Source organism: Pseudovibrio sp. SCP20, assembly GCF_057774105.1.
In genome coordinates this window covers 227,249-457,934 of the sequence record NZ_JBYMDH010000002.1, presented here as the reverse complement: position 1 = coordinate 457,934, position 230,686 = coordinate 227,249, and the positions used below count along the sequence as shown (strand labels likewise).

209 protein-coding genes, 1 tRNA gene, 1 other RNA gene and 1 riboswitch (1 of these 212 only partly in view) are annotated in these 230,686 nt (G+C 52.5%); of the genes, 127 read left to right on the top strand and 84 right to left on the bottom strand.

Features of this window, described 5'->3' with window-relative positions:
• A protein-coding gene (locus tag AC3CB2_RS10595; protein ID WP_008550481.1) for a type I secretion system permease/ATPase crosses the window boundary here: on the top strand, window positions 1-1,703 show its 3' portion. It extends 52 nt beyond the left edge of the window; the window shows 1,703 of its 1,755 coding nt (coding positions 53-1,755); its start codon lies beyond the left edge, outside the window; it ends in the stop codon at window positions 1,701-1,703.
• Window positions 1,703-3,016: an HlyD family type I secretion periplasmic adaptor subunit gene (locus tag AC3CB2_RS10590; RefSeq protein WP_008550662.1), complete on the top strand. Its 1,314-nt coding sequence runs from the start codon at window positions 1,703-1,705 to the stop codon at window positions 3,014-3,016. Before AC3CB2_RS10595 ends, AC3CB2_RS10590 begins: the two co-directional genes overlap by 1 nt.
• A 47-nt stretch (window positions 3,017-3,063) precedes the next feature.
• Here the strand turns inward: AC3CB2_RS10590 and betB are convergent, their stop codons facing one another.
• The 3 genes from betB to betI are packed head-to-tail and all read right to left on the bottom strand — an operon-like array spanning window position 3,064 to window position 6,866.
• A complete protein-coding gene (betB, locus tag AC3CB2_RS10585) occupies window positions 3,064-4,527 on the bottom strand; it encodes a betaine-aldehyde dehydrogenase (RefSeq protein WP_208982363.1) in 1,464 nt (487 codons plus the stop codon).
• A gap of 48 nt (window positions 4,528-4,575) precedes the next feature.
• Complete coding sequence (gene betA, locus AC3CB2_RS10580) at window positions 4,576-6,228, bottom strand: choline dehydrogenase (RefSeq protein WP_352932359.1); 1,653 nt, start codon at window positions 6,226-6,228, stop codon at window positions 4,576-4,578.
• A gap of 35 nt (window positions 6,229-6,263) precedes the next feature.
• Entirely contained in the window at window positions 6,264-6,866 is a 603-nt protein-coding gene (betI, locus tag AC3CB2_RS10575; protein WP_352932361.1) for a transcriptional regulator BetI, read from the bottom strand.
• A gap of 272 nt (window positions 6,867-7,138) precedes the next feature.
• Between betI and AC3CB2_RS10570 the strand changes: the two genes are divergently transcribed.
• The 5 genes from AC3CB2_RS10570 to AC3CB2_RS10550 all read left to right on the top strand — a co-directional run bounded on the left by AC3CB2_RS10570 (window position 7,139) and on the right by AC3CB2_RS10550 (window position 12,676).
• Window positions 7,139-8,095, top strand: coding sequence for a choline ABC transporter substrate-binding protein (locus tag AC3CB2_RS10570; RefSeq protein WP_041767832.1), 957 nt, complete (start codon window positions 7,139-7,141; stop codon window positions 8,093-8,095).
• 208 nt (window positions 8,096-8,303) lie between these two features.
• The gene (gene choW / locus AC3CB2_RS10565; protein WP_008550561.1) at window positions 8,304-9,149 is read left to right on the top strand and encodes a choline ABC transporter permease subunit; all 846 of its coding nucleotides are present in this window, start codon (window positions 8,304-8,306) and stop codon (window positions 9,147-9,149) included.
• Window positions 9,149-10,192, top strand: a complete 1,044-nt coding sequence (gene choV / locus AC3CB2_RS10560) for a choline ABC transporter ATP-binding protein (protein WP_008550615.1) — start codon at window positions 9,149-9,151, stop codon at window positions 10,190-10,192. Before choW ends, choV begins: the two co-directional genes overlap by 1 nt.
• Window positions 10,193-10,388: 196 nt before the next feature.
• The gene (locus tag AC3CB2_RS10555; protein ID WP_352932365.1) at window positions 10,389-11,555 is read left to right on the top strand and encodes a DUF898 family protein; all 1,167 of its coding nucleotides are present in this window, start codon (window positions 10,389-10,391) and stop codon (window positions 11,553-11,555) included.
• 2 nt (window positions 11,556-11,557) lie between these two features.
• A complete protein-coding gene (locus tag AC3CB2_RS10550) occupies window positions 11,558-12,676 on the top strand; it encodes a M48 family metallopeptidase (protein ID WP_352932367.1) in 1,119 nt (372 codons plus the stop codon).
• Window positions 12,677-12,715: 39 nt separating this feature from the next.
• Here AC3CB2_RS10550 and AC3CB2_RS10545 read toward each other — a convergent pair whose 3' ends face one another.
• Both AC3CB2_RS10545 and AC3CB2_RS10540 read right to left on the bottom strand, forming a co-directional pair.
• Window positions 12,716-13,678 carry a M14 family metallopeptidase gene (locus AC3CB2_RS10545; protein ID WP_352932369.1) on the bottom strand — a complete coding sequence of 321 codons (963 nt, stop codon included), beginning with the start codon at window positions 13,676-13,678 and terminating at the stop codon, window positions 12,716-12,718.
• Window positions 13,679-13,725: 47 nt separating this feature from the next.
• Window positions 13,726-14,652, bottom strand: a complete 927-nt coding sequence (locus AC3CB2_RS10540; protein ID WP_008550144.1) for a LysR family transcriptional regulator — start codon at window positions 14,650-14,652, stop codon at window positions 13,726-13,728.
• Between the two features lie 196 nt (window positions 14,653-14,848).
• Between AC3CB2_RS10540 and AC3CB2_RS10535 the strand changes: the two genes are divergently transcribed.
• The 18 genes from AC3CB2_RS10535 (at window position 14,849) to AC3CB2_RS10450 (ending at window position 38,854) form a co-directional block, all read left to right on the top strand.
• On the top strand, window positions 14,849-16,432 hold the full coding sequence (locus AC3CB2_RS10535) for an ABC transporter substrate-binding protein (RefSeq protein WP_352932371.1): 1,584 nt from the start codon (window positions 14,849-14,851) through the stop codon (window positions 16,430-16,432).
• 116 nt (window positions 16,433-16,548) lie between these two features.
• A complete protein-coding gene (locus tag AC3CB2_RS10530) occupies window positions 16,549-17,526 on the top strand; it encodes an ABC transporter permease (RefSeq protein WP_014283365.1) in 978 nt (325 codons plus the stop codon).
• 9 nt (window positions 17,527-17,535) lie between these two features.
• On the top strand, window positions 17,536-18,456 hold the full coding sequence (locus AC3CB2_RS10525) for an ABC transporter permease (protein WP_352932373.1): 921 nt from the start codon (window positions 17,536-17,538) through the stop codon (window positions 18,454-18,456).
• 8 nt (window positions 18,457-18,464) lie between these two features.
• Window positions 18,465-19,451 (top strand): ABC transporter ATP-binding protein, encoded by a 987-nt coding sequence (locus AC3CB2_RS10520; RefSeq protein WP_054784521.1) that lies wholly within the window; start codon window positions 18,465-18,467, stop codon window positions 19,449-19,451.
• Window positions 19,448-20,452 carry an ABC transporter ATP-binding protein gene (locus AC3CB2_RS10515; protein WP_352932375.1) on the top strand — a complete coding sequence of 335 codons (1,005 nt, stop codon included), beginning with the start codon at window positions 19,448-19,450 and terminating at the stop codon, window positions 20,450-20,452. The genes AC3CB2_RS10520 and AC3CB2_RS10515 overlap by 4 nt, the downstream gene beginning before the upstream one ends.
• A 32-nt stretch (window positions 20,453-20,484) precedes the next feature.
• Entirely contained in the window at window positions 20,485-21,354 is an 870-nt protein-coding gene (locus AC3CB2_RS10510) for an N-formylglutamate amidohydrolase (protein WP_352932377.1), read from the top strand.
• A 455-nt stretch (window positions 21,355-21,809) separates the two neighbouring features.
• On the top strand, window positions 21,810-22,832 hold the full coding sequence (locus AC3CB2_RS10505; RefSeq protein ID WP_014283370.1) for a substrate-binding domain-containing protein: 1,023 nt from the start codon (window positions 21,810-21,812) through the stop codon (window positions 22,830-22,832).
• 89 nt (window positions 22,833-22,921) lie between these two features.
• A complete protein-coding gene (locus tag AC3CB2_RS10500) occupies window positions 22,922-24,442 on the top strand; it encodes a sugar ABC transporter ATP-binding protein (RefSeq protein ID WP_352932379.1) in 1,521 nt (506 codons plus the stop codon).
• A 33-nt stretch (window positions 24,443-24,475) separates the two neighbouring features.
• Window positions 24,476-25,477, top strand: coding sequence for an ABC transporter permease (locus AC3CB2_RS10495; RefSeq protein ID WP_425328940.1), 1,002 nt, complete (start codon window positions 24,476-24,478; stop codon window positions 25,475-25,477).
• A gap of 7 nt (window positions 25,478-25,484) precedes the next feature.
• Window positions 25,485-26,465: a sugar-binding transcriptional regulator gene (locus AC3CB2_RS10490; RefSeq protein ID WP_352932381.1), complete on the top strand. Its 981-nt coding sequence runs from the start codon at window positions 25,485-25,487 to the stop codon at window positions 26,463-26,465.
• On the top strand, window positions 26,462-27,475 hold the full coding sequence (locus AC3CB2_RS10485; RefSeq protein ID WP_352932383.1) for an aldo/keto reductase: 1,014 nt from the start codon (window positions 26,462-26,464) through the stop codon (window positions 27,473-27,475). The genes AC3CB2_RS10490 and AC3CB2_RS10485 overlap by 4 nt, the downstream gene beginning before the upstream one ends.
• Before the next feature lie 96 nt (window positions 27,476-27,571).
• Window positions 27,572-29,338, top strand: a complete 1,767-nt coding sequence (locus AC3CB2_RS10480) for a glycerol-3-phosphate dehydrogenase/oxidase (protein WP_352932385.1) — start codon at window positions 27,572-27,574, stop codon at window positions 29,336-29,338.
• Entirely contained in the window at window positions 29,328-30,182 is an 855-nt protein-coding gene (locus AC3CB2_RS10475; RefSeq protein WP_352932387.1) for a class I fructose-bisphosphate aldolase, read from the top strand. Before AC3CB2_RS10480 ends, AC3CB2_RS10475 begins: the two co-directional genes overlap by 11 nt.
• Before the next feature lie 19 nt (window positions 30,183-30,201).
• Entirely contained in the window at window positions 30,202-31,710 is a 1,509-nt protein-coding gene (locus tag AC3CB2_RS10470; protein ID WP_352932390.1) for an FGGY-family carbohydrate kinase, read from the top strand.
• Window positions 31,710-33,317, top strand: coding sequence for a GMC family oxidoreductase (locus tag AC3CB2_RS10465; RefSeq protein ID WP_352932392.1), 1,608 nt, complete (start codon window positions 31,710-31,712; stop codon window positions 33,315-33,317). The genes AC3CB2_RS10470 and AC3CB2_RS10465 overlap by 1 nt, the downstream gene beginning before the upstream one ends.
• Before the next feature lie 213 nt (window positions 33,318-33,530).
• Window positions 33,531-36,317, top strand: coding sequence for a bifunctional aconitate hydratase 2/2-methylisocitrate dehydratase (locus AC3CB2_RS10460; RefSeq protein WP_352932395.1), 2,787 nt, complete (start codon window positions 33,531-33,533; stop codon window positions 36,315-36,317).
• A gap of 338 nt (window positions 36,318-36,655) precedes the next feature.
• Window positions 36,656-37,612, top strand: a complete 957-nt coding sequence (locus AC3CB2_RS10455) for a polysaccharide pyruvyl transferase family protein (RefSeq protein ID WP_352932398.1) — start codon at window positions 36,656-36,658, stop codon at window positions 37,610-37,612.
• Window positions 37,613-37,684: 72 nt separating this feature from the next.
• A complete protein-coding gene (locus tag AC3CB2_RS10450) occupies window positions 37,685-38,854 on the top strand; it encodes a capsular polysaccharide export protein, LipB/KpsS family (RefSeq protein WP_352932400.1) in 1,170 nt (389 codons plus the stop codon).
• Between the two features lie 50 nt (window positions 38,855-38,904).
• On the opposite strand, the gene AC3CB2_RS10445 is transcribed toward AC3CB2_RS10450, so the two are convergent.
• The 7 genes from AC3CB2_RS10445 to AC3CB2_RS10415 form a co-directional block, all read right to left on the bottom strand.
• Window positions 38,905-39,723, bottom strand: a complete 819-nt coding sequence (locus tag AC3CB2_RS10445; RefSeq protein ID WP_352932402.1) for a 6-hydroxymethylpterin diphosphokinase MptE-like protein — start codon at window positions 39,721-39,723, stop codon at window positions 38,905-38,907.
• 21 nt (window positions 39,724-39,744) lie between these two features.
• Window positions 39,745-40,893, bottom strand: coding sequence for a glycosyltransferase (locus AC3CB2_RS10440; protein WP_352932405.1), 1,149 nt, complete (start codon window positions 40,891-40,893; stop codon window positions 39,745-39,747).
• Window positions 40,894-41,205: 312 nt separating this feature from the next.
• Window positions 41,206-41,282, bottom strand: a tRNA-Arg gene (locus tag AC3CB2_RS10435).
• A 112-nt stretch (window positions 41,283-41,394) separates the two neighbouring features.
• Entirely contained in the window at window positions 41,395-42,558 is a 1,164-nt protein-coding gene (locus AC3CB2_RS10430) for a DUF1513 domain-containing protein (RefSeq protein ID WP_352932407.1), read from the bottom strand.
• Window positions 42,548-43,645: an imelysin family protein gene (locus tag AC3CB2_RS10425; protein ID WP_352932409.1), complete on the bottom strand. Its 1,098-nt coding sequence runs from the start codon at window positions 43,643-43,645 to the stop codon at window positions 42,548-42,550. The genes AC3CB2_RS10430 and AC3CB2_RS10425 overlap by 11 nt, the downstream gene beginning before the upstream one ends.
• Window positions 43,645-45,192, bottom strand: coding sequence for a di-heme oxidoreductase family protein (locus tag AC3CB2_RS10420; protein WP_352932411.1), 1,548 nt, complete (start codon window positions 45,190-45,192; stop codon window positions 43,645-43,647). The genes AC3CB2_RS10425 and AC3CB2_RS10420 overlap by 1 nt, the downstream gene beginning before the upstream one ends.
• Window positions 45,193-45,321: 129 nt before the next feature.
• On the bottom strand, window positions 45,322-46,590 hold the full coding sequence (locus tag AC3CB2_RS10415; RefSeq protein WP_008548212.1) for an imelysin family protein: 1,269 nt from the start codon (window positions 46,588-46,590) through the stop codon (window positions 45,322-45,324).
• 433 nt (window positions 46,591-47,023) lie between these two features.
• Here AC3CB2_RS10415 and AC3CB2_RS10410 point away from each other — a divergent pair, with 433 nt between their 5' ends.
• A complete protein-coding gene (locus tag AC3CB2_RS10410) occupies window positions 47,024-48,874 on the top strand; it encodes a glycerophosphodiester phosphodiesterase (protein ID WP_352932413.1) in 1,851 nt (616 codons plus the stop codon).
• Window positions 48,875-48,899: 25 nt separating this feature from the next.
• The gene (locus AC3CB2_RS10405) at window positions 48,900-49,298 is read left to right on the top strand and encodes a hypothetical protein (protein WP_352932415.1); all 399 of its coding nucleotides are present in this window, start codon (window positions 48,900-48,902) and stop codon (window positions 49,296-49,298) included.
• 317 nt (window positions 49,299-49,615) lie between these two features.
• Here the strand turns inward: AC3CB2_RS10405 and AC3CB2_RS10400 are convergent, their stop codons facing one another.
• The 9 genes from AC3CB2_RS10400 to mutM all read right to left on the bottom strand — a co-directional run bounded on the left by AC3CB2_RS10400 (window position 49,616) and on the right by mutM (window position 59,237).
• The gene (locus AC3CB2_RS10400) at window positions 49,616-50,473 is read right to left on the bottom strand and encodes a carbohydrate ABC transporter permease (protein ID WP_352932417.1); all 858 of its coding nucleotides are present in this window, start codon (window positions 50,471-50,473) and stop codon (window positions 49,616-49,618) included.
• Window positions 50,470-51,348: a carbohydrate ABC transporter permease gene (locus AC3CB2_RS10395; RefSeq protein WP_352932420.1), complete on the bottom strand. Its 879-nt coding sequence runs from the start codon at window positions 51,346-51,348 to the stop codon at window positions 50,470-50,472. The genes AC3CB2_RS10400 and AC3CB2_RS10395 overlap by 4 nt, the downstream gene beginning before the upstream one ends.
• A gap of 77 nt (window positions 51,349-51,425) precedes the next feature.
• On the bottom strand, window positions 51,426-52,715 hold the full coding sequence (locus AC3CB2_RS10390; protein ID WP_352932422.1) for an ABC transporter substrate-binding protein: 1,290 nt from the start codon (window positions 52,713-52,715) through the stop codon (window positions 51,426-51,428).
• Between the two features lie 61 nt (window positions 52,716-52,776).
• A complete protein-coding gene (locus AC3CB2_RS10385; protein WP_352932424.1) occupies window positions 52,777-53,868 on the bottom strand; it encodes an ABC transporter ATP-binding protein in 1,092 nt (363 codons plus the stop codon).
• On the bottom strand, window positions 53,865-54,647 hold the full coding sequence (locus AC3CB2_RS10380) for a DeoR/GlpR family DNA-binding transcription regulator (protein WP_208608902.1): 783 nt from the start codon (window positions 54,645-54,647) through the stop codon (window positions 53,865-53,867). The genes AC3CB2_RS10385 and AC3CB2_RS10380 overlap by 4 nt, the downstream gene beginning before the upstream one ends.
• A 198-nt stretch (window positions 54,648-54,845) precedes the next feature.
• Entirely contained in the window at window positions 54,846-55,490 is a 645-nt protein-coding gene (locus tag AC3CB2_RS10375) for a GntR family transcriptional regulator (RefSeq protein ID WP_008548547.1), read from the bottom strand.
• A gap of 164 nt (window positions 55,491-55,654) precedes the next feature.
• Window positions 55,655-57,082: an NADP-dependent phosphogluconate dehydrogenase gene (gene gndA / locus AC3CB2_RS10370; RefSeq protein WP_008548725.1), complete on the bottom strand. Its 1,428-nt coding sequence runs from the start codon at window positions 57,080-57,082 to the stop codon at window positions 55,655-55,657.
• A 200-nt stretch (window positions 57,083-57,282) separates the two neighbouring features.
• A complete protein-coding gene (locus AC3CB2_RS10365) occupies window positions 57,283-58,227 on the bottom strand; it encodes an L-lactate dehydrogenase (protein WP_008548488.1) in 945 nt (314 codons plus the stop codon).
• Window positions 58,228-58,334: 107 nt separating this feature from the next.
• The gene (mutM, locus tag AC3CB2_RS10360) at window positions 58,335-59,237 is read right to left on the bottom strand and encodes a bifunctional DNA-formamidopyrimidine glycosylase/DNA-(apurinic or apyrimidinic site) lyase (protein WP_352932427.1); all 903 of its coding nucleotides are present in this window, start codon (window positions 59,235-59,237) and stop codon (window positions 58,335-58,337) included.
• 108 nt (window positions 59,238-59,345) lie between these two features.
• Here mutM and ubiE point away from each other — a divergent pair, with 108 nt between their 5' ends.
• The 3 genes from ubiE (at window position 59,346) to AC3CB2_RS10345 (ending at window position 62,703) form a co-directional block, all read left to right on the top strand.
• Window positions 59,346-60,149: a bifunctional demethylmenaquinone methyltransferase/2-methoxy-6-polyprenyl-1,4-benzoquinol methylase UbiE gene (ubiE, locus tag AC3CB2_RS10355; protein ID WP_008548603.1), complete on the top strand. Its 804-nt coding sequence runs from the start codon at window positions 59,346-59,348 to the stop codon at window positions 60,147-60,149.
• Between the two features lie 6 nt (window positions 60,150-60,155).
• On the top strand, window positions 60,156-61,739 hold the full coding sequence (gene ubiB / locus AC3CB2_RS10350) for a 2-polyprenylphenol 6-hydroxylase (protein ID WP_008548250.1): 1,584 nt from the start codon (window positions 60,156-60,158) through the stop codon (window positions 61,737-61,739).
• Window positions 61,740-62,040: 301 nt separating this feature from the next.
• Complete coding sequence (locus AC3CB2_RS10345; RefSeq protein WP_054784506.1) at window positions 62,041-62,703, top strand: TetR/AcrR family transcriptional regulator; 663 nt, start codon at window positions 62,041-62,043, stop codon at window positions 62,701-62,703.
• An 8-nt stretch (window positions 62,704-62,711) separates the two neighbouring features.
• On the opposite strand, the gene AC3CB2_RS10340 is transcribed toward AC3CB2_RS10345, so the two are convergent.
• Window positions 62,712-63,332 (bottom strand): alpha-ketoglutarate-dependent dioxygenase AlkB family protein, encoded by a 621-nt coding sequence (locus AC3CB2_RS10340; protein ID WP_352932430.1) that lies wholly within the window; start codon window positions 63,330-63,332, stop codon window positions 62,712-62,714.
• A 136-nt stretch (window positions 63,333-63,468) separates the two neighbouring features.
• Here AC3CB2_RS10340 and AC3CB2_RS10335 point away from each other — a divergent pair, with 136 nt between their 5' ends.
• The 30 genes from AC3CB2_RS10335 (at window position 63,469) to pnp (ending at window position 97,272) form a co-directional block, all read left to right on the top strand.
• Complete coding sequence (locus tag AC3CB2_RS10335; protein ID WP_352932432.1) at window positions 63,469-64,962, top strand: FMN-binding glutamate synthase family protein; 1,494 nt, start codon at window positions 63,469-63,471, stop codon at window positions 64,960-64,962.
• 243 nt (window positions 64,963-65,205) lie between these two features.
• On the top strand, window positions 65,206-67,176 hold the full coding sequence (gene dnaK / locus AC3CB2_RS10330) for a molecular chaperone DnaK (protein WP_256377904.1): 1,971 nt from the start codon (window positions 65,206-65,208) through the stop codon (window positions 67,174-67,176).
• Between the two features lie 352 nt (window positions 67,177-67,528).
• Entirely contained in the window at window positions 67,529-68,656 is a 1,128-nt protein-coding gene (gene dnaJ / locus AC3CB2_RS10325; protein WP_008548319.1) for a molecular chaperone DnaJ, read from the top strand.
• Window positions 68,657-68,722: 66 nt separating this feature from the next.
• Complete coding sequence (locus AC3CB2_RS10320) at window positions 68,723-69,328, top strand: class I SAM-dependent methyltransferase (protein WP_352932434.1); 606 nt, start codon at window positions 68,723-68,725, stop codon at window positions 69,326-69,328.
• Between the two features lie 159 nt (window positions 69,329-69,487).
• Complete coding sequence (locus AC3CB2_RS10315) at window positions 69,488-70,078, top strand: NADPH-dependent FMN reductase (protein WP_008548356.1); 591 nt, start codon at window positions 69,488-69,490, stop codon at window positions 70,076-70,078.
• 124 nt (window positions 70,079-70,202) lie between these two features.
• Window positions 70,203-70,751, top strand: a complete 549-nt coding sequence (gene hslV, locus AC3CB2_RS10310) for an ATP-dependent protease subunit HslV (protein WP_014283409.1) — start codon at window positions 70,203-70,205, stop codon at window positions 70,749-70,751.
• A 138-nt stretch (window positions 70,752-70,889) separates the two neighbouring features.
• The gene (locus AC3CB2_RS10305; RefSeq protein WP_014283410.1) at window positions 70,890-71,951 is read left to right on the top strand and encodes a hypothetical protein; all 1,062 of its coding nucleotides are present in this window, start codon (window positions 70,890-70,892) and stop codon (window positions 71,949-71,951) included.
• An 11-nt stretch (window positions 71,952-71,962) separates the two neighbouring features.
• On the top strand, window positions 71,963-73,267 hold the full coding sequence (gene hslU, locus AC3CB2_RS10300) for an ATP-dependent protease ATPase subunit HslU (protein ID WP_008548289.1): 1,305 nt from the start codon (window positions 71,963-71,965) through the stop codon (window positions 73,265-73,267).
• A gap of 93 nt (window positions 73,268-73,360) precedes the next feature.
• Window positions 73,361-73,855, top strand: a complete 495-nt coding sequence (locus tag AC3CB2_RS10295) for a universal stress protein (protein WP_008548304.1) — start codon at window positions 73,361-73,363, stop codon at window positions 73,853-73,855.
• Between the two features lie 115 nt (window positions 73,856-73,970).
• On the top strand, window positions 73,971-74,531 hold the full coding sequence (locus AC3CB2_RS10290) for a NifU family protein (protein ID WP_008548596.1): 561 nt from the start codon (window positions 73,971-73,973) through the stop codon (window positions 74,529-74,531).
• Between the two features lie 131 nt (window positions 74,532-74,662).
• Window positions 74,663-75,343, top strand: coding sequence for a tRNA (adenosine(37)-N6)-threonylcarbamoyltransferase complex dimerization subunit type 1 TsaB (gene tsaB, locus AC3CB2_RS10285; RefSeq protein ID WP_054782891.1), 681 nt, complete (start codon window positions 74,663-74,665; stop codon window positions 75,341-75,343).
• Complete coding sequence (gene rimI / locus AC3CB2_RS10280; protein WP_014283414.1) at window positions 75,340-75,825, top strand: ribosomal protein S18-alanine N-acetyltransferase; 486 nt, start codon at window positions 75,340-75,342, stop codon at window positions 75,823-75,825. The genes tsaB and rimI overlap by 4 nt, the downstream gene beginning before the upstream one ends.
• Window positions 75,826-75,975: 150 nt before the next feature.
• Window positions 75,976-76,401, top strand: coding sequence for a Fur family transcriptional regulator (locus tag AC3CB2_RS10275; RefSeq protein WP_008548754.1), 426 nt, complete (start codon window positions 75,976-75,978; stop codon window positions 76,399-76,401).
• 9 nt (window positions 76,402-76,410) lie between these two features.
• The gene (olsA, locus tag AC3CB2_RS10270; protein ID WP_352932439.1) at window positions 76,411-77,226 is read left to right on the top strand and encodes a lyso-ornithine lipid O-acyltransferase; all 816 of its coding nucleotides are present in this window, start codon (window positions 76,411-76,413) and stop codon (window positions 77,224-77,226) included.
• Between the two features lie 157 nt (window positions 77,227-77,383).
• The gene (miaB, locus tag AC3CB2_RS10265; RefSeq protein WP_008548367.1) at window positions 77,384-78,796 is read left to right on the top strand and encodes a tRNA (N6-isopentenyl adenosine(37)-C2)-methylthiotransferase MiaB; all 1,413 of its coding nucleotides are present in this window, start codon (window positions 77,384-77,386) and stop codon (window positions 78,794-78,796) included.
• A 48-nt stretch (window positions 78,797-78,844) separates the two neighbouring features.
• Window positions 78,845-79,954: a PhoH family protein gene (locus AC3CB2_RS10260; RefSeq protein WP_425328941.1), complete on the top strand. Its 1,110-nt coding sequence runs from the start codon at window positions 78,845-78,847 to the stop codon at window positions 79,952-79,954.
• A complete protein-coding gene (gene ybeY, locus AC3CB2_RS10255; RefSeq protein WP_352932443.1) occupies window positions 79,951-80,457 on the top strand; it encodes an rRNA maturation RNase YbeY in 507 nt (168 codons plus the stop codon). The genes AC3CB2_RS10260 and ybeY overlap by 4 nt, the downstream gene beginning before the upstream one ends.
• 43 nt (window positions 80,458-80,500) lie before the next feature.
• Window positions 80,501-81,652 carry a hemolysin family protein gene (locus tag AC3CB2_RS10250; protein ID WP_143111096.1) on the top strand — a complete coding sequence of 384 codons (1,152 nt, stop codon included), beginning with the start codon at window positions 80,501-80,503 and terminating at the stop codon, window positions 81,650-81,652.
• A 45-nt stretch (window positions 81,653-81,697) separates the two neighbouring features.
• Window positions 81,698-83,308, top strand: a complete 1,611-nt coding sequence (gene lnt, locus AC3CB2_RS10245; protein ID WP_352932445.1) for an apolipoprotein N-acyltransferase — start codon at window positions 81,698-81,700, stop codon at window positions 83,306-83,308.
• A 237-nt stretch (window positions 83,309-83,545) separates the two neighbouring features.
• Window positions 83,546-83,956, top strand: a complete 411-nt coding sequence (locus AC3CB2_RS10240; RefSeq protein ID WP_037036478.1) for a helix-turn-helix domain-containing protein — start codon at window positions 83,546-83,548, stop codon at window positions 83,954-83,956.
• Between the two features lie 148 nt (window positions 83,957-84,104).
• Entirely contained in the window at window positions 84,105-85,289 is a 1,185-nt protein-coding gene (gene metK, locus AC3CB2_RS10235) for a methionine adenosyltransferase (protein ID WP_014283422.1), read from the top strand.
• 66 nt (window positions 85,290-85,355) lie between these two features.
• Entirely contained in the window at window positions 85,356-86,057 is a 702-nt protein-coding gene (trmB, locus tag AC3CB2_RS10230) for a tRNA (guanosine(46)-N7)-methyltransferase TrmB (protein ID WP_037036356.1), read from the top strand.
• A gap of 244 nt (window positions 86,058-86,301) precedes the next feature.
• A complete protein-coding gene (rimP, locus tag AC3CB2_RS10225) occupies window positions 86,302-86,892 on the top strand; it encodes a ribosome maturation factor RimP (protein ID WP_014283424.1) in 591 nt (196 codons plus the stop codon).
• Between the two features lie 118 nt (window positions 86,893-87,010).
• Window positions 87,011-88,729, top strand: a complete 1,719-nt coding sequence (gene nusA, locus AC3CB2_RS10220; RefSeq protein ID WP_008548691.1) for a transcription termination factor NusA — start codon at window positions 87,011-87,013, stop codon at window positions 88,727-88,729.
• A gap of 130 nt (window positions 88,730-88,859) precedes the next feature.
• Entirely contained in the window at window positions 88,860-89,507 is a 648-nt protein-coding gene (locus AC3CB2_RS10215) for an RNA-binding protein (protein ID WP_083416921.1), read from the top strand.
• Between the two features lie 7 nt (window positions 89,508-89,514).
• Window positions 89,515-92,547, top strand: coding sequence for a translation initiation factor IF-2 (infB, locus tag AC3CB2_RS10210; protein WP_352932449.1), 3,033 nt, complete (start codon window positions 89,515-89,517; stop codon window positions 92,545-92,547).
• Window positions 92,548-92,694: 147 nt separating this feature from the next.
• Window positions 92,695-93,135: a 30S ribosome-binding factor RbfA gene (gene rbfA / locus AC3CB2_RS10205; protein ID WP_352932451.1), complete on the top strand. Its 441-nt coding sequence runs from the start codon at window positions 92,695-92,697 to the stop codon at window positions 93,133-93,135.
• 45 nt (window positions 93,136-93,180) lie between these two features.
• Window positions 93,181-94,158 carry a tRNA pseudouridine(55) synthase TruB gene (truB, locus tag AC3CB2_RS10200; RefSeq protein ID WP_352932453.1) on the top strand — a complete coding sequence of 326 codons (978 nt, stop codon included), beginning with the start codon at window positions 93,181-93,183 and terminating at the stop codon, window positions 94,156-94,158.
• 320 nt (window positions 94,159-94,478) lie between these two features.
• Window positions 94,479-94,748, top strand: a complete 270-nt coding sequence (rpsO, locus tag AC3CB2_RS10195; RefSeq protein ID WP_008548711.1) for a 30S ribosomal protein S15 — start codon at window positions 94,479-94,481, stop codon at window positions 94,746-94,748.
• 373 nt (window positions 94,749-95,121) lie between these two features.
• Window positions 95,122-97,272, top strand: coding sequence for a polyribonucleotide nucleotidyltransferase (gene pnp, locus AC3CB2_RS10190; protein ID WP_014283428.1), 2,151 nt, complete (start codon window positions 95,122-95,124; stop codon window positions 97,270-97,272).
• A 165-nt stretch (window positions 97,273-97,437) separates the two neighbouring features.
• On the opposite strand, the gene AC3CB2_RS10185 is transcribed toward pnp, so the two are convergent.
• On the bottom strand, window positions 97,438-98,148 hold the full coding sequence (locus AC3CB2_RS10185; protein WP_352932456.1) for an AraC family transcriptional regulator: 711 nt from the start codon (window positions 98,146-98,148) through the stop codon (window positions 97,438-97,440).
• 170 nt (window positions 98,149-98,318) lie between these two features.
• Between AC3CB2_RS10185 and AC3CB2_RS10180 the strand changes: the two genes are divergently transcribed.
• Window positions 98,319-99,284, top strand: coding sequence for a DMT family transporter (locus tag AC3CB2_RS10180; protein WP_352932458.1), 966 nt, complete (start codon window positions 98,319-98,321; stop codon window positions 99,282-99,284).
• A 76-nt stretch (window positions 99,285-99,360) separates the two neighbouring features.
• On the opposite strand, the gene AC3CB2_RS10175 is transcribed toward AC3CB2_RS10180, so the two are convergent.
• The 3 genes from AC3CB2_RS10175 to AC3CB2_RS10165 form a co-directional block, all read right to left on the bottom strand.
• Window positions 99,361-99,807, bottom strand: a complete 447-nt coding sequence (locus AC3CB2_RS10175; RefSeq protein ID WP_352932461.1) for a MarR family winged helix-turn-helix transcriptional regulator — start codon at window positions 99,805-99,807, stop codon at window positions 99,361-99,363.
• Between the two features lie 17 nt (window positions 99,808-99,824).
• Window positions 99,825-100,685 carry an alpha/beta fold hydrolase gene (locus AC3CB2_RS10170; RefSeq protein WP_352932463.1) on the bottom strand — a complete coding sequence of 287 codons (861 nt, stop codon included), beginning with the start codon at window positions 100,683-100,685 and terminating at the stop codon, window positions 99,825-99,827.
• 588 nt (window positions 100,686-101,273) lie between these two features.
• Entirely contained in the window at window positions 101,274-102,164 is an 891-nt protein-coding gene (locus AC3CB2_RS10165) for a DMT family transporter (protein ID WP_352932465.1), read from the bottom strand.
• Window positions 102,165-102,456: 292 nt separating this feature from the next.
• Between AC3CB2_RS10165 and dapB the strand changes: the two genes are divergently transcribed.
• The 5 genes from dapB (at window position 102,457) to AC3CB2_RS10140 (ending at window position 106,494) form a co-directional block, all read left to right on the top strand.
• A complete protein-coding gene (dapB, locus tag AC3CB2_RS10160; RefSeq protein WP_352932467.1) occupies window positions 102,457-103,272 on the top strand; it encodes a 4-hydroxy-tetrahydrodipicolinate reductase in 816 nt (271 codons plus the stop codon).
• Between the two features lie 111 nt (window positions 103,273-103,383).
• Window positions 103,384-104,010 (top strand): 2,3-bisphosphoglycerate-dependent phosphoglycerate mutase, encoded by a 627-nt coding sequence (locus AC3CB2_RS10155; protein ID WP_037036366.1) that lies wholly within the window; start codon window positions 103,384-103,386, stop codon window positions 104,008-104,010.
• Between the two features lie 473 nt (window positions 104,011-104,483).
• On the top strand, window positions 104,484-105,212 hold the full coding sequence (locus AC3CB2_RS10150; RefSeq protein WP_352932469.1) for a DUF6065 family protein: 729 nt from the start codon (window positions 104,484-104,486) through the stop codon (window positions 105,210-105,212).
• A 27-nt stretch (window positions 105,213-105,239) separates the two neighbouring features.
• Complete coding sequence (locus tag AC3CB2_RS10145; protein WP_075700984.1) at window positions 105,240-105,791, top strand: pyridoxamine 5'-phosphate oxidase family protein; 552 nt, start codon at window positions 105,240-105,242, stop codon at window positions 105,789-105,791.
• A gap of 94 nt (window positions 105,792-105,885) precedes the next feature.
• Window positions 105,886-106,494 (top strand): 2,3-bisphosphoglycerate-dependent phosphoglycerate mutase, encoded by a 609-nt coding sequence (locus AC3CB2_RS10140; protein ID WP_352932472.1) that lies wholly within the window; start codon window positions 105,886-105,888, stop codon window positions 106,492-106,494.
• A gap of 42 nt (window positions 106,495-106,536) precedes the next feature.
• On the opposite strand, the gene AC3CB2_RS10135 is transcribed toward AC3CB2_RS10140, so the two are convergent.
• On the bottom strand, window positions 106,537-107,547 hold the full coding sequence (locus AC3CB2_RS10135; RefSeq protein ID WP_352932474.1) for an adenosine kinase: 1,011 nt from the start codon (window positions 107,545-107,547) through the stop codon (window positions 106,537-106,539).
• Between the two features lie 82 nt (window positions 107,548-107,629).
• The gene (locus tag AC3CB2_RS10130; protein WP_008548526.1) at window positions 107,630-108,520 is read right to left on the bottom strand and encodes a prephenate dehydratase; all 891 of its coding nucleotides are present in this window, start codon (window positions 108,518-108,520) and stop codon (window positions 107,630-107,632) included.
• A gap of 557 nt (window positions 108,521-109,077) precedes the next feature.
• On the opposite strand from AC3CB2_RS10130, the gene AC3CB2_RS10125 reads away from it, so the two are divergent.
• The 6 genes from AC3CB2_RS10125 to AC3CB2_RS10100 all read left to right on the top strand — a co-directional run bounded on the left by AC3CB2_RS10125 (window position 109,078) and on the right by AC3CB2_RS10100 (window position 117,610).
• Window positions 109,078-109,626, top strand: a complete 549-nt coding sequence (locus AC3CB2_RS10125; RefSeq protein WP_352932476.1) for a c-type cytochrome — start codon at window positions 109,078-109,080, stop codon at window positions 109,624-109,626.
• 279 nt (window positions 109,627-109,905) lie between these two features.
• On the top strand, window positions 109,906-111,771 hold the full coding sequence (locus AC3CB2_RS10120) for an extracellular solute-binding protein (protein ID WP_352932478.1): 1,866 nt from the start codon (window positions 109,906-109,908) through the stop codon (window positions 111,769-111,771).
• Window positions 111,771-113,642, top strand: coding sequence for an ABC transporter substrate-binding protein (locus AC3CB2_RS10115; RefSeq protein WP_041767855.1), 1,872 nt, complete (start codon window positions 111,771-111,773; stop codon window positions 113,640-113,642). The genes AC3CB2_RS10120 and AC3CB2_RS10115 overlap by 1 nt, the downstream gene beginning before the upstream one ends.
• Window positions 113,643-113,657: 15 nt before the next feature.
• Window positions 113,658-114,767 (top strand): microcin C ABC transporter permease YejB, encoded by a 1,110-nt coding sequence (locus AC3CB2_RS10110; RefSeq protein WP_014283441.1) that lies wholly within the window; start codon window positions 113,658-113,660, stop codon window positions 114,765-114,767.
• 6 nt (window positions 114,768-114,773) lie between these two features.
• Entirely contained in the window at window positions 114,774-115,958 is a 1,185-nt protein-coding gene (locus AC3CB2_RS10105; protein WP_352932480.1) for an ABC transporter permease, read from the top strand.
• 17 nt (window positions 115,959-115,975) lie between these two features.
• A complete protein-coding gene (locus AC3CB2_RS10100; RefSeq protein ID WP_352932482.1) occupies window positions 115,976-117,610 on the top strand; it encodes an ABC transporter ATP-binding protein in 1,635 nt (544 codons plus the stop codon).
• 182 nt (window positions 117,611-117,792) lie between these two features.
• On the opposite strand, the gene AC3CB2_RS10095 is transcribed toward AC3CB2_RS10100, so the two are convergent.
• The 3 genes from AC3CB2_RS10095 to AC3CB2_RS10085 form a co-directional block, all read right to left on the bottom strand.
• Window positions 117,793-118,125: a hypothetical protein gene (locus tag AC3CB2_RS10095; RefSeq protein ID WP_008548597.1), complete on the bottom strand. Its 333-nt coding sequence runs from the start codon at window positions 118,123-118,125 to the stop codon at window positions 117,793-117,795.
• 128 nt (window positions 118,126-118,253) lie between these two features.
• Window positions 118,254-118,715 (bottom strand): methyltransferase family protein, encoded by a 462-nt coding sequence (locus AC3CB2_RS10090; RefSeq protein WP_352932484.1) that lies wholly within the window; start codon window positions 118,713-118,715, stop codon window positions 118,254-118,256.
• A gap of 43 nt (window positions 118,716-118,758) precedes the next feature.
• Entirely contained in the window at window positions 118,759-119,370 is a 612-nt protein-coding gene (locus AC3CB2_RS10085; protein ID WP_352932486.1) for a LysE family translocator, read from the bottom strand.
• A gap of 178 nt (window positions 119,371-119,548) precedes the next feature.
• On the opposite strand from AC3CB2_RS10085, the gene AC3CB2_RS10080 reads away from it, so the two are divergent.
• Window positions 119,549-121,036: an SEL1-like repeat protein gene (locus AC3CB2_RS10080; RefSeq protein ID WP_352932488.1), complete on the top strand. Its 1,488-nt coding sequence runs from the start codon at window positions 119,549-119,551 to the stop codon at window positions 121,034-121,036.
• A gap of 102 nt (window positions 121,037-121,138) precedes the next feature.
• Here the strand turns inward: AC3CB2_RS10080 and ftsY are convergent, their stop codons facing one another.
• From ftsY to AC3CB2_RS10060, 4 genes are all read right to left on the bottom strand, one after another.
• A complete protein-coding gene (ftsY, locus tag AC3CB2_RS10075) occupies window positions 121,139-122,692 on the bottom strand; it encodes a signal recognition particle-docking protein FtsY (RefSeq protein ID WP_352932490.1) in 1,554 nt (517 codons plus the stop codon).
• Between the two features lie 30 nt (window positions 122,693-122,722).
• On the bottom strand, window positions 122,723-123,991 hold the full coding sequence (gene mtaB / locus AC3CB2_RS10070; RefSeq protein WP_352932492.1) for a tRNA (N(6)-L-threonylcarbamoyladenosine(37)-C(2))-methylthiotransferase MtaB: 1,269 nt from the start codon (window positions 123,989-123,991) through the stop codon (window positions 122,723-122,725).
• A complete protein-coding gene (gene dapF, locus AC3CB2_RS10065) occupies window positions 123,988-124,911 on the bottom strand; it encodes a diaminopimelate epimerase (RefSeq protein ID WP_352932494.1) in 924 nt (307 codons plus the stop codon). The genes mtaB and dapF overlap by 4 nt, the downstream gene beginning before the upstream one ends.
• Window positions 124,912-125,045: 134 nt before the next feature.
• Window positions 125,046-125,618 (bottom strand): L,D-transpeptidase family protein, encoded by a 573-nt coding sequence (locus tag AC3CB2_RS10060; protein ID WP_425328942.1) that lies wholly within the window; start codon window positions 125,616-125,618, stop codon window positions 125,046-125,048.
• A gap of 199 nt (window positions 125,619-125,817) precedes the next feature.
• Here AC3CB2_RS10060 and AC3CB2_RS10055 point away from each other — a divergent pair, with 199 nt between their 5' ends.
• The gene (locus AC3CB2_RS10055) at window positions 125,818-126,501 is read left to right on the top strand and encodes a response regulator transcription factor (RefSeq protein ID WP_041767864.1); all 684 of its coding nucleotides are present in this window, start codon (window positions 125,818-125,820) and stop codon (window positions 126,499-126,501) included.
• Between the two features lie 25 nt (window positions 126,502-126,526).
• A complete protein-coding gene (locus tag AC3CB2_RS10050; protein WP_037036375.1) occupies window positions 126,527-127,033 on the top strand; it encodes a cyclic nucleotide-binding domain-containing protein in 507 nt (168 codons plus the stop codon).
• A gap of 12 nt (window positions 127,034-127,045) precedes the next feature.
• Here AC3CB2_RS10050 and AC3CB2_RS10045 read toward each other — a convergent pair whose 3' ends face one another.
• Window positions 127,046-127,516, bottom strand: coding sequence for an Lrp/AsnC family transcriptional regulator (locus AC3CB2_RS10045; RefSeq protein WP_083841539.1), 471 nt, complete (start codon window positions 127,514-127,516; stop codon window positions 127,046-127,048).
• A gap of 90 nt (window positions 127,517-127,606) precedes the next feature.
• Between AC3CB2_RS10045 and AC3CB2_RS10040 the strand changes: the two genes are divergently transcribed.
• Complete coding sequence (locus AC3CB2_RS10040; protein WP_083416851.1) at window positions 127,607-128,230, top strand: LysE family translocator; 624 nt, start codon at window positions 127,607-127,609, stop codon at window positions 128,228-128,230.
• Window positions 128,231-128,369: 139 nt separating this feature from the next.
• Window positions 128,370-129,047: an ankyrin repeat domain-containing protein gene (locus AC3CB2_RS10035; protein ID WP_352932500.1), complete on the top strand. Its 678-nt coding sequence runs from the start codon at window positions 128,370-128,372 to the stop codon at window positions 129,045-129,047.
• A gap of 58 nt (window positions 129,048-129,105) precedes the next feature.
• Here AC3CB2_RS10035 and leuD read toward each other — a convergent pair whose 3' ends face one another.
• Both leuD and argC read right to left on the bottom strand, forming a co-directional pair.
• Window positions 129,106-129,711 (bottom strand): 3-isopropylmalate dehydratase small subunit, encoded by a 606-nt coding sequence (leuD, locus tag AC3CB2_RS10030; protein ID WP_014283457.1) that lies wholly within the window; start codon window positions 129,709-129,711, stop codon window positions 129,106-129,108.
• 40 nt (window positions 129,712-129,751) lie between these two features.
• Window positions 129,752-130,699, bottom strand: coding sequence for an N-acetyl-gamma-glutamyl-phosphate reductase (argC, locus tag AC3CB2_RS10025; RefSeq protein ID WP_352932502.1), 948 nt, complete (start codon window positions 130,697-130,699; stop codon window positions 129,752-129,754).
• 356 nt (window positions 130,700-131,055) lie between these two features.
• Here argC and AC3CB2_RS10020 point away from each other — a divergent pair, with 356 nt between their 5' ends.
• Window positions 131,056-135,864 carry an NAD-glutamate dehydrogenase gene (locus AC3CB2_RS10020; RefSeq protein ID WP_352932505.1) on the top strand — a complete coding sequence of 1,603 codons (4,809 nt, stop codon included), beginning with the start codon at window positions 131,056-131,058 and terminating at the stop codon, window positions 135,862-135,864.
• 77 nt (window positions 135,865-135,941) lie between these two features.
• Here the strand turns inward: AC3CB2_RS10020 and AC3CB2_RS10015 are convergent, their stop codons facing one another.
• The 11 genes from AC3CB2_RS10015 to hisB all read right to left on the bottom strand — a co-directional run bounded on the left by AC3CB2_RS10015 (window position 135,942) and on the right by hisB (window position 143,716).
• Window positions 135,942-136,244, bottom strand: coding sequence for a hypothetical protein (locus AC3CB2_RS10015; protein ID WP_008548432.1), 303 nt, complete (start codon window positions 136,242-136,244; stop codon window positions 135,942-135,944).
• A 152-nt stretch (window positions 136,245-136,396) separates the two neighbouring features.
• A complete protein-coding gene (locus AC3CB2_RS10010; RefSeq protein ID WP_008548548.1) occupies window positions 136,397-136,654 on the bottom strand; it encodes a SemiSWEET family sugar transporter in 258 nt (85 codons plus the stop codon).
• Between the two features lie 167 nt (window positions 136,655-136,821).
• A complete protein-coding gene (locus AC3CB2_RS10005) occupies window positions 136,822-137,601 on the bottom strand; it encodes a GNAT family N-acetyltransferase (protein WP_008548709.1) in 780 nt (259 codons plus the stop codon).
• Between the two features lie 94 nt (window positions 137,602-137,695).
• Window positions 137,696-138,658 carry a hypothetical protein gene (locus AC3CB2_RS10000; RefSeq protein ID WP_352932510.1) on the bottom strand — a complete coding sequence of 321 codons (963 nt, stop codon included), beginning with the start codon at window positions 138,656-138,658 and terminating at the stop codon, window positions 137,696-137,698.
• Between the two features lie 325 nt (window positions 138,659-138,983).
• Entirely contained in the window at window positions 138,984-139,949 is a 966-nt protein-coding gene (gene coaA / locus AC3CB2_RS09995) for a type I pantothenate kinase (protein ID WP_008548706.1), read from the bottom strand.
• 54 nt (window positions 139,950-140,003) lie between these two features.
• Window positions 140,004-140,327: a phosphoribosyl-ATP diphosphatase gene (locus AC3CB2_RS09990; protein WP_008548771.1), complete on the bottom strand. Its 324-nt coding sequence runs from the start codon at window positions 140,325-140,327 to the stop codon at window positions 140,004-140,006.
• A gap of 54 nt (window positions 140,328-140,381) precedes the next feature.
• Entirely contained in the window at window positions 140,382-141,161 is a 780-nt protein-coding gene (hisF, locus tag AC3CB2_RS09985) for an imidazole glycerol phosphate synthase subunit HisF (RefSeq protein WP_008548610.1), read from the bottom strand.
• Complete coding sequence (gene hisA, locus AC3CB2_RS09980) at window positions 141,158-141,901, bottom strand: 1-(5-phosphoribosyl)-5-[(5-phosphoribosylamino)methylideneamino]imidazole-4-carboxamide isomerase (protein WP_008548661.1); 744 nt, start codon at window positions 141,899-141,901, stop codon at window positions 141,158-141,160. The genes hisF and hisA overlap by 4 nt, the downstream gene beginning before the upstream one ends.
• 45 nt (window positions 141,902-141,946) lie before the next feature.
• A complete protein-coding gene (gene hisH, locus AC3CB2_RS09975) occupies window positions 141,947-142,600 on the bottom strand; it encodes an imidazole glycerol phosphate synthase subunit HisH (protein WP_352932515.1) in 654 nt (217 codons plus the stop codon).
• A gap of 13 nt (window positions 142,601-142,613) precedes the next feature.
• Window positions 142,614-143,087: a DUF2628 domain-containing protein gene (locus tag AC3CB2_RS09970; RefSeq protein ID WP_054782914.1), complete on the bottom strand. Its 474-nt coding sequence runs from the start codon at window positions 143,085-143,087 to the stop codon at window positions 142,614-142,616.
• 35 nt (window positions 143,088-143,122) lie between these two features.
• Complete coding sequence (gene hisB / locus AC3CB2_RS09965; RefSeq protein ID WP_008548769.1) at window positions 143,123-143,716, bottom strand: imidazoleglycerol-phosphate dehydratase HisB; 594 nt, start codon at window positions 143,714-143,716, stop codon at window positions 143,123-143,125.
• A gap of 204 nt (window positions 143,717-143,920) precedes the next feature.
• Between hisB and pyrF the strand changes: the two genes are divergently transcribed.
• The 3 genes from pyrF (at window position 143,921) to AC3CB2_RS09950 (ending at window position 146,267) form a co-directional block, all read left to right on the top strand.
• Window positions 143,921-144,637, top strand: coding sequence for an orotidine-5'-phosphate decarboxylase (pyrF, locus tag AC3CB2_RS09960; protein WP_054782915.1), 717 nt, complete (start codon window positions 143,921-143,923; stop codon window positions 144,635-144,637).
• A gap of 127 nt (window positions 144,638-144,764) precedes the next feature.
• Window positions 144,765-145,433: a pyroglutamyl-peptidase I gene (gene pcp / locus AC3CB2_RS09955; RefSeq protein WP_352932520.1), complete on the top strand. Its 669-nt coding sequence runs from the start codon at window positions 144,765-144,767 to the stop codon at window positions 145,431-145,433.
• Between the two features lie 396 nt (window positions 145,434-145,829).
• Window positions 145,830-146,267, top strand: a complete 438-nt coding sequence (locus tag AC3CB2_RS09950; RefSeq protein WP_352932523.1) for a type III secretion system chaperone — start codon at window positions 145,830-145,832, stop codon at window positions 146,265-146,267.
• A 68-nt stretch (window positions 146,268-146,335) separates the two neighbouring features.
• On the opposite strand, the gene AC3CB2_RS09945 is transcribed toward AC3CB2_RS09950, so the two are convergent.
• Window positions 146,336-147,265 (bottom strand): alpha/beta hydrolase family protein, encoded by a 930-nt coding sequence (locus tag AC3CB2_RS09945; protein WP_352932526.1) that lies wholly within the window; start codon window positions 147,263-147,265, stop codon window positions 146,336-146,338.
• Between the two features lie 306 nt (window positions 147,266-147,571).
• Between AC3CB2_RS09945 and AC3CB2_RS09940 the strand changes: the two genes are divergently transcribed.
• The 5 genes from AC3CB2_RS09940 (at window position 147,572) to AC3CB2_RS09920 (ending at window position 154,607) form a co-directional block, all read left to right on the top strand.
• Window positions 147,572-148,081 carry a DUF2867 domain-containing protein gene (locus AC3CB2_RS09940; RefSeq protein ID WP_352932529.1) on the top strand — a complete coding sequence of 170 codons (510 nt, stop codon included), beginning with the start codon at window positions 147,572-147,574 and terminating at the stop codon, window positions 148,079-148,081.
• 345 nt (window positions 148,082-148,426) lie between these two features.
• The gene (locus tag AC3CB2_RS09935) at window positions 148,427-150,484 is read left to right on the top strand and encodes a methyl-accepting chemotaxis protein (RefSeq protein WP_352932531.1); all 2,058 of its coding nucleotides are present in this window, start codon (window positions 148,427-148,429) and stop codon (window positions 150,482-150,484) included.
• Window positions 150,485-150,676: 192 nt separating this feature from the next.
• Complete coding sequence (locus tag AC3CB2_RS09930) at window positions 150,677-152,314, top strand: DUF4153 domain-containing protein (protein ID WP_352932534.1); 1,638 nt, start codon at window positions 150,677-150,679, stop codon at window positions 152,312-152,314.
• Between the two features lie 2 nt (window positions 152,315-152,316).
• On the top strand, window positions 152,317-153,018 hold the full coding sequence (locus AC3CB2_RS09925; protein WP_352932537.1) for a response regulator transcription factor: 702 nt from the start codon (window positions 152,317-152,319) through the stop codon (window positions 153,016-153,018).
• Window positions 153,015-154,607, top strand: coding sequence for a sensor histidine kinase (locus tag AC3CB2_RS09920; protein ID WP_352932539.1), 1,593 nt, complete (start codon window positions 153,015-153,017; stop codon window positions 154,605-154,607). The genes AC3CB2_RS09925 and AC3CB2_RS09920 overlap by 4 nt, the downstream gene beginning before the upstream one ends.
• A 421-nt stretch (window positions 154,608-155,028) precedes the next feature.
• Here the strand turns inward: AC3CB2_RS09920 and rsgA are convergent, their stop codons facing one another.
• The 7 genes from rsgA to secB all read right to left on the bottom strand — a co-directional run bounded on the left by rsgA (window position 155,029) and on the right by secB (window position 160,103).
• Window positions 155,029-156,069 carry a ribosome small subunit-dependent GTPase A gene (rsgA, locus tag AC3CB2_RS09915; protein ID WP_352932541.1) on the bottom strand — a complete coding sequence of 347 codons (1,041 nt, stop codon included), beginning with the start codon at window positions 156,067-156,069 and terminating at the stop codon, window positions 155,029-155,031.
• 343 nt (window positions 156,070-156,412) lie between these two features.
• Window positions 156,413-157,213 (bottom strand): protein-L-isoaspartate O-methyltransferase, encoded by an 801-nt coding sequence (locus tag AC3CB2_RS09910; protein ID WP_352932543.1) that lies wholly within the window; start codon window positions 157,211-157,213, stop codon window positions 156,413-156,415.
• 182 nt (window positions 157,214-157,395) lie between these two features.
• Window positions 157,396-157,908, bottom strand: a complete 513-nt coding sequence (locus AC3CB2_RS09905) for a hypothetical protein (protein ID WP_352932545.1) — start codon at window positions 157,906-157,908, stop codon at window positions 157,396-157,398.
• A gap of 61 nt (window positions 157,909-157,969) precedes the next feature.
• A complete protein-coding gene (locus tag AC3CB2_RS09900) occupies window positions 157,970-158,458 on the bottom strand; it encodes a hypothetical protein (protein WP_352932547.1) in 489 nt (162 codons plus the stop codon).
• Between the two features lie 74 nt (window positions 158,459-158,532).
• A complete protein-coding gene (locus AC3CB2_RS09895; protein WP_352932549.1) occupies window positions 158,533-158,967 on the bottom strand; it encodes a hypothetical protein in 435 nt (144 codons plus the stop codon).
• Between the two features lie 11 nt (window positions 158,968-158,978).
• Entirely contained in the window at window positions 158,979-159,431 is a 453-nt protein-coding gene (locus tag AC3CB2_RS09890; protein ID WP_352932551.1) for a hypothetical protein, read from the bottom strand.
• Between the two features lie 165 nt (window positions 159,432-159,596).
• On the bottom strand, window positions 159,597-160,103 hold the full coding sequence (gene secB, locus AC3CB2_RS09885; protein ID WP_008548640.1) for a protein-export chaperone SecB: 507 nt from the start codon (window positions 160,101-160,103) through the stop codon (window positions 159,597-159,599).
• 232 nt (window positions 160,104-160,335) lie between these two features.
• Between secB and AC3CB2_RS09880 the strand changes: the two genes are divergently transcribed.
• Complete coding sequence (locus tag AC3CB2_RS09880; RefSeq protein WP_352932553.1) at window positions 160,336-161,691, top strand: ActS/PrrB/RegB family redox-sensitive histidine kinase; 1,356 nt, start codon at window positions 160,336-160,338, stop codon at window positions 161,689-161,691.
• A 131-nt stretch (window positions 161,692-161,822) separates the two neighbouring features.
• Window positions 161,823-162,368, top strand: coding sequence for an ActR/PrrA/RegA family redox response regulator transcription factor (locus AC3CB2_RS09875; RefSeq protein WP_008548588.1), 546 nt, complete (start codon window positions 161,823-161,825; stop codon window positions 162,366-162,368).
• Window positions 162,369-162,450: 82 nt separating this feature from the next.
• On the opposite strand, the gene AC3CB2_RS09870 is transcribed toward AC3CB2_RS09875, so the two are convergent.
• The gene (locus AC3CB2_RS09870) at window positions 162,451-163,089 is read right to left on the bottom strand and encodes a septation protein A (protein ID WP_037036385.1); all 639 of its coding nucleotides are present in this window, start codon (window positions 163,087-163,089) and stop codon (window positions 162,451-162,453) included.
• A 454-nt stretch (window positions 163,090-163,543) separates the two neighbouring features.
• On the opposite strand from AC3CB2_RS09870, the gene AC3CB2_RS09865 reads away from it, so the two are divergent.
• Both AC3CB2_RS09865 and AC3CB2_RS09860 read left to right on the top strand, forming a co-directional pair.
• Complete coding sequence (locus AC3CB2_RS09865) at window positions 163,544-163,879, top strand: hypothetical protein (protein WP_352932556.1); 336 nt, start codon at window positions 163,544-163,546, stop codon at window positions 163,877-163,879.
• Between the two features lie 248 nt (window positions 163,880-164,127).
• Window positions 164,128-164,616 carry a DUF1499 domain-containing protein gene (locus AC3CB2_RS09860; RefSeq protein WP_352932558.1) on the top strand — a complete coding sequence of 163 codons (489 nt, stop codon included), beginning with the start codon at window positions 164,128-164,130 and terminating at the stop codon, window positions 164,614-164,616.
• A 177-nt stretch (window positions 164,617-164,793) separates the two neighbouring features.
• Here AC3CB2_RS09860 and AC3CB2_RS09855 read toward each other — a convergent pair whose 3' ends face one another.
• The 4 genes from AC3CB2_RS09855 to AC3CB2_RS09840 all read right to left on the bottom strand — a co-directional run bounded on the left by AC3CB2_RS09855 (window position 164,794) and on the right by AC3CB2_RS09840 (window position 168,545).
• Entirely contained in the window at window positions 164,794-165,501 is a 708-nt protein-coding gene (locus AC3CB2_RS09855; protein ID WP_352932559.1) for a class I SAM-dependent DNA methyltransferase, read from the bottom strand.
• 254 nt (window positions 165,502-165,755) lie between these two features.
• Window positions 165,756-166,757: a FecCD family ABC transporter permease gene (locus tag AC3CB2_RS09850; RefSeq protein ID WP_352933027.1), complete on the bottom strand. Its 1,002-nt coding sequence runs from the start codon at window positions 166,755-166,757 to the stop codon at window positions 165,756-165,758.
• Window positions 166,758-166,812: 55 nt separating this feature from the next.
• Window positions 166,813-167,751 (bottom strand): ABC transporter substrate-binding protein, encoded by a 939-nt coding sequence (locus AC3CB2_RS09845; RefSeq protein WP_352932561.1) that lies wholly within the window; start codon window positions 167,749-167,751, stop codon window positions 166,813-166,815.
• An 11-nt stretch (window positions 167,752-167,762) separates the two neighbouring features.
• Window positions 167,763-168,545, bottom strand: coding sequence for an ABC transporter ATP-binding protein (locus AC3CB2_RS09840; protein ID WP_352932563.1), 783 nt, complete (start codon window positions 168,543-168,545; stop codon window positions 167,763-167,765).
• A gap of 346 nt (window positions 168,546-168,891) precedes the next feature.
• Window positions 168,892-169,101: riboswitch (cobalamin riboswitch) on the bottom strand.
• A 225-nt stretch (window positions 169,102-169,326) separates the two neighbouring features.
• On the opposite strand from AC3CB2_RS09840, the gene AC3CB2_RS09835 reads away from it, so the two are divergent.
• Both AC3CB2_RS09835 and AC3CB2_RS09830 read left to right on the top strand, forming a co-directional pair.
• Window positions 169,327-169,842 (top strand): hypothetical protein, encoded by a 516-nt coding sequence (locus tag AC3CB2_RS09835; protein ID WP_352932565.1) that lies wholly within the window; start codon window positions 169,327-169,329, stop codon window positions 169,840-169,842.
• A gap of 442 nt (window positions 169,843-170,284) precedes the next feature.
• Window positions 170,285-170,557 (top strand): hypothetical protein, encoded by a 273-nt coding sequence (locus AC3CB2_RS09830; protein ID WP_352932567.1) that lies wholly within the window; start codon window positions 170,285-170,287, stop codon window positions 170,555-170,557.
• Between the two features lie 496 nt (window positions 170,558-171,053).
• On the opposite strand, the gene AC3CB2_RS09825 is transcribed toward AC3CB2_RS09830, so the two are convergent.
• From AC3CB2_RS09825 to ffs, 6 genes are all read right to left on the bottom strand, one after another.
• On the bottom strand, window positions 171,054-171,974 hold the full coding sequence (locus AC3CB2_RS09825) for a putative phage abortive infection protein (RefSeq protein ID WP_352932568.1): 921 nt from the start codon (window positions 171,972-171,974) through the stop codon (window positions 171,054-171,056).
• Window positions 171,975-172,271: 297 nt separating this feature from the next.
• Window positions 172,272-172,790 carry a GNAT family N-acetyltransferase gene (locus tag AC3CB2_RS09820; protein WP_352932570.1) on the bottom strand — a complete coding sequence of 173 codons (519 nt, stop codon included), beginning with the start codon at window positions 172,788-172,790 and terminating at the stop codon, window positions 172,272-172,274.
• A 116-nt stretch (window positions 172,791-172,906) separates the two neighbouring features.
• On the bottom strand, window positions 172,907-173,518 hold the full coding sequence (gene recR, locus AC3CB2_RS09815; RefSeq protein WP_014283491.1) for a recombination mediator RecR: 612 nt from the start codon (window positions 173,516-173,518) through the stop codon (window positions 172,907-172,909).
• A gap of 178 nt (window positions 173,519-173,696) precedes the next feature.
• The gene (locus AC3CB2_RS09810) at window positions 173,697-174,023 is read right to left on the bottom strand and encodes a YbaB/EbfC family nucleoid-associated protein (protein ID WP_008548682.1); all 327 of its coding nucleotides are present in this window, start codon (window positions 174,021-174,023) and stop codon (window positions 173,697-173,699) included.
• Between the two features lie 79 nt (window positions 174,024-174,102).
• Window positions 174,103-175,971 (bottom strand): DNA polymerase III subunit gamma/tau, encoded by a 1,869-nt coding sequence (locus AC3CB2_RS09805; protein ID WP_425328947.1) that lies wholly within the window; start codon window positions 175,969-175,971, stop codon window positions 174,103-174,105.
• A gap of 102 nt (window positions 175,972-176,073) precedes the next feature.
• Window positions 176,074-176,172, bottom strand: an RNA gene (gene ffs, locus AC3CB2_RS09800) — signal recognition particle sRNA small type.
• 192 nt (window positions 176,173-176,364) lie between these two features.
• On the opposite strand from ffs, the gene nudC reads away from it, so the two are divergent.
• From nudC to AC3CB2_RS09775, 5 genes are all read left to right on the top strand, one after another.
• Window positions 176,365-177,330 (top strand): NAD(+) diphosphatase, encoded by a 966-nt coding sequence (gene nudC / locus AC3CB2_RS09795; RefSeq protein ID WP_352932575.1) that lies wholly within the window; start codon window positions 176,365-176,367, stop codon window positions 177,328-177,330.
• A gap of 61 nt (window positions 177,331-177,391) precedes the next feature.
• Window positions 177,392-178,006, top strand: a complete 615-nt coding sequence (locus AC3CB2_RS09790; protein ID WP_352932577.1) for a histidine phosphatase family protein — start codon at window positions 177,392-177,394, stop codon at window positions 178,004-178,006.
• A gap of 235 nt (window positions 178,007-178,241) precedes the next feature.
• Complete coding sequence (locus tag AC3CB2_RS09785) at window positions 178,242-178,916, top strand: sulfate transporter family protein (RefSeq protein WP_014283496.1); 675 nt, start codon at window positions 178,242-178,244, stop codon at window positions 178,914-178,916.
• A 43-nt stretch (window positions 178,917-178,959) separates the two neighbouring features.
• Window positions 178,960-179,439 carry a GNAT family N-acetyltransferase gene (locus tag AC3CB2_RS09780; RefSeq protein WP_352932579.1) on the top strand — a complete coding sequence of 160 codons (480 nt, stop codon included), beginning with the start codon at window positions 178,960-178,962 and terminating at the stop codon, window positions 179,437-179,439.
• A 261-nt stretch (window positions 179,440-179,700) separates the two neighbouring features.
• Window positions 179,701-180,228 carry a dihydrofolate reductase family protein gene (locus AC3CB2_RS09775; protein WP_352932581.1) on the top strand — a complete coding sequence of 176 codons (528 nt, stop codon included), beginning with the start codon at window positions 179,701-179,703 and terminating at the stop codon, window positions 180,226-180,228.
• A gap of 55 nt (window positions 180,229-180,283) precedes the next feature.
• Here AC3CB2_RS09775 and AC3CB2_RS09770 read toward each other — a convergent pair whose 3' ends face one another.
• Window positions 180,284-180,763 (bottom strand): hypothetical protein, encoded by a 480-nt coding sequence (locus AC3CB2_RS09770; RefSeq protein ID WP_352932582.1) that lies wholly within the window; start codon window positions 180,761-180,763, stop codon window positions 180,284-180,286.
• 517 nt (window positions 180,764-181,280) lie between these two features.
• Between AC3CB2_RS09770 and sdhC the strand changes: the two genes are divergently transcribed.
• From sdhC to AC3CB2_RS09750, 4 genes are read left to right on the top strand one after another with little or no spacing between them, the layout of a single operon-like run.
• Window positions 181,281-181,679 carry a succinate dehydrogenase, cytochrome b556 subunit gene (sdhC, locus tag AC3CB2_RS09765; RefSeq protein WP_008548214.1) on the top strand — a complete coding sequence of 133 codons (399 nt, stop codon included), beginning with the start codon at window positions 181,281-181,283 and terminating at the stop codon, window positions 181,677-181,679.
• 11 nt (window positions 181,680-181,690) lie between these two features.
• On the top strand, window positions 181,691-182,074 hold the full coding sequence (gene sdhD / locus AC3CB2_RS09760) for a succinate dehydrogenase, hydrophobic membrane anchor protein (protein ID WP_008548683.1): 384 nt from the start codon (window positions 181,691-181,693) through the stop codon (window positions 182,072-182,074).
• Between the two features lie 5 nt (window positions 182,075-182,079).
• Window positions 182,080-183,945 (top strand): succinate dehydrogenase flavoprotein subunit, encoded by a 1,866-nt coding sequence (sdhA, locus tag AC3CB2_RS09755; RefSeq protein WP_008548323.1) that lies wholly within the window; start codon window positions 182,080-182,082, stop codon window positions 183,943-183,945.
• Window positions 183,946-183,970: 25 nt separating this feature from the next.
• Window positions 183,971-184,753, top strand: a complete 783-nt coding sequence (locus tag AC3CB2_RS09750; RefSeq protein ID WP_008548236.1) for a succinate dehydrogenase iron-sulfur subunit — start codon at window positions 183,971-183,973, stop codon at window positions 184,751-184,753.
• A gap of 82 nt (window positions 184,754-184,835) precedes the next feature.
• On the opposite strand, the gene AC3CB2_RS09745 is transcribed toward AC3CB2_RS09750, so the two are convergent.
• Both AC3CB2_RS09745 and AC3CB2_RS09740 read right to left on the bottom strand, forming a co-directional pair.
• Window positions 184,836-185,522, bottom strand: a complete 687-nt coding sequence (locus tag AC3CB2_RS09745; protein WP_008548630.1) for an outer membrane protein — start codon at window positions 185,520-185,522, stop codon at window positions 184,836-184,838.
• A gap of 249 nt (window positions 185,523-185,771) precedes the next feature.
• On the bottom strand, window positions 185,772-186,371 hold the full coding sequence (locus AC3CB2_RS09740; protein ID WP_008548272.1) for a TetR/AcrR family transcriptional regulator: 600 nt from the start codon (window positions 186,369-186,371) through the stop codon (window positions 185,772-185,774).
• Window positions 186,372-186,579: 208 nt separating this feature from the next.
• Here AC3CB2_RS09740 and AC3CB2_RS09735 point away from each other — a divergent pair, with 208 nt between their 5' ends.
• Both AC3CB2_RS09735 and AC3CB2_RS09730 read left to right on the top strand, forming a co-directional pair.
• Window positions 186,580-186,933: a carboxymuconolactone decarboxylase family protein gene (locus AC3CB2_RS09735; protein WP_008548520.1), complete on the top strand. Its 354-nt coding sequence runs from the start codon at window positions 186,580-186,582 to the stop codon at window positions 186,931-186,933.
• Between the two features lie 138 nt (window positions 186,934-187,071).
• Window positions 187,072-187,896: a DNA polymerase beta superfamily protein gene (locus AC3CB2_RS09730; protein ID WP_008548476.1), complete on the top strand. Its 825-nt coding sequence runs from the start codon at window positions 187,072-187,074 to the stop codon at window positions 187,894-187,896.
• 143 nt (window positions 187,897-188,039) lie between these two features.
• Here AC3CB2_RS09730 and AC3CB2_RS09725 read toward each other — a convergent pair whose 3' ends face one another.
• Window positions 188,040-188,417 carry an MAPEG family protein gene (locus AC3CB2_RS09725; protein ID WP_014283503.1) on the bottom strand — a complete coding sequence of 126 codons (378 nt, stop codon included), beginning with the start codon at window positions 188,415-188,417 and terminating at the stop codon, window positions 188,040-188,042.
• Window positions 188,418-188,679: 262 nt separating this feature from the next.
• Here AC3CB2_RS09725 and AC3CB2_RS09720 point away from each other — a divergent pair, with 262 nt between their 5' ends.
• The 9 genes from AC3CB2_RS09720 (at window position 188,680) to lpdA (ending at window position 200,867) form a co-directional block, all read left to right on the top strand.
• Window positions 188,680-189,138 (top strand): arsenate-mycothiol transferase ArsC, encoded by a 459-nt coding sequence (locus AC3CB2_RS09720; RefSeq protein WP_352932587.1) that lies wholly within the window; start codon window positions 188,680-188,682, stop codon window positions 189,136-189,138.
• A gap of 188 nt (window positions 189,139-189,326) precedes the next feature.
• A complete protein-coding gene (locus AC3CB2_RS09715) occupies window positions 189,327-189,866 on the top strand; it encodes an AprI/Inh family metalloprotease inhibitor (RefSeq protein WP_008548619.1) in 540 nt (179 codons plus the stop codon).
• A 233-nt stretch (window positions 189,867-190,099) separates the two neighbouring features.
• Window positions 190,100-191,251 carry a cell division protein ZapE gene (zapE, locus tag AC3CB2_RS09710; RefSeq protein WP_352932590.1) on the top strand — a complete coding sequence of 384 codons (1,152 nt, stop codon included), beginning with the start codon at window positions 190,100-190,102 and terminating at the stop codon, window positions 191,249-191,251.
• A 194-nt stretch (window positions 191,252-191,445) separates the two neighbouring features.
• The gene (gene mdh / locus AC3CB2_RS09705) at window positions 191,446-192,408 is read left to right on the top strand and encodes a malate dehydrogenase (RefSeq protein WP_008548788.1); all 963 of its coding nucleotides are present in this window, start codon (window positions 191,446-191,448) and stop codon (window positions 192,406-192,408) included.
• A 92-nt stretch (window positions 192,409-192,500) separates the two neighbouring features.
• Window positions 192,501-193,700, top strand: a complete 1,200-nt coding sequence (gene sucC, locus AC3CB2_RS09700) for an ADP-forming succinate--CoA ligase subunit beta (protein ID WP_041767882.1) — start codon at window positions 192,501-192,503, stop codon at window positions 193,698-193,700.
• Window positions 193,700-194,623 (top strand): succinate--CoA ligase subunit alpha, encoded by a 924-nt coding sequence (gene sucD / locus AC3CB2_RS09695; protein ID WP_014283507.1) that lies wholly within the window; start codon window positions 193,700-193,702, stop codon window positions 194,621-194,623. Before sucC ends, sucD begins: the two co-directional genes overlap by 1 nt.
• Before the next feature lie 184 nt (window positions 194,624-194,807).
• Window positions 194,808-197,777 carry a 2-oxoglutarate dehydrogenase E1 component gene (locus AC3CB2_RS09690; RefSeq protein ID WP_008548523.1) on the top strand — a complete coding sequence of 990 codons (2,970 nt, stop codon included), beginning with the start codon at window positions 194,808-194,810 and terminating at the stop codon, window positions 197,775-197,777.
• A gap of 67 nt (window positions 197,778-197,844) precedes the next feature.
• Window positions 197,845-199,362, top strand: coding sequence for a 2-oxoglutarate dehydrogenase complex dihydrolipoyllysine-residue succinyltransferase (gene odhB, locus AC3CB2_RS09685; RefSeq protein ID WP_352932593.1), 1,518 nt, complete (start codon window positions 197,845-197,847; stop codon window positions 199,360-199,362).
• 101 nt (window positions 199,363-199,463) lie between these two features.
• Window positions 199,464-200,867 (top strand): dihydrolipoyl dehydrogenase, encoded by a 1,404-nt coding sequence (gene lpdA / locus AC3CB2_RS09680; protein ID WP_008548440.1) that lies wholly within the window; start codon window positions 199,464-199,466, stop codon window positions 200,865-200,867.
• Between the two features lie 154 nt (window positions 200,868-201,021).
• Here the strand turns inward: lpdA and AC3CB2_RS09675 are convergent, their stop codons facing one another.
• The 6 genes from AC3CB2_RS09675 to AC3CB2_RS09650 all read right to left on the bottom strand — a co-directional run bounded on the left by AC3CB2_RS09675 (window position 201,022) and on the right by AC3CB2_RS09650 (window position 206,246).
• Window positions 201,022-201,453 carry a hypothetical protein gene (locus AC3CB2_RS09675; protein WP_008548639.1) on the bottom strand — a complete coding sequence of 144 codons (432 nt, stop codon included), beginning with the start codon at window positions 201,451-201,453 and terminating at the stop codon, window positions 201,022-201,024.
• 168 nt (window positions 201,454-201,621) lie between these two features.
• Window positions 201,622-202,263 carry a thiamine phosphate synthase gene (thiE, locus tag AC3CB2_RS09670; protein WP_352932596.1) on the bottom strand — a complete coding sequence of 214 codons (642 nt, stop codon included), beginning with the start codon at window positions 202,261-202,263 and terminating at the stop codon, window positions 201,622-201,624.
• Entirely contained in the window at window positions 202,247-203,203 is a 957-nt protein-coding gene (gene thiM / locus AC3CB2_RS09665; protein ID WP_425328943.1) for a hydroxyethylthiazole kinase, read from the bottom strand. Before thiM ends, thiE begins: the two co-directional genes overlap by 17 nt.
• Before the next feature lie 91 nt (window positions 203,204-203,294).
• Entirely contained in the window at window positions 203,295-204,254 is a 960-nt protein-coding gene (locus tag AC3CB2_RS09660; protein ID WP_008548504.1) for a tyrosine recombinase XerC, read from the bottom strand.
• 81 nt (window positions 204,255-204,335) lie between these two features.
• Window positions 204,336-205,421, bottom strand: a complete 1,086-nt coding sequence (locus tag AC3CB2_RS09655; protein WP_008548429.1) for a phospholipase D-like domain-containing protein — start codon at window positions 205,419-205,421, stop codon at window positions 204,336-204,338.
• Window positions 205,422-205,511: 90 nt separating this feature from the next.
• The gene (locus tag AC3CB2_RS09650; protein WP_352932600.1) at window positions 205,512-206,246 is read right to left on the bottom strand and encodes an endonuclease; all 735 of its coding nucleotides are present in this window, start codon (window positions 206,244-206,246) and stop codon (window positions 205,512-205,514) included.
• 288 nt (window positions 206,247-206,534) lie between these two features.
• On the opposite strand from AC3CB2_RS09650, the gene AC3CB2_RS09645 reads away from it, so the two are divergent.
• Window positions 206,535-206,870: a transglutaminase domain-containing protein gene (locus tag AC3CB2_RS09645; protein WP_352932602.1), complete on the top strand. Its 336-nt coding sequence runs from the start codon at window positions 206,535-206,537 to the stop codon at window positions 206,868-206,870.
• Window positions 206,871-207,137: 267 nt separating this feature from the next.
• Here the strand turns inward: AC3CB2_RS09645 and AC3CB2_RS09640 are convergent, their stop codons facing one another.
• Complete coding sequence (locus AC3CB2_RS09640; RefSeq protein WP_352932604.1) at window positions 207,138-207,626, bottom strand: 2-thiouracil desulfurase family protein; 489 nt, start codon at window positions 207,624-207,626, stop codon at window positions 207,138-207,140.
• A gap of 119 nt (window positions 207,627-207,745) precedes the next feature.
• Window positions 207,746-208,399 carry a fructose-6-phosphate aldolase gene (gene fsa / locus AC3CB2_RS09635; RefSeq protein ID WP_352932606.1) on the bottom strand — a complete coding sequence of 218 codons (654 nt, stop codon included), beginning with the start codon at window positions 208,397-208,399 and terminating at the stop codon, window positions 207,746-207,748.
• Window positions 208,400-208,657: 258 nt separating this feature from the next.
• On the opposite strand from fsa, the gene AC3CB2_RS09630 reads away from it, so the two are divergent.
• The 6 genes from AC3CB2_RS09630 (at window position 208,658) to AC3CB2_RS09605 (ending at window position 215,999) form a co-directional block, all read left to right on the top strand.
• Window positions 208,658-210,835: a primosomal protein N' gene (locus AC3CB2_RS09630; RefSeq protein WP_352933029.1), complete on the top strand. Its 2,178-nt coding sequence runs from the start codon at window positions 208,658-208,660 to the stop codon at window positions 210,833-210,835.
• Between the two features lie 214 nt (window positions 210,836-211,049).
• The gene (locus AC3CB2_RS09625) at window positions 211,050-211,610 is read left to right on the top strand and encodes a F0F1 ATP synthase subunit delta (RefSeq protein WP_008548376.1); all 561 of its coding nucleotides are present in this window, start codon (window positions 211,050-211,052) and stop codon (window positions 211,608-211,610) included.
• A complete protein-coding gene (gene atpA, locus AC3CB2_RS09620) occupies window positions 211,610-213,139 on the top strand; it encodes a F0F1 ATP synthase subunit alpha (RefSeq protein WP_008548515.1) in 1,530 nt (509 codons plus the stop codon). The genes AC3CB2_RS09625 and atpA overlap by 1 nt, the downstream gene beginning before the upstream one ends.
• Window positions 213,140-213,172: 33 nt before the next feature.
• Window positions 213,173-214,060, top strand: coding sequence for a F0F1 ATP synthase subunit gamma (locus tag AC3CB2_RS09615; RefSeq protein WP_008548310.1), 888 nt, complete (start codon window positions 213,173-213,175; stop codon window positions 214,058-214,060).
• Between the two features lie 25 nt (window positions 214,061-214,085).
• Window positions 214,086-215,510 carry a F0F1 ATP synthase subunit beta gene (gene atpD / locus AC3CB2_RS09610; RefSeq protein WP_014283519.1) on the top strand — a complete coding sequence of 475 codons (1,425 nt, stop codon included), beginning with the start codon at window positions 214,086-214,088 and terminating at the stop codon, window positions 215,508-215,510.
• Window positions 215,511-215,591: 81 nt separating this feature from the next.
• Entirely contained in the window at window positions 215,592-215,999 is a 408-nt protein-coding gene (locus AC3CB2_RS09605) for a F0F1 ATP synthase subunit epsilon (protein ID WP_008548358.1), read from the top strand.
• 137 nt (window positions 216,000-216,136) lie between these two features.
• On the opposite strand, the gene AC3CB2_RS09600 is transcribed toward AC3CB2_RS09605, so the two are convergent.
• The 4 genes from AC3CB2_RS09600 to AC3CB2_RS09585 all read right to left on the bottom strand — a co-directional run bounded on the left by AC3CB2_RS09600 (window position 216,137) and on the right by AC3CB2_RS09585 (window position 221,229).
• Window positions 216,137-216,352, bottom strand: a complete 216-nt coding sequence (locus tag AC3CB2_RS09600) for a hypothetical protein (protein WP_014283520.1) — start codon at window positions 216,350-216,352, stop codon at window positions 216,137-216,139.
• Between the two features lie 381 nt (window positions 216,353-216,733).
• Window positions 216,734-218,362 carry an NTP transferase domain-containing protein gene (locus AC3CB2_RS09595; RefSeq protein WP_352932609.1) on the bottom strand — a complete coding sequence of 543 codons (1,629 nt, stop codon included), beginning with the start codon at window positions 218,360-218,362 and terminating at the stop codon, window positions 216,734-216,736.
• 1 nt (window position 218,363) lies between these two features.
• Window positions 218,364-219,422 carry an XdhC family protein gene (locus AC3CB2_RS09590; RefSeq protein WP_352932611.1) on the bottom strand — a complete coding sequence of 353 codons (1,059 nt, stop codon included), beginning with the start codon at window positions 219,420-219,422 and terminating at the stop codon, window positions 218,364-218,366.
• Window positions 219,423-219,618: 196 nt separating this feature from the next.
• Window positions 219,619-221,229, bottom strand: a complete 1,611-nt coding sequence (locus AC3CB2_RS09585) for a phosphoenolpyruvate carboxykinase (protein WP_352932613.1) — start codon at window positions 221,227-221,229, stop codon at window positions 219,619-219,621.
• A 424-nt stretch (window positions 221,230-221,653) separates the two neighbouring features.
• On the opposite strand from AC3CB2_RS09585, the gene AC3CB2_RS09580 reads away from it, so the two are divergent.
• From AC3CB2_RS09580 to AC3CB2_RS09545, 8 genes are all read left to right on the top strand, one after another.
• The gene (locus AC3CB2_RS09580) at window positions 221,654-222,352 is read left to right on the top strand and encodes a response regulator transcription factor (protein ID WP_037036395.1); all 699 of its coding nucleotides are present in this window, start codon (window positions 221,654-221,656) and stop codon (window positions 222,350-222,352) included.
• 82 nt (window positions 222,353-222,434) lie between these two features.
• The gene (locus AC3CB2_RS09575; RefSeq protein ID WP_008548424.1) at window positions 222,435-224,264 is read left to right on the top strand and encodes a sensor histidine kinase; all 1,830 of its coding nucleotides are present in this window, start codon (window positions 222,435-222,437) and stop codon (window positions 224,262-224,264) included.
• On the top strand, window positions 224,261-224,755 hold the full coding sequence (locus AC3CB2_RS09570; protein ID WP_008548390.1) for an HPr kinase/phosphorylase: 495 nt from the start codon (window positions 224,261-224,263) through the stop codon (window positions 224,753-224,755). Before AC3CB2_RS09575 ends, AC3CB2_RS09570 begins: the two co-directional genes overlap by 4 nt.
• A gap of 108 nt (window positions 224,756-224,863) precedes the next feature.
• The gene (locus AC3CB2_RS09565; protein ID WP_008548522.1) at window positions 224,864-225,268 is read left to right on the top strand and encodes a PTS sugar transporter subunit IIA; all 405 of its coding nucleotides are present in this window, start codon (window positions 224,864-224,866) and stop codon (window positions 225,266-225,268) included.
• A gap of 6 nt (window positions 225,269-225,274) precedes the next feature.
• A complete protein-coding gene (locus tag AC3CB2_RS09560; protein WP_014283527.1) occupies window positions 225,275-225,559 on the top strand; it encodes an HPr family phosphocarrier protein in 285 nt (94 codons plus the stop codon).
• 25 nt (window positions 225,560-225,584) lie between these two features.
• A complete protein-coding gene (locus AC3CB2_RS09555; RefSeq protein WP_352932616.1) occupies window positions 225,585-226,037 on the top strand; it encodes an NUDIX hydrolase in 453 nt (150 codons plus the stop codon).
• 177 nt (window positions 226,038-226,214) lie between these two features.
• On the top strand, window positions 226,215-227,615 hold the full coding sequence (gene ahcY, locus AC3CB2_RS09550; RefSeq protein WP_167369206.1) for an adenosylhomocysteinase: 1,401 nt from the start codon (window positions 226,215-226,217) through the stop codon (window positions 227,613-227,615).
• A gap of 317 nt (window positions 227,616-227,932) precedes the next feature.
• A complete protein-coding gene (locus tag AC3CB2_RS09545; RefSeq protein WP_208982221.1) occupies window positions 227,933-230,449 on the top strand; it encodes a sensor histidine kinase in 2,517 nt (838 codons plus the stop codon).
• The last annotated feature ends 237 nt before the right edge of the window (window positions 230,450-230,686 follow it).

Genomic DNA, 230,686 nt, shown 5'->3' with positions numbered 1-230,686 from the left:
CTCTAAGGTCCGCACTGCTTGGAATCGGCGGCGTCAGCATGCTGTTGAATATTTTGATGCTGACTGGCCCCCTTTTTATGCTGCAGGTCTATGACCGCGTCCTCGCAAGTGGATCAGTGCCAACACTGCTCGTTCTGGCAACACTTGTAGGCGTCCTCTTTCTTTTCTATGGCATTTTGGAAACGCTCCGCAGTCGTGTTCTTTCACGCCTCGGACAGCGTGTTGACGCTCAGCTCTCTGGCGTCTCCTACGAAATCTCAACGAGCTTGCCACTTATCCTTGGTCCGAAAGGCTCCAAGATGCGCCCGGTTCAGGATCTGGATCAGGTGCGCAGCTTCCTCTCCGGCCCCGGTCCTTCTGCCATCTTCGATTTGCCCTGGATGCCGCTCTACTTCGCGATCGTGTATCTGTTCCACCCATATCTGGGCATGATGGCAATCGGTGGTGCGCTGGTGATCTGCGCGCTGGTAGGACTGAACGAGTTCTCCTCCCGCCGGCCATCCAGTGAAGCCGCTGCTGAAACCAACCGCCGCTCCGCAATCGTGGAAGCCAGCCGTGCCAACGCCGAAGTCATTCAGGCCATGGGCATGATGGAAACCATGAAGAACAGATGGCATCAGGGAAATGATGCCTATCTGATCAAGCAGCGCAAAGCAGGCGATAGAGCAGCTTTCTTTGCAACGGCAGTTAAAACCTTCCGCTTCGTGCTCCAGTCCGCCATGCTCGGCATGGGTGCCTGGCTGGTAATTCAGCAGGAAGTCACCTCCGGTGTGATGATTGCCTCTTCAATCATGTCATCCCGTGCGCTGGCTCCGGTGGAGCAGGCCGTTTCCCAATGGAAAGGCTTCCTCGCAGCCCGTCAGGGTCTGGCGCGTCTGCGCCGTGTGATTGAAAACAAGACTGACGCCAACAACGTGATGGAACTGCCCCTCCCTCACCAGAAGATCGATCTGGATGGCGTAGCATGCGGTCCTGTTGGTATCCGTCAACCAATCGTGCAAGGCATCTCATTCAGCCTTGCAGCAGGTGAAGGTCTGGGTGTGATCGGTAAATCCGGTTCTGGCAAATCCACCCTGTCCCGCTCAATCGTTGGCATCACCAACGCCCTCACCGGCTCCATTCGCTTTGACGGTTCTGAGCTGGACCAATGGTCGTCCGACCGTATCGGCCAGTTCATCGGCTTCCTACCTCAGGATATTCAGTTGTTTGATGGAACGGTTGCGGAAAACATCTCCCGCTTCAAGGAAGATGCGAACCCGGATGATGTTATCGAAGCAGCGAAAATCGCCAGCGTGCACGAGTTCATCACCGGCCTGCCTGATGGCTACAACACCGTCATCGGCACCGGCGGCTATGCCCTCTCCGGCGGACAACGCCAGCGTATCGCCCTTGCTCGTGCCATGTACGGCGAGCCATTCTTGATCGTGCTGGATGAGCCAAACTCTAACCTCGATTCCGAAGGTGAAGCGTGCCTAACCCATGCGATCAAGCTCATGCGCGGTCGCGGCAAGATCGTCATCGTGATCGCTCACCGCCCAAGCGCAATTGCAGCCGTCGATAAGGTACTCGTGCTCAACGAAGGCCGTCAGGCTGCGTTTGGGCCGCGCGATGAGGTGATGAAACAACTCGTCACTCCGGTACAGACCCCGCAGGTGAAACCGAAGCAACCAGCTAAGGCTCCGCAGAAACAGGGAGCAGCGTGATGCATAACCATTCTGAAAGCGACAAACAGCTGAAAGGCAGCATCCGGTTCCACCTGATCTGCGCTGGTCTTCTGGTCGTCATCCTCGTTGGAGGCGTCGGCCTCTGGGGAGGCCTGATGGAAATCCGTGGTGCGATCATCGCTCCCGGCACCATCGTTGTTGAAACCAACACCAAGAACGTTCAGCACATGGAAGGCGGCATTGTTCGCTCCATCATGGTGACGGACGGTGACACCGTAGATGCTGGCGACACTCTGCTTCGTCTTGATGATACGGTCACCAGAGCAAACCTTGCTGTCGTCACCAAACAGCTGGATAACCTCTACTCTCAGGAAGCTCGCTTGATTGCAGAGCGGGACGGCGAAGAGGAAATCCTGTTCCCGTCACGGGCTGCTGACGATGCGCATTCACAGGTTCTGAACACCATCCAGGAAGGTCAGCGCCGCATGATGGTCGCAAAGACCAAGAACCTGCGTGGCCGTCAGGACCAGATGCGGGCGCAGATTGAGCAGTACAAAAAGCAGATTGATGGCCTGTCTCAGCAGCGAGATGCCAAGGAAATCGAAATTGGCTTGATCGATGGTGAGTTGGAAGACTTGCACAAACTGCTCGCCAAGAAACTAGTCACCGAGTCTCGTGTGACAGCTCTGAAGCGTGAGAAAACCAAGCTTCAGGGTGAATACGGCGACTTCATTGCTCAGATTGCAAAGACCGAAGAAGCCATCGCAGAACGCAACATCCAGATCATGCAGATCGAAGAAGACGTCATGACCAAGACGTTGGAACAGCTTCAGCAGGTGCGGGCGGAAATCGCTCAGCTTGAAGAGAAAAAGATCGCAGCTCAGGACCAGCTGATGCGCATGGAAATCAAGTCTCCGCAATCTGGCACAGTGCACGACCTCACCATTCACACCATCGGTGGTGTTATCGCCCCCGGTGAAGTGGTGATGCAAATCGTGCCACGAGAAGATGTGCTCGTGATTGAAGCGCAGGTGCAGCCGATTGATGTGGACCAGCTAACTCCAAATCAGGAGGCAACTGTCCGCCTGCCAAGCTTTGACCAGCGCACAACGCCGGAGCTGACGGCAGCTGTGAAAACCATCTCACCTGACTTGCTGGAAGATCCGAAAACCGGTCTCAGCTTCTATATGGCCGAGCTGACCATCTCTGAGGATGAAATGGATAAGTTGGGCGGCAAGAACCTGGTGCCAGGTATGCCGGTTGAGGCATTCATTCAGACAGAGAACCGTACGGTGATCTCGTACATCATGAAGCCAATGGTCGATCAGATCGCCCACGCCATGAGAGAATAGGGGGAAGCTCCCCTATTCCTTCTTTATTGCGCAAATGTTGAGGCTGCTTACCAGCCAGCCTCAACATCACCCATCTCAACATAGATGCTCTTGACCTGAGAGTATTGATCCAGCGCCCACTGACCGTTCTCACGACCAATACCGGAATGCTTGAAGCCACCAAATGGCATCTCAACCGGGGTCAGATTGTAGTTGTTGATCCAGCAAGTACCTGCTTCCAACTGATCAATCACACGGTAAGCACGCTGAATGTCCTTGGTGAACACAGCGGCAGCCAGACCAAACTCGGTATTGTTAGCGCGGCGGATCACATCAGCTTCGTCGTCAAAGTCCAGCACGCACATCACAGGGCCAAAGATCTCTTCACACGCAATGCGCATGTCGTCTTTGACTTCGGTGAAGATGGTTGGCTCCACAAACAGGCCGCGGCCCAGACCATCCACCTGCGGACGGCCACCACCAGCGTACAGCACAGCACCTTCGCTCTGGCCGATAGCGATATAATCCATCACTTTTTCCAGCTGAGCTTTGGAAACAAGCGGACCAAGCTGCGTGTCTTCGTTGAGCGGATCACCGATCAGGATCTTCTCAGTACGCTCTTTCAGGCGCTTCAGGAACTCTTCCTTGATGGAAGAATGCACGAACACGCGTGTGCCGTTGGAGCAGATCTGGCCGGTGGAGTAGAAGTTAGCATTCATCGCCGCAGCAACTGCATTGTCGATGTCGCTATCTTCAAAAATCACGATCGGAGATTTGCCGCCAAGTTCAAGGCTCATATGCTTCAGCTGAGAAGCTGCTTTTTCAGCAACCTTCATACCTGTTGGCACGGAACCGGTCAGGGAAACCTTTGCGATTTCAGGATGCGCCACGAGAGCAGCCGCTGCGTCGCGGTCCGCCTGCACCACGTTAAACACACCATCTGGCAAACCAGCTTCACGGAAGATCTCAGCAAGCTTCAACGCAGATAGGCAGGTCACTTCAGATGGCTTGAAGATCATCGCGTTACCAGCAGCCAAAGCAGGTGCTGCTTTCCATGCTGCAATCTGGATTGGATAGTTCCACGCGCCAATGCCAAGGCAGATGCCCAGTGGCTCGCGCTTTGTCAGCGCATAGGAACCGCCTAGATCAATGTGCTCGCCGTTGGAAGTCGCAGCAACGCTCGCAAAGTATTCCAGAGCTTCAGCACCAGAAGCAGCGTCGGCCACCAGTGTTTCTTGCAGTGGCTTGCCGGTATCAAGGGTTTCCAGCTCGGAAAGCTCGCGGTTCCGCTCGCGCATCAAATCCGCAGCCTTGCGCAGAACACGGGAGCGCTCAGCTGGAGCCATAGAGCGCCAGATAGCAAAACCGGTGCGGGCAGAAGCGACCGCTTTGGTGATGATCGCCGGTGTTGCGGAATGAACGCGCGCAATCACCTCCTGCGTTGCCGGGTAAAGGCTCAGGATCTCTTCACCCATCGTATCTTCAACGTAAGTGCCGCCGATGAAGTGAGACCCACTAGGCTGCGCACGCAGGGATGCATTTGTCAGAGTATCTGTTTTCGTCATTTCTTAATCCAACACTTAACGTTGTTCGTTCTGCCAGTTCGGGTGTACCCACGCCTGCTTGTCACTGGCAGGAAGCATACCTTTTCCAAGAATATGGTCAGCTGCCTTCTCACCAACCATGATGGAAGGCGCGTTGAGGTTTCCGTTCGTAATCTGCGGGAAGATGGAGCTATCCGCAACGCGCAAACCGTCAACGCCAATCACACGACATTCGCTGTCAACCACAGCGGTTTCGTCATTTGCGTCACCCATTTTACAGGTGCCGCACGGATGGAACGCGCTTTCAACGTGTTCCTTGATGAACCCGTTCAGCTGTTCGTCTGTTTCAACGTCGCTGCCCGGCTGAATTTCTTTGCCGCGGAACGGATCAAACGCATGCTGCGCAAAGAGCTCACGGGTCAGGCGGATACAAGCGCGGAAGTCTTCCCAATCCTCTTCGTGGCTCATGTAGTTGAACAGCACGTTTGGCTTTTCCATCGGATCAGCAGACTGCAAAGTCACTGCACCGCGAGACTTGGAGCGCATTGGGCCAACATGAACCTGATAGCCATGCCCTTCAGCAGCTGCCTGTCCGTCATAGCGAACGGCAAACGGGAGGAAGTGGAACTGAATGTCAGGATACTTCACACCCGCCTTGGAGCGAATAAAGCCGCAGGTTTCAAAGTGGTTTGAAGTGCCCAGACCAGACTTGATCAGCTGCCACTGTGCACCGATGACTCCTTTGGAGAGCAGGTTCCAGTGCTTGTAAAGCGTGATCGGCTGCGTACAGGCCTGCTGGATGTAAAGCTCCAGATGGTCCTGCAAGTTCGCGCCAACACCCTTGCGGTCAGCAACCGCATCAATACCCAGCGCAGAGAGAGCCACCGCATCACCAATGCCGGAATGCATCAGCAACTTCGGAGAGTTGATGGAAGAGGCAGAAACAATCACTTCGCGGGTGCATTTCAGCTGATGCAGCTGTCCACCACGCATGTACTCAACACCAACAGCACGCTTACCTTCCATAAGGACACGGTTCACATGTGCGCCGGAGATGATCTCAAGGTTTTCACGCCCTTTGATCGGCCAGAGATAGGCGTTGGAAGCGGACCAGCGACGGCCATCATGCACCGTCATTTCCATCTCGCCAAAGCCTTCCTGGCGATAACCGTTGTAGTCCTCAGTACGCGCATAACCAGCTTCTTCACCAGCCTTCACAAAGGCTTCGTAAAGCGGGCTCCACAGCGATCCGCGAGAAACGTGCAACGGACCAGACCGGCCACGCCAGCCTTCATCTCCAGAGGTCGCATTTTCAAGGCGTTCGAAGTAAGGCAGGACATCTTGATAGCCCCATCCTTTCGCGCCCATCTCTTCCCAGGTATCAAAGTCGCAGGCATTGCCGCGCACATACACCATGCCGTTGATGGAGGAAGAGCCGCCAATCACCTTGCCACGTGGCAGCGCAAGCCGGCGTCCGTCCAGATGCGGCTCAGGCGCACTCTCATAGCCCCAGTCGTAACGGGACATGTTCATCGGATAGGACAAAGCAGCAGGCATCTGGATGAACGGACCGATGTCCGTGCCGCCAAACTCCAGCAAAACCACCTTGTTTTGGGGATTATCAGAAAGACGGTTTGCCAGGGCGCAACCAGCAGAGCCAGCGCCTACAATAATGAAATCTGCAGTCATTGTATTCTCTTGGGCTTTAAGCCGTATTCCAGTTTTTATTGTGGGGTATCTGTCGTTTCAAAGCTGTCGAAACATTTCTTCACGTAGTCCTGAACCAGCATCGTTGCTGGTGAACCGTCAGGTCGGCTAGTCGTCAACACGCATTGCAGCCAAAGCCCGTCAATCATCGCAGCAGTGCCCTCAGCCGCAGTAATTGCCGTCTGACGATCCGTAACGCGATGGTACTCGGCGGTGAGGTTCGAAATCAGCCGCCGATGATAAACTTGCAGCAAGCGACGCGTTGCAGGCTCGGTGCGCGCCACCACGTAAAACGCAAACCAGGCCGAGATGACTGAAGGCTGAAACTGCTCATCGCTGAAGTTGGTATGGATGATCGCATCGATCCGCTCCACAGGTGTCTTGGCTTTCAGCAGGCGGCTTCGTGATTGCTTGCTCAGATCCTTCAGCAGGAAGCTCATGGTCGCGTTGAACACAGCTGCTTTCGAGCCGAAATAGTGATGCGGCAGTCCTGTTGAGACACCAGCATTCTTGGCGATATCCGCCATTGTGGTCGCAGCATACCCCTTCTCATGGATCGCTTTGATCGTCCCCATGATGATCGAGGTTTTGCGTTCCTCTTCCATTCCGACTTTAGGCATGCGCGCCGCACTCACTCCAAGATTATTTTTATTGAACGTTCAATCAATAAAAATAGTTCTTAGAACATTTTGGAGCTTTTGAAAAGTATTGCACTCCGATTTATCGTAATTAATATCTGGTGGAGAGGTTGCCTTTAGTCCATCGGGTCTTTATTAGCTTAGGTGAACGAAGGAATTTGAAAATTTAATTATCGGCTGAAGAGTGTTTGGGACATGTTTTCTACACAATTCTACGGCTCTATTAAATAAATACCGAAATTGGGGAGATTTACATGAGTGTTGCTAGTAGCCTGGTAAAGAAACTTTCTACTTCTGCTTCAGTACTATTACTGATCACTGGGTCAGCTCTCGCCGCAGAAGCGGAAGCCTGTAAAACCGTACGCTTCTCCGACGTGGGCTGGACAGACATCACCGCAACCACCGCAACAGCAACTTCTGTTCTGGATGCAATCGGTTACGAAACAGACGTAAAAGTACTTTCCGTGCCAGTAACTTACGCGTCTCTCGCAAACAATGATATCGATGTATTCCTTGGCAACTGGATGCCAACAATGGAAGCTGATATCGCGAAATATCGTGAAGCTGGCACCGTTGATACTGTTCAAACCAACCTGACTGGCGCCAAGTATACTTTGGCTGTTCCTAAGTATACCTACGACAAGGGTCTGAAGGACTTTGCTGACATCGCAAAATTCTCTGGTGACCTTGATGGCGAGATTTACGGCATCGAAGCAGGCAACGACGGCAACCGTCTTATCCTTGATATGATCGAGAAAAACGCATTCGGCCTGAAGGGATTCGAACTCGTCGAATCATCTGAAGCTGGCATGCTGTCTCAGGTCGCTCGTAAGACCCGTAAGGATCAGGACATCGTCTTCCTAGGTTGGGCTCCGCACCCAATGAACTCCAACTTTGAACTGAAGTACCTCACCGGTGGTGATGAGTTCTTCGGTCCAAACTTCGGTGGTGCAGACGTTCTCACCAACACCCGCGCTGGCTACTCTGCAGAGTGCGCGAACATGGGCAAGTTCCTTCAGAACCTCACCTTCTCTCTTGAGATGGAAAATGAGATCATGAATGCGATCCTGAACGACGGTGAAGAGCCAACTGATGCTGCAAAGGCATGGATCAAGAAGAACCCAGAGTCTCTTGATAAATGGCTGAATGGCGTAACCACCTTCGACGGTAAAGACGGCTTGGCTGCTGCAAAGGCTGCGTTCGGCCTCTAAGCGTCATTACCGAGCATAATTTGAGAGGCGGATGCGATAAACTCGCACTCCGCCTCTTAGCGCGTTTTTCCGGAGCCTTCCGACAACCGGAATAGTCAATGCGCAACTGGGGCAAGCTGTGTGTCGGTATCAAGCTTTTTGCATCTCGCCCGATTGATTTGAATTACGTTAACGCGTTGATATACAATAACAAAATCTGAGGTTTCCCGTGGAGTGGCTAACAGAGCATAAACTACCCATTGGCAAATGGGCCAAGTGGTACGTTGACTGGCTCACTGACAACGCAAGTGGCTTTTTCGATGCAATTTCCGTTGCAATCGAATGGCTGATCGACAGTGTACTATGGCTTTTACAAGCCCCTCACCCGCTCGGCATTGTCGTTATTGCCACCGGTCTGGCCTTTGTGGTCAGAAGGTCTGTCATGTTCTCCGTGTTTGTTGCTCTGAGCCTGCTGCTCATCATCAATCAGGGCTACTGGGATGAAACCACAGAAACGCTGGCGCTGATCCTCAGCTCCACATTCATTTGTATGTTGATCGGCATTCCTGTCGGCGTTTACTCCGCACACCACCCAAAATTCTTCTCCTGGGTGCGTCCTGTGCTGGACTTGATGCAGACAATCCCGACATTCGTGTACCTGATCCCTGCCCTCATCTTGTTTGGTCTGGGTGTGGTCCCGGGTCTGATCTCAACAGTCGTTTTCGCTTTGCCAGCGTCAATCCGCCTGACCCAGATCGGCGTTGCTTCCACTCCAAAGCACCTGCTGGAAGCCGGTGAAGCCTTTGGTGCCACCTACTGGCAAAAGCTCTTCAAGATTGAACTGCCATACGCCCTGCCAAACATCATGGCAGGCCTGACACAAACCATCATGTTGTCCTTGTCCATGGTCGTGATCGCAGCTCTTGTTGGCGCGGATGGCCTCGGCGTACCAACACTGCGCGCACTGAATACAGTGAACATCGCAAAAGGGTTTGAAGTCGGCATTGCAATCGTTCTGGTCGCTATCGTGCTGGACCGCTTCTTCAAAAGCTCAGAAGATAAGGGCGGCAAGTAATGACCAATCCTGTTGTTTCCTTCAAAAACCTGTCCATCGTCTTCGGTGACAAACCAGACGCGGCCCTGCCCCTGATTGACGCTGGCAAAACCCGTGCAGAAATTCAGGAAGAAACTGGCCAGTTGGTGGGTGTTGCCAACGCGACCTTTGATATCCAGCAGGGCGAACTGCTCGTTCTGATGGGCCTGTCCGGTTCCGGCAAATCCACCCTGCTCCGCGCTATCAATGGCCTCAATAAGGTTTGCCGCGGTGAAATTTTGGTGGCGGATGATGGCGAACAGGTCAACCCAACCACCTGCTCTGCTGCACGTCTGCGCAAACTGCGCCGCGAGCGCGTTGCTATGGTGTTCCAGCAGTTCGGCTTGTTGCCATGGCGCACCGTGCGCGACAACGTTGGCTTTGGTCTGGAGCTCTCCGGTATCCCGAAATCTCAACGTCTCGAACGCGTTGAAGAGCAGTTGGAGCTCGTCGGTCTTGGCGGTTGGGGCGACAAATACGTGCATGAGCTTTCCGGCGGTATGCAGCAGCGTGTTGGTCTGGCCCGAGCCTTTGCCACCGATGCGCCAATCCTGCTGATGGACGAACCATTCTCCGCACTGGATCCCCTCATCCGCAGTCACTTGCAGGATGAGCTGCTGGACCTCCAGGAAAAGCTGCACAGAACCATCGTGTTCGTGAGCCACGACCTCGACGAAGCCGCCAAAATCGGCAATCGCATCGCCATCATGGAAGGCGGTCATGTGGTGCAGATCGGCACGCCGCAGGAGATCGTAAAGAACCCGGTTGATGAGTACGTTGAGTCATTTGTAGCGCACATGAACCCGCTCAACGTTCTGCACGCAGAAGACATCATGACCAATTTGTCAGATGCAAGCGCAGACATCATCGTAAGCGTTGACGATATGCCGAGGTGCACTGCCAAACAGATGATCCGTGATGTGATTGAAATGAAGCGCAAACACGCTGGCCCAATCGCAGTCTTCCGCGGCGACCGCCCCGTCGGCATCATCCGCGAACAAGAAATCATGGACTGCTTCGTCTAAACAAACCCAAATCATCGATTCCAAACAGGCGCACCCACAAAGGTGCGCCTGTTTTGTTAGATCAAAATTTCTCATGTATTTCAGGCCTTGTGCCCAATTAGAAAAATGCCGCTCACTCAACTTTCACGTGTTTGCATAATTTGACGAGTGGAACTACAGAGAAAGACGTTTTTCTTAATTCATTTTGGATCGCGTGATGACAATTGATATTGCAGCAGCAACTCCGCCTGAAACCAAGCGCAGTTATGTCCTTTTCTCTGGGGGCTCATTCTTTGGCCGTGTCATCAAATGGGTGGCTCTGACGGTCGTCACCTTGGGCATCTACCGTTTCTGGGCCATGACAGGCCTGCGTCGCTCTTTGTGGTCGGCAACCCATGTGGAAGGTGACCATCTTCGCTACCATGGCACAGGGAAAGAACTGTTTATCGGCTTCCTGATTGCATTGGCGATCCTGATTCCGTTCTATGCACTCGGCTTTGGCCTGCAATTCATGGGTCCAATCGCTACGCTTGTTGGTTTCGCCATCATGTTCGTCGTTGGCTTCCTTCTCACGCCATACGCCCTCTTCCGTCGCCGCAGATATCTTCTGACCCGCACCAGCTGGCGCGGCATCCGCTTCCACATGCAAGGCTCCGCATGGCGCTACGTGGGTGCCTGGCTGTTCTGGACGATCCTTTCTGTCATTACTCTGGGTATTGCTCTGCCATGGCGGATGGCGAAGCTGGATCGTATGCTCACTGAAGTAAGTTACTTTGGAAATCAACGCTTTAGCTACACGGCAACACCAAAGGAATACTTCACCGCTCTGCTGCCCGCGTATGCGATCGCATTTATCCTGTTCATTCCGATCGCGCTCGTTGGTCCTTCCGTCATTATAGCTGCCCTCGTCGCGCCGTTTCTGACATTTTTCACGTGGCCATACATTGCGGCAGATATCTTCCGACTTCAGGTCCGTTCAACAAAGATCGGCGATTCCAGTTTTGAGAGTAACATTGGCGCTTCCAAGTTTTACGGCGCTTACATCATCCACGGTGTGATCGTCGGTGTGGGTGTCTCAATTGTTGGTGCAATAGCAAGCGCACTGGCAATCGGCTTTGCGACAATGAATGCAGGACAAGGGCTGGAAAACATCCAGAGCTCCATGTTTAGCATCACGTTCCTGCCAGTTTTTGCTCTCTACTACGGTGTTCTCCTCTTCGCGAACATGATGGTGTTGCAGGTCATGATGTTTGAGTGGAAGATGAGCAGCATTGTTGTGTTTAATGCCCACAGCGTTAAAGATGCCATCGCCTCTGGTGATCTGGAGAACGCAGTTGGTATGGGGCTCGCTGATACGCTCGATGCTGGGTTTGAAGTGGTTTGACCATGAAGCAATTGCTTGGAACTGCAGAGTTTTTCGACGGTACATCCGCAGCTGTCCGCAGTTGCCAGATCTGGTTCGACTATGATGAAATGGTCCTCACAGATTTAGCTGGTGATCAGGAGTACGTGCGCTGGTCTGCAGCGAAACTGCTCTGCGACTGGACCTCTCCAAAGGTTATGCTGGTAGAGCAAAACTCTCCCCGTAGCACCGCTTACATCAAGATCACTGAAGACGAACTCGCTAAAACCGTTGAGCGCAAAATCCGCCTGGTGGCAGGTCTTCCAAAGCGAGAGAACACCAAGAAAATAGTCTTCGGCAGTCTGGCCTCTATAGCTTTGATTGCGGTGGCGTTGATCTACTTCTTGCCTGCCTTCTCCAAGTACGCCGTCCATAACGTCCCCAAATCCTGGGAAGAAAAGCTCGGCAAGAACGTGGAAGAGACACTGATCCCCGCGTTCAGTGAAGAGAAGATCTGTAAAGCTTCCTCAGGACAAGCCGCGCTGGAGCAAATGGCAAAGCGTCTCACAAACGGCATGGACCTGCCATTTGATCCGGTAATGACTGTTGTTGAGAGCAAGATACCCAACGCCTTCGCGCTGCCCGGAGGCCGGATCACCATCCTCTCCAAGACGCTTGAAGTGGTTGATAGTCCAGACGAACTTGCTGCAGTGCTGGCGCACGAGCTAGGCCACGTCAAATACCGTCATTCCATGCAGCAGCTCATCAACGTGGCTGGAACCGGTATTGTCTTCTCCATGTTCATCGGAGACTTCACCGGCGGCAGTATTGTCGCCAGTGTGGGTGAAGCGATGCTCGACAGTTCTTACTCCAGAGATATGGAACGTGAGGCAGACTTATTCGCGGTTCAGATGCTGGAAAATGCAGGCGTTGATCCGACAGGATTGGCGAGCTTCCTGGAAAAAATCTCGAAAGAGCATGAACACGACAATGCCCTGACAGAAGCTTTAGGTTTCCTCTCCAGCCACCCGCCAACGAAAGAGCGTGTCGACACGCTCAATCAGGCCGTCAATCCGGATGCCAAGAAAGACCCAGTGCTGCCTGAATGGCAATGGAAAAGCTTGAAGAACATTTGCTCAGAAACTGCAGAACTGAACGCTTAAGTCAAATAAGCTGGGGCGGTGCCCCAGTCCAAACCTGTTCTAATCCAAAAGCTTACCCAAACGTACCGCCGTTTTCCCAACTTGTAGGCGTCGGCTTGGCATAATCAGAACGCAGTTGTCGTGTGGTGTTACAACAGGTGTGTCTCCATCCATCGCAAGCACCGTGCCTTGCTTTGCGATGACTTCCATTCCGCGGTAATCTTCGTTGAAGCGGAAGTTTTCATTCTGAACCGTAACAGGCGCGACGATTTCTATGGTTTTTTGCGGCACCAATGGCGGCTGTCCTTCTAAAAATGCCTCACCAAAGTCAGTTGGTACGCACTCTGTTGCTCGCAGAAAACGGATGCTTGCTGCAATCGCGCGAGGGCCTGCTGCTGCTTCCCAATGTTGTCCAGCTTCCAGCAGCAATGCAGCTTTTGGGCTGGAGGCCTCAGAGAACCCGTTATAATCACGCAACCGCTTGCCTTCTGCATGACCGGAGTCGCAAATAATCCATTCAGGATCAGCAACTTGTTTGGCGAGCGATCGTCCTTTTTCCTGATCTCCCGCCAGCATCAAAGGTGGGTTTTTATGCTGCATGCTGTGCAGATCCAGCAGATAATCAACACTCTCAACAACAGGGCGAACCTCGCGCGCCCGTTCCAGTTCGCGTGTTACCTCCGGGCCATCCAGTGAGGCTGATTGCCAGACGCGGTTGAAATCCTGATCCAGATAGCGCGATGCGGTTGGGTTATTGCGGTCAAAGGCGTTATAGGCTGCCACGTTCATGAAAGCGAAGCTCAGTTTGCCGCGCACAGGGCGAACTTCCTGCTTAAACAGCCAGTCTAGAGCAACGGCGCCACATGGCTCGTTGCCATGCACCAGTGCAGAAATCATCACATGTGGCCCGGCGGCGCCGGAGTCGAATGTAGTGATCCAGTCCACGCCGGTATTACCGACTTTGTAGGGCAGGATATCGGGAAAATCGATTTCGATAGGGTAAGCTGTACTTTCAATAATCATGGCAATGGTCCTTGAAAAGTATAGGTCACACCAGCCCCAAAACGCATTTAGGCCGGTGTTGAATATGGGTCCTCAATCTCGAAGGCGCGCGTGAACTCAATGAATTTTCTGGCGATTGGAGTGCTGGGTGTCGTTGCAGGCAATATGAAGGCGTTGAGGTAGGAAATACGCGGCTTAAACGGTAGAAAAACCAGCGTTTCTGGATGGTTTCGCGCCACAGGAAACGGGTTGAGGACGCTGACACCAACACCTGCATGCACCAGCTCACTCACGGAGACGGCGGTAGAAGATTCGGCAACAATATTAGGCCGAATTCCCCGTTCCGCAAACATGCGCTCCAAAATAGCGCGCACCGGGAACCGGCGGGTGAGGGCGACGAAATCCTGTCCGTCGAAATCTTCGGGCTCAATGAACGCTTTGCTGGCAAGGGGATGGTCGCGATGCAAAACCGCATGCGCAATGGCTGATCGCAGTGGCTCCAACGTTAGTCCTGCATGCTTGGAAAGCCCATCCGTAATCCCTAGGTCTGCATGCCCTTCAGCCACATGATTGCGCACATCAGAGGATGTCCCAATTTCCAGCTCTACCTTCTGCCCCGGATAAGCCTTGATGAACTCCGCAATCACACCAAGCAGGAAGCGATGTGAGATTGTCGGGGGAGCTGCAAGACGCAGCGGCTTGCTGCTGTGTTGAGAAACAAAGGTCTCGTTCTCAATCCCTGCCAGCATCTCAAACACCGGCTCAAGCTTCTCATTCAGCGCCAGCGCATCAGAGGTCGGCACCAGTCGTCCGCTGTCACGATTAAACAGTGTTTTGCCCAGTCGCTCTTCCAGATGCTTGATCGCACGGCTTACGGCTGGCTGCGAAATACCAAGGCGGGCAGCGGCTGCAGTTGTTTTCCGAACACTGATAACAGCGCGTAAAACTTCAAACTCTCGAAGGCTCAAGCGTGGACGGGTAGGGGTATCGGACATAGTTCTATGCGTTTTGATTATAAATTTTTGAATGACAATGTTGAAAACACATACTACGGTTTAAGTCAACCGCGAAGCTCTACCGGTGATTTGCCCTTGTGGTGAAGACACATCCAATAAAGAAGCAGCGGCATTGTTACTGGGCGAATGAATTTTAATCGCCAGAGGGAACGATAATTTCGAGGGGAGAGCAGCAATGATTAAGCTGCAGAAATGGCTCGCTGGAACAGCAAGTGCCATGTTGCTTATGGGTGGAGTGGCTTCGGCTGAAGATCTGACCATCGGCTTGTCTTCAGAGCCAAGCGCGATTGACCCGCACTACCACAATCTGGGCCCGAACAATATGATCGCCTATCATATGTTTGACCGCCTTATTCACCAAAACGAGAAACAGCAGCTACAGCCCGGTTTGGCAACCAGCTGGAAGCCAATTAACGCCACCACATGGGAGTTGAAACTGCGTGAAGGCGTGGTGTTCCATGATGGCAATCCGTTCAATGCGGATGATGTGGTGTTCTCGTTTGAGCGCGCACCAAATGTGCCAAACTCACCATCCAGTTTCGCCACATACACCAAAGGCAAAACGGTCAAAAAGATTGATGATTACACAATCCATATCACGACCGAAAAGCCTTATCCGCTTGTTCCAAATGATATCTCTACGGTCAGCATCATCTCTGTAGAAGCAGGAACCGATGCAACAACCGAGATGTACAACGCGGGTACAGCGACAGTCGGTTCAGGCCCATATAAGTTTGCTGAGTATGTGCCGGGCGACCGCATTGTGCTGGAAGCAAATGCTGACTACTGGGGCGCAAAGCCGAAGTGGGACAAGGTAACCTTCAAGCCAATCAAGTCCGGCCCATCTCGCGTGGCCGCTTTGCTGGCGGGTGATGTTGACCTGATCAACGGTGTCCCAACAACAGACATTGAAGTGCTGAGCGGCAACGATAAGGTCTCCTTGTGGCAAGGTCCATCCAACCGCGTCATCTACCTGCATCTGGATCATGATCGTGATGACAGCCCATTCGTAAAAGGCATGGGCGGCGGAGCCATCAAAAATCCGCTGAAAGATCAGCGTGTTCGCGAAGCGATCTCTAAGGCCATCAGCCGTGATCTGATTGTTGAGCGTGTGATGGAAGGTGTTGCTGTCAAAGCAGGCCAGCTTCTGCCAGATGGCTTCTTTGGCGTCAGCGAAAACCTGAAGCCGGTTGAGTACGATGCAAAGGGTGCGAAGGAGCTTCTGGCCGCTGCAGGTGTTGGGGATGGCTTTGAGCTGCGCATTCATGGCCCGAATGACCGCTACATCAACGATGCCAAGATCGTGGAAGCCATCGCACAGATGCTCAACCGCGTCGGCATCAAAACCGATGTAGAAACCATGCCGCGTTCTGTTTACTTCAAACGCGCATCTCGTGGCGGTCCAAACAACACGCCAGAATTCTCAATGGTTCTCGTAGGATGGGGCGCTGGCTCCGGTGAAGCATCATCTCCGCTGCGCTCTCTCATCCATACCTACGACAAGGACAAGGGCTTCGGCTCTTCCAACCGTGGCCGCTATTCCAATGCTGAAGTAGACGCCATGATTGAGGAAGCTTTGGCAACCGTTGATGATGAAAAGCGTCAGGATCTGTTGGCCAAAGCAACCGAGATTGCCATCAACGATCAGGCGATCATTCCGCTGCACTATCAGGTGAACACTTGGGCGACCCGCAAGGGCCTCCAGTATCTGCCGCGCACGGATGAATACACCCTGTCCTGGGGCGTATCCGCTGAGTAATCGCACGCAATCAAAAGGCCGGCGTAGGTTCCATGCCGGCCTTTTTCTTATCTGAAGCCAGATCGACACCCCTGTAATTTCAATGGGTTGGCTTTACCTGCGAAAGATTTAGAGACATGTCTGTCTTCATTCTCAGACGCCTGATGCAAAGTGGCATAGTCATGATTGCTATGTCCGTCATTGTGTTCTTTGGCGTGAATGTGGTGGGTGATCCCATCGATATGCTGGTCGCACCGGATGCGGATCAAGCCGAGATTGAGCGCGTTATCCGCGACTTCGGCCTCGATAAGCCTGTGTGGCAGCAATACATGGTTTTTGTCAGCAACGCGTTTAAGGGAGACTTAGGCACCTCCTTTGTTTTTGGTGAGTCAGCCCTGAAACTCATCATAGAACGTATGCCTGCCACGCTGGAGCTCGCCTTCATGGCACTCCTCATGGCGATTGTCATCGGCATCCCGCTGGGCCTTTACGCAGGCCTACGCCCCAACGCCATTTCTTCACGCCTCATCATGAGCGGCTCAATTCTGGGCTTTTCGCTGCCTACATTCTGGGTCGGTATCATGATGATCATGCTCTTCGCTGTGATGCTCGACTGGGTGCCCGCCACAGGACGCGGAGAGACTATCTCAGTTCTCGGTTTGCAGGTGTCGTTCCTTACAGCCGATGGCTTCTCACACATCGTCCTTCCCGCAATAAACCTCGCGCTCCTGAAGATCTCTCTGGTCATCCGCCTGACGCGGGCAGGGGTGAGGGAAGTCATGCACATGGACTTCATCAAGTTCGCCCGTGCAAAAGGTCTGTCCGCCAACCGTATTGTCATGGTGCACCTGTTCAAGAACATCATGATCCCGGTGGTCACCGTCCTCGGCCTTGAGTTTGGTTCCCTCATCGCTTTCTCAGTGGTGACAGAAACCATCTTCGCGTGGCCCGGCATGGGCAAGCTGCTCATCGATGCCATTCAGCAGCTCGATCGGCCAATCATCGTGGCTTATCTGATGATCATCGTGGTGCTCTTCGTCGTCATCAACCTGATTGTTGACATCCTCTATTCCATTTTGGACCCGCGCGTGCGGCTTCAGGATGCGACAAGCTAAGGGGCGACCATGACCATAGAAACAAGCCTCAAACCACCGCGAAAGAAGCTTTTTTCAGGCGAAACGCCTATGGGCCGCTTTCTTTCAGAGTTTGTTGAAAGCAAAGTCGCTGTCGTCGCAGCGCTTCTCCTCTTCATAATCATCGCTGCAGCCCTCTTCGCGCCATGGATCACCCCGCAAAACCCATACGATCTGGCGCAAGTCAGTGTGCTGGATGCGCGCATGGAACCCGGTGCTGAAAGCTTTGACGGCTACACCTTCTGGCTGGGCACAGACGGGGCAGGGCGCGATCTCTTCTCCGCCATCCTCTACGGCCTGCGCATCTCGCTCTCTGTAGGTGTCACCAGCGGCATCATTGCACTCATCATCGGCATGTCCGTCGGCTTGATTGCAGCCTATGCCGGAGGTCGCACCGAAACCTTCATCATGCGCATTGTGGACCTGCAGCTTTCTTTTCCGGCCTCACTGGTTGCTCTGATGTTGCTGGCTTTGCTGGGCAAGGGCGTCGACAAAATCATCCTCGCTCTGGTCGTCGCGCAATGGGCCTATTACGCCCGAACGGTGAGGGGAACAGCTCTGGTCGAGCGCGGCAAGGAATACGTGGAGGCAGTCACCTGTCTTGGCCTCAGTCATGCCCGCGTGCTCTTCCTACACATCATGCCCAACTGCCTGCCACCACTCATCGTAGTGGGAACCGTACAGACCGCCCACGCCATTGCGCTGGAAGCCACTCTGTCATTCCTCGGCGTTGGCCTGCCGCAGACAGAACCATCCCTCGGCCTGCTCATCGCCAATGGATTTGAGTATGTGATCAGCGGCAAATACTGGATCTCATTCTTCCCCGGCATAGCCCTGCTCGTCACCGTGGTTTCCATCAATCTGGTGGGAGATCAGCTGCGCGATGTCCTCAACCCGCGACTGAGGAAGTGAGGACAACAATGAACACGCCAAACACACTCACAGTCAAAAACCTCAAAACCCACTTCTTCACCAAAGCAGGTGTGGTCAAAGCCGTTGATGACGTCAGCTTTTCAGTCAACTCCGGCGAAATCCTTGGCCTCGTCGGCGAAAGTGGCTCCGGCAAAACTGTCACCGGCTTCTCGTTGATCGGTCTGGTGGATGAACCGGGCAGGGTGGTCGGCGGCTCGATCCTCCTCAATGGGGATGATCTTGCCAGAAAAGACGAAAAGCAGTGGCGCGAGCTGCGGGGCAAGAAGATCGCGATGATCTTTCAGGACCCCATGATGACCCTCAACCCAGTCCTGCGCATCGACACGCAGATGATTGAAGCCATTCAGGCCCATGAGGACATCTCCAAACAAGCAGCCAGAGAACGCTGCCGCGAAGCGCTCGTCCGCGTCGGCATCGCCTCACCTGATGAACGCCTCACATCTTACCCGCACCAGTTCTCCGGTGGCATGCGCCAGCGCGTTGCTATCGCCATTGCACTGTTGCACGAGCCGGATTTGATCATCGCCGATGAACCGACAACCGCGCTCGATGTCACCATTCAGGCGCAAATCCTCTACGAAGTCCGCAAGCTGTGTTCCGAAACCGGCATGTCCCTCATCTGGGTCACGCATGATCTGGCGGTCATCAGTGGTTTGGCGGATAGGATCGCAGTTATGTACGCTGGGCGGATTGTAGAGCAGGGCAGCATTGATGAAGTGCTGGATGCCCCACTGCACCCTTACACCAAGGGCCTGATTGAATCCGTTCCGAGCCGCAATAAACGCGGAGCAAAGCTCTACCAGATCCCCGGTATGACGCCGTCTCTGCTCAATCTGCCCGCAGGCTGCGCCTTCGCCAGCCGCTGTCCGGCAAAGCAGAGCGATTGTCTGGTCGCAGCACCGGAGATCACGCAATTGGGAGAGGAAAGGCACGTGCGTTGCTTCCATCCTGTAAAGCAGGAGGAAATGGCATGACGCTTCTGGAAACACCAGTTATCGAGCTGCAAGGTGTCTCAAAACGCTTCACCAAAAAGCTGGACCTTGCCGAAAAAACACTCCGCTTCTTCGGCTCCAACCTCAAGGAGCAAGTGGTTCACGCAGTCGATGATGTCTCGCTCAGCATCGCACCGGGTGAAGTGGTTGGCCTTGTGGGCGAAAGCGGTTGCGGAAAATCCACGCTGGGCCGTGTCGTGGCAGGCATTCATGAAGCCAGTGATGGCACCGTTCATTTTCACGGAGACAACGTCAAACAACTCTCTGGAGCCGATGCCAAAAATGCTCAGCTCAAGGTGCAGATGATCTTTCAGGACCCCATGTCCTCCCTCAATCCACGCAAACGGGTGAGTGACATCATTGGCGAAGCGCCTCGTGTCCATGGCCTTGTCTCAAAAACAGAGCTGTCTGACTATGTAGACCAGATGCTCCTACGTGTAGGGCTCGATCCGGACTTCAAAACCCGCTACCCGCACCAGTTCTCCGGCGGACAGCGCCAACGCATCGGCATCGCCCGTGCCTTGGCGGTAAACCCGGAGTTCCTTGTATGTGACGAGTCCATCGCAGCGCTGGATGTATCCATTCAGGCGCAAGTCATCAATCTTTTCATGGACTTGCGCGCGCAGCTTGGCCTCACCTACCTGTTCATCAGTCATGATCTCGGCGTTGTGGAGCACCTCTCGGATCGTGTTGTGATCATGTATCTGGGCCGTGTGGTTGAGATCGCGAAAACAGATGAACTCTTCGCCAAACCCAACCACCCGTACACGCAGGCCCTGCTGCACGAAGTCCCGCGCATTGATGCCCGCAAGCAGGTGTATGAACCAATAAAAGGCGAGATCCCATCGCCCTTGGCACCACCAAGCGGATGTCATTTTCATCCACGCTGCCCATTTGCCACCAAACGCTGCGCTGAGAGACAACCGGCCCTGAGGGAAATTGCTCCCGGCCATGTCTCTGCCTGTCACCTGAACGACGGCTGACGCGCATCCCCAAGCTATTTGAGAGAGATACATTGCCCCAATCCATTGAAAATGTGCTGAAAATCCATCGCCCTACGGAGCTGACAAATCCTCTGGTGGTGGATTCTCCTCATTCCGGAGAGATCTATCCAGCTGACTTCCGCCCATGCGTCCCAGCCAGCCGCTACAAATGCGCAGAAGACAGATACGTCCACGAACTCTTCGAAAAAGCCGCTGAAACCGGCGGTGTTTACCTCGAGGCTCTGTTTCCACGCATCTACATCGACCCCAACCGTCGTGCGGACAACATTGATCCAGCCATCATCAAAGGCTGGACCCGGGAAGCAAAGCCGGATTTCCGCAGTGATCTGGGCAAAGGCCTCATCTGGACAGAAGCGCCTCCCAGCAGTGGCCCTCTTTACGACCGAGACCTAACGGCAGCAGAGATCGAAAACCGCATTGACGCCTATTACACGCCCTACTATGACGCCCTAACCCGCCTCATGGAACAAGCCCACGCTCGTTTCGGCGTGGCCTATCATCTGGATTGCCACAGCATGCAGGCAGTCTCTACGGTGATGCATGAAACCGGAGCAGGCGAGAAGCGACCCGATATCACCTTGAGCGATCGCGAAGGCGCAACATGTGATCCTGAGTACATCAACACGGCGAAAGATATTCTGCTCAGCCTCGGCTATGAAGTGAAGATCAACGATCCATACAAAGGTGCAGAGCTGGTCATTCACACAGGCCGCCCCCAACAGGGCTGGCACTCACTCCAGATCGAAGTCAGCCGCGGCCTCTACATGAGCGAAGTGACGCTTGAAAAATACCCAAACTTCGACAATCTCCAGCGCGATCTAGGCACCTTCGTGAATCACCTCTCCGACTACACAAAACAAAAAATCACCGAACCCGCCTAACCACTCCGAGGCTGATCAGCTCTGGTTTGGCTTTCAGTTAGACTCTCTGCACCTCCTCAGCTTGAGGTGCAGAGGCACAAACCTCACCTCAAAATTGTGCATCTGTACGGCGCTCTTTATCTCCGAGCTCTACGTGATATTACAGATAAAATTCCTTATTCATTTCAATAAGTAACGTGCACTACGCATCAAGATAAAATCATTCTCAATGCATAGTTGTCTCTAATAATAGATGAGCAGTATTCTTCTAATAAATTATCGACGATTAGATAAGAAATATATTTCACTGCTGGAAATATGTTGACCCTCTTGATTGTCTTCGCCATTTTTTCTTCACGAACTGATTTTTGTTCGCGTTCCGCTGGAGGAACTGGTCCTGATTATTCTGGTCTGGTGCGGAATACTAATCATTTAGACGGCTATGCATTTAGCTTTCTACCTTTTGGGAGGGGAATATGAAAAAGTTTATTGCCGGACTTGGTCTGGCTGCTGTTCTTGGGGCAACAGCACCAGCAACCGCAGGACAGGACAATCCATTCCAGTGTGAAGAAGGCGAAACCTACGTCATGAACGTGATGGTTTCCGGTGTTGAATACTGGTTCCCGGTTTATGAAATGTTCAAGCAGGCGGCACAGCAGATGGGCTGTAAAACCGTCTACACCGGCACACCGGAATATGACGTCAACAAACAGCTCGCCAGCTTTGAGCAGGCCTTGGCAAAGCAGCCAGCAGGCATTCTGCTGCACCCAATGAACTCTGACCCATTCATCGAGCCAATCAACCGCGCAACGGAAATGGGAATTCCGGTTGTGACGTTTGCTGCGGACTCTCCAAACTCAAAGCGTGTTTCCTACATCACCTCAAACAACGTCAGCGAAGGCAAGTACGCTGCTGATGCAGTTGCTGAGGCAATGGGCGGTAAAGGCAAATACGCTGTTTTGGAAAATCCGGGCCAGGACAATCATGACATCCGCGTAAAAAGCTTCATCGCTCGCATGGACGAAAAGTGGCCTGACATGAAGCTCGCCTCTCGCGCAGCTTCCAATCAGGACCCAACCAAGGCCTACAACGCCGTGCAGTCCATGGCGCAGGCCCACCCTGACCTTGGCGCGATCTTTATGCCAGAAGCAAACTCTGCTCTGGGTGCTGCTCAGGCGGCCAAAGAGCTCGGCGGCAAGATCAAGATCATGCATGCTGATGTGAACGCGAAGATGCTGGACCTGATCAAAGCAGGTGAAGTGTTTGGTGCAGTGAACCCGAACCAGGGCGTTCAGGGTTACATGGGCTTCATGATGCTGTGGCTCGCAAACCATAGTGACCTCATCGATCCGATGAATGATTACAAGTCCGCAGGCTTCAACCCAATGGGTGTGCCTTACCTCGACAACGGCTTCTCCATTGTGACAGCCGCTAATGCTGATGACTTCTACTGGGACAAGTACCTGAAGCGTCGCGGCACCAAAGGCATCAACGAGTAAGCCTGAATATGAAGCCTCACGCTCATTGCGATACCGGAGTGTGAGGCTTCACACCAGTTCAACAACAGAGCTGGATCGGGGAGGGGAATATGAGCGAGCAGCCAATTCTGGAACTGCGCAACATCAGCAAATCATTCGGAGCGGTCAAAGCGTTGCAAGGCGTCTCGTTTGAACTGCGTAAGGGTGAAATCCACGCCCTTGCAGGTGAAAACGGAGCAGGCAAGTCCACCATGATGAACATCATTGATGGCATCCTGCAGCCCAGCGACGGCGAGATCATCCTGCGCGGAGAAACTGTCACCATTGATGGTCCCGCTGATGCGCAAAAGCGCGGCATTGGGCTGGTCCATCAGGAAATTGCGTTGTGTCCAGATGTGTCCGTTGCCGAAAACATCTTCATGGCAGCCACAAACGCCCGCCGCTCGCTCTTTATGGATTACGCTGGTTTGAAGAAGAAAGCCGCTGAAATCCTCGCGCGCTTGTCCCCGATTGATCCAGCTGTAAACGTGGAGAAGATCTCCATTTCCAACCAGCAGATCGTGGAGATTGCCAAGGCGCTGACTTTGGACTGCGAAATTCTCATCCTCGACGAGCCGACTGCAGCGCTGACGGAAACGGAAGCCGTCGCTCTCTTCAAAATCATGCAGAAGCTGAAAGAAGATGGCATCAGCATCATCTACATCAGCCACCGCATGGCAGAAATCTTCGAGCAGTGCGATCGGGTAACCGTCCTGCGCGATGGCAAGTATATCTGCACCGACAATGTGGCTGATATCACCCCGGATGATCTGATCGGCAAACTGGTAGGCCGTGATCTGGGTGATCTTTACCCACCCAAGGCCGAAAATATCGATATCACCGCAACGCCTTTGCTACGAGTGAAAGACCTGACCGACCCAGAGCGCTTCCGAAACATCAGTTTTGACCTGCGCCCCGGCGAAATCCTCGGCATCGGCGGTCTGATTGGCTCCGGTAGAAGCGAAATCCTGCAAGGCATCTGCGGCCTTTATCATCACGACTCTGGAGTGGTGGAGCTGGGCGGTGAAACCTTCCGCATTAACTCCTATCAGGAGAGCATCAAAAAAGGCATTGTCTACCTCTCCGAAGACCGCAAAGGAGAGGGGGTCTTCCTCGATCTTTCGATCGCACAGAACGTTTCGGCTCTGGACGTAGATCAGGTCTCAACTGCAATAGGCGTTTTGGACCGCAAGGCAGAGCTGGAGCAGGCGAAGACACTGGGCGAACGCCTCAATCTCAAACATGGCGGATTAGACCTGCCGGTTTCCTCCCTCAGTGGCGGAAACCAGCAGAAAGTGGCCATTGCCAAGATGCTCTCGGTAAACCCGAAAATCATCCTCATGGATGAACCCACACGAGGCATTGATGTGGGCGCAAAAGTAGAGATCCACGCCCTGCTCCGCAGACTGGCAGTGGAAGGCATCGGCCTCGTGGTCGTCTCCTCCGAACTTCCCGAGCTGATTGGCCTGTGTGACCGCATTCTTGCGATCTGCGAAGGCGAGCTCAGCGGTGAAGTTGGCCCAGATGAAATGACCGAAGAACGCATCATGGAACTGGCGTCTGGCCTGCACGCTAGCAAAACCGCCGCCTGATCCCCATTCGCCAGTTAATTGAAAGATTTAAGTATGACAGAGACAGCAACAACAGCAGGTGAGCAGCAGGTACTCAAAAGCCCAGCGCTCCGGCTCGGACACTTCAAGAACATGCGTGAAGCGGGTCTTCTCGCTATCATCATCACACTTTGTATCGTGATGAGCTTCGCCTCGCCCTACTTCCTCACCTGGACCAACATCAAAGCCATGCTGCTCTCCTTCTCCGTAGAAGGCATTGTGGTTGTCGGTATGACAATCCTACTCATTGTCGGCGGCATTGACCTTTCTGTCGGTTCGGTCGTCTGCTTTGCAATGGTTGTTGGTGGCAAGCTGTTTCTGATGGGGATGGATCCATGGCTGGCAAGCGGTGTTGCCGTTGTCCTCTGCGCAGGCATCGGCATGCTCATGGGCCTGTGTGTGACCAAGATAGGCCTCCATCACTTCATAGCCTCACTGGCCTTCATGGTGATCGTGCGCGGTATCTGTCTGGTCATCACTCAGGGCACCCCGCTGTCACTTTACACACTCCCAGCGGAATTTAAGTTCCTCGGGCAGGGCACGGTTTCAGGCATCCCGGTGGTGATCCTCATCTTCTTCGCCATCGTGCTGGCCTTCGACATCCTGCTCCGTAAGGCCACTCTGTTCCGCAAGGTGTTCTACACCGGCTCCAATGAGAAAGCCGCCGCTTACTCCGGCATCTGTACGGACAAGGTGAAGTTCTGGGTCACCGTCCTGTGTGCCACTCTCGCAGGCGTTGCCGGTGTCATCTACATGGCGCGTTTTGGAGCCGCCACCCCAAACTTCGGCGTCGGCATGGAGCTCAACATCATCGCAGCAGCCGTCATTGGCGGTGCCAGCCTCAATGGTGGCTCCGGCACCATCCTCGGCGCAATCCTTGGCGTGGTCCTGCTCTCCGTGGTCTCAAGCTCCCTCATCTTGCTGGACGTATCTGTCTATTGGCAGGACTTGATCCGTGGCTGCATTCTGCTGGTGGCAGTCGCGCTTGATCATATCCTTCACAAGAAGCGCGCGTGAGGTAGCTATGCTGACAAAGATAGATCAGAGCGAACTGGACGCCACACGGCAAATCTACAAAGTCCTCGTCATGCACTTCATCGAGGGCAAGAGCCAGGCCGAGATTGCCAAGCTGATTGGTGTCTCGCACCCCAAGGTCAACCGTATGATCAAACAGGGCCGCACAATGGGCATGGTGGACATTCAGATCCGCTCTCCCTTTCGCTCCCTGTTCGATCTGGAGCACGAAATCGCAAGCCTCGGCGGGCTGGACAACGCCGTTGTCGCGGCAACAATCTCAGAGCAGGACGACGTCAACCTTGCATCCGTTGCCGAAGCCGCAGCCAAGCTGTTCCTTTCAAAACTCAAGGACGGCGATATCGTCACAGTCTCCGGCGGCAAGAGCATGTCTGCCTTTGTTGCCGCGCTGAAGCCAGAGAAAACCTACAATGTGGTCGTGGTTCCAGCCACCGGCTGCTTACAGGGCAATCACTTTATCGATGTGAACCACGTCACCGCCCAAATGGCAGAGGCGCTGGGCGGGCGTAGCTACCAGCTGCATGCTCCAATCTTCGCCGAAAGCACGCAGCAGCGCGATATGCTTAAGGAAATGCGTCAAAACGAGTTCGTTCTGGAAATGGCGCGTAGAGCAACAATCGCAGTCGTTGGCATCGGCTCAATTCTGACCAAAGACTCCAGCTACTACAGCCTGCACCCGACCAGTCAGGCAGATCGCAAAGCCATTTTGCAAAGCGGTGCCACTGGCGAGTTGCTCGCTCACCTTATTGAAGAAGGCGGTCAGGCCTGCGGTTATGCCCTGAATGACCAGCTGGTGAGCCTGACACTGGATGAACTCAGAAAAATACCTTTCACCATTGGCGTTGCAGCAGGAAAGCAAAAGGTGCTGCCGATCCGCACAATCCTGAAAGGCGACTACATCAACGCTCTGGTGACAGACGAAAACACCTGTCGCACAGTTTTGCAGACAATGAACGAGGCCGAGAAATGACCACTTTAGCAACAAAGAGCAAAATGGAACTGCGCGCGATGGGCAAGTCCGGCATCGATGCCTCCGTCATCGGCCTTGGCACCTGGGCCATGGGCGGCTGGATGTGGGGAGGTGGTGATGACAAAGCCTCCATCGATGCAGTGCGCGCCTCACTGGATGCAGGTGTCAGCCTGATCGATACTGCACCGGCTTACGGTCTGGGGCGTTCTGAAAAGCTCGTCGGCGAAGCCATCAAAGGCCGCCGGGATGAAGTGGTGCTGGCGACCAAATGCGGCCTCGTCTGGCATACAGACAAAGGCACTCATTTCTTTGATGAGGAAGGCAAGCCCGTTTACCGCTATCTGGGCAAGGATTCCATCATCTACGAAGCAGAACAAAGCCTGCGCCGCTTGCAGACAGACTATATCGACCTGTTCATCACCCACTGGCAGGACAGCACAACGCCAATTGCCGAGACAATGGACGCTCTGCTCACCCTTAAACAGCAAGGCAAGATCCGTGCAATCGGCATCTCCAACGCGTCGCCTGAGGATCTGCAGGAGTATGTTGCCGCTGGGCAGCTGGACGCCATTCAGGAATGCTATTCCATGCTCGACAGAGGTATAGAGCAAACCCTGCTGCCACTCTGCAAACAGCATGACGTGGCAACGCTCAGCTACTCCTCGCTCGCACTCGGCTTGCTCTCAGGCAAAGTCGGACCGGATCGTGTGTTCGAGGGGGATGACCAGCGCCTTAAGAACCCGCGCTTCAGTGTCGAGAACCGCATCAAAATCCAGAACTTCACCAAAGAGATCGAGCCAGTCGCTAAAGCCCATGACATCTCAATCGCACAGACAGTGATTGCATGGACACTCGCCCAACCGGGCATCACCTACGCTCTATGCGGCGCGCGCAATGTGAAGCAGGCAACCGAGAACGCCCATGCTGGGACTTTGCAGCTGGCAGGAGATGAAATTGCCATGATTTCTCAGGCAATCGATCGCCATCTCTCCGGGTTTGACGACAACTAAAACCCGCTCGGATTTCAAGGAATAACAGCGACCTCGGGGCAGTGAGGTCAGGCTGGACCGTCGACGAGATGGTCCGGCAACGGGAGTGCTTTGGCTATGGCCCATAATTTGCGGCATATGGAACGGGACGATATCTGGGGGCGTTTAAAACAAAACACCACGCCAGATGTGCTTGTAATTGGCGCAGGCATCAATGGCATTAGCGTGTTTCGCGAACTCGGGCTGGCTGGTGCAAACGTCATCCTCGTTGATGCGGCAGACTATTGCAGCGGCGCCAGTGCGGCCCTTTCCCGCATGGTTCATGGTGGCCTGCGATATCTGGAAAATGGAGAGTTCCGTCTGGTGCAGGAGTCCCTCATGGAGCGCAACGCGTTGCTCGCCAACGCTCCGCACTACGTGAAGCCTTTGCCGACATCGATCCCGATTTCCAGCTACTTCGACGGCATCATCGGCAGCACTCTGCGCTTTTTCCGCTTGAGCCAATCTCAACCACGCCGCGGTGCCCTGATGATCAAGGTTGGTTTGACGTTCTATGATCTTTTCACCCGCAAGAACAAAGTCATGCCCAGTCACCAGTTCTTCGGCAAAGTGGCCACTAGGCAGAAGTTCCCGCAATACCGTTCGGAAACCCTCTGCAGCGCAACCTATTACGATGCATCGGTCACCCAGCCAGAGCGACTTGGCTTTGAAATCATTGAACAAACCCTTGCTGAAAACCCAGCAACTCTGGCCCTCAACTACACCCGCGCAACAGGCAGAGGCGACGGTGAGGTCATCCTCAACGATGAACTGAGTGGCCAGCAAGTTATCGTGAAGCCCAAAACAATCATCAACGCCACAGGCGCCTGGATCGACTTTACCAATGATGCACTCACAGATGAGGCTTCGTCACCCAGGAAACGCCTGATTGGCGGCACCAAAGGCTCGCACCTTATGATCGACAATGAGGAACTGCGCAACGCCATTAGTGATCACATGGTCTACTTCGAAAATGAAGAGGGACGCGTCTGTATCCTCTTTACCTATCAGGGCCTTGTGCTTGTCGGATCGACAGACATCCGCGTCGAAAACCCAACCGGCATGATCTGCACGCAGGAAGAACAGGACTACATCCTCAAATCGCTGGAAGGCATCTTCCCAAACATCAAGATAGCCCCGGAGCAAATCCGCTTCACCTTCGCCGGTGTCCGCCCTCTGCCCCACAGCAATTCTGCTATCAACGGCCAGATCTCCCGGGATCACTCCTGCGTAGACCTCGGCCCACTGGCCGGAGGTTCAGCCCCGTTACGCTGCATGGTCGGCGGCAAATGGACCACCTTCCGCGCATTCGGTGAGCAAGTGGCAGATGCAGTGCTGGCAGACCTCGGCATGAAACGCACCCACTCTACACTAGAGGCACGCATCGGCGGAGGTGCCGCCTACCCGCAAACAGAAGCGCAAAGAGAGCGCTGGTATCAGGCTGTTATGTCCGAAACAGGCGCCTCACAGCAGCGTCTCGAAACCTTGCTGGAGAGATACGGCACCAAAGCCCGCGATGTTGCCCTCGCCTGCGCCAACCAGCCAGACCAGCCGCTGGCAGATGCTGAGACCTACACCCACGCGGAGATCGCGCATCTTATTAATGCCGAACATGTCGCCAACATGCTCGATCTGGTCCTGCGCAGAACCACCCTCGCCATCTCAGGCACGCTAACCACCAATACGTTGGAAGACATCTCCCGGATCTTCGCCAGTCAGCGTGGATGGGATGAGAATTTGCAGCAAGACCACACCACCGAAACCCGAAATTACCTCAGTGCCTATCATGGCATGAAGCAACTCATTGAAGATCATATTGAAATGGAGACTTCCAATGTATCTTAGCAAAAAAGTGCGAATGAACCGCCTGTTCTCCGGCGGCAAATGTCTGGACGTCGCCATTGACCATGGTGTTTGTAACGAACCAACTTTCATGGACGGCTTGGAAGACATGTGCGGGGTTGTAAAAGCGCTGGTGGATGCCGGCCCGGACGCCATTCAGATGAACTACGGACAGTCCGATCTGCTGCAAACAATCGACGGCAAGAACAAGCCAGCATTGGTGATGCGCGTCGACATGGGCAACCCTTACAATGCAGAACGCCACCGCCACATGTGGGCGCTGATGCAGAACGAGGAAGAACCAATCCTCACAGCCCTGCGCATGGATGCTGCCTGTGTGGTCGTGAACCTGTTCATGCTGCCGGATGAGCCGGACCTGTTTAAACAATGCGTCCAAAACATCTCCCGCCTCACCAACGCCTGCGAAAAGTATGGCATGCCGCTGATGATCGAACCGCTCGTCATGCAGCCAAACAGCGAGCGCGGCGGCTATCTGGTGGACGGCAACGCCGATAAGATCGTCACGCTGGTCCGTCTGGCGCGTGAGATGGGCGCAGATATCGTCAAAGCCGATCCAACCGATGATCCTGATGACTTCCACCGCGTGGTGGAAGCCGCCCGCTGCCCTGTTCTGGTGCGAGGTGGCGGCAAGGAAGACCTGCTGAAAGTCTTTGAAAAATCATCCCGTTTGATGCGTCAAGGGGCGCATGGCATGGTGTACGGTCGCAATATTTATCAGCATGACAATCCACGCGGCGTGGTTCAGGCTCTCATGGCGATGATCCATCAGGACGTCGATGCAGCAGAAGCCTGGGCGATCTATCAGTCAGCCTTCGAAGCTGCATAATCGGGAATTGGGGGAAACCATGGGCTCTTATCTACTCGGGCTTGATGCCGGTAACACGGTTATTAAGGCAGTCCTGTTTGATTTATCGGGCAGGATTGTATCCATGGCCGGGCGGGATGGCGTATCCTCTAGCCCAGCGCCCGGTCATGTTCTCCGAGATCTGGGAGAGCTCTGGTCCAACGCTGCCTCGGTCATCTCAAAGGTGATTGCTGAGGCAGGTATTTCTGCCAGTGAGATCATTGGTGTCGGTTGTGCAGGCCACGGCAATGGCCTCTATCTGCTGGATAAACAAGAACAGCCACTGCTGGCCGTCCAGTCTCTGGACACCCGCGCCATTGAAACGGTGGAGCGCTATACGGCAGAAGGCAAAGACGATCCGCTCTACAACATCTGCCTGCAAAAGCCATGGGTATCTCAAACCCCAACCCTGCTGCGCTGGGTGAAGGATCATAATCCTGAAACCTATGCCCAAATCGGCACGGTGTTTCTCTGCAAGGACTTCATCCTCCATCAACTCTCCGGCAAGCGTGTCAGCGATATCTCCGACATGAGCGGCTGCGGCCTGCTCAACATGCAAACCAATGCCTATGATGCCGAGCTAATGAGCCTCTACGGCCTTTCAGATGCCATGGAGCACTTGCCAGAACTGCTGGCACCTGAAGAATGCGCTGGCAAAGTCTCAGCCCAAGCCGCGAAAGCAACCGGACTTGCTGAAGGAACCCCCGTTGTCGCTGGCCTATTCGACGTCATCGCCAGCGCGTTGGGCTCTGGCGTGGTGAAGCAGGGGGAAGCCTCCATCGTCGCAGGCACCTGGAGCATCAACCAGATCATCACCGAAAAGCCGTTGCACGATCCGCGTGTCTTCATGGCCTCTAGCTTTGGGCAAAGCAAGGTTATGGAGATCGAAGCCAGTGCCACTTCCGCAGCTAATCTGGAATGGTATGTCCGCGAGTTCATTGAACACGTAAACCCAGCTCTGGAAGGCGCAGACGCGTTTGCGCTGTGCAACGAGATGGTCCAGAGCGTGACGCCATCTGAGGACCTGCCATTCGTCTTGCCGTTTCTTTATGGCTCTGGCCCGGAACCGAGAGCCCGCGCCAGCTTCATCGGCGTTGCTGGCTGGCATTCTCACGCTGATATGCTCTACGCGCTTTATGAAGGCGTTGCCTTCGAACATCGCCGCCATATCGAACAGCTTAAAGCCGCTGGCGCAAGCTTTGAAACCGCAGTGCTTTCCGGAGGCGGTTCCAGAAGCCAGATCTGGCCGCAGATTTTTGCCGATACGCTCAACATTCCTCTGTCGATCTCCGAATGTCAGGAAACCGGAGCGCTGGGCGCGGCCATCGCAGCAGGTGTTGGGGCAGGGGTGTTCTATGAGTTTGAGGCTGGTGTCGAGGCCATGACCCGCCAAACCCGCCATTACACGCCACGAGAAGAACTTCGCGACCTCATGGATCGTCGCTACGCTAAGTTCTGCAAGTTAAGCCAGCGCTTTAGCCTGCCATTGGAAGAAGAGGAGCTGGCGTGATGCCCATCCGTCCGTCTCTTGGAACCTACGATTACATCGTCATTGGTGCAGGTTCAGCTGGTTGCGTGCTGGCCAATCGCCTCAGTGCCAACCCGGTCAACAAGGTACTGCTGTTGGAAGCGGGAGGCTCGGACCTCTATCACTGGATCCACATACCCGTTGGCTACCTCTATTGCATCGGCAACCCAAGAACGGACTGGTGCTTCAGCACCGCCGCAGAAAAGGGCCTCAACGGCAGATCTCTCGCCTACCCACGTGGCAAAGTCCTAGGCGGCTGTTCATCCATCAATGGCATGATCTACATGCGCGGCCAGTCCGCTGATTATGACCACTGGGCCCAGCTCGGCAATGCCGGTTGGGGCTGGGATGATGTGCTGCCGTATTTCAAAAAGTCAGAGGACCACGCCTTCCGCAACAACGCTCTTCACCATCAGGGCGGTGAACTGCGCGTCGAAAAACAACGCCTCAACTGGGACATCCTCAACGCAGTGCAGGATGCGGCAGCAGAACTTGGAATTCCCGCTGCGGATGATCTCAATGACGGCAAAAATGAAGGAACGTCCTACTTCGAGGTCAACCAGAAAAGTGGCCTCCGCTGGAGCGCCGCCCGTGCCTTCCTCAGTCCAGTCAAAAACCGCAGCAATCTCACCATCGTCACCCACGCGCAGGCAGAAAATCTGCTGCTGGAGGGAACGCGTGTTACTGGGTTGAACCTGACCGTCAAAGGAAAACCGATGACTGTTCAGGCAGGCAAAGAGGTCATCCTCTCTGCGGGCGCCATTGGCTCTCCGCAACTGCTCCAGCTTTCAGGCATCGGCCCGGCTGACCTGCTCAAATCCCATGGCATAGAGGTGCTGCACGAGCTGCAAGGTGTCGGCGCAAACCTGCAAGACCATCTGCAACTGCGCACAATCTTCAAGATACAGGGAGCGAAAACCCTCAACGAGTTGCAACGCACGTTCTGGGGCAAGGCCAAAATCGCGGCCGAGTATGCGCTCACGCGCTCCGGTCCAATGGCCATGGCTCCAAGCCAGCTCGGCATCTTCACCAAGTCTTCAGAGCGCTACGCAACGCCAAACATCGAGTACCACGTCCAGCCACTCAGCCTTGAAAAGTTCGGTGATCCCCTGCATCCATTCCCGGCCATCACAGTATCAGTCTGCAATCTCCGCCCGGAAAGCCGCGGAACAGTCTCCATCCAATCCGCAGACTACCGCGATGCCCCCGTTATCGCACCAAACTACCTGAGCGCACAGGAAGACAAACAAGTCGCCATAGATTCAATCCGCCATGCCAGAAAACTCATGGCCACCAAAACTATGCAACATTATAAAGCCACCGAAATCAAACCCGGTCTGGCCTATGAAAGTGATGAAGAACTGATTGAAGCTGCAGGCGATGTCGGCACAACTATCTTCCACCCGGTCGGCACCGCCAAAATGGGCTCAGACGACAATGCGGTGGTTAGCTCAGATCTAAAAGTCCACGGCCTCCAAGGCCTCCGCATAGCCGACGCCTCCATCATGCCAACCCTCCCCTCCGGCAACACCCACGCCCCAGTCGTCATGATAGCCGAAAAAGCCACAGACATGATTTTGGCGGATTGAGGCTATACGTAGAAACAATCATTCCTAAGCCTAGCGAAACCGGTAGTCTTGCAATTAGCGCTGGCAGCTCTTCTCTCTTTCTTTACTCGGAAAAATCTTGCAAGTTTGTGTTGTTTGGTATACATCCGCATACAACAAACTTGCCCCGGTTTGACAGAAGATTCTGTGACCCGGCGTTCAAGCTACATCTAACACTAAATCGCCAGGATAATCATGAGCTTGTACACAGACTACCTGAATGAGATTGAAACGCGTAAAGGTGAGGGACTGAACCCGAAGCCGATTGAAGATGGTGCCCTTGTTGGTGAAATCATCGCGCAGATTAAAGATCTTGAGAACGAACACAGAGCAGAGTCGCTCAAGTTCTTCATTTACAACACGCTGCCAGGCACCACGAGCGCTGCTGGTGTGAAGGCTGCGTTCTTGAAAGAGATCATTCTCGGTGGCTCTGTTGTAGAAGAGATTACGCCTGCATTTGCTTTTGAGCTGCTCTCTCACATGAAGGGTGGTCCTTCTGTTGAGGTTCTGCTTGATCTGGCGCTGGGTGATGACGCTGCAATCGCCGCTCAGGCTGCAGACGTTCTGAAAACTCAGGTGTTCCTGTATGACGCTGACACGGATCGTCTTGCTGCTGCGTTTAAAGCAGGCAACGCTGTTGCAAAAGACATTCTGGAAAGCTACGCGAAGGCTGAGTTCTTCACCAAGCTTCCTGAAGTAGAAGAAGAGATCAAGGTTGTTACCTTCATCGCTGGTGAAGGCGATATCTCCACAGACCTTCTTTCTCCAGGCAACCAGGCGCACTCCCGTTCTGACCGTGAACTACACGGCAAGTGCATGATTTCACCTGAAGCACAGGCTGAAATTCAGGAATTGCAGAAAGCAAACCCTGATGCCCGCGTGATGCTGATTGCTGAAAAAGGCACCATGGGTGTTGGCTCTTCCCGTATGTCCGGCGTGAACAACGTTGCGCTTTGGGCGGGCAAGCAGGCGAGCCCATATGTTCCTTTCGTGAACATCGCACCAGTTGTTGCAGGCACCAACGGCATTTCTCCAATCTTCCTGACCACTGTTGGCGTGACCGGCGGTATCGGTCTTGATCTGAAAAACTGGGTCAAGAAGCTGGATGCAGACGGCAATGCTGTTCTGGATGAAAATGGCGATCCGGTTCTTGAGCAGGCTTACTCTGTTGAGACTGGTAAGGTTCTGACCATCAACACCAAGACCAAGAAGCTGTATGACGGTGACAAAGAGCTGGTCGATATTTCTTCTGCTTTCACACCTCAAAAAGTTGAGTTTATGAAAGCAGGCGGTTCCTACGCTGTTGTGTTCGGTAAAAAGTTGCAGACATTTGCATCTGAAACACTGGGCATTGAGCTGAAGTCCGCTTTCGCACCGTCCAAAGAGATCTCCGTTGAAGGTCAGGGCCTGACCGCTGTTGAGAAGATCTTCAACCGCAACGCAGTTGGCACCACTCCAGGCGCAACTCTGCACGCTGGTTCCGACGTTCGCGTGAAGGTGAACATCGTTGGTTCTCAGGATACCACTGGTCTGATGACCTCACAGGAACTGGAGTCCATGGCGGCAACCGTCATCTCTCCAACTGTTGATGGCGCGTACCAGTCTGGCTGTCACACTGCTTCTGTTTGGGATCTGAAGGCGCAGGCCAACATTCCTAAACTCATGAAGTTTATGAACAAGTTCGGCTTGATCACCGCGCGTGATCCTAAGGGCGTCTATCACTCCATGACAGACGTGATCCATAAGGTGCTCAACGACATCACCGTGGACGACTGGGACATCATCATCGGCGGCGACAGCCACACCCGTATGTCCAAAGGCGTGGCGTTCGGTGCGGACTCCGGTACTGTTGCTCTGGCACTGGCAACCGGTGAAGCAACCATGCCGATCCCAGAGAGCGTGAAAGTGACCTTCAAAGGCACCATGAAGGATCACATGGACTTCCGTGATGTTGTGCACGCAACACAGGCGCAGATGCTCAAGCAGCACGGCGACAACGTGTTCCAGGGCCGCATCATCGAAGTGCACATTGGCACTCTGCTGGCTGACCAGGCCTTCACATTTACCGACTGGACTGCAGAAATGAAGGCAAAAGCCTCCATCTGTATCTCCAACGATGAAACTCTGATCGGTTCTCTTGAGCTGGCCAAGCACCGCATCCAGATCATGATCGACAAAGGCATGGACAACGATGCGAAGGTTCTGGCTGGCCTGATCGCGAAAGCGGACAAGCGCATTGCTGAGATCAAGTCTGGTGAGAAATCTGCTCTGACCCCGGATGACAACGCGAAATACTTCGCTGAAGTTGTTGTTGATCTGGACCAGATCGATGAGCCGATGATCGCTGACCCGGACGTGAACAACGACGACGTTTCCAAGCGTTACACCCACGACACCATCCGTCCTGTTTCCTACTATGGCGGCGACAAGAAGGTTGATCTGGGCTTCGTTGGTTCCTGTATGGTTCACAAGGGCGACATGAAGATCGTTGCTCAGATGCTCAAGAACCTTGAGAAGAGCGGTGGTAAAGTCGAATTCAAGGCTCCACTCGTTGTTGCAGCTCCTACCTACAACATCATTGATGAGTTGAAGGAAGAGGGCGACTGGGAGATCCTGCAGAAGTACTCCGGTTTCGAGTTCGACGATCTGATGCCAAAAGCAAAAGCTCGTACCGAATACGAAAACATCATGTACCTGGAGCGCCCTGGCTGTAACCTTTGCATGGGTAACCAGGAAAAGGCTGCTAAGGGTGATACCGTTCTGGCAACCTCTACCCGCCTGTTCCAGGGCCGTGTGGTAGAAGATACGGCAGAGAAGAAGGGTGAATCCTTGCTGGCCTCCACGCCTGTTGTTGTTCTTTCCGCAATTCTGGGCAGAACACCAAGCATGGACGAGTACAAGGCAGCGGTAGAAGGTATCAACCTCACCAAGTTCGCCCCACCACTCCAGAAGCCACTGGACTCCAAATCAGTCCACTTCTAAGAGCTGATTTCAGCGACAAAGTTCATAAAGCGGGCGGTCCCCAACACCGTCCGTTTTTCTTTTGAGCAGCGTTTGTTCTATATTATTCATCGCAGATTTAAGTTGTTGAAGCAAAAACGCTTATCTTATCAATCTCATTCTAGGGATTGCGGGGCATCTACTTATCTGATTTTTGAAGACAAAACCGTGGTGTTTCTATTAGGTTGATAAACTCAGAGTAAAGTCGTAAAGCTCTCGTAACAGCATTGAAAAAAGAGCTAACGATAGGAGCTTTAGACGGGGCTCTCAGACCTGTCCGGCCTTTATCGTGAGATGCACACATAATTAGGAATGAAAGTTTGGTTCAACAAATAAAAAATTATTGGAAGCATTTGCGGATCAAAGCAGGACTTAGGAAAGAAAAAGAAGCTGGATTTGAGTACGAACGAGTACTTGTTCGGACAAAAAAGAACGGTTTACCTGTTGTACGCTTATTGGGTAGTCATTCCAACTTTCATTGCGGGTGTGCTGCAGTAATGAAGTCCTTGAGAAGGGCTGCAGAAGATAGAGGCTGGAGATTAGCAACTTTTATTGAGCCATATGATGCTGTAGTTGTGAACGGAGAAGGGTCTATGCACCATTCCCGAGAGCATTTTCATAAAAAGATGGGTATTTTGCAGAGAGCTGTCGAAGCTGGTGTTCCTGCATATCTAATTAACACCGTCTGGCAGGATAATAGTAGCGAGTATAACGCTGTGCTAAAACAGCTTGCTGGGATCCAGGTACGAGAAAAGTTAAGTCAACGAGAACTTCTTGAGAAGCACGGTGTTGACTCTAATGTTTGTATTGATGCCTCGTTTTTCTATGGCCCAACTGTTGGCCCACAGGATGAGTTTCAACGATCTGGAGTAGCATACACAGATTTTCGTTGTCCTGATACCGATGTGTTTCTTCGTAATGATGAATTACTACCCCATGCTGATTATGTGTCGCTAAAGGCGCAAAATTGGGAAGAGACTATTCGAAAACTGTCTGAATATGAATACGTGGTAACAGGCCAACACCACGCAGTTTATGCTGCTTGTAAAGCTAGAACGCCATTTATTGCGAGTGAAGGAAACTCCCACAAGATCAAAGGGCTGATTGAAAGTGCTGATGCTGAAATACCAACAGCAACGTCTTTCAGGGAGTTCAAGGATTTATTAGAGAATATTGAAAAGTATCGTAGCGAATATGAGAAATTATTTGATTGGATGGCAAGGCAATCTTCCGACAACCTCTTTCCCGAAGCGAAAAAAACTATGAGCTCAAATTAAGTATCCTGCTTAATATACATAATAATTATTGGTTGTTACTTATTGGATTCTACTCGAGTGTGGTGGGGAATTTTGAATATTTTTCGTAAATTTGTGGCGCGGCTGAAACAGCGTGAAGCTAATAGATATGCTTCAAAATTTCTGAAAGATAATGAAAAACGCCGACTAGCAAATCCATTAATTATCGACGATGTATTTTTAGATAACGTGTCGACCGGTCGATTGATTTTACTGACTTCTTCGAAAGAACTGCACGGCAGGGCATTTTTTGTAGAAAGTTTAGGGGTTCAAGTTTTACATGGAATTCCTGATGACTTAAGCAAGGATGATTTTGTACTTTGTTTTGGTTATAATGATTTTTTAAAAAACGCAAAAATGCTCTATAAACTCAATGTGGAGAAAGTTTTTTTTATAGAAGCTGGCTTTTTACGTAGTATTTTAATGGATAAAAGCTCGTCGGTCTTTAATCGAGCCTTATGCTTTTTTGTTGATGATTTGGGTTTTCATTACGATCCTGAACAGCTCTCACGGATCGAGGTCATGCTTAATGATCCTGAGTTAACTTTGACGGATCAAGATATTCTGCGGGCTCGAAAAATTCGTGAAACTATCATCTGCAATTGTTTGACAAAATACAATGATCAAGCCTTATCTCCGCTAAAGTGGGAAACAACGAGACGTAAGCGTGTACTCGTTGTTGAGCAAGCACGTAATGATTGGGCTATTTTGAAAAGTGGTGGAGCAGCTAAGTCTTTTCGAGGCATGTTAGAAGTTGCGATTGCTCAGAATCCAGATGCCGAAATTCTCGTTAAGGTTCACCCAGATACATTGAATGGGAAGCGTGGCGGAATTGAAAAGTCCTATTATGGTGATTTACAGGATACGGGACAGATTAAGCTGATTACGGAGAAGATAAATCCGATTACACTGATGGAAACGGTTGAGCGGGTTTATGTTTTTACTTCAATGCTTGGCTTTGAGGCCGCTATGATGGGTAAAGAGGTTCACGTTTTCGGAAAGCCATGTTATGCTGGCTGGGGTTTTACGGTGGATTATCAAGTCTTTGAACGACGTACGCGGCATCGTTCTGTTGATGAGGCTGTATTCATTATTTATGTGTTATACCAAAAATATAAAAACTTGGATGGGATGTGGTGCTCAGCTGAGAGCACCATCGAAACACTTCTGAATTTGAGAAATGTTTACTTGAAAGAATGTAAAAGTATTTCAAGGACTGCATAAATTCTAAATATATTTAATATTTCTTATTTGTATGTTAGTTATTCTGAATTTTATTGGAAGAATGTAGCAAAGTCTCGATTTTCTACATCTTGTATGCCCTTCATAGGAGAAGCGTTTACAATTTTTACGCCTTGCTCTTTTGCGAGCTCTGCAAAAATCTTAAAACCGGAAAGCATCTTCTCGCGGCGCTGAATGGAAATGGTTCGCGCCCAATCCCTCTCCCTGCTACTACTTTGATAAAAATGTGGTTGTTCTGGAGAGAAGCTAAGATCGATGCCGATCAAGACGATTTCTTTGAAGCCCATGGCGACAGCAATTTGGCACGCAAATAATGCAACAGTATGAGCTTGATATAGAGGTTTTGTAAGATCGAATTGGCAAAAGCCATCGTAAATTGCCGGAAACTGAAAGTAGGAGTATCTATGAATATTGTCACCAGTCCAATCAGCAGGAATATTTGAGCTTAAAAATACATCACGGAACGTAGATGGGTCATAGTGCTTCGCATAGTCATTGTAAGCAGCTGGATCACCTAAAACCCAAGCATCTGGAATTTTTCCGAACCGATCCTTAATCAGATAAGTATTGTTTAAAAGAAAAATATAATCCTCAGAAATTCGCTCTAAAGGTAAGTCGTTAATTGATGGAGCTGAGCCGACAATAACACATCGATTACCACGATGCAGATTGTGAAGTATAGAATTGTCCGTTTCTGTGTAATTCTCTACTGGTCTAATTTGCTTTCTTTTCAGTTCATACAAATAATTCCATATAAATTTTCTCTCATGCCGCCATTCGCGTTTTTCAAGAAGTCTCGTGCGATAAGCTTCAAGAAAGTAGTGATAGATTTTTGTAGGAAGGCTCGGCATTTTGAGATCGTCTTATATTTTCTATAGAGCAAATTCTTTTTGGATTAATTTATGGCCATTTTGGCCGAAATGTAGCCATAGTTCAGGATCCTGAGCTAGTTCGCACATGTATTTGGCCATTCCATCAATGTCGTTTTCTTCTACCAAGTACCCATTTATACCATGTCGAACAACTTCTGGAATACCACTATGGCGTGTAGAGATTATCGGAAGGCCTGAGGCGGCTGCTTCAGTTAGAGAAACAGGGAGTCCTTCCATATCGCCGTCTTTGGTTGTAACGCTATGCTGGACTAAAATATGGGCTTGAGTCATGTATTCACGAACCTGACGATGACTACAACTCCCGACTAGTTTAACTTGCTGTTCCAATTTTAAGGCCTTGACAAATTCGGCAACCTTCTTTTCCAAAGGGCCAGAGCCACAAATCGTCAAATGCGCGTAAAGTGAGTCAGGTAAACACGATATGCATTTCTGAAAAGCTTTAAGGAGCTGAATTGGTCCCTTTTTCTCAACAAGCCGACCAACAAAAAGAAAGCGAACGGTTTGGCCATCAAAGCGTTGAGTTGGATCTGAGTATGTCCATTTTGAGGTGTCAATGCTATTATGTGTAACGCGAACTAACTGTTCCGGAGCTCCAAGTTCGATAACTTTCTGGCGCATGAACTCTGATGGAGTATGAATGACTTCAGCAATGTCAAACATGGTTTTGTATGCTTGAGACCAGCGTGTGTCCTTGTAGGGCAACTCGGTGATGTCAAAGGCATGCATAAAGACGCTAAGCGGAATTTTATGTTGATGGCATAGAGGAGCTATCAAGGCTCCCATGTTGCCAAACTCTGCGTGAATTCTTTCAGGCTTAAATTCTTTAATCTTTGCTTCAAGTTGTTTTTGGTAAACAGCGGCATACTTAATAACATTTGCTGTTCCAAGGCGACGAGCTATCTTTTCTTGTAAACGCTCAAGAAGATTGGGCCGAGATAATTCTGCAACGTGATCAAACGGAAATAGATCTGGTTGTTGTCGTTTGAGAGTGACAACTTGAAGTTTATGACCTTGTTTTACCCACGAAAGCACACGATTATAAATAAACGTTTCCGAGGTTACCCCAAAGCCCCCTGTTAGAAACAAAATCCGCATGAGCCCTGCCTTATATCGTCTCTTCAAATCCATTTAAGCATGCTAGTTATATGAACGGTTAATGTTGTACAATAAGAATTCAATTTGGAACTTAGCTGCTTAACAAAATTGGCTTCTCTGTTGGGCAGTATTTCGTACTTTTCCTACTATAACACCCGCGTTCAACATCAAGCCAGTCTACGAAGTTCTAACGAACGGATGGTCCTCTGAAATGGTTTGACGCTTTTGCTAGGATTGCTTGCAACGAGTTGAGATGTAGGCCAAGCTTCTTCTGCGTATCTCAGAAACTGTGTTGATTTGAGGTATAAAGCGATAAGTCCTGTGTTGCCAAATTATTGAAAAATATGGCGCACCCGAGAGGATTCGAACCTCTGGCCTCTGCCTTCGGAGGGCAGCGCTCTATCCAACTGAGCTACGGGTGCCTGTATTGGGCGTAGGTGCCCTTGAGGTGCTGTAGTCTTTACCCGATCCTAGGCCGCGCTGCAATGCGCCAATTACAACAACCCTCGAAAATGTGGAAAGGCGCGGGAGAACCTATCCCTCCCGCAAGATACCCAGTGGTGTCAGGTGGTTATCCCAGCTGATGCCTGCGCTTTGGCTGATAATCTGGGCCACGTCATCGTCGGTTCCACCAAAGCTGATGGCGCCGTTTCCGTCAGTAATCGCAAAGCTTTCCTCATCCAGCGGAGCCACACCGCAGCCATCGGCAACCTGGTGGAAGCCAATGAACGAACGCTCCGCCACATCCCAGTAGAGGATCTTGCCACCGCGCGGGCAGGAGGCGGCAATCACGTCGCCCGTTCGGTTCATCTCCACGCTGCCAACGTAGTTTTGCAAGCCCTGCGTGACCTCCAGAGGCATCTCCAGCGCAGTAGCGGCCTTATCGAGCCCCAGATGCACCATCAGCGGAGGTGTTGCATCCTTGGCGCCCTGAAACTGGCCGCCCACCCACACGTCCCCATTGCCGTCAAAACTCATGTGGCGCAGGGAAAGCTGATGCAGGTCAGAACCCAACGCTTGCTTGACAAGCAGGTCACCGGTCGCGGTGTCAATGAAAGCCACGTTCGGCTGCATGCTGTCCAGATTGAGCTTCTCACGCCCCTTATCAGGGTGGGTTTCAATCCCGCCATTGGCAACAACAAGCTGGGAGCCATCAGGCGACATCAGCAAGTCATGCGGCCCAACACCGTAACTCTCAAACTCGCCAATCCGCTTTGGCTGGTCCCCGGAAAGATCATAGACGCCGATTACACCGCGCACTTTCTCAAAGTCGTTCTCCGGCGCATAAGCCAGGCGACCGTCAGGTGAGAACACGCCGTGACCGTAAAAGTGCCGGCCCTCGGGAGATGTGAACACGAGAGGCTCCCGCGCACCTGTCAGATCCGCAAGCACCGCAAAGTTCTCAGGACGACGCGCAAAGGAGAGCAGCCGCATGCTGTTGCGGTCAAAGGAAATGGCATGACCACGATCTGGCAGCGCTGTCTGATAGAGGATTTCACCGTCTTCACTGAACACGGCCAGCGCGTAGCTGCCGGTTGGCGTGCGCAGAGCACTGGCAAACAGCTGCAGGTCTTCCGCTTCCGCAAATGGCAGACCACTGGCAAAGGCCAGAGAGCTGCTGGCGCTGAGTGCAACGCCAGAGGCCGCCAGACCTGTCAGAAACTGCCGTCGGCTCAGAGCAAGAGGTTTAGTCGCCATCAAGCGCATTGAAGCCTCCGGCAAGGCCAAGGTAGCCAGCAAGATCTTCTGCCATCACCACCTTGATGCCATCGATGATGGTGATCAGATAGCGCAGCTGCTCACGAACCTCAGGCTCTTTGCCTGTGTCCTGAAGCGGCTTTGGCAAGTTGGCAAGCACGCGCTGAGCATTGGAGAATTCAAAATTGAGTGAGCTGTCCACCCAGTCCTGCTCGTCTTCCAGAACCTTGGCATAACCACCCGCATTCAGAGCGCCTTGCAGGCCAGCAAGGCTTGCAGAAAGGTAGGTCACCGCATTGCCGCTGCGTGCAAAAGGAGCCTTCTTCGGGTTGGCTTTCTTCTCGGTCTTGCCAAGCACAACAAGCAGGTACTGGTCTTTGTCGACGATTAGGTCCGTGGTGATGGAGTTGAACACCATCTCCGCAGCTTCTTTGTGAGTGTGCACCACGCCGCCGTCTTTGCTTGGGTTCAGCAGAACCTCAGAGAACCCATCGGGAGACGCCCATTCTGCTTCCAGCTCCAGTCCGGCGCCCACCAGATTGATGCTGATGCTCTCGGCATAATCACAAAGAAACTCTGCGTCTTTGCCGGTGCCGAGGGTCAGAGAACCATCGCTCGCGTAAGAGATCCGCTCCAGAGCTGTCAGGCCCTGCAAGGCAACACTTTTCACGGAGAGCGCGGCAGGCTCACGAACCGTCGGATCCTGCTTGGCGACCACTTTATTGATCTGCCGACGCACAACACCGCGGCTGTCCGGCAAAAAGGCAAGGCGCTGAGCAAGGTTGTCCTGCGCCATCGGGCCAAATCTCAGAAAGTCGACACCTGCCAGCGCAGCAACAGATTTGCGAAAGGCTTCATTGAAGACCGCAGAGTTGTCTGCAGTGGGGGTGGTGCAAAGATCGCCTGTGCTTTTCTCAAGATCAGTAAGCGCACTGACAAGCTGCTGGGCTGCTGGCCGGATGTACTGCTCAACACTGGAGCGTGTGAATTGAGCATAGTCCGGAGTATCTGCCGCAAAAGAGGGGGTAGATACCGCGGTAACTGCGGTCAGGGCCAGGCTGAAAGTGACAGCGCGCTTAAACTGCATCAAAGAGACTCCAGGAACCGGATCAGATTGGCTCGATCCTTAGCAGGCATTTCAACCACACGGGTTTTGGCAGCTTCCGCTTCACCACCGTGCCACAGCACTGCTTCCAGCAAGCCGCGTGCACGTCCATCGTGCAGGAAGAACCTGTGATTATTGACAGTTTCAGTCAGTCCAATACCCCAAAGCGGCGGTGTTTTCCATTCATTTCCGCTGGCGGAACCTGTTGGACGACCATCAGACAAACCTTCGCCCATATCGTGCAACAGCAGGTCTGTATAAGGCCAGATCAGCTGGAACTGATGCTCTGGATTCTCTGCTGTGCGGCTGGTGACGTATTTTGGCGTGTGGCAGCTTGCACAGCCTGCCTCATAAAATACCTTCTTACCAGCAAGCACTTGCGCATCACTCACATCACGGCGCGCTGGCACCGCAAGGTTCTGGGAGTAGAACGTGACCAGATCGAGCACCGGGTCCGGAGCCTCTGAAACACCCAGGTGCTCTTGCTCACCATGCGCCTGCTCAAAACAAGCGGTCTGCGCTTCAGTGCAGTCGCCATAGTTGCGCAGGTCATAAGGTGTCGAGATACCAATATCACCGGCAAACGCGCCAGCAGACTGGGACAGAACAGTTGCGTTCAGGGCCTTCCAGCCAAAGCGGCCAATCATCTTACTGTCAGGATCTGCAGGGTTCACCCAGCTGACACGACCGGAAATGCCGTCATTGTCTGCATCATCCGGATCAGCCTGAGAAGTGATGTCGGTCTCTGCGATTGCTTCCAAAAGGCCAAGGCCAATCATCGGCGGTGCAACACGAGCGGAAATCAACGCGTGCTCAGACATCGGACCGTAAGCAAGGTTCTCGATGGTATAGGTTGGCTTGCGCAGGTAAGCGACTTCGCCTTCGGAGAGGTCTACTTTGATCTCTTCGTAGGTAATCTTCATCTCTCCTTCACCAGGCACACCCGGCACGCCAAAGTTCTGCAACTGGCCGCCATAGGTTGGTTCTGGAAGAAGAGGAACTTCACCGCTCTCAATCAGAGCCCGCTCTTCTGGTGTGGAAGGGGCAACAGAAAGGCGCATGAAGATAGAAACCGGGCGCTCGTCATCAATCGGTGGGCGGCCACGACCAGCTTTCGGGTGGCAGCTCTCACAGGCACGCGCGTTAAACAGCGGGCCAAGACCGTCAGAGGCACGGGTGGAACTTGGGGTAGAGACCCAAAGCTTCTGGAAGAGGCTTTCCCCCAGACGGAAGTCCTGATGCTTCTCAAACGGAAGGTTGGCACTTGGGAAAGTAAAGACAGCACGATTGAGCGGCTTCTGGGTCGTCGACTTCCCAGCCTGCATCAATTCAAAATTTTCAGCTTTGGTGAAATCTGTCGGCGCTTTCAGAACCCGGCTGACCTTCGCTTTGTCTTCAGCGCTCAGGTCGGTTCGCTGGTCCAGATCAACAGCAGAAGCGGAGGGAATAAGTATGCTGGTAAAAGCGGCGGCGGTAGTGGCTATCACTCCGGCACGGCGGCGAAGTGTGGCTGGAACCATTCCTGGCATAACGGGTGCCTGTATTACATAGGCCTTCGCAAAAACGCTAATTCACGCAAACCAACGCACATTTCAACGCAAAAGAAGGCTCAAAGGGAATAAGTCCCGCATGAGATGCCTCATGCGGGACCGGATTTCTTATTCGAATACTGCAGAAGGATTGTCGAGGCTGTCGGAGCCTTCGAATGCAATCTGTTCCAGCTTCAGAACCTTAACTGCGCGCTCGATAGAAGAGGTCTGGTCAACCAGGCTGTCAACTGCTGCCTGAACAACAGCGTTACCTTCGGTGTTACCTTCACCGATCATCTGGTCGTACGCTTCAGTGGTTTCTGCGCGGGTTTTCAGAGCAGTGAATGCACCCAGAGATGCGTTCAGTTTGCCTTCCAGCTCAGCGGAAACTGCGGAATCTGCCTTTGCCAGCAGGTCCTTAAGGGAAGCACCTTCAACAACAGTGCCATCAACGCGGGTGTACTTACCCTGGAATACGTTGTTGATGCCAACCACGTCGTTGTAGTGAGACATGTGGGTGTTGTCAGAGAAGCAGTCATGCTCTTCTTCAGGGTCGTTCAGCATCAGGCCGAGCTTCATGCGCTCACCAGCCAGTTCGCCGTAAGACAGGGAACCCATGCCGGTCAGGATGGTTGCGATGCCTGCAGCTTCGCCTTTGTCAGCCAGATCTTTACGTGCTGCGCCGTCAGCCTGCCATGCTGCCACCATCTCTTCCAGATCGGTGATAAGTAGCGTGGTTGCTGCCTGAAGATACTGTACGCGGCGCTCACAGTTGCCGCCGGTGCAGTTTGCAGTGTCGAAGTCAGAAGCAGGGCGGTTGCCAGCACCTTTCCCCGTTCCGTTCAAATCTTGTCCCCACAGCAGGAACTCAATTGCGTGGTAACCGGTTGCAACGTTTGCTTCCACTTCACCAGCTTCCTGAAGCTGATCAGCAAGCAGAGCAGGAGTGATTTCGGTTGCGTCGATTTCTTCGCCAGCAACAGTCACTTTCGCGTTCGCGATGATGTTTGCAGCGTAGTATGGGTTCTCTTCGGACTCATTGCCGTAAGCGCCATCAACGTAGTCGATCAGGCCTTCGTCCAGCGGCCATGCGTTGACCTTGCCTTCCCAGTCATCAACGATCGCGTTACCAAAACGGTAAACTTCGGTCTGCTGGTATGGGTTACGAGCTGCAATCCATGCGCGGCGTGCTGCCTTCAGATTGTCTTCGGTTGGCTCTGCGACAAGCTTGTCGATAGCGACCTGCAGAGTTTTTGCAGTTGTCAGAGAGTCTTCGAACGCTGCCTGGGCGATGTCGCCGTAGGTTGCAAGAACGTCAGAAGGAGTTGCAGCGACAGCAACGGTGGAAAGGCTGCCGAGTGCTACAGTGCCGAGCAAAGCGCCACGGATAAAGCTCATTGTAATCCCCTTAAATGTGCAGTGAACTCGCCTCACGCTAAGCATGGAAAATCCAGGCTGCACGAATTCAGTTAGCAAACGTATTCACGCTCTAAAGCGCGAGAAACTGCGGCTATTTCATATTCTTGACTTTTGTTGTCAAGTTTAAAAACGAGCACTTTCAGTAGTTTAGACTTTTTCTAAATATGAGTTTTAGTTGCAACTTATTGTCATTAAAAGCTTTTCCGCACTTTTGCAGTTGCAAATCATTCGCATAAATAAATGGGATAATATCGGGAAAATACGCGAATCCCCTGCTCAGTTGTTACCGTTTGTTTGGCATATCTTGACTTCGCTTCAGCCATACGCTCTTACGGAACCTTCTTCAGGTACATTTCAGGAAATTGGCATTAATCAGTCAGTCTGTCTGCACCAACAACGATAAGAACAGGCTATGGCGGCGCGATTACACACGCTTGCACAATTGATAATCCATGGTTGGAAAGCAAACGCGTTCCGTTTGCTGCTGGTCCACTACGCCTTTGTTTTCATCGGCGCAGTTGCAATCACACCCATCGTTGCTGGTCTTGGTAACTTCGTTATCGGCCTGTCAGGCAATGCGGTTCTGGCTGATTTTGAAATCGCTTCCTTCTTCCTGTCTCCCATAGGTCTGTTCGGTGCCTTCGTCTTTGTCGTGGTCTTCATTGCCATGGCTTTGCTGGAGCAGGTGGCCATGCTTGCAGTGCTGGACAGGCAGGAAAGCGCTTTCCCAGCAGCACGATATGCTCTGTTCTCAACACTCAGCATGTTCCCGCGTCTTGGCATGTTTACATGGCGGCTGACACAACGATTGGTGATGGCCATGGTTCCGGGTCTGGCCATTATCGCCTTGAGCGTGCTGATCTTTCTACAAGAGCACGACATCAACTATTACCTCCAGTTTCAACCTGTTGAGTTCTGGATGGCTGCGTTCTTCATAGGAATTGGTGTCGCGCTGGTCATTGTAATGCCGCTCTATGCGATCCTCGTTTGGGGGCTGTCGTTGCCACTGGTGGTCTTGCGGGATCATCCAGTCGGTTCAGCATTTGCCCGCGCAAGGTTCCTCTCTCGCGGTCTGCGTCCTGTCTTTGCTGGCGCAGTATCGCTTTGGTTGCTTTTAGACATCCTTATCCATGCCTTCTTCCTGATCTCCCTAGAACTTGTCGGCTCCTACGCCATTTCTTTTGGTGAGAGCTCCCCTGAGACATTAGCCGCAATCTTAGGTAGCCTCGTCGTGCTCCTGTTCGTCGGGAATACGTTGATCAGCGGCGTGATGTCCGGCACTATGGCGTTGCTTTTCAAGGCAGCTTTGTTTGTGGCTGATGGAAAAGGGCACACATTCTCTGAGGTCCCGCACACACCAAAGCTGGAGAGCAAATGGGCTAACCCACTGACGCCTCTACGCCTTGCTGCGCTTATTGGCGTGGTCGGAACCATTGTAGTGCTGACGGGAACCTACTGGGTCTCAGCCGACCTGCCTCAAAAGGACGTCCTGATCATCGCCCACCGCGGCGCTTCCTCTCACGCGCCGGAAAACACCATTGCGGCCATTGAGCGAGCGCTGGAAGACAAAGCAGACTGGGTCGAGGTCGACGTTCAGGAGACTGCAGACGGTTCTGTGGTCATTGCCCACGACAGTGACTTCATGCGCCTGATCAGTAACCCAGCCAGCCCTTGGGATCTGACACTGGAGGAAATCCAGTCTCTCGATGTGGGCGCTTGGTTCGATATGGAGTTCCAGGGCGAGCGCGTTCCAACGCTCCGTGAGGCTCTTGAGCTAGTGAAGGGAAAGGCAACTCTCCTCATTGAACTCAAATATTATCCCCGCAGCCGCAACGAAAACCTCGAAAACGAGGTCGCGCGCATCGTCACAGAAACGAACATGGAAAACGACATAGCAATCATGTCGTTAGACCGCCCAGCCCTCACCAGAATGCGAAAAATTGAGCCAAACTGGAACATCGGCCTTCTTACCGCCACATCTATCGGCAATTTCTCCGAACTCAAAGGAAACTTCGTAGCCGTCTCCTCCGCTTCCGCCTCTCTGAACTTCATCAGAAGAACACAAGAGACCGATAAGCAGGTTTTTGTTTGGACGGTTAACAATCCGTCTACCATGTTACGCTACATCTCCATGGGCGTAGATGGAATTATCACGGATGATCCTGCACTAGCGCGTAAGACATTGGAAGAATATAAAGAAATGAACCAGTTCGAGCGGTTATTACTTCATACTTCTGTCTTGTATAATCTGAGCTTGAACTAACGTTTCGACCGTAAGAATCTAGTATATGCCGTATTTTCTAGTAGTGCTTTTGGGCGCGTTGCTCACTGCCCTGTCCATGACCAATTCTGCGACGTCCAAGCCGCCAGTCTTGCTGCTGGGAGACCGCGATATAGTCAACGCGATTGTTGCTGAGGTTAATCTTCCCGATGACCGCCGTGGCCTTGTGCACGTCATTCTAGAAGATGCTCGTGTCAAAGCTGAGCGTCTGGATGGTGCAATTCTGCCAGTTTCAGCAAGTGCAGAGCCTTTGGTCGAGCTTCCGGCTGAGCAGTTTACTCTCGAACAACTGGATGCAGAAACGCGCGATGAACTCGTTGAAGTTCTGGATGAAGACCAGATGAACGAGCTGCACCGCGCGATTGGTGTGGTTTTGGCGAGTAATCAGACCGTTACCGTAGAATAATCTTCAATAACAATCTATCCTATTGAAGTAATAGGATTATTCATCGTCATCTTCGTTATCGTCGGGAATAGCAAGATCAACCGCTCCTCCTACGACACTTGTCCCAACCTTTGCAGTTGTTGTGACTGCTGTCGATGCAACAGACACGGCAGCGCCACCTACTGAAACCACGGCGCATCCGGATACTCCGAGTAATACTGCAAGAATACTGGCTGTAATCGCGACAAGTCTCATCTATTCCCCTCAAAAAACTGTCGTGAACCTCCTCAAAGGTCACCTATTTCAATCAAATTTGAAGGGTAGGAATTACTAATTCCCTACTTAATCCCCGCACGCATGAAGCTCTGCACAAATTGTCTTTGAAACAGCAGGAAAGCGATGAGCAGCGGGCCAGACGTCATCAGTGTCGCCGCATTGATCACGCTCCATTCCACACCACCATCTACTGCCGCAAAAATTGAGAGCCCAACAGTCACTGGCCGCGTCTCAACGGAGTTCGTGATGATGAGCGGCCACAGGAAATTGTTCCAGTGGTGACTAACGGAAACAAGCCCATAAGCGAGGTAGGTCGGGATTGCCAGCGGCACATATACCTTCCAGAGAACCAGTAGTGGACCAGCACCTTCCACCCGTGCCGCTTCATCCAGCTCGCGAGGAATGGTCTTAAACGTCTGCCGCAGAAGGAAAATCCCAAACCCGGATGCCATGTACGGCAGGCCAATCGCCACAATGGTGTCTATCAGGCCAAGGTTCCGGATCATCTTGTAGTTCTCGACGATCAGGATGTCCGGCATCACCAGCAGCTGCAAAAGCACAAGTGTGAACAGGATGTTGGATCCTGGAAACTCAAAGCGAGCAAAGGCGTAGGCTGCCAAAGTACAGAGTACGAACTGTGCAATTAGAATGAGCGTCACCAGCATGGTCGTGTTCAGGAAGTACTGAGCAAACGGTGCTGCTGACCACGCCTTGGTGAAGTTCTCCAGAGTAAGCGGAGCAAACAGCTCAAAGTTGGCCTCATAAGCCGCTGGGTGAAACGCCGTCCATATCGCGTAAAGCAAAGGCAAGGCCCACAGGATCGCGAGCGTCCAGGCGCCGAACGTGTTGAGCGCACGGTCAAAATCGAACTGGCGCGGAGGAGCAGCTTCAACTGTTTTGGAAAGAGATAAGTCACTCATCTGTAATGCACCCGACGATCCATGAAGAAGAATTGGCCGATCGCGATGATCGAGAGAAGAGCCAGCATCACGACGGTCAGCGTGGCGGCGTAAGAGGTTTGCCAGTATTTGAAGGCCACCTCGTAGATGTAAAAGAGCAGCAAAGACGAGGCGTTATCTGGCCCGCCGCCCGTCATGGTGAAGATGTGATCCACCAATCTGAAGGAGTTAATAACAGCGTTGATAGATACGAACAAAGTTGTTGGCATAAGCAGTGGCCATGTGATCTTCCAGAAGAACGTCCAGCGACTTGCCCCTTCAATATCAGCGGCTTCTTTGTAAGAAGGAGGAATGGCCTGTAGTGCTGCCAGATAGAAGATCATGAAGAACCCGGCCTCCTTCCAGATGGTCACCACCATCATGCAGATCAGCACGGTTTCCTGCTGGCCCAGCCACGAGTTTTCCGGAAGCCCAAAGACACCCATTCGGATCTGATCGATCAGGCCAAAGCCCGGCGTGTAGAAAAATAGCCAGATGTTCGCCACTGCAATCAACGGCAACACTGTTGGTGCAAAGAATGACATGCGTACAAGGCTGCGCCCTTTGAGCTTGTCATTCACCCAGATAGCCATAAGCAGGGAGATACCAATGGATGCGGGAATGGTTGCCATCGCATACCAAAGGTTGTTGACCAGCACTTTCCAGAAGATTGGATCCGCTATCAACTCTTCATAGTTCCGCAAGCCGACGAATTTGGCTGGCCTGCGCCCACGTGGAGTGGAGAAGAAGCTATTGATGATGGTGGTGATGGCCGGGAAGTGGGTAAACGCGAACAACATAACCATTGCTGGAGTGAGCAATAGCCACGCGTAAATCCACTGCATACGTCTGGTCATCTGGCAACCTCTTGGAAAATGCTGGAGCGAGGCACAAAACAGCTGCGCCTCGCTGGGTCACGTGAAATCAAAAGAACTTAGCGGTATTCAGAAAGAATACGGTCCGCTTCAGCCTGTGCACCCTTCAGAGCTTCTTCCGGTGTTTTCTTACCGGTGATTGCAGCATGCAGAGCATCGTTGAACACGCGGGTTACGCGCTGGTTCTGGTAGGTGGAAAGCTCAGCAACCGCATGTTTCAGCTGCTCGCGAGCAACCAGTGCTGGTGGGAAGTCAGCAGCATAAGCCTTCATCTCATCAGTTTCCCAGGCCTCTGGAGATGGAGCAACATAACCAGTTGCCATGGACCATTTTGCAGCCTGTTTTGGAGCGGTGATCCATTTCACGAAGTCGACAGAGGCTTTCTTCTGCTCATCGCTGGAGTCTTTGAAGATGTAGAAGTTACCACCACCAGTAGGAGCACCACGACGCTTGTTTGCTGGCAGCATGGCAACGCCGAAGTCGAACGGAGCGTTGTTGCGAACGTTAGTCAGGTTGCCAGTAGAGGTCCACATCATCGCGGTGTTGCCTTCGAAAAAGGCCTTCGGAGTTGCGCCCCATTCGATGATACCCGGAGCCATCACACCATGCTTGGCGGAAAGGTCGACAAGGTACTGAAGTGCTTCAACTACTTTTGGATCGTCGAAGTTGGTCTTGTTGCCGTCAGAGTTCGCCAGAATTACGTCGTTCTCGGTGGTCAGCCCCTGGAACAGCCAGTATGGGAAGCCTGAGGACGGAATACGCACGCCCCACTGGGTTACGTTGCCGGATGCATCTTTCTTGACGAGCTTCTGGCCCATGGAAACCATTTCTTCCCATGTTGCAGGTGCTTTTTCTGGATCCAGACCAGCAGCCTTGAATGCTTCCTTGTTCCAGTAGAGAACTGGAGTGGAGCGTTGGAAAGGAATGCCGTAGGTCTTACCACCAGTCTGAGAGTTCTCCATGAAGGCAGGATAGAAGCTGTTCAGCCACTTTTTGTCTTCTTCGGTGTTGGCGATCTCGTCAAATGCAATGATGACGTCTTCATCGATCAGAGTGAACATATCGACTGACAGAATCACGGAGAGCTGCGGAGGATTGCCGCCGCGAGCTGCAGTCAGCGCTTTGGAAACGGTGTCCTGATAGGAACCGGCATAAACCGCATCAATGTTCACATCAGGATTTGCAGCTGCGTACTCTGCAGTCAGCTCTTCAATGGTTTGAGCGGCTTTACCGCCAACAGCTACAGGGAAATAAAATTGCAGATCAACCGCATGAGCGCTGATCGCAGTACCAAGGGATAGAGCAGCGGCAGAAGCTGCCAGACCTAAAGACTTGAAAATGGATTTCATAGGTTTATATCCTCAAATTGCCCTAGTTTTTGGGGCACTCCAATGCGCTGATGCGCGTTTTTCAAGCCGGCTCGAATTGCACCTCGACCGGCTTGAATTCTTCCCGGCGCTTGCCGGTATCTCTCTGAAAACTTGCAGGAATTTCTTCATCCCAGGCCAATCCAATATTCTGGCCCGGTTTTAACTCAGTGCTGCCCTTCACGCGTACAAGCAGCTTTTCACCGCCGACTGAGCAATTCGCCAGCGTATCCGCTCCCATGTATTCAAGGCTCACAACCTGAGCAGGAATACCGTTTTCACCAGTTAATCTGATGTCCTCTGGCCGCAGGCCCAGCAGGCAACCTTCTGGCGCTTCAGGCAACAAGGACTGGGCGGTCTCTGGCGTCACCGCACGAACCTTATCCAGCTCAACGATGTTCATGGGCGGTGTTCCGATAAAGCGTGCTGTGAACACGCTGGCTGGTCGCTCATAAATCACCTTCGGTGTTGCGACCTGCTCAACTTCGCCCTTGTTCATCAGCACCACCTGATCTGCCATGGTGATAGCCTCGGTCTGATCGTGGGTTACGTAAACCATTGTCAGACCAAGTTGCTGCTGCAGAGCACGCAGCTCAACACGCATCTCCTGACGAAGCTTGGCATCAAGGTTAGAAAGCGGCTCATCCATCAGGCAAACAGGCTTTTGTGAAACGATGGCTCGTCCAAGAGCCACGCGCTGCTGCTGCCCGCCCGACAGTTGGGATGGTTTCCTGTCTAGCAACTGAGAGATACCGAGAAGATCAGCCGCATTCTTTAGCCGTTCATCCCGCTCAGCTCTGCCAACCTTGCGCACCTTCAGGCCAAACAGAATGTTCTCAGCAACAGAGATGTGCGGAAAGAGCGCGTAGTTCTGGAACACCATGGAAATGTCGCGCTGGGCGGGAGAGTGATAAGTGACATCTCTCCCGCCAATAATGATTTGCCCGGAAGTTGCCTCTTCCAACCCGGCAATCAAGCGCAACGTCGTGGACTTGCCGCATCCACTGGGCCCCAAAAGAACCGTAAAGCTTCCACCTTCCACCGACAGGTTCACGTTGTTGACTGCCGTTGTATCGCCCCATGACTTGGTCAGGTTCGTAAGTTCAAGGCGAGCTGGATGGTGCAGGCTGCTCATAGAGGTGGCTCCTGTTTGCAGATAACGAGTTCTGCAGATGACTTCTCAATTATTGAAAGGATTGAAGCTGGCGGCGTCTCTTCGCAGAAGATCCGGGTGACATCACTCAGGAAACCTGCACGCACATGCGCGAGGCGGCCAAACTTGGAATGGTCCAGAACGAGGAACGACTGGCGACAGTTTGCCAAGATAGCCTGACGTGCTGCAGCTTCATCCTCGTTGAAGTCCAGAAGCGTCCCGTCACTATCCACGCCAGCAACACCAAAGATGCCGATGTCGAACTTGTAGCTCCTGAAAAAGCCTTCGGCACTGGAACCAAGAACGTCCAGATCTCCATGCCGCAACCGCCCGCCAGCAATTGTCACCTCACTGGAAGTGTTCCGAAGAGCTGCAATGGCAACATTCATGTTGTTGGTGAAGACCTTCAGCCCCTCATGGGTCTCCAGAGCTTCAGCAACAATCTCTGGGGTTGTGCCGATGGAGAATGCGAGCGTTGCTCCATCTCCAATGTACTCGGCAACGGAATGCGCAATGGCATTCTTGGCTTCCAGATTGAGGATCTTCCTGGCTTTGTAGGTGATGTTGCCCCGATTGGCAGGAACTTCCACACCACCATGCACACGCCTCAAAAGCCCCAGTTCACTCAGCCGGTTGATGTCCCGACGGATCGTCTGGGTGGTGACGGCAAACTGGTCGGACAACGAGTCGACACTCGCGAAACCGTTGGATCGCACGAGAGAAATGATCTCTGATTGTCTGATAGTGAGCGTTGTTTCCATCACAAAGTCTGCTTCAATCCGCAAATATGCTGTTCATATGAACATCTACTATGTTCATATGAAACTTATGTGATATCTCAGACTAATAAAAGTGAAGCTTATTTGGGCTGGTTTTCTAGGTACTTATACCGACTCACTTAAACAAAAAGCGCGCTCTGATGGCAGAACGCGCTCCAAATCACCGAAATTTTGGTTGGATCAGGTCAGCTGAGTGAAGAACTTCAAGCGAGCCTTATGTGCCTCCGCAATGTGGTGGCGGGCAGCTTTGTCAGCGCGGTCACAGTCACGCTTGGAAATTGCATCCACGATCTCAGCATGCTCCTCAATCGCCAACCGCCGACGATCATCATCCGTCAGGGTTGTGCCTGCAAGCAGCAGCAGGGACAAACGCATATGATCGATCTGCTCAACCAGATAGCGGTTGTGTGAGGCAAGATAGAAACGCCGGTGGAACTCACGGTTGGTCTTGATCAGACGCTCTGCATCCGCAAGGTTCTGCATGTCAGACTCAACCATCTCCTGCAGAATCTCGATCTCAGCCGTGGAAGCATGCTGCGCAGCCAAACGGCCCGCAGTGCCTTCCAAGACTTCACGAAGATAATAAAGTTCGCTGATCTGGTTGTGGTCCAGACTAGGAATAACCATGCCGCGGTTTGGCTCGTGAACAGCAAGCCCCTGCGCTTCAAGGCGCTTCAGGCCCTCGCGGATGGGGGTACGGCTTACGCCAAATTTCTCTGCCAGTTCAGCTTCCCGCAGGCGACTGCCGGGTTTCAGTTCACGGCTCTCAATCGCTTTAATGAGACGGCGGTAAATCTCAGCTCCGTTGGGTGAATTGGCAGTCACGTCTAGTTCCCGGGATTAGTAAAGGCTCGGTTTGTAGCACCTACATGCCAGCCTTTTAAAGGACGGACAGGGCCACACATGCGGTCCTGCCAGTTTCTGCGATAAATTTCAATCAGGCATAGCACAGCCTAGTTAATAACTAGCATGCCTAAGTTGTTTAGGGCTTACGCACCACCTGCAGGCCATGGGCCATGGAAGCCGGAGCCTTCTTTGTCGGTACGCTCAAAGCCATGCTGGCCGAAGAAGTCGCGCTGACCCTGAATAACATAGGCTGCGGTGCGCTTCTGGCGGATCATATCGAAGGAAGCAAGTGCTGCTGAAAGAGCAGGTGTTGGGACACCGTTTGTGACGCACAGGCTCAGCACATCGCGCAGACCTGGAACTGCATCTTTCATGCGTTCGATAATTGCAGGGGCCAGATACAGAGACTTCAGTTCAGGATTCTCATCGTACGCTTGTGCAATCTCATCCAGGAACCGAGAACGGATAATACAGCCCTGACGCCAGATGCGAGCGATATCGCCCATCGGCAGATCCCAGCCGTTTTCCTTGCCGCCTGCAGCTAGTACAGCAAAGCCTTCTGCGTAAGCAGAGATCTTACCAGCAATCAATGCACGTTCACACGCTGCAATGCCTTCCTGCTTTTCTTCCCAAGTCAGAATTGCATCCGACTGCGGGTAGATATCAGCAATTTCTTGGCGTAGTTCGCGTGCAGAAGAAAGGCAACGAGCAGCAACAGCTGCATCAATACCAGTTGCAGGAACACCCAACATGTGCGCTTCAACAGCAGACCAGCGACCAGTGCCTTTCTGACCAGCAGTATCCAGAATAACGTCGAGGATCGGCTTGCCGCTCTCTTCGTCAACCACACCCATCACGTTCGCGGTGATTTCGATGAGGTAAGACGCCAGAGGGCCTTCGTTCCACTTGGAGAAGATCTCTGCCTGTTCCTGAATGCTCAGGCCTAGGGTAGAGGTCATCACTTCGTGCACTTCGGCAATCATCTGCATGTCAGCATATTCAATGCCGTTGTGCAGGGTCTTTACGAAGTGGCCAGCACCTTCTGGGCCCATCAAAGCAACGCAAGGCTCATCATTGTGCTTCGCTGAGATTGCTTTCAGGATCGGCTCAATGCGCGCATATGCGGTTTCAGAAGCACCAACCATGATGGAAGGACCAAAGCGAGCGCCTTCTGCACCACCCGAAACGCCCATGCCAACAAAGGTGAATGGCGTATCAGCCAGTTCTTTGTAGCGGCGGTTGCTGTCGTGGAAGTCGCTGTTACCTGCGTCGATCAGGATGTCACCGTCTTTTAGGTGATCTTTCAGAACAGAAATCTGCTGATCAACAGGTGCGCCAGCCGGTACCATCAGAATGATAGGACGAGGGGCTTTGATGTTCGCTACCAGCTCTTCAGTGCTGTAGCATGGAATGAACATATCTTTGAGGTGACCAGCCTTTTCCATGAAAGCCTGGGTTCCCTCTGCAGTACGGTTGAATACCGCTACCTTATAGCCATTGTCTGCGATATTGAGAGCCAGATTAGCTCCCATGACGCCCAGCCCTACAAGGCCGATGTCCGCCTGTGTCATCAATACTCTCCGCGCTGCAAGTAGTGCACAAACACGCGCAAAAACCTAATCCAATAGCTAACTTGGCGATTGTATGCGCTTGTGCATCAGAAACTAGGTCTGTGGCATAGGTGAAAAACAGGAATTTGCCAAGGTAGGAATAAGAAAATTCCGCAAAAGCCTAATAAAACTGCCGAAATTATGCTTTTGCGGGACCTTCCTTATTTCAGGTGCTTGGAAAGCACTTCTTTTGCAGCTGTTTCCAGCGCAACTGCGGAGGCCTGCAGCTGACTGCGCTCCACTTCATCCAGACTTGGGAAGAGCGTCGCTTCAATGCCATCAGCTCCCAGCACGCGTGGTACAGAAAGGGCCGTATCCTTAACGCCCACAATCTCTTCATTAACGATAGAAAGACTGATGACAGCATGCTCGTTGGTCAGGATGGCTTTCACAATGCGAGAGAGGCCGGAGCCGATACCGTAGTTGGTCGCGCCTTTGCCTTCGATGATGGAGTAAGCCGCGTAACGAACACCATGATCAATGCGCTCACGCACTTCCTGTGTGATTGGCTTGTTGATCTGTTCTGCAAACGTAAACAGCGGCGTGTTACCAGCCTTCGCGCCAGACCACACCAGCACTTCACTGTCACCATGCTCACCAAGAACATCCGCATGCACAGATGTTGGCGTAATGCCCAGATGCTTACCCAGTAGCGTACGGAAGCGTGCTGTATCCAAAATAGTACCAGACCCAATGACGCGATTGCGTGGCAGACCTGAGATCTCTGTCGCAACCTGAGTCATGATATCAACCGGGTTGGTCGCAATGATCAGGATTGCGTTTGGCGCATATTTCAACACTTCCGGAATAACGCTTGCAAACACACCTGCGTTCCGGGCCAGCAGCTCAATGCGTGTCTCACCCGGCTGCTGGTTCACGCCAGCTGCAATCACAACAACAGCTGCATCTTTCAGGTCACTGTAATCACCACCGATAATGCTCATCGGGCGTGCGAATGGGGTCGCGTGAAGAATATCCTCTGCCTGAGCAATGGCGAGTTTTGGGTTGTAATCGACGAGAACGATTTCGTTGCCCACACCGTTTATGGCCATGGCATAAGCAGCAGTACTTCCAACCGCGCCAACACCAACTACACCGATTTTCATAGGGCTATCCTTTTCTCATCACTCGCTTCTTAAATATTATGCTTGTGTCCTAGACAGTTGCTCAAGGGAATGCAATTCCCTCAAGCGTGACATATCAGCTCGCATAATTATTTCTGGCACTTAGGGCAGAAGAAGGTTGAGCGCCCATTCTGAACCTTGCGTTCAATAACGCCAGAACACTTCGGCGTTCGGCAAGCTTCTCCTTTACGATCGTAGACCGAAAAGTTGTGCTGGAAGTACCCAAGAGATCCATCAGCTTGCCTGTGATCCTTCAGGGAAGAACCTCCGGATTCAATCGCCTCCTGCAGCACTTCCCGAATGTGATTGGAAAGCTCATCTGCCTTCTTGAGCGGCTTGCCGGACTTACCGGCGAGTGTGGATGCGCTGTTGAAAGGACTTAACCCCGTTCTCCAGAGTGCTTCACACACATAAATGTTACCCAACCCTGCGATGAACTTCTGATTGAGCAAAGCAGCCTTAAGCGATGTTTTCCGGTTCTCAAACAGCTTGGCAAGATAAGCTCCGTCCAGCTCATTGCCGAGCGGCTCAATGCCCATGTCGACAAACAACGGGTGCGTCGCCAGCTCACTGCGCGGAATGAGAACCATGAACCCAAAGCGCCGCGGGTCGTTGTAAATGATCTTCACAATCGTTTCGCGGTCAGCTGGGCGAACATGGAAGATCACATGATCATGCTGCGGATGCTTGCCTTTTGCATGATACATTTCAACGGTTTGCGTCGGTTCGGCGTCTTCGGTCTCGATCCACCGAAACGATCCGGACATGCCAAGATGCATCACCAGAACATCACCGCTATCCAGATCAAGCAGCAGATACTTGGCACGACGACTGAAGGAAACGACCTGACGATTTTCCAGTCGTTCTACAAAATCATCGCCGAATGGGAAGCGAAGATCAGGTCGGCGTTGTTCAACTCTGCAAATTGTTGCATTGTCAAAAAAAGGAGCTAGTCCGCGGCGGACTGTTTCAACCTCCGGTAATTCAGGCATAAGATATCCGTTGGTACAGTGGTTTGCTGCTGGGCAAAGATTGCGTTCTAGAATAGCGCTTTGTAACAAGCTGTACTATGTTCGCCCGCGAAATGGAGTGATTTGATTATGGCGCGTGAGTTCTCAACCCCTGAGCAGGCATCCGTAACAGACCCGACTGAAATGGCAACAAGCTTCGGGTTTCGCACAGTTCGCGAAGGTGAAAAGCAGGATCTGGTGGATGATGTTTTCCACAAAGTGGCATCCCGCTATGACCTGATGAACGACCTCATGTCTGGTGGACTGCATCGTCTCTGGAAAGACGCGATGGTTTCCAGCCTGAACCCACCAAAGAATGGCGCCCGTGTATGGCGACATCTGGACGTGGCTGGCGGCACTGGCGACATCGCAACCCGTGTGGTTGAGCGTTCCAACCGAACCATTAAATCTACCGTCTGTGACATCAACGGCTCCATGCTAGGTGTAGGCAAAGACCGCGCAAATGCAGCTGGCCTTGCCGAAAACATCGAGTTCATTCAGGGCAACGCAGAAGAATTGCCTTTCCCGGATAAGCATTTCGATGCCTACACCATCGCATTCGGTATCAGAAACGTTCCGCAAATCGACAAAGCCCTGAGCGAGGCATTCCGTGTGCTGAAGCGTGGTGGCCGCTTCATGTGTCTTGAATTCTCTCAGGTTGATGTGCCAGCACTTGATAAGGTCTATGACCTGTTCTCCTTCCATGCCATTCCGAAAATCGGGCAGGTCGTGACAGGTGACGGCGATCCATACAGCTACCTCGTAGAATCTATCCGAAAGTTTCCTAATCAGGAACGTTTTGCGCAGATGATACGGGACGCAGGCTTTGAGCGTGTCACATACAGAAACTACACTGGCGGTATCGCTGCACTTCACTCCGGCTGGAAAATCTAACCAGTTATGATCGCTAATATTGTGCCATTTATGCGTCTGATTTTCGCGGGTTATGTCATGGCCCGCGAAGGTGTGTTTGGACTTGTCTCTCTACCGGACCTGCCTCCCGGACCGCGCCTTGCCATCGGCATGGCCCGTATGGTTGAGCGCCGTGGAATTGAGAAGAAAGACGCAGCAGCTCGCCTGACTGATGCCTTGAACCGCCTCGGCCCCTCCTACATCAAGCTGGGCCAGTTCCTCGCAACACGCCCGGATGTGGTTGGTAAGGAAGCCGCTAAAGAACTTTCTGCGCTGCAAGACAATGTACCGCCATTCCTCACCGAATATGCGCGTAAAACGGTTGAAGAGCAGCTCGGCAAAACCGTTGAAGATCATTTCGAAGAGTTTGGTGAGCCGGTTGCTGCAGCGTCTATCGCTCAGGTGCACCCAGCGTACTTTAGAAATCGTGATGGTGAGCTGGAAAAAGTCGCGGTTAAAGTCCTGCGCCCAGGCGTAGAGCGTGGTTTCAAGCGTGATTTGAAAAGCTTCTACCTTGCTGCACGTCTTGCAGAACGTTTCAGCCCGGCAAGCCGCCGTCTCCGTCCGCTTGCGACTGTTGAGACCTATGAACGCGCTGTTATTCTGGAAATGGACCTGCGCATGGAAGCTGCAGCTCTTTCCGAAATGGGTGAAAACAGCAAGGACGATACAGATTTCCGCGTTCCAAGCGTAGACTGGCCGCGCACCTCTCGTTCCGTGCTCACCATGGAGTGGGTTGACGGCGTGAAGCTCTCCAATCTGGAAGGCATTGAAGAAGCTGGCCACGATCTCGCCGAGCTTGGCAACAAGGTCATCCAGACTTTCCTGCGCCATGCAGTACGCGACGGTTTCTTCCATGCGGATATGCACCAGGGCAACCTGTTCGTAGAACCTGATGGAACGCTGGTCGCTGTGGATCTGGGCATCACCGGACGCCTTGGCCTCTCAGAGCGCCGCTTCCTTGCAGAGATCCTCTACGGTTTCATCACCCGCAACTATCTCAGAGTGGCCGAAGTTCACTTTGAGGCAGGTTATGTGCCGGCTGATCAGGATGTTGACATCTTCGCTCAGGCGATCCGGGCAATTGGTGAGCCGATCCACGGACATGATGCCAGTGAAATCTCCATGGCGCGTCTGCTGACCCAGCTGTTTGAAGTGACTGAGATGTTCAATATGCACACTCAGCCGCAGCTTATCCTACTGCAGAAAAACATGGTTTTGGCAGAAGGTGTTGCTCGCTCGCTGAACCCGCATCTGGATATGTGGAACACAGCTGACCCTGTGGTCACCAGCTGGATCCAGCGCAATCTGGGTCCAATGGGGCGCATTTCGGATCTCGCAACCGGCGTGACTGTTCTGGGACGTCTGGCCAGTGACCTGCCAATTATCGCAGATCGCGCGAGCAAGTTTTCCAATCAGCTTGAGTCGATGGCCAACAATGGTCTGAGATTTGATGAGGCAACAGCTGACGCCATTGGCAAGTCAGAGGCAAAGCACAGCCGCTCAGGACGTATAGCGCTCTGGGTCATTGCGCTTGCCCTCTCAGCAATTGCCTATGGCATCCATCTCTAAGAATTTCTGAGTTGATACTATGAAAAACGGGAGTTGTTACGCTCCCGTTTTTTATTGGTTAGCCGGCTATTTCCTCAATAATCTAGAAATAATTAGATCATACTAAGTTACTGCATAATTTTATCTAAGATTTATATAGTCATTGCAATTGATGATATGAATTGTAGGCGGGTTGTAACCCAGTAAAACGTGCTAAAAGCAAGATAGCTTGAAAGAAGTATTTGAGATTTCTAAGGGACTACTCAGAGTCTTAGGGGAACTCTCAAAGCATTTGTAAAACTATCTTCCTGGAGGTGCCGCTGTGCCAGACAGTTCTGAACTGGGGACCCGTGAACGGTTACTTGATGCCGCTGAACGCTTGCTCGCTGAACATGGTCTTGCGGAAACTTCAGTGAGAATGATCACTGAAAAAGCAGACGCAAATGTTGCTGCCGTAAACTACCATTTTGGCAGCAAAGAAGACCTCGTCAGAGCTGTCTTCATGCGCCGTCTCCGCGAAATTGACGACATGCGCATGCAGCGCCTCGATGCTCTGGAAGTTGGCGGTCGCCAGCCAGATGTTGAGGAAATTACCCGAGCCTTTATGGAGCCACTGATCGTTCAGGGCATTTCCCGCGATACTGGTAAGTTGGTCCCGTTCGTGGTCCTTATCCGGCAAGTCTTCTCAGACCCTGAGTCCGGCCAGAAGATCATGCATTCCTGGGAACCGCCCAAGATCATCCTGCGTATCACCAAGGCATTAGCTAAGGCCACAGAGAGCGATATCCCGACGGGTCCTCGTGCGCAGCTCCTCATGATGCTCATGCACAGCGCCACGCTCGAAGCGCTATATGTCGTCACCGGCGCCTCAAAAGGCCCCTATGATGAAGAGCTGGATCAGGACGAAATCGTGGAAGGTACCATCCGTTTCGTCTCAAACGGCATCAAAGCCTTCTTCATGGCTGGCGCACTGGAAGAAGCTTAATCTGCCAACTAGAACGGCGAGACACGGCGGAGCGTCAGGTTCAACCTGCCTCCGTCTTTTAGTAGGTTCGAACTCCCGCCAAGTACGCGATCAATGCCGTGGTGGCAAAGCCGCGACTCTCCACCCAAAACCACCACATCCCCTGAACTCAACTTTAGCGACTGTGTTGGACCTCCACGCTTTACGCCGCCAAGGCGGAATACGGCTGTGTCTCCCAGACTGATGGAGACAACCGGCGCTTCAAACGTCTTTTCATCCCGGTCCTGATGCATGCCCATTTTTGCGGTCGCAGCGTAGTAATTAACGAGGCATGCCTCTGGTGCCGCCTCACACTCACCCACCTGCCTCCACAAGCTCTGTAAGACTTCCGGTATCCCCGGCCAAGGCTGTCCACTCTCTGGATGCTGAGGTTGATACCGATAGCCATTGCGATCAGACACCCAGCCTAAGGAGCCCAGATTTGTCATGCGAACAGAAAACGGCTTCCCAGTGCGTGGCATCACTGGAGTGAACAGGGGGGCTTCTTTGACGAGGTATTTGAGTGTCTCAACAAGCTCCTTCTGCTCCTCAAGTGAGAAGTAGCCCGGCAGGTATTTGAACCCCTTAGGAAAGTCATCGCTCAACTGCATCTGAACACCTTATTTCATCCCGGCTATTCTGCTGAAAAGTCCGCTTATAAAAACGGAAAACTTGGAGAGATTTGCCGAAAGTGAATTTAACCCATATTCCTCAAAATAGTGGTTTCCCGGTTAAGGAGAACCACAAATGCACCTTCTTCCTCCGTTGCTCGCAGCTGTGCTGAACATTTTCGCAGCATTTGTCTCTCTTCTCATTCTGCTCACGCTCATTGCGGTTGTCGTTTTATATGTGGTTGATCGACGACAGCATAAAGACGCAATACGGCACAATTTCCCCGTTGTTGGCCGTTTCCGAGCGCTCTTCTCCTATCTGGGTGAGTTCTTCCGCCAATACTTCTTCGCGATGGATCGTGAGGAAATGCCGTTCAACCGAGCTGAGCGAAACTGGGTGGACCACGCCTCTAAGGCAGAAGGCAACACCATGGCCTTCGGTTCAACCAAAAACCTGAGCATCCCGGGCACCGCACTCTTCGTCAACGCTCCCTTCGCCAAGCTGGAAAAAGAAATCGATGAGCCAGAACCTCTCCTGATCGGTCCCTACGTCGAGAACCCATATATCCCACCCAGTTACTTCAACATCTCTGGCATGAGCTTCGGTGCGATATCCCGCCCAGCAGTCCTCGCTCTCTCCCGAGGTGCCAAGATGGCAAACTGCTGGATGAACACCGGCGAGGGCGGTCTGTCACCATACCATCTTGAAGGTGGTGCAGATATCGTCTTCCAGATCGGCACAGCGAAATACGGCTGCCGAAATGAAGACTGCACCCTCAATGAAGACAAGCTGAAAGCCATTACAGACCATGCACAGGTCAAGATGGTCGAAATCAAGCTGGCACAAGGGGCCAAGCCCGGTAAGGGTGGTCTTCTGCCCGGTGGCAAAGTGACACCTGAAATTGCAGAGATCCGGGGCATTAAAGTTGGCCAACCCTCTCACTCTCCAAACCGCCACCCTGAGATCAGCAACACCAGTGAACTGCTCGACTTCATCAGCAGGGTCCGTGCGATTGCGAAGAAACCAGTTGGCTTCAAAACGGTAATCGGATCAGCTCACTGGATCGAAGAACTTTGCCATGAAATCAACCACCGCGGCATTGAGCATGCTCCTGACTTCATCACAATCGACTCCGCAGATGGCGGCACAGGTGCTGCACCAATGCCGCTTATGGACAACGTAGGCCTGCGTATCTCCGAATCTCTGCCGATCGTGGACCACGTTTTGAGAAAGCATGATTTGCGGGACCGTATCCGCATCATTGTATCTGGCAAGCGCATCACCCCCTCAGCTGTCGCTCTGGCTTTGTGTGCGGGGGCAGATTTCACGGTAACAGCACGTGGCTTCCTGTTCTCATTGGGCTGCATTCAGGCCATGCGATGCAATAAAAATACATGCCCAACCGGCATCACCACCCACAACGAAGCCCTACAGGCTGGCCTCGACCCAACCGAGAAAAGCCACCGCGTCGCTGCCTATTGCCATAGTGTGCGGATGGAAGTGGACATGATCGCTCATGCATGCGGCGTAGATGCTGCAAGACAGCTTTCACGGGAGCACGTGCGCATCGTCCAAGAAAATGGGAACTCAATCTCACTGGAAGAGCTCTATCCACAAACACCCTCTTAGAAATGGGGGTAACGCAGAAAAGCGGGATGCAATAGAGGTGTTTCTGGGTGGTTTTCCAAAGAAAATTTCGGTTTCTTAACTTAGAAAAAGGCTTCGGATAGGTCTTGTGTCGATATATCGGGTCCTGTCCCTTGCAGGGGCAGGGGACCCCTCTTATATAGCCAATTGAAGTTTTCTTGCGTGTTTGCGACAACTCACGCAAGTGCAATGTATTGGGGACCGGTTGGAAGCTGATCCGACATTATCCGAAGGCCTTCGGGGTTCGGGCGGTCTGCCGAAAGGAGAGTGAAAAACATGGCAAAGGTCATCGGTATCGACCTCGGCACGACAAATTCGTGCGTATCTGTAATGGACGGCAAAGACGCCAAGGTAATTGAAAACGCAGAAGGTGCGCGTACTACCCCTTCTATGGTTGCTTTTACTGATGATGGTGAGCGCCTTGTAGGCCAGCCAGCTAAGCGTCAGGCTGTAACCAACCCAACAGACACCCTGTTTGCTGTTAAGCGCCTCATCGGTCGTCGTTTTGACGATCCGACTGTTGCAAAAGATAAAAAGCTCGTCCCATACGAAATCGTAAAAGCCGACAACGGCGACGCTTGGGTTGAAGCTGAGGGTGAGAAGTTCTCCCCATCCCAGATTTCTGCTTTCATCCTGCAGAAGATGAAAGAAACCGCTGAAAGCTTCCTTGGTGAAACCGTCACCCAGGCAGTTATCACCGTTCCTGCATACTTCAACGACGCTCAGCGCCAGGCAACCAAAGATGCCGGTAAGATCGCTGGTCTTGAAGTTCTGCGTATCATCAACGAACCAACTGCTGCTGCCCTTGCATACGGCATGGACAAAAACGATGGTAAGACCATCGCAGTTTACGACCTTGGTGGTGGTACCTTCGACGTTTCCATCCTGGAAATCGGTGATGGCGTATTTGAAGTGAAGTCCACCAATGGTGACACCTTCCTCGGTGGTGAAGACTTCGACATGCGTTTGGTTGATTACCTCGCAGACGAGTTCAAAAAAGAACAGGGCATTGACCTGAAGAACGACAAGCTGGCTCTGCAGCGCTTGAAAGAAGCTGCTGAAAAAGCAAAGATCGAGCTGTCTTCTTCTTCTCAGACCGAAATCAATCTGCCGTTCATCACAGCAGACGCAACCGGTCCTAAGCACCTTACCCTGAAACTGACCCGCGCGAAGTTCGAGCAGCTCGTTGACGATCTGGTACAGCGTACCGTGAACCCAATGAAAGCAGCTCTGAAAGACGCAGGTCTGGCAGCTGGTGAAATCGACGAAATCGTTCTCGTCGGTGGTATGACCCGTATGCCTAAGGTTCAGGAAGTTGTTAAGCAGTTCTTCGGTAAAGAGCCGCACAAAGGCGTGAACCCGGACGAAGTTGTTGCAATGGGTGCGGCAATTCAGGCTGGCGTTCTACAGGGCGACGTTAAAGACGTTCTGCTTCTCGACGTTACGCCTCTGTCCCTCGGCATCGAAACCCTCGGCGGCGTGTTCACACGTCTGATCGACCGCAACACCACGATCCCAACCAAAAAGGGCCAGGTGTTCTCTACAGCTGAAGACAATCAGACTGCAGTGACCATCCGCGTCTTCCAGGGTGAGCGTGAAATGGCTGCGGACAACAAGATCCTCGGTCAGTTCGATCTGGTTGGTATCCCACCAGCACCACGCGGTGTGCCACAGGTTGAAGTTACCTTCGACATCGACGCCAACGGTATCGTGAACGTATCCGCTAAGGATAAGGGCACCGGTAAAGAGCAGCAGATCCGCATTCAGGCATCTGGTGGTCTGTCCGACAACGACATCGAGCAGATGGTGAAAGACGCTGAGTCCCACGCTGAAGAAGACAAGAAGCGTAAGGAACTGGTTGAAGCGAAAAACCAGGGTGAAGCTCTGCACCACTCCACCGAGAAGTCTCTGAAAGAGTACGGCGATAAAGTCTCTGAAGAAGACAAGTCTGCAATCGAAAGCGCTCTGGCAGCTCTGAAGCAGGCTCTCGAAGGTGAAGACCTCGAAGACATTCAGGCGAAGACTCAGGCTCTGGCAGAAGCTTCCATGAAGCTCGGCGAAGCTATGTACAAAGACGCTCAGGCAGCTGAAGAAGCTGGCGAAGGCGCTGAAGACGATGGCGAGCCAAAGCCAGTTGACGATGTTGTTGATGCAGACTTCGAAGAAGTTCGCGACGACGACAAAAAGTCCAGCTAACTAATACTTTCACCTCGCAAGCTCCAACGGGCTTGCGAGGTGAACTTTATTGAAGTATTTCCCGACTGTATGGAAGATTTGAGTTAAACAGAACCTTTGGAGTGCAATTGCATTCGAAGGAACTGCTTCCTACATATGGGGTGCTGGGAATGTGTGCGCTGTGCTTGAAGCTGCACCAGATTGACCAGCTGAACAGTAAACAGTTTTGTTTTGAAGAAGAGTGCAGTCCGCGAGTGAATTCGCTGTAAAGCAAGAATGGCTTCGACTGCCACCAGTTACCTCAGACTGAGCTGACGTTCTCCTGAGGCTTCAAAACGCAGATAGACATCACGTCTTTGGAGCTTATTTCATAATGTCTAAACGCGACTACTATGAGGTGCTGGGGGTAGCACGGGAGGTCGACGAAAAGGCACTTAAGAGCGCTTATCGCAAACTTGCGATGAAATACCATCCGGACCGCAATCCTGGTGATGATGAAGCGGAAGCAAACTTTAAGGAAGTAAGCGAAGCTTACGAAACCCTGAAAGACCCGCAAAAGCGCGCAGCCTACGATCGATTTGGCCATGCAGCCTTTGAAAACGGCGGCTTTGGTGGTGGCGGTGGAGCAGGTCCGGGCGACTTTGCTTCTTCCATGGCAGACATTTTTGATGAGTTCTTCGGTGGCGGCGGTGGCCGTCGCGGCTCCGGTCGTGAACGCGGTGCTGACCTACGCTACAATCTGGAAATCTCTCTTGAAGAAGCCTACGAAGGCAAATCCGTCGAGATCGAGGTTCCAACTTCCGTAACATGTGAACCGTGCAGTGGCTCTGGTGCAAAATCCGGAACCCGTCCGTCCACCTGCCCAACTTGTGGCGGTGCAGGACGCGTAAGAGCGGCTCAGGGCTTCTTCACCATGGAGCGCACCTGTCCAACCTGTCAGGGCCGTGGTGAGATCATCACTGACCCATGTGACAGCTGTGGCGGTACAGGCCGGACAACAAAAGAGCGTACGCTCTCTGTCAACATTCCATCAGGCATTGAGGATGGCACGCGTATTCGCTTATCAGGTGAAGGTGAAGCAGGTGCTCGCGGCGGGCCAGCTGGCGATCTCTACATCTTCCTGTCCATCCGTCCGCACGAATTCTTCCAGCGCGATGGTGCAGACATATTCTGCCGCGTGCCGATTTCCATGACAACCGCTGCTCTGGGTGGCCAGTTTGAAGTTCCGGCACTGGATGGCAACACAGCCCGCGTGAAGGTTCCCGAAAGCACTCAGACCGGTAAACAGTTCCGTCTGCGTGGTAAAGGCATGCCAGTAATGCGGTCTAGCCAGAAGGGCGACATGTATATCCAGGTTGCCGTTGAGACACCAACAAACCTTACGAAGAGGCAGAAAGAGCTTCTCTCAGAATTTGAAGGTGAATCTTCTGGTGAAAACCATCCTGAATCTACTGGCTTTTTCGCGAAGGCCAAAGATTTTTTGGAAAATTTCAAAGCTTAGGACTTTAAAAGGCCATCAAGCAGTAATATCTCAGTAGTACCCTTTGTTGTTGCTACGGAGAGTTGAATGTTTCACGAAACGCGGTCCCGGGCTGAAAACGCCTTGAACAAATTTCGTGAACCTTCCAAGTTTCTTCGGGCGTGGGTGGAAGCACCACTCACGACCGGAGCAGTCGCTCCCTCCGGTCCCGTTCTCGCACAGAGAATGGCAGAGTTCGTTCCCGTCCAATCCCAAAATCCGGTTTTAGAGCTCGGCCCTGGCACAGGCCCGGTGACAAAAGCTATTCTGGAAGCTGGAATCTCTAAGGAACGCCTGACCTGCTTGGAATACAGCCCCGACTTCTGCGAACATCTCAGCGAAAAATTCGAAGGCCTGAACGTCGTACAAGGCGATGCCTACAACATGCACCTGAGTCTAGGGCACATTGAGCCCAACTCGCTCTGTGCCGTTGTCTCTAGCCTTCCGTTGATCTCCCGTCCTATGGAGTTCCGCCTGAAATGCATCCGTGATGCCTTTGCGTTGATGAGACCGGGTGCGCCGTTCATTCAGTTCTCTTATTCTCTGGCCTCACCAGTGTCACTGAAATCCAAGATGTTCAGCTGGTCGAAAACCGGGTGGATCGTGAAGAACATTCCGCCTGCGCGGGTCTGGATCTATCGCAAGCCCTTTTGATTTTGCGATAGAGCGCTTTAAGCGGGCAAACACCTAAAAACACATGTCTTCCATAAACCTTACGCTTGGGTAGTATGGGGTATTCTGCGTGCCGGATTTACCCGAGATCTTCCCACTCTTAAGCGCGAGAGTGCTGAGCCCTGTCGTGAGGATAGCCCTATGAAGCCAAAGATACTGGTGTTTTCAGGTTCAACCCGTAAAGGGTCCTACAACAAGATGTTGGCTGCGTTGGTGGCAAAGCATCTGACAATCGCAAACGCGGATGTGACCACAATCAGCCTCGCTGACTATCCTCTACCCATCTACGACGGTGATCTGGAAGATGAAACAGGTATCCCCGAGAACGCTTTCAAGCTGAGGAAGCTGATCGAAACCCACCACGGTATTTTCATCGCCAGCCCTGAATACAATTCCTCCATCACCCCGCTGCTCAAAAACACTCTCGACTGGATCAGCCGCATCCAGCTGCCGGAAGAAGAGCCGCTCCAGCTCTTCCATACATCCGTGTATGCCGTTGGTGGTGCGTCCCCCGGAGCGCATGGCTCTCTGCGTGGGCTCATGCACCTCAGGACGATCATGGAGGTGTCATTAGGGTGTTTGGTTCTGCCCGAAATGATCTCAATAAACTTTGCCGGCAAATCCTTTGATGAGAATGGTGACCTCACAAAAGACCACCAGATCAAGCGATTGCATAAGCTTATTGAACGCTTCGTGAGTGAGGCGAGCCACGTAAAGCTACAGGATAACTGAGTTTTTTTGGCTTGTCGCATTGGCATTGCGCAAAGGACTACATACATAATACCGCAGACACAAATTTGAAAATGAGTTGCGCGGGAGTTTGCTCCGCTGCCAATTGAACTCTGGAGAAAAATGAATGAGTGAACCTGAACAGTGGCACGGCACAACCATCTTGACCGTGCGCAAAGGCGGCAAAGTCGTAATTGCTGGAGATGGTCAGGTATCTCTTGGATCAACGGTTATTAAAGGCACTGCACGTAAGGTCCGCCCACTGGCTGGCGGCAAAGTCATTGCAGGCTTCGCAGGTGCTACTGCTGATGCATTCACGCTGTTTGAACGCCTCGAAGCAAAGCTGGAACAATACCCGGACCAGCTGATGCGCGCTTGCGTGGAAATGGCAAAGGATTGGCGGACAGACCGCTACCTGCGCCGTCTGGAAGCCATGATGCTGGTTGCCGACAAAAAGCACTCTCTGGTGCTGACAGGTACCGGTGACGTGCTTGAGCCAGAAAACGGCGTCATGGGCATCGGCTCCGGCGGCAATTTTGCCCTGTCCGCAGCGCGTGCGCTGGTTGATATGGATCTGACCGCAGAAGAGATTTGCCGTAAGTCCATGACGATCGCAGCAGACATTTGCGTCTACACAAACAGCAACGTCACAGTCGAAATACTCGACGAAGAGTAAGCGTTGTAAAAGAACCAGCTGGAGGTCAGTGATTTGGGATCTCCAGCCCGTTTTTCAGGACACTTTTAGATCAGCTTAAATTGCTAAGCCGAGGATACTTGAAGTCTTTACGTCCCATTTGGATTTGACGAGGATCTGATGATATCAAGAGCATCCCTTACCGGAGCCGTCTCCGCAGGAATTATCAGCGCAGATCAAGCTGATAAGCTCGTCTCCTATTTATCTCTTCAAGCCGCTAACATTCAGAAGCAGCAGGATCAGGAAAACACGCATGATCCCGAAGAGGTCCGTTTCACACGTGGCTTCCATGACATCTTCATCAGCCTCGGAATTCTGATTGTCTTCGCTGGCTACGGCATTGGTCTGGGTGAACCTTTGACACAAGGCGGCCTCCCAACAGCAGCTGTTGCCGGTGCTGGAGCAATCATCTCATGGGTGCTGGCTGAGTGGTTCACCAAGATCAAAAAACTCGCTCTGCCATCCATTCTGCTGACGGGAATTTTCGGCGGTGCCATCGCCCTTGTTGGCTTTGGCCTGTTTACGCCCTCTGTTTTGAACGATGAGTCTGAAGCTATCCAGGTCATCCTGAGTTCAATCTTCGCTCTCGGCGGTGCATCGCTATTCTACTGGCGCTTCAAAGTGCCAATCACGCTGACGGTGATTGTCGCTGGGATCATGGGCATGATCGTTGGTGTTCTGACCTATGTGACTGATACGCAAATCCTTGATTACCTCTCATGGGTATCTCTGGTCTGCGGTCTGTTCGCTTTCGCTTGCGCCATGTACTTCGATACCAAAGACACACGGCGCGAAACGCTGAACACGGACAAAGCCTTCTGGCTTCATCTGCTTGCAGCTCCACTCATCGTGCACTCAATCCTGAGCGGCATGTATTTTGAGGAACTGACAGAAACCTACGCAGTGGTCTCCATCGCTGTTGTGCTGGCATTTGGCGCGGTTGCCCTCGTCATTGACCGCCGTGCAATGCTGGTTGCAGCGCTGAGTTATCTCGGCTTTGCATTAGCCTATTTGCTGGAGTCCGCTGACTTTTCAGCATCGCAGTTGACTGCTATCTCCCTTGTATTGCTTGGGAGTTTTGTATTGCTGCTCGGTTCGGGCTGGAACGTGGCGCGACGGATCGTCATGCGCCCTCTTGCAGGAACCACACTCACTACATATCTGCCACCTATCCGGAACTAGAAAGTAAGAAAATGACAAATTTCTCTCCACGGGAAATCGTTAGTGAACTCGATCGCTACATCATCGGCCAGCATGATGCTAAACGCGCTGTAGCAATTGCGCTGCGCAACAGATGGCGCCGTCAGCAGCTGGATGAAGAGCTGCGCGAAGAAGTTCAGCCAAAGAACATTCTCATGATTGGTCCAACTGGCGTTGGTAAGACTGAGATCTCCCGCCGTCTGGCGAAACTTGCGAATGCTCCTTTCACAAAAGTTGAAGCTACCAAGTTTACCGAGGTCGGCTACGTCGGTCGTGATGTCGAACAGATCATCCGCGATCTGGTGGAATCCGCTATCGCGCTGGTGCGCGAGCAGAGCCGTAAAGACGTGGAAGCAAAAGCGCATGTTCTGGCGGAAGAACGCGTTCTGGATGCGCTGGTCGGTGCCAATGCAAGCCCTGCCACACGCGACACATTCCGCAAGAAACTGCGTGAAGGTGATCTGGATGAGCGTGAAATCGAGATCGAAGTCCGCGCTAACCCACAAATGCCAAGCTTTGACATCCCTGGTATGCCAGGCAGCAGCGTAGGTGTCATGAACATCTCTGACATGCTGGGCAAAGCATTTGGCGGCCAGACCAAGCCTAAGCGCACCAACGTCAAAGACAGCCACAAAGTGCTGTTGGCGGAAGAGTCCGACAAGCTGCTCGACGAAGAGAAGATCGTTCAGGAAGCAATCGCACTGGTTGAGAACTCCGGCATCGTGTTCCTCGACGAAATCGACAAGATTTGTGCGAAGGATGGCCGTAACGGCGGCGACGTATCCCGTGAAGGTGTTCAGCGCGACTTGCTGCCACTGATCGAAGGTACCGTTGTCTCCACCAAGCATGGTCCGGTGAAGACAGACCACGTTCTGTTCATCGCATCCGGTGCATTCCATGTGTCCAAGCCATCTGACTTGCTGCCAGAGCTTCAGGGCCGTCTGCCAATCCGCGTTGAGCTGAAGGCACTGACGAAAGAAGACTTCGTCAAGATCCTGACCGACACAGAAGCGAGCCTCATCAAGCAGTACGTTGCTCTGATGGGCACAGAAAGCGTGACCATCGAGTTTACCGATGATGCGATCGACGAAATCGCCACCATCGCAGTAGACCTGAACGCGACTGTTGAGAACATTGGTGCTCGCCGTCTGCAGACAGTGATGGAGCGTGTTCTGGACGAGATTTCCTTCGCTGCACCAGATAAGTCTGGCGAACAGGTCACTATTGATGCTGCCTATGTGAAATCCAATGTCAGCGAACTGGCCAAGAACGTCGATTTGTCTCAGTTCATCCTCTAACTGACTCAAAAATCAGTCGGAAAAAGAAAACCTAGCGGAATGTGGCAAGGAAAAATACTTGCCGCATACCACCTCAAGTGGCAGCATGCCGACATGGTAGCTATTCGCAAAAGTAATGAAGAAGGTCACCACCGCAAATTTCTGGTCGTTGTAGATGATACGCCAGAATGTGGTCGAGCCATCGTTTATGCCGCAAAGCGTGCAGCCCGCACCGGCGGTATTGTTCTCTTGCTCTACGTTATTGCACCGGGAAATTTCCAGCATTGGCTAGGGGTTGAGGACATCATGCGTCAAGAAGCGCGTGATAATGCAGATACAATTCTGGCAAAAGCTGCTGAAAGAGTAAGAGCTGCGGCAAGAACAGAACCTGAGCTGGTTGTTCGCGAAGGCCATCAGTCAGATGAGATTATCGCCCTGATTGAAGAAGACGCAGACATTGCGATTCTCGTCTTGGCAGCAGGAACCAGCAAGGAAGGCCCGGGCCCTCTTGTTTCATCCATAGCGGGTAAATCGGCAGGAACATTCCCGATCCCGACAACCATCGTGCCAGGTAATTTGGACGATGATGCACTGGATGCTCTTGCCTGATCAGGTTTACCTATCATATAGAACTGAAAACAGTCATTGCTGAAGCGTGAAGTAGTGTAAACTGTGCTGCGACTGCTTAAGAATACTCTTTGGCATAAAAATCGGAAACAAAACCATGTTCATTCAGACCGAAGCGACACCAAACCCGGCAACCCTGAAGTTTTTGCCTGGCCGCGTAGTATTGCCGGAAGGCACACGCGATTTCCGCTCGGCAGAAGAAGCCGCTATCTCGCCGTTGGCTGAGAAGCTTTTCTCTATTCCAGGTGTTGTTGGCATCTTCTTTGGACATGACTTTATCACCGTCACCAAGGATGAGACTGACTGGCAGCATATGCGCCCGGCCATTCTCGGTGCGATCATGGAAAACTTTATGGCCAACACCCCAATCCTCAAAGGTGAGGAAACCGGTGACGGCGACATTGGAGAAGAGTTCTTCGACGCAGAAGACGAAGAAACTGTAACCATGATCAAAGAGCTCCTCGAAACCCGTGTGCGCCCTGCTGTTGCTCAGGACGGTGGCGACATAACATTCCGGGGATATCGTGAGGGTATCGTTTATTTGAGCATGCGCGGCGCGTGTGCGGGTTGCCCATCCTCAACAGCAACATTGAGCCATGGCATTCAGAACCTCATGCGGCATTTCATCCCAGAAGTTCAAGAAGTTAGACAAATGTAGTTTTTGCTAATGTAATTCTTCTGAAACGGGGCAGCACCAGCTGCCCTTTTTATTGCAAGGCCTAAAAATACTCCGGGTGTTAAACGAATTGGTTGCTCGACAATCAGCTGCCCTAACGATAAGCCGAACTTATGAAGTTGCTTGCTATTGATACCGCACTAAGTACCTGTGCTGCCGCCGTTTTAACTGATGACGGCGGAACATCGGATATTGTCTCCCAATGCGAAGATCTCGGCCGGGGCCATGCCGAGCGCATCATGGGCATGGTTGCGAGTGTCATGACGGACTCCTCGACCACCTTCAACTCGCTGGACCGAATTGTCGTCAATGTTGGCCCTGGCAGTTTTACCGGTTTGCGTGTCGGCCTCTCCATCGCCCGCGGCTTTGGGCTGGTGCTTGAAAAGCCGGTGGTCTCCGTAACAACACTGGCCGCAATTGCACACGAAGCTCTGGACGCTGCTCCTGTCAGAAAACCAATTCTGGTGGTTCTCGATGCGCGTCGTGATGAAGTGTACTGTCAGAATTTCGATGAAACCGGCGCCCCAATCGGCGAAGCCCGTGTTTCAACCGTAAAAGATCTTGCTCACTCGCTGGACGGCGAAACAATCCTCGCAGGCTCTGCTGCGCAGGCTGTTGCCAATGCAGCCGGGATTGATAAGTCCCGCGTTTGCAACGATGCAGCCGCTGCATCGATTGACTACATCGCCAAGCTCGGTAAAGGTGCTAAGCGTCAGGACAAAGCGCCGATGCCACTTTATCTGCGTGCCCCTGACGCTGTTCCGGGTGAGAAAGGAAAGGTTCGTCGTCAATGAAGTCCTGGTGGACATCAGAAAAGCCTCCGGTAATCGAGCGCGCTGAGAAAGACGACCTGCCTAAACTGGCGAAACTTCATGCCGAGTGCTTCAAGCAAAACTGGGGCACAGCAGAACTCACCACAATCTTCGAGCAGAAGGGAGTTTTCTTCCTCTCTGCCCGCACATCCGGCGTAACTGGCAAAACCGATCTGGGGTTTGTCGTCATTCGCTCGATTGCTGGTGAAGCGGAAGTTTTGACCATTGCAGTGTCTCCCAAACAACAAAACAAGGGAATAGGGCGAAAACTTATGGAAGCTGCCATCTTCCAGCTCTACTCTGATCGTACCGAAGCACTGTTCTTGGAAGTGGACGACACCAACGATTCCGCGCTGAAACTCTATAAAAAACTGGGTTTCAAGCAGGTTGGAGAAAGAAAAGCATACTATGCGGCTAGCGAAGGCAGTGGAACAGCGCTTGTTATGCGTTGCGATCTCCTTTAAGCGACACTACGCATGTGAGACGAGGCTTTTAGCTCACGCTCAAAGCGCGCTACAGTGAAACTGGTTCTTTTCTCTCACAGTTTTGGGAGCTAGGATACCGAAGCAGACTGATATTGTGGTGCCTGCGTGATTTTGAGGAATATGGGGCAAATGACGGCAGAAGAAAAAATGACGCTGATTGAAATGTGTGCTCACAAAGGCATGCGAATGACAGAACAGCGCCGCGTGATTGCTGATGTAATTCAGTCTGCTGAAGATCACCCTGATGTGGAGGAGCTTTACAGAAGAGCTTCCCAGATCGATCCAAAGATCTCCATCTCAACTGTTTACCGCACAGTGAAGCTTTTCGAAGACTCCGGCATCATCGAACGTCATGATTTCCGCGACGGGCGCTCCAGATACGAAACCGTCTCTGATGAGCACCACGATCACCTGATCGACCTGCGCTCTGGCGATGTGATCGAATTCCGCAGCGAAGAAATCGAAAAGATGCAGGAAGAAGTCGCGCGCAAGCTGGGCTTTAAACTGGTTGATCACCGTCTGGAGCTCTACGGCATTCCGATAGACGAAAAATAGAGGCCGAGCATGGCAACTGTCAGAGCAGTTTGCATAATCGCCGCACTAACGATCGTTACGCTGGCCCTCATTCCCCCTCAGTGGGTTGCAATGAAGCTAGGCTGGCCGGTCCAGCGGCAATTTCCTCTGCTCTGGCATAAAGCAGCCTCCCGCCTGATAGGTCTGCGTGTCCACCAACATGGACAAATGGCGTCCGAACGCCCTCTTCTCGTCACCGCCAATCACTGTTCCTGGTTGGATATCGTGGTTCTGGGCTGTACGAAACCCCTCAGTTTTATCGCAAAATCTGAAGTTGCTGGTTGGCCGATCTTTGGCCTCTTCGCCAAGCTCCAGCGGACCGTTTTTGTTAATCGTCAACGAAGATCCGACACGGGCCGTGTAGCGAAGGAAGTTGCTAAGCGCATGGCGCAGGGCGATGCCATGGTGTTGTTTGCGGAAGGAACCTCCAGCAACGGCAACGAGGTGCTGCCTTTCCGCTCCGCGCTCGTGGGAGCCGTTCACCACGCAATGAATGTGGGAGATGAGGAGGTTGCTTATGTGCAGCCGCTTTCCATCGCCTATACGCGCCTGCAGGGCATGCCAATGGGCCGCTTCTGGCGTGCCCATGTTGCCTGGTACGGAGACATGGAACTCGCAGGGCATCTCTGGTCTGTCATCAAAGAAGGCGGACTGGACGTTGATTTGACGTGGGGTACGCCTGTCCCAATCGAAAAAGCGACTAATCGCAAGCGCTTAACGCGTGATTTGGAGGAGCAGGTCAGAGGAATGACCATTGAAGCATTGCAGGGAAATCTTCCCAAACAGCAAGAGCAGGTCCAAGCCTGATCAAGTCTAGGCTTCTCTTTCTGTGAAAAACAGAGTAAAGCTCTCCAAAATTCTGAAAATGACGAGCTGGCGCTGCTGATGAAAAGAGCAGATGCGCTCGAGTTGCCGGGCATTGCAAGAAGAAGATAACCCGGCTGCAGATCCACTCGAGGATTTAATGGATAACCTAGTAGACCACGAAAACCAGAGCCAATCCGACAACGCAACGGAGGCGCTCGAGAAAACCGAAGCGACCCGTAAGGTCTTCATCAAGACCTATGGCTGTCAGATGAACGTCTACGATTCCGATCGTATGAACGATGCCCTGAGCAACGATGGCTACGAAAAAACTGAAAATCCGGACGATGCGGATCTGGTTATCCTGAACACCTGCCACATTCGCGAGAAAGCGGCAGAAAAGGTATACTCCGAACTTGGCCGTATCCGTAAGCTCAAAGAAGAGAAAGCCAAAGACGGCAAACAGATGATGGTGTCTGTAGCTGGCTGTGTGGCACAGGCCGAAGGCGCGGAAATCTCCCGCCGTGCGCCTGTTGTGGACCTCGTTGTAGGCCCGCAGTCCTACCACCGCCTTCCAGAGCTTCTCACACGTGCCTCCAATGGCTCAAAGGTCGTTGAGACTGAGTTTGACATTCAGGACAAGTTCAAGCACCTCGCAACGCCTTCTAAAGAAGCTGTCCGTAAGCGTGGCGTTACTGCGTTCGTAACCGTTCAGGAAGGCTGCGATAAGTTCTGCACCTTCTGCGTGGTGCCTTACACCCGCGGTGCTGAGGTGTCCCGTAAGGTAGAACAGATCGTCATGGAAACCGAGCGTCTGGCAGCTGCTGGTGTTCGCGAAGTGACACTGCTCGGCCAGAACGTCAACGCGTGGCATGGCGAAGGCCCGGATGGCCGCGAATGGGGCCTCGGCGAACTCCTGTTCCGTCTTGCGAAAATCGATGGTATCGAGCGCCTGCGCTACACCACATCCCACCCACGGGATATGGAAGACAGCCTGATTGCTGCTCACCGTGACCTCGACATTCTGATGCCTTACCTGCATCTGCCAGTTCAGTCTGGTTCTGATGCAATTCTGAAGGCTATGAACCGCAAGCACACTCGCGATGACTACTTCCGTCTGATCGACCGCATTCGTGAAGCGCGTGACGATATCGCCCTTTCCGGTGACTTCATCGTTGGTTTCCCAGGTGAAACTGATCAGGACCACAAAGACACATTGGACCTGATCCGCCGTGTCACCTACGGTTCTGCATTCTCCTTCAAATACAGCCCGCGCCCAGGCACACCGGGTGCCACATTGGAAGAGCAGATCGACGAGCAAGTGAAGTCTGAACGCCTTGCAGAGCTGCAGGAACTGCTCAGCACGCAGCAAAAAGACTTCAATGCGTCATTGATTGGCAAAACAATTGATGTACTGTTTGAAAAGGAAGGCCGCAGAGAAGGCCAGCTTGCAGGTCGTTCACCTTGGCTCCAGCCTGTTCATGTAAATGCACCTCTGGACCTGTATGGTGAAATCAGATCAGTAGAAATTGTCGCTGCCAGTGCAAATAGTCTGGAAGGTCGCCTTGTTTAAGTGCATGATGCTCCCAGATTCTCGCGTAAAGGCGAACGGAGGCATTATTTGAAGGGCAAAGCCCAGACAACGTCCGCTTCAAGGACGGCCATGCGCCCCATTGCGGCATCTGATATGATGCATGTGGTGTTGGCATTCGAAGACAACAGACTGGTAAGTGATCTGTTCGGTCAGTTTGACCAGAACCTGGCGCTGATTGAGCAGCGTCTGGGTGTTGAAGCGATCGCTCACGGCAATCAGGTCACCATTCGTGGCAACAAAACCTCCACAGAGCAAGCCAAGCTTGCTCTGGAGTCGCTGTATACGCGGCTTCAGGGTGGTCACGATATCACACCCGGCGATGTAGATGGAGCGATCCGTCTGGCAGAAGTGGCTGAAGCTCAGCTTTCTCTGCCAACGATGGAACCAAAATCCCGCATGGCATTTGCGCAGATTGCAACACGTCGTAAGACGCTGGTTGCCAGAACCGTTGCGCAGGATGCCTACATCCGGGCAATGGACCGTTCTGATCTGACCTTTGGTGTAGGACCAGCCGGTACAGGTAAAACCTTCCTCGCCGTTGCCTATGCAGCAGCGTTGCTAGAACGTGGTGAAATCGACCGCATGATCCTGTCTCGCCCTGCTGTTGAAGCTGGCGAACGCCTCGGCTTCCTGCCGGGTGATATGAAGGATAAGGTCGATCCATACCTGCGTCCGCTTTACGACGGCCTCAATGAAATGATGGCGCCGGAAAAGCTGGAGCGTGGCCTCGAAAGCGGCATGATTGAAGTGGCGCCCCTCGCATTCATGCGCGGTCGTACGCTCTCAAACGCAATCGTCATTCTTGATGAAGCGCAGAACACCACATCCATGCAGATGAAGATGTTCCTGACGCGCTTGGGTGAGAACTCCAAGATGATCGTGACCGGTGACCCGAGCCAGGTCGATTTGCCTCCGGGCCAGATGTCTGGCCTGCGTGAAGCATTGAAGATCCTCAGCGGTGTCGAAGGCATCTCGCGCGTAGACTTCACAGAGAGTGATGTTGTGCGTCACGAACTAGTGGCCCGCATCGTAGGTGCATACGACAACGAGAGCCGTCGCCGCTTGGAAGCCAAAGAACGCAGACAGGCTGAAGAAGCTGCAGCCAAAGAAAACGAAGAGCAAGGCTCCAAAGAATGACAACGGCTTGCCCGGTACACATCGACCTGCTGATTGAAGCAGGTGATTGGGAAAGTGAAGAAACACTGGAAGCGGTTGCCGAAAAGGCAATCGCCGCCGCTTTCGCAACAAGTGACCTCTCTGTAATAGAAAACACAGAAGTCTCCCTCGTCTTCACCGATGATGCTCATATTCAGGAACTGAATAAGATGTGGCGTCAGAAGGATAAACCGACGAACGTCTTGTCGTTTCCAGGAGATGATAGCGAAGAGCCACCATTCGGCCCGCTATTAGGTGATATTATTATTGCAAATGAGACGGTAAAGCGCGAAGCTGTAGAGCTTGGGATTCCATTCGAACACCATTTAATTCATCTTATTGTTCATGGAACCCTTCATCTTTTTGGATATGATCACCAGATAGATGAGGAAGCGGAGGAAATGGAAGCGGAAGAACGCCTGATTTTGGCGAGCTTACAAATCCCTGATCCATACAAAGATGCGCCACTATCGGCAGATAAATGATACCCCGGCACTCACAATGAATGCAGGGAACAACGAGAGAGAGATGAACCCGGAACCTCGAAGTACAGAAGGTGCAAGCACCTCCGTTCAGGCTGAAACTGCAGAGCCTGCAAGTAGTACCGGCACAGCCGTCGCCGAAGATACCTCTGAGCCACAAGCGATCAGGCCTGGTGTGTGGACCAGGCTGAAATCAAAACTGAATCCGTTTAGAGGTTTCCGCAAAAGCGCGGCCGTTTCATTGCGCGAAGACCTGGAAGATGAGCTCGCCCGTGACAGCGAAGGCGCTGATGCTGCCTTCACGAAGGAAGAGCGCGAGCTACTGACCAACATCCTCCAACTGCGCGAATCTCGTGTTGAAGATGTCATGATCCCGCGTGCAGACATTGAGGCCGTGGAAGACACCACCACAATCGGTGAAGTGATGGCCCTGTTCAAGGCCTCCGGTCACTCCCGTATGCCGGTTTATCATGACAACCTGGATGACCCTCGAGGCATGGTCCACATCAAGGACCTTATGTCCTACTTCGTTGAGCTGGCTGTAAAAGCCAAGAAATCTGAAGTTCCGCTGACCCTGGTGAAACCAGAGAAGAATGCCTCGGAAAAGACAGCAGAAGAAAAGTCTCTGCTGGATCTGTCCTGCGTTGACCTGTCGACACCGCTCAACGTCACCGGTTTGATCCGCCCATTGCACTTCGTTCCACCGTCCATGTCTTCTTCTGATCTGATGAAGAAGATGCAGGTCACCCGCGTCCAGATGGCACTGGTGATTGACGAGTATGGCGGAACAGACGGTCTCGTGTCCCTTGAGGATATCGTTGAGACCGTGGTTGGCGATATTGAAGACGAGCATGATAAGGACGAAGAAGAACTTATCATGAATGTCAGCCCCGGCGTTTGGGTGGTTGATCCTCGAATTGATTTGGAAGATCTTCAGGAAGAGCTTGGAGCAGACTTCAAACTCGGCGAAGAGCAGACGGAAGAAGTGGACACCCTTGGTGGTCTCCTGTTCTCCATTCTGGATCGGGTGCCGGTCCGTGGCGAGCTGATCATCGACAGGAGCCTTCCGGCCTTTGAATTCGAAGTGATTGATGCGGACCTGCGTCGTATCAAGCGTCTGCGTATTTCCAAACGGAGAACAGACCAGCGTGTTGCGGTTCAAAGAATTCGTCCGCGTCGGCCTGAAGCTGCAGAATAAGCATCGTATTGCTGATTTTATAATTTTGATTTTCGGGAGTGGGGAATGGTCTCTGCCATTGGTAACCCTCGAACTCTGATAAACAGTATTCGGGAATTATCAGGGTGGAGACGCGGATTACTGGCCTTCGTGGCCGGTTTGGTTTCAGCCTTTGCATTCCCTCCCTACGGCGCGTTTCCAGTTCTCTGGGTGACGCTACCGCTTCTGATCTTCCTTCTCGATGGTGCCAAGGAACACGCAGCTGAACGCCGAAAATCCCGCTTTGCGGCCTTCTTCCGCACGGCTTGGGCGTTCTTCTTTGGGTTCTTCCTGATCGGATTGTTCTGGATCGCAGAAGCTTTCCTCGTCGACGCCAAAAGCTACGGCTGGATGATCCCGTTCGCTCTGGTCATCCTGCCCGGTGGTCTGGCTCTAATCCCTGCCATCGTTATTGGCACTGCGTCCCTGTTTTGGACGAGTGGGACCTCCCGCATTCTGGTGTTTGTGGTTGCCCTTGCGCTCTCCAATTGGCTGCGCGGACACATACTGACAGGCTTTCCATGGAACGTCTGGGGCTATGCATTTGCCGATAACCTGATGCTGATGCAAAGCTTCTCCGCGCTCGGTATTTACGGTGTTGGCTTCCTCGTTCTCCTCGTCTTTTCCATGCCTGTGGTCCTGTTCGATCAAGGGCGCAAAGCTGCTGCTGTCTATATCTCTGCGTGTGCGGTTGTGTGGGCTGGCGTGGTTGTATACGGAACGAATAGGTTGCAGGCCCCGCAACAGTCGGTTGAGGGGCTTCGGGTGCTTGTAGTACAACCCAATGTACCTCAGGCGGACAAGTGGAAGCCCGAAAACCGACAAAGGCTACTCCCCCTCTATCTGCAACAGACACAGCAGGCTCTGGCAGAGATGGAGCAGGTTGGAGAGACACTGATCTTCTGGCCTGAATCGGCTTTCCCATTCCTTCTGGATGAGCAGCCAGGGGCTCTGGAGGCCATCGGAGCCACACTTCCCCAAAATACTATGTTGATTACGGGTGGTATTCGCAGAGAACTCTCAGGGAACCAGAATCGCTTTTTTAACAGTACTTTTGTTGTATCAGACGAAGGTGCACTCATAGATATCTATGACAAAGTGCGGCTTGTTCCCTTCGGAGAATATTTGCCGATGCGCTGGCTTTTGCAATCCATTGGTGTGGAGCGTCTGGTTCCTGCGCCAGCAGACTTCACAGCGGCAGCTCGGCACAAGAAAATAGATTTAAAAAATTCATTTAGTTTCCAGCCTCTGATTTGTTATGAGGCGATCTTCCCGCAAACGGTCCTCCCGGAATCCGAGCGGCCTAACTTGCTCGTAAATCTAACAAATGACGGATGGTTTGGCGAAACAGCCGGTCCGTATCAGCATTTGGCGCAGGCAAGAATTCGAGCAGTTGAACAAGGCGTGCCGTTAGTGCGAGCTGCAAATACTGGTATTTCCAGCCTAGTAGATTCCAATGGTAGAATACTCGCAGAAGTTGTTCTAAATAAAAAAGGTAGTTTCAGTAGTGAATTGCCTGAAATACTAAGGCCCACGCTTTACGTGAGGGTGGGTGATTCAATTTTTTGGGGAATTATTCTAGTAGTTGTTAGTCTCCTATTGGTGATGGAGAAATTATTACCTACCCGTAGAGATTGACGAATGCACGCAAATGTCGTCATCTAATACACGTAAAGGTTTTCACCATGATCGTCAGATCTGGCCTCAAAAAAACCTTATGGGCCTGCCACCGATGCCTCTGTGAGAGGTTGTTTTGGCAACTGTCGAAATGCAGGTTTGATGAATTGCGTTCTTGCGAGAGTCGCTGCATTGCGCTCCCGTTTAAATAAAAACCCACGGTAAGGCACCGTAAAAAACCAAAGAAGAGGGCCTTTGATAATGCCCAGCAAAAAAGCACCAAACCCTATCGATGTTCACGTCGGCAGCAGAGTACGCTTGCGCCGCATGATGCTTGGCATGAGTCAGGAAAAACTTGGCGAGAGCCTTGGCATTACATTCCAGCAGATCCAGAAGTACGAAAAAGGGACAAACCGGATTGGTGCAAGCCGCTTGCAGCACATTGCGACCATTCTGAAAGTGCCTGTCGCCTTTTTCTTTGAAGATGCACCGGGTACCCCGGATGAAACCCCAGGCGTTGGTGATAACCCACAAACCACCTACGTTGTCGACTTTTTGTCATCTTCTGATGGTTTAGCTCTCAACAAGGCTTTCGTTCGCATTGAAAACCCGAAAGTCCGGAAAAAGGTTGTAGAGCTCGTGAAGAGTATTGCTGGGGATGAAGATTAAGTTTGTGATCCGTAAATTTTCGCAATTCTCTGGCAATTTTGATCTAAATCTCTTGACGTAATCGACATTCCTTGTTTGATGTAAAACCAGAAGCGACGGATATGCCGTCGCTTCAATTATATATTTCTTCCCAGAAGGACGTTTGCCAATGGCTCGTCAGAACTACGTGTTCACGTCGGAATCGGTTTCAGAAGGCCATCCCGACAAAGTCTGCGATCGCGTTTCAGATACGATCGTAGACGCATTTCTAAAGGAAATGCCAGAAGCCCGCGTGGCTTGTGAAACGCTTGCAACAACGAACAAACTCGTTATCGCAGGTGAAACCCGCGGCCCGGCCACTCTCACGAAAGAGTATTTGGCTCACATCGCCCGCCTTGCTGTAAAGGATATCGGGTATGAGCAAGCCGGCTTTAACTGGAAAGACCTCGACATTCAGGTTCTTTTGCATGGCCAGTCCGCAGATATTGCTCAGGGCGTAGACGCCTCCAGCTCTAAGGACGAAGGCGCCGGCGATCAGGGCATCATGTTCGGTTACGCATGCCGCGAAACAGAAGAACTGATGCCAGCTCCGATCTTGTACTCTCACAAGATCCTGCGTTTGCTGGCAGATGCACGCAAATCCGGCAATGAGCCAATGCTCGGCCCGGACGCGAAGAGCCAGGTTTCCATCCGTTATGAAGATGGCAAACCAGTAGAGGCAACATCCATCGTGCTATCCACTCAGCATCTGGATGAAACCATGACATCTGACGATGTGCGTGCTGTTGTTGAGCCTTACATCCGCGCAGCTCTGCCGCGGGACTGGGTGACCAACAACACCATCTGGCACATCAACCCAACCGGTAAGTTCGTAATCGGTGGTCCTGATGGCGACTGTGGTCTCACAGGCCGTAAGATCATCGTGGACACCTACGGCGGTGCTGCCCCACACGGTGGCGGTGCGTTCTCCGGTAAGGATCCAACCAAGGTTGACCGCTCCGCAGCCTACGCTGCACGCTACCTCGCGAAAAACGTTGTGGCTGCTGATCTGGCTGACAAATGTACCATTCAGCTGTCCTACGCGATTGGTATTGCTGAGCCACAGTCCGTGTTCGTGAACCTGCATGGCACAGGCCGTGTTGAAAGCGAGCGCGTTGAAGCTGCGATCCGCGAAGTCATGAGCTTGACCCCGCGCGGCATCCGCGAGCACCTTAGCTTGAACAAGCCAATCTACGCACGTACAGCAGCCTACGGCCACTTCGGTCGCGAAGCTGAAATGGACGGCGGTTTCTCCTGGGAGAAAATCGACCTTGTCCATAACCTGCGTGATGCTGTAGAGAAAGCCTACGCTTAACCTCTAACGCTAGAGAATAAACAACTGGCCGGGGCAACCTCCGGCCAGTTTGTATTTATGAGAACGATGGTAGATCACTACAAAGGCTCCTTTTTCGGCCGACGCGTCGGAAAGCCAGCAAGTCCGCGACAGTCGCAACTGCTTGAGGAGGTCCTGCCAACAGTGGCATTGGACCTGACACAGACGCCTCCTGAAAACTTGGCGGATCTGTTCCCCGTGCCAGTCAAAAGCGTTTGTCTGGAGATCGGGTTTGGTGGTTCCGAGCACCTCATTCACCGCGCCAGAGAAAATCCTGAGATCGGCTTCATCGGGTGCGAACCGTTCAGTTCCGGCATCATCAAGGCTGTCACCAGCATCGAAGCGCATGGCCTCAAGAACATCCGTCTTTATGATGACGATGCTGGCAAACTGCTCGACTGGCTCCCAGCTGCGTCTCTGGACATGGCCTACCAGCTCTATCCGGATCCATGGCCAAAGAAGAAGCACTGGAAGCGCCGCTTCGTAAACCAGATCAACCTGACGCGCATCGCGCGGGCGTTGAAGCCGGGATGCGAATATCGATTTGCCAGTGACATCGACACCTACGTGGACTGGACCCTGTCGCATTGCCGCAAGCACCCTGCCTTTGAATGGAGTGCTCAGTGTGCTGCCGATTGGCGCACCCCGTGGCACAATTGGCCGGGAACACGTTATGAGCGCAAGGCACATCGTGAAGGCAGAATTGGCCGTTACCTGACATTTTTACGAGTTGAAGAGACGAAAACCTAAAAGCATCTTGCTTTTGTCTGCTCTCATCTTTGATTTTCTGTTGCATACAGTGGTCAAATGACTATATTGCAGAGCAAGAGTTCTCTATCGGCTCAGTTAAGAGCATTGAGGAGTGGGCCCCGAAAGGACCCGCTCTTTTTTATTAGCTAAGTCGGTATTGATGCCTGACTGTCGAAAATCAGGTATCCGAAAATAACTGCCAAAGACACAAAGTATGTCTTTGCATTAAGACGATAGGTACCAAGTGGACGAAACCGATCCCCGGATTGTAAAGGAAAAGGGTCTTGAGGCCCGCGTAGCTGAAATTGTCGAGCCGGTCATTGTTGACCTGGGCTATCGGCTGGTGCGCATCCGTGTAAACGGAAACAATGGCTGCACCCTTCAAATCATGGCAGAGCGCCCGGACGGGACGATGGCTGTTGAAGATTGTGAAGAAATCAGCCACGCAGTTTCCCCGGCGCTGGACGTGGACGATCCAATCTCCGGTGCCTATCATCTCGAAATTTCATCTCCAGGTATCGACCGCCCGCTCGTACGCGCTGGCGACTTCGAACGCTGGGCCGGACATGTTGTGAAAATCGAAATGTCTGTGCCGCAAGCTGGGCGTAAGAGATATCGTGGACACATCATCGGTGTGGAAGAGGGAAATGCTGTCATCAGAATGACCGACGTACAGGAAGGTCAGGACGAAGCAGCGCGTCTTCCGCTGGATGAGATCGGGTCAGCTGTATTGGTTCTGACCGATGAACTGATTGATGCGGCTCTAAAAGCCGACAAAGCCGCAAAAGCAGCCCGTGGGGAGCCTACGGACGACGACAGTTACCTCAATCACTGATTAGCTGTTTGTGTTGCGCAAGGGGTATGGGCGGTTCCGGTTTTAAGAGAGCCACCCTTTTGATTTTGATGTTCCTGCTGGTGTGAAGAAAGCAGGGCGTGGAAGGAGTTGACGAGGAATGGCTATCAGCGCAAACCGTTTGGAGCTGCTGCAGATCGCTGATGCGGTTGCCCGCGAAAAGTCGATCGACCGTAGCATCGTGATTGCTGCTCTTGAGGATGCAATCCAAAAAGCCGCTCGCTCCCGTTATGGCACCGAGACTGAAGTTCGTGCCGAGATTAATCCGAAAACCGGTGAAATCCGCCTCCAGCGTTTGCTGCAGGTTGTTGAGGTTGTCGAAAACATCTCCACCGAGATTGCTCTGGTTGATGCGCAGGAGCGCAACCCGGACGCAACCATCGGCGATTTCATGGCAGATCCACTGCCACCGCTGGACTTCGGTCGTATCGCTGCTCAGTCCGCGAAGCAGGTTATCGTGCAGAAAGTGCGCGAAGCAGAGCGTGACCAGCAGTACGATGAGTTTAAAGACCGCATCGGTGAAGTACTCAACGCAGTTGTTAAGCGCGTTGAATACGGCAACGTTGTTGTCGACACCGGCAAAGGCGAAGCTATCGTTCGTCGCGACGAGCTGATCCCACGCGAAATCTTCCGCAATGGCGATCGCATTCGCGCACTGATCTTCGACGTACGCCGCGAACAGCGCGGTCCGCAGGTGTTCCTGTCCCGTACACACCCACAGTTCATGGCTAAACTGTTCGCGCAGGAAGTGCCGGAAATCTACGACGGTGTTATCGAGATCAAAGCAGTTGCTCGTGATCCTGGCTCCCGCGCTAAGATCGCTGTTCTATCCAACGATGGTTCCATTGATCCAGTTGGCGCATGTGTTGGTATGCGTGGTTCCCGTGTTCAGGCAGTTGTTGGCGAACTTCAGGGCGAAAAAATCGACATCATTCCTTGGAATGACGATGCTGCGACCTTCATCGTGAACGCACTGCAGCCTGCTGAAGTTGCTAAGGTTGTTCTCGACGAAGACTCCGAGCGTATCGAAGTTGTTGTTCCTAACGATCAGCTGTCTCTGGCAATCGGTCGTCGTGGCCAGAACGTGCGTCTGGCATCTCAGCTCACCGGCTGGGGCATCGACATCATGACCGAGGCTGAAGAGTCCGAGCGTCGTCAGAAAGAATTCCAGATCCGTTCCGATCTCTTCCAGAATACCCTGAATGTTGACGAGATGGTTTCTCAGCTTCTCGCATCAGAAGGCTTTACTTCTGTAGAAGAAGTCGCGTACGTTGACATCGACGAAATCTCGTCCATTGAAGGCTTCGACGAAGAAACAGCCGACGAAATCCAAGCTCGTGCACGTGAGTACCTGGAAGAACAGGAAGCTAAACTCGCAGAAGAGCGTCGTCAGCTTGGCGTTTCCGAAGAGCTGGTTCAGGTCCCTGGTCTTACATCCGCGATGCTGGTCGCACTGGGTAAAGACGAAATCAAAACCATGGAAGACCTTGCAGGTTGTGCAGCTGACGATCTCGTCGGTTGGACAGAGCGCAAGGATAAAGAAACCATTCGCGTGGAAGGTACTCTGAGCGGTTTTGATCTGTCTCGCGCTGATGCGGAAGCGATCGTCATGTCCGCCCGCGTCGCTGCTGGCTGGATCTCTCCGGAAGACCTCGTTGAGGTTTCCGAGGAAGAGCTGGAAGTCGAAGAAGGCGAATTTGAAGGCGACGAAGAATCCTTCGAAGCTGAAACAATTGACGAGACTGCGGTTGACGCAGACGAGGAATTGGCGCAAGAGAGCGGTGCAGAAGACGCAAAAGGCGAGCAGTCCTCTGAATAATCTGTAGCCGCTTGACTGCAGAAAAAAGTTTTATACGGGGGTGTGTTGAAATTGCAGCAGAAGTCTGCAGATTTCTACATCCCCGTAACTGAATGAAAAATAACAACAATAGTTGGGTTGGGAAAACGAAGTGCCGAGAAAAAATGAGCCGACAGAACGTACCTGCGCTGTAACGCGTGAAGTTCTACCGGTGACAGAGCTTCTCAGATTCGTTATGGCTCCTGACAAAACTGTTGTAGTTGATGTGAAAGGCACCCTCCCGGGACGTGGGGTTTGGGTGACCGCAAAGAAGTCTGTCTTGCAGGAAGCGATTAAAAAGCGCGCTTTCTCGAGAGGCTTTAAGGAGCAGGTTAACGCTGAAGAAGGTTTGGCCGACCACACTGACGAACTGCTGGAGCAGGCAGCTCTGGGCGCACTGTCCATGAGCCGAAAAGCTGGCAACCTGATTGTCGGCTATTCAAAAGTCGAGGCTTCTCTCAAGAAGGAGAGTGTTCTTGCTCTGGTGCACGCCACTGATGCCTCTGAAGATGGTGTGCGTAAGTTGGCGGCCGTAGCCGCTTCTAGATTTGGCAAGGTGGATCGTCTCAGCGTGATCCGCCTGTTTACCTCGGATCAGATGAGTACGCATCTGGATCGGGAAAACGTTATACATGCTGTACTGCTGGCCGGCGAGGCGGGCAGAAACTTCGTGAAGCACGCGCAACGCCTTGCGCAATTCCGGGATGTTTCTGCTGGGGCTGACGACGACGGTACAAAGGGTGCAGTGACGCAGGACTGAAGGCAATATGAGCGATACCAAAAACAACCACGACAATCCCGCCGGCGGGGAAAAGAAAACGCTGGGCCTCAAACGCGGAGGCAGTGTTGAGAAGGGCACTGTTAAGCAGAGCTTCTCCCACGGCCGCTCCAAGGCAGTCGTCGTGGAAAAGAAGAAGCGCCGTGTAGTTGTACCGGGCCAGGAAGGTTCCGCTGCATCTGCAACTCCTGCTTCTCCTGCGGCCTCCACAAGTCGCACTGAAAAGCGTCCAGCTCAGGATCGCGGTCCTCAGCAGGCACGTCGCGGTGCTGGCGATGCTCAGAAGCGTGGTGAAGCTGCTGGTCGCGGTGGCAACCGAAACAACAACCAGCGTGGCGGTCAGCGTCGTGGCGGCAATGGCGGCCAGGGCGGTGGTGCAGTCCTCAAAACCTTGACCAAGGGCGAAGCAGACGCACGTCTCGCAGCGCTGAAAATGGCGAAGGTACGTGAGGTCGAAGACCAGAAGCGTCGCGTTGAAGAAGCTAAGCGTCAGGAAGAACTGGCACGTCAGCGCGCAATTGAAGCTGAAAAGCAGCGCGTAGAAAACGAAGCTCGTGCAAAGCGCGAAGCTGAAGAAGCTGCAGTGCGTGCAAAAGCTGAAGCAGAAGCGAAAGCAAAGGCTGAAGCGGAAGCAAAGGCAAAAGCTGCTGAAGCTCCAAAACCAGCTCAGCGTGAAGAGCGTCCAGCTCGCGGTGATCGTCCACAGCGCTCCGGCGACCGTGGTGATCGTCCTCAGCGTTCTGGTGACCGTCCGCATCGCAGTGGCGATCGTGGCCCTCGCCCTCAGGGTGAGCGCGGCCCTCGTCCAGGCGGTGATCGTGGTCCTCGCCCAGCTGGCGATCGTGGTCCTCGCCCGCAGGGTGATCGTGGTCCGCGTCCAGGTGGTGATCGTGGTCCTCGTCCAGGTGGCGACCGTGGCCGTCCACCAATGCGTGATGGCAAGCCTCCACGTCTCGACGGTCCACGTCCAGGCGCTCGTCCAGGCGGTGCTCGCCCAGGCGCTGCTCCTGCTCCAGCTGAGAGCATGGAGACTGGTAAAGCAAACACCAAGAAGATGGCTCTGAAGCCGGTAACCCGGAACAAGAAGCCAGAGGCTCCTAGCAAACCTAACCGTGGCGCAGGCGACGATCGTCGTAAGTCAAAACTGACAATCACCCGCGCAACCGGTGACAACGAGGGTCGCAGCCGTTCACTGGCTTCCATGCGCCGTCGTCGTGAGAAGGAAAAGCGTCAGGGTCAGCAGAAGGTCGTTCGCGAGAAGGTAGCACGTGAAGTAACACTGCCTGAAGCGATCACCATTCAGGAACTCGCACAGCGTATGTCTGAGCGTGCGGTTGACGTGATCAAACTGCTCATGAAGCAGGGCCAGATGATGAAGATCAACGACATCATCGACGCCGATACTGCGGAACTGATCGCAGAGGAAATGGGCCACACCGTTAAGCGTGTTTCTGAGGCGGATGTTGAAGAGGGTCTCTTCACCATTGAAGACGATGAAGCAGCACTGGTAAGCCGTCCTCCGGTTGTGACCATCATGGGTCACGTTGACCACGGTAAAACCTCGCTTCTCGATGCTCTGCGTAAGGCAAACGTTGCTTCTGGCGAAGCTGGCGGCATTACACAGCACATCGGTGCATATCAGGTTGAACAGGATGGCCAGAAGGTCACCTTCATCGATACACCGGGTCACGCCGCATTTACTCAGATGCGTGCACGTGGTGCCAAGTCCACCGACGTAGTCATCCTCGTGGTTGCTGCGGACGATGGTGTGATGCCACAGACCAAAGAAGCTATTCAGCACGCAAAAGCTGCTGAAGTGCCGATTATTGTTGCAATCAACAAAATGGATAAGCCAGGTGCTGATCCATCCCGTGTTCGCAATGACTTGCTCCGTGAGGAAATGGTCGTTGAATCCATGGGCGGTGACGTGATCGACGTTGAGGTTTCTGCAAAAGAAGGCACCAACCTGGATAAGCTGATCGAAATGATCCTGCTTCAGGCTGAAGTTCTTGAGCTGAAAGCGAACCCGAACCGCGCTGCTGAAGGTACAGTGATCGAAGCCAAGCTCGACAAGGGTCGTGGTCCGGTTGCAACCGTTCTGGTTCAGAAGGGTACACTGAAGGTTGGTGACATTGTCATCGCTGGTTCCGAATGGGGCCGCGTCCGTGCAATGCTCGACGAGAACGGCAAGCAGGTTAAGGAAGCTGGTCCTTCCAAGCCGGTTGAAGTTCTTGGCTTCCAGTCCACACCATCCGCTGGTGACATGGTTGCAGTCGTAGAAAACGAAGGTCGCGCTCGCGAGATCTCCGAATATCGTCATCGTCAGAAGCGCGACAAGCTTGCAGCACGTATTGCTGGCTCTCGTGGTTCTCTGGAAGCGATGATGAAGGGCTTGCAAGAAGAAGGCAAAAAAGAATTCCCGCTCATCATCAAGTCCGATGTGCAGGGTTCTGCCGAAGCAATCCAGGGTGCTCTGGAAGAACTGGGCAACGACGAAGTCGGTGCACGTGTTGTTGCAGCATCCGTAGGCGGTATCACCGAGAGCGATATCACTCTGGCGATTGCCTCCAAAGCTCCGATCATGGCGTTCAACGTTCGTGCAAACAAACAGGCTCAGGAAGCTGCACGTCGCGAAGGCGTAGAAATCCGCTACTACAGCGTGATCTACGATCTCATCGACGATGTGAAGTCCACCATGTCTGGCATGCTTGCTCCAGAGCGTCGCGAAACCTTCCTCGGCTACGCAGACATCAAAGAAATCTTCAACATCACCAAAATTGGTCGTGTTGCAGGTTGTCTGGTCACCGAAGGTGTGGTTCAGCGCGGTGCACAGGTTCGCTTGCTGCGTGACAACGTTGTTGTTCACGAAGGCGAGCTGGGCACACTGAAACGCTTCAAGGACGAAGTTAAAGAAGTTGAGTCCGGCGTTGAGTGCGGCATGAACTTCACCAACTACAAGGATATGCGCGTCGGTGACGTCATCGAGTGCTTCCAGGTAGAAGAGATTGCTCGCTCTCTCTGATAAGAGCTGAGTTCAATCTAAAAGCATTCAGTAGCGCCGGCGGGGTCAACTCCGTCGGCGCTCTGCTGTTACAAGAGCGAGTGACTGCAAGCGGCATGAAGGCGATCAGCGCGATGCAGTGCAACTCTGAAATAAAAAGAGAAAACAATGGCAAAAGCACGCGATGAATTTGCAGGCCAGCCGTCACAGCGCCAGTTGCGTGTAGGTGAGCTTGTCCGCAAAGAACTCTCAGACATCCTGACACGCGGTCAGGTAAGTGACCCGGATCTGGATGGTGTGATCATCACCGTTCCTGAAGTGCGCATGTCACCAGACCTGCGTTGGGCAGACGTTCTCGTCATGCCAATGGGTGGTCGCGATGTAGAGGTCGTTCTTGAAGCCCTCAAGCGCAACGCAAAATACCTGCGTGGCCAGGTCGCTCGCCGTGTCACCATGAAGTACACCTGCGACCTCCGCTTCGTTGCAGACACCCGTTTCGACGATGACGATCTCATCACCCGTCTGCTGCATGAGCCTAGCATCCGCAAAGACTTTGCTGATGGCGGCATTGATGACGAAGACGATCAGGGTGAAGACGACCGCGATTAATCGCAGTCGTTCCCGCACAGATTTTACGAATAAGAGCTGAGAAGTATGGCGCGCAGACAGCAGCGACGTAGACCCCGTTTCCCGGTAAACGGATGGCTTGTTCTGGACAAACCTCTGAACCTGACTTCCAACGACGCGTTGGGCCAGCTGAAGAGAATTTTCCATCCTGAAAAGGTTGGACACGCAGGAACCCTTGACCCGCTCGCAACTGGCTGCCTGCCGATTGCCTTCGGTGAGGCGACCAAAACCGTTCCTTACATCATGGACGGCCGCAAGGTGTACCGCTTCGAGGTCACTTGGGGCACGCAGACCACCTCTGACGATGCTGAGGGTGAACCGGTCAAAACCTCTGATGTCCGCCCGACACAGGACGAGATCCTCGCGATCCTGCCTGAGTTCCGTGGCCGGATTGAACAGGTTCCACCAATCTTCTCCGCTATCAAAGTCGACGGCAACCGCGCCTATGATCTGGCGCGTGATGGCGAAGACGTGAAGCTGGAAGCCCGCGTAATCGAAGTTCACCGGCTGGATCTCGTCGAGTGCATCGATGAAAACCGTGCGGTGTTCGAAGCGGAATGCGGCAAGGGTACCTATGTGCGCTCACTGGCCCGCGATCTAGGCGAGCGTCTCGGCACGTGCGGCTACGTGACTGACCTGCGCCGCCTGCTGGTTGGACCTTTCGGCGAAGAGCAGATGGTCACGCTGGATGAGCTGCGTGCAGCGAAAGAAGCGATGATGGTAGAGGTGGAAGAAGGCGAAGAGCCTCCTGTCCTCAACCCGCTCGAAAACGCTGAGCTGATTGGCTACATCAAGCCGGTTGAAACCGCCCTGCACCAGTTTGCTGAAGTGCGCATCACCGGCGATGCTGCTGCAAAAGTGAAGCGCGGCAACCCAGTTCTGCTGCGCGGCGCGGATGCGCCGATTGGCCCGGAAGAGATCTATGTGGTCTCAGGCGGCAAATTGATCGCGTTTGGCGAAGTCTCCAAAGGCGAGTTCAAGCCGAAGCGGGTTTTCAACCTTTAAGCTCGGTGCTTGATGGTTATGCCCGCAATTACAACAGAATATGACGGGTGATTGCGGGAAATTTTCCGTAATCACTGGCCGAAATCAGAAAATAACTCTCATTGGGTCTCTGGCTGCAACCATCTCAAGATTCTTCTGGTTTTTTGAGAGTTTTTCAGTCATAGTCCCGCCGCTGGGAAGCAGACGCTTGCCCGGCCAACATGTGTTGGCCTGACCCTGCTAGACGACATCTTGGCACGGCCCGAGTTCAGCACATGGCTCTGTAAGAGAGCACATTCAATAAGATGCAGCTTCGGCTGCCATTAGATAAGGAAAAATCGATGTCGATTACGCCTGAAAAAAAAGCAGAACTGATCAAGGAATTCGCTGTCAAAGAAGGCGACACCGGATCTCCAGAAGTACAGGTTGCTATCCTGACTCACCGCATCACTGTTCTGACTGAGCACTTCAAGGGTCACAAGAAAGACAACCACTCCCGTCGTGGTCTTCTGAAAATGGTTTCTCAGCGTCGTAAGCTGCTTGACTACGTCAAGGGCAAAGACGTTGCTCGTTACCAGTCCCTGATTGAGCGTCTGGGCATTCGTCGCTAAGACGAAGAATTTGAAGCGCGGCAGCGAAAGCTCGCCGCGTTTTGCTTACTCCCTCTTATTTCCGAGGTATCTCTGGAAAATGCGGGAGGTATAGTCTGGCGGGGGAAGGCCTCTTCCGGAATTTATGCAGGCGAATGGAGACCTGGCAGGATTGCCAGAAGCTCGCAGCGCACCTCCGAAAAGTGAAAACCGGTTTTCGGATAAAGCACGCGCAACAAACAAAGAGCTTCTTGCTGTCTTGCCTGCAATCGTTCGACCTGAAAAGGCATCGCGCCCTTGATACTCAAGGAGTTCGTGCGCGCATTGCCGGCAAATGACAGCCTCGAGCTTGATGACGACCATCAGGCACTGAGGCGAACGTTAGGATAAAGATATGTTTGATATACATCGCGTGGAAGTAGATTGGGGCGGACGTCCGCTCATCCTTGAAACCGGCAAGGTAGCCCGTCAGGCAGACGGCGCAGTCATCGCAACTTACGGCGAGACTAAAGTTCTTGCGACTGTTGTGTCTGCAAAAGACGCAAAGCCAGGTCAGGATTTCTTCCCACTCACCGTAAATTATCAGGAAAAGGCATACGCTGCTGGCCGCATTCCAGGTGGCTTCTTCAAGCGCGAAGGCCGTCCGTCCGAGCACGAGACCCTGACTTCCCGTCTGATTGACCGTCCGATCCGTCCGCTGTTCGTAGATGGCTACAAGAACGAAACTCAGGTTGTTCTGACCGTTCTGTCTCACGATCTGGAAAACGCTCCAGACGTTGTTGCAATGGTTGGCGCTTCTGCTGCTCTTACCATCTCCGGCGTTCCATTCATGGGCCCAATCGGTGGTGCACGTGTTGGCTACATCAACGGCGAATACGTTCTGAACCCAACAGTTGACCAGATGGAAGAAACCAATCTGGATCTGGTTGTTGCAGGTACCAACGACGCTGTTCTGATGGTTGAGTCCGAAGCTCAGGAACTCTCCGAAGAAGTAATGCTCGGCGCTGTGATGTTCGGTCACAAAGGCTTCCAGCCTGTTATCGACGCAATCATTCAGCTGGCTGAAAAAGCTGCGAAAGAGCCTCGTGAACTGAACCTGCCTGATCATTCCGACCTGTTCGGCAAAGTTCAGGAACTGGCAAACGAAGAGCTGGGCGCTGCTTACTCCATCACCGCGAAAACCGAGCGTAAAAACGCTGTTGACGCTGTGAAAGCGAAAGTTGTTGAAGCTCTCGTAACTGGTGAAGAAGGCGCTCCTGAAGCGAACGTCATCTCCGACCTGTTCAAAAAGGCTGAAGCTGCAATCGTTCGTGGCCGCATTCTGGACACCGGTTCCCGTATCGACGGTCGTGACCTGTCTACAGTTCGCTCCATCGTTTCTGAAGTTGGCATGCTTCCACGTGCACACGGTTCTTCCCTGTTCACCCGTGGTGAAACTCAGGCAATGGTTGTTGCAACACTGGGTACTGGTGAAGATGAGCAGTTCATCGACCTGCTGGAAGGCACCAAAAAAGCAACCTTCATGCTGCACTACAACTTCCCTCCATACTCTGTAGGTGAAGCTGGTCGCATGGGTTCCCCAGGACGTCGTGAAATCGGTCACGGTAAACTGGCATGGCGCGCTGTTAACCCAATGCTGCCTGCACACCATGACTTCCCATATACCGTTCGCGTTGTATCCGAAATCACCGAGTCCAACGGTTCCTCCTCCATGGCGTCCGTATGTGGTGCATCCCTGTCCCTGATGGACGCTGGTGTGCCTCTTAAAGCGCCTGTAGCTGGTATCGCGATGGGCCTCATCAAGGAAGGCGAGCGCTTCGCAGTTCTCTCCGACATCCTTGGCGACGAAGACCACCTCGGCGACATGGACTTTAAAGTAGCTGGTTCCGAAAACGGCATCACCGCGCTGCAGATGGACATCAAGATCGACGGTATCACCGAAGAGATCATGAAAGTCGCTCTGGAGCAGGCTAAAGGTGGCCGCGTTCACATCCTCGGCGAAATGGCGAAAGCAATCACCGAAGCTCGCTCCGAGCTCGGCGAACACGCTCCTCGCATCGAAGTCATCAAGATCCCAGTAGACAAGATCCGTGAAGTGATCGGTTCTGGTGGTAAGGTGATCCGTGAGATCGTTGAGAAGACCGGCGCGAAAGTGAACATCGAAGACGACGGCACCGTTAAGGTGGCCTCCTCCGATGGTAAAGCAATTAAAGCTGCTCTGAACTGGATCAACTCCATCGCTGCTGAGCCAGAAGTTGGCGTAATCTACGAAGGTACCGTTGTTAAGACTGTAGACTTCGGCGCATTCGTAAACTTCTTCGGCGCACGTGACGGTCTGGTTCACATCTCCCAGCTGGCTCCACGCAAAGTCGCAAAAGTGACCGATGTGATCAAAGAAGGCGACAAAGTCTTCGTTAAGCTGATGGGCTTCGATGAGCGCGGTAAAGTTCGTCTCTCCATGAAGGTTGTTGACCAGGAAACCGGTCAGGAAATCCCTCGTGAAGAGAAAAAAGACGAAAAGAAAGAAGAGAAAGCAAAGGACTAATCCCTAGCTTCTCGACTTAAGTTAAGAAGACCGGCTCAGAAATGGGCCGGTCTTTTTTTGTTTCATCGAAAGCCGGAAATGGTTTTGGAATAAGGATGCGGGGGCATACCGAAGAGCCCATTGCTGACGACGGACACTCAAATGAGATAGTACTTTCTGGAATGCCTATTTGAGAACGGACTTGCGATAGCCGTCTGGTGTTTTTCCGATCATCCGCCCGAACATAGCGATGAAGGATGAGGCACTGCCATAACCCAGTTGATCAGCGATGCTTTGCACGGAACCTCCAGCTTCCAGCATTGGCATCGCCTTGAGTACGCGCAACCTTTGCTTCCATTCTGCAAAGGGGATCCCAAGATCACGCTTGCACCTACGGATCAGCGTGCGCTCCGATGTATCATGGAGCCGGGCAAGTTCCGCTAATGACCGATTGTCATGCGGATTATCTTGTAGATGTTGAAGCACCTTCCCCAGTATGGGATCTGTCGTTGAGGGCAGAAAAGAACCAACCTGCTGTCCTTCTGCAAACTGATCAACCACGACCTGCAAAAACCGAAGATGCGCAGGATTGGACGGGCACGTGCCTTCCTTCTCCCTCAAATACTCCAGCATGGTCCGAAGCATCGGGTTGACCTCGAGAGCTGTGGTCCGCTGGGGGAGAGGTCCGCAAAGGTCAAGGGAAACATAGAGGGAGCAATGCACGGCAGCCTGCTTGTTCAATCCTTGATGTTCCACGTCTGGCGGCAACCATACGGCATATTGTGGCGGAGCAAGGAAGTGACCATCCTTGAGGTTGATTTCCATTACACCACTATAAGAATAAACCAGTTCACCCCATGGGTGGCTATGACGTGGGTAATTCGCATTCTTTGGCATCTGCGCCGACCGGAAATAAAGCGGCTGTGGCAAGTGCTCTCGAAACGGAACGTCATGTATGTGAGAGACTTCCCCGGATCTATCTGTCAGATTTTCTACAGCAACTGTCATTTAATCAATATATACTGATCAAATGACAAAAGCTATTGTCCTTGCGCACAACAAGGAGAATGGTTTTGGATCACCGCAAGCCACTTGATATTACAGCTATCGGCTTGATGGTCGGCATTTGCACGATCTGGGCCATGCAACAAATTGGCCTCAAAGCGACTGAGTCTTATGCCTCTTCTGTGTTTCAGATCGGCATTCGCTCAGGGCTAGCTGCCGCTTGTGTATATACTTTGACCGCGTTTCGGCAAAAGCGCCCCCTCTTATCGGGAGGAACTGCATTGCTCGGAGCTCTGGCCGGACTTCTTTTCGCCCTTGAGTTCCTTCTTATAGGGAAAGCGCTTGAATACAGCACCGCATCTCACGTGGTTGTTTTCCTTTACACAGCTCCAGTGTTTGCCGCTTTGGGGCTTCATCTGAAACTCTCAACCGAGCGTCTTTCCGCCCTTCAATGGGGCGGTATTTTCGTGGCCGTCATCGGCATTGCTTATGCCTTCCTCACTCCGGGGGCGAATCAATCCGGCACACCAGCTGCTGCCTCTATGCTTTTAGGGGATACGCTGGCTCTATTGGCCGCAGTTCTTTGGGGAGCGACAACCGTTTTGATCCGAACAACACGCCTCAGTGAGTTGTACGCTACCCACGTTCTGTTCTATCAACTCGCGATTACCGCGATCATTCTGATTACGATCGCGGCGTTTACCGGTCAGGCTGGGGTCATCCCGTCAGCGCCACTTTTCTGGAACCTTGCCTTCCAGAGTGTAATTGTTGCATTCGCAAGTTTCCTGTGCTGGTTTTGGATGTTGACACGTTACAAGGCCACACAATTAGGTGTGTTTTCGTTCCTGACCCCTCTGATCGGGGTCATCCTTGGCTACTTCCTTTTAGGAGACGCTCTGACGACTGGGTTTCTGATCGGGTCCGCAGGGGTGCTGATCGGTATCATCATTGTCAGTGCCAGCCCTTGGATCGAACGAAGCCTTCGCACTTACCGTACCCCCCGAAAGGATCAGGAAATCACCACATGAAAGCCCATATCATTGTGGCCTTCTGAGCTGCTGCGCAGGCAGAGCCTTCCACCCATGAAAAGTGGGAGTTTTCAGCTTACTCTTGCTTGCATGCAATAAGGACTTTCTTCATAACCTCGACGGCTTGCTCAATCTCTTTGGGATCGATGCCTTCTGCCGTTGTGTTCGCCCAAACATATTGCCGCTCTGCTAGGCTATGGATCGCTTCACGGCCCGCATCGGTAGCGGATGCCAGTTTTGCGCGCTTATCACTGGGGTTGTCGAGAAACTCGATTAATTTTTCCTCGGCAAGTACGTTAGCAATACGTTGCACCGCTTGACGTGACAGACCCATTTCTCGGGCAATTCCCGAAACTGTCATATCACCCCACATTAAGGTGCCCAGCACTTGCCAGCGGGAGGATGTAAGCCCCGATGGGGCTGAAATTTTGTCTCCCGCCGCGAGGAATGCACCATTCAATTTGAATGTCGCAAGCATTAGGTTTGAGACTGCGTCGCCACCTCTGTTTCTTTTGATTGTCACAACGTCAGCCTCCAAACTCAAGACAAGCTATCAATAAAGGATCTTATTGATCGCGCAACAATTTCTGGCGCATCCAACTGTGCCCAATGCCCTTCCGTCGATAAGAGCTCGTATTCGACTGTCTCATTCAGGTGACGAATGGCCGCCGGAGTGTCATTGGCAGATGTAATGGCCATGAATGTCGGGCCCGTCCAATACGACATTGCAATTTCCGGGTTCCAATCCATCAAAGCTTGCGCAAATCCGATGCGTGCGTCTGGTGCAACCTTAGCTGCATCACTGGTTACAGTCGTGATGGTTTCTGGGTTCTGGCCTGCAATTGAAGCAAAATATCCTTGAACAGCATCCAGCCCATTTTCAGATCGAATGGCATCCAAGAAACCCTGCCGCATCTCTACTGGCATTGCGCGCGGATCAGATGCAGGATCAAGAAAGTAAATTCCTCGCAAGGTATCGGCGTTTGCCTCGGCATATTTAAGTGCGACACCCGCGGAGCCGGAATGAGCCACGAGAACAACTGATTGAGAACCAAGCGTAGCAATCACCTTCTGCAAATCTTCAGCTCTGGCCTTATAGCTGTAGTCGCCGCTTGCTGAAGGTGAGGATGAACCATGCCCCCTTTGATCAAAAGCGATCACTGAATGCGTATCCGCGAGGTTCTCCATAACTGAAAACCATTGCGCCGCCGCACCGCTATCACTGTGCAGAAAAACAACGTTATGGGTCGTTTCTGGCCCTGCACGATAAATACTCAGGTTGGCCGACTGGTTGATGACAATCTCGGTTTCGATGATCTTAATCCCTTCTTGAGCGCTGGATTGAATGGCGAGGGAAGCCAGTCCCATACCTGCAACTATTGATCTGATGAGGACTTTCAAATTCGCCTCCTATATTGACAACGTGCTGTCAATATAATTTCGACAGCATGTTGTCAACTTGAATTCGGATTGGCTTAATCACTTGATCTGTCGGCTTCGTTCGTGAAGGTCGATTTGGGCTGAGCAACACCAACAAAACTTATCCCCCTCATCCAAAACGCTCTTAAGCTTGTTCTCGTGCCCACGCATTCGGGCAGGAGTGGACCGTCCATTCCGTGGCGTGGGCGGGGTTGGGCTACCGGCATGAGGTAACGTATCGTGTCGGGAGGTCCGGTGAAGCGCCATACCCTATTGAGACCACAGTGGTAGTAGGGAGCTTGGGGTCGTTCCGGAGGGCGTCCGGTGGTGACAGGAAACTGTCAAAGGCATGGAAGCGCATCTGTTGATGTGCAAACGTGCCTGTCGCGTCTGTTCGAGAGGGAGCCCGCGTGTTCATGATAAAAGGCCCGGGCGAGGCGAACAGCCAATGCCGAAGAAACATTTCTAACAAGTAGCGCAGGCAGAGCCTGTTCGCCTTGCTCCACCCGTGAGAAACGGGAGACTTCAGTCCAACACCGCATGGAAATCCATGCGGTGCTATAAGTGCTTCTAAGCCCGCTCTGCGGCTTCTTTGGTGGCCGCAGCCTTGCGTGGTGAGTTCCCCATCAGAATATACAGACCGCTCAGAACAATGATCGCTGACCCTGCCAGCGTCATGGCATCAACGCTTTCGTCAAAGATGATAAAGCCCAGCAGCAGACCGAAGAGCAAGCGCGAATAACGGAACGGAGTCACCACAGACACCATGCCCGTGCGCATGGCAACGGTGAGAGAGTAATAGGCGCCAATACCCACAAGAGTGCCAGCCGCAATGCTCAGGCCGCTGTAAAGATCAGGCCAGACAAAACCACCGGACCAGAACGCATAGAGCGCTCCGGTCGGGATCAGCACGCCAAACCCATACACCCCAAGCTGCATGTTGGAGAGGGCAGGGGGAGCCGCTCTCGTTGCGAGATCCCGCCCGGCAAACCCGATCATGCCGATGATGGCGAGAATGGACGTCACCTGAAAGGCTTCAGAACTCGGCTGGATGATCATCAGCACACCGACAAACCCAATCAGAATGGCCAGCCAGCGTTGCCAGCTCACCCGCTCTCCAAACAGCACCGCCGCCCCCAGCGTAACCGCAATAGGCGTGGCCTGCAGGATTGCAGAGGTGCTGGAAAGAGTATTCAGCGCCAGAGAAAGAAGGAAGAACAGGCGGCCAGTGATCTCAAAGATAGCCCGCGTGAACAGTGTGGCCTTCAAAGCTTCCGGAGCAAAGGCCCGCTCACCCCGTCTCCAGGTCAGTAACAGAAAGCCGAAAGTTCCACCTGCACCAAACAGCATGAGCGTCTGCCCGACGGGCACAGCAGCCGTCGCAGTCTTGAGGAGCGTATCCTCAATGGCAAACCCCAACATAGCCAGCACCATCCAGGCGCTGCCGCGAATATTATCCATAGTAGAACCCAGAATGGGCGAGCTCTCAAAATCCCATTCTTCCGATGGGTTCCAGCGTAAAGTCAGCTCGCTGCAATAATGAAGACCTGCACAGACTAGGCAAAAATAGAGAGATGTCTATGTCATAGAAGGCGTGCCATCCGCATTTTCTATAAAGTGCAGGTTGAGAAAACCTCACAACCACGACTGGAGCTGCCTCTGGGGCCATATCGGTTTGAAACAATGCAAACTGCCTGCTATACCCACTCTCACCTTAAGTTTGGAGGGGCTGTTGGCAGCTCGGGGGAATGAGATGAGTGATATGCGACTGGTTGTTGTCGGTGCCGCTGGCCGAATGGGCCGGACCTTGGTGCGCACCGTAAACGAAATGGACGGAGTGGTAGTCTCCGCAGCGATTGAACGCGAAAACTCAGAGTTCCTCGGTAAGGATGCAGGTGAGCTGGCCGAATGTGGCAAGCTTGGCGTTGCAGTCACGTCCGACCTCGACGCAGCTTTCGCAGAAGCAGACGGTGTTCTGGACTTCACGCTTCCTGAAGCAACCGTCGCCTTTGCAGAAGCCGCAGCCCGTCATTCCATCGTGCATGTCATCGGCACCACCGGCATGACATCCGCTCAATCAACTGAGCTGGCTCACGCCGCGACATCGGCCCGCATTGTAAAATCCGGCAATATGAGCCTAGGTGTGAACCTGCTGGCTGGCCTCGTAAAAAAGGCAGCAGCGGCCCTCGATGAAGATTTCGACATCGAAGTTCTGGAAATGCACCACAAACACAAGGTTGATGCTCCGTCCGGTACAGCATTGCTTCTCGGTGAAGCTGCAGCAGAAGGGCGTGAAATTTCCTTGGAAACTCATAGTGTTCGCTCACGTGACGGTATCACAGGCGAACGCAACAGAGGCGACATCGGCTTTGCAACACTGCGCGGCGGCTCAGTGGTAGGTGAACATACGGTGATGTTTGCAGGTGAAGGAGAGCGTATAGAACTCTCGCACATTGCAACAGACCGACAGATTTTTGCTCGCGGTGCTGTGAAAGCTGCCATTTGGGCGCACAAGCAGCAACCGGGCCTATACTCAATGGCTGATGTTCTCGGCCTGAACGACGAGTGATACACAGCGCATTCCCGGGGTTCTGGTACACAACGGGGTATGCGCAATGACCTTTGAAAACAGTCTTCCAAGACAACTGTTTTCAAGAACACATAACCTCTCCAGGAGAGTTTGATGGAACGCCTTTTGGTTCTCGTCCGTCACGGACAAAGCGAATGGAATTTGAAAAACCTGTTCACCGGCTGGAAAAACCCAGACCTGACAGAACAGGGTGTTGAAGAAGCAACAGCTGCGGGCAAGAAGCTCAAGGAAATGAACCTGACGTTTGATCTGGCGTTCACTTCTGACCTGCTGCGCGCTCAGCACACTCTTAAGCTGATCCTTGGTGAACTTGGTCAGGAAGACCTGCCAACCGCTCAGGACAAAGCTCTGAACGAACGTGACTACGGCGACATCACCGGCATGAACAAAGACGAAGCGCGTCAGAAGTTTGGTGAAGAGCAGGTTCACATCTGGCGTCGTTCTTTCGACGTGCCTCCTCCTGGCGGCGAAAGCCTGAAGATGACTGCAGAGCGCACCCTGCCTTACTACCGCTCTGACATTCTTCCAAAAGTTCTGGAAGGCAACCGCGTGATCGTTGCTGCACACGGCAACTCCCTGCGTTCCCTGATCATGGAACTTGAAGGTCTTTCACCTGAAGAAATCCTCAAGCGTGAACTTGGCACAGGTAAGCCAGTTGTTTATCGCCTGGATGAAGAAGGTAAGGTTCTTTCCGTTGAGGATCTGGCTGAAGTCTAAGCCAGCCCCACAACTCAGAATCATAAAAGCGGCTCTTTGAGCCGCTTTTTTATTTGCCTGCAGTTATTCCCCTCGCCAGTAGCTGAATTAGAATCTTAAAATATAAATATTATTCACACAAATAGACTTTGATTAAATACTAAGTGCGTGAAATGTAATGCATTGAAGATTATCAATAATAGATAATGATGCAGTGATTATTATTAAGCTTGCGCTACGTAATTTTAGGTGCAAGCCTCTTAATGCATACAGCAATTGTATGACCACATTAGTTATTTGATTGAGAGGACAACCTATGAAGTTTTCAGTAGCAAACGACGGTCGCCCAGCATCTGCACAAGCTAAGCCAGCAAAATTGAATGGTGGCCTGGCTCCTAAAGATGAAGAGAAAAAGCCAAAATAATTTAATGTGTGAGGCAGCTTAGTCTGCCTCGCTTCATTTTGCAGAGTGTATTGTCTGCGAGGGAATTTCCGTGAAGTTTGTAAGAATGGTTAAGTCTGCCCCCGACGTAGTAAAGGCAGATGGAACGAACCTTGGCATGATGCCCGCCCGGGCTATGAAGTATTGTGAACCCCTCATTACTGCTTCTCGTCAGGGATGGTATGTCTACCCGCCAGTTGATTTCTACCTGATGTGGACCGGATCAGAGGTCCTGTACCGACTTGGGGCAGATGGCGAGTGGACCTTGCTGGATCGGCTGTATCTTACAGACTTCGTGGAAGACTACAGAAATACCTGCCCGGAAGGCCTTGAGGACTATTATCCGCCGTTTTTGGATGTGTTTCCAGAAGGCGATATCGTCCAGATTGGCGCCGGGTACAGCCTTATCGGCGATGAAGGACAGTGCCACTGGGTTCGCGGACCAATCAACCTACCCTCCAACACGGCATATGATTGCTTTGAAGCGATGATTGACTCCAGCTGGTTCTGTTCTCCCCTCTTCATAAATGTGAAGCTCCGCAAGCAGGATGTGCCGATCAGTTTTCCACGTCATCGGCCTTTGCTTCAGGTGGTGCAGTTGCCCAACACTGTCTTGCCAAAGACCCCTGTGGTCCAACCAGAGATTATGGAAATGGAGAGCTCTTCAGAAGAGTTCTGGCAGGCATGGTCAAGAGGCTACGACAAGCGTAACGAAGGCCGTTCTGGCAGCTACGCAAGTGAACAGCGCCGCATCAACGTCCAGTACGCAGATGCTGACTAGCCATCTCTCAAGCAATTCCTGACCGACATGATCAAAGCCAAAAGACTGAACCGAAGATTCCGTCAGCACATCGAAGAGCAGCAAATGTTCTTCGTGGCGACAGCCGCAGCAACAGGGCACATCAATCTGTCTCCCAAAGGCATGGACACGCTCCGGGTACTCAGTGATGAGCGGATTATCTGGTTAAACCTGACGGGCATTGGCAATGAAACAGCCACCCACGTTCAGGAAGATGGACGCATGACACTGATGTTCTGCTCTTTTGGGGAGCAGCGTCTCACACTGCGCGTGTTTGGTCAGGCAAGGGTCCTTCATCCCAGAGATGCCGATTGGGACAAGATGATCAGCCTCTTCCCTGATCTACCGGGATGCCGCCAGATCTTCGATCTTGATATCGAACTCATCCAGACCTCCTGCGGTTCAACAGTTCCTCGCATGGATCTGGTTGATACGCGCGTCGAGAAAGAGTTCCTGCCTTACTACGAGACGATGGATCGTGAAGAGCTGGAGAACTACTGGCGCAAGCACAATGCCACCAGCCTGGATGGCTTGCCCACGAACATTCTGGAGCCTGCGTAAAATCACTGTGGGATGTTTCAACGAAAGTCGGGTTTAGGCCTGCAAATGAAACTATATAAGACACGCAGTAAGAAAGATCGACGAGGCGTGTCTTATGGGATTGTTGGTGTTGGTACGCCACGGGCAAAGCGAATGGAATGCACGCAGAGTGTTTTCAGGGCAGGGCAATCCTGACCTGACATCCAAAGGCATTGAAGAAGCCAAAAGCGCTGGCCGTGCCCTAAAAGAGCATGCAATACAGTTTGATCTTGCCTACTCCTCAGCCCTGACCCGAGCACGCAAGACGTTGGAGCACATCCTGGAGGAAGCCGAACAGTCTCATTTGCATGTGATTGAAGACAAGCTTTTCAACGAACGTGCTTATGGTGAGCTAACCGGCAAAACAATCGAGGAAGTCTGCCAGCAGCACGGTGTAGAACAAGTCCACAAATGGCGGCACTCACTGAATGCCGTTCCACCGGGCGGGGAGAGTTTGGAGATGACAGCGAACAGAGCGCTGGGAGTGTTCCGGCATCGCGTCCTACCTCAACTCTCAAACGGGAAAAATATCCTCATCTCGGCGCATCGTAATACAATCAGGGGACTGATCTCAAAGCTCTGCAAGCTCAGACAGGAAGAAACCGAGCGCCTGCATATCGGAACAGCACAGCCGCTCTTCTTTCAGGTCAACAACGCAGAAGATATTCAGCAGATCTACAAATAAAAAAGGCGGCCCGAGAGCCGCCTAAATCATCATTGCCCATTCTTAGGCTTCCAGAGTGAAACCACTCTGCTCTGCAATCTGGTTGAGAGGCTTTTCTGGGCGGGCGCCAACGTGGCTGATCACCTCACCAGCACACAAGCAGCCAAGCTCAGCGCAGTCGCTCAGGCTGAAGTCACGTGCCAGACCAAACAGGAAGCCAGAAGCAAACAAGTCGCCAGCGCCGGTCAGGTCACGCACACCGCCAACGATCGCTGTTGCCGGAACGTGTACTGTCTCTTCACGGGAAATCGCCATAGCACCCTCAGAGCCAAGGGTCAGAGCGGTCAGCGTGCAGTCTTCACGAGCCAGCGCAATCGCGGTTTCGATGTCGGATGTCTGGTAGAGCGCTTTCAACTCGTGCTCATTGGCAAACAGAATGTCGACCTTGTCTTCGCGGATCAGCTCAAGGAACTCATCGCGGAAACGGTCAACACAGAAGCTATCGGAAAGAGAGAGAGAAACCAGTTTACCGGCTTCATGAGCAACGCGGGAAGCTTCAAGGAAGGCTTTCTTAGCTGCTTCTTCGTCCCACAGATATCCTTCCATGTAGGTGATCGCGGAGTTGGAAACCACTTCAGGATCGATATCCAAAGCTGTCAGCTTGGTTGCGGATCCCAGGTAAGTGTTCATGGTCCGCTCACCATCTGGGGTGATCAGGATCATTGAACGGCCAGATGCCAGATCATCACGAAGTGGACTGGTTTGGAAATGCGCACCAATGCTGTTCATGTCATGGCGATAAACTTCGCCAATCTCGTCATCAGCTACTTTGCCGATGAATGCAGGCGCGCCGCCAAGAGACGCAATACCTGCCGCAGTATTGCCAGCACTACCGCCGGAAATGCGGGTTGTTTGACCCATCAGGTCATACAGACGCAAAGCTTCGTCTGTATCGACCAAACGCATGGAGCCCTTTACCAAAGACTGATCAACGAGAAAGCTATCTTCTACATGAGAGAAGACGTCAGTGATTGCATTGCCGATGCACAATGCATCAAACTTGAATTCAGACATGTAAAGTCCTTGTAACTAGCCCGGCTCAGTACTGTCCGGATCGATACATAGGTGGCTCACCGCTGGAGCAGGCCTACAACTGTTATTTTCCCGGTGTAGGACGCAAGGCACGATTAGCCTCAGGTTCCCGAATTTTTTCGCGGAACGGACTAGCGTTGTACACCCCAAGAATATTCAGTTCAGTCGAATAAAACGCCAGCTCCTCAAGTGCAAGGGCTACGTTGGGTTCTTCTGGGTGTCCTTCAATATCTGCGTAAAACATTGAAGCGAAAAACTGGCCTTCAAGTTGATAGGATTCCAGCTTCGTCATGTTGACGTTGTTGGTCGCAAATCCGCCTAACCCTTTGTAAAGAGCGGCAGAAACGTTGCGAACACGGAAGATGAAAGTGGTAATGATCGGCTGGCCAGTATTGACGGCCTGCTTTTTCTCACGAGAGAGGATAACAAAGCGGGTGGTGTTATGTGCCGCATCTTCACAATCACGTGCGAGGATATCCAAACCATACACATCCGCAGCAAGTTCAGGAGCAAAAGCACCAACAGTCTTATCACCGCCTTCCACAACCTGACGGGCTGAGCCTGCGGTGTCAGCGCCGATGATCGGCTTAAGGCCATGATCACGAATGAAGTTTCGGCACTGGCCCAGACCCATGATGTGGCTCTGAACGCTCTTCAACTCTTCCAGTTTGGTGCCTTTGATGCCCATCAGCTGGAAGCGAATCGGCATGAAGTACTCGCCGATAATGTGCAGATTGCTGCGAGGAAGCAGGTGATGGATGTCCGCAACACGTCCTGCGACCGAGTTTTCGATCGGGATCATACCAAGCTCGGCGTCACCGGACTCGATCGCGTGAAAGCAGTCTTCAAAAGTCGGGCAAGGGATAGCTTGGTACTCTGGGTAAACGGCGTTACACGCCATGTGGGAGTTAGCTCCCACTTCCCCTTGAAACACGACTTTGCGCTGATCTGACATCACTACACTCACGGCAATCTTAAATCATGGTACATTTGAGGCTTCGCCAACTTTCGCGAAACAATCACTCTCACAAATTGCCCTAGATATGAGGGATTGCAAACTCTAATAATACTCAGAGGCGAAACATAAGGTGAAAAGACCTCAAGAATGGCGTTTGCCACGGGCTCATTTGGTCCTCCACCGTAAAATCCCCAGATGGGAAACAGTTTTGATGTGATATTTTGTCGCATACACTTGAGCCTAGGTAAAATGGTTGTGCTGCGCCTTAAGGTGCAATCAAAATCTTGCTGAGCGGGATATCTATGAATAAATCAGTAGTTTATAGCGATTTTAAACTGCCGCTGCGCGGGAGGCGTTGTGTTCATTGGTTTTTTCAGATCGTAAAGATCAACCTCTGGTCCACATCACTTCAAAAGTCCTAGGAAAAACACTAATTAAATTATGGACAAGTGCCCGGAAATAACTGTAGTTTCCCAGCAAAATACACAGATCGAGTTAGGTGCCATGCCTGCTGCAATACGGCTAGCCTAACCAATATTCGGAGCGTGTGAGCTATGAACTCGTTTGAACTGAACAAAATTGCCGGCGCAATTCTGTTCGCTTTGGTTGCATTCATGGGCCTGAATGTTTTGTCAGACATTATTTTCGCGCCTCATGGAGACGAAAAACGCGGTTTTGAAATCGAAGTAGCTGGTGCCGACAACGGTGCAGGTGAAGAAGCTGCGGAAGAAACCAAGGTTGTCTCAATTGAGGAACTGCTCGCAACTGCTGATGCAGATGCTGGTGCAAAGCAAGCTAAGAAGTGTGCAGCGTGTCACACCTTTGATCAGGACGGCAAAAACAAAGTTGGTCCTGCTCTCTGGGGTATCGTAGGTCGCGCGCCTGCCTCTCACAGTGGTTTCTCTTACTCTGCAGCAATGCAGGAGTTCGCAGCAAACAATCCTGAGTGGACTTTCGAGCAGCTGAACGAGTTCATCAAAGCACCTAAGAAACACGTTGCTGGTACTTCCATGGGTTACGCTGGTCTGAAAAAAGACAAGCCACGTGCTGATCTGATCGCTTACTTGCGTTCACTCTCAGACAACCCAGTGCCAATCAATTAAAATTGAATTGATATCCCTCCCACATATGTGAGGGTAGAATTGTCAAAGAGCCGGGATTTAATCCCGGCTTTTTTATTGTCTACTTTCTGGTGAATGCTAACCTTTTCCTCGTTTCTTCCAGTTAAATTTTTGTCATCTTGGCAAAAGACGTTGTCGCAGAAGTGTTTTCAGCCGTAATCTTAGTTTAAGTTTAGCTGAAAGCTGCAAGAAAAGCTCAATTTTCAGCGCGTGGTGACTTTTCTACGCTAGAACTACTGATTGTATTTATGGAGGAATGTTGTGCGTACCAAACTATATAGCTCACTAACAGGTTTGGCGCTTGCTCTTGCAAGCCTGACGTCCTCCGCAGCAATTGCTGAAACGAATGAACCTGAGTGGCGGTACGCAGACTCTCTCATCAGTACACCTCAGATGCCGAAGGGCTTTAAGCACTTCCCATATGTCAATCCAGATGCCCCAAAGGGAGGCAAAGTACGCCTCTCGACAACTGGTACCTACGATAGCCTGAACCTAGTTGCATCAAAGGGCGTCCGCGCCGGCGGTCTTGGTCTCATCTACGATACGCTGATGACCCCATCCATGAGCGAGTCCTCTACGGAATACGGCTTGATCGCAGACGCAATGAAGTATCCCGATGATTATGCGTGGGTGGTGTATCGCTTGCGTCCCGATGCCCGCTGGCATGACGGAAAGCCAATCACGACAGAGGATGTGGGCTGGTCATTCGATCAATGGACCACACAGGATCCTTCCCGCAAATATTATTATCGTCATGTGACGGGCTACGACATTCTGAGCCCAACTGAAATTCGGTTTAACTTTGACAAGCCTGGTAACAGAGAAGCCCCACAAATCCTTGGCTCTCTCTACATCATGCCAAAGCATTGGTGGACTGGGAAAGATGCGGAGGGCAATCCGCGCGACATCTCCAGAGGTACACTGGAAGTACCTCTTGGATCAGGTCCATACCGGATCGGAAAGGTTGTCCCGGGTCGTTCTATCTCATTTGATCGTGTTGAGGACTATTGGGCCAAAGATCTCAACGTGAATGTTGGTTCCAACAACTTCGATACGATTGCCTATGACTACTACCGCGATGAAACAGTGCAGCTGGAAGCCTTCAAGGCGGACCGTTTCGACTGGCGCACAGAAACCACCGCGAAAAACTGGGCAACCGCCTACGACATTCCTGCGGTGAAAGCGAACCACATTGTCTTGGAGAAGTTCCCGCAGACATACCGCGGCAGCGGCCTTATGCTGGGCTTCATCCTCAACACACGCAAAGAGAAGTTTCAGGACCGCCGCGTTCGCCGCGCACTGAACTATGCTCTCAACTTTGAGGAAATGAACCGTACGATCTTCTTCGATCAATACAGCAGGTTCACCAGCTATTTCGACGGTACCAAGCTGGCCTCAGCAGGCCTGCCAGAAGGGCGTGAGCTGGAAATCCTGAAGTCCCTGAAATCGCCTGTACCTGCTGAAGTCTTCACTGAACCCTATGAAAACCCGGTTTCTGAAGATTCACGTCAGGAACGCACCAACCTGAGAAAAGCAATCGGCCTTCTCAGAGAAGCTGGCTATGTTCAAAAGCAAGGCAAGCTGGTCAACAAAGAAACTGGCGAGCCGTTCACCATTGAGTACCTGCTGAACGGTGGCCGTTTTGAGCGTGTCGCTCTGCGTTACCAGGCATCCCTGAAGAAGCTTGGCATTGATCTGCAACTGCGCGTCGTCGACAGCTCGCAATATGTAAATCGCGTCCGCAGTCGTGATTTCGGCATGATCTACACCGGCTGGGCCCAGTCTCTGTCCCCAGGTAATGAGCAGAGAGAATACTGGGGCTCTAACGCCGCTGATAGTGAAGCCTCCCAGAACTACGCTGGCATCAAGAACCCTGCAATTGACGAGCTGATCGAGATCATCATCAATTCTCATGATCGCGATGATCTGGTCGCGGCCACAAAGGCTTTGGACCGTATCCTGATGTGGGAGCAGTACGTTGTGCCGGGTTGGACCTCTCCATTCAGCCGTGTCGCTCGTTGGGATCGTTTCTCCCATCCAAAGCAACTTCCTGAGTTCAGCATCGGCTTCCCAACCGTTTGGTGGTGGGACGAAGAAAAAGCGAAGAAAATACAGGAGGCCAATTGATGACGCTAAGCCATATCAATAGACGCAGCTTCCTGCAGTTCAGTGCAGCCACAGCAGCAGCGTTCCTCGTTCCGGGGGGCGCGTTGCCTGTGCAGGCTGGCACTTGGAGCCATGGTCTGTCCGTCTTTGGTGATCTGAAGTACCCAGCCGACTTTACGTCATTTGACTACGTCAACCCGGAAGCGCCTGTTGGTGGCAAGATCGCCATGACGGCTCCAAGCTGGGGCTATAACCAGAACCCGCAGACCTTCAACACGTTCAATACCTTCATCCTCAAAGGGGATGCTCCACCACGCATGGAGCGCTGCTTCGACAGCCTGATGATCCGCGCCTATGATGAGCCGGATGCGGTGTACGGCCTGGTTGCTGAAAGTGCGATGGTCTCAGAAGACGGCAACTTCGTTACCTTCAAGATCCGCCCGGAAGCGCGCTTCCATGACGGTTCGGTGCTCAATGCGGAAGATGTAGTCTTCAGCCTGATGACCCTGAAGGAGAAGGGCCATCCGATCATCAGCCAATCCATCAAGGAGATGGTTTCTGCGACTGCACCGGATGAACACACTGTCACTGTGGCCTTTTCGGGCAATCACAGTAGGCAACTTCCCCTTTTGATAGCAACTCTCCCTATCTTCTCGAAGAACTACTACACCCGCTATAACTTTGAGGCCTCAACACTGACGCCGCCATTGTCTTCCGGGCCGTACATGGTGGGCCGCTACGAGATTGGTCGTTACATCGAGTACAAGAAGGTCGAGAACTACTGGGCGAAAGATCTCCCGGTAACAAAAGGGCACCACAACTTCGAGATCATTCGCCTCGATTTCTTCCGTGATCGTCAGGCAACCTTCGAGGCCTTCAAGAAGGGCCGGTTGACCTTCCATGAGGAGTTCTCCTCCAAAACATGGGCAACGGAGTACAATTTCCCGGCGCTCACAGAAGGACGCGTTGTAAAGAAGGAGTTCGCCATCCGTCTCCCATCCGGAGCGCAGGGTTGGTTCCTGAACACGCGGAAAGAGAAGTTCGCTAACCCGAAGGTTCGTGAGGCACTGGGCTACGCGTTCGACTTTGAATGGTCTAACTCAGCCTTGTTCTATGATCTTTATACCAGAACGCAGTCTTTCTTCGAAAACTCTGAGATGAAAGCAGTTGGCCAGCCAAGTGAAGCAGAGTTGGCCTTGCTGGAGCCTTTCAAGAAGGACTTGCCGCCAGAGGTCTTCGGTGAGGCGATCACCCAGCCGATTTCTAATGGTTCTGGTCAGGATCGCAAACTTCTCAGAGAAGCATCTCTCCTGCTGAAAGAGGCAGGCTATTACAGACGTGGCGAGCAACTTGTTGGTCCTGACGGAAAACAGTTGGTAATGGAGTTTCTTTCTAACTCGCCTGCTTTCGAACGAATTGTACTGCCATACGTCAAGAATCTCAGACTGTTAGGCATTGAAGCAAGCTTCCGGGTTGTCGATCCAGCACAGTTCCAGAAGCGTGTAGATGATTTTGATTATGACATTGTTGGGCACCGTTTTGCGTTGACGCCAACGCTTGGACCAAGCATCCGCAATTTCTGGACATCATCAGCTGCTGAAACCTTCGGATCTTACAACCTGTCAGGCATCAAGGTGCCTGCGGTCGATGATCTGGTGGAAAAAGCGCTTAATGCGTCGTCACGTGAGGAAATGATAACCGCTGCCAGAGCATTGGATAGAGTTCTGCGAGCAGGCTTCTATTGGGTGCCTCAGTGGTTCAAAGCCTTCCACACAGTCGCTGTCTGGGACATGTTCGGCATTCCGAATGACATGCCTGCCTACGACTTCCCCGTTGAAACAACGTGGTGGGTAGACTCGGAAAAAGCCGCTCGCATCGGCAAGGAAAGTTAGGGACAAAAGAAGCCCATGGGCGCCTATATTCTGCGTAGATTGCTTTTGATGATCCCGACACTCATCGGCATCATGGCGATTAACTTTGTCATTATCCAGTTTGCTCCGGGTGGACCAATTGAACAGGTCATCGCGCAGCTGCAAGGGGATAGTGTATCAGCAACCAGCCGCATCTCAGGTGGTGGCAGCGATTTTGGTAGCTCGGCTGCCGCCAATCAGGGCAGTGGAGACAGCGCAGGATCGAAGTATCGCGGTGCTCAGGGGCTTGATCCTGAATTCATCAAAGAGCTTGAAGCCCAGTTTGGTTTTGACAAACCACCGCTGGAACGCTTTGGCCGGATGATTTTGGATTACGCCACCTTCAACTTCGGGGAGAGCTACTTCCGCGATATTGCCGTTGTCGATCTGATCGTCGAAAAGCTCCCGGTTTCTATCTCGCTTGGCCTTTGGATGACGCTGATTTCCTACGGGATCTCCATCCCGCTGGGCATCCGTAAAGCGGTCAAGGATGGCACCTCATTTGATGTCTGGACCTCCAGCATCATCATTGTGGGCTATGCAATTCCGGGCTTCCTCTTTGCAATCATGCTGATCGTCTTGTTCGCAGGTGGTTCTTTCTGGGACTTCTTCCCGCTCAGGGGCCTCACTTCAGAAGGCTGGAGTGACATGTCGTGGCCGGAGCGTATACTCGATTACTTCTGGCATCTGGTGCTGCCGCTGACAGCAATGGCGCTATCAGCCTTTGCGACAACAACACTTTTGACCAAGAACTCCTTCCTGGATGAAATCAGAAAACAGTATGTACAAACTGCCCGTGCTAAGGGGCTGACAGAACGTCAGGTGCTGTACGGTCATGTGTTCCGCAATGCCATGCTCATCGTTGTTGCTGGCTTCCCGGGCGCATTCATCTCAGCATTCTTTGCAGGCTCACTCCTCATCGAGACAATCTTCTCACTGGATGGTCTTGGTCTGCTGGGCTTTGAATCTGCGCTCAATCGTGACTACGCAGTCATGTTTGCCACGCTCTATATCTTCTCGTTAATGGGCCTGATTGTGAACCTGATTTCAGATCTCACCTACACGTGGATTGATCCCCGGATCGATTTTGAAAGCCGGGAGGTGTGACGAGCAATGGACACGCAACTCGAAAAACGCCTTCAGGATCAGGGCTATGAAACAATCAATCCGCTGCCAGAGCAGACACAGCCGCCTGAAAAGCGGCAAAAGCTGTCTCCGCTCAATCAGCGGCGCTTGCAGAACTTCAAAGCCAACAAGCGCGGATACTGGTCTCTCTGGATCTTCCTCGTCCTGTTTGTGCTAACGCTCTGTGCTGAGTTCATAACGAATGATCGTCCGCTTCTGGTCTCCTATAAAGGTGAGCTGCTGTCGCCGATCTTCGTGGACTACCCGGAAGAGAAGTTCGGTGGCTTCCTCGCAACCACTGACTACCGCGATCCGTTTATTCAGGAAGAGATCGAAGCCAATGGCTGGATGGTCTGGCCGCCAATCCGCTACTCCTATCAAACAGTGAACAACGAGATCCCCGTTCCAGCACCAGCTCCTCCAAGCTGGATGATGGATAAGGAACAGCGCTGTGAGCGCTATCCGGATGGCGTGAACGATCCAAACTGCACCATCGGCAATTGGAACTGGCTTGGCACAGACGATCAGGGCCGCGATGTGCTTGCTCGTCTCGTCTACGGTTTCCGCATCTCCGTGCTCTTTGGTCTGGCTCTCACATTGGCTTCTTCTGTTATCGGCATCGGCGCTGGTGCAGTGCAGGGCTTCTACGGTGGTTGGGTTGACCTTGGCTTCCAGCGTTTCATTGAAATCTGGACCGCAATGCCGACGCTCTACCTAATTCTGATTATATCCTCGGTATTGACGCCGGGCTTCTGGATTCTGTTCTCGATCCTGCTTGCATTCTCGTGGGTCGCATTGGTCGGTGTAGTCCGAGCAGAGTTCCTACGAGGCCGAAATTTTGAGTACATCTCCGCAGCACGTGCGCTGGGCGTCTCCAACGGCACAATCATGCGCCGTCACTTGCTGCCAAATGCGATGGTGGCAACGCTCACCTTCATGCCGTTCATCCTGAATGGCTCCATTTCCACGCTGACTGCGCTAGACTTCCTTGGCTTCGGTCTGCCTCCGGGATCAGCCTCACTGGGTGAACTGCTCAAGCAAGGCAAGAACAACCTTCAGGCACCATGGCTTGGCATGACAGGCTTCTTTGTTCTGTCCATCATGCTCAGCCTGCTGATCTTCATTGGTGAAGCCGTCCGCGACGCCTTTGATCCACGCAAAACGATGAACTGAAGAAGGGAGGATCGCATATGACCGATAATCAAACGCTCCTCTCTGTTGAGGATCTGTCCATCGCCTTCCATCAGGGCGAGAAAACAAACCTCGCCGTTGATCAGATCTCTTTTGAGATCAAGAAAGGTGAGACTGTCGCGCTGGTGGGTGAGAGTGGCTCTGGCAAATCTGTGTCCGCTTTGTCTGTGCTTAAGCTTCTGCCATATCCATCTGCCAGCCATCCAACGGGCAAGATTGTCTATCAGGGTGAAGATCTGATTGCAGCGTCCGAAAGCGAAATGCGCCATGTACGCGGCAACAAGATCTCCATGATCTTTCAGGAGCCAATGAGCTCTCTGAACCCGCTACACACCATTGAGCAGCAAATCGCGGAGATCTTGAAGATCCACCGTGGTCTGGGCGATACAAATGCCAGAAAACGCGTTTTGGAGCTCCTGCATCAGGTTGGCATCCCAAACCCGGAAGAGCGCCTGAAGTCCTACCCGCACCAGCTCTCCGGCGGTCAACGCCAGCGCGTCATGATCGCCATGGCACTGGCAAACGAGCCGGACTTGCTGATCGCAGATGAACCAACAACCGCACTTGATGTGACGGTTCAGGCGCAAATTCTGCAGCTGTTGAAGGATCTGCAGAAGAGTACCGGCATGGCCATGCTCTTCATTACGCATGACCTTGGCATCGTGCGGCGGATCTCAGATCGCGTCTGTGTGATGACACAAGGCAAGATCGTAGAGCAGGGCAACTCCGAAGATATCTTCGAGACCCCTAAGCACGAGTACACTCAGCACCTGTTGGCTGCTGAACCGAAAGGTCACCCGCCTGCTGGCGATACCAGTCAGCCAATTATTGTCGAAGCGAAAGATCTGAAGGTCTGGTTCCCGGTCAAACGCGGCTTCCTGCGCAAAACCGTTAGCCACATCAAAGCTGTCGATGGTATCGACGTGACTGTACGTGCTGGGCAGACGCTGGGCATTGTGGGGGAAAGTGGATCGGGTAAAACCACGCTCGGCCTCGCGATCCTGCGTATGATCTCCTCAAATGGCCGTATCAGCTTCAACGGCTCGGACATTCAGGAGCACTCCTGGAAGCAAATGCGTCCGCTCCGCCGAGATATGCAGATCGTGTTCCAGGACCCGTTCGGCTCTCTGTCGCCGCGTATGTCGGTTTCTGAGATTGTCGGTGAAGGCCTCAAGATCCATATGCCGGATCTTTCTGCTAAAGAGCGTGAAGCCAAGGTTGCTGCGGCACTGGAAGAGGTGGGGCTGGATGCTGCCACTCGTTTCCGTTACCCGCATGAGTTCTCCGGCGGTCAGCGCCAACGCATCTCCATCGCGCGGGCTATGGTGCTGGAGCCAAAGTTCGTGATGCTGGATGAGCCAACCTCTGCGCTGGACATGAGCGTGCAGGCACAGGTGGTGGATCTGCTGCGCGACCTTCAGAAAGCGCACGGGCTGGCCTACCTGTTCATCTCGCACGACCTCAAGGTCGTTCGCGCTCTCGCCAACGACGTGGTGGTTATGCAGCATGGCAAAGTGATGGAGGCAGGGACGTCAGATGAAGTCTTCGATAACCCGCAGACGGATTACACCAAGGCCCTCATGGCTGCAGCGTTCCGTATGGAAGCCATCGAAGGCGGCGTGATCAGTACATAGTTCGCAGACTTAGAACACAAAAGTATCCATGGCCGAGCTCTCGGCCATGGTCGTTCCGGATAGAATGCTTAGAAGCGGAACCTACAGCGTATCGCCGAAAAGTGGGAACCGGTTTGCGGATAAAGATACGCAAATACAATAACTAAAGCAGTTCCAGCGTTTCAGCTTCAACGCGATCTGCTTTAAGTTCCAACGACAATATCCTTGCCAACTTTAAGCGTAACCTTGCCACTCGCTTCCATCAGCTGAATAGGTGTCCGCTTAGCAGCTTCTTTGAGCGCTTTTGTAAAGCCACCGTCGCCCTTTAGAGACTCGGCCTTGAAGTTTTTGATTTTGGAGTCGTTGTTCACTTCATCCAGAAACTTGGTCTCGGCGCGCTTCTTCTTCTGGTTCAGCTCTTTCATGAAAGCGTCTTCGGTCTTTTCGTCAACCTTGGCTTTCTTCAGCGCAGCTTTGATTTTGCTGGTTTCTTTGTAGACCTGATCGATATCATCGAACTTCATTAGCACGGCCATCAGGATCTCCCTCTTGTTGTTTTCTTGGATCAACGGCCAGTATCACGCTAGGGACACTACTTGCGCATTCTTACCATAGGGTAACAAAAGGGAGTGGAGGTTGAAGCATCTGCCTCGACAGCTGTCAGCTACATCCAGCGACGGACGCGTGCTTTGTAAGCCAGATACTCATTGCCGAAGTTCTCTTCTAAAATGGCTTCTTCCGGCTTGATCTGAAAGGCTGTGATGTAAGCCGCAAACCCCAGCGCCACCGGAATAGCAAACAGGTTGCCCTGAAAGACTGCCCAGCCCAGCAGAATGAACTGCAGGCCCAGATACATCGGGTTGCGGGTCTTGGAGTATATCCCGTCAGAAACGATGGCACTTGCATTCTCAGGATGGGATGGACTGGTTGTCGTCCGGGCCCGCCGAAATTCGGAGAGGCCGGTCGCGCCAAAATAGCCACCGGCTCCAATACCAATCACGAGAAAGGCTGTCTCTGCACCGTGCAGATTGATGTCTCCGGGTAGAAGCAGAGCAACCAGCCAAATAAGAACCGCAAAGCCAGCAAAAACCATAACCGGCGGGAACCTGAGTTTTAGATTATCCATTGTGTTCCAGTAGTTTGTCTTTTCAGAATTGCAGCTCGCTGTGTCAGCTCTCAGAGAGTGCCAGCTTCACACCAAGAGCGCCAAACGTAGCTGCAAAGCCCCGCTTAAGCCAAGCCATAACTTTTGGGCGGTTGATCACATAATCGCGCGCAAGGGATGCCATGGCTCCATAAGCAATGAAGACGATAAAGGTCAGCACCATAAACACAAATGCATGAAGCAGCAGAGCGTAAGTCGCATTCTCACTGCCCGGAGAAACAAACTGAGGCAGGAATGCAAGGAAGAACAAGGAGAGCTTAGGGTTCAGAGCATTGAGCAAAATGCCATCAAGAGCAGTGCGATACAGCGTACGCTCACGTTTCTCTCCATTCACTTCCAATGCGCCACCGCTGCGCAAAATGCTCCATGACATGTAGAGCAAGTAAGCAACGCCAAGATACTTGAGAACCTGATAGGCAAGGGCACTGCTGTGAAAGATGGCTGCAAGGCCAACAATGCTTGCCAGCGCCGCAGGCACAATCCCAAGCGTACAACCGAAAGCAGCGGCAACACTCGGTTTCAGCCCTTTGCCGAGGCCAATAGCGATTGTGTAAAGAACGCCAGTGCCAGGCAGCAGAACAACAATGAGGGAAGTCAGAAGATACTCAAGTGTCATGAAGGAACTCACAAATCGATGGTATGGCAATAGAAGCCTTAGTCTATCTGATCACTCAGGCGTGTCCAATGAACATAATCGAGCTATGTGTGAGTTGGAAACTAAATGTAACTTGCATTTATAAAATCTAGGGCTGCATATAGTGGCAATGAAGAGATTTTATCTGGTGTGAGCTTCTATGCGTCTTCTTAAAAATAAATTTGCACTAATGATTTCAGCTTTTATGTGGGGCGGAAACTGTATTTTGCCACAAGAGGCATTAGCGAAAACTACATTTGTTAATCAACAGCCATGCTTGCTGCAGTGCATAAAATCAGTGCTCTTTAGTTTTGATATAGATATGCAAGCTGCACGGGCCTTCGATATTAATGGTCTTTATGGTAAGGCAAATAAGTCTTTCGAAAAAATTGTTCGTGAGGCAGGGCCAAACGGGCATCCTATTGCAGCTGCACGAATTTCGTATAGCTACATAAAAGCTTTAGGTCGTCCAGCAAATCTTGAAAGTGCTGAAAATTACGCGCGAATTGCTTTTGAGGGCGGGCTCAATATGCTTGCTGAAGCAGGTGTTGCTGAGGCTCTCTACTATCGTGGTTTGTTGAGACAACATGGTGTTGGGGTACATCAGGAACTCAATTTAGCATTAGATGACTTAAAGAGATCACTTGCAGCAGGAGAGCCATTTGCAGGCATCGCAATAGTAGATCACCCGGCCCTTGATAAGGATATTCTCCAACAGTTCCAAATTTTGGAGGAAAGCGCTGCGGAGGGTTTCTTACCAGGCGTCGCGCGATACACTGCGCTCGTACTGGAAATTGACGCAAATTTGAGGCTTGCTGAAGATCTAGAAAATGAAGCTGGTTTTTTCAAAACAAAGCAAAGTATCAAATCGATTGTAGGAGATAAGCGCCCCCCAGTAGTATGGAATAACCAGCAGTTTTCTTCACTAATGGGTGATTGGAACAGACGTTATGAAGCAGCTCTAGAACAAACGCGTGCGACGGCTATCGATTTTTATCCCAGTTTGGCACTACTGCACTTATTTGCTCTCGCCGGTGAAGAAATAGGCTTAGCAGATGAAAAATACTATGAAAAACTTGAAGAAGCACAATTGGATGGGTTCAATATTGCAGAGTTTGTGAAGCCATCGGTGGCGGCGCAAATCATGTTGCAAACTGGCAATGAAGCATATGAGCAAAAGACTTTCGAGTATTTTTTAGATCAGGATAGTTTCTCTCATCCGAGAGCCTTGATGGTACAAGGTGAGTTTCTTAATAAATTCGGGAGATATCAGAGAGCGATAAGAAAATTTGAGACAGCTGCATCCTACGGCTACATTGATGCTTACTATCACTTGGGGCTGTTACTCAAAAAGAATTGGCACAGCATGAGGACTCTAGATGATAGTGAGTATAAGAAGCTCACTAAACCTGAGCAGATGGATGTGTTTTATCGAAATCAGACTGAAGGAGCGTTGAAAGCTGTCTCTAACTTTGAAAAAGCTGCAAATGCAGGAGACCCACGTTCTGCCCTTCAATTGGTTTTCATCTATACAAGTCGCGAGTACGATATTAGAGACAAGCAAAAAGCACGATACTGGGCAGAAAAGCTGAACGAGCTAGACTATTACAAAACCTATTCATCTATGGCCTTGAGTATGGCTCACTAAGCTCCTTTGCTTGATATCAGAAGCTTCTTAGGAGTATTCTCCTCTAAGAAAACAGATAGGAGTGGAAAGGCAACCTGCGCCTTTCCGAGTCTTTTCACTGGCTTAGTTCAGCTCTTCGTCTTTACCAGCAATCGCAGCTGCGAAGTCTTTTGCGGAGAATGGCTCAAGATCGTCAACGCCTTCACCGACACCGATGAAGTGCACAGGCAGGCCATACTTGCGGGCAATAGCCACCAGAATGCCGCCGCGCGCTGTACCGTCCAGCTTGGTCATTACCAAACCAGTCACGCCCGCAACCTTACCGAAGATCTCAACCTGAGATAGGGCATTCTGGCCGGTAGTCGCATCAAGGGTCAGCAGAGTGGTATGCGGTGCATCAGGAACACGCTTGCGGATCACGCGAATGATCTTCTCAAGCTCGTCCATCAGCTCAGCTTTGTTCTGCAAACGGCCAGCAGTGTCAATCAGCAGCACGTCAGTGCCATTGCTGAGAGCCGCATCAACAGCATCATAAGCAAGACCAGCAGCATCTGCACCGGTATCACGAGCGACAACTTCAGCGCCGGTGCGCTGGCCCCAAACCTTCAGCTGCTCAACGGCTGCCGCGCGGAAAGTATCGCCCGCTGCAAGCATCACCTTCTTGCCCTGCTCATGAAGCAGAGAAGACAGCTTACCGATTGTGGTGGTTTTACCCGTGCCGTTCACACCCACCATCAGTACGATGTGTGGCTTGTGACCACTGTTGAGATCAAGTGGTTTGGCAACAGGCTCAAGAACGCTTTCAATCTCGTCAGCAAGAATAGCGCGAACTTCTTCGCCTGAAATTTCCTTGTCATAACGCCCGTCAGAAACGCGATCTGTAATCGCGATTGCAGTGTCGATGCCAAGGTCTGCCTGAATAAGAATGTCTTCCAGCTCTTCAAGCGTATCAGCGTCCAGCTTGCGCTTGGTGAAGATAGAGCTGATGCCCTCTGTCAGAGCATTTGAGGACCTGGAAAGCCCAGCTTTAAGACGCTGGAACCAGCTTTTCTTTACTGGAAGATCTTCGCCAGTTTCCTCAGTTCCCGGAGCTTCTCCAGTCTCTTCAGCCGCTCGGCTCTCTTCGATCTCTCGACCTTCTTCACCTGTTCCTGCGTCTCCGTGTTCCCGAACACTTTCAGAGCTTCCTGCTTCTTCAGGTCCTTCCTCTGTTCCTGATGCTTCAGTGATCTCATGTGTGAGAACCGGTCGTTCATCGGCAGTATCCTCAGCGACGGGCACAGCATCATCGCTGACCTTAGGGGAAAGTATATCTTGCTCGGAATGAGAGTCTGCTGAATTTTCCTCAGTCAGATCATCAGTGTCCAGATATGCAGTCTCTTCGAGGGCTTTGGTTTCGGCCTCATCCAAATCATGAGGCTTCTCAGAAGCTTCCTCTTCAACTGCTGTTTCAGACTCTGAAGCAAGCTCTGGATTTTCCAGATCAAGAGTTTCATCTGCGACCGCTTCAGCCGTTTCTTCAAGGCCTTTAACAGGGTCAAGCGGAACGGATTGAACGCCTTCAAGAGACTCACGCAGCTCTGCACTATCAGGTGCTTTCTGCTCCTGCTCGCTCTGTGTTTCTTCTGAAGAACCGCCAAACAGGCGACTGAAAAAACCGCGCTTCTTTTCGCTCATGCCGGAAAGATACCTTTGAAATGTAAAAGCTTAAGCTGCTTTGCCAATTAGTTCTGCAATCAGATGTCTCTCGGTATGCCCTGTAATGCGTGCGGAGACAAGACTTCCGGCAATATTCGCATCCAGTTCAACCTGAGTAAATTGCTCAGTACGACCAAGCCCTTCACGCTCAATCAAAATCTCGCGCTTCTTACCCACCTCTGCGCGCAAGTGCGCCAGCAGAGCTTCCTGTCCCTTGATACGAAGGCGAGCAGCGCGCTCTTTGATGATCTTGCGATCAAGCTGAGGCATGCGTGCAGCAGGTGTGCCTGGGCGTGGAGAGAAGGGGAATACATGCAGATGTGTCAGGCCACATTCGTCAACAATACGCAGCGTGTTCTCAAACATCTCGTCGGTTTCGGTCGGGAAACCGGCAATGATGTCAGCACCAAACACAACATCAGGACGCATCTTGCGCACATCTTCGCAGAAGCGGATTGTGTCCTCACGGGAGTGACGACGCTTCATGCGCTTCAGAATCATGTTGTCGCCAGCCTGCAGAGAAAGGTGCAGGTGTGACATCAGACGATGATCATGTGCGATCACTTCCATCAGCTCATCATCAGCTTCAATGCTGTCGATAGAGGACAGGCGCAAACGCTTGAGGTCCGGAACAAGCTTCAGGATCTTGGCACAGAGCGTGCCCAACTTCGGGGTGCCTGGCAGGTCAGCACCATAAGAAGTGATATCAACGCCAGTTAGAACAATCTCGCCATAACCATTGTCGACAAGGCGTTTGATCTGGTCGATCACCACACCCATTGGTACAGAACGAGAGTTTCCGCGGCCATAAGGGATGATGCAGAAGGTGCAGCGGTGGTCACAGCCGTTCTGAACCTGAACAAACGCACGGGAGCGTCCTTCCAGCCCATCAATCAGGTGGCCCGCAGTTTCGCGCACGCTCATAATGTCGTTGACGCGAACCTTCTCGGTTTCTTCAATGCCAAACTGAGCGACACGGCCATAAGAGGCGCGCTCCAGTTTTTCGGAGTTTCCAAGAACCAGATCCACTTCGCCCATTTCAGCAAAGGTTTCCGCTTCAGTCTGTGCTGCACATCCAGTTACGATGATGCGCGCATTTGGATTCTCACGGCGTGTTTTACGAATAGTTTGTCTTGCTTGGCGGACAGCTTCGTTGGTCACGGCACAAGTGTTGATCAGCACAGCGTCTTTAAGGCCAGCAGCCTCCGCTTCGCTTTTCATCACTTCCGACTCATAAGCGTTCAGTCGGCAGCCGAATGTCACAACATCAATGCTCACTGCGTTGGCTCCATTGCCGCGTCCCCCGAAGCGGTCTTTGTGTAGGTGAGGGTGTCAAGATTGAGCGCACCCTCGAATTCAATTGCGGTTTCACCGGTCATCATGATGTGGTCGTTGTCCTCACGCCACTCAATACCCAGCGGTCCTCCCGGCAAGTGGACGGTGCACTTGCGTGCAGTCCGGCCAGTACGCGCTGCAGCAACACCAGTTGCGCAGGCTGCGGTGCCACAGGCTCGCGTCAAGCCAACACCACGTTCCCAGACCTTCAGGCGGATTTCGTTTTCGCCGATAATCTGAGCAAGGGAGATATTCGCCTTTTCAGGGAACATCGGATGACACTCAAGCAATGGTCCAAATCGCTCAAGGTCGTGGGCTTCAATATCATCCACCCAGAAAATCGCATGCGGATTACCAACATTCACAACGCTTGGAGAATGTAGAACCGGCGCATCAATCGGCCCGATCTGCAACTCAATAGCGCGCGTATCAGCAAACTCTTCGGCGAGTGGAATCTGATCCCACTCAAGACGAGGAGTGCCCATGTCAACGCTCACCAGCGTTTCAGTGTCAGAAGCATGCGCAATCAGCAAACCAGCGTTGGTCTGAATGGTAACGCTTGAAGAGCCAGCTTCACCCATTAGCAGACGGCCAATGCAGCGTGTTGCGTTACCGCAAGCATCTACTTCACTGCCATCGCGATTATGGATGCGCATAAAAGCATATGCGTCGGAACTTGCAGGCTCGACCGTAATCATCTGGTCAAAGCCGATACCCTTTTCACGGTCTCCGATAGCCGCGATTTGCGCCGGAGTTAAGACGACCTTTTTCTCGCGGCTGTCAAACACCACGAAGTCATTGCCTAAACCGTTCATTTTCAAAAAGGGAACCAGCGTATCCGCCATGAGCTTGCTTCCATTCATGCGTAATCCGTCAAGAAGGCACTATATGGAGTAAATTACTTTAGATTACTAGGGAAAATGCAGGGAAAAGCCTCCCCTGAGACAATTGAGAGGCCAGCTTTAAAGCCTCCCTAATCGAATCCTCTGGTTTTGCACTATTCCGCACAGACTTCGAGCACGTCGCCGGGCGCCATTTCTTTCAAAATCTCTCGCATCACTTCAGGGTAAACAGCCACACATCCCTCTGTTGGCAGGAAGCCTTCACGTGCCACGTGAAAGAAGATCGCGCTGCCTTCGCCTTTCACTGCTGGGTACATATTACAATCTAGCACCACGACGATGTCATAGAGCCGGTCATCCCGCCACATCTTCTCATGGCTCGGCTCAAAGGGTAGGTCTACAGGACGATTGTACAGAGCATCCTCTGGAGAATCACACCACCCATCACTCTGAGATAGCGGCGAAACTGGTAAATAGGTCACTGGACAGGACCCGCGGTCTGCTCGGTAATACACATTCAGCAGTTCAAAACGTCCAATCGGCGTAGCGCCATCGCCCTCGCGTTTTGTGTGGGTCAAACCAGACCTTCCAAGTGCACACGCAAATGTTACCGCACCCAAAGTCAACGTTCCTGTGTGGGGCTCGTTACCTGTATGCCGCACAAATAGGGTCTTTTGGGTCTTTTTAAGCAACTTTGCGGGTGGAGTGGGTACTGCGAGAGGAAGCATTGACGAACCTGTTGTCCTGCGGAAAACACCGGGAGAAACACTCCCAAATAAAGCGGGGGTCACTTACGCGTGAAGTAGATTTTACGAAAAACTTTGAGATTTACCACGTTTTTGCTCGCCTTTTTTTCGGCAACCCTTCATGTATTTATGTGAGATAAGTTTTAGGGCTAGCACCAAAGATTGGTGATTGGGTGAGAATATGACTGCACGTAAAATTCTGCTTGTAGATGACGATAATGATCTGCGCGAAGCTCTGGTTGAGCAGCTTTCGCTTTATGATGAATTTGAAACCACTCAAGCTGACAGTGCTGCTGCTGGCATCAAAAAAGCAAAAGAAGATCATTTTGACCTCGTTCTGATGGACGTTGGTCTGCCGGACATCGATGGCCGTGAAGCTGTAAAGCTGCTGCGCAAAGCTGGCTTTGGCGCTCCTGTCATCATGCTCACTGGTCATGACACAGACAGCGATACCATTCTTGGTCTGGAAGCTGGCGCAAACGACTACGTCACTAAGCCGTTCAAGTTTGCTGTTCTCCTCGCTCGTATCCGCGCACATCTGCGTCAGCACGAGCAGAGCGAAGACGCTGTGTTCACCATTGGTCGTTACTCCTTCCAGCCTGCTGCAAAGTCCATGCAGGACGAAAGCGGTGCGAAGGTTCGCCTGACAGAAAAAGAAACTTCCATCCTGAAGTTCCTCTACCGCGCAGGCGAAAAGCCAGTGACACGCGATGTACTGCTGCACGAAGTTTGGGGCTACAACTCCGGCGTCACCACACACACGCTGGAAACCCACATTTACCGTCTGCGTCAGAAAATCGAGCGTGATCCGTCCAATGCGGAGCTTCTGGTCACAGAAGCCGGTGGATATAAGCTTGTACCTTGAGGCATAAGCGGCTAATTCAAGAACTATGAGTCTAGCCCGCGACATCGAAATCTTAAGACGCGTTCCACTCCTCTCGCAGTTTACAGAGGACCAGCTGCGCCTGCTCGCCTTCAGTGCGGAAACAATGCAGGTATCAAAAGGCGGAACAGTTTTTAATGAAGGTGAGCGGGCAGACGGCGGCATCGTGCTGACAATTGGCAAGGTGCAGCTTGAGACCGGGATGGGGCGCGACTCGCGTCCCCGCGGCACTTATGGCCCCGGCACTTTATTTGGCGAAAACGCTCTGATGGCTGAAGGCAAACGCCCAGCCCGCGCAGTTGCTCTCGAAAACTGTGAGCTGATCCGCATTCGCCGCGCACTCTTCTCCCGCATGCTCCAGGAATTTCCCGAAACTGCTCGCAAGCTTTACGTCGATAAAGCAAACGAGTTCACCACCGCAGCCGCTGCTTTGGCTCGCGTTGGCCGAAAGCTGGATGAAGTGGACGCTCTCAACGAACGTCATAAGCAAGAAGTCGCGGCAAAGCGCAGCTAAAACACAAGCTAACTAAAGCGGCTTTTGCACTCTGCTCTCTTTAAAATCATAGACAATCGAGCTTTCAATTTTGGTGATGTAAGCCCGTTTCGTGAACTTCTCAAAGGCAAGGCTTTTCAGATGGTCGATATCGCGCACACGTAAATGCGCAATGATATCGTAAACCCCACTGATGAGCGTGACGGATTTCACTTCCGGCAGCCCGACCACCTCCTGCATGAACTCTTCCACTAAAAGAGCTTCGTGGCGGTCCAGCTGAATGAAGAACATAGCCTCAAACCCAACGCCGTAGGCCTTCGGGTCTACGAGTGCATGGCTGCTCTTTAAAATGCCACTGTCTTTCAACCGCTTAATACGTTCATGACAAGCTGATGGACTGAGGTTGACCTCCGCTGCGACCTGTTTATTGGGCAGGAGTGCATTATTCTGCAAAATCTCCAATATAGCGAAGTCTGTTCGGTCTAGCTGGGCGTATGAGTTCATTTTTCGGAATCTATTCGATATTCTGAAGGTGGTGGCAGGAGTATATTCGGAGAAAATTTGGAATAAAACCCCCGCAAGAATTTACTCCCAATGGCAGCGAATACTCTCCTTTTTCTCATCACCATTCTCAGTCTGATCATCGTTCCTGGTCCGGATATGCTCTACGTGACCAGCCGCGCTCTCGCGAGCGGTCGCCCCGCCGCTCTGAAAGCATCTCTCGGTATCTCTGCCGGATACCTTGTGTTCACTGTGCTGGTTGCTGCCGGTTTTCAGTCCCTCTTCCTTGCAGAACCAAGGCTGTTTCAGGCGATCCGTTGGATGGGTCTGGCCTACCTTATGTATCTGGCCTATCGCTTGTTTTTTGCTGGCGGTATGTGGACTTCTGAAGAAGAACAGCAAGCACCAACTGAGACCAACGACCTGAAGTTCGGCTTCTTGACCAGCCTGCTCAATCCTAAGGGCATGCTCTTCTACTTCTCTTTGCTGCCGCAGTTTTATGTGCCTGAGGTCATGCCATTCTGGGTCTATGCATTGATCTTCGGCATGGTTGCCAGCCTTCTCTGCCTGATTGTCTATTATGGCGTCGGCAGCCTCGTGTCCGGCCCTGCGCGCCTATGGCTTGCGAACAGCAACAATGGCAAACGCGTCTCTATGCTCGCCAGTCTCTGCGTCTTCGCCGTTGGCATCTCCATGGTCGTTGCTGATATGGCCTAAAGCCATCTGCACGAACATGTGAAAAGCGCACGACCTATAAAGCCACAAGCTTATGATATGACTGCATGATGCCCTCATGCAGTCATAGTTTTCCGCTTTGACTGAGATGGAACAGCTCGCTCAAAGAGGAAGCCCTTCGATGCCAAGCTCACTCACAAAAGCACTTGCAAGCTCCGCCTTGGCAATGCTGCTGGCAGTTGCAGCTCCAAGCACCTCTGTGCTTGCGCAGAACACTTCACCGGAGGAGTTCTTTGCCGCAGTTAAAGCGAAAGATCTGAGGAAGCTGGATCAAATCGCTCAAGCCGGCAGCTCATTGGATCTTCGCAATGAGGAAGGCGATACAGCAATCATCATCGCCGCACGGCGTGGTGACCTCGCATTGCTTGAACATCTGGTCAAACTTGGAGCCGACATCAATCTACAAGATGCGAACAAGCGTGACGTCCTGAACATCGCGATCACGACGCGAAACCCAGACTTAGCCCGACGTGCTCTGGATCTGGGCATCGATCCTGCGATGGTAACATCTGTCTACGAAGGGTCAGCGCTTATCTATGGTAGCCATCAGGGCGCGGTCGAGATTGTGTCTATGCTGATTGACGCCGGTGCGCCTCTGGACCACGTCAACAACCTCGGCTGGACGGCACTCCTTGAAGCAACCATTCTGGGTGATGGCAGCGAGCCCTATCAGGCAATCGTAGAAAAGCTGGTCGATGCCGGCGCCAACAAAACCATCGCCGACCGCAACGGCAACCTTCCAGTCGACCACGCCCGCAACAAAGGCCACACAGAAATTGTGGAGCTGTTGGAAGATTAGTTTCTCCAATAAAAAAGGGCGCTTCAAGCGCCCTTTGCTTCATCAGCTTCTGACTTAATCAGTGCCAAGGATGGCTCAGTTCCAGCTTGTCTTCGTAGCTGTCGATGTGCTGGGTCTTCTCGAAGGTCTGACCAATGTCATCAAGGCCGTTCAGCAGGCAGTGTTTGCGGTGTGGGTCCAGATCAAACTTGATCGCACCACCGTCCGGACCGCGAACTTCCTGCTCTTCCAGATCAACAGTCAGAGTCGCATTTGCACCACGGGATGCATCGTCCATCAGCTTGTCGAGGTCTTCCTGGCTTACAATGATTGGCAAAATGCCGTTCTTGAAGCAGTTGTTGTAGAAGATGTCAGCAAAGCTGGTGGAGATAACACAGCGGATACCGAAGTCCAACAGTGCCCATGGAGCATGCTCACGGGAAGAACCACAGCCGAAGTTATCGCCAGCAACGAGGATCTGAGCTTTCTCATAGCTTGGCTTGTTCAGCACGAACTCTTCGTTCTTGGAGCCGTCGTCGTTGGTGCGCATCTCATGGAACAGTGCAGTGCCAAGGCCCGAACGCTTAATGGTTTTCAAAAACTGCTTCGGGATGATCATATCGGTGTCGATGTTGACCAACGGCAAAGGTGCAGCAACGCCTGTCAGTACTGTAAACTTTTCCATGGAATACTCTCCTCGGATCTCTGGAATTCTCTAATTTTTCTTAGGCAACAGCGAGGTCGATGCTCTCGTTCAGGCCCATCATAATATTCAGGTTTTGGACAGCTGCCCCTGAAGCGCCCTTACCAAGGTTGTCGTAGATAGCAACCAACAGAGCCTGATGCCGATCATCGTTAGCGAACACGTGCAACTGCATCTTGTTGGTGCCGTTGAACATCTCTGGGCTCAGGTCTTCGATTGCATTCACGCTTTCAAGTGGAGCCACTTCCACGTCGCCAGCCACGCTGGAGAAATGGTCTGCAAGCGCTGCATGCAGATCTTTGCCAGTTGGTGCGTTGCGAAGCTGCCCGAGTTGCAACGGCACAAATGTCATCATGCCCTGTGCGTAGTTGCCAACCGCAGGCTGGAACAAAGGAGCATGAGCAAGGTCAGCGTAGAACTGCATCTCTGGCAGGTGCTTGTGACCGAACTGCAAACCATATGGCCAGTAAGAGGACGCCTTATCATTGCCTTCGTACTTTTCGATCATCTGACGACCACCTCCGGTGTATCCGGAAACTGCATTCACAGTGAACGCATGGGTGGACGGAATAAGGCCAGCTTCAAGCAACGGACGAATAGTTGCGATTACACCCTGAGGGTAACAACCCGGATTTGATACAAAACGTGCCTTGGAGATGATCTCCGCCTGATCCTTTGTCATTTCAGGGAAGCCATAGGCCCACTCTGGATTAACACGATGCGCGGAAGACGCATCAATCACACGGGTGCTGTCGTTGGTAATGAGCGAGACGCTCTCCAGTGCAGCTGCATCAGGCAGGCACAGAATTGCAACATCAGCAGAATTCAAAAGCTCAGCACGTGCGTCCAGTTCCTTGCGGCGCTCTGGAGTGATGCTTAGGATTTCAATGTCACGGCGCCCAGCCAAACGCTCGCGGATCTGCAGACCCGTAGTTCCGGCTTCTCCATCAATGAACACGCGCACCGACATTTTTGACTCCTTGGAGCTTGTAGTTGGAATAGGTTCAGGGGTTGTACAACGTCCATCACCCATTGTCACAGAATAGGGCGCGTTTTTTTAGACCTCTGTCCTCAATTGGCAGTTGAGGGAGGCTCAAGCAACCAGAGGTTCGCCGGGCGGGCTTTTCGAATATTACAAGAATTCCCGTATGTCGCTCACATCCGAACACATTCTACTGAAAAGGACGTTTTTACGGTGTTCTTATCGCGTTTCGCATTGAAAAATTGAACAAATGCACCTTAATAGGTTTCAAAGGCATAGGCCGCGTCCATGTGGCATGTTCGCGCAGCCTGTGCCGACTATAATGTTGGATGAGGAACGCCTGAATGTCTGTAACGACAACCGAGGCTAAAGCTGGGCTTATTGCCGATACCTGTGCACTGCTGATTGACGAAAACGAAGACGAAGCAAGGTTTGCCGAAGACCTCTTCTCTCACGCCGATGCAGAAGATCTCCTGAACTACACCCCATCAGAGCTTGCTGTTGTTTCGCAGGAAGCCTGGGCTGATTTCGCAAATCACCCACTAGGGACCCATCGAATTCGTGTTTTCAATCCGCAGCCAAATGCTGACGGCAAGCAACTCGAAGACATCACCGTCGTTGAAATCGTCAACGATAACATGGCCTTCCTCGTATCCTCTGTTATGGGGGCAATCCAGACAGCTGGTTACGAAGTTCGCCTCGTTCTGCACCCACTCTTCGTTGTCGAGCGCGATGACGACGGTGGCCTCCAGAAATTCCACGGCACTGTTGGTCTGGGAGGACCATCTGTTCGCCGCGAAAGTCTCATCCATATTCATCTGACCCGTCTGAACTCCGATGAGGACATCAAGCAACTCGAGGAAAACCTCGATCTTGTTCTCAACGATGTTCGTCAGGCCGTGAATGACTGGCGCCCAATGCGCGACAGAATTCAGCTGGCTGTTGAAGAATACCAGCAGGTCCGCGCAAAAGCCGACAACAAGCAATTTGATGAAGCGATTGCCTTCCTCGAGTGGATGGCGGCTGACAACTTCACTCTTCTCGGTATTCGTGAATTCATCTTCGATGACACCAGCGAAAACGGTGAGCTTTCCCTGATCGAAGGCTCCGGCTTGGGTATCCTGACAGATCCTAACGTCCGCGTGCTGCGCAAAGGCTCAGAGTTCGTTGTAATGACACCGGAAATCAGAGAGTTCCTGCTAAAGCCGGAACCGCTGATCATCGGTAAAGCCAACATCCGCAGCCGCGTGCACCGTCACGTGCATATGGATTACATCGGCGTAAAGCTGTTTGATGAAGAAGGCAAACTGCGCGGCGAGCTGCGAGTGGTTGGTCTCTTCACAGCAACAGCCTACACCCGTTCAACAAGCTCCATTCCTTACATTCGCCATAAGACCGCGAAGGTAATGAAGAACCACGGCTTTGATCCGGAAAGCCACAGCGGCCGTGCGCTTCGCAACATTCTGGAAGGCTATCCACGTGATGACCTGTTCCAGATTGACGTCGATACGCTCTCCAACTTCGCAGACGCAATTCTGCAGCTGAACGAACGCCCACGTGTCCGTGTTCTCTCCAGAACCGACAAGTTCGACCGTTTCGTTTCCATCATCACGTATATTCCGCGTGATCACTTCACCACGAGCATCCGCGAGCGTGTCGGGAAGTATCTGGCAAACGTCTACGAAGGCCGTCTGTCCGCTTGGTACGCAACGTTCCCGGAAGGCCCGCTGGTCCGCGTTCACTACATCGTTGGCCGTTATGTTGGTGATACGCCTCAGCCATCTCAGGCGGAGCTGGAAGCTTCCATTCAGGAAATCGTCCGCACGTGGACAGACAGCCTGAGAGAAGCTCTGCGCTCCGTCTATGGCAATGCGATCTCTGGTGCGCTTCTCAAACGCTATGGTTCTGCGTTTGATGGTGCCTATACCTCCGCAACACCAGCAGCGACCGCAACCAAGGATATCCGCCGCATCGAGCAGCTCGGTGAGAAGCGCCCTCTGGTGATCAGCTTCTACAAGCGTGAGCGTGAAGGTAAGGGCCAGATTTCTCTGCGTGCATACCATCTCAACAAACCGATTCCGCTGTCTGCCCGTGTCCCGATGCTGGAAAACCTCGGTTTCCGCGTCATCAACGAAAGAACCTACCGGATTACACCAGCGGATCGTGAGCTGAGCTACCTGCACGACACCACGCTGCACCTGGATGAGAACCGCTTCCGCAACTTCACAGAAGCGGACATCGAACGACTCGGTGCTCTGTTCCTCGCAGTCTGGAATAAACAGGCTGAAAACGATGGTTATAACGCCCTCGCACTGACCGCCGGATTGGCTTGGCGCGACATTGCGATGATCCGTGCGCTCTCCCGCTACCTGCGTCAGGCTGGAATCCTCTATTCTGAAGATTATATGTGGGGAACTCTTAACCGCTATCCACAGATCGCTCAGCAGCTGGTTCACCTGTTCCATACACGCTTCGATCCTACACTCGGAACGTTTGAACGTTCGGGTAAGGAGAGCCGTCTGATTGATGAGATTTCCGCAAGCCTGGACGAAGTAACAAGCCTGGATGACGACCGAATCCTCCGTCGTTTCCAGAACCTGATCCTCGCAACTCTGCGCACCAACTTCTTCCAGCTGGATGACGCTGGCCAGCCGAAAGCAACCTTTGCGTTCAAACTGGACCCACACAAAGTGGAAGGTCTGCCAAAGCCTCTGCCGTACCGCGAGATCTTCGTCTACAGCCCACGCGTGGAAGGTGTTCACATGCGCTTCGGCCCAGCAGCCCGTGGCGGTCTGCGTTGGTCCGATCGTGCGCAGGACTACCGCACAGAAGTGCTTGGCCTAGTGAAAGCACAGCAGGTTAAGAATGCTGTGATCGTTCCGGTTGGCGCAAAAGGCGGCTTCCTGCCGAAACAGCTTCCAAAAACTGGTAGCCGTGATGAGTGGATCGCTGAAGGCACAGAAGCCTACAAGATCTTCATCTCCTCCCTGCTGGATCTGACAGATAACCTGGACGCTGACCTCATCCTGCCACCAGAGCTGATGGTGCGTCACGATCAGGATGATCCATACCTTGTTGTGGCAGCGGATAAAGGCACAGCAACCTTCTCAGACACCGCAAACGCGATCTCTGAAGACAAAGGCTTCTGGCTCGGTGATGCGTTCGCATCCGGTGGTTCCGCTGGTTATGACCATAAGAAAATGGGCATCACCGCACGTGGCGCTTGGGAAGCTGTGAAGCGTCACTTCCGTGAAATGGACCGCGACATCCAGAAAGAGCCGTTCACCGCTTGTGGTGTTGGCGACATGTCTGGTGATGTGTTCGGCAACGGTATGCTGCTCTCTAAAGCAACCAAGCTGGTCGCAGCCTTCGATCACCGTGATATCTTCCTCGACCCGAATCCAGATCCATCTGTGACCTGGGACGAGCGTAAGCGCATGTTCGATCTGGGCCGTTCTTCTTGGCAGGACTACAACAAGGAACTGATTTCTGAAGGTGGTGGCATCTACCCACGCTCTTCCAAGTCTATTCCTCTGTCCATTCAAGTTCAGAAGATGCTCGGCCTCAATAAGGCAAAAGCATCACCTCAGGAGGTTATGACTGCCATCCTGAAGATGAAGGCAGACCTTCTGTGGTTCGGCGGCATCGGCACCTACATCCGTGCATCTGATGAAAGCAACATTGAAGTGGGTGATCGTGGCAACGACTCTATCCGCATCACGGCTGCTGAAGTTGGTGCAAAGGTTATCGGTGAAGGTGCAAACCTTGGCATCACCCAGAAAGCACGTATTGAGTTCTCACGTGCCGGTGGGCGTTGTAACTCCGACGCGATCGACAACTCCGCTGGTGTGAACTCCTCCGATATGGAAGTGAACATCAAGATTGCGCTGGGCGCGGCAGTGAAGAAGGGCAGCCTGACCACTCCGGACCGCAACGTCTTGCTGGCTGACATGACAGACGAAGTTGCACAGCTGGTGCTGCGTAACAACTACCTGCAAACACTAGCAATCTCTCTCTGTGATCGTCGTGGTCTGGAAGATCTCGGCTATCAGGTGCGCATGATGCGCCAGCTGGAATCTCAGGATCTGTTGGATCGTGCGGTGGAAGACCTGCCGGACGACGCAACCATCGAAGAGCGCGAGAAAGCCGGTCAGCACCTGTCCCGTCCGGAACTGGGCGTGCTGCTGGCATACGCAAAACTCACCCTGCATGATGAGCTGCTCGAAAGCTCCGTGCCGGATGATGCGTACCTTGCAAAAGAGCTGTACCGCTACTTCCCGAAAGAGATGGCAGACACCTACTCTCAGGAAATTGAGAGCCACCGTCTGCGCCGCGAAATCATCGCGACCATGCTGGCAAACTCCATCATCAACCGTGGTGGTCCGGCATTCCTGACCCGCATCATCGACCAGACCGGCGCGTCTGTAGCTGATGTGGCGCGTGCCTTCGCAGTGGTTCGTGATGCCTTCGGTCTGACACAGCTGAACGAAGAGATTGACCGTCTGGACAACACCATCTCTGGTGATCTGCAGCTGGAGCTCTACACTCTGGTTCAGGATCTGGTGCTCGGCATGGTCATCTGGTTCCTGCGCAACGTGTCCTTCGAGGATGGTCTGGAAGCCGCGATCAACCGCTTCCGCGATACCGTGAAGCGTCTGTCTCCGCGTCTGGAAACCTTCCTCTCAGAAGGTCGTGCAGAAATGCTCAAGGCGGAAACCAACCGTCTGGTAGAAGCTGGCGTTCCAATCATGATCGCAGCACGCATCGCTCGCCTGATCGGTGAAATGGTGATCCCGGATATCGTTCTGGTCTCCGAGAAAGCCAACCGTGACGTTGATGAAGTTGCAGCCTCTTACTTCCGCGTTGCTGAACACTTCAAGTTCGGCGCGATTGAAGAGCTGGCTCGTGAGTTTGTGATTCGTGACTACTACGACGGTCTGGCACTCGACCGCTCCCGTTCGATCCTTGCAAACGCACTACGTGATCTGGCTGCTCAGGCTCTTGAAGATGAAAAAGGCTTCGACGGTTGGCTGGAGCGCAACGCAGGCAAAGCGGAAAGAACCCAGCAGGCAACCAGCGAAATTCTGGAGAAGAACCTGTCGGTTTCTAAGTTCTCCGTTGCAGCTGGCATGCTGGCAGAGCTGGCAAACTAAGCTTCGCGAAAAAGCTCAAAACAAAACCCCGGTGTAGCATGCTGCACCGGGGTTTTTCTTTGCCGAAACCAGAGCACTCAGCTCTTGGCGTTCTTTTCTTTTTCCATGGCCAGACGCATCTCAAGGTCTGAGATATGCTTCATGGCTGCTTTTTTATCTTCTTCGGAAGAGGCTGCGCGGTACTTCTCGCGAGCTGCAGCTATATCGTGGGTCAATTGCACTTCACGAGGGGCAGCAGCGCGATCAAGCACACTCTTTTGAACGCCCTCGACGCGTTCTTCTTCGACCTTTGTTCCTGATTTCGAACGGAGCGCTTCCAACTGCGCTTTCAGTTCTTGTTGGGCGGCGGCGTTCTTGTTGTTTTTATTGAGGTCGAACATGCTGGTTCCTTCTTGAGTGTCAAAACATATCCTCCCGATAAATATGAATTTAAACCAGCGTCTCTGTCTATTGCGTCCCGAAAGGTGTGCTGAACCCGCCCTTAATGGAGCACACCTCTATCTAATCAATTCCAATCTTTCTGGCCCAAATCTTACTTGTAGATCAACTTGGCTGTCACAATCGCTCCGACGGCGATAATGGAAATGACGTTGCCGACAACAAGCGGCCAGGCGGCGGTCATGATGCCGTAGATAAACCAGAGCAACACTGTGCTCAGCACAAGAAGGTTAGCCGCTAGGGAAAGGTCTTTTGTCTCGCGCGTCTTCCACGTTTTCAAAGTCTGCGGAAGCCAGCACAATGTGCCGATAATGGCTGCGAGATAGCCAATGTAATCTGCATAAACAAGCATAGGAAATATCGCATTCAGAAGTGTATCAAGGAAAAGCTTAGGTAGGTGCTGGTGAGACTAGCACAGCAAAAAAGCGAGTGTAATAGGTCCTTTTGCGGTAAGTGTGCGCACAAAAAAGCCCCGGGATTGCCCGAGGCTTCGTCATCTCGAAGACTGCAAAACCGCTGCTAGAACACCCGTGTCTCTTCACGCGCAATCAGCTCACTCAGGGTCTTGATGCGTGCGCCATCCTCTTTGAAGTTCGCAGGAGAAAGCCACTTCTCGAAGGAAGCGCGAAGAACCGGCCATTCACTATCCAAAACAGAGAACCAAGCTGTATCCAGGTTTTTGCCTTTCACGACGGAGGCCTGACGCAATGTGCCTTCGTAGCTGAAACCAAGACGAACCGCAGCCTTACGGGAAACCTTGTTTAGGGCGTTACAGCGCCACTCATAGCGACGATAGCCCCACTTATCGAACACCCGCTGCATCATCAAAAACATCGCTTCAGTACCGCCGCACTTACGTTGCAGCAGAGGCGAGAAGTGGATGTGTCCAACTTCGATGCTGCCAGTTTCTGGCACAATGTTCATGTAGCTGGCGATGCCAAGCGCTTTTCCACCTTCCTGCTCAATGATGGCAAAGGCGAACGGATCATTTCCTGTTGCAAGCTCTTTGACGTAAGCCTCAAAGCTCTCGAAATCAGGAAACGGGCCTTCATCCAGATAGGTCCAGTTCCGGCCTTCTGTGTCCACGCTGAAGGCTTCATAAAGATCTTCTGCATGCTTGGCTGGGTCCAGTCGCTCCAATCGGCAGAAGTGACCAACCATGGTCTCATCTGTCGGCTGCTTGGCTGAAGTCCAGTCAGACATATCATCACCGACAACCTGCCCCAGTTCGTTCTGGTTTTGAGAAGGATCTTTTTCAGCCTTCTCTACTGATTTCAGTGCAGCTAGATATGCAAGCATTTTAAAGCTCCTCGGAATGTCCCGGTCTGGAAAGTTTACAACACCAAAATGACAAGACCCCGACCTCTCGGTCAGGGTTCGTCATCAAGGTTGATTACAGGCGTTCAGAAGGATCGTTCTTTCTCACAAGAGAGGCTGATCCCTTTGTATCCTCATCATCGTCTCTCCTCGATGATGTAAACGCCCAGAAACTCCGTTTGATGTCACCTTTGGCAAAGCAGTCATAAAAATCTCGCCGCCCGTACATCGAGTTCTTGCTACAGCCATATCCATACCAGTAGCAGGTATCGCTCTTCTTCACCTCGATGTGGCCGTGGCGGTTCCGTTTATCGCGATCGTAAACGCAGATGGAACCGTCTGGAGCGCGGTCTGGGCTGCTGACACGCAAGCGCTTGAAGCCGTACTTAGGCAACGCTTTGATCGCCATGTAAGCTGATCCACCTGGAATATAGGTATCTACAAGCCCTTCGGAAAGGAGGTGCTTCTTCACATAGCGGTAGCAGTAGGTCATGCCGCGGCGACGGCGGGCAGAACGAACACCGCCAGAACTGGCTGCCAACACGGCGCTGGCATAGCCCATGTAGCTGTCTTCTTCGCTACCGGCAATTTTGTTGGCTTCGTCGCGGCTCAGCGTAGCCACTTCAGTCAATGCGTATTTAGAAAAGTCTGCTTTGGAAACGTAAATATCAGAGGCAATGTCGCCGTCTTCATCCGGCTGATCAACGCCAAGGCGAACCAGCTCACCCTTGGCAGCGTCTGTCGCCCAGTCCAGAACACTCAGTTGAGCGCCAACGGGCAGGATCTGCTGAAGAGAAGTGCCAACGGTTCCGTCATCTGCCGCTGTCCAGCCCTTCGCAAGAATTGGCTTAGCGACATTGTAGTTGCCGGAGGTCGTCATCTTGTTTTGCGGAAGAGTATCTTCGCCGGAAACCAGTGAAACTGGCTCCTCTGGCAAGGATAGTTCACCAAAAGAAGCATTTGGTCCTGCAGCCACTGCAGTCGTGAGAACCAGAAAACTAAACCCTGCATACGCGGATACTTTTGCAAGCTGTAGCATAATCCCTCCGAAAGCCTTTTTAGGCACAGCAGCACCGGTTCCCGCGCGCGTTGCGTCACGAGATTGCTGAAAGATGGCAATAGGAAACGGTCGAGGCGCTCACGCGCTTCGTGGTTCATGCCAGTCTGATGATGGTGCGCAGCTGTCGTTTTACTGACGCAAGCTCCTGCTGGGGGGCATCTCGCACGCCAGCAGGCAAAATGTCCGGCAAGCCTTCACAAGGAAAGCCTGCAGGCACTCAGCGCTCAAACAAATGCAATACAGGCTGGCGCCTGCCTCTTGGTGCCAGTCTGTCTGTCAGCAATGTAAGAGCGCGTTTGCTCGTTTAGATCTTGCGCAGCGCCACTGTTTCGATGCTGTGGTCTGTACCCTTTGTCAGGATCAGATCAGCGCGTGGTCGCGTCGGCAAGATGTTCTGGCGAAGGTTCTCCAGATTGATGTTCTGCCAAAGGTCCTTCGCGATCTCTTGCGCCTTATCATTCGAAATTGTGGAAAATTTATGGAAATATGAACCTGGATCGCGGAACGCGGTCTCACGCAGTCGCATGAAACGCTCCAGATACCAGCGTTGCAGCACTTGCTCTTCCGCATCAATGTAGATGGAAAAGTCAAAGAAATCAGAGACAAAGGGCACGGCCTTTGCCGCTTTCGGCTGGTGAGATGTCTGCAGAACGTTCAGCCCTTCGACAATCAAAATGTCTGGCTGTTCGACTGTGACATGCTGTCCCGGCATCACATCATAGAAGAAATGAGAGTAAATCGGGGCGCGTACTTCACGCTCCCCACCCTTGATGTCGGTCAGGAATTTCAGCAGGGCAGAACGGTCATAGCTCTCCGGAAAACCCTTCCGGCGCATCAGCCCTTCTGCTTCCAGAATAGAATTCGGGTACAGAAAACCATCTGTCGTAATCAGGTCCACCTTCGGGCTGGCTGGCCAGCGCGAAAGGAGTGCCTGCAAAAGACGGGCAGTCGTGGATTTGCCAACAGAGACCGAACCCGCAATACCGATGATGAACGGTGTGCGGGTCAGCTGCATACCCAGAAAGCGCTTCGTCGCAAACTGAAGGCTTTGGGAAGCTTCCACGTAATAGGCAAGCAGACGTGAAAGGGGCAGGTAAATATTCTTCACCTGCTCCAGAGACACAAAGTCATTGAGCGATTGCAGGTCTTCAATTTCCTGCACGCTCAACGTCATCGGCGTGTCTGCACGTAAAGACGCCCATTCAGTCTCTGTAAACACAGAGTAGGGAGACAGATCCAGTTCCTGAACTGGAGCGAGTTCTTTATGCATAGCGTTAGCGCTCAAGGCCCGTCGTGCCTCCCACTTCGCATGACAAGAAGAAACCTAGCCGTCCGTACGGGAGGCTTTTTCTTCCAGTCCGGTTTGTCCGGTGCGTGCTGCAAGCTTTGCCAGAACTTCGTCCAGCGCCACATCGGAAACCTTCAAAACAACAAGTAGGTGATAAAGCAGGTCAGCTGCTTCAGAAGCAACGCCTTCCTTATCACGCTCTACAGCCGCAATCGCAGTTTCAACGGCTTCTTCTCCAAGCTTCTGTGCACACTTGGAAACGCCCTTGGAAATGAGCTTGCGGGTATAAGACAGTTCATCATCACTGTTCGCACGTGCAGCAATGATAGCCTCTAGGTCCGAAAGGGTAAAATTGGTCATTTGACTAGCCTTGTTGAGGCCGCTTCAGGATTACTTTCAATACCTGAGCGAAATTTACTTATCCAGACGCATAGGAATTCCAGCATCTGCCATGTGTTGCTTGGCTTCTTCAATACTGTAAGTCCCAAAATGGAAGATTGAAGCAGCAAGTACAGCAGTCGCGTGCCCGTCACGGACACCTTCAACCAGATGATCCAGAGTTCCAACCCCACCGGAAGCAATCACCGGTACATGTACAGCATCCGCAATTGCACGGGTAAGCGGCAAATTGTAGCCCTCTTGCGTTCCATCACGGTCCATGGAGGTCACCAGCAGCTCACCAGCGCCCAGATCCACGGCTTTCTTGGCAAACTCAACCGCATCAATGCCCGTTGGTGTACGGCCACCATGGGTGAAGATTTCGAAGCGCTCAGGCTCACCTTCAGCAGAAACACGCTTAGCGTCGATGCTGACAACAATGCACTGGCTACCGAACTTCTGGGCTGCTTCCCGAATAAACTCAGGATTTTTCACCGCTGCAGTGTTGATTGAAACTTTGTCTGCACCCGCATTCAGCAGCTTGCGAATGTCTTCCACGGTACGCACACCGCCGCCAACAGTCACCGGCATAAAGCAGGCTTCCGCAGTGCGTTGCACAACATCGTAGATTGTGTCGCGGTTATCGCTGGAGGCTGTGATGTCAAGGAACGTCAGCTCATCAGCACCCGCCGCATCATAGGCTTTTGCTGCCTCAACCGGGTCACCAGCGTCGATCAGGTCAACAAAGTTGACGCCTTTCACGACACGGCCATCCTTCACATCAAGGCATGGAATAATACGTGCCTTCAGGGTCATGCGAGGCCCTCCCGGCTCTTCTTGATCAGATCAAGAGCTTCAGCAGGATCAAGACGACCGTCATACAGCGCACGACCAGAGATCGCGCCTTCCAGAATATCGCAATCAGGCTGGATCAGACGCTCAATGTCCTTGATGTCTGCAAGGCCACCAGAAGCGATGATCGGAATGCTCACAGCATTAGCCAGTTCCAGAGTGCTCTCGATGTTGAGGCCCTTCAGAACGCCGTCACGATCAATATCGGTGTAGATGATTGCAGCAACACCAGCATCTTCAAACTGCTTTGCCAGCTCAATCACGGTCAGCTCAGAAGTCTCGGCCCAGCCTTCAACGGCAACCTTGCCGCCTTTGGCATCGATGCCAACGGCAATGCGATCCGGATACTTCTTGCAAGCTTCCTTCACCAGCTCAGGGTCGCGCAGAGCAACGGTGCCGAGAATAACGCGCGCAACGCCTTTTGCCAGCCAGTTGTCGATGTGCTCCATGGTGCGGATACCACCGCCCAGCTGAACCGGGTTACTGGTGTTGGCAAGGATCGCATCAACAGCTTCGCCGTTTTTGCTCTCACCTGCGAACGCACCGTCCAGATCAACAACGTGCAGCCATTCAAAACCCTGATCCTGAAACGCCTTCGCCTGCGCACCTGGGTCATCGTTGAACACGGTCGCCTGATCCATGTCACCCAGTTTCAAACGAACGCACTGGCCGCCTTTAAGGTCAATCGCTGGAAAAATAATCATAATTCTGTCCTTGGACTTGTCTGTGTCACTGAAAGCGGGCAGCCGTTACGGCGCCCAGCTCAGGAAATTGGAAATCAGGGAGAGGCCGAGCTTCTGGCTCTTTTCAGGGTGAAACTGCGTGCCGACGATGTTGTCTCGTCCCACCATCGCAGTGAACTCACCCGCATAGTCAAAGCTTGCCAAACGGTGCGCAGGGTTGGCTGTCGCAAAGTGATAGGAGTGCACGAAGTAAGCGTGCAGGCCATCACCACCGGTTTTGATGCCTTCAAGAACCGGGTGCTCATCACCAGTCACGTTGATGGTGTTCCAGCCCATGTGAGGAATTTTCAGCTCAGGATTAGATGGTTTCATTGCAGTGACATCACCGCTGATCCAGTCCAGCCCTTCAGCTTTCTCAAACTCAAGCCCGCGGGTTGCCAGCAGCTGCATGCCAACACAAATGCCCATGAATGGCTTGCCTTTGGTCAGCACAGCTTCCGCCAGCGCCTCTTCCATGCCATCAACAGCCTGCAGGCCACGGCGACAATCTGCAAATGCACCAACACCCGGCAAAACAATGCGGTCAGCCTTGGCGACAACGGTTGGATCCGAAGTCACCGTCACCTCATGAGTATGATGATGGTTATGGGCTGCATGCTCAAACGCTTTTGCTGCGGAGCGCAAGTTGCCAGAACCATAATCAATAATTGCCACACTCATGAAGGAACTCCTGTTATCGCTTGAGTGTCATTCCAACGACATCTGTGTCGCTGGTTTGTGGAGCCTGAGGCCCCTGTGGGGGCCGCGTTTCGCCTTTGCGGCGGGAAACACGGTCGAAGAAACGGATTTCTGCCTCATCCAGATTGGAGGCAGTGATGAAACCGACGGTCTGCCAGTTTTTGCGGCGCAGGCTCCAGCTTTTCAGGAACCCGGCTTCCATCGCAAAGAACAGCGTTGCAAGTACCGTGATAAAGCCGCCTGTAGTCGAGCCAAAGGCATCGGCGACAAACACCAATGCAATGATCGCTGCCAGATAGCCAAGAAAGACCAGCCACATGCGGTTATAGAGAGACCAGAGGAGGGGGAAGAGCATCGCCCACCACGAAAAGCCGTCTTTCACGAATTTGATGTTTCGTGCGTCCTCGTCCTTCAGGTGGTCAAGAGAAACCCCTGGTTCGGTCATGACATAATAGACAGCCAATTGCATTCTCCATAACTGGTAGAGCTGCGGGCCGAAAAAGGTTAGCCGCCAAGCTGACCTTTCGTCGTCGGCACGCGTCCACTCTGGCGTGGATCTGGTTCGATAGCTGTGCGTACTGTACGCGCAACCGCTTTAAAGCATGTTTCCGCAATATGATGGCAGTTGGTGCCATAAAGGTTTGCAATGTGCAGAGTAAAACCTGCATTCATGGCAAACGCACGGAAGAACTCTTCAAAAAGCTCAACATCAAACGTGCCAACCTTGTCCCGTGGGAAGTCCACCTGCCAGACAAGGAAAGGACGACCGGAAACATCCAGTGCCACACGGGTCAGGGCTTCATCCATCGCCAGATGCGTATCTGCATAGCGGGTGATGCCGCTCATGTCGCCAAGCGCTTCTTTAAACGCCTGTCCCAGAGCAATGCCCACATCCTCTGTGGTGTGGTGGTCGTCAATATGGGTGTCACCATCTGCGCGAATGGTCATGTCCACGAGCGAATGTCGGGAAAGCTGTTCCAACATATGATCAAAGAAACCAACACCGGTCTTGATGTCATACTTGCCTGTGCCATCCAGATTGATGGAAACAGAGATCGTCGTTTCTTTAGTGCCGCGGGCAATAGTGGCCTGACGCATGGGATGTCCCTTGATAAGTTTATAGCCCTTATACTCATGCAAAACCCCTGCACAAGCATTTAAAGACGCGCCGTTTTAACAGGCTAAGGGATCGCTGCAAATACCCAAAGATGAAAAAGCTAGGATCTGCTACTCCCTCTGGTATTTCTCGGCACAAACTGTTAGGAACTGAGCCGTTTATCTATCAGATATTTGGAGCCTCGCATGTCTTATCGCCCAGCAAATGCAGTCGATCGCTTGATCCTTCCTCTGGATGTTCCAACAGTTGATGAAGCGCGTGAGCTCGTCAAGAAGACTCAAGGGCTTGTCGGCACTTACAAAATCGGCATGCAGCTCCAGTTTGCAGGTGGCCTGCAGTTCGCGGAAGAGCTGGCCAAAGAAGGGCACTCCATCTTTCTCGATGTAAAGCTGCTGGATATCGACAACACCATCACCAGCGCAGTGAAAAACGTCGCGAAAATGGGCATGAAGTTCATGACCATCCATGCGTACCCGAAAAACATGCGTGCCGCGGTGAAGGCACTGGAAGAAGTCGGCAACAAAGACCTCTGCCTGCTGGGTGTCACCGTCCTCACGTCCATGGACGAGCAGGACGTAAAAGACGCTGGCTATGTTGGCCCAACTGCAAACCTTGTCGAACAGCGCGCGCTTGATGCAATTGAAGCAGGCGTTGGCGGTATTGTCTGCTCTCCGGTGGAATCTGCTGCAATGCGTGCAAAGGTTGGCGACAAGCTTTGCATCGTGACGCCGGGTGTCCGTCCGAAAGGCTCTGATGCTGGCGACCAGCGCCGCGTCATGACCCCATACGATGCCATCAAAGCAGGCTCCGACTACCTCGTCATCGGCCGCCCAATCTACCGCGCCGAAGACCCCCGCGCCGCAGCCGAAGCTGTTGTGGCCGAAATCGAGAGTGCGCTTTAAGAATTACCTTCAATGAGCCTCTGCCACTCAGAGGCTCATTTTCTCCATCTTTCTTTGTCCCTTGAACAAAGACTTAAGCTGCTCCCGATACTGATGGTGGAACACAGTGAGAAGGAGCTGGCATCCCATGGACACCATTCTCATCACCGGCTTTGGCGCTTATGCCAACACGCCGACCAATCCCGCAGAAAAACTGGCATTAGCGCTGGATGGCGAAGAGATCGTAGGCGCAAAGATTGTCTCCCGCATTGTCTCCGGTGCATATTTCCGCTGCATTGAAGAGACCGTCGCCGCCATGGAAGAGCTGAAACCCAGCGCTGTCCTCATGTTGGGCGAGTACGGTGGTCGCTCTATGATCACGCTGGAACGTCTGGCGCAAAACCTCAATGATTGTGCGCGTTACGATGTCACGGACACCGCAGGCGTTACACTGCAGGGAGAGCTGACGGTGCCTGATGGCCCGGTTGGTTACTACGCCACAGTTCCCCTTAGAGCCATGACACAGGCTATGCGAGATGCTGGAGTGCCAACGGATATCTCGGATTCTGCTGCCACCTTCTGCTGCAATCACCTCATGTATGGCGTCCTGCACCACATTGCAAAAAACAAACTTCCCATCCGTGCAGGCTGGGTGCATCTGCCCCATCTGCCCGAAGTTGCGGCCATGATTCAGAACCTCGGTGCGCCAAGCATGTCCGTGGATACGCTGGTAAAAGGCATGCGGGCTGGAATTGAGGCGTTACAGGCAAATCAGGAAGATCAGAACATCAACATCATCTCCAAGATGCTGATTTAAAAAGAGATACCTGCTCGAGGATATAAGGCGCCTCAGTAAGAGGCGGTGCCTTTCAACACTTATCCAAGCCATCTGACGGCGAGTTCAGCAGATGTGATCGCATCTGGTTGTGTTTTGTGACCTGCGCAACTTACCTAAGCGATTTCGAGGGATGCCCTGACGCTACGCCTTCACACCCACGTTATGAAGCAGGCACAAAGCACGTCCATTCAGTGCACTTCACGCCTTTGTGTCTCGTAGAGAACAGTTTCTGCCCACATTCCCGTTCATAGTGATCAATAGAACTTCCTGCCTCAAAAGCGGGGAGCTCTTAGGAGAATGTTCGACATTTTTCGCTATCATAGAAACAAAACGATGGGATGGTCAGTCTTGCAGAATATGACACCTCAAACACTCATGAATAAGATTGCATCGGATGGCGGTATGGATGCTCTCGTCTTTAACAAAGACGGTGAGTGTACGATGAACGCTGACGATATCGAGATCCACATGCGGGCCTGCGATAAGCGCCTGAAGATGATGGCCTATCTCTCAGAAGATACAGAAGTTCCGCAGCATCTCATGGTCCAAATGCTGCACGAAAACCATACTGCTAAGAACCGTTTTACCTTTATCCGTGTTGCCCTCGGCCAACCTGCCGTCGTGTCCTGCATCGCTCTGGATGAGCTTGATGCCACTGAACTCCAGCTGTTTGTGGCCGAGTTCAAAGAAGTCGTACGTGCGTGGAAGCCAAAGTTTGCCCCTGCCTCCCAGCGCCAGTGTGAGCGTAAGATGAAACGTGATGGCATTCGCCACACGCAAGAAAGCGCCCAGGCTAAGCTGGAACTACACTAGTCGTTACTTAAACGAGCGATCCATCCCCCACCGAAAAAGAAAAGGGCAGAAAACTGCCCTTCGATGGATCAATCCAGCTTTGCCAGCCAGCCCTGAATATCTGAGATGACTTGCGGAACCATACTTTCGCCCGCAGCGCTCTTAAAAGAATGCGTCATGTCAGCATAGGATTTGTAAGTGACGTTGGTCTTACCCAATCCATCCAGCTTCGCAATCTGCTCCTCAACAGCTTCAGGAGAGACACTCTGATCCTGCCCACCCTGCACAATCAGAACAGGAGTGTCGACCTGCGCGAGGATCTCCAGCTGATCTGATTTCAGCATGCTGTTCCACCAGTTGTAGCCATGCCCACTCATGTTGAGTTCAAATGGCTCGCTGGATGTCACCTGTTGGGCAAAGCCTTTGAAACCCGCAGAAGCTTCTTTGAACGCCTCTTCCGGCATACCGCTGGACTTCATGTTGTGCAGGATGTCATCAATGAAGTGACGCCCGCCACCATTCAGCGCAATGCTCGCAGTCACGAAATCCGCCTTCGCAGCAATCATGTTGGCAACCACCGCGCCTTCACTGCCACCAAGCAAAATCACGCGCTCGTAAATGCCGCCTTCCTTCAACTGACTGATCACCTTGATGTAATCCGCAGTCCGGCGTTCCGGCGAGTCATTCTCAATATAAGCCGCTGGGCAATCCGCGCGCTCATCATTCCTGTCCCAGGAAAGGTCGGAAGTGATGCCGTACTTCTCAACCGTCAGCATATCCGCTTCCGGCAGAACCTGCGAGAACTCCTCGTTGATCAGCTTATTATTGGCCACGCTGTTGCAATCAGAGCCCTGAATAAGCACAAGAAGATCTGTCGCGTTCTTCGGGCTTTGTGATTTCAGATAGATTTCAATCTCGCTACCATCTTCTCGCACCAGATAAAGACCGGACGCAGCAGCAGCCTGTGCGCTGAGAAGAACCGAACACCCCACAACAACTTTAAGCAATGTAGATTTCATAAAATCCCCCAATGGCAAGCACATAGGCGCCCAAAGCAGCACAGAAAGGCGTCCACTCCTGAGGCTCACTCCCCAAAGTGATCTCAGAAGTTGGCGTGTTTGCCGTAAATTGATACTAGAAACACCGATGCGGTGCGCGGAAAAGTGTGTTGCAATCATAAGGCGAGAATGTGGCACAGAAAATATATTATCGCAGGATTAGGCAAGCTAACTGAAGCTATCTAATTCATTGCAAATAAACAAACTTTAGAATAATCTAAATAACACAATTAAGACCTGCTGCAGCATCATAAAGGAGCGTGAAATATGCCGGAAACCCTATCTCTCCCGGCCCCTCAATTGGTTGCTCCACGCGAAGAGCTGTACTTCTATCACGTCAACTCCTTGAAGATACAAGAACACCCAACCGCGTTTGAGGTCTACAACGCTCTGTTCAGCAAGCGCTCTGCATGGCTTGGCGCTGCATTTTGGGTGAGAGACCAGATCTCAGCCTTGGCTGGGGTTACCAAAATCAAAGGCTTTGAAGGCAAACGAAAGATCACGCTTCCAGAAGTCGGCGAGAAGCTCGATTTCTTTCTGGTCGAGCACATTGAGGACCGCGAGCTGGTACTCACCTCAAGAGATAAACATCTCTCGGTCATGACCACGTTCAGCGTCGATGCAATTTCTGAAGGAGCGTTAGTGCGCATCACCTCTTCGGTCATCACACACAACTGGTTCGGCAAACTCTACATGCTGCCAGTCGGTCCGGCTCACAAGTTCATTGCGTGGAACATGCTACGTAACGTAAGTTCTACTTTCTCCGTTTCAAAGTAAAACGCTTAATCAGGATGTATATAGGTTTATGGTTCGAGTCTTCGCGGCGAATCTTTATTTATAAAGAGAGCCTTGCTTCGGTTGGTTGTTGCTCTGGTTAATCATTTTACTGATATTTTCGATGTTTCTTTTCTAAAGAATATGCGAAATAACTAAAATTTTTTGCCTGATTAACATCTCGACCATATTTCCGGAAAACAAATTGCCGAACAAAGCTCTATCAGGAATGCAAAGGGCACACGTTTTGGAATGCTGCCCGCATGCATGGAATCGGCCTCCTATCGTTAACTAGCCGTAAATAAACACGGGAAAATGCTTAGTTAGATTTCAGCGGACCAAATTATCATGTTTGCATATTTAGCTAAGCTCAAAATTGTTCATACCATCACACTGCTTTCAATTATTCCAAGCATTGCAGCCCTCGTTTTTCTCTATCAGCTCATCAAGGTCGACACCGAGGATGAGCAGAAACTGGCTGCCCTTTCGCAGCTCACGCGCCTTTCCGTCAAAATCGGTAGTCTGGTGCATGAGCAGCAGAAAGAGCGCGGCGCCACAGCCTTATTCCTTGCCAGCAAAGGTCAGCAGTTTGAGGCGGACTTGAAGAGCCAGCGCAAGGCAACGGACACCGCCCGCATCGATTACCTGCAGTTCCTTGAGGGCTTTGACCTGTCCATCTATCAGCCAGCATTTGCCGCTGATCTGGAAGGCATCAATGCCGAGCTGCAAAAGACGCCCAGAATGCGCTCCAATGTTGATGCGTTGAATGTGCAGATGGCTGAGGCGGTTGCTTTCTACACCAGACTGAACTCTGAAAAACTCGATATCATCGGCTCCATGAGTGAGCTCAGCCCCAATGCGGAAATTGTAGACCGCATCGTAAGCTACCACGCCTTCCTGCTGACCAAAGAGCGGGCTGGGCTGGAGCGGGCTGTTGGCGCAGCGGGCTTTGCAAGCAATGCATTCCCACCTGCCACCCTGCAAAAGTTCCAACGTCTTATCGTTGAACAGAACGCCTTCACGCACATTTTCCAAACCTATGCCACACCCGAACTTTTCGCAGACTATGAGAAACTGCAGAACGGTGCCGCCAACACCAAGCTGAACACCTATCGCGATATAGCACTGGGTGGTGAGGAAACTGCAACAGCTCTGGAAACCATCAGTGGCCCTGAGTGGTTTGACACGGCATCCCAAAAAATCAACCAGCTCAAGGCCTTGGAAAACACCATCGCTGCTAGTCTGATTGAAGATACAGAGCAACTGCAAGCAAGTGCCAACGGACGTCTCACCCTTCACATGAGCATCGCTGCCGTTGGCTTCCTGCTGGTGTTCCTAATGTCCTTCATCCTCATCAAGTCCATCCAACGCTCCTTCGCTAAGATCATTGAGGCCATGGAGCAACTCGCCAGTGGCAACCTGAGTATCAAGCTGCCAAAGCCAGCGAAAAACGAAGTGGGCCAGATGATCAAGGCTGTCTCCGTCTTCCAGGAAAACATGATCCTCGCACGCGATCTGAAGAAGGAGCAGGACACCCAGCACGCCTCTCAGTTAGAGCGTGGCGAGTTCCTCGAAGGCCGCATTGCAGACTTTGAGCAGGCTGTTTCCTATGTGCTTGAAACCATGGGCCGCAACTCGCAGACCATGCAGTTGTCCTCTCAGGAAATGTCGAGCATCTCCGAGCTTACCAGCAACCAATCCAAGGCCGTCGCCTCGGCAGCAGAAGAAGCCTCTCGCAGCGTACAGTCTGTCGCCTCTGCCACAGAGGAGCTGGATTGCTCCGTCGCTGAAATTGGCAACCAGATGCAACACTGCAGAAAAGCAGCGTCTGAAGCGGTGGATCAGGTCCACAGCGCCAACTCCGATGCAGCAGAGCTGCGCAAAGCAGCGCAGAGTGTGGGAGATGTGGTCAGCATCATCACAGACATCGCCGAGCAAACCAATCTGCTTGCCCTCAACGCCACCATAGAAGCTGCACGAGCAGGTGTTGCAGGCAAGGGCTTTGCGGTGGTTGCAAGTGAGGTGAAGTCACTGGCTGAGCAAACCTCTCAGGCCACAGAGCAAATCCGAAATGAGATTGCCGATATCCAACGCGCCACAGAGGGATCTCTCACCGCAATGGAAGACATCGACAAGATCATCCGTGAGATCGACCAACGCGCCAGTGCCGTCTCCAGCGCCATCAACGAGCAAAAGTTTGCCACTCAAGAAATCGCCAGCAATGTCAGCGAGGTCGCTGGCGGAACAGCTGAGGTCACGGAGAACATCGCCAAGGTCAACGAAGCTGCCATCCAAACTGGCGTCACCTCAAAGCAAGTCCTCATCGCCTCTGAGGAACTCCGTACCGAAGCCGATCACCTCCGCAACGAAATCGACCAGTTCCTCGGCGATATCAAAGCGGCCTAGGCCCGCTAAATCCAAGTAAAAACAGCAGTCTGCACACCAATGCAGGCTGCCTTCCCGTAGCAGCTCTCACCACCTGCACAGAAACTGCACAAATCTGCACGAGATCTCATCGGTTTTGCCCAACTGCCTGCAAGGGGCACCGGTAGACCGTCGCCTGAGTTCATTCACTTAATGATTTCAGGGGCGAAATTGATGTTATCTAACTCTCGCATTCAGCCGGTGTCTTGGATGCCTGCAATGGGCATTCAGGCCCGGTTTCTTCTCGGTTTGGGCCTATGCTTGCTTGCTGACTATTTGTTCTTTGGTCACCGGGCTGAAATTGGCTTCAGTCTGTTCATTGTAGCCGTTGCCTTTGCGATCATGCTGCTGGGCGGACACCGGGTGAGCCCCCGCCTTGCTTGGATCACGATGCTAACAGTGATCATTGGCGTTGTACCAAGTGTCCTCCAGTGGGATTTTCTAAGCGGGCTGATTGCCATTCTCGCTCTGGCCATGTGCACTCTCATCATGAACCGACGCGTGAATGCCTTTGACTTAAATATGGTCAAAATACTGCTCATCTTCCTGCGCCGTTGGCCGCTGGGTTTCATCAAAGACATGTTTACGCTCAGCCGCGTCAAACGACGTAAGCGGCCATTGTCCAACTACGCCAAACTGGCGTTCACCTGGTTTCTGCCACTCACCTTGTTCCCGATTTTTCTGTATCTGTTCAGTTCTTCAAACCCTGTCATCGAGCAATGGCTGCTCAGCATCAACCTAGGCAAGCTCTTTGAAAAACTGAACATGGCGCGCATCGTGTTCTGGTCCATCACTTTTGCTCTGATCTGGCCGTTCCTGCGCGTAAAATTCAGAAAAAAGCTGAAGAAAAAGAAGGCTGTTGAATCCGCGGCTAAAACACCGGAGCAGCAAACTGTTCAAGCCTACCGATCTGTCTTGGATGAAATCTTTGGCTATAAAGCAGTTGTCCGCTCGCTCGTGCTCTTCAACGGCCTCTTTGCTCTGCAAACTGTGCTGGATGCCTTCTACCTGTGGGGCTCTCAGGAACTTCCGGCAGGCACCACCTATGCCAACTACGCCCACAAAGGCGTCTACACCCTCATCATTGCCGCTCTGCTTGCCGCTATCTTTGTACTGTTCGCCAGCCGCTCTGGAGCTTCAACTGCCAAGTCCAAACTGGTGAAGGTGCTGCTGCTTGCATGGACCATCCAGACCGCTCTGCTCGTCGCCTCCTGCCTCGCGCGCCTCGGCAATTATGTCGGCGTTTATTCAATGACTTACCTGCGCCTCTATGCATTGATCTGGGTGATTCTGGTACTCATCGGCGTACTCAGCATCATTGTCAAACTGGCCCTAGGACGAAACAACGGTTGGCTCGTTCGTGTGAATATGCTGGCAGTTGCGGGGATCCTCTACACGCTCAGCCTCACAAACACAGCCGCATTGATCGCAGATTATAACGTGACCTACGCCGATAACTCCAAGTTTGACCATTGGTACCTGATCAGCTTGGGGCCACAGGCTATCCCGGCCATTGATGCAAAGATGAAAAGTGAACTGGAGCGAGGTGTTGCCGCAAATAACAGAGACTTTCTGGAACTATGGTCATCCCGCCGAAGTATGGCTCGCACCGTGAAGCGTAATGCGGATGACTGGCGCCTATGGAGCCTTAGAAATCAGCTGTTGCTCAACTACCTGCAAGAGAACGAAGTCCCGACAAGACCGCAGGCTCCGGCAAAACCGCAGGCTCCAACACAACTGGAAACCCCGGCTAAGTTGCAAACCCCGGCCTCTGACAGTAGAACTCGTTATCGTGAAGATCCGGGCCTCTGAGAATGCAAAATATACTGGTAGTTGACGACGATGCGCACATTCGGGAAGTGATTACTTTCGCGATCGAAAAAGCCAACTACAACACCATTATTGCTGAAAATGGATTTGAGGCTGTTGCCTGTTTTAAGCAGCAGCCGGTGGACCTGATCATTCTGGACATCGGCATGCCGGAGATGGATGGCTTCGAAGTCTGCCGCGAGATCCGCAAGCACTCAGAAGTGCCGATCCTGTTCCTGTCCGCTCGCGATGAAGAGATCGATCGTATCCTCGGGCTGGAAATGGGAGGAGACGACTACGTTACCAAACCATTCAGCCCACGAGAGCTGGTCGCCCGCATCGGCGCAATCCTGAAACGCACCAATGGCCCCAAGATTACAGGAGAGGCCAAACCTTCTCAGCTTCAGGCCGGAGGCGTGCAGCTTGATCCTTCGTACCGCTCAGTGGCTTACAACGGTCAGTCCGTGGAACTGACGTCCATCGAGTTCGAGATCTTGAAGCTGTTTCTGGACCGCCCCCGCATGACGTTCTCCCGCAATCGGATCATCGATCTGGCATACCCGCCCAACATTCACGTCTCAGACCGGACAATTGACAGCCATATCCGCAATGTCCGCTCAAAGCTGACGACTGCAGGGGCGCCGAATCTGATTGAGACGGTGCACGCTGTTGGCTTCAGACTGGCGGCACTGCCGGTTCCATCATGATCGCCACGGCAACAAAAAAGAAGTGGCGCCCAACGCTGGGCCTTGTGGTGGTTGCAGTGCTGCTCAGCGTGCTGCTGCTGCCGCTCGCGATCATCCTGTTCTTCCGCATCTTCGAGCATCAAATCTTCCAACAAACGGAAAACGCCCTGATTGCTCAAAGCGCTGTCCTGTCAGCCGTCATGTCGCAAATGGTGGAAGAGCAGGAGGAGATCAGCCTTGATGACCTCGTGAGTGCTGAGCGCAGTGTAAGCGTGGAGAACGGCTCTTACACGCCGATAGCACCGCGCAACTACCTCTTTTCCGCCAAAACCTACCCACGCCGCGCAAAGGCTCGTGAAGCCGCTGAAGCACCCAGTGAGGTGATGCTGAACATCGGCAGCCGCCTGTCTCCACTGCTGATGGAAACGCAGAAGGTGACTCTGGCTGGCTTCCGTGTGCTCGACCACAAAGGCAACGTTATCGCTGGGCGCAGTGAAGTCGGCCTCTCCCTAAGCCACGTGGAGGAAGTGCAAACGGCACTCTCTGGCCAATACCGCAGCGTCCTGCGCGAGCGCATTTCAGATGAGCCAGCACCAGCACTGACTTCACTAAGCCGCGGAACATCAACGCGCATTTTCTCTGCAATGCCGGTTCTGGTGCAGGGCAAGGTGGTTGGGGTGATCTACGCCTCCCGCACCCCCAGCAACACCATGCGCCAGCTCTTCAAGCAATGGCAGATCGTGGCGATCGCCGCCGCCTTCACATTGCTTGTGACAGCTGCCATCGGCTTTGTGTTCCTGCGGGTCATCACCAAGCCTATTTACGAGCTGATCGACCGTACTCAGCGGATCAGCAGCGGTGACACACAGGCAATCGCTCCCTTAAAGCACAACGGTACGCGTGAGTTTGCATCGCTGGCAGACAGTTTCCTCGCCATGGCCCGGAAAATCTCGGAGCGGGCGGATTACATCTCCACCTTCGCCTCTCACGCGGCACATGAGTTGAAATCGCCGGTCACAGCCACCAAAGGAGCAGTCGAACTCCTGCTGGAATCCGGGGACGACATGTCAAAGGACCAGCGCACCAGATTCCTGAACAACATTTTGCAGGATTCTAACCGCCTATCCGCACTGTTGGATCGCCTGCGCCATCTGGCTCGTGCGGACAACCCCAAGTCCTCTGGAACTCTGCATCTTGGTGAACTGCTCGATCACCTGCAAAGTCACTATGAGCAGCTGGTGCTAGAGGTGAACTGCGAGAGAGATCAGACCCTGCCAATCACGCTGGAAAATGCGGAGATTATCTTCTCCAACCTGCTGGAAAACGCTGTGAACCACGGGTCGAGCAAGCTCACCATCAAAATTGAGGAAACGCCAGAAACCCTGCTGTTTTACACCAGCGACAACGGCAGCGGCATTTCTGAGGGCAATGCTGGAAAGATCTTCGACCTGTTCTTCACCACCCAAAGGGCAGAAGGCGGCACAGGCATGGGCCTTGGTATCGTGCAATCCATGGTCAAATCACACTACGGTACCGTGTCGTATCTGCCGGATAGAGCGGAAACCACATTCCTGGTTGAACTACCAAAGACCACGACAAACTCGGTATAAAACCGAATCTCTCAGCTGTTGGGCACTGCTTCGCGCGCAGCGCTTACCTCAAAAAATCTTTCCCTGCTGTTCTTTATAGAACAGCTCATTTCATTGAAACGCGCAACACTCGTTGAATGCAGCTGGAAAAACAAAGCTGCTTCGCCAACTGCGGTATTGCAGCACTGCATTTGGCTGAAAAAAGGTGAGCGTCACCACTTCGGTCAGACAGCATATCCACCGAGTGGGCAAACCTCCCGAGGTCCTTGAAGTTGCCTCAACACAACAACACTTCAAGGGCATATAGCCGACCTGCGAACTCTGCCAAAACCGCGGGTCGGCTCCCCTAAATCAGTTTGAAGGTTCTAGCTGGAAACCGGTAAACTGAAAAAGCGGTAGCACCCCCACAAGCTGACCCTGTGGGGGATGCTATTCAAAGGGGCTAGTAATCGCCCTTCATAATACGATTATCTGCCTGCACACGCTTGATCATCTTGGAGAAGCTCTTTGAACGGGAGCGGGATTGCGCAACAGTCTCGCTGTTGTATTGCTCCTCACGCGCCAGCTTCTTCCAGCGTTTAAGCCGTGATGGATCCAGTTCCCCTTCTTCAATCGCAGCCTGAATGGCACAGCCCGGCTCGCCCTCATGACTACAGTCCGAAAACCGGCAGTGCTCTGCCAGATCAACAAGATCCTGAAACACCGCAGCAACGCCCTCAGAAACATCGTAGAGCCGCAAAGCACGCATGCCCGGCGTATCCATCAACCAGCGCCCATCCCTAACAGGATAGAGGCAGCGAGCCGTCGTAGTATGCCGGCCTTTCGCATCATCCTCGCGAATGCCAGCAGTCTTGGCGGAAGAACCGCTTAGGCTGTTGAGGATTGTTGACTTGCCAACGCCGGAAGAGCCCACCAATGCTGCAGTTTGCCCGGCCTTCCACCAGTCAAACAACGGCGTAATCTGCTCCGGATCGCGGGTATCCAGCGCGATCACCGGCAACAGCGGATCAATCTTCTGCACTTCCGCCTCAAACGCATAGGTGTCATCCACCAGATCAGCCTTCGTCAGCAGAACGACGGGCTGAATGCCAGCCTGCTGAGCCACGGCCAGATACCGCTCCAACCGAGCGATGTTGAAGTCTTTGTTGCAGGAGGTGGTGATGAACAACACATCCAGATTGGCCGCAATCAGCTGCGCACGGGCATCCTCACCCGCTGCGCGTCGTTCCACCAGCGTGAGCCGGTCCAATGCACGAACGACTTGAGCATGCACGTCGTAAACCACCCAGTCGCCAACCGCATAATCGCCGGTTGAACTGTGGCCGGGAACGCTCAGGGTGAACTCTCCCTGATGACCTATGCCAATCATCTGGTTACGGTGAACCTGCGTCACGCGGGCAACTGGAAGGGTTTGCAGCTCATCATCCTGAAGCTGCATCATAAAATGAGCGGACCAACCCAGCTCAATCAATTTATGGGACATTTATCTGCCTGAAATAGAACAGCACCAAAGGGTCGCCGTAGCCAACGCATACGGACCCCAAAGTGGGTCAGGCAGGTAAGGCGTGTTGCCTATTTAAACGAACCTGCCTGAAGCACCTTTATCACAATCATAATGCACCTCCTTTGGTTACGTTTCGGATCATCACGCTCATGCGCAACGGGAATGAGCTTAGCGAGACGGGGGAAGTTTGGCAAGCCGGATTACTATGCGGCATAAAAGCTAGAGCGCGTTCCGTTTGATTGAATTCAATCAAACGACAAGAACTCGTTCAAAATAAAGAAGTCAGAGCATGAGGCGTGAATGTAAATGAGCGTAACATGTTCTAAGAGTGGGATTTGGCTTCAATCGCCAGATGGATCATCTTCGCCACATCCAGCACTTTGTCATCCAAAGCCTGCTCAACGAATTTGACGTCCACCGCCATATCCGTCAGCTCGCCAAAGTCATTGGTGTAAGGATTGTTCTTGTAGTCCCGGCTGATCACAAAGGCGCAGGGCGCCCCAAGCTTTAACTCGCAAACCTTCTTCTTCTTTTTCAGGCTGATGAAGAAACCGTGCCCCCAGTCATCAGTGAAGGGAAACACAATCTGCCCCCGCAGCTTAGTATTGCGATAAAGCTCAGCAGGAACTGTAGTGGTGCCATAGCAAAGATAAGTCCGGTCCAGCGCAGCACCGTCATACACCGCATGGACATTCTTGATGCCTGCTAGGTTCTCGTGACACTTGTCATGCAGCTTCTCATGGGGCTCGTCGAAGTAAACAGAACCCTCAGGCCCAACCACATGAGCGATAACAGCGGTGAAGTACCCGAGGCCAGAACCGGACTCAAAAACGCTCATCCCCGATTTGAGGCCCGACCAGTTAAAAATCTGCGCCCAGAGCGAAGGCTGCCCGGTGTTAATGGAAGCCTCATGTACTAACTCCACCAACATGTCCTGATAGAGGTCTGCAGCATCCTGCAAAATGGCGCGGCGTCCATACCCGGGCGTGGTTATGGCCACCTTCCAGGGAGGGGGGAACAGAAAGTCTTCTTTGCGGATATTGGCAAACGCATCCATCAGCAACGCGCGGTTCCCACCACGCAGGTTGTAGCAAACTTCTTGTGCGTATGCGTTTTCAGACATCGCAGAAAAACCGCTGCCTCAGGAAAGGAGATTGAGCATGTCTCATTTGGCCAGATACAACCAAATGCAAGGGTTCCGCTCAAATCAATTGTTAGAGCGCGACACGTGAAGGCCACGAACTCCGGGACAGACTAACTTTTCCCGAGAGCAATTGAAGACCAGTTGAAATGAGGGGCCAAACTTTAACTGAGCCTCATTGCGCGGAGCTGTTGGCGCCAGGATCGTCTGTTTTTTGATTTTGGCGTACGCCAGATCATCACCAGCGCATACAACGCAAACGGCAAACAGCCAGCCTTGGGAAGCCACGGATAGGTAGCAACCAGCGCTTTAAGCTTCTCTGGCGTGACCAGATAAATGATCAGTATCCAATAAAGAACAACAGCGCCCCAGATGCTGAAATAACGCATCAGGAAGCCAAACAAGCTGAGGCGTCTGGGCCACAAAAAGGCAGCGAGAACAAGGTATCCGCCAAGATGGATAGAGTTGCTGGCAAAGCTATCCTGTGCAGTGGCGTCCAACAGTTTGCTCACATATGGATAGGAGAGATAGAAGACAACAAAGCTGAGATACTTGCGAAAAAGACCAAAGCGCGTCAGCGGTATCAAATCTGGATCAAAGAGTTCCTGCTCTGAATGTTTATTGCTGTATTTCTTATAAAAGCTGATGGCTTTGTTTTGCATAAGTGCGCCGTGCATAAAACGATTTCTCGTTTATTCGCATAGAGATACCTCCGGCGCAACCTGACGTCCACAGAGATCACACAGCAGAGCTGTTCGCCTCATCCTTCGCAGAAGGCGCGCGCCAGATCATGATGCCAGCGTAGATGGCTGGGGGCAGATAAACTGCATGAATGATCCACGGGAAGGGCTGCAAAAAGGCGGCAAACTCCTCGGTGGTCACTGTGTATGCTATCGGCAGGAAGATCACTGCGCTGTACACCGCCGCAAAAAGAACAACACCAAGATAGCGACCAATGAGCTCCAGCGCCTTCACCTCTCGTGGCCAGATGAAAACAGCAGCCACAACAAGCACGCATGCAACGACATAGTTGAAGATCAACAAATCCCGCATGCTGGTGGCATAGCCACTCAGAAGGAAAGTGGAGGAGATGTAGAACAGCAGATAGCTCAGATACTTGCGGGTGACCCCAAGACGGGTGAGGGGCTTCGGAGTTTTCTTATACGGATCCTTGCCATGATACTTTTTGTAGTATTTCCGATAGAAATTGGCGTCTTTGATCCGCATATCAGCCCCGTGCAACATCAGAATAAAGCGTATGTTGCACAGACCTGATCGAGGTGCAAATGCAGTTATAAGCACTACGGTTTTTGATAGAAATAAGAAGCGCAAAAGCCAGGTTGGCTTTCTAGCTCATCAGCGCTGTGAGGTGCTTCGTCACCGTCGAAGACATCAATCTCCAACTCCTCCTTACCTCGGTAGTTCAGCACGACGTACCCCACTTCTGTATGTGGCAAGCAAAAGGTATTGTCGCGAAGTAGCTTGAGATCATTGGCATGAGTAAAGCGATAAAGATTAGGGACGTCACCTTTCACAGCTTCCAGCGGCAAAACGCTACCAGTGCTCATGGTAATGGCTGTAGGAGATAACTCGATATCGCCAGTAATGCTCATCGCGGTGTTACTCACTGCGATCCACTTCTCACCAGTATCTTCAGCATAAGCGAGTGGGTTCGCCAGAAGGGAGAACCCCAAACACACAGAAGCAAAGCCAACACCCTTGTTCAATCGTGCCATGCTGAGAGCCCCTATGACTTGTTGTAGGTAAACGAGCCGCAGAAACCAGTTTGCTGGTCCACGCCCTTGCCAGCGACAGGTGGCACATCCCCGCCGAAGACGTCAATCACAAGGAAATCCGGCTGGGATCGATCAATGACCATGAAGCCTTTGTCGACGCCTTTCTCACAGAAGTATTTGCCTTCAGGCAGATTGAGCGAGGTGGCACCGCTGAAGGAGAACAGGTTTGGCGTATAGCCCTCAACGCCGGTAATCGTCAGAACACCAGCATTACCCATCTCGATGGTACCGGGAGCCAGAATGATGTCGCCGGTAATTTGCTCTGCGGAGTAGCTGTAGGCGTGCCAGTCCTCAGGGCCAGCAATCTCCGGCTCTTCGTCCTGGGCAAGGGAGCCAACAGGTGTCATCAAAAGGGCAGCAATGCCCAGTGCGCCAGCAATATTCAAAAATCTTGGATGCCGCATTTTTAAGTCTCTTGAGGCCTCTATCTTTTGACTGCGGCAATCCTAGGTGGCGAAACTAAACATCTTCCTAGATCGAAATGTCGAATTGCAGGCAAAACAAAAGCCACGCTGGAACCCAGCGTGGCTTTGTCAAAGTACCGACAGTTGGCCGGAAACTTAAAATTCTTAGTTTGGCTTTGCTTCGCCATTGTCGCCAGCAGGTGCCTGCTGTGCTGCTGCAGCCTGTGCCAGGTTCTGACGGTACAGAGCAGCAAAGTCGATTGGATCGAGCAGCAGTGGAGGGAAGCCGCCATTGCGGGTGGTGTCTGCAAGAATGTTGCGAGCAAACGGGAACAGCATGCGTGGGCACTCGATCAGGATGAACGGGTGCATATGCTCCTGAGGAACACCGGTGATCTGGAATACGCCACCGTAAACGAGTTCAACAGCAAACAGAACCTGCTCAGGAGTGTTCGCTTTTGCGTTCAGGGTAATAATTACTTCGAACTGGTCTTCGCCAATTGGGTTTGCACCAACGTTTACGTTGATGTCCAGCTTAGGCTGTTCACCTGGCTGAAGAGACTTCGGAGAATTTGGGTTTTCAAAGGACAGATCTTTAATGTACTGAGCCAGGATGTTCATACCTGGAGCAGCTGCTTCACCCTGTTCGCCAGCAGTATTAGCTTCACTCATATCGTTTTTCCCGTGTCGCAATAACAATCACTGGTACAACTCACTGTCACTCTTAAGTGTTTGTTTGCCGTACCTGCGCAACTAGATGGTTGGCTAGCATGCCCCAGAGGCGGATACAAGGCTATGCTAACATTTCAGCGGCAAAACAGCATAGTTCTGCCACATAACCCATTGGCAAGTGGATCACCTGTGATTTATGAAGGGCTTTTATGACGTATTGGAGCAAGATTAAATGATAAGCACACCGGAAGGACAGTCGCGACTGTTAGACCCGCAGATCAAGCTGGATACGCTTGTCCGTCTGCGTTGGTTGGCGGTAGCCGGACAAACTGTCTCTCTGTTGGTTGTGCACTACTTGCTCAACTTCCCGCTGCCAATTGGCTACAGCTACGTTCTGGTCGCCGCCTCGGCTTGGCTCAATGTCATCCTGAAAATCCGCTGGCCATCCAGCACGCGCATCTCCAAAAACGCAGCAGCAGCACAGCTGGCCTACGATATCATCCAGCTCGGCGGCCTGTTCTACCTCACCGGTGGACTGGGCAACCCGTTCTGTTTCCTCATTCTGGCACCTGTTGTCGTCTCCGCGACCGCGCTGTCCTCCCGCAACACCATCATCCTTGGCGCGCTGGCTGGCGCAGTGGTAACGCTGCTCACCGCCTTCCACATGCCGCTGCCGTGGTACGATGGCACCCAGATCGATCTGCCACCGCTGTATCTCGTCGGCGTCTGGTTCTCACTCATGTGCTCCATGTTCTTCATGGCCACATACTCCCTGCGCGTCGCAGAAGAAGCTCGCCAGCTCTCCAACGCGCTGGCAGCCAGTGACATGGTTCTGGCTCACCAGAAGCACCTGTCTGCGCTGGATGGCCTTGCAACGGCCGCAGCGCACGAACTGGGAACCCCGCTGGGCACGATCTACCTGACCGCAAAAGAGCTCTCTACGGAGTTTGAAAAGGGCGACCCGCTGCGTGAAGATGCTGAACTGGTTTATTCTCAGGCTGCCCGCTGCCGTGAGATCCTGAAGAAGCTCACCAGCCTCTCCAGTGATGCCGATCAAGTGTTCCAGCGTATGCCGATCTCCCTGTTGCTCTCGGACGTCTCAGAGCCTCACAGAGGCCTCGGCATTGAAATCAAGGTCAAGGCAGAAGGCACTGGGCCAGAGCCAGTGGGTGTCCGTGATGCTGCCATCAGCTACGGCCTCGGCAACCTGCTGGAAAACGCTGTAGACTTCGCGGAAACCACGGTTCTCTTTGAGGCAAAGTGGGATGAGAAGTTCGTCGAAATCTTCATCGTAGACGACGGCCCGGGCTTCGCACCGGAAGTTCTCGCTCGCATGGGTGAGCCATACGTTTCCAAACGCTCAGCGCCTGCTATCTCTGAGGATGGTGAAGAAGAGTTTATAGATGACGGCGAGCGCCAGTCTGGCGGCGGCCTTGGCCTCGGCTTCTTCATCGCCAAAACATTGCTGGAGCGCTCAGGCGGAAGAGTGAATTTTCATAATCGAAAAGATCCGGAGCACGGTGCTTTGGTCCATATTCGCTGGCTGCGTGAAACCATGGATCAGGGAGCGCAAACTCCAGAATCCTGAGAGTAAATCTCTAGGTATCCTAGTAAAAATACTTTAGCGAAATCTGGCTATAAAAGCCGTTGGGAACTTCCCTTAACTGAAAAATATACTAAAGTGGCCTGTGAATACCGTAGATTAATCGGACCTGCAAAATGACAGAACCAGAAGTTGCACCTCTTGGACGCCTTCTAATCGTTGATGATGATCGTGCTTTCCAGCAGCGTTTGGAACGTGCGATGCAGAAACGGGGTTTCCACACGGAAACCGCAGATGGTGTTAGAGAAGCGCTGAGTAAAGTTGCAGCACAGGCACCTGATTATGCTGTCGTAGACATGCGCCTTGAAGATGGCAGCGGTCTGGACGTGGTTGAAGCCATCCGCATGAAAAAGCCGGACGCGCGCGCAATCATCCTGACTGGCTATGGCAACATCGCAACCGCTGTAACCGCCGTAAAACTTGGCGCGATTGACTATCTCGCGAAGCCAGCTGATGCCGATGATATTCTGGCAGCGCTGACCCGCCGTCCAAACGATAAAGCTCCGCCACCAGAGAACCCAATGTCTGCTGACCGGGTTCGTTGGGAGCATATCCAGCGCGTTTACGAACTGTGTGACCGCAACGTTTCAGAGACAGCCCGTCGCCTGAACATGCACCGCAGAACGCTGCAGCGCATCCTGGCAAAGCGCGCACCGCGCTAATCCGGAACTTACTGCTAAAAACACAAAAGCGCGGCCCAAACCGCGCTTTAATTTTGTCTGTATGTAGGAAAGAGAGCGAGCTTTAGCTCTTCTCTTCGCTCTCAAGGCTGTGCTTCTGGATCAGCGGCAGCTGCATCATGGTGAAAACCATGGTGATCGGCATGAAACCAAAGACCTTGAAGTCCACCCAGAAGTCCGTTGAGAAGTTGCGCCAGACAAACTCGTTGATCAGCGCCAGTACAAGGAAGAACACACCCCAGCGCATGGTTAGCTTCCGCCAGCCTTCCGCATCCAGCTTAAAGGCGCTGTCAAACACATAACCCAGCAGAGACTTACCGAAGAACAGGCCACCCAGTAGAATAGACCCGAACAGGGTATTCACGATGGTTGGCTTGAGTTTGATGAACAGTTCATCCTGCAGATACAGCGTCAGCGCACCAAACACGAGCACCACCACACCAGAGACCAGCGGCATCACCGGCAGATGACGGGTGAGAATGTAGGAAACGGTAAGGGAGATGGAGATCGCAACCATAAAGGCAGCTGTCGCAATAAAAATTGGTTGCCCGAGAGAACCCAGCGCAGGGAACATCTCTGCAAGCTGTTCGCCTCTGGAGTTGGCGATGAAGAAAACGCCCAATGGACCGAGCTCTAGGGCCAGCTTCAAGAGTGGAGAAGGTTCCTGGCGCTCAGTGGTTTGCGTAGAGCGTTCTGAATTCATCTGCAAAGGCTTCCTTTTGTTGCTTTTCTCCCGACCTGAGAGATTTAAGCAGCAATTTTGCTATTAAAAGGGCAATTAAGAGTGAAATTGCAAAATCGTCAAGTTTAATGGCACCAATTGGGCCGTTTTGCGCCCCGAAAGCCTTAATTATGCGTTCAACTGAAACATCTAAGAGGCGTTCAGGCTGAAGCAAATACAGCAGTTTCGAGTGAGGACGAAAGGCTCTATGTCGATTACATTAGATAATTTAAGCAATTTATTAGAGCAATTAAGGCTGCGAAATTCGTTACCCTATGATTTTTCTTGCAAATCCCAAATTGCAAAAAGTAAAATTTATCAATTAGTTCGGGATGAGTTTGCGTCGACATAATATTTTGAATCTCATATTTATTAAAATGCTGCGCATTTTCATGTGCAGTGACGATACATCCAATTTTATCTGGAACGACATATTATGAGCACCACCCTTAAATGCCTCGCGGCTGCACTTCTGCTGAGCGTTTCCACTCAGTCTGCCTTTGCTGGTCCTATCAAAGATACAATGATCAAGTACGCGACCATTGCGAGCTTTATTGGAGCAGAAGAAAGCTGCGGCCTCACTATTCCTGATGCAAAGGGCAAAGCGCTGATGAACGAAATCAAGAATGAAGATGAAGGGGACCTCATGACTGTGATCATGATGTCTATGGTGCATGAGCAGGCTGTTCAGAAGATCAAAGACCCTGCAGCTCGTGAAAGATACTGTTCTGAACTGATCGCTGAAGCACGCGAGCAGGGCGTTATTGACTAAGTCAATTGCACTGTACATGCGTATCGAGCCGGTTGCTAACGCCGGTAGTATCTAACGACTATACGTAGATACGCGTTCCTAGGGCGGTGTTGATTAAGGTTCAGCACCGCCTTATTTGCACTTTAGAGCCATCAACCAGCTACCGCATCGCCAACATAATCCCGGCAATTCTAAACACTAGAATTTCATTTCGTCCGCAACTCCTGAATGAGTTATGCTCTGTGCAGGTGGGAAATCTGGAAACGATAATGTTTAAAGGTCTTTCTAAAATGGCTGTTATTGCAATTCTTCTGGTGGCTCTTGTGGTGGGTGTCACAGTTAAGCTTATCTGGCAAAACTCCAAAGTGCCGGAGTATGTCGGCGTTCATGATGGGCAGTTTGCGCCGCTTCCGAATTCCCCCAATGCTGTCTCCTCTCAAGCGCAGGATGCCTCCCGCCATGTGGACCCCCTGCCCATGCTCGCTACATTTGGCGCAACGCAGGCTGCCCTCACCAATACGCTGGAGGAGATGGGCAAGAACAAGATCAGCAAGGTGGATGGACCTTACCTCCACGCCGTCTTTACAAGCGCTCAGATGGGCTACAACGACGATGTGGAGCTCTGGATTGATGAGCAGGACCGCGTCGTGCACTACCGCTCCCAGTCCCGTGTCGGTTACAGCGATATGGGTGCCAACCGAGCTCGCTACGACCGTTTCCGCAGCATTTACTCCACCTTTGCAGAGGGCGAGAATTGACTCAGAGGCAACTAACACACCTGTGAGTGTCGCTGAGTCAATATCCCCTTGAAATGACTCATGATTTCACGAGTTAGGGCAAGGCAGAACTGACTCTGCGGGAGATAAACCGCAGAAATCCTGAGACTCACAAATCTGTAAGTTGCCAAAGAGTCTGAGGCAGCTTCAGCTCACCGCTCACTTGCAGCAGTGGCTTTGGCATTTGAAGAAGATGAAACTCGGGTTCTTCTGCAGCTTCTCATAATGGACCGGAGATTTTTCCTTCATCTCGGCTGCTGGCATCCCTTCGCGCAGGTCCACAACGCACATCCCGGCGCTGGAAAGCCACCCAAACAGCATGGAGAGAGGGCGACGGTAAAAGCTCACCTTCACCGGCACGCCAATGGTGTTCCACTCCTCCGTCACATGCTCCTGGCGCAGATAACTACCGCTTGGAGAGCACTGCGCATCAATCAGCGGATGGTGCGTTGAGAACACGAAATAGCCGCCCGGCTTCAGTACCTTGCCAATGTCGGAAAAGAGTTTCCCCAGATCCTCAATGTAATGGATCATCAGCGGGCAAATCACGATATCAAACGTGCCCTCCAGCTTGTCTGGCAGTCCGTCGGAAAGGTCAGAGGTGTAGCACTTCACGTTGTCGTCCAGCTTCTCTTTCACCAGCTTCAACATCTGCTCGGATTCATCAATGCAGGTCACATCCGCGCCGTGGTCATACAGAAATTGCGCATACACTCCCGGCCCACAGCCTAGATCAAGAACCTTCAGCCCCTGCAGCGGAGGCAGCATGCCAAGCAGTGTCGGGCGCTCCAGAAGAGCGTTGTAGATATTCTCCTGAATGGCCTCATCATATTGCTCGGCAAAATCGCTATACAAACGAGATGTCATTCACGTACTCCGCATCAAACACATGTTCCCGAAACAACCTCTGTTCATCACCTAGGAATATGCGACAAAACCATAATTAAAAGCAGCCGGAACCAACCGGAATAAAAGCAAATTCCCTTCAAAACCGCTTGTTTGCCATGCTGCCAGAGCGGCCTTGTATGAGTCTAACGCGAAGAATCTGTGTCGCGATCACGGCAGGCTCAGGCCAATATCACAACAATTGCGAGATACTTGAGCCCTTGAAAAACGGCGAACTAGCGCTTTTCTCGCAGCAGCCAGATAAAGAAAATGCCGCCCACAAGTCCGGTGATGATGCCAATTGGCATATCTTCCGGCTTCATCAGCGTTCGTGAAAGCACATCCGCTAGCAACAAAAAGATCGCTCCGAACAAGGCCGAGATTGGGATCAGGCGCCGATAGTCACCCCCCACAAACAACCGCACAATATGAGGCACCATCAGCCCTACAAAGCCGATCATGCCCGAAAACGCTACCATCACCCCGGTAATCAGCGCGCTGATGACAAAGGTCTCCAGCCGGAAAGAGGCAACGGAGATGCCCAGTGTTGTCGCGGTCTCATCTCCAATGGTCATGGCGTTGAAATGCCCGGCCCGCAGCCACAGCCACGTCCCGCAAAATAGCAGAACCGCCAGCGGATAGAGAAGATGCGTCCATTGTGCCAGACCTAACCCGCCCAGCATCCAGTAAACCACGGTGTGCGTGGCCCGCGGGTCCGCCAGAAAGATGAGAATGTTCGCGCCCGCCATCAACACAAAGCTCACCGCAACACCTGTCAGCACCAGCCGGTCAGCGCTGGTCGCACTGGTGAACTTGGCAACACCAATCACCAGCAGCGTCGCTCCAAGAGAACCGAGAAACGCCAGTAACGGCACCGTAAGCAAGCCCAGAAACAGCCCCGTATGCAGCAGCGCCAACACCGCCCCAAACGCACCACCAGCGGAAATGCCGATCAGATGCGGGTCCGCCAACGGGTTGCGGGTCACGGATTGAAGGCAGGCACCGACAATGGAAAGCCCAGCCCCCACCATTATTGCCAGCAGCGCACGGGGCAGGCGGATCTGCCAGAGAATGTTCTCCCGGCCCAAAGACCAACTCGGCTCCACCAATCCCGGCACCAGTTTGTTGACGAGAACACCCCAGACCGTCTCCATGGATACGGAAACCGCGCCAACGGAGACAGCAAGGCAAACCGAAAGAACCAGCGCAGCCAATCCCACGCAACAGATTTGCAGCATATGAGGAGAACGGCCCTCATGCGGGGCAACGACAACGCCGGTTCCTTCGCTCATGTTAGTTCCCCCAGAATGCAGCAGCGAGCTTCTTGATCGCTTTGATGTTCCGTGGTCCCGGTGTTGCCTCTGCATACTCCAGCGTCACGAACCGGTCGTTCTTCACTGCATCCAGCTCCGCAAAGGCTGGGTTGTTGAGCATGAACTCACGCTTCTGCTCAGCAGTCACCTCGCCATAGTTGACGATCACGATCATCTCTGGGTTCGCCTCAACCACAGCTTCCCAGTTCACCCGCGCCCAGCTTTTCTCCAGCGTGTCCAGCACGTTGGTGCCTCCGGCCGCTTCAATCATCGCAGTTGGCATCGCATAACGGCCCGCAGTGAATGGAGAATCCTCGCCACTGTCATAAACAAACACGCGCAGCGGTGTGTCAGAGGTTTTCAGACCCGCTTTGAACTGCACCAACTCATCACGATAAGACTGCACCAGCGCTTCTGCTCGTGCTTCAACACCAAAGATGCGGCCAAGGTTCAAAAGGTCGTTGTACATGTCATCCATGGAAACCTTAGGCTTCTCGCCAAGGTGGATGCAGCTCTCGGTCAACTCGTAAACCTTGATGCCAAACGGCTCTAGTGTTTCTGGTGTCACCTCGCCGCCAACCTTCATCCCGTAGTTCCAGCCCGCGAAGTAGAAGTCCGCATCAGCGCCAATCAGCACTTCCTTGCTTGGGTATTTCGGGGAGAGTTCCGGCAACACAGCCACCTTGTCGGTCAGCTCTGCATCCAGCGTTCTCCAGCCAGAAACGCCGGTGTAACCCACCATATTGTCCTGCAGCTCCAGCGCCAGCATCATCTCTGTCAGGTTGGAGTCGTTGGAAACGGCCCGTTGCGGCACACCATCAAACGCCACGGTGCGATTACAGCTTTGTACGGAAACCTCTGCCAAGGCAGCCGAAGAAGAAAGCAGCGCTACAGCCAGCGCCAAACCAAAGTTTTTCATGAAAACAGTCCTTATGAGTGAAGATCAAAAGTAAGGAGGGATTGTTGCCGGGCCATCAGCTGATCACGCGTGGTCCGCACCTGAAACGCCTGCGAAACAAGGGCAGGGGAGAGGATCTGTTCCGGCACCCCAAAGCCCAGCATCTGCCCGTGATCCAGCAGCAGGATCTGATCACACACCTGTGCTGCCATGTTCAGATCGTGCAAACTGGTGATGATCGTCAGATCCAGCTCTTCAATCAGCTTCAGTATTTCCAGCTGATGGCGAATATCCAGATGGTTGGTTGGCTCATCCAATATGAGCAGCTCCGGCTCCTGAGCCAGAGCCCGTGCCACCATCACCCGCTGCCGTTCCCCGCCAGAAAGCGTGCCGAACAACCGCCCGGCCAGCCCATCCAGCTGCAAAGCATGGATCGCACGATCCACCACCTGCCGGTCATGTTCGCCAGAAGCCGCCAGCCCGCTGCGATAAGGCGTGCGCCCCAGCTCCACAATCTCACGCACCCTGAGAGCAAAATCTGTCGGCTGCTCCTGCAGCACTGCTGCCACCCGCTGCGCCGTCGCCCGAGCAGAAAGAGACCAGATGTCATCGCCGCCAATGCAAATTTGCCCGCTCATCGGCTTGTTGAAGCGATAGAGCAGCCGCAGCAGCGTCGATTTCCCAGCCCCGTTCGCACCCACAACACCAAGGGTTTGCCTCGCCGCCAGCTCAAAGCTCAGAGGCTTCAGAACAAGCGCGCTCTTACGCTCCGGCGCCCAGGAAACCTCGCGAACGGATACAGAAGCCGCGCTCATGACAAAACATCCTTGCGCAGCTCAGCCCTCGTCGGACAGCCTAAGCCATTGAAATGAAAAGAAACAGGATCCAGCATTCAACCACCCCACCTGAGTGAAACGCTACATAGTCATAAATATAACGTTATAACGTTACATCAATTGTCGAATCCTGAAGTAAAAGTCAAGCGCACGCGTGCGCAGGCCACCAGCGGCTCGCAAAACGATCCGGGATAAAGTTTAGTTTGTGAGGAAAAAGGTCTCATAACGCCCTCCGCGCTGCAGCGGGGGCAAATAGAAACCGGATATGTGAGAGGCTTGCGCCAATGCAACCATTATGGCCTCCTTCCGGGACGCCCCGCCCGGGTTGAAGTGAAACATAATGGCAGGTCTCCTGACTCGCGGGTCCGTGCTCAGCCAGCCTTCCCGGATCTCTCCAGTGGCACGCTTGGCTTCGCTAACCGCTTACAGTTGCGGGGGCAGTCACGGAATTGGCGCCTGTTGGCTACACCGCACCGTGTTCCCTTTTAATCCCGGGGCCTTTCGCTCCCCAGAAACCATCAGCGCGCATACTGAGTTTTACGGCCCCCAATTGCAAGAGTTTTCGAAAACAGACCTGACGCGCTGTTGATAGCAACTGTCAGCACTACACGTGAGGTGCGCACACATTTTGGCAAAACCAGCCCAAGTTTTCCGAGGTTTTCACTTGTGACAACCCCTTGCTAGGCTCTTAGCACTGACCAAACTGAGACTGCTTGAAGTCAGCAACTATGACCATCCAGATCGCAATAAGTGAAAAGACATGAAAACAGTCATTAAAAAGACTTCGATAATCTTGGGTGTCTTTGCTACCTGTTTTGTAGTTTCGGGATGTTTGCTGACTGGAGCTCTTCTTCCGGCCCCTGGGTATACGGAGATTGTGAAAATTGACCCATCAATGACGAACCAGGAACTTACCCGTAAGTTACTGGCTATCTTTAGAAATCACGGTATAGCACCGTGCGCATGGGCAAGGCTAAGCCCGGAGTACTTTGATGCTGTCAATTACTCAGCTGACTATAGATCGCTGAATGACTGCATTTGGGTAGCCTATCATCAGCCAGAGCAACCAAAAGTGAATGCCGATGAGGCAACTATAGTCATCGGAAGTTTCCCTGAGTACAATAACAATGTAGCAGGCCAATCCGCGAGATTTCGAAGACTCAGTAATAACGAGTTGGAGGTTACAGTAAAGGGACAAGGTGCGTACTATATGAAGCTTCCCAATAAAAAAATCGCTCAAAAATTTGCGCGGATTATAAAAGAAAACCTTCGTTAGCTGTCCCAAACATCCCGCCTCCCCACCACCGTCATCCCGGACAAGCGCAGCGCAGATCCGGGACCCAGAGTCGTGAGCACAGACCCAAACCACAGCTCAACCGCCTCACCAAACACGCGCAAACTCAGCCATCCACATCCCTGTAAAAACTGTCAGTTTGACAACCTGTGGTTTTCATTCCACATTCATACATGAGGCGTCGAAACCTCCTTTAAGACAGCGGTTACCGCTCCCGTCACTGGCGGATTTTTTGTGCCTGCTTTATAGGTAGCGCGCAAACCCTTTGCTATGAGCGGGAGGGCGGTGAATACAACACCTCCTTCGGGGGGGAATAAACTCGCCTGTCTGTCTTACAGGTTTCGAACCTCCCGCTCGCCAGCGGGCCGTCGAAAGCCTTGCTGTCCTGTGGTTGTTCAACACCCTAAAGACAGAGGGATTGAGAATGAACGACTCCGCATGCGCATGTAGCGCCACAAATACTTTCCAAAATGAAATTGACGAAGTCATCGTCGCTGTCTCGGATCTGCAGAACCTCTCGTATATTCAGCACCTTGTGCTGACAGAGAGAATGCAGCACTCCAGCGAGCGCGATGCCCTGTTCACTCTGCATCACGCCTTCCGCGATCGCCTCGAAGTACTGGAAAAAAGCTGCGGAATGTTAGAGCGGGTCGCTCATCCGCAGCCAATAAACACAAAAGTTCCGCTTCCTGATTAAGCCGTACTGCCCTTTGCTCGCGTGCTCAATCCTCAAGGCCCATCGCATTCAAGTGAGGCAGCAGCCCGGCAGCAAAGAAAAGAGCCAGCCTCATGTTAGGGACTGGCTCAGGAAATGGCTTGATCGTGCAATGCGCTCAACGTGATCGGTAACCCTGACCACGCAAAGCGCGTGCAACATCACTGTGAACGGCATTTGGCACAAACCCGTGCCTCTTGCTCCGGTGCCAATGGCGAAGCGCAAATACACCCCGCATCCTCGCCAATCGGTGCCCTGCTGGTCTGCGGCCATACCACCCGCCGCAGGTCAGCACCTCCCTAAAAATACCAGTGCCACCCACACCACGTCCACTCCCTGAAAAATCAAGGCGGCACTCCCTCTACCGCCCAATTCACTGGATCCCGCATCAAGCGCGGGATGACGGCATTGAAGCAACCCCAACAACCTCACCATCGTCATCCCGGACAAGCACAGCGCAGATCCGGGATCCATTGAGCTATTCGGGGTGCAGTGGAGTTTTCAATGCTTTAGGATCGAACTGATCCATCAAGCTCGTGGAGAGGTACAAATCCTTCGGCAAGTTATCGAGAATACTGAATTCTTCAATAAGAGGTTTCATTTTCTCTACACCGTGCTCGCTCAAGCTGTTCAAGCAATTAATTGCGAGTTCATAGTCAGATAGCTGAGCACGTACGATACGGGCATAGTCGAACTTGTCTTTACGACCACTTTCAGAGATGAAGCGAAGAATATTGTATAGACTCCGAAAATAATGAGCTAGATCGGTTCGACGTGCGTGATATTCGGCCTCGTAAACATTTAATGTTGATGTTGCATCTACAGATAACAGAATTATCTCAGGCCGCTCAAGAATATGGGTTTTTTGAGGTAGTCTGATATTGAAATCTGATTGGAGGCGCATAAGGATGTTCTTAAAACAACTTCTAAAAAAATCTTTTCCTTGAACAGTGATAGCATGGCCAGAGTTTTGCAGATCTAAATCAGATACAATTTTAGTATGTGCATCTAGCATTCGCATCAGCATGTTTTCAAAGCGCTGATCGGCCATTTCTTGACGAGATAATGTTAGTTCTGTCCGGTTTAACTGAAGCTCTTCTCGTTGTAGGAAGACAGTCCAAATTAAGGCAGCGAACGCCAGGGCAGAAAAAAATGAAGTAAGCGGGCCAAAACTGTCTCCAAACGGCCCAAGCGTTTTTACTAGATCCTCTTCGATATTCCACCAGTTGAAGTAGATAGAAGAACCATAGAGCACAAAAACAGTACCTACCCCGAGGAAACCTCCCAAAGCTAGTCGGTTTATCTTTTTTGCGCCTTTTCTTTTTTCTATTCGTATCTTGGCGGAAAATACTAAAATGCACACGAAGGCAAGAAGCGCGAGTGAAATAAGAATTTGCATGGCAATCCAATAAAGCGGCACAGTCGCGTTTAAACATACTCATGCATCATGCCAGAAAATCAGCGATTTAGAACATGAAATACAAAAGTGCTTTTTAAAACTATGTAGAAGCGTAAGTTATGGATCCCGCATCAAGTGCGGGATGACACCGAGGGGAACGCGCCTTCGATGTTACCTCAATCCTATGCCGTCATCCCGTACAAGCGAAGCGTGATGCGGGACCCAGAGCGGCATATTCAAAAATGGGTGATTTTATCAGAGTTTGCTCTGAGAAGGCTTGCGAAAAAACGCAACCACTCACCCCAAATCAAACCGCTTACAAATCCGGTCTACCGGGGTGCCGTCAGAGAGTGGGACGGCTTCCAGCAGTTTGTAGTCTTTGAAGCCGCGGGAGGTGTAGTAGGCGCGGCCGCCGGTGTTGTCGGCGCGGATGGTGGCGTTGATGGCGACGAGGCCTTTGCCTTCCAGATTGGCAAGGGTCGCTTTGAACAGCGCACTGCCGATGCCGCTTTTGTGCAGGCCCGGCTTCACAAAGGTGCCGATATCAACCCAATCCGCGGGGATATCTCCGTAATGGCTGGCGATCTGAAAGCCAAGCGGCTCACCGGTCTCACGATCAATCGCGCAAACAGTACTTTCCAGAATGTCCGCTTCAAGAAACCACTCGATGAACTCACCTTTGTTCAGCGGCTTCTCAAGCGCAGTTGTCCCCCCGGCCTCAATAATCCGGTTGAGCAGGGCAAGCAGCTCGTTCACATCGTTGCGCTGGGTTTTGCGGATGAAAAACTCGATAGGTTTGGTAGAAGATGTGTCCATTTTTCAAAAATCCCGATCAGCGCAAAAAACACGCAAAGCTTTCAAATCAACGCACATAGCAACGCAAACGACTTATGCTACTGAAATCCCCGCATAAGTGCCGAGCAAGAAACCTGCTAAAACTTTGTTCTTGCTCGCAAAGCCTGCGCCAGAGTGCCTTCGTCAAGGTAGTCCAGTTCCCCACCAACCGGCACACCATGGGCAAGGCGGGTCACTTTCACATTCTCAAATCGCGCAAGCTGGTCCGTAATGAAATGCGCTGTGGTCTGCCCTTCAACGGTGGCATTCACCGCGAGGATAACTTCGTTCACACCACCGCTTTCAACACGCTCCATCAGCTTGGAAATGTTGAGGTCATCCGGCCCAATTCCGTCCAGCGGAGACAAGGTGCCACCGAGGACATGATAATGCGCGCTCACTGCTGATGCCCGCTCCAGCGCCCAAAGATCAGAGACGTCCTCAACCACCACAATGGTGGAGCCATCCCGGCGCGGATCGGAGCAAATGGTGCAAGGATCACTGGTATCAACGGTGCCGCATTCTGAGCAGATGCCAACCTGATCAACAGCCACGCCCATGGCTTCCGCCAGCGGGATAAGTAACTGATCTTTCTTCTGAACCAGATGCAAAGCGGCGCGTCTGGCCGAGCGTGGACCAAGGCCGGGCAACTTGGCAAGCAGCTGAATCAGGCGTTCAATTTCGGGACCAGCAACCCTGCGTGTACTCATCGAAAATCTATGCTCTCTGCGAGAAAGAAAAGGCACCCGCAAAGCTGATTTGCGAGACAATGCCAGATAAACTATGCCCGCCTGAGGAGGCGGGCAAGAGGGAATAAATCCATTTCAGGCATGCCGCCAAATCTGCGCAGGGTCGCGGTGATTTGGCAACAGATTAAGCCTGAAGAACTTAGGAGCCGAACGGGAGTTTCATGCCAGCTGGCAGGCCCATGCCGGACATCATGTCCTGCGTGCGCTCCTGAACCAGCGCCTCACCCTTCGCCTTAGCATCATTATGCGCAGCGAGGATAAGATCTTCCAGAATTTCAACTTCATCAGCATTGATGAGAGATGGATCGATCTTCAATCCGGTCATTTCACCTTTACCATTCAGGGTAACGGTAACCATGCCTGCGCCTGAGGTGCCCTCAACAGAAAGCTCGTTCACAGTCTCCTGAAGCTCGCCCATTTTTTCCTGCATCTGCTTGGCTTGCTTCATCATTTTAAGAAAGTCCATCGACTCGCTCCTTAAACGTCTCTTGAGCGCATGTCGCGCTTCTCTTGTTCTGCTCGTTAGGTTTCATACCACAGAAACCTTAGAAATCTTGGGTGAAATCCATAGAGTCCATGTCTTCTATGTCGACAGGCTCGGACGCCGCTTCAAGGGGGAGATCTTCCTCCTGCTTCAAAATGCGCACGTCAACAACCTTAGCTCCGGGAAAGGCAGAAATAAGTTTCACCACTTCCGGATCAGAATGCGCATCAGAAACCAACTGTCTCTGGTTCGCTTCTTTTTCTTCATGCAAAGTCGGGCGGCCTTGCTCACGGCTAACCGCAACAATCCATCGACGACCGGTCCATTCTGTTAGTTTTCGGCCCAGTTCACCAGCAGCATCAGGTGTCGCAATCTCTGTTGGCTGCACCTCAATGCGGCCCGGCTGGAAGTTGACAAGTCGCAGAGCGCGCTCAACGGAAACTTTAACCGGAATGTCCTTCATGCGGCCAGCAAGCTGAGCAACCTCAGCCCAGGAACGGATGGCAATCCTCTCGTTGATCTCTTCCGCCTGCCGCATCTGCGGGGCTGTTTGTGGAGCTGCGCCAACGGCTTGCGCCATCGGTTGGCCACCTGCAACAGCACGCAGCTGAGGCGCAGAGCCACCGCCGGAAGGTGCGCCACTTGCGCTTGGTCCGCCACCGCCTTGCGGCGCGTTGCCTGTTGGTGCTCCGCCACCTGCCGGGGAGAACTTGCCGGACTTGAGCAACTTCAGCGCCTCTTCCGGATCTGGCAGATCGGAAGCATAGCACAAGCGCACCAGAACCATATCAGCCGCGGCCAATGGCTTAGGTGCATTCTGCACTTCATTAATTCCCTTCAGCAATATCTGCCATGTCCGGGAAAGAACACGCATGGAAAGCTTCTCAGCAAACTCCCGCCCACGCTGTCTCTCACTCTCCGTCACAGAGTTCTCTTCACCCGCTTTGGGAACCGCTTTCAGGCGAGTCACCAGATGGGTAAAGTCTGCAAGGTCAGAGAGGACAACTGCCGGATCCGCGCCCACATCATACTGGGCTTTGAGCTCATCCAGAGCGCTGGCAATGTCGCCGCGCATCACGTGCTCAAACAAATCTATCACCCGGCTGCGGTCAGCAAGGCCAAGCATCTGCCGCACTTCGTCAGCTTCAATGCGGCCAGCGCCATGTGCAATCGCTTGATCGAGAAGGGATAAACTGTCTCGAGCAGAACCTTCACCAGCGCGCGCAATCAGCGTCAGTGCTTCATCGGAGATTTCTATCCCCTCTTTGCCGGAGATCTCACGCAGCAGAGATACAAGCGTAGAACTCTCAATCCGGCGCAGGTCAAACCGCTGACAACGAGAGAGGACAGTTACAGGAACCTTGCGGATTTCTGTGGTCGCAAAGATGAACTTCACATGCTCCGGCGGCTCTTCCAGCGTCTTCAACAACCCGTTGAACGCCGCATTAGAAAGCATGTGCACCTCATCGATGATGTACACTTTATACCGCGCATTCGCAGGCCGATACCGCGCCGCCTCGGTAATCTCACGAATGTCGCCAATACCCGTATGCGACGCCGCATCCATCTCAATCACGTCCACATGGCGACCTTCCATGATCGCCTGACAGTGAACGCCTGGTTTGTCTAAGTGGATGGTAGGCTTATCAATTTCGCCCGGTATCTCGTAATTGAGACCACGCGCTAGAATACGCGCAGTGGTCGTTTTGCCGACACCGCGAACACCAGTCAGCATCCATGCTTGTGCGATACGTCCAGTCTCAAATGCATTCTGCAGAGTCTGAACCATCGGCTCCTGACCATAAAGATCATCGAACGTGCTTGGTCGATACTTACGGGCGAGAACGCGATAAGCACCATCGCTGCTGGAAGATTTGTCTTCCGCGCCTGTTGTTGTCTGGTGCTCTTCCTGAAGGTCTATTCCGTCCATGTCGCCCAAATCCTCAGCCACTTCAAAGGCAAGGTAAAACTTGTTCCCGGCCATTCAAGACGAAGACCGGCCGCTTGTCGAGTATGGGCGCGGGGAAAATAGGTGGGAGGCTGGCACGATGACCCGTGCCATGGACTCGTTAGGGCTGCTTCCTTCCGGACCTGACCCGGTTGGCGAGTGGCTCGTCCACCACCAACCTCCCGGCCGTGTATATGGGCGTTTTGCCTGAAATTTGCAAGCGTTCATTGATGTTTACCGCTCGCTACTGTGGACGAGACTGTGAATCTTCCGATCAATCTGATGAAACAGAAATCACAAAATGTCGTCGCGACATTGCAATTCAGCGGTATCTCGGGTTCACTTTGCATAATTTTATAATTTAAGGAATTCGAAATGCTGGCCGAAACAACTGAGGTGTACGACGCCTCTGCTGCTCTTTGCTATTCTGCCAATTCACTTAATCGCTGTGGGGAAAAACGTAAGGATACAGAATGGGTTAATTCGCTCAGAGCTGCGCCGGAAACACGTTTTCTGATCCAGGCAAACGACAGTTTTATCTTTAATAAGGACGACGCCAATCAGCCTCTTCTCCACTCTGCGGAGGTGATCAACCTGTTGGGCATCACCGATGCCACGACGATTTTCCTCGGCATTGATGAGAGCGACGGCAACCGCCCACACTTCGGCCTGCGTTACTCCACTGACCCGGAAACGATTGACGAAGAACTGGAAAAAATTGGCCCATACGCTGCCTACGGCCTGCGCGGCATTGCAATGAAGCGCGCTACAAGTCAGCGAGTGCTGGGCATGATGGCTCAGGCTGCCTCAATGGGCAAATGGCACTCAACCCATAAGATGTGCTCCCAGTGCGGTAAGCCAACTGAACTCGCTGAAGCTGGATATCGCCGTGATTGCCCGTCTTGCTCCGCGCAGCATTTCCCAAGAACGGACCCTGCGGTGATAATGTTGATCACCCACGGGGATAAATGCCTGATGGGGCGCCCATACCATCTGATGGAAAATGTCTACACCACACTCGCAGGTTTCGTAGAGCCGGGTGAGACATTTGAAGACGCCGTCCGCCGTGAAGTTTTTGAAGAAGCAGGCGTTAAAGTCGGCACCGTGAAATACGTCGCCAGCCAGCCATGGCCTTTCCCATCAAATATTATGATCGGATTCCACGGTGAAGCGCTGACGACGGACTTGAATATCGACTATGAAGAAATGCAGGATTGTCAGTGGTTTTCCAAAGAGGAGACACTGAAGATGCTCCAAGGCGAAGCGGAGTCAGGATTAATTTGTCCCCCTGACATCTCTATCGCGCATCATTTGATCAAGAAATTTATCGAGGAACAATGACCCATGGTCGACTAGAGCCAGTGGTTGTTTAGCAGGTGCCTGATGGCACCGGGGAGGTGCCATGACTTACTGCATATATCTGACCCACCCAAACGTTTACATCGATCCGGCAACCCCGGTCCCGCACTGGGATTTGTCGGATAAAGGTCGGGAACGCTTAGAACAAGGCCTGCGTCAGCCGTGGCTTTTGGAGATTGATCACGTTATTGCCAGCCGCGAAAAGAAGGCGATTGAAACCGGCCAGATCATCGCGAACCATCTGGGGATCGAGCTCATCACGGCTCCTGGTCTTCATGAGAATGATCGCAGTTCAACCGGCTTCCTGGAGCCGGATGAATTTGAAAAGGTCGCCGATGAGTTCTTCAGTCGCCCCGCAGTCAGCGTACGCGGTTGGGAGCGCGCTTTGGATGCCCAGAGCCGCGTAGTGGATGCGATCAAGAAAGCTCTGACCACCATCCCAAGCGGCGAGCCAGTGCTCTTTTCGGGCCATGGTGGAGTAGGAACGCTGCTCAAGTGTCACCTCGCCAATAACGCAATCGACCGCGCATTTGATCAACCTGCAAATGTCGGAGGCGGTTGTTGGTTCAGATTTGATCCGGCTGACCTCGAGGCTTGCAAGGCTGACATTGAAAGCCTGAAGTGGCAGCTGATTGATGAGATGGAACTCGCCACTTAACTTTTGCGCCACCTTTAATCACGAAGCGACGCAGCCTGTTGATCTTGACGATTGGCAGGCTGCTTTAACAGCTCTGGCTCTTGTTGCTGCTAGTTGAAATGCTTATCTAGTGCGTAACTCTGGAATGTGTTTGGGCATTTCAGATCCAAATACACTTAAAGCAACGACTTGGAGCGGGATGTGTGAGCGTGCCGAGCTCTGAGTGCCATTTGTTTTCAAGAATTCGGCGCAAGAGATGTTATCGGCAGCAATCAAAGCATTTTCGCAGGTTTTCGAACCCCATTTCAGAAGCATATTTTTCAAAGCCTTAGGGCTCACTCTGCTTCTTCTCCTCGTAGCTTGGATCGCTATTCAGGGTTTGGTCGGTTACTTCATTGACCTTCCAGAGAATTGGCAGGACACGACAGTCAGTATCCTGACTGGCATCGGCGCCTTGATCGGTCTTGGTTACATCCTCGCCCCAGTCTCCGCGATGGTGGTCGCGTTTTATCAGGACCAGATCTCAGATCTCGTTGAAGAACGTTCTTACCCGCATGACAAGCCGGGTAAGGCGCTGCCTCTTGGCGAGTCCATTGTTACCGCTCTGCGTTTTGTTGGTGTTGTAATCATCGCAAACATCTTCGCCTTGATGCTCTTCTTTGTTCCTGGCATCGGCCAGATCGCATTCTTGCTGGTAAACGGCTATTTGCTGGGGCGCGAATACTTTGAGTTCGTAGCCATGCGGTTCATGCCAGTGCAGGAGGCAAAAGCCTTCCGCAGATCACAAGGTGGAACTGTGTTTGCTGCAGGCCTCATCGTTGCGTTCGTGCTGGCTATTCCGATCGTCAACCTCATCACGCCACTCTTCGCAACAATCTTTATGGTGCACGTCTTCAAGACACTCCGTACGAAACGCAATTTATCCGTTTAACGGCGAAGAATACTACAATTTTAAGAAATAACAGGAAACAGGTGTGTTTGCTATTAGAAGCTTTATTGCTGACGATCTAACCTGGACGCATGCTCTAAATGAGGAGCATGCTGTCGAGCTCTCCTCTTTGACACAGGATGGTTTCGCGGAGCTGATCGAAAAGGCGACCTATGTGAAAGTCGCAGACAACGATGCTGGCCTGCTGATCACCTATGATCAGGGCGGCGACTATTCTTCCATCAATTTCAGATGGTTCTGTGAGCACTACGACAACTTCCTTTATGTGGATCGCATCGTAATTTCCAAGGTTGCACGTGGGCAGGGCATCGCCAGAAAGCTCTATGATGACCTCTTTCAGTTCGCAAAGGCGAAGGGGTACGAGCGTGTCGTCTGCGAGGTGAACTCAGATCCTCCCAATCCAGCTTCAGACGCTTTCCATGCCTCTTTGGGTTTCAAAGTCGTCGGTAAAGCTGAACTGGAAGGAAAGGGGAAGACGGTACAATACATGGAAAAAGCACTCTGAAAACCGCTGTTTTACGAAAAGTCAGGGAGTGTTGAACTGCTTGATTTGTTACCGCGGCGCCACAGCAGCTCGAAATCTCTACGTCATCGTCTCTTCGAAGTCTTGGCAGGTTGACCTGCCGAGAAATCTGTTTCAACCTAACGCCAAGCAATGAGGAGGACTCTGTCAGTGAACAACTAAGGCAACCCAAATTCTAATCAGATGCACTGCTGCGTTCAGCGCGGCTGGTGTTTGTTGCCTATTTGTTTTGATGGAGTCTTTATGAGACGCGTTATCTATGACGTCGCCGTAAGTCGCGACGGTTTTATTGCTGGCCCAAACGGCGATGTTTCAATCTTCCCGCACACAGGTGAACATGTAGATGCCTATAACGAGCGTCTATCAACCTATGACACAGTGATCATGGGGCGTCATACCTATGAGTTCGGCTACCAGTTTGGTCTTCCTGCTGGTGCAAAAGCTTACCCCCATATGCGCCATCTGATTTTCTCAGAAGGAATTCAGTTGCCTCAAGATGCGGAGGTGGAGACCGTCAGAGCTGACTTCGCTACACGCGTTGAGGAGCTGAAGAACGAGCAGGGCGGTGACATCTATCTATGCGGTGGCGGAATGTTTGCTGGCCTGCTGGCTAAAAGCAAACTAATCGACGTCCTTCGTTTGAAAGTAGCTCCTGTCCTATGCGGAGCCGGCACGCCGCTATTCGCTAATGTCTCCGAACGGATCGATCTAACCTGCCTCTCCTCAAAACTCTACGAGAGCGGCGTGGAGTATTGTGAGTTCACTCTATAGTAAGATGATAGCTTCGGTGGAGCGGCTTGTTCATGCTCCGCCTTAGCTTGCAAACTTAGTCACGTGCCTCCACGAGCTTCCAACCCTTGTTCTGCCAGCCTTCAGCAGAGAGCTTGATCATGTCGGTGGTGCGGATGAGATAACCAGGCAGTTTGACACTGTTGCCTTTGCTAGTTCTGAACTCCAGATCCATGTTCAGCTTGCCGCTAAGCTTCTTGATCAACGCAGATCCACCACCATCAATGCTACCTGATGAAATGTAGATGAAGTTGATCCGATCGCGGATCGCAACTGAGGCAGCAGCAAAGCTGAGCATATAGCCAAGACCTTGCCGTGTTGGGTTGGTGGTCATGTAGCCTTCCTGGGCCCATACGCCGTCGGGCATCAAAATGTTTTCTCCCGGCTCATAAGCAATGTGGTCTGAGTAACAGACGCTGGACGTAAGCGAGGCATCACCATCAAAAATGCCTTCAAGACAATTATGCTGCTCATCCACCCGGAATGTATGCGTGTCTTTGGCCCATCTGTAGCTCATCATTGTCTCCTTTTCGGATGTTGTTTGTGGCGATGTAAGCCATCGCTTGAAACTAAGACGCAGAAGGGGCGTGCCTGTGAGATGGGGAGTGGTTCAGAAGTGGCGCAAAAGACAATTTTGATGGCTAAACTGGATATCGAAACCAGTTGCTCTATTTCTTGCTGATGTGGGTTGTGTCAGCTCATTCACGTTAAATAAAGTTTACGTAAACGTAATTTGACTTTAAGTGATTTTCTGAAAAATTTTCGGTAATTTCAGTAAAATAAAATATGAGCCCAAAACTCAAGATAATAAATAGGCAGTTTCTTGTTACTTGATCACATAGAAACTAACAAAGTTTACACCGCAAAATCTAATCATTTCGGCCAATTTTGAGGGCAAACCTAGTAGAAAAAGCATTTAGTCGCATAGGATGCTTTGACGCACCCAGAAACTGAAGGTATTAGAACCTCATACAACGCCTTGTTTTGTTACGTTTACGTAAGCGTAACTTAAACTAGGGACGGGAGAGAGATTTATGGCGAACGCTGACCTCAAGGCCAACAGGCCATTGTCGCCCCATCTTCAGATCTATAAGCCGATCGTGACGATGGTGATGTCTATTTTGCATCGCATCACCGGTGCGGCGCTTTACTTCGGAACGATCCTGATGGCGTTCTGGCTTGTCTGTGCAGCAGCAGGTCCTGAATCCTATCAGTTCGCGATGGATGTATTCGGTTCCTTCCTGGGCCAACTCGTCCTCTTCGGATTCACCTGGGCTCTTGTGCATCACATGCTGGGCGGTTTGCGCCACTTTGTATGGGACATGGGTCATGGCTTTGACTTGTCTGCAGCGAACTGGATGGCTCGCGCAACAATCATTGGCTCCGTAAGCCTCACAGTGATCCTCTGGATCATTGGCTTTATCGTTGCTTAAAGGAGAAACCGATGTCCGATATGCGCACCCCCCTCGCTAAAGTACGCGGCCTTGGTTCTGCCAAAGATGGCACAACACACTTCTGGCGCCAGCGTGTAACCGCTGTAGCCAACGTATTTCTGATTTCCTTCTTTGTTATCCTCGTTATCGCCCTTCAGGGTGCTGATTATGCGAGTTTCACTGAAGCGCTTCAAAATCCGGTCATTTCCATCTTGCTGCTATTGGTAATCCTGGTGGGTTGCCTGCACATGAAGCTGGGCATGCAGGTTATCATCGAAGATTACATTCACTCCGAAGGCCTCAAACTCCTTCTGCTCATGGGTAACATCTTCTTCGTTTCTATTATTGCACTCAGCTCCGTAGTTGCAGTGCTCAAAATCAGCTTCGGAGGCTGATCTCAATGGTTGAACAAACCGGTGTAGCAACAGCGCCGAGCCAGAGCGGTAAGGCCTATGAGTTTGTAGACCACAAGTTTGACGTTGTGGTTGTTGGTGCTGGTGGCGCAGGCCTCCGTGCAACGCTCGGCATGGCTGAGCAGGGCTTGAAGACAGCTTGTATTTCCAAGGTGTTCCCAACCCGCTCCCACACTGTGGCAGCGCAGGGTGGTATCGCAGCAAGCTTGAAGAACATGACACCTGACTGCTGGCAGTGGCATATGTATGACACTGTGAAGGGCTCTGACTGGCTTGGCGACACTGATGCGATGGAATACCTCGCTCGTGAAGCCCCAAAAGCGGTTTATGAGCTTGAGCACTACGGTGTGCCATTCTCCCGTACGGAAGAAGGCAAGATCTATCAGCGCCCATTCGGCGGCCACATGCAGAACTATGGTGAAGGTCCTCCGGTACAGCGCACCTGTGCAGCTGCTGACCGTACAGGCCACGCAATCCTGCATACGCTTTATGGCCAGTCTCTGCGCCACAACGCAGACTTCTTCATCGAGTACTTCGCACTCGATCTGATCATGTCCGACGACGGCGTGTGTCAGGGCGTAATTGCATGGAACCTCGACGACGGCACCATTCACCGCTTCTCTGCGAAGATGGTTGTTCTGGCGACCGGCGGTTATGGCCGCGCATACTTCTCTGCAACATCCGCGCACACCTGTACTGGTGACGGCGGCGGCATGATCGCACGTGCGGGCCTACCTCTGCAGGATATGGAGTTCGTTCAGTTCCACCCAACCGGCATCTACGGCTCAGGCTGTCTGATCACTGAAGGTGCTCGCGGTGAAGGTGGTTATCTCGTGAACTCCGAAGGTGAGCGCTTCATGGAGCGTTACGCACCTTCCGCAAAAGACCTTGCATCCCGCGATGTTGTTTCCCGTTGTATGACAATGGAAATCCGCGAAGGCCGTGGTGTTGGCAAAAACAAAGACCACATCTTCCTGCATCTGGATCACCTCGATCCTGACCTGCTGGCAGAGCGTCTTCCAGGCATCTCCGAGAGCGCACGCATCTTCGCAGGCGTTGATGTAACCAAGGCTCCAATTCCGGTTCTGCCAACCGTTCACTACAACATGGGTGGTATTCCAACCAACTATTGGGGTGAAGTGCTGAACCCAACCAAAGACGATCCAAACGCAGTTGCGCCGGGTCTGATGGCTGTTGGTGAAGCTGGCTGTGCATCCGTTCACGGTGCAAACCGCCTCGGTTCCAACTCCCTGATTGACCTTGTTGTGTTCGGTCGTGCGGCAGCAATTCGCGCTGGTGAAGTGATTGACCGCGAAGCTCCAATCCCAGAGCCAAACGAAGCAAGCAGCCAGAAGATCATGGCGCGCTTCGACAAGCTTCGCTTTGCGAAGGGTGGTACTCCAACCGCTGACCTGCGCCTGAAGATGCAGAAGACCATGCAGGAAGATGCTGCGGTGTTCCGTACTCAGGAAAGCCTGGAGCAGGGTTGTGAGCGCATCTCCGCAATCTGGGGTGAACTGAGCGATCTGCACGTTTCCGATAGCTCTATGATCTGGAACTCTGATCTGGTCGAGACTCTCGAACTCGAAAACCTTATGGCCAACGCGATCACCACTGTTTACGGCGCTGAAGCCCGTAAAGAGAGCCGTGGCGCGCACGCTCGTGAAGACTACAAAGATGGTCCTCTAGGTGGTCGTAACGATGACGAATGGCGCAAGCACACCATCTCCCATCTCTCCGAAGATGGTAAGGTGACGCTCAGCTACCGTCCGGTTGTTCTTGAGCCGCTGACCACCTACGAACAGGGTGGCATCGACATGAAGAAGATCGCACCGAAAGCCCGCGTCTACTAAGGCGCCGAAACCAGGAGTAACTGTTATGGCTGAATTCCAACTGCCAAAAAACTCCCGGATGGGAGAGGGCAAGGTCTGGCCGAAACCAGAAGGCGCCACCAACGTACGTGAGTACCGCATCTACCGCTGGTCTCCGGACGATGGTCGCAACCCGCGCATCGACACCTACTACGTTGATGCAGACGAGTGTGGCCCTATGGTTCTGGACGCACTCATCTACATCAAGGACAAGGTCGATCCTACACTGACCTTCCGCCGTTCTTGTCGTGAGGGTATCTGTGGTTCCTGTGCGATGAACATCGACGGAACCAACACACTGGCATGTACAAAGGGTGCGGACGAATGTTCCCACGAGATCGTCAAGATCTACCCTCTGCCGCACATGCCTGTTGTGAAGGACCTTGTGCCGGATCTGACACGCTTCTACGCGCAGCACCGCTCTATCGAGCCATGGCTGAAAACCACCACACCTGAGCCTGAAAAAGAATGGCTGCAGTCCTACGAAGACCGTCAGAAGCTGGATGGTCTTTATGAGTGCATTCTGTGTGCTTGCTGCTCCACATCTTGCCCAAGCTACTGGTGGAATGGCGACCGTTACCTCGGTCCAGCTATCCTGCTGCAGGCATACCGTTGGCTGATCGACAGCCGTGATGAGGCAACCGGTGAGCGTCTGGACAATCTGGAAGATCCATTCCGTCTGTACCGCTGCCACACTATCATGAACTGTTCTCAGGCATGTCCTAAGGGTTTGAACCCTGCAAAGGCAATTGCTGAGATCAAGAAGATGATGGTTGAGCGCCGCGTCTAATCAGAGTTCAAGCGACCTATCAGAACACAAAAAGCCGCCCCACTGAAATGAGGCGGCTTTTTTCATTTGAGACTCTGATAGCCTAGAACTTGTAGGAGACACCCAGTCGGATTGCATCGCTGTCGATGTCTTCCTTGAAGCGTGTACCACCTACGGTGAAACTGCGGCCCGGGAATACGATGCGTTCATAGTCGAGGCGCACGATAATCCGCTCTGTAACAAACATTTCAAGGCCAGCACCGCCAACCCAGCCCAGCATTGTGTTGCTGTCTGTGCCGGGTCCGAAGTTTGGATTTGAGGCGCGGAAGGTCGAAACTGCTGCACCACCAGTCACATAGGCCATGAACCAGTCATAAGTCAGGCCAGCTCGGATCTTGGCTGCTGCGAAGTAATCGGAGCGCAAGGACATCTCGCCACGTGAACGCTCACCAAAGGCCCAATAGGCACCTTCACCTTCTACGCCGATCAGAATGTTCTGGTAGGTGTAGTTGTAACCGCCATACAGACCGACAGTGCCGCCATTGTACTGAGAGCCACTGTTATTGAAGCGGTTCGTGCCATGCAGGCGAGCCCAACCGCCCTGAACACCGAGATAAAAACCATCCCAGTCATACTCAGGCGGGGTGATCAGCCCGTCGACAACTTCTTCCTCATAAACTTCATAGGGTTCTTCCACCTCAACACCGGGTGGATATTCAACAGCATAGGAATGGCTGCTGAAGCCGAGCAATCCCAATACCGCAAACGCAAATACTCTTAAGCGACTCATTGGTTCCCCCAAAATACGCAAGAGGATGACACGGCTAAAAAATCAGACGTGATAGGTAACTTGATACAAATAAGTCTAGAACTGTGATCTTTATAAATACTTGATTTTAAAAAGGAAAATTTGCGTTAATGCTAGTTCGAAATGACAAGTGCGTACGTGCTGTTTTATAAGTTTCAAGGGAGCGAAATCTGCAATCCCTACGAAACAGTCAACGCCATTGAATGCGGTTTACGAAAAATCAGCGACTCTCTAGCGCCGTTCAACACCTTTCAGCACAAGCTTGATAACGCCAATGCACTCTTTGCGCTGAATGTCATAGGGTTCCTGGCTATGTAGCTGAGGGAACCGGAACTTCATTGTGGCTGCATGGATGTTCCGCGCAACCTGACTAACCTCACGCAGGTCAAACTCTTCAGCAAGGTTGCCGGAATGGAGGATCGTATGCATCGGCTGACGAACAAGCCGGAACAGCTCTTCAAAGTCTTCCGGGCGTTTGCGTTCAAGCACTTGCAGGCAGTCAGCCAATCCCTGATTAAGTTCCAGCAACCGGTATGTCTCTTCAAACTCCATCAAAAGGAACTTGCTGAGGCGTGCAGACGCGCTGGCATTGGGGTCTGTCGCAGTTTCAAGACGTGCCACAAGCTTCACCACCTCTGCTGCAACCACTGCGCAGGCAAGATCAATCTTGCTGGGGTAGAAGTTATAGATGTGCGCCATCGAAATGCCTGAGGCATCAGCAATTTCGCTCACCGAGGTCTTCTTGTAGCCTTGGGAGAGGAATGCATCACGGGCAGCGCTGAGAAGGTCAGCAGCACGGCCCTTTGCAGTCAGGATTTCTGCGATGGACATCTTAATTTCCGAAATGAAAAAACGAGAGTTCCTTCAGTAATCATAGCTGAGTAAAGATTGCAATGACGTTAGCGTCACATTAACAGGCAAATTATGTAAAAACACGAATGATATTAATACGATATGCGTGATTTCTTTGATTTTTATCATTGTTGGGTTTCGGTGAATTATTAGTATTAGTAATATCTAATATAAAAGGAGTCGAAGCATGGCTGTAGAGAATTGGCAAGAATTTCTAAAACAAACCGACGGTCGCCTCGCTGAACTTCGCCCAGGCATCCCTGGCGTAATGAAGGGATTTGGCGAAATCGCGAAAAGCGCGATCGGAACCGGTGCTCTTGAGCCAAAGCAGAAAGAACTCATCGCAATTTCAATTGGTGTGGCTGCACGCTGCGATGCATGTCTGGGCTACCACGCAAAAGCTTGCATCAAGTACGGTGTAACCCGTGAAGAGCTTATGGAAGCGCTCGGCGTAGCGGTTTATATGGGCGGCGGACCTTCCCTGATGTACGCCGCAGAAGCTCTGAGCGCATTTGATGCTCTTTTGGAAGAAGCGAAGTAAGACGCTGCACATCTTCACAATGCCTCTCTGTTTTCCTAAAACTTAGAGAGCAAACTGCTCGTGTGCACTTGCCCTGAATTGCGTTCAAGGGTAAGTGCAACGAGGGGAAGCCTCTTAGATTTCAGGTAGGCAATATTGGTGGGTGCACCTTCACAGGTTGGTTCGGAAAGCTCTTCTGTATTTTTTGAGCTTGAAAAGAGCTTTCGTGATTTAGAAAACGAGAGAAATCTGCGTGTTCTGCACGCGGGTGATCTTTCGCACCTGTACCTCAATAAGAAGTCCGAGGACTACTACGCCAATTGCCGGTTCATCTACATTCGGTCAATTGAGCACTACCTCTCCCTTTTCCCGGCCGAAGACACGTTGGAAGTTGACGTAAACACACCAGCAAACGTGTCTGGATGGGATCTGAAGAAGACGCTGATCGCTCTGCTAAAGGGTAATCCTGAGCCTCTGGACTGGGTTCAGTTGAAAGATCCATATGCAGGCCACGATGAGTTTCCGAAGTCCCTGGTTTCCTTCGCACTTGAGTACTGCGACCCTGTCCGTTTCGCCCTCTATCATTACAACAGGCTGGAGCGCCAAAAACACAGGTTCGATGGGGTTTCACTGACAGAGATCGTTCCTGAGCGACTTTATGATCTTATCCGTTCCTCGCTAGTCCTGCGCTGGTACAACCAGAATCGCTATCAAGGCGTTCCGCCTTCACGCCTGATGGAAATCGCGGAAGCGACCTTCATTCGTCCAGTCCTTCGCGGTGAAATCGAAGAACTGGTTGAGCGCAGTGAAGCTGGAATGATCAAGGATGTTGTTCGTCCAGCAGGCGCAATCAATGATCTGATCCTGTCAGAGCTGGAGGCCGGGCCCGCCTTGTTGGCTCGTCGTCGACGCGCGTTCACACAAGAAACAGCGTCTCAGGCAGATAGATTCTTCCTGAAGTGGGCAGTCGTCCCTAAAAACTAAAGGGGCTGATAAGGCCGCTTGTTTACTTCTCGCGATTACTGAGCTGCGGAAACTGCAGAACTGCGCCAGTTTGCGCAAGAAAGGTCTTTACCTTTCTCGCAATACCTTGAAATCGCGGGGATTATGACCCTCAGCGCTTGCTGTTAAGACCACGCCGGAGACGTGAACAGCGCAACACAACAGACCAATCCTACGAACCAGACCAGAGAGCGCAAGGTCGCGCGGTTGAGCCAATAGCAGGCGATGTAAAGAAGACGCATCGCGATGAACAGGCCGCACAATCTTTCGATCCAGTCTGGGTTGCCGCCATAAGCAAGGGCAACGAGAACTGAAATTGCGAAAAGAGGAAATGCTTCGTAGCCGTTGACCTCAGCGGAACGGGCACGCAGGCGGAAACCTTCTTTCCAGTACTCAGGATCTCTTGGATTGGCATTGTCGAATTTGCGCGAAAATTTGGCAGGAAGAACAGATAGCCATGGCATCAGACCGGCAATCAAAATTGTCCATAAAGGAAAAGACATTGTGCAAGCTCCAAACAAGATCAAGAAAATCGGAGCCTTTATACAGGCGTAGAGAAGCAAAGTGAACTGAGTTCACTTAGGTTTGAAGTCAATATGGCGAATATTTCCGCGCCTTGGCTTCGCTCATTCCAAAATCAATCGCATTTTTTTAAGCGCACCGTTCGGTTGTCATCGATCCGAAGAAAAAGGGCACTATGAAGTGCTCGAACCGTATGACACCGAATGATTGGACACTGTCCGGCGCTCCAGTGGAGGCGTGCCTATGACCAAGGCAAATGTACTGTTTGTATGCGTAGATAACTCGTTTCTGAGCCTGGCGGCTGAGGCCTATTTGAATCACACATCCATGGGTGAGTTGCGGGCCTTCTCTGCAGGGCCTTTGCCTCGCGAGGAGATGGTTTCATTAACGCAGAAGGTCCTTTTCACCAATGGAATGGATGAGAGTGGCCTTCATCCCAAGCCGTGGACCATTTTTTCGCTGCCGCACGCACCTCAGCCTGATTACATAATAAGCCTTCAGACAAGCGTGCTTCTTGACAAGCAACCAATGTGGCCTGGGCAACCTGTGAAGATGAACTGGGACATCTGTCTAGATGAAAACATGCCGCGGAACATAAAAGAGGCCACAGATGCATTCCGCAAAATTAAAGAATCTATAGATCTCGCAATCTCATCTAAGGTATTTTCTAGTGATTCTCTGAATTGGCGTGCCGCTTGTTAAGCTTCACTGGCCCAATGCTTTATCGTAGTTGTCAGATTTTCGCATATTTCCCCTAGGAAACAGGGGTTTCAGTGGGAAACTCACATTTTTTTGAGTGCTAAACCTTTCACCTGCCATGTTTTAGGGGCAGTTTCTTAAGGTCTTTATGGTTAATACGCCTTAATTCACAAGGCTGGGATGACACCACTATGAATCGTAGTTTGACGATTGCATTTGTTTCTGTAATTGCACTTTCCACTATGGCGTGCCAACGGACGACGTATACCCGTAGCTATGTCTCTCCGTTGCCTGCTTCCCCGATCTCACCAATCGAAGGCCAGACACTGTCGCCGATCACACCTGGTCAGCCAGGCTCTGAAGGCCAGATCCTGGTTGATGGTCAGGACGCAAACGCTAACTCTCAGGTTGTTTCTGCACCACCTGCTCCGAACGTGAATGCAACAGGCGGTTCCGTAGGCCGGACTGACCTGCTGGGCGGCTGGAGCGTTTCTTCTGGCGGCGACAACTGTAAACTCTTCATGACCCTGACCAAATGGAGTGGCGGCTACCGCGCGAACACCCGCGGCTGTAGCGATGCGACACTCTCTCAGATCTCCGCATGGAATCTGAATGGCAATCAGGTTGTTCTGAAAGATGCTGGCGGCGGAAATGTAGCGACTCTTTCTGGTGGCGGAACCAACTTCTCCGGCCAGACAGCGAACGGTGCTCCAATCAACTTCGCCCGCTAATCATCAGTTGATGATCTTATAAGTTTAGAAGCGTTGCGCTGATATCAGGCGCAGCGCTTTTTGTGTTTGTGCAAGTGCGCCGTAGATTTTGATGAGATGTGAGGCATTGGTTTTACGAATAAACCCTATTGTACTTGCGTCTGGGTAGCGCTCTCCATTATGCCATGGGCAAATATGCCCAATAGGCCGGGTGATTTGCCCTTCAAAAAATCAGCTTAAGGAATGTGAGCTCCGTGCTTGAGAATACGTCTAACCTAACAACCGTCCTTGCCAACTATGAAGCAATGGTCGCGCGAGGCGATCTGGAAGCGGACCCAGCGCAGATTCAGGTGGCAAAATCTCTTGATGCTTTGACAGCCGAAATGGCGCAGCGAAAGCCGGAAGAGAAGAAGGGCCTGCTGGGGCGCTTGTTTAGCAAAGGCAAGGAAGAGCAAGAGTTCACCAAGGGGCTCTATGTTTGGGGTTCCGTTGGGCGCGGCAAGACCATGCTTATGGATCTGTTCTTCGATCTAAGCCCAGAGCCTAAGAAGCACCGCTCTCACTTTCACGAGTTCATGGAGGAGGTTCATGACCGCGTGTTTATCGTCCGAAAGCAGATCAGCGCTGGCACCATCAAGGATCGCGACCCAATCATCCCGATTGCCGAGCAGATCGCCAGCGAAACGCGCCTCCTTTGCTTTGACGAGTTCACTGTCACGGACATTGCTGACGCTATGTTGCTCGGACGTTTGTTTGGCAAGTTGTTTGAAGCCGGTGTTGTCGTCGTGTGTACCTCAAACGTTGTGCCAGACGAGCTCTATAAGGACGGACTGAATAGAAATCACATTCTTCCATTCATCCGTTCTCTGAACGAGCGGATGAATATTCTGCACCTTGATGCCCCTACTGATTATCGCCTTGAAAAGCTCTCCGGCTCAGACACGTACCTGGAGCCGCTAGGCCCGGAAAGCCTGCAGCGCATGGAGAAGCTCTGGGACAGCATGACTTATGGCCTTCAATGCCATCTGGTTGAGCTGGAAAACAAAGGCCGGAAAATCCCGGTAAGCCGGACTTGTAGTGCGATTGCCTGGTTCACATTCCAGGAGCTCTGCTGCACCCCACTGGGACCATCCGATTATCTGCGTATTGCACATGCTTTCAACACAGTTTTCCTCGAAGATGTGCCCGTCCTGGACAAGACACGTCGGAATGAGGCTAAGCGATTCATTAATCTGATCGATACGCTATATGACAATCACGTCCATCTCGTGATTCAGGCAGGCGCAGAGCCGCAAGACCTCTATGTTGCCTCTTCTGGAACGGAAGCTTTTGAGTTCGATCGGACTGCTTCGCGGCTCATTGAAATGCGTTCGGAAGAGTACTTGATGCATGAGCAGAATACCTAAAAATGAAAAAATTTAAATATTTTCAGAAATGACGTATTGAGAGCTTATCCAAACTGCTAAAAAAACGTCATTTTACGGAAAATAACGCGGATGTGTGCTTCATTTGGGTTGCGCACATGCGTCAAAAACGCTACCCACTGCGACAAATAGGCACCATATATCATGGTTCTATGTTACGTAAAGGGGAGCTCCTCATGGCGCGCAACAAGATTGCTTTGATTGGATCTGGTCAGATTGGTGGCACACTTGCACACCTCGCTGGTCTGAAAGAACTGGGTGATATCGTTCTGTTCGATATCGCTGAAGGTATGCCTCAGGGTAAGGCTTTGGACCTGGCAGAATCTTCTCCGGTTGATGGCTTTGACTCAGGTCTGTCTGGCACCAACACCTATGAAGGTATCGAAGGCGCTGATGTCGTCATCGTGACCGCAGGTGTTCCTCGTAAACCTGGCATGAGCCGTGATGACCTGCTTGAAATCAACCTGAAGGTTATGGAGCAGGTTGGTGCTGGTATTAAGAAGTACGCACCAGACGCATTCGTTATCTGCATCACCAACCCACTCGACGCAATGGTTTGGGCTCTCCAGAAGTTCTCTGGTCTGCCAGCAAACAAAGTTGTCGGCATGGCTGGTGTTCTGGACAGCGCGCGCTTCCGCTACTTCCTCGCTGAAGAATTCAACGTATCCGTAGAAGACGTAACCGCATTCGTTCTTGGCGGTCACGGCGACACCATGGTTCCGCTGACACGTTACTCCACCGTTGCAGGTGTGCCTCTGACCGATCTGGTTAAGATGGGCTGGCTCACTGCAGAGCGTCTGGAAGAAATCGTACAGCGCACCCGTGATGGTGGCGCAGAGATCGTAGGCCTGCTGAAAACTGGTTCCGCATTCTACGCACCAGCTGCTTCTGCTATCCAGATGGCTGAGAGCTACCTGAAAGATAAGAAGCGCGTTCTTCCATGTGCGGCTCATCTTGATGGTCAGTACGGTCAGAAAGATATGTACGTTGGCGTGCCAACCGTTATCGGCGCAAATGGCATCGAACGTATCATTGAAATCGATCTCAATAGCGATGAAAAAGCTATGTTCGACAAGTCCGTTGCTTCCGTAAACGGTCTCGTTGACGCTTGTAAGAAAATCCAGCCTGCTCTGGCATAAGCCAGGCAAGCTTTGATCTGAAAGGCTGGCAGCAATTGTCGTTGCCAGTCTAGCTTCCTGCTCCGGCAGGGCCCTTAGAATGGGAAGTGCAGATGAACATTCATGAGTATCAGGCTAAAGCAGTCCTGAAAGAATACGGCGCACCGGTTGCTGAAGGTGTCGCAATTTTCTCCGCAGACGAAGCAAAAGCTGCGGCAGATAAACTTCCTGGCCCGCTTTGGGTTGTGAAGTCCCAGATCCACGCCGGTGGCCGTGGTAAAGGTAAGTTCAAGGAACTCGGCCCAGACGCAAAGGGCGGCGTTCGCTTGGCATTCAGCAAGGACGAAGTTGAGTCCCACGCGAATGAGATGCTTGGCAACACCCTCGTAACCGCTCAGACCGGTGACGCAGGTAAAGTTGTAAACCGTCTTTACATCGAAGACGGTGCAGACATCGATCGCGAACTGTACCTCTCCCTTCTGGTAGACCGTACTTGTGGTCAGGTTGCTTTCGTAGCATCCACCGAAGGCGGCATGGACATCGAAGAAGTTGCACACGCAACTCCTGAAAAGATCCTCACCCTGCCAATCAATCCATTGGAAGGCGTGACTGAAGAGAAAGCTTCTGCGCTTTGCGACACCCTCAAGCTTGAAGGTGAAGCACGCGAAGACGGCATGAAGCTGTTCCCGATCCTCTACAAAGCATTTGTAGAAAAGGATATGGCGCTTCTCGAAATCAACCCACTGATCGTCATGGAAAACGGTCGTCTGCGCGTTCTGGATGCGAAAGTATCCTTCGACGGCAACGCACTGTTCCGCCACGAAGACATCGTTGCTCTGCGCGATAAGACCGAAGAAGATGAAAAAGAGATCGAAGCTTCCAAGCACGACCTCGCTTACGTTGCTCTTGACGGTAATATCGGCTGCATGGTGAACGGTGCTGGTCTTGCTATGGCGACCATGGACATCATCAAGCTGTATGGTGCTGAGCCTGCAAACTTCCTCGACGTTGGTGGCGGCGCTACCAAAGAGAAAGTAACCTCTGCGTTCAAGATCATCACGTCTGATCCAAACGTACAGGGCATTCTGGTTAACATCTTCGGCGGCATCATGCGCTGTGACGTTATCGCAGAAGGCGTGCTGGCTGCTGTTAAAGAAGTTGGCCTGCAGGTTCCACTCGTTGTGCGTCTCGAAGGCACCAACGTTGAGCTTGGCAAGAAGATCATCAACGAGAGCGGCATGAATGTTATTCCTGCTGACGATCTCGATGACGCAGCTCAGAAAATCGTAGCTGCTGTGAAGGAGGTCGCATAATGTCCATCCTCGTAGATAAAGACACCAAAGTTATTGTTCAGGGTCTGACCGGTAAAACCGGCACATTCCACACTGAGCAGGCACTGGCATACTTCGGCACCAAAATGGTTGCTGGCGTACACCCTAAAAAAGGCGGCGAAACTTGGTCTTCTGGCCTCGATTCCGCAGCTGAACTGCCAATCTTCGCTTCTGTTAAAGAAGCTAAAGAGGCAACCGGTGCAAACGCTTCTGTAGTTTACGTTCCACCAGCAGGTGCAGCAGCTGCAATCATCGAAGCAATCGACGCAGAAATCCCATTCATCGTTTGTATCACTGAGGGTATCCCAGTTGCAGACATGGTGAAGGTGAAAGCTCGCCTCGACAACTCCAACAGCCGTCTGCTTGGCCCTAACTGCCCAGGCGTTCTGACCCCTGAAGAATGTAAAATCGGCATCATGCCTGGTTCTATCTTCAAAAAGGGTAATGTTGGCATCGTGTCCCGCTCCGGTACCCTGACTTATGAAGCTGTGTTCCAGACTTCTCAGGAAGGCCTCGGCCAGACCACTGCTGTTGGTATCGGTGGTGACCCTGTTAAGGGTACCGAGTTCATCGACATGCTGGACCTGTTCCTGGACGATCCAGAAACAGAATCCATTATCATGATCGGTGAGATCGGTGGTTCTGCTGAAGAAGAAGCTGCTGAGTGGCTGAAAGAACAGGCTGCTAAAGGCCGCAAGAAGCCAATGGTTGGTTTCATCGCAGGTCGTACAGCGCCTCCAGGCCGTACCATGGGTCACGCAGGTGCTGTGATCTCTGGTGGTAAAGGTGGTGCTGATGACAAGATCGCAGCAATGGAAGATGCGGGCATCCGTGTATCTCCATCCCCCGCGAAGCTTGGCAAAACCCTTGTTGCTCTTCTCGAAGAATTGAAGCAAGGCGCTTAAAAATTACACCTCCTACACTATTTAGGAGGCATACTAAATCGACTGTCGGTGAATCACTTTCATCGACAGTCCTTGAGGAGGCAGTAAGTCCCCAGGCTTACTGTCAGTCGCGGGACCCAAGGGTATGTGGTGTGTGACACCCGCCCAAAGAAAGTAGGGCGGATCAAAAGTCCGCTTAAAAACGATGGCTCGGCAGGACGCGAACAACGTATTCGCGCTGACGTCGTTTCTATACGGCGCCAACGCTCCTTATATTGAAGAGCTCTATGCTCAATATCAGGAAAACCCGAATTCACTCGATCCCGAGTGGAAAGAATTCTTTTCTTCGCTTCAGGACAACCCAGAGGACGTAATCAAGGAAGCTCGCGGAGCGACCTGGAAGCGTTCTGACTGGCCAGTTCCAGCAAACGGTGAACTGGTTTCAGCTCTTGATGGCGATTGGCCTGCTGAGAAAGAAGTCAGCAAGAAGATCAAGTCCACAGCCAAGAAAAATGGCGTCGAGCTAACCGAAGATCAGGTGCTGCAGGCAACACGTGATAGTGTCCGCGCTATCATGATGATCCGTGCATACCGTATGCGCGGCCACTTGCATGCTGATCTTGACCCGCTCCGTCTGGCTGTTCCTGGTGACCACGAAGAGTTGCATCCCGCGACCTATGGCTTCTCTGAACAGGACTGGGATCGGAAGATCTTCCTGGACAACGTTCTGGGTATGGAATTCGCCACCATCCGTGAGATGTTGGACATTCTGAAACGGACCTATTGCTCCACCCTTGGTGTTGAGTTCATGCACATCTCTGATCCTGCTGCAAAAGCATGGCTTCAGGAGCGCATCGAAGGTCCGGACAAGCATGTTGCCTTCACACCGGAAGGTAAAAAGGCGATCCTCAACAAACTGGTTGAGGCTGAAGGCTTCGAGAAATTCCTCGATGTAAAATACACCGGTACCAAGCGTTTTGGTCTGGACGGTGGTGAAGCGCTGATCCCTGCGCTTGAGCAGATCATCAAACGTGGTGGTGCTCTCGGCGTGCAGGACATCGTTCTGGGTATGGCACACCGTGGCCGCCTGAACGTTCTGTCTCAGGTGATGGGCAAGCCTCACCGCGCAATCTTCCACGAGTTCAAGGGTGGTTCCTACGCTCCTGATGATGTGGAAGGCTCCGGCGACGTGAAGTACCACCTCGGTGCATCTTCTGACCGTTCTTTCGACAACAACAACGTTCACCTGTCTTTGACTGCGAACCCGTCTCACCTTGAGATCGTAAACCCGGTTGTTCTGGGTAAGGTACGTGCGAAGCAGGACCAGCTGGCAGACTGGAAAGAAACAACGGAAGTTGAGCGTGATAACGTTCTTCCGCTGCTTCTGCACGGCGATGCTGCATTCGCTGGTCAGGGTGTTGTCGCTGAATGTTTCGGTCTGTCCGCTCTGCGCGGTCACCGCACCGGTGGTTCCATCCACTTCATCATCAACAACCAGATCGGCTTCACAACCAATCCACGTTTCTCACGTTCTTCTCCATATCCTTCTGATGTGGCGAAAGTGATTGAAGCACCAATCTTCCACGTAAACGGCGACGATCCAGAAGCTGTTACCTACGCTGCGAAGATTGCGATTGAGTACCGCCAGAAGTTCGGTCGTCCGGTTGTGATCGATATGATCTGTTACCGTCGCTTCGGCCACAACGAAGGCGATGAGCCTGCGTTCACGCAGCCAATCATGTACCGTAAGATCCGTAAGCACGCGACAACTCTGCAGATCTACGCTGACAAGCTGGTCAAAGAAGGCCTGATGTCCGCTGAAGACGTTGAGAAGGCAAAAGCTGACTGGCGTGCGCATCTGGACCGTGAGTTCGAAACTGGCCAGACCTACAAGCCAAACAAGGCTGACTGGTTGGACGGTCGTTGGTCCAAGATGAAGGTTGCTAAGGAAGTCGACGAGCCGCGCCGCGGTTCTACTGGCATGCCTTTCGAAGATCTGAAGGCTATCGGCGAGAAACTCTCTTCCGTTCCGGACGACTTCAACGCACACCGCACCATCCGTCGCTTTATGAGCAACCGTGCCAAAATGATCGAAACCGGTGAAGGTATCGATTGGGCAATGGGCGAAGCGCTCGCATTCGGTTCTCTTCTGAAAGAAGGCCACTCCGTTCGCCTGTCCGGTCAGGACTGTGAGCGCGGTACTTTCTCTCAGCGTCACTCCGTTCTTTACGATCAGGAAGACGAAGGCCGTTACATCCCGCTGAACCACGTTGGTGAAAAGCAGGGCCGCTACGAAGTAATCAACTCCATGCTTTCTGAAGAAGCAGTGTTGGGCTTCGAATACGGCTACTCCCTGACTGAGCCAAATGCGCTGACCATGTGGGAAGCACAGTTCGGTGACTTCGCAAACGGTGCTCAGGTGCTGTTCGACCAGTTCATCTCTTCTGGTGAGCGTAAATGGTTGCGTATGTCTGGTCTGGTTTGCTTGCTACCACACGGCTACGAAGGCCAGGGCCCAGAGCACTCCTCTGCACGCCTTGAGCGTTTCTTGCAGATGTGCGCGGAAGACAACATGCAGGTTGCGAACTGTACAACGCCTGCAAACTACTTCCACATCCTTCGCCGTCAGCTGAAGCGTGATATTCGTAAGCCGCTCGTTCTGATGACACCGAAGTCTCTGCTTCGCCACAAGCGTGCAGTTTCCAAGCTGGAAGATTTTGGCGCAGACGAGAGCTTCCACCGTCTCCTTCACGATGATGCTCAGACGAACCCAGGTTCAACTGTTGAGCTGAAGAAGGATGAAGACATCCGTCGCGTGATCCTCTGTACTGGTAAGGTCTACTATGACCTGCTTGAAGAGCGTGAGAAGCGTAACATCAACGATGTTTATATCCTCCGCGTTGAGCAGCTCTACCCATTCCCTACCAAATCCCTATGTGTAGAGATGGCGCGCTTCAAGAATGCAGACGTAGTCTGGTGTCAGGAAGAGCCAAAGAACATGGGCTCCTGGTTCTTCATTCAGCAGTACATTGAATGGGTTCTGGAGCATGTGAATGCAAAAGTGCATCGCCCACGTTACGTTGGCCGTCCACCAGCTGCTGCAACAGCAACCGGCTTGATGTCAAAGCACTTGGCTCAGCTACAAGCTTTCCTCGACGATGCATTCGCCGAGTAAGTACCTCGTAATCAGGTAAAGTCCGAGAGGCCTTTCAGGGGCCCTGAAACGAAAAGAGATAGAGACAATGGCGACGGAAATTCGAGTACCCACTCTGGGTGAATCCGTAACCGAGGCAACAATCGCTCAATGGTTCAAAAAACCGGGCGATGCGGTGAATGCAGACGAACCAATCGTTGAGCTGGAAACAGACAAGGTAACTGTTGAAGTGCCTGCTCCTGTTGCTGGCAAGCTGGAAAGCATCGACGTGAAAGAAGGCGACACTGTTGAAGTTGGCGCACTTCTTGGCGCGATCGCTGAAGGCGCTGCTGGCGCAGCAGCTGCTCCGGCAGCTAAGGCTGAACCAGCTGCATCTGCAGCACCTGCTGCCGCTGCTGAGACAATTGAAGTTCTCGTACCTTCCGCTGGTGAAAGTGTCACCGAAGCTGAAGTTGGCGAGTGGTCCGTGAAGGTGGGTGATGTTGTCAAAGCAGACGACATTCTCGTTGAACTGGAAACTGACAAAGCTGCTCAGGAAGTACCTAGCCCAGTTGCTGGTACTGTTGTTGAGATTGCTCAGGCAACTGGCGCAACCGTTGAGCCAGGCAACCTGCTCTGCAAAATCGCTAAAGGCGAAGGCGCAGCAGTTGCTGCTGCAGCAGCTCAGGCTGCCGCTGCTCCTGCACCAGCAGTATCCGGTTCCAGCATGCCTCCTGCACCATCTGCAGCGAAAATGATGGCTGAAAAAGGCCTCTCCGCTGATCAGGTTGCAGGCTCTGGCAAGCGCGGTCAGGTTCTCAAAGGTGATGTTCTCGCAGCTGTAGCTGCTGGCGTAACCGCTGCTCCTGCAGCTGCTGCTGCACCGGCTCCTGTTGCTGTTCGCGCACCATCTGCTCCGGCTGATGAAGTTCGTGAAGAACGTGTTCGCATGACCAAGCTGCGCCAGACCATCGCGCGCCGCCTGAAAGATGCTCAGAACACCGCGGCTATGCTGACCACTTACAACGAAGTGGATATGAAGCCGATCATGGATCTGCGCAAGCAGTACAAGGATATCTTCGAGAAGAAGCACGGCGTTAAGCTCGGCTTCATGGGTTTCTTCACCAAAGCAGTGACCCACGCTCTCAAAGAAATCCCAGCTGTAAACGCTGAGATCGATGGCACCGACATCATCTACAAGAACTTCGCACACATCGGCGTTGCTGTTGGCACTCCGAAGGGTCTCGTTGTTCCTGTGGTTCGTGATGCTGACCAGATGTCCATCGCTGAGATCGAAAAAGAGATCGGCAGCCTCGGTCGTAAGGGCCGTGACGGCAAGCTCTCCATGGCAGACATGCAGGGTGGCACCTTCACCATCTCCAATGGTGGTGTCTACGGTTCCCTGATGTCCTCTCCAATCCTGAATGCACCGCAGTCCGGTATCCTCGGCATGCACAAAATTCAGGAGCGTCCGGTCGCAATCAACGGTCAGGTCGAAATCCGTCCGATGATGTACCTGGCTCTGTCCTACGATCACCGTATCGTTGACGGCAAAGAGGCAGTGACCTTCCTGGTTCGCGTTAAAGAGAGCCTTGAAGATCCACAGCGTCTGGTTCTGGACCTCTAATATAAGCGTGCCCGGCACTGTCCGGGCACATTTGCTTTAAAGGGGGATTGGCGCACTTATCTCGTCGCTGCCTTCCCCCGACTACTTACAGGGATTAGCAAATGTCCTACGATCTCGTTGTCATCGGAACAGGCCCGGGTGGTTATGTTTGTGCAATCAAGGCAGCTCAGCTCGGCATGAAAGTCGCCGTTGTTGAGAAACGTAAGACCCATGGTGGTACTTGCCTGAACATCGGTTGTATTCCGTCCAAAGCCCTGCTGCATGCCTCTGAAATGTTTGAGGAAGCAAGCCACAGCTTTGAAACCCTCGGCATTAAAACTTCCAAGCCAAAAGTGGACTGGAAGGCAATGCAGGCACACAAAGACAAAGTCATCGATGGCAACGTAACCGGCATCGATTACCTCTTCAAAAAGAATAAGATCGACGTTCACAGCGGTGTTGGCCGTGTGCTTGGCGCTGGCCGCGTAGAAGTGAAAGCTGAAGACGGCTCCACTTCCATCGTTGAGACCAAGAACATCGTTATCGCAACTGGTTCTGACGTGATGCCTCTGCCAGGCATCGAGATCGATGAGAAGACCATCGTATCTTCAACCGGTGCTCTGTCTCTGGAAAAAGTGCCTAACCGCATGACCGTCGTTGGTGCAGGTGTTATCGGCCTCGAGCTCGGTTCCGTTTACGCACGTCTCGGCGCTGAAGTGACTGTTGTTGAGTTCATGGACAAGATCCTTGGCCCAATGGATGCAGACGTTTCCAAGCAGTTCATGCGTATGCTGAAAAAGCAGGGCCTGAAGTTCAAGCTGTCCTCCAAGGTAACAGCGGTTCAGAAAAAAGGTCGCTCTCTGGAAGTGACTGTAGAGCCTGCAGCTGGTGAAGCAGCAGCTGAAACTCTGGACGCTGATGTGGTTCTCGTTGCAATCGGTCGCCGCCCTTACACCGAAGGCCTCGGCCTTGCAGAAGCAGGTGTTGAGCTGGATGAGCGTGGTCGCGTGAAGACAGATAACCACTACAAAACCAACGTTGATGGTATCTACGCGATCGGTGATGTGATTGCAGGCCCAATGCTTGCTCATAAAGCTGAAGACGAAGGTGTTGCAGTTGCTGAAATGCTCTCCGGTCAGGCTGGTCACGTAAACTACGACGTCATCCCAGGCGTTGTTTACACCTCTCCAGAGGTTGCCAGCGTTGGTAAGACCGAAGAAGAGCTGAAAGCAGACGGCATCAAGTACAAGTCTGGCAAGTTCCCGTTCTCCGCGAACGGTCGTGCAAAAGCAATGCTGCACACCGACGGTTTCGTGAAGGTTCTGGCAGACGCAGAAACAGATCGTGTTCTCGGCGTTCACATCGTTGGCTTCGGTGCTGGCGAGATGATCCACGAAGCATGTGTTCTGATGGAATTTGGCGGATCTTCAGAAGATCTGGGGCGCACCTGTCATGCGCACCCAACAATGTCCGAAGCAGTGAAAGAAGCTGCTATGGCGACATTTGCAAAGCCAATTCATATGTAATCTGAGCTGATTAGATTAAGAGAAAGCCGCTTCAGGAAACTGAGGCGGCTTTTTTACAAGTGTATCTCCGAAAAGTGGGTACCGGTTTTCGGGAAAAGATATGCAAGGAAAAAAGTAAAGCAGCTCAAGCGCTCCTACTGCAAAGCAAGCAGCTTTACTGACGGATCAGGATGTAACTGCGTGTCTTGTTGGGAATGGTCGGGTCATGGTTCTCGGTCCGTACATAGGCCTGAATACGCTGACCCATTGGCCGTAGTTCAATATACTGAGCCTTAAAGAACCCACCGAACCGAAACGTCAACACACCAGAGAAACTCAACTGCCCCGCAGCCCAGCCCCATTTGCAGTCTCGGGGAGAACAGCTTGTAAAAGCACGGGCGCGAACCACCAGCTGGTTATCAATACACTCGCCTTCCACCTCAATCTGAGAAAGTTCTTTCAGCCGTGCCTTTGGGTTCTCCCAGTTGCCGAGCTCTGCCATTTCAGATTTGCGGACCTCACAGGCGGTTTGGGCTTGTCCTTCAGAGGCAAAGAAAGCGAATGTGCTGAACAGCGTGCACATGAATGTTGTTTGACTAAGCTTCATGACGAACGGCCCCCCGCCAGAAACGCACCCCAGAGGAAAACACTGGCGATGTGTTTAAAACAAAAGCTTGGAGCGATTTGCATGAACTCAATGAATGCACCAAGCTTCAGTTCTCTCATATATCAATGTAGATGGGCTCTATGAGGAGTAAATGCGTGTTTTATCCTATCACCCTAGGTCTTTTACGCTTTTGACGATTTCCTGAAACTTGCGCGTAGCTTCTGCAGCACTGGGTGCCCCACAGATTGCTGAAATGACAGCAACACCATCAGCCCCAGCTTTGATCACTTGATCCGCATTGGCAAGAGAAATTCCGCCTATCCCAACAACAGGCAGCTGCGATTGAATAGTTAAGCCAGCAAAGTTCTGCGTGCCCACATCAGCTGCATCATCCTTGCTGTTCGTCGGAAAGCATGCGCCGATGCCGAGGTAATCACAGGCTGCAATGTCCGCAGCATCCAGCTCATCCTGAGTGCTCACCGAAAGGCCAAGCAGCTTATCTGGCCCGATCAGTTCCCGTGCTTTGGTGGCGTCCATGTCATCTTGTCCAACATGAACACCATCAGCATCAACGGCCAGCGCAACATCCACACGGTCATTGACAATCAAAGGCACATTGAGCGGTTTAAGCGCCTGCATCAGCCGTTCTGCCAGCTCAATCTGCTCTTTGGTGCTGCCGGTTTTATCGCGTAATTGCACAACAGTAGCGCCGTTTTGAGCAGCTGCGACTGCGATGTCGACGGGATCCTGGCCAGGGCAGTCTTGCGGCCCCAGCACTAGATATACGGAAAGATCAAGCAACGGCTTCATGCATCTCAACCCGAGCTGTTGCCTTGAGGATATCACCGTTCAGCTGATAGAGACTGTTGATGATATCCAACTGCAAACTTGCAGGCCCTGCAGAACCTTTCGCAGCAATCTCACCAGTTACACCGAGGAAAACCATCGCATCGACAGCGGCATCAAACGGATCATTACAAACTGCGAGCGTTGCGCCGGTGAGGGCTGTTGCCGTGCAGCCGAGGCCGGTCACGTATGGCATCATCTTATCCCCGTTGGCGATTTCAGCCGTGCGTGTGCCGTCAGTGATGAAGTCGACTGGGCCAGAGACGACCACCACAGCACCAGTCTGCTTTGCCAGCTCTTTTGCACCATCCAGAGCAGTCTCAGAACTATCTGTGCTATCAACGCCTTTTCCGCCTGCACCTTGACCGACAAGTGCCATGATTTCAGAGGCATTGCCGCGAATGACGCTCGGCTTATTCTCCAACAACTCAGCAGCAAGTTTGGTGCGGAAGGTGAGCGCGCCGACAGCCACCGGGTCCAGCACCCATGGACGACCTGCTTTGTGAGCCGCCGCTGTTGCCAGCTTCATCGCCTCTGCCTGTGCAGGGGTGACGGTGCCCACGTTGATCACTAATGCCCCTGCAACACTTGCAAGTTCAGGGGCTTCTTCTGGTCCATCTACCATGGCAGGGGAAGCGCCAATTGCCAGAAGAGCATTTGCAGTGGTGTTCGCCACCACGATGTTCGTCATGTTATGGACGAGTGGACTGTTTTCACGAATTGCGGAAAGAGTTGCGCAAGCGCTTTCGACACGACCCATTTTTATCCTCGGTCTTGTTGTGCGAAAGAGAGCTGGTGTCAGGGCCTTGGCATACTGCCAGAAGAAACTGTCCCCCAACACGGTGTGAGTGCTCCCTTCGCTGGAATTATCCAGATCAGGTTCATCGAGTATGATCTCAGCCACGACACAAGTGCCGGGCACCCCGTTTCACAGCTCTGAACCTAAGGGGTCTGCCGGAGGAGATCAAGGTGATGTGGAGGAGGGGGACAACCTATCAACGGCGTGGATGCGCCTTGTCGTAGGCATCCAACAGCTGTGCACTGTTCACTTCCGTATAAATCTGCGTGGTAGAAAGGCTTGCGTGGCCAAGAAGCTCCTGAATGCTCCTCAAATCCCCGCCTTCAGATAGCAAATGCGTCGCAAAGGAATGGCGCAAAGCATGGGGAGTAGCCGTATCCGGAAGCCCGAGTGCACTGCGGATTTTTTGCATGGCCAGCTGGATCATGCGTGCGTTGAGCGCGCCGCCGCGAACACCACGGAAGAGGGGTGAGTTCGCTGAAAGGTCATAGGGGCATTGATCTTTGTAAGCTTCAATAGCTTCAACCACCACAGGCAGGACCGGAACAAGTCGTTCCTTGTTGCCTTTACCGCGCACTTTCAAAGACTTATCGCCTTCCTTCGGTGCCGTCGCAGGTGTCAGAGACAATGCTTCCGAGATACGAAGTCCGCACCCGTAGAGGAGAGTAAACACTGCAGCATTGCGCGCTTCAACCCAGGGAGTATCCTCGAAAGCCAGATCGCTACTGACGATAGCCTTGGCCTCCTCAACGGGGATAGGCTTGGGCAAGCTGCGGGGAAGTCTTGGCGTACGCACGGCTGCAGCTCCAGCCGCATTCACCTCACCGCGCTCCTCCAGAAATGAGAGGAACGAGCGAATGCCAGCCAGCCCGCGAGCAAGCGTCCGCGTCTGCGCGCCGTCTTTCCTGCGCGTTGCCAAAAAACCGCGAAAGTCTTTTGGTTTCAACGACTCCAGATGCCGCAGAGCAACTGGCTCACCCTCATAGCTGGTCATGAAACGCAGGAACTGACGCGTGTCGCGCTCATACGCTTCGAGTGTCCGTTCAGCCAGTCGCCGTTCGGAGCCAAGATGATCAATCCAGTCTTCAATCGCTGCGGTAACATCTGGTTTGCAGATGATGAGTAAGTCTTCGCCGCTGTCCAGGGAATTTGCCATTCGCCAAGTGTAAGCGCCAAATCTGGCTGAATGGTTACCAAAAGATAAACATTCACGCCTTTACGAAATGACTGAGCAGATTTAGTCGATCACGATTGGTTCCCCGTGGTCGCTGATGATCCGGTCAATCTCCTGCCGTGCCGCCATCGCAAACCGTTTCTGGTTCTCCGTTGGGGCAACAGAATCTCCCAGAACAACAATATTCTCGTCATTAAACCGGTTCGCAGGGCCAGTGTAATTGAAGCTGCCAACGATCATAATGCTATCATCAATCACCATAAGCTTATGGTGTAGCTTACCAATCCGGCTCGATCCGCGAACGAAGTGCAGATCAGCGCCAGCTTCTGCAAGAGGCTGCGTCGCGGCCCAGTCCTGCCCACCCTGCCGGGCATCAAGGGCACCGCGCACCTGCCGCCCTGCTTCCATCAGCAGCAACATGGCATCATCAATGCCGGAGCTCTTGGAGAAGGTGAAGATCGCAAAGTCCACTCGTTCCTTAGCTTTCGTCATCTGTTTGGTGACTTCCATCTCTGGCGCATGGTCTGGCGCAAAGCAGACTTTCACGCGGATGTCGTCAACCACCACCTCTTTCGGTGTGTTTTCGGACTCATTCTCATCCACGCTGTAGCGGCCAAATCTTCCGCGTTTAATCTCCCTGAATTCCCGCTCAAAGATGTCAGCGACCTTCTCATCCTTGATGATAAGAAGGTGGTTCAGATTGCGATGCGTACCGGTCTCCGTGAAGTTTGTGGAGCCAGTCAGAACAGCATTGCCGTCACGAATGATGAATTTCTGATGGAATATCCGTGGGTTAAAATCTGTCCGCACCCACACTTTGGACCGCAGCAGCGCCGCATGAAGCTGGCGGTTCACCTCGTTCTCAACACGAGGGTCACTGGTATGCGGGTCATCCGCAGGCTCATCCACGCTCAGGTAATCCGCCTCGGATACCACGCGCACCCGCACGCCGCGCCGTTTTGCGTTAATTATTGCGTTGGTTATGCGTTTATTGTCTATTTCTTGAATTGCTATGTCGAGACTTCGCACTGCAGCATCGATAAACGCAATAATCTCGCCCTCCAGATCATCCAGCGGATTATCCGGCAAATGATCGAGGACTGTTTTCGGACCAACGAGGAATTTCAGATTCTCGGTTTGAACTGCCATTGTACCCTCCCACCGTCATAACACCTTACCCTAGGGTAGATAATGTGTCGGTACACAATTATGACGGTAGGAAGTGAAATTGGTAGCAGGCTAGAAACCGACCGAGATAAGCGGGTTGGTGTTGCCCTGAATTTCTAAAATGCGCGCATCCCGCAACTGTTCTTCTTCTGAGACCGGATCCTCAGCCATCCACTGGTTGAACATCTCCACCTCTGTCTCTGTCAGCGGCATGCCATAGGTCTCCTGCATGTAGAGGTAGATCCGTGCAATATCCCCGCGTGTCTCAGCCATTGGCTCGGCGACTTTCCGTTCTCGGTCAATCTCAAAATCACAGGCGCCATAAGTCCGGTCTTCCCCTTCAATCACAGCAAGACGGAAGTTGGAGCGGTCACCATTCAGCTCGCCAACCGCTGGCACCAGATTATGCAAATCAGCTTCCATACGTTTGAACTCTTCATCCACCTTGGAACAGCATCGACGACCTTTGTAAGCCTTGCCCTTCTTGGTGGTGCAGGCCGGATCACCCTCTGTCCAACAAGCGCGCGTTTTGCCAAAGCGAGAGGCAGGAACGATGTGCTCCCACTCAATCCGCTTACCGCGCTTGGCATTCTTACGAGGCTCATACCCGCAGCTGTCTGCATCAACTTGCTTCTCTCCATTATAGGAGCAACCGCAATAGAAGGTCTCACGATACTCTTCTGATGGATAAATATGCTTTTCCAACAAGCGCTTGGCCTGAGAGAAACTGGTTGGTGGTGCAGCAAAAGCTGAAGCAGCCCAGAAGCAAGACAGCAGGGCAGCGAAGAGTACGATGAGTTTACGCATGAAGAGGTCTTTCGAGATCACCATCAGAAGCTGGCGCGGGAGCGTTAAGAAACTCCTGCCAACACTGTTTGACGCGGTGGATACTGGTTTGTGCCGTTCCACTTTGACCGAATGAATGGGTGTGAACCTTGCCGAGGGTGATGAAGGGGAGGGAAACAGTGCTTAGCGAAAATACAGAGCCTAAGGCTTTGCTTGTGAGGCTTTTCGGGAAATACTAGCTGCTTCTTATTTTTAATAGGGAGCAATGACAGCTAAGTGAGGAAATACAAAGAATTTCTGCAGAAAATTATGTGGGAGAATAGCTTAGGGTCTCTTCCGCAGATTTATCACCACGTGCGCAACATCCCATACGGTTCAACTGGCAACCGAGATCCAGAGGCTGTTTATACAAGCAACGTTGGTTCCTGCTCGGGGAAGCATATTCTGCTGAGAGACTTTCTCCGTGAAGCTGGATATCAGGCCGAGATCATCACGATGTTCACCTACTTCAACGAGAGCACACCTATTCATGGAAGTTTTCCGAAAGAGCTCAAAGCAATCGCTACTCGTGAGCGCGTGCCGGACTTTCACCACTATGTGCGGGTGTTAGAGCAGGGGAAATGGCTCAATCTGGATGCTACCTAGCATGATGAACTTGCGAACTTCGGTTTCAAGGTGAACCACGATTGGAGTGGCTCAAATCATACCGCGCTTGCATCAGTTGCTGAGCGTGAATACCCGGCTACGGAGAACATAATTGATTTGAAAGCAGATCTTGTCTCGAGCCTGCCTCAAGACCAGCGTGATTTACGCGCAAAGTACTTCCGGCTTGTGACGGAATGGATTGCAACACATGCATCGTAGAGCGGAAAAGAGTGAGGCATCCGCGCTCTTAATTCCTTTGCCGAGTGTTTAGCGGCGCAACTGCTTCGCCAGCTCTTTTATCTGATGCTGAGCAAACACCTCTACGCCATGATGACGCAAGGCAGCGGTTACAACACCCATCCCGGAACGTGTCTGCCCATCGTGATGGCCACTATAGATAAAGGTGCTCCCGCAGGATGGGCTGCCATCTGTCAGCAAAGCAAAACGACAACCTGCTTCATTAGCAGTCTTTACGGCCAAATCAGCTCCAAGCCGAAATTGCTCGGTGACATCACACCCGGTGTTTTCATAGATGCTGCCGTTTCCTGCAAATACATCCGTGCCCAGCTGACCAGCTTCGATTTCTGCTGGTGGGCGTGGAGTTTGAAAACCTGCGGCGACTTCAGGACAAAGCGGCACAAGAATGCCAGCAGTCTTCCACTCAGAGAGCAGGGTACTTTCAAGAGATAAGCCAGTGCCGTTGTAGCGAACTGGTTCACCCAGCAAACAGGCGCTTATCAGGATCTTCTCGGGCATATTATCGTAAGCTTGAATTTTTGATGGGTTTGGCTGATTTGTCTGCACGATAAAACAAAAAAAGCGCAGACCGGAAGGCCTGCGCTTAATATCATCGCTATGTGCGACGAATAAAGAGCTTATACGATGCTCTGACCGGTTGCTGCCCAGTCTTTCATGAACGCTTCCAGACCTTTGTCGGTCAGTGGGTGCTTCACGAGGCCCTTCAGGGTCGCTGGTGGAATGGTTGCAACGTCTGCGCCGATCAGCGCACAGTCTTTCACGTGGTTTGCAGTACGGATGGAAGCTGCAAGAATTTCGGTGCCAAAGCCGTAGTTGTCGTAGATCTGACGGATTTCAGCGATCAGGTCCAGACCTTCAATATTGATGTCGTCCAGACGGCCGATGAATGGAGAAATGAAGGTTGCGCCAGCTTTTGCAGCCAGAAGAGCCTGGTTTGCAGAGAAGCACAGGGTCACGTTGGTCTGAACACCTTTGTTCGCCAGCACGCGGCAAGCCTTCAGGCCTTCCAGGGTCAGAGGCAGCTTGATGCAGATGTTGTCTGCAATCGCGATCAGCTCTTCAGCTTCTTTCAGCATGCCTTCAGCGTCAGTCGCAACAACTTCAGCAGAAACAGGGCCATCCACAAGCTCGCAGATCTCTGCGATGACTTCTTTCATTGGACGACCGGATTTCATGATAAGAGATGGGTTGGTAGTAACACCATCGAGAAGACCGGTTGCGGCCAGCTCTTTAATGTCGTTGGTGTCAGCTGTATCAACGAAGAATTTCATGCCAAAAAGGCTCCTGATTTCGTAGCAGCCTCTCGTAGGGTAGCGGAGGCCTTGGGAGTGAATTCCGGTATGTGTTTAGCCCAGAGTGCATAGAAACAACAAGAGTAAAACCCGCTAAAGCGTATTCCCGAAGAGAGCACTTCAGTTTTAGGATAAGAATGCGCCACAAAATCAACTGGTGCTCAACAAGGCCCACCAATCTTTAACAAGGAATGGAGTTTCGTGACTCAGCAAGAGGAGTTTTTTGGCAACGACCAGATGTGTGAGCCAGAGGTGATTGTGCCGGTGCTGGTTCCCGTCGCCGTGGCAGGTGCATATTCTTATAAAGTACCAGCTGATATGGACGTTCGCCCCGGTTCCATCGTGCGTGTGCCTCTTGGTCCGCGCGAGGTGATTGGTGCTGTTTGGGATGGAGAGCCGGATACAAAGGTTAATCCCAAGAAGCTGAAAAGCATCCTTCATGTCTACGACACGCCTCCAATTGCTGAAGATCTTAGGAAATACATCGACTGGGTTGCCGCCTGGACGCTGGGCGCACCCGGCATGGTGCTGCGCATGGTGCTGCGCTCCGAAGAAGCTCTGGAACCGGAACCGCTGCTTTCCGGTGTTCGTTACATCGACGGTATGCAGCCTGACCGCATGACACCAGCCCGCTCCAAGGTGATGGAACTGGTCGAAAACGGTATGGCATGGACCCGTCCCGGTCTGGCCGGAGCTGCTGGTGTGAGTTCCTCGGTGATCGATGGGCTCAAAAAGCAGGGCGTGCTGGAAGAAGCCATGCTGCCTGCAACGCCGCCCTTGCCAGATCCTGACCCAACATTGCCAGGCCGAAAGCTGACAGATCTTCAGCAAGGCGCCGCGAATCAGTTGTGCGAAGCCATCGGCAAAGGGTTCAAGGCCTTTCTTATTGATGGGGTGACAGGATCGGGGAAAACCGAAGTCTACTTCGAAGCCGTCGCTGAGACCCTCAAAAACAATGAGCAGGCGCTGATCCTCATCCCGGAAATTGCACTCACGAACCAATTTCTGAATCGATTTGAGGACCGATTTGGCGTCAGACCCGCCGAATGGCACTCCCAGGTGCCCCCAAAACGACGCGCAAGAACATGGCGCGGAGTCGCAAATGGTGAAGTGAAGGTCGTTGTCGGCGCGCGCTCGGCACTTTTCCTTCCTTTTCACAGGCTTGGTTTGCTCGTCGTGGATGAGGAGCATGATACAGCCTACAAGCAAGACGATCGCGTTCCCTACAACGCTAGGGATATGGCCGTTGTCCGGGGGCATATCTCTGGTTTTCCTGTGGTGCTTGCCAGTGCAACACCATCTGTGGAAAGTCAGGTAAATGCGAAACTGGGCAGATACACGAAAATCGTGCTCCCAGAGCGTGCTTCCGGTGCGGAAATGCCGACCATTAAAGGCATCGATATGCGCTGTGATGGACCCGAACGAGGCAAGTGGCTGGCTCCCGCATTGGTCAACGAAATCCAGCAAACGCTGACCAATGGTAATCAGGTTTTGCTGTTTCTGAACCGTAGGGGTTATGCCCCACTGACCCTGTGCAGAACCTGCGGCCATCGGTTCCATTGTGAAAACTGCTCAGCTTGGCTTGTAGAGCACCGCTTTAAGGGCAAGCTCGTATGCCATCACTGCGGCTATTCACAGCCTATTCCGGATAAATGTCCCGAATGTAGCAAGCCCGATACACTCGTTGCATGTGGTCCCGGAGTAGAGCGAATTGCTGAAGATGTCTCAGCGTTATTTCCCGAAGCGCGGGTGCTCGTTCTCTCCTCTGACTTACCGGGCGGCACAGAGCGCATAAACCGCGAGATGAAGCTCGTTGAAGAGGGGGAAGTCGACATTGTCATCGGCACTCAATTGGTCGCAAAAGGGCATAACTTTCCACTAATGACCCTTGTAGGGGTGGTTGATGCTGATTTGGGCCTCGCAAATGGCGATCCAAGAGCAGCAGAGCGCACTTTCCAACTTCTCGCGCAGGTGACAGGACGTGCAGGCCGAATACACGGAAAAGGTCGCGGTTTGCTTCAGACTTACAACCCTGATCAGCCCGTAATTAAGGCACTTCTCTCAGGAAATCCCGAGGAATTTTACGCTGCGGAAATCGAGTCGCGTGAAAACGCTGGCTTGCCCCCGTTCGGCAGACTCGCTGCTTTGATTATTTCGGGGCCTGACAGATCGCTCACCGAAAAATTTTCTAAATCTCTTGCAGTAAATAGTCCTAGTTCAGAAGGCGTCCAAATCCTCGGTCCGGCAGAGGCTGCAATGGCTCTTGTGAGGGGCAGATATCGCTTCCGTTTGTTGGCAATCGCGCCCCGGAGTGTTGATTTACAAGGCTTTCTGAGAAACTGGTTGTCTGTCGCACCCAAGCCAACCGGCGGTATCAGAGTGCAGGTTGATGTTGACCCCCAAAGTTTCATGTAGTGCTGCGCAGAAAGTTTGGCACCTCAATGTATGCGTTGGAATACCTACGCCATGTTGCAAGGCGGTCACGCGTGTGCTATGCGAAGCGCGGCTTTATCGGCACAGTTATCTCAGATTGTGCCATTCAAATTGAATTAGACGCGACTTATCAAGGATTTGGATTTCCGGCGAGCCAGCCGCCAGAATCTTGAATGCGCGGGAGAGCACGGATCCAGTGACTGACAACGTATCTCTCATTTCAGGCGTGGCCTTGCGTTATGCTTCTGCGCTGTTGGACCTTGCTGAGGAGCAGGGTGCGACGGCAGAGGTGGAGAAGGGTCTCGACCAGTTTGAGGCACTCTTAAACGAGAGTGCTGATCTTGATCGTCTTATCAAGAGCCCCGTTTTTAGTGCAGACGCCCAAACAAAGGCGATCTCTGCTATTTTGGAAAAGGCCGGAATTTCTGGCCTGACCGCAAATTTTGTGAAGTTGGTTGCCCAAAACAGGCGCCTCTTCGCCGTTCCAGGCATGATCCAGGCTTTCCGTGCGCAGCTCGCTGCAAAACGTGGAGAAGTTACTGCTCAAGTAACCTCTGCAACGGAACTGACTGCTGAGCATGTCGCTGCTCTCCAAGAAGCACTCAACGCTTCTACGGGCAAGAACGTGAAGATTGTAGTGAAGGTGGACTCATCCATTCTAGGTGGTCTGATCGTGAAGATCGGCAGCCGGATGATTGATACGTCACTGCGTACCAAGCTTAACTCTCTTAAGTTCGCGATGAAAGAGGTCGGCTGATGGATATTCGGGCCGCGGAAATTTCCGCTATCCTCAAGGACCAGATCAAGAACTTCGGCCAAGAAGCTGAAGTGACTGAAGTTGGTCAAGTTCTGTCCGTAGGCGACGGCATTGCCCGCGTTTACGGTCTGGACAACGTCCAGGCAGGTGAAATGGTTGAATTCCCAGGTGGTATCCGGGGAATGGCATTGAACCTTGAAACTGACAATGTCGGTGTTGTTATCTTCGGTAACGACCGTGACATTAAAGAAGGCGACACGGTAAAACGTACCGGCGCTATTGTGGAAGTTCCAGTAGGTAAGGGGCTGCTGGGTCGCGTTGTCGATCCGCTCGGTAACCCAATCGACGGCAAAGGTCCGATCGAAGCTACTGAACGTCGCCGCGTTGACGTGAAGGCACCAGGCATTCTGCCTCGTAAGTCCGTTCACGAGCCAATGTCTACGGGTCTGAAAGCGATTGACGCTCTGATCCCGATCGGACGTGGTCAGCGCGAATTGGTGATTGGTGACCGTCAGACCGGTAAAACCGCAATCATCCTCGACACCTTCCTGAACCAGAAGCCTTTGCACGCATCTGACAACGAGCACGACAAGCTGTACTGCATCTACGTTGCAGTTGGCCAGAAGCGCTCAACTGTTGCTCAGTTCGTTAAAGCTCTGGAAGACGCTGGTGCTCTGGAATACTCCATCGTTGTTGCTGCAACTGCATCCGATCCTGCACCTCTGCAGTATCTGGCGCCGTTCGCAGGTACCACAATGGGTGAGTACTTCCGCGACAACTCCATGCACGCTGTGATCGGTTACGATGACCTGTCCAAACAGGCTGTTGCTTACCGTCAGATGTCCCTGCTGCTCCGTCGTCCACCAGGACGTGAAGCGTACCCAGGTGACGTGTTCTACCTGCACTCCCGTCTGCTCGAGCGTTCTGCGAAGCTGAACGAAGACCACGGCCTCGGTTCTCTGACCGCGCTGCCAGTGATCGAAACTCAGGCAAACGACGTGTCCGCGTACATTCCGACCAACGTGATCTCCATCACTGACGGTCAGATCTTCCTTGAAACTGACCTGTTCTTCCAGGGCATCCGTCCTGCGGTTAACGTAGGTCTCTCAGTTTCTCGCGTGGGCTCTTCCGCTCAGGTTAAAGCTATGAAGCAGGTTGCTGGCCCGATTAAGGGTGAGCTGGCTCAGTACCGTGAAATGGCTGCGTTCGCGCAGTTTGGTTCTGATCTGGATGCAACCACTCAGAAGCTTCTGAACCGTGGTGCACGCCTGACCGAACTGCTGAAACAGCCTCAGTTCTCCCCGCTTAAGACGGAAGAACAGGTTGCAGTTATCTTCGCAGGTGTGAACGGCTACCTGGACGACCGTCCAGTAAGCGACGTCCGCGAATTTGAAGCTGGCCTGCTGCGCTTCCTGCGTGCAGAACATGCTGACCTTCTCTCCACTATCTGGGAGAAGAAGGCACTCGACGCCGATTTGACTGACAAGCTGAAAGCTGCACTGGACGCTTACGTCAAGACCCTCGGTTAATTCGAAGCAACGGGATAAGGAACGAGAGCGCCCATGGCGAGCCTCAAGGACCTAAAAAACCGCATCGCTTCGGTCAAAGCGACGCAGAAAATCACCAAGGCCATGAAAATGGTGGCCGCGGCGAAACTGCGTCGTGCCCAAGATGCTGCAGAAGCCGGTCGTCCCTATGCTGAACGCATGGCGACAGTACTTGGCAATCTTGCAGCTGGGTTCGAAGGTCGAGATGATGCGCCGAAGCTGATGACGGGTACCGGACAGGATCAGACACATCTGCTCCTCGTCTGCACAGCAGAGCGTGGCCTCTGCGGTGGTTTCAACTCGTCAATCGCACGTCTGGCACGTGAACACGCTGATAAACTCCTTGCTGAAGGTAAGACGGTTAAGATCGTCACCGTTGGTAAGAAGGGCTACGACGCCCTGAAGCGTGGTTACAACCAGCACATTGTAGAGAATATCGAACTGCGCGGTCTGAAATCGATCGAGTACGGTGACGTCAAGCACATCGCTGACCTCGTTATGGAAATGTTCTATGACGAAAAATTCGATGTCTGCACACTGTTCTACGCGCAATTCCAATCGGTAATCAGTCAGGTTCCGACCGCAAAACAGCTTATTCCAGCTCAGTTCGACTCTGCTGGTGACGCTGATAACGGTTCCTCTGAGGATGCACTGTACGAATACGAGCCGGGTGAACAGGAGATCCTTGAGACTCTCTTGCCACGCAACATCGGTATTCAGATCTTCAGCGCAATCCTTGAAAACGGTGCCTCCGAGCAGGGCGCGCGTATGGCCGCAATGGACAACGCAACGCGCAACGCCGGCGAGATGATCGACAAACTGACAACGACATACAACCGTCAGCGTCAGGCACAGATCACGACGGAACTGATTGAAATTATTGCGGGCGCGGAAGCGCTCTGACCGAGTTGAGACGAGGATTTAAGTGATGGCTGACACGAAAGTCGGACAGATCACGCAGGTAATCGGCGCTGTTGTCGACGTTCACTTCGATGGTGAACTCCCTGCAATTCTGAACGCTCTGGAAACTGACAACGGCGGTAACCGTCTGGTTCTCGAAGTTGCTCAGCACCTGGGCGAAAACACAGTACGTACAATCTGCATGGACGCTTCCGAAGGTCTCGTCCGCGGTCAGGAAGTACGTGACACTGGCGAACCTATCGCAGTTCCAGTTGGTGACGGCACTCTGGGCCGCATCATGAACGTGATTGGTGAGCCTGTTGATGAAGCTGGTCCAATTGAACATGATGCCAAGCGCGGCATCCACCAGGAAGCTCCTGCTTTCGTAGAGCAGTCTACAGAAGCTGAGATCCTTCCAACCGGTATTAAGGTTGTTGACCTTATCGCTCCTTACGCAAAGGGTGGTAAGATCGGCCTGTTCGGTGGTGCGGGTGTTGGTAAAACAGTTCTCATCATGGAATTGATCAACAACGTTGCTAAAGCACACGGCGGTTACTCTGTATTCGCTGGTGTTGGTGAGCGTACTCGTGAAGGTAACGACCTTTACTGGGAAATGATCGAGTCCGGCGTTAACAAGGAAAAAGGCGGCGAAGGTTCTAAAGCTGCTCTTGTTTACGGTCAGATGAACGAACCTCCAGGAGCACGTGCACGTGTTGCTCTGACCGGTCTGACCATCGCGGAAGACTTCCGTGATAAAGGCCAGGACGTTCTGTTCTTCGTGGACAACATCTTCCGCTTTACCCAGGCTGGTGCTGAGGTGTCCGCACTTCTCGGCCGTATTCCTTCTGCTGTGGGCTACCAGCCTACACTTGCTACCGACATGGGTGGCATGCAGGAGCGTATTACGACCACTTCCAAGGGTTCTATCACTTCCGTACAGGCCGTTTACGTTCCTGCGGATGACTTGACTGACCCTGCACCTGCTTCCACATTTGCTCACTTGGACGCGACAACGGTTCTTAACCGTGCGATCGCTGAAAAAGGCATCTACCCTGCTGTGGATCCGCTGGACTCTTCCTCTCGTATGCTTGACCCGCGCATTATCGGTGACGAGCACTACGAAGTTGCGACAGCTGTTCAGGAAACCCTTCAGCGCTACAAGTCACTTCAGGACATCATCGCCATCCTCGGCATGGATGAACTTTCTGAAGAAGATAAGCTGGTTGTTGCTCGCGCACGTAAGATCGAGCGCTTCATGTCCCAGCCGTTCTTTGTTGCTGAGGTCTTCACTGGTTCCCCAGGTAAACTGGTTGCGCTCGAAGACACCATCAAAGGCTTTAAAGGCCTTGTTGCTGGTGAATACGACCACCTGCCAGAAGCTGCATTCTACATGGTTGGCTCTATGGATGAGGCAATCGAGAAAGCTGCGAAACTGGCTGAGGACGCTGCTTAATCTCGGTTTTTTTGAACCGGTGACTTCTTTGGGTGACGCATAACCTGCGTCACTCTTAGAAACGGATAGAGGATGAGCTAAATGGCTGAAGCATTTCAGTTTGAGCTGGTATCACCAGAGCGCCTTCTGCTCTCAGCGAAGGTTACCGATGTAACCGTACCTGGTTCTGAAGGTGAGTTTGGTGTTGGCGCTGGTCACTCGCCGTTCTTGTCAACCATGCGTCCGGGTGTTGTTAAAGCGCTCAGCGAAGATGGTTCCAAGCACGATTACTTCGTGCGGGGTGGTTTTGCTGACGTTTCCGCGTCTGGCATGACTGTTCTGGCGGAACAGGCGATCCCGATGGCCGATCTTGATGCAGGTTACATCGCACAGCAGATTCAAGATGCGAGTGAAGATGTAGCTGATGCAAAGGACGAAGATGCACGTCAGGCTGCACGGCTGGTACTTTCCCAGCTGCAGGAGCTGCAGGCAGCCCTCAAAGCTTCCTGATTGCATTTCGATGCCAAGAAAAACAAAAGCCTCGGCAGTGCCGAGGCTTTTTTGTATCTGCAGTGCAGATTAAACAGGGCCTGCGATTTATACCAAAATGCATAAGAACGCAGGGAAGGGGTACACAGCCCAGTTGATTAGGCTGCGATCCGCTTTTTATTAGCTGCCGCATTTGCTGCGCGCATTTCCTCAGCACGTGCTTTACGCTGCTCAGGTGTTTCATAAACAATCGTGCGATGATACTCGCAGTAAGAACCATTTTCAGCGCGGTTGGTGCATGGGAAAGTGTAACTTCCGCTATCGCCTTCAGTCCACTTGCACTGGCCCGCTTTCGGCATAACTGGTGCTTTCATCTACCTACCCTTGTTCTTTGGAGCCATAGATCAAAGCCTGCATGCACGCGGGAGGAGCGTGAAAGCCATGCTCGCCGTTGGATCAATGGAACCATTTTTGATTATGGGATCACCGGAATTTTCTTTTGCTGCATTAAAAGCAGACAAATTTACCGGACGGGAAAAAGATTATCTCTCCCCTTTCCAAATAGCCAGATATTTTTAGCTGTGTAAAAATGCTTACACAAGAAAATCTGGATAGAAAATTTTTCCGATTTTGAAATTTGCAAGTAAAACAATCAGATAGCAATTGGCATGTGTATGCACCAATATTAACCACCGCGAGAGTTCTACGGAAACATTGTGGTTTCTGCGCCAAATTGATTCATCAATTGTGGCGAATTATGGCTTTTCAGAGTGTTTGCCTAGTATGCCGCCCGCACTGTGAAGTGCCTCGGGGTCATCCAAATCACGCCGCGCTGCTTCGCCAACTTCTACGGTGTAAACCACTGATGGGTTCTGCTGGATGATCGGCTTGCCGCCAATGTCCCCACGTAGGCAAAGTAAATCCTCAAAGAAGGCCCGATCCCACAGCACCGGATTACCACGCTTTCCCTGCGTTGTTGAAACGCCAATCAGCTGATCCTGCGTCACACTTCGGCTCTTAAGCAGCGTGTTGATGTCCTCAGTTGATATAAACGGCATATCACCAAGCAGGATGAGCGCAGAATTCGACTGCTCTGCGACGCCTTCGATGCCCTTCTTGATGGAGGATGAAATGCCCTCATCGAAGTCAGCGTTATGGCGGAATCGGATAGGGAGACCGGAAAGCGCTTCTTCCACCTTGGAAGCCATCGCACCGGTCACCACAATCAGCTCACTCAAGTCACTGGCAAGCGCGTGCTCAGCAACGTGCCTCACCACCGGCTTCCCATCAATCAGAGCCAGCAGCTTGTTGTGCTGTCCCATGCGAGAGGAGTTACCCGCCGCAAGCAACACGCCACTGCAAACGGTTTTATCCGGATCTTCAGAGAGAGGATGGTCTCGCGGCTGCGGACGACTATGGATCTCTTTCAGAAGCCCACCCACGCCCATAGACATGATGTCCCGGCGTGTAACGCTGATATCAGCCAGCAACCGCTGCAGGATCCAGTCAAAGCCGTTCTCCTGCGGACTACGCGCGCACCCCGGCGCACCTATCACTGGCGTACCGTTAAGGTCGCCAAGCACAAGCAGATTGCCCGGATCAACCGGCATACCGAAATGAACCAGCTCTCCCCCAGCCGCCTGAATAGCCGCCGGGATAACGTCTCCCTGGTCCACGACAGCGGAAGCCCCAAACACAACCACCAGATCCGCATCCCGAACCTGCTCCGTGTTCAACACGTTGATCAATGCCGACTCATCATGAGGCACGCGAAGGTCAGCAGAGATCGTGCTCTCCGCAATGTCCAGCCGCTCCTGCAAAACACGCAGGCTCTTCGTGATTGTCGTCTCTTTCAGATGCGGCAGCGTCGTTGAGATCACGGCAACCGACTTCGGAGAATATGCAGCAACAGAAACCGCAGCAGAGATCTTCTCAGCTGCGTCTTGCGCCAGCTGCTGATCCACCGCCAGCGGAATAATCTTCGCCGTCGCCAGCATCCGTCCTTCACGCACTTCCGTGAAAGGCGGTAAGCAGGCAAATGTGATGGCAGGATCAATCAGGTTGGCTTCCGTCACCTTATCCGCATCAACCTGCAACACACCGCTGTGTGCGGCGTAAAGGTTCGCACGTCCGGTAAACGGGGTAGAAGCCGAGACAGCATCCCCGCAAGCATGATTGGCCAGCAGCGCCGCCGCCTCATCCTCATGCAGGTCAGTGTCCTCAACCTGAGCAACGGTCACCTCTGCAAACCCAGCCGCAATCAGCTGGTCCACGTCCTCCGCAGTCAGTTGGTGCCCCTTGGAGAAGGAAAGGCCATTATGTTTGATGGAGTGGGCGAGGTAACACCCAATGCTCTCTGCGGCTGCTCTGCTTCCAAATTTCACGTCAGCCCGCCTTCTTCTGCTCTGCTTTGGTGCCGCGCAGGGTCACGATAATCTCTGCCAGCACAGCGACTGCAATCTCGGCAGGGTTCGCCGCCCCAATATCAAGCCCAATCGGCGCCTTGATGCGGGCAAGGTCATCCTCACTCAGGCCCGCCGCCAGAAAACGCTCACACCGCTTTGCATGGGTCTTCCGGCTCCCAAGAGCACCCACATAGAAGCAGCCAGCTTTGAGCGCTTCCATCAGCGGCAAATCATCAATCTTCGGATCATGGGTGACAGCAGCAACCGCTGTGAAAGGATCCAGCTTCAACTGATCCATCACCTCTTCCGGCCACTCAGCCAGCAACGGCACGTGCGGGAACCGCTCTTCCGAGGCGAAGGCGGTGCGTGGGTCAACAATGGTGATGTCAAATCCGGCAGTCTGTGCAATCGGAACCAGCGCCTGTGTAATATGAACAGCACCGACAACCACAATACGCGTCGCCGGCACCTGTATGCTCAGGAAGTACTCGTCACCGGCTGCCGACTGAACCTGACCGGACTTGCCACTGCGAACACAACTTTCAAAAGCATCCGCCAGCGCAGAATCCTCCGCATCATCTCCGTAGAGCATCACAGAAGACAATCCGGTTTCCAGATTGGTCAGCAGTGCAACAGGCTGGCGCTGCGCTTTGGAGGCGTTCAGCAGGCGGATATGACCATGATCAGCTTCAGAGGTCAGCGGCTGAAGATAAACGCCGATCTTACCACCGCAGGAAAGCCCAACGCGCCATGCCGTCTCGTCAGCAACGCCAAACTCAATCTTGCGCGCTTTGCCGTCTTCCAGCACTTCCATGGCTTCAGCCACCACAGCACCTTCCACACAGCCGCCTGAAACAGAGCCCTCAAACTCACCGTTGCCGTCAATAATGAGATGGCTGCCCACCGGACGCGGTGCAGAGCCCCAGGTTTCAATAACCGTGGCGAGAACCAACTGGCGACCTTCATCCTGCCAGCGTTCAGCAACGCCAAGGACATCGAGGTTTTGGGCTAGTTCTTGAGGCAGGGTAGCAACAGACATGGCAGGCTCGCGAATAATTAGGGTCTCTCAACGCATTCCGGAAAAGGGAAAACTGATTTCCCTGAAGATTACGCCTTAATAGAGTGAGGAGCCTAGCCTGCTTCTTCAAGGGGATGCAACAACAGAACAATGTTCATTAAAACAAAAAAAGCGCCGGAACTTTCGCTCCAGCGCTCCTTCGGGGGATTGATGCCGATTACTCAGCAGCAATCTTTGTGATTGGACCTGCATTCAGAACCAGATCATCAACGTGATCCTGGAAGATCTGGAAGTTCGCAGCGAACATGTCGACCAGCTTCGCAGCCTGAACGTCATACTCGGATGGATTGCTCCAGGTGCTCCGCGGATCAAGAATGCTGGTATCAACGCCTGGGACTGCAACAGGAACCATAAAGCCGAAGTTTTCGTCCTTACGGAACTGGGCAGCGTTCAAAGAGCCGTCCAATGCAGCGCGAAGCAGTGCACGGGTCTCTTTGATTGGCATACGGTGACCAACACCATACGCACCGCCGGTCCAGCCGGTGTTTACAAGCCAGCAGTCAACATCGTGCTCACGGATCAGATCCTTCAGCAGAGCGCCATATTCTGATGGATGACGCGGCATGAACGGCGCACCAAAGCAGGTGGAGAATGTCGCCTGCGGCTCAGTCACACCACGCTCTGTGCCAGCAACCTTCGCGGTGTAACCGGAAAGGAAGTGGTACATTGCCTGCGCACCGGAAAGCTTTGCAATTGGAGGCAGAACACCAAACGCATCAGCAGTCAGCATGATGATGTTTTTCGGATGTGCTGCACGGCCAGTCTCACTCGCATTTGGAATGAAGTGAATTGGGTAAGAGCAGCGTGTGTTTTCAGTCTTGGAGCCATCATCAAAGTCAGGAACTCGAGCTTCATCCAGTACAACATTCTCAAGAATGGTGCCGAAGCGCTGCGTGGTCGCAAAAATCTCTGGTTCAGCTTCTGCTGAAAGACGAATGGTCTTCGCGTAGCAGCCACCTTCAAAGTTGAAGATGCCATCCGGACCCCAGCCATGCTCATCATCACCGATCAGCGTGCGGGACGGATCAGCGGAAAGCGTGGTCTTACCGGTGCCGGAAAGGCCGAAGAAGACAGCTGCATCATCGTTATCGCCAACGTTCGCGGAGCAATGCATCGGCATCACACTATCCTCTGGCAACATGTAGTTCAGCATGGAGAAGACGGACTTCTTCATTTCGCCAGCATAAGCAGTGCCGGCGATCAGAACGATCTTGTTGGTCAGATCACAGGCAATAACCGTTTCACTCCGGCAACCATGGCGCTCTGGATCAGCCTTGAAGCTTGGCAGATCGATGATGGTCATCTCTGCTTCAAAGCTCTTCAGGTCTTCGCGGGACGGGCGAAGAAGCATGTTGCGGATAAAGTGGTTGTGCCAAGCCAGCTCGTTATAAACGCGAACGTTCAGCTGATGCGCAGGGTCAGCGCCTCCATAAAGGTCCTGAACATACAGCTCCATGCCTTCAGCATGGGCCAGCATGTCGTTCAAAAGCACGTCGAAGTGCTCGGTGCTCATTGCACCGCTGTTGTCCCACCAGATCGTATCTTCGGTCTTGGCGTCGCGAACAACAAACTTGTCTTTAGGAGAACGTCCTGTGTGAGTACCTGTTTCTGCACAAAGTGCGCCGCCCGCGGCGATCTGTGCTTCACCATTCCTGATAGCATGCTCATAAAGTTCAGCTTCGGTCAGGTTCCAATACACACTCTTGAGGCCCTTCAGTCCGAAGGTGTCACACCCAAACGCGGAATTCCGTAGTCCGAACTCTTTCATGTTCAGTAGTCCTTAATCGGCTCACAATTTACCTTGCGTCATTCAATGGCATCGCGCCAGTGAATTTAGCGATAACGCCCCTTGGATGGGGCAGTCATACTTAGAAAAGCAAGACCAGAAATCCTGCGTTTTTCTATTAAACCGATTGAAATAAGACCTTTTGCTGGCATAGATTTATTTTGCTTATAAAAATAAACTCGCGGCAAACTTGGTTTTCACTTTTAAGCGTTTAACGATACACTTCATGAAGAACACGTGGCACTTGGCAGGCGAAACTTTGTCAAAAGTGGCGCTAAATAAGGAAATTTTCCAAATACCTTGCTATAACAGGGTTTTGCCGCATTTCAGGATTAGGGATCGCGCAAGTTAATCTCAAATCCAAACAATGTAGCGAAGCGTGCAAGAGAGGAATAAGGTCTCTGATATGCCAACGATTGCTCTGGTCGATGATGACCGTAACATTTTGACATCCGTCTCGATTGCGTTGGAAGCCGAAGGATATCGGGTCCAAACCTATACGGATGGAACAGTAGCACTGGAAGGGCTCCAGGCTGATCCACCGGACCTTGCCATTTTTGATATCAAAATGCCTCGCATGGACGGTATGGAGCTGCTGCGCCGTTTCCGTCAGATGTCTGATCTGCCAGTAATCTTCCTCACATCCAAAGATGATGAGATCGATGAGCTGTTTGGCCTGAAGATGGGCGCAGACGACTTTATCCGTAAGCCATTCTCTCAGCGTTTGCTGGTTGAGCGCGTAAAAGCAGTTCTGCGCCGCGCCGCGCCGCGCGATGCTGCAAGTGCCGCCACAGAAACCTCTAAGCTGCTGGAGCGTGGCAATCTGGTGATGGATAAAGAGCGTCACACCTGCACATGGCTTGCCAAGCCAGTCACTCTGACTGTGACCGAGTTCCTGATTCTCTTTGCTCTTGCTCAGCGTCCGGGCGTTGTGAAAAGCCGTAATGCCCTCATGGATGCGGCCTATGATGATCAGGTCTATGTTGACGATCGCACCATCGACAGCCATATCAAGCGTCTTCGCAAGAAGTTCAAAGTGGTTGATGATGACTTTGATATGATCGAAACACTCTACGGTGTAGGTTATCGCTTCCGCGAAAACTAATCGCACGCGGCCCGTTGGTTGGGCTGTCTCAGAGTTGGAAAAAGCTCAAGAGCAAGCGTTCCTGAGAACTCGATAAGAGCGAATGTCGGACAAAAAAGAAGAACAAGAGCGGGAAGACATCGAAGCTGCAGAAGCTTCTGAAACTCTTGATCCGCAACACACAGGTGCGTTCCGATGGTTGGGACGCAGGCAAGTGCGCCAACGCGTCTTCACGCGCTGGATCTCGCTTGCAGGCACCTATGTCTTTTCTTCTTTGACCCGCCGTATTCTGGTGCTTAACCTCGTCGGTCTTCTGGCGATGGTGATCTCTATTCTATATCTGAACCAGTTTCAGGCCGGACTGATTGATGCACGCGTTCAGTCACTGTTGGTTCAGGGTGAGATCATTGCAGGCGCCATTGCGGCTTCAACGACAAGTGACGGTGATTCCCTCATGGTCGATCCGGAGCAGCTGCTGCGTCTGGAAGCCGGAGAATCAACCAGTGCCCGCTCGACGCTCGGAAGCCTCGACTTTCCAATCAATCCTGAGATCGTAGGGCCAATCCTCAGGCGGTTGATTTCACCCACAAAAACACGAGCACGGATCTATGATCCTGAGGGCATGTTGATGCTGGATTCACGCCAGCTCCACGCCCAAAATCAGATTTTCCGCTTCGACCTGCCACCACCGGATGAAAGCACCGACCCCTTCTTCCAGAAGATGTGGGAGGAGTTGAAGCTCTGGATCCGTCGTGGCGAATACCCGCCTTATAAAGAAGTAGGCCGCACCGAAGGCCGCGAGTACCCTGAAGTCGAGGCAGCCTTGGCTGGCTCACCGGCTTCCGTGGTGCGCGTTGGTGCCAAAGGTGAGATGGTTGTCGCCGTTGCTGTGCCAATTCAGCGCTTCCGCGGTGTTCTGGGCGCGCTCCTCCTGTCGACGCAGGGCGGAGACATTGACGACATCGTCGCCGCAGAGCGCAACGCGATCTTGAAGATCTTTATCGTCGCTGCCGTTGTGGTGATGATCCTCTCCGTTCTGCTTGCAGGTACCATTGCTGGCCCGGTCCGGCGCCTGTCAGAAGCCGCGCAGAAGGTACAGTCCGCCATCAACACGCGTGAAGAGATCCCGGAATTCGAAGATCGCTACGACGAAATCGGCCATCTGGCGCGTGCACTGCGAAACATGACCAAAGCTCTGTACGGCCGCATGGACGCCATTGAGAGCTTTGCTGCAGACGTTGCCCATGAGCTGAAGAACCCGCTCACCTCGCTTCGAAGTGCAGTTGAAACACTGCCTCTGGCGAAAACAGAACAATCCCGTGAACGCTTGCTGGACGTCATTCAGCATGACGTAAAGCGACTGGACCGCCTCATCACCGATATCTCCGAGGCCTCTCGTATCGATGCCGAGATGTCCCGTGCAGAATCTCATGATGTCGACATCGCAACCTTGCTGAATGCCGTTGTCTCTATCGCCAACGAACGCGCATGTGATGAAGTTGCCCATGTGGACCTGAAGTTTGATCCTGCCAAGCCAGAGAACAAGTTCCAGATCCACGGCAATGATCAGCGCCTCGGCCAGGTCATCAATAACCTGATCGACAACGCCCGTTCCTTCGCACCAGAAGGTACGCCGGTCACGATCACGGCCAAGCGCAAGAGCAACCAGATCATCATCTGGGTTGAGGATTGCGGCCCAGGCATCAAGGAAGAGCTCCGCGAACGCGTGTTTGAGCGCTTCTATACGGATAGGCCTGAAAACGAAGGCTTCGGCAATAATTCCGGTCTGGGGCTTTCAATTTGCCGCCAGATCATCGAAGCTCACAGAGGTGAGATCTCGGTGATGAACCGAACCTCTGAGGAAGCTGGGCAGGAGCAGAAAGTTCTAGGCGCCCGCTTCGTAATCAAGCTGAGGGCGAAAACAACCTCATGACCACACTGGATCAGAAGCAAAGTGTACAAGCAGCAGAAGGTCAGGCGATACACGCCACCTGTCTGGTGGTTGGCACGAAAGGCATTCTGATCCGTGGCCCGTCAGCGACCGGCAAGTCCGCTTTGGCGCTGGAACTGATACAGCGTGCCCACTTGAAAGGCAGCTTTGCAGCCCTGGTTGCGGATGATCGCGTCTACATTGCTGAGAAAAATGGCCGCTTAATAGGCTCTTGCCCAAATTCAATTAAGGGAAAGGCCGAGCTACGAGGCTTTGGTATTGTCGAAGTTCCATATCTTGATACGGCAGTAATCCATATGGTTTTGGATCTGGAAGCCCGAGAGGAAATCGACAGGTTGCCGGAGGAGCAGGCGCTAACCTGTGAACTTTGCTCAGTCAAATTAATTCGACAGCAAGTACCAAAGGAAGATCATTTAGCGGCTCTTCGGCTCGCAAATGCACTTATTTTTACTAATCCAGTGCACAACTATTAGCCCTCTGTGTATGAGCATGCTGATTTTTCTTGCACTGCAGCGTGTCCTTCAACAAAGTAGGATTGGAATAACCATAGAGTAGACACTCTGTTAGTTCGCGGGAAATATATGATTGGTCTAGTTCTTGTCACCCATGGTCGGTTGGCAGAAGAGTTCAAATCGGCTCTTGAGCATGTTGTAGGTCCACAGGACCGGGTAGCAACCATCTGCATCGGCCCCGATGACGATATGGAACAACGTCGTCAGGATATCCTGCGTTCAGTAGAGGCTGTCAACGATGGCTCTGGCGTCGTCCTTCTTACCGACATGTTTGGCGGTACACCTTCTAATCTCGCTATCTCTGTAATGGATGGTGGTAGCGTAGAGGTCGTAGCTGGTGTAAACCTGCCGATGCTCATAAAACTGGCAAGCGTTCGCAACGAGAAATCGCTTGCCGAAGCGGTAGAAGAAGCCCGCAGCGCAGGACAGAAGTACATCTCCGTAGCTTCGCAGGTTCTGTCCGGGCAAGGCTAAGAAAATATGGATGAATGCACAGTGCTAGCTCGCGACCTGACCATCGTGAACACCCGTGGTTTGCACGCGCGCGCCTCAGCCAAGCTGGTCAAGCTGGTTGAGACTTTTGATGCCGATGTTAAAGTCTCCAAAGACGGACAGACAGTAGGTGGAACCTCCATCATGGGCCTGATGATGCTTGCAGCCAGCCCGGGATGCTCCATCCACGTTGTCGTCACCGGCAATCAGAAAGAAGAAGCCCTCTCCGCGATCACGCATCTGGTAGAAGACGGCTTCGGCGAGAGAGACTAAGCAATTCGAGCGTTTCGAGGGTCTGATGAAAAAACGTCCAGCCGCACGTCTGTTGGTAGTTGATCCTCAAAACCGAATTCTGCTCTTCAATTTCAAGTTCGATAAAGGTCCTCTCAAAGGGCAGGACTACTGGGCCACCGTTGGCGGTGGCATTGAACCGGGCGAGAGCTTTGAAGAAGCCGCCCGTCGTGAACTTCTGGAAGAAACCGGAATCACCGAGCCTGTCGGTGAGAAGATTCACATCGGAAGAGCCATCTTCCAGACGCCCTCTGGCGAAACTGTCGATGCTGAAGAGCACTTCTTCCTCGTCACCGTACCTCACTCGAAAATCGACTATTCCAATCATACTGAGTTGGAAACACAGGTGATGAGAAACCATCGCTGGTGGACACGCGAAGAGCTGGAAACCACCTCTCTGACTGTATTTCCTGAAAATATCCTTGAAATTCTAGAGCCTTATCTTCCAGAGAAGGTCTGAGCCGATCTACCCATCTGCAGAATGCTTGTATTTTAGTCGGATATAAAGAAACCTTTATATCTTTATTGCTTTCTACTTCCTCTGTGATGTATAACTGCGTGCAGTGATCGCTCATTTTGCGAGCGCTCATCAACCATGCGGGAGGGGACTATGGGCCCGGGCATTCAGGAAGATTTAATGACTGCGTCTAAAGATTACTACGTCAAAGACATCTCACTTGCAGAGTGGGGTCGTACTGAAATTGAAATTGCCGAAACCGAGATGCCGGGCCTGATGGCTTGCCGCGAGGAGTTTGGTGCAAGCAAGCCTCTCAAAGGCGCACGCATCGCTGGCTCCCTGCACATGACCATTCAGACAGCGGTTCTGATTGAAACCCTCGTTGCACTGGGTGCAGAAGTCCGCTGGGCGTCTTGTAACATCTTCTCCACGCAGGATCAGGCCGCTGCTGCAATCGCGGCTGCTGGTATTCCTGTCTTCGCTGAAAAAGGCGAAACCCTCGACGAATACTGGTCTTATGCCGATAAGATCTTCGACTGGGGCAACGGTGAAACCGCAAACCTCATCCTCGATGATGGCGGTGACGCAACACTGATGATTCTTCTCGGTGCGAAAGCTGAGAAAGACCCATCCGTTCTCGACAACCCATCCAACGAAGAAGAAACCGCGCTCTTCGCTGCGATCAAGCGCCGCCTCGAAAAAGATCCAGGCTTCTACTCCAAGGTTAAAGCCAACATCCGTGGTGTTTCTGAAGAAACCACCACAGGCGTTCTGCGTCTTTACGAAATGCAGAAGAAGGGCGACCTGCCATTCCCTGCAATCAACGTGAACGACTCCGTCACCAAGTCCAAGTTCGACAACCGCTATGGCTGCCGTGAATCACTGGTAGACGGCATCCGCCGCGGTACCGATGTGATGATGGCAGGTAAAGTGGCTGTTGTCGCTGGTTACGGCGACGTTGGTAAAGGCTCTGCTCAGTCCCTATCTGGCGCGGGTGCCCGCGTGATCGTGACTGAGATCGACCCAATCTGCGCTCTGCAGGCTGCAATGGATGGCTTTGAAGTCAAAACCATGGAGCAGGCCATTGGCGAAGGCGACATCTTTGTAACCACCACCGGCAACAAAGACGTCATCACCGCTGACCACATGCGCGACATGAAGGACATGGCGATCGTCTGTAACATCGGCCACTTCGACAACGAGATCCAGGTTGCTGCACTGCGTAACTTCAAGTGGCGCAATGTGAAGCCTCAGGTCGACATGATCGAGTATCCAGATGGCAAACGCCTGATCCTTCTCTCCGAAGGTCGTCTGGTAAACCTGGGCAACGCAACTGGTCACCCATCCTTCGTAATGTCCGCCAGCTTCACCAACCAGGTTCTGGCTCAGATCGAGCTGCACACCAAAGGCGAAGACTACAAGAACGAAGTTTACGTTCTGCCGAAGCATCTAGATGAGAAGGTTGCTCGCCTGCACCTTAAGAAACTCGGTGCAACCCTGTCTGAGCTGACCGATGATCAGGCCAATTACCTTGGCATCGACAAAACTGGCCCATTCAAGGCAGAGCACTACAAGTACTGATTCAGGCAGTCCGCATTTGCTGTTAACGCTAAGGGACTTAGCGTTAACAACTCCATGAATTCTACTAGGTCCAGTGAGCTCACTTTCAATATATTGGGGGTGCGCTTGCTGGGCTTACTATAAATTGTAGTGGATGATTATTTCGCCCACAGAATTTGTTTACTTTTTGTAAAGATCCTCTTCTTCCGAAAATTCAATCAGGTTACATTGATTGTCGAATCAGTCGTTAAGTTAGGCAGTTGAGCGACTTGTTCGCGATTCGTGACACCAATGCGGCGTGTGTCATGAATCTGAGGCGGCGAAGAAAGGGGCACAACATGCCAGCATCCTGGCATAAACACGCGCGTGTTAGCGTGCAGTGGCGGAGAAGGTTTAGGCTCGTGCTGAACCTGCTGGGCGTTGCTGTGTTTGCTCTTCTGGGTGCCGCTGGTTTTTCTCAGGCTATGGATATTCTGCCAGCTCTTTCAGGTAGTTCGGTTGACGCCTTCAAGGTTGTCTGGGTCGCGGCAACGGCCGGTATCGCCTTGTACGCTGTCGCTGCCTCCGTTGTGCTCGTTCGCATTCGCAGAAATGACTCATTGTCCATTCTGCAACTTCGCCAGGACAGAGCCGACGCAATGGCGCGCATCGATCGCCTTGAAAGCTTGCTGGAGACCGAAGATAGCCTGCTGCTGGTCTGGGATGGTGAGGCCAAACATCCCGGCGTTGCCGGACATCTGCCAGAAAACCTGGAACTCTCAGGCGGTCTTTCGCAACTGGTTGAGTTTGAAACCTGGCTTGATGTCAAATCTGCCGAGGCCCTGCGCGCTTTTCTCGAGCATTTGCGCGGCCACGGCGAAGTCTTCCGGTTAACCTTAACAACCATAGATGGGGTTTATCTGGAAGCATCCGGTCACACTGCTGGTGGATTGGCAGTCCTCCGTCTGCGTGACCTCACAGGAGATCGCCAGCTCAGTGCGCGTCTTTCTGAGCAGAACAAAGAGCTGCGCGAACAGATCTCCTCGCTTCACAGCCTGTTGGACGCACTGCCGGGGCCTGCATGGCAGCGCGATCACCATGGCCAGCTTGTCTGGGTCAACACCGCTTATGTGGATGCCGTCGAGGCCGAAAGCACTCGCACAGTGGTAGACGATCAGATCGAGCTGTTGGAAGCAAAAGGTCGCAACAAACTCAATATGATGCGCCAGACTGATGGTGTCTATCACTCACCGATGCCAGTTGTGGCAGCGGGCGAGCGGCGCGTCTTTGAGTTGACCGACGTAAACTCTGAGCATGGCAATGCCGGCCTTGCTCAGGATATTTCCGAGCTTGAACGCGTACAGGGCCAGCTTCGCCGCACACTCGAGTCCCATACGCGGACGCTCGATCAGCTTCAAACACCTGTGGCCGTGTTTGGTGCTGATCATCGTCTCCAGTTCTACAACGCAGCCTATCGATCCCTCTGGGATATCGATCAGAGTTTCCTGGAGACCAAGCCGGAAGAAGGCGAGCTGCTCGACGCCCTTCGCGCAGCTCGCAAACTGCCAGAGCAGGCTGACTATCGCGGTTGGAGAACCAAACATCTGGAATGTTACCAGGCCTTGGATGCACAGGCGTTCTGGTGGCACCTACCGGATGGACGGACCCTCCGCGTGATCGCCAGCCCGCATCCGCAAGGTGGTGTGACGTACTTCTACGAGAATGTCACCGAGCAGCTTGATCTGGAAAGCCGCTTCAACGCGCTCACCCGCGTCCAGCGTGAAACGCTCGACCACCTGACCGAAGCTGTCGCCGTGTTCGGCTCCAACGGACGCATGCGCCTCTCCAACCCAGCCTTTGCTGAGATCTGGGGACTTTCTCAGGAGTTCCTGGAAGGTGCACCGCACGTCAATGACCTGCTGGATAACTGCAGAGAACTGATGGGTGATTCCGATCGCTGGCAAGAGCTTGCGCGCGGTGTGACAGGCCTTTCCGACAATCGCACCAGCGTCTCGGGCCGGATGGAACGCATCGACGGATCGGTCATCGACTACGTCACCGTTCCGCTGCCGGATGGTGGCACGCTGCTCACCTTCGTGAACGTCACTGATACGGTCAACGTAGAGCGCGCCCTGCATGCAACCAACGATGCGCTGCAGGAAGCCGACCAGCTCAAGAACGCGTTCATTCAGCACGTGTCCTACGAGCTGCGCTCGCCTCTGACCACCATCATCGGCTTTGCGCAGTTGCTGGGTGATGCCAAGTTCGGCGATCTATCTCCAAAGCAGGAAGAATACACCGACTACATCCTGTCGTCGTCTTCCGCACTGCTGCACATCATCAACGATATCCTTGATCTGGCGACCGTTGACGCAGGCATCATGGAGCTGGAGATCTCCGAGGTTGATGTGGCGCAGACCGTGTCTGAAGCGGTTGAGGGTCTGAAAGATCGTCTGGTCGAGTCCGACATCACTCTACGCACGCACATGCCGGATGACATTGGTATCCTCAAAGCGGACGAGCGTCGTCTCCGTCAGGTCCTCTTCAACCTGCTCTCCAATGCGATCCGGTATTCCGACAAAGGCGGTCTGGTCGACATCAGCTGCCAGCGTGAAGAGAACGAAATCCGCTTCCGCATTAAAGACCACGGTGCTGGCATCCCTCAGGAGATGCTGGAACAGGTCTTCTCCCGCTTTGTGGGCCGCGGAGCTGGCGGAAACCGTCAGGGCGTAGGCCTCGGCCTCTCCATCGTGAAGAGCTTCGTAGAACTGCACGGTGGTACGGTTGATATCACCTCTGAGGAAGGGCAGGGCACTACAGTGGATTGCACCTTCCCGCTGGAGCCGCACATCCATTCGCTGGAAGCGGCGGAATAACTCATCCTTCAGTTTTCAGGAAGATAAAGGCCTCTGGGGCTTGAGTTCCCTTGCTGGTTTTGGCAAGTGCTTACTCTTGAAGAATTCCGGATGCGTCTCGCCTTTGCAGAAGGGCGCAGTGCATTCTATCAGATGACTACGTAATCTTGAGAGGTCAGCGCTAAAGCTCACTCAGGTGCATGCGTAAAGATAAAGGGTGAGAGCAGCCTGCGTGAATGTGATTGCTGCAGCTGCTCG

Coding starts and splice junctions, on each gene's coding strand:
- AC3CB2_RS10590 (WP_008550662.1), top strand. CDS start 1,703: ATGCATAACCATTCTGAAAGCGACAAACAGCTGAAAGGCAGCATCCGG.
- betA (WP_352932359.1), bottom strand. CDS start 6,228: ATGACTGCAGATTTCATTATTGTAGGCGCTGGCTCTGCTGGTTGCGCC.
- betI (WP_352932361.1), bottom strand. CDS start 6,866: ATGCCTAAAGTCGGAATGGAAGAGGAACGCAAAACCTCGATCATCATG.
- AC3CB2_RS10570 (WP_041767832.1), top strand. CDS start 7,139: ATGAGTGTTGCTAGTAGCCTGGTAAAGAAACTTTCTACTTCTGCTTCA.
- choV (WP_008550615.1), top strand. CDS start 9,149: ATGACCAATCCTGTTGTTTCCTTCAAAAACCTGTCCATCGTCTTCGGT.
- AC3CB2_RS10555 (WP_352932365.1), top strand. CDS start 10,389: ATGACAATTGATATTGCAGCAGCAACTCCGCCTGAAACCAAGCGCAGT.
- AC3CB2_RS10550 (WP_352932367.1), top strand. CDS start 11,558: ATGAAGCAATTGCTTGGAACTGCAGAGTTTTTCGACGGTACATCCGCA.
- AC3CB2_RS10545 (WP_352932369.1), bottom strand. CDS start 13,678: ATGATTATTGAAAGTACAGCTTACCCTATCGAAATCGATTTTCCCGAT.
- AC3CB2_RS10540 (WP_008550144.1), bottom strand. CDS start 14,652: ATGTCCGATACCCCTACCCGTCCACGCTTGAGCCTTCGAGAGTTTGAA.
- AC3CB2_RS10535 (WP_352932371.1), top strand. CDS start 14,849: ATGATTAAGCTGCAGAAATGGCTCGCTGGAACAGCAAGTGCCATGTTG.
- AC3CB2_RS10530 (WP_014283365.1), top strand. CDS start 16,549: ATGTCTGTCTTCATTCTCAGACGCCTGATGCAAAGTGGCATAGTCATG.
- AC3CB2_RS10525 (WP_352932373.1), top strand. CDS start 17,536: ATGACCATAGAAACAAGCCTCAAACCACCGCGAAAGAAGCTTTTTTCA.
- AC3CB2_RS10520 (WP_054784521.1), top strand. CDS start 18,465: ATGAACACGCCAAACACACTCACAGTCAAAAACCTCAAAACCCACTTC.
- AC3CB2_RS10515 (WP_352932375.1), top strand. CDS start 19,448: ATGACGCTTCTGGAAACACCAGTTATCGAGCTGCAAGGTGTCTCAAAA.
- AC3CB2_RS10505 (WP_014283370.1), top strand. CDS start 21,810: ATGAAAAAGTTTATTGCCGGACTTGGTCTGGCTGCTGTTCTTGGGGCA.
- AC3CB2_RS10500 (WP_352932379.1), top strand. CDS start 22,922: ATGAGCGAGCAGCCAATTCTGGAACTGCGCAACATCAGCAAATCATTC.
- AC3CB2_RS10495 (WP_425328940.1), top strand. CDS start 24,476: ATGACAGAGACAGCAACAACAGCAGGTGAGCAGCAGGTACTCAAAAGC.
- AC3CB2_RS10490 (WP_352932381.1), top strand. CDS start 25,485: ATGCTGACAAAGATAGATCAGAGCGAACTGGACGCCACACGGCAAATC.
- AC3CB2_RS10485 (WP_352932383.1), top strand. CDS start 26,462: ATGACCACTTTAGCAACAAAGAGCAAAATGGAACTGCGCGCGATGGGC.
- AC3CB2_RS10480 (WP_352932385.1), top strand. CDS start 27,572: ATGGCCCATAATTTGCGGCATATGGAACGGGACGATATCTGGGGGCGT.
- AC3CB2_RS10475 (WP_352932387.1), top strand. CDS start 29,328: ATGTATCTTAGCAAAAAAGTGCGAATGAACCGCCTGTTCTCCGGCGGC.
- AC3CB2_RS10470 (WP_352932390.1), top strand. CDS start 30,202: ATGGGCTCTTATCTACTCGGGCTTGATGCCGGTAACACGGTTATTAAG.
- AC3CB2_RS10465 (WP_352932392.1), top strand. CDS start 31,710: ATGCCCATCCGTCCGTCTCTTGGAACCTACGATTACATCGTCATTGGT.
- AC3CB2_RS10460 (WP_352932395.1), top strand. CDS start 33,531: ATGAGCTTGTACACAGACTACCTGAATGAGATTGAAACGCGTAAAGGT.
- AC3CB2_RS10445 (WP_352932402.1), bottom strand. CDS start 39,723: ATGCCGAGCCTTCCTACAAAAATCTATCACTACTTTCTTGAAGCTTAT.
- AC3CB2_RS10440 (WP_352932405.1), bottom strand. CDS start 40,893: ATGGATTTGAAGAGACGATATAAGGCAGGGCTCATGCGGATTTTGTTT.
- AC3CB2_RS10430 (WP_352932407.1), bottom strand. CDS start 42,558: ATGGCGACTAAACCTCTTGCTCTGAGCCGACGGCAGTTTCTGACAGGT.
- AC3CB2_RS10425 (WP_352932409.1), bottom strand. CDS start 43,645: ATGCAGTTTAAGCGCGCTGTCACTTTCAGCCTGGCCCTGACCGCAGTT.
- AC3CB2_RS10420 (WP_352932411.1), bottom strand. CDS start 45,192: ATGCCAGGAATGGTTCCAGCCACACTTCGCCGCCGTGCCGGAGTGATA.
- AC3CB2_RS10415 (WP_008548212.1), bottom strand. CDS start 46,590: ATGAGCTTTATCCGTGGCGCTTTGCTCGGCACTGTAGCACTCGGCAGC.
- AC3CB2_RS10410 (WP_352932413.1), top strand. CDS start 47,024: ATGGCGGCGCGATTACACACGCTTGCACAATTGATAATCCATGGTTGG.
- AC3CB2_RS10405 (WP_352932415.1), top strand. CDS start 48,900: ATGCCGTATTTTCTAGTAGTGCTTTTGGGCGCGTTGCTCACTGCCCTG.
- AC3CB2_RS10400 (WP_352932417.1), bottom strand. CDS start 50,473: ATGAGTGACTTATCTCTTTCCAAAACAGTTGAAGCTGCTCCTCCGCGC.
- AC3CB2_RS10395 (WP_352932420.1), bottom strand. CDS start 51,348: ATGACCAGACGTATGCAGTGGATTTACGCGTGGCTATTGCTCACTCCA.
- AC3CB2_RS10390 (WP_352932422.1), bottom strand. CDS start 52,715: ATGAAATCCATTTTCAAGTCTTTAGGTCTGGCAGCTTCTGCCGCTGCT.
- AC3CB2_RS10385 (WP_352932424.1), bottom strand. CDS start 53,868: ATGAGCAGCCTGCACCATCCAGCTCGCCTTGAACTTACGAACCTGACC.
- AC3CB2_RS10380 (WP_208608902.1), bottom strand. CDS start 54,647: ATGGAAACAACGCTCACTATCAGACAATCAGAGATCATTTCTCTCGTG.
- gndA (WP_008548725.1), bottom strand. CDS start 57,082: ATGACACAGGCGGACATCGGCCTTGTAGGGCTGGGCGTCATGGGAGCT.
- AC3CB2_RS10365 (WP_008548488.1), bottom strand. CDS start 58,227: ATGAAAATCGGTGTAGTTGGTGTTGGCGCGGTTGGAAGTACTGCTGCT.
- mutM (WP_352932427.1), bottom strand. CDS start 59,237: ATGCCTGAATTACCGGAGGTTGAAACAGTCCGCCGCGGACTAGCTCCT.
- ubiE (WP_008548603.1), top strand. CDS start 59,346: ATGGCGCGTGAGTTCTCAACCCCTGAGCAGGCATCCGTAACAGACCCG.
- ubiB (WP_008548250.1), top strand. CDS start 60,156: ATGATCGCTAATATTGTGCCATTTATGCGTCTGATTTTCGCGGGTTAT.
- AC3CB2_RS10340 (WP_352932430.1), bottom strand. CDS start 63,332: ATGCAGTTGAGCGATGACTTTCCTAAGGGGTTCAAATACCTGCCGGGC.
- AC3CB2_RS10335 (WP_352932432.1), top strand. CDS start 63,469: ATGCACCTTCTTCCTCCGTTGCTCGCAGCTGTGCTGAACATTTTCGCA.
- dnaJ (WP_008548319.1), top strand. CDS start 67,529: ATGTCTAAACGCGACTACTATGAGGTGCTGGGGGTAGCACGGGAGGTC.
- AC3CB2_RS10320 (WP_352932434.1), top strand. CDS start 68,723: ATGTTTCACGAAACGCGGTCCCGGGCTGAAAACGCCTTGAACAAATTT.
- AC3CB2_RS10315 (WP_008548356.1), top strand. CDS start 69,488: ATGAAGCCAAAGATACTGGTGTTTTCAGGTTCAACCCGTAAAGGGTCC.
- hslV (WP_014283409.1), top strand. CDS start 70,203: ATGAGTGAACCTGAACAGTGGCACGGCACAACCATCTTGACCGTGCGC.
- AC3CB2_RS10305 (WP_014283410.1), top strand. CDS start 70,890: ATGATATCAAGAGCATCCCTTACCGGAGCCGTCTCCGCAGGAATTATC.
- hslU (WP_008548289.1), top strand. CDS start 71,963: ATGACAAATTTCTCTCCACGGGAAATCGTTAGTGAACTCGATCGCTAC.
- AC3CB2_RS10295 (WP_008548304.1), top strand. CDS start 73,361: ATGGTAGCTATTCGCAAAAGTAATGAAGAAGGTCACCACCGCAAATTT.
- AC3CB2_RS10290 (WP_008548596.1), top strand. CDS start 73,971: ATGTTCATTCAGACCGAAGCGACACCAAACCCGGCAACCCTGAAGTTT.
- tsaB (WP_054782891.1), top strand. CDS start 74,663: ATGAAGTTGCTTGCTATTGATACCGCACTAAGTACCTGTGCTGCCGCC.
- rimI (WP_014283414.1), top strand. CDS start 75,340: ATGAAGTCCTGGTGGACATCAGAAAAGCCTCCGGTAATCGAGCGCGCT.
- AC3CB2_RS10275 (WP_008548754.1), top strand. CDS start 75,976: ATGACGGCAGAAGAAAAAATGACGCTGATTGAAATGTGTGCTCACAAA.
- olsA (WP_352932439.1), top strand. CDS start 76,411: ATGGCAACTGTCAGAGCAGTTTGCATAATCGCCGCACTAACGATCGTT.
- miaB (WP_008548367.1), top strand. CDS start 77,384: ATGGATAACCTAGTAGACCACGAAAACCAGAGCCAATCCGACAACGCA.
- ybeY (WP_352932443.1), top strand. CDS start 79,951: ATGACAACGGCTTGCCCGGTACACATCGACCTGCTGATTGAAGCAGGT.
- AC3CB2_RS10250 (WP_143111096.1), top strand. CDS start 80,501: ATGAACCCGGAACCTCGAAGTACAGAAGGTGCAAGCACCTCCGTTCAG.
- lnt (WP_352932445.1), top strand. CDS start 81,698: ATGGTCTCTGCCATTGGTAACCCTCGAACTCTGATAAACAGTATTCGG.
- metK (WP_014283422.1), top strand. CDS start 84,105: ATGGCTCGTCAGAACTACGTGTTCACGTCGGAATCGGTTTCAGAAGGC.
- trmB (WP_037036356.1), top strand. CDS start 85,356: ATGGTAGATCACTACAAAGGCTCCTTTTTCGGCCGACGCGTCGGAAAG.
- nusA (WP_008548691.1), top strand. CDS start 87,011: ATGGCTATCAGCGCAAACCGTTTGGAGCTGCTGCAGATCGCTGATGCG.
- infB (WP_352932449.1), top strand. CDS start 89,515: ATGAGCGATACCAAAAACAACCACGACAATCCCGCCGGCGGGGAAAAG.
- rbfA (WP_352932451.1), top strand. CDS start 92,695: ATGGCAAAAGCACGCGATGAATTTGCAGGCCAGCCGTCACAGCGCCAG.
- truB (WP_352932453.1), top strand. CDS start 93,181: ATGGCGCGCAGACAGCAGCGACGTAGACCCCGTTTCCCGGTAAACGGA.
- rpsO (WP_008548711.1), top strand. CDS start 94,479: ATGTCGATTACGCCTGAAAAAAAAGCAGAACTGATCAAGGAATTCGCT.
- pnp (WP_014283428.1), top strand. CDS start 95,122: ATGTTTGATATACATCGCGTGGAAGTAGATTGGGGCGGACGTCCGCTC.
- AC3CB2_RS10185 (WP_352932456.1), bottom strand. CDS start 98,148: ATGCCAAAGAATGCGAATTACCCACGTCATAGCCACCCATGGGGTGAA.
- AC3CB2_RS10180 (WP_352932458.1), top strand. CDS start 98,319: ATGGTTTTGGATCACCGCAAGCCACTTGATATTACAGCTATCGGCTTG.
- AC3CB2_RS10165 (WP_352932465.1), bottom strand. CDS start 102,164: ATGGATAATATTCGCGGCAGCGCCTGGATGGTGCTGGCTATGTTGGGG.
- dapB (WP_352932467.1), top strand. CDS start 102,457: ATGAGTGATATGCGACTGGTTGTTGTCGGTGCCGCTGGCCGAATGGGC.
- AC3CB2_RS10145 (WP_075700984.1), top strand. CDS start 105,240: ATGATCAAAGCCAAAAGACTGAACCGAAGATTCCGTCAGCACATCGAA.
- AC3CB2_RS10140 (WP_352932472.1), top strand. CDS start 105,886: ATGGGATTGTTGGTGTTGGTACGCCACGGGCAAAGCGAATGGAATGCA.
- AC3CB2_RS10135 (WP_352932474.1), bottom strand. CDS start 107,547: ATGTCTGAATTCAAGTTTGATGCATTGTGCATCGGCAATGCAATCACT.
- AC3CB2_RS10130 (WP_008548526.1), bottom strand. CDS start 108,520: ATGTCAGATCAGCGCAAAGTCGTGTTTCAAGGGGAAGTGGGAGCTAAC.
- AC3CB2_RS10125 (WP_352932476.1), top strand. CDS start 109,078: ATGAACTCGTTTGAACTGAACAAAATTGCCGGCGCAATTCTGTTCGCT.
- AC3CB2_RS10115 (WP_041767855.1), top strand. CDS start 111,771: ATGACGCTAAGCCATATCAATAGACGCAGCTTCCTGCAGTTCAGTGCA.
- AC3CB2_RS10110 (WP_014283441.1), top strand. CDS start 113,658: ATGGGCGCCTATATTCTGCGTAGATTGCTTTTGATGATCCCGACACTC.
- AC3CB2_RS10105 (WP_352932480.1), top strand. CDS start 114,774: ATGGACACGCAACTCGAAAAACGCCTTCAGGATCAGGGCTATGAAACA.
- AC3CB2_RS10100 (WP_352932482.1), top strand. CDS start 115,976: ATGACCGATAATCAAACGCTCCTCTCTGTTGAGGATCTGTCCATCGCC.
- AC3CB2_RS10095 (WP_008548597.1), bottom strand. CDS start 118,125: ATGGCCGTGCTAATGAAGTTCGATGATATCGATCAGGTCTACAAAGAA.
- AC3CB2_RS10090 (WP_352932484.1), bottom strand. CDS start 118,715: ATGGATAATCTAAAACTCAGGTTCCCGCCGGTTATGGTTTTTGCTGGC.
- AC3CB2_RS10085 (WP_352932486.1), bottom strand. CDS start 119,370: ATGACACTTGAGTATCTTCTGACTTCCCTCATTGTTGTTCTGCTGCCT.
- AC3CB2_RS10080 (WP_352932488.1), top strand. CDS start 119,549: ATGCGTCTTCTTAAAAATAAATTTGCACTAATGATTTCAGCTTTTATG.
- ftsY (WP_352932490.1), bottom strand. CDS start 122,692: ATGAGCGAAAAGAAGCGCGGTTTTTTCAGTCGCCTGTTTGGCGGTTCT.
- dapF (WP_352932494.1), bottom strand. CDS start 124,911: ATGAATGGAAGCAAGCTCATGGCGGATACGCTGGTTCCCTTTTTGAAA.
- AC3CB2_RS10060 (WP_425328942.1), bottom strand. CDS start 125,618: ATGCTTCCTCTCGCAGTACCCACTCCACCCGCAAAGTTGCTTAAAAAG.
- AC3CB2_RS10055 (WP_041767864.1), top strand. CDS start 125,818: ATGACTGCACGTAAAATTCTGCTTGTAGATGACGATAATGATCTGCGC.
- AC3CB2_RS10050 (WP_037036375.1), top strand. CDS start 126,527: ATGAGTCTAGCCCGCGACATCGAAATCTTAAGACGCGTTCCACTCCTC.
- AC3CB2_RS10045 (WP_083841539.1), bottom strand. CDS start 127,516: ATGAACTCATACGCCCAGCTAGACCGAACAGACTTCGCTATATTGGAG.
- AC3CB2_RS10040 (WP_083416851.1), top strand. CDS start 127,607: ATGGCAGCGAATACTCTCCTTTTTCTCATCACCATTCTCAGTCTGATC.
- AC3CB2_RS10035 (WP_352932500.1), top strand. CDS start 128,370: ATGCCAAGCTCACTCACAAAAGCACTTGCAAGCTCCGCCTTGGCAATG.
- leuD (WP_014283457.1), bottom strand. CDS start 129,711: ATGGAAAAGTTTACAGTACTGACAGGCGTTGCTGCACCTTTGCCGTTG.
- argC (WP_352932502.1), bottom strand. CDS start 130,699: ATGTCGGTGCGCGTGTTCATTGATGGAGAAGCCGGAACTACGGGTCTG.
- AC3CB2_RS10020 (WP_352932505.1), top strand. CDS start 131,056: ATGTCTGTAACGACAACCGAGGCTAAAGCTGGGCTTATTGCCGATACC.
- AC3CB2_RS10015 (WP_008548432.1), bottom strand. CDS start 136,244: ATGTTCGACCTCAATAAAAACAACAAGAACGCCGCCGCCCAACAAGAA.
- AC3CB2_RS10010 (WP_008548548.1), bottom strand. CDS start 136,654: ATGCTTGTTTATGCAGATTACATTGGCTATCTCGCAGCCATTATCGGC.
- AC3CB2_RS10005 (WP_008548709.1), bottom strand. CDS start 137,601: ATGCTTGCATATCTAGCTGCACTGAAATCAGTAGAGAAGGCTGAAAAA.
- AC3CB2_RS10000 (WP_352932510.1), bottom strand. CDS start 138,658: ATGCTACAGCTTGCAAAAGTATCCGCGTATGCAGGGTTTAGTTTTCTG.
- coaA (WP_008548706.1), bottom strand. CDS start 139,949: ATGCATAAAGAACTCGCTCCAGTTCAGGAACTGGATCTGTCTCCCTAC.
- AC3CB2_RS09990 (WP_008548771.1), bottom strand. CDS start 140,327: ATGACCAATTTTACCCTTTCGGACCTAGAGGCTATCATTGCTGCACGT.
- hisF (WP_008548610.1), bottom strand. CDS start 141,161: ATGACCCTGAAGGCACGTATTATTCCATGCCTTGATGTGAAGGATGGC.
- hisA (WP_008548661.1), bottom strand. CDS start 141,901: ATGATTATTTTTCCAGCGATTGACCTTAAAGGCGGCCAGTGCGTTCGT.
- hisH (WP_352932515.1), bottom strand. CDS start 142,600: ATGAGTGTGGCAATTATTGATTATGGTTCTGGCAACTTGCGCTCCGCA.
- AC3CB2_RS09970 (WP_054782914.1), bottom strand. CDS start 143,087: ATGCAATTGGCTGTCTATTATGTCATGACCGAACCAGGGGTTTCTCTT.
- hisB (WP_008548769.1), bottom strand. CDS start 143,716: ATGCGTCAGGCCACTATTGCCCGCGGCACTAAAGAAACGACGATCTCT.
- pyrF (WP_054782915.1), top strand. CDS start 143,921: ATGTCTTATCGCCCAGCAAATGCAGTCGATCGCTTGATCCTTCCTCTG.
- pcp (WP_352932520.1), top strand. CDS start 144,765: ATGGACACCATTCTCATCACCGGCTTTGGCGCTTATGCCAACACGCCG.
- AC3CB2_RS09950 (WP_352932523.1), top strand. CDS start 145,830: ATGAATAAGATTGCATCGGATGGCGGTATGGATGCTCTCGTCTTTAAC.
- AC3CB2_RS09945 (WP_352932526.1), bottom strand. CDS start 147,265: ATGAAATCTACATTGCTTAAAGTTGTTGTGGGGTGTTCGGTTCTTCTC.
- AC3CB2_RS09940 (WP_352932529.1), top strand. CDS start 147,572: ATGCCGGAAACCCTATCTCTCCCGGCCCCTCAATTGGTTGCTCCACGC.
- AC3CB2_RS09935 (WP_352932531.1), top strand. CDS start 148,427: ATGTTTGCATATTTAGCTAAGCTCAAAATTGTTCATACCATCACACTG.
- AC3CB2_RS09930 (WP_352932534.1), top strand. CDS start 150,677: ATGTTATCTAACTCTCGCATTCAGCCGGTGTCTTGGATGCCTGCAATG.
- AC3CB2_RS09925 (WP_352932537.1), top strand. CDS start 152,317: ATGCAAAATATACTGGTAGTTGACGACGATGCGCACATTCGGGAAGTG.
- AC3CB2_RS09920 (WP_352932539.1), top strand. CDS start 153,015: ATGATCGCCACGGCAACAAAAAAGAAGTGGCGCCCAACGCTGGGCCTT.
- rsgA (WP_352932541.1), bottom strand. CDS start 156,069: ATGTCCCATAAATTGATTGAGCTGGGTTGGTCCGCTCATTTTATGATG.
- AC3CB2_RS09910 (WP_352932543.1), bottom strand. CDS start 157,213: ATGTCTGAAAACGCATACGCACAAGAAGTTTGCTACAACCTGCGTGGT.
- AC3CB2_RS09905 (WP_352932545.1), bottom strand. CDS start 157,908: ATGCACGGCGCACTTATGCAAAACAAAGCCATCAGCTTTTATAAGAAA.
- AC3CB2_RS09900 (WP_352932547.1), bottom strand. CDS start 158,458: ATGCGGATCAAAGACGCCAATTTCTATCGGAAATACTACAAAAAGTAT.
- AC3CB2_RS09895 (WP_352932549.1), bottom strand. CDS start 158,967: ATGGCACGATTGAACAAGGGTGTTGGCTTTGCTTCTGTGTGTTTGGGG.
- AC3CB2_RS09890 (WP_352932551.1), bottom strand. CDS start 159,431: ATGCGGCATCCAAGATTTTTGAATATTGCTGGCGCACTGGGCATTGCT.
- secB (WP_008548640.1), bottom strand. CDS start 160,103: ATGAGTGAAGCTAATACTGCTGGCGAACAGGGTGAAGCAGCTGCTCCA.
- AC3CB2_RS09880 (WP_352932553.1), top strand. CDS start 160,336: ATGATAAGCACACCGGAAGGACAGTCGCGACTGTTAGACCCGCAGATC.
- AC3CB2_RS09875 (WP_008548588.1), top strand. CDS start 161,823: ATGACAGAACCAGAAGTTGCACCTCTTGGACGCCTTCTAATCGTTGAT.
- AC3CB2_RS09870 (WP_037036385.1), bottom strand. CDS start 163,089: ATGAATTCAGAACGCTCTACGCAAACCACTGAGCGCCAGGAACCTTCT.
- AC3CB2_RS09865 (WP_352932556.1), top strand. CDS start 163,544: ATGAGCACCACCCTTAAATGCCTCGCGGCTGCACTTCTGCTGAGCGTT.
- AC3CB2_RS09860 (WP_352932558.1), top strand. CDS start 164,128: ATGTTTAAAGGTCTTTCTAAAATGGCTGTTATTGCAATTCTTCTGGTG.
- AC3CB2_RS09855 (WP_352932559.1), bottom strand. CDS start 165,501: ATGACATCTCGTTTGTATAGCGATTTTGCCGAGCAATATGATGAGGCC.
- AC3CB2_RS09850 (WP_352933027.1), bottom strand. CDS start 166,757: ATGCTGCAAATCTGTTGCGTGGGATTGGCTGCGCTGGTTCTTTCGGTT.
- AC3CB2_RS09845 (WP_352932561.1), bottom strand. CDS start 167,751: ATGAAAAACTTTGGTTTGGCGCTGGCTGTAGCGCTGCTTTCTTCTTCG.
- AC3CB2_RS09840 (WP_352932563.1), bottom strand. CDS start 168,545: ATGAGCGCGGCTTCTGTATCCGTTCGCGAGGTTTCCTGGGCGCCGGAG.
- AC3CB2_RS09835 (WP_352932565.1), top strand. CDS start 169,327: ATGAAAACAGTCATTAAAAAGACTTCGATAATCTTGGGTGTCTTTGCT.
- AC3CB2_RS09830 (WP_352932567.1), top strand. CDS start 170,285: ATGAACGACTCCGCATGCGCATGTAGCGCCACAAATACTTTCCAAAAT.
- AC3CB2_RS09825 (WP_352932568.1), bottom strand. CDS start 171,974: ATGCAAATTCTTATTTCACTCGCGCTTCTTGCCTTCGTGTGCATTTTA.
- AC3CB2_RS09820 (WP_352932570.1), bottom strand. CDS start 172,790: ATGGACACATCTTCTACCAAACCTATCGAGTTTTTCATCCGCAAAACC.
- recR (WP_014283491.1), bottom strand. CDS start 173,518: ATGAGTACACGCAGGGTTGCTGGTCCCGAAATTGAACGCCTGATTCAG.
- AC3CB2_RS09810 (WP_008548682.1), bottom strand. CDS start 174,023: ATGGACTTTCTTAAAATGATGAAGCAAGCCAAGCAGATGCAGGAAAAA.
- AC3CB2_RS09805 (WP_425328947.1), bottom strand. CDS start 175,971: ATGGACGGAATAGACCTTCAGGAAGAGCACCAGACAACAACAGGCGCG.
- nudC (WP_352932575.1), top strand. CDS start 176,365: ATGCTGGCCGAAACAACTGAGGTGTACGACGCCTCTGCTGCTCTTTGC.
- AC3CB2_RS09790 (WP_352932577.1), top strand. CDS start 177,392: ATGACTTACTGCATATATCTGACCCACCCAAACGTTTACATCGATCCG.
- AC3CB2_RS09785 (WP_014283496.1), top strand. CDS start 178,242: ATGTTATCGGCAGCAATCAAAGCATTTTCGCAGGTTTTCGAACCCCAT.
- AC3CB2_RS09775 (WP_352932581.1), top strand. CDS start 179,701: ATGAGACGCGTTATCTATGACGTCGCCGTAAGTCGCGACGGTTTTATT.
- AC3CB2_RS09770 (WP_352932582.1), bottom strand. CDS start 180,763: ATGAGCTACAGATGGGCCAAAGACACGCATACATTCCGGGTGGATGAG.
- sdhC (WP_008548214.1), top strand. CDS start 181,281: ATGGCGAACGCTGACCTCAAGGCCAACAGGCCATTGTCGCCCCATCTT.
- sdhD (WP_008548683.1), top strand. CDS start 181,691: ATGTCCGATATGCGCACCCCCCTCGCTAAAGTACGCGGCCTTGGTTCT.
- sdhA (WP_008548323.1), top strand. CDS start 182,080: ATGGTTGAACAAACCGGTGTAGCAACAGCGCCGAGCCAGAGCGGTAAG.
- AC3CB2_RS09750 (WP_008548236.1), top strand. CDS start 183,971: ATGGCTGAATTCCAACTGCCAAAAAACTCCCGGATGGGAGAGGGCAAG.
- AC3CB2_RS09745 (WP_008548630.1), bottom strand. CDS start 185,522: ATGAGTCGCTTAAGAGTATTTGCGTTTGCGGTATTGGGATTGCTCGGC.
- AC3CB2_RS09740 (WP_008548272.1), bottom strand. CDS start 186,371: ATGTCCATCGCAGAAATCCTGACTGCAAAGGGCCGTGCTGCTGACCTT.
- AC3CB2_RS09735 (WP_008548520.1), top strand. CDS start 186,580: ATGGCTGTAGAGAATTGGCAAGAATTTCTAAAACAAACCGACGGTCGC.
- AC3CB2_RS09725 (WP_014283503.1), bottom strand. CDS start 188,417: ATGTCTTTTCCTTTATGGACAATTTTGATTGCCGGTCTGATGCCATGG.
- AC3CB2_RS09720 (WP_352932587.1), top strand. CDS start 188,680: ATGACCAAGGCAAATGTACTGTTTGTATGCGTAGATAACTCGTTTCTG.
- AC3CB2_RS09715 (WP_008548619.1), top strand. CDS start 189,327: ATGAATCGTAGTTTGACGATTGCATTTGTTTCTGTAATTGCACTTTCC.
- mdh (WP_008548788.1), top strand. CDS start 191,446: ATGGCGCGCAACAAGATTGCTTTGATTGGATCTGGTCAGATTGGTGGC.
- sucC (WP_041767882.1), top strand. CDS start 192,501: ATGAACATTCATGAGTATCAGGCTAAAGCAGTCCTGAAAGAATACGGC.
- sucD (WP_014283507.1), top strand. CDS start 193,700: ATGTCCATCCTCGTAGATAAAGACACCAAAGTTATTGTTCAGGGTCTG.
- AC3CB2_RS09690 (WP_008548523.1), top strand. CDS start 194,808: ATGGCTCGGCAGGACGCGAACAACGTATTCGCGCTGACGTCGTTTCTA.
- odhB (WP_352932593.1), top strand. CDS start 197,845: ATGGCGACGGAAATTCGAGTACCCACTCTGGGTGAATCCGTAACCGAG.
- lpdA (WP_008548440.1), top strand. CDS start 199,464: ATGTCCTACGATCTCGTTGTCATCGGAACAGGCCCGGGTGGTTATGTT.
- AC3CB2_RS09675 (WP_008548639.1), bottom strand. CDS start 201,453: ATGAAGCTTAGTCAAACAACATTCATGTGCACGCTGTTCAGCACATTC.
- thiE (WP_352932596.1), bottom strand. CDS start 202,263: ATGAAGCCGTTGCTTGATCTTTCCGTATATCTAGTGCTGGGGCCGCAA.
- AC3CB2_RS09660 (WP_008548504.1), bottom strand. CDS start 204,254: ATGGCAAATTCCCTGGACAGCGGCGAAGACTTACTCATCATCTGCAAA.
- AC3CB2_RS09655 (WP_008548429.1), bottom strand. CDS start 205,421: ATGGCAGTTCAAACCGAGAATCTGAAATTCCTCGTTGGTCCGAAAACA.
- AC3CB2_RS09650 (WP_352932600.1), bottom strand. CDS start 206,246: ATGCGTAAACTCATCGTACTCTTCGCTGCCCTGCTGTCTTGCTTCTGG.
- AC3CB2_RS09645 (WP_352932602.1), top strand. CDS start 206,535: ATGTGGGAGAATAGCTTAGGGTCTCTTCCGCAGATTTATCACCACGTG.
- AC3CB2_RS09640 (WP_352932604.1), bottom strand. CDS start 207,626: ATGCCCGAGAAGATCCTGATAAGCGCCTGTTTGCTGGGTGAACCAGTT.
- fsa (WP_352932606.1), bottom strand. CDS start 208,399: ATGAAATTCTTCGTTGATACAGCTGACACCAACGACATTAAAGAGCTG.
- AC3CB2_RS09630 (WP_352933029.1), top strand. CDS start 208,658: ATGTGTGAGCCAGAGGTGATTGTGCCGGTGCTGGTTCCCGTCGCCGTG.
- atpA (WP_008548515.1), top strand. CDS start 211,610: ATGGATATTCGGGCCGCGGAAATTTCCGCTATCCTCAAGGACCAGATC.
- AC3CB2_RS09615 (WP_008548310.1), top strand. CDS start 213,173: ATGGCGAGCCTCAAGGACCTAAAAAACCGCATCGCTTCGGTCAAAGCG.
- atpD (WP_014283519.1), top strand. CDS start 214,086: ATGGCTGACACGAAAGTCGGACAGATCACGCAGGTAATCGGCGCTGTT.
- AC3CB2_RS09605 (WP_008548358.1), top strand. CDS start 215,592: ATGGCTGAAGCATTTCAGTTTGAGCTGGTATCACCAGAGCGCCTTCTG.
- AC3CB2_RS09600 (WP_014283520.1), bottom strand. CDS start 216,352: ATGAAAGCACCAGTTATGCCGAAAGCGGGCCAGTGCAAGTGGACTGAA.
- AC3CB2_RS09590 (WP_352932611.1), bottom strand. CDS start 219,422: ATGTCTGTTGCTACCCTGCCTCAAGAACTAGCCCAAAACCTCGATGTC.
- AC3CB2_RS09585 (WP_352932613.1), bottom strand. CDS start 221,229: ATGAAAGAGTTCGGACTACGGAATTCCGCGTTTGGGTGTGACACCTTC.
- AC3CB2_RS09580 (WP_037036395.1), top strand. CDS start 221,654: ATGCCAACGATTGCTCTGGTCGATGATGACCGTAACATTTTGACATCC.
- AC3CB2_RS09575 (WP_008548424.1), top strand. CDS start 222,435: ATGTCGGACAAAAAAGAAGAACAAGAGCGGGAAGACATCGAAGCTGCA.
- AC3CB2_RS09570 (WP_008548390.1), top strand. CDS start 224,261: ATGACCACACTGGATCAGAAGCAAAGTGTACAAGCAGCAGAAGGTCAG.
- AC3CB2_RS09565 (WP_008548522.1), top strand. CDS start 224,864: ATGATTGGTCTAGTTCTTGTCACCCATGGTCGGTTGGCAGAAGAGTTC.
- AC3CB2_RS09560 (WP_014283527.1), top strand. CDS start 225,275: ATGGATGAATGCACAGTGCTAGCTCGCGACCTGACCATCGTGAACACC.
- AC3CB2_RS09555 (WP_352932616.1), top strand. CDS start 225,585: ATGAAAAAACGTCCAGCCGCACGTCTGTTGGTAGTTGATCCTCAAAAC.
- ahcY (WP_167369206.1), top strand. CDS start 226,215: ATGACTGCGTCTAAAGATTACTACGTCAAAGACATCTCACTTGCAGAG.
- AC3CB2_RS09545 (WP_208982221.1), top strand. CDS start 227,933: ATGCCAGCATCCTGGCATAAACACGCGCGTGTTAGCGTGCAGTGGCGG.